Below are 219,941 nucleotides of genomic sequence, written 5' to 3' on the forward strand. Positions count from 1 at the left end.
TCAAACGACCGGCTCGCCTCCGACACTGTCGTCTTGCCCTGAATGATCTCGATGACAAGCGCTGTCTTACGCTTCGCCGTCCACCGCTTGATGCTGTCGTCCATCGTCATACTCATCGCTACGTTCTCCCTTGTAGCATGAGCAGGTTTTCACTGGGTCGATACACGGTGTTCGACATGATGACCCTCAGTCGCCGCTATTCCGGGATCGAAGTTGGCTTCATGTCCGCCTTTGGCCGGATCGCAACTCAGGTCCATGCCGCAATCGCTACAGGCAAAGGCGGTGCAGCATGAATGTCCTCACCCATGTGCCCCAGAGCTTTGAGCAGGGTCGGCCGGACCATCCGCGCGACACGGCGACCTCGAATGCCTTTGCCGCGCTGTTGCCGATCCTGACGGAGAACATCGACGCGCAGCGCGATCTTGAGGACGTCGGCTTCAGTATGGACACGCCATACACCAACTGGATGCGCGACGCCGAGCGCGCAGAGGATCGGCTCATGGACGTGCTGAAAGACCTGCGCACCCTGCCGCTGGAGACGCCCGAGGACATCCCGCTGCGCCGCATCGCTAACATGCTGCACGAAATGCGGCGCAGCCAGGTTGATACCGCCCGCGATATCCACAGGCGGTTTCAGGAGGGCTTTGACCTGCGGTTTGTCCTGAGGGACACCTCGGCCACGGCGCGGCACCGCAATCTGCTGATGCAGTGGTCGCAGCCGCTCATTGCCTCTTTTGCGGCCCTGCCCATCTTTGCGGCAGATACGGAAGAGGGTGACATGGGAGATGACGATATCCCGCCGCCTGCAATCTGACTCGACGCGCAGTTGGCTCAGATACGGGTCAGCAGCATCGCTGCTGGCCCGTTTTGCGGGTCTGATCCTGACAGGTCCCGGGCCAGAAACTTTACGCGAACAGAGCATTCCACCGAATCACAGCCCGGTTTCTCAAGCTAAAATCCGCATTGTTTCCGGGTTAGAAAGTCAGCGCATTTTTATAGTAATTATTGTGCTGCAGGTCCGGGTCAGGAGAATTGGATAAGGAATTTCGCATCCGGCTTATCCACAGATTCAGCCCCTAAACAACGGATTTATCTAGGTTCTTGCTAAACTAAGAGGTCCCCCATGCTGTATATCATTGCGCACACAACCGGACGTGTTCCGGACCTTAGACACAGCAATTCAACCCGTTCGGCGCATCGCTGGAGCGGACAGGAGACCTCGGCCGATGGCACGGGACCGAAGAAGACATGCTGGAAAGAAGGAGGTGCAAGGCGCACTTCCAGTTCCCGTGTCTGCCGGTCACGACGGGATTGGCCAACAGCGAGAGCAATTCCTTGTCCTCATTCGCATCTTTGCCAGAGAAGCCGCGCGCACCGACCATGAAACAGATCTGGCCAAAATGCCCGAGCCGCGCCAATCTTTCGAATAAGACCAAATTACCAGAACCGGATCACCCCATGACACAGCCCCTTCGCGCCGTAATCTATGCCCGTTTTTCGACTGACATGCAGCGCGATGCGTCCATTGATGACCAAATCCGCTCCTGTCGTGAGCATGCCAAGCGGCAGGGTTTGGACGTGATCGAGGTTTATTCCGACAGGGCTATCTCCGGTGCCAGCCTAATGCGCAGTGGCATACAGAAGCTGTTGCGGGATGCACAAGGCAACGCCTTTGATGTCGTATTGTCAGAAGCCTTTGACCGCCTGTCCCGCAATCAAGCGGATATCGCGGCGATCTATCAGAAGCTGCAGTTTCGAGGCGTCATGATCGAGACAGTAAGCGAAGGCATGATCTCGGAAATGCATATTGGCCTTAAGGGCACGATGAATTCGCTGTTCATCAAAGACCTCGCGGTCAAAACCCATCGTGGCCTCAAAGGCCGTGCCCTTGCTGGTAAATCAGCGGGCGGGAAGGCCTACGGCTATCAGAATGTCGTTCATTATGACGCCAGCGGTGAGCCGATCAGGGGTGACCGCAAGATTGAACCTGTCGAGGCAGACGTGGTGCGGCGCATCTTCACTGAATACGCGGCAGGCCTTTCGCCGCGCAAAATTGCAGAGAAATTGAACGAGAGCGGCACTACTGGCCCAACAGGACGTGGCTGGGGAACATCAACCCTGCACGGCAACCGTGAGCGCGGCACCGGCATTCTGAACAACGAGCTCTACATCGGGCGGCAGATCTGGAACAGATTGGCTTATGTGAAGGACCCCGAGACAGGCAAGCGCGTGTCACGGCTCAATCCAGAGGCCGACTGGGTGATCACCGAGGTTCCGGAGCTGCGGATCATCGACGATGCCCTTTGGGACGCGGTAAGAGCCAGGCAAGGGGCCATGAAGGTTAAAAACTCAGACGTGCCGATCTGGGACAGGCGCAGGCCCCGGACCCTGTTCTCTGGCTTGATGGCCTGTGGGTGCTGCGGCGGCGATTTCTCAAAGGTGAACAAACACAGCTTTGGCTGCTCAACCGCCCGCAACAAAGGCAAGGCCTATTGCACGAACATGGCCATGATCTCACAGATCGAACTGGAGGAGCTTGTCCTCAAAGCTCTGCAAGACAACCTGATGGATGAAGATGCCCTGAAGGTATTTTGCCAAGAATACGCCAAGGAGCGCAACCGCCTGCAAGCGACAGCATCGCAAAACCGTAGTGCGTTGGAAAAGGAGCTGGCGAAGACAAAGGCAGACCATGCAAAGCTGGTCGATGCCATCATCGCAGGCGTGCCCGCCGATCAGGTGAAGGACAAGATGATCGCGCTGGATGCCCGCCGGATCGAGCTTGAGGCGCAGATGGAACGCGATCCGGCCCCGTCGCCCATCCGGATACACCCAAAACTGGCAGAGACCTACCGCGACAAGGTCGCTACGTTGATCCGGCAACTTAAGGACCCCGACGGTATGCTGGAGGCAAAGGACGCATTGCGCGGCCTGATCGACCGCATCGTGCTTCAGCCCTCCAATCCCGACGGCAAACTAGCGATTCATCTCGAAGGAGCGCTGGCGCAGCTTCTGATCCTGAGTCTGGGGTCCAAAAGCAATCATGGCCTGAGAAGTAAATCTCAGGCCATTGATAACATTGACGAATTATTGTTGGTTGCGGGAGTAGGATTTGAACCTACGACCTTCAGGTTATGAGCCTGACGAGCTACCGGGCTGCTCCATCCCGCGCCAAGTGAGGATTGTTTATGATACCGCGCCGGGGGCCGCAAGGGGGGTGGGGCACTTTTCCGGCCCTTGGGGTAGAAAAATCCTATGACCCTGGGGCACCCAAGACTGCGCGCCAATATCGACTGAGTTCGGGGTAGGCCCACCGCGTCTTGTAGTACTTGTAGAGGATCAGATCGCCCTGCTCGGCGTGTACCAGTTCGGCCGGTTTCAGCGATTCGCCCTGGTAGGAGACGATCACCTGCCGTTCGCGCCGGGCCCGCACATGGGGCAGCCTGTCCTTCAGCGCCGCAATGGCGAGGATCGGCGACATGTATTCCTGGGTGAACTTGATCGCCACGTCGTTGGGAAAGACCCGTGAGGCATCGCGCGTCGCCTGCGAGATGATGCGCTCGTTCCCCTCGTCATAGAGACGCCGGGTGGCCGGGTCCATCGCGGCCGGATCCTCCAGGTAGCGCGGAAAATCGACCATGAAGCGTTCGGCGATCTGGTGCCAGTCCTCGACATAGAAGGCCATGACCGCGGTATTGGCCAGGTAATAGCGATCGGGTGCCACGGCCTTCACCAGCCCGCGGAACCGCCAATGGGGAATCGCATGGCGTTGCAGCATGTACATGCCGCGACGCTGCTCCAGGCAATCGACCAGACGCACCACGTCGCCGATGACCGAACTGTCAAGGTCGATGTAAAGCGTCGGAACCCCGGTCTTCAGCTGCCCCTTCAGGAACATCGACATCTTGAGAAGCGAGCCGCCCCGCGATGTCATGGTGGTTACCGGAACGCCGAAATCGGGAAAGGGGCGGATATCGACATCGGGAGAGATGTCGGTGGCGTCATCCGTAAAACAGATGAAATCCAGCGCCGCCTTCGTTCCGGCGCGGATGTTTGTCACCAGTCCGTTTACATATTCGGGGCCGTACTTCGTGCCCCATTTCACGAAAACAATCTGGATTGCGCCTTGGTGTTTCATCGGTGATTGCTTTCCTCATGCGGGCGGGACGGGGCGTGCCCCTTCGGCCTTTGCCCGAAGTATCGCCGCGCACCGGGCCCGGGGCAACGCGATTTCACGCACCGCCCGTCAGGTCAGGCGCAGGCCGATGGCCTGTGCGACCTCGGCCATGCTGCGCACCGGCGTCGCGCCGACGGCGGCCAGGCGGGCGGGGTCGGTGGTTTCGGCAAAGCCGATGGTGCGCATGCCCGCCCGCACCCCGGCGGTACAGCCTGCGGGGCTGTCATCGACGACCACGCAGTCTTCCGGCGCAACGCCGAAATCGGCAGCAGCGCGCAGGAACAGCCCCGGATCGGGCTTGGCCACGCCCAGGGTATGGGCGGAATAGATTCGCCCCTCGACCCGCTGCAACAATCCCGACGGCGCGAGGGTGATGCCCATCTTCGCCTCGCTGCCGTTGCTGCCCACGCAATAGGGCACGCCGGCCCCGTCCAGCGCATCCATGAGCGCGTCGATCCCGTCAATCAGCGGCACCCCCTGACGCAGGCGGGCGTGGATTTCGCCGTAGATCTCGGCCAGCCAGTCATCGGGCAGGGCCGCGCCGCGCGCCCGCGCCTCGGCCTCACAGCCCTTCATGGTGCCGCCGACAAACAGGCTGTCCGCCTCGTCATAGGACATGACAAGGCCGTAACGGGCAAAGCTGGCAAGGATGACCTCGGTGGTCGGCGGCTCGCTGTCGACAAGCACGCCATCGCAGTCGAAAATCACGAGACGGGGCAATTCTTCGGACATCACGGCCCCTTTTGCAGAATGGTCATCATGGTCTGGCCATATCGTCTCTGGTCCAGTTGCACCAGCCCGGCGGGCGGCAATGGCGCGGTGTCGTCCTCCCAGACCACCAGCGCACCGTCGGCCAGCCAGCCGCCCGCCATCGCCGCGTCCAGAGCGCGCGCGCCAAGACCCGTGCCATAGGGCGGATCAAGCAGGACAAGGCCAAAGGGCGTTTCGCTGCAGGGGCCAAGGCGCGTGGCATCGCGGCGGATCACGCGGACCTGCGCCTCGACACGGCATTTGGCGACATTCGCCGCGATCAGGGCCAGCGCGCGGCGGCCATTCTCGACGAAACTGACATGGGCGGCGCCGCGCGACAGCGCCTCGAGCCCCAACGCGCCGGTCCCGGCGAAAAGGTCAAGCACGCGCGCGCCTTCGACCGGGTTGCCATAGCCGCCGTTCAGCAGAAGGTTGAACAGGCTTTCGCGCACGCGGTCAGTGGTGGGGCGCAGATGCGCGCCCGGATCGCCCGCCCCGACCGAGGCAAGGGTGGTGCCGCGCATCCTGCCGCCGATGATCCTCAAGCCGGGCCGCTCATTGGCGCAACAGGGCCTTCATGTTGGTGGCCGGGTCGGTGATCTGTTCGGGGCTGGGGGATTTTCCCGCCTCGATCAGCCGCTTGCCGATCATGTAATTGCGGGAATCGTTCATGGCATCGACGGCCAGAAGGGTATCGCCGGCATAGTACCAATGGCTTAGCGCGCCGTCGTCGCCCTTCCGCACCACCACCCGGTCATAACCGGTGTTCAGCCCGGCGATCTGCAGTTTCACGTCGTATTGATCCGACCAGAACCAGGGCATCGGGTCATAATCGCGCCCGGCGCCCAGCATGTTGTCGGCCACCAGCTCGGCCTGGTCGATGGCATTCTGCACCGATTCAAGGCGGATCATCTGGCCGTTGCGCGGGAAGGTCGCGCAATCGCCCGCCGCCCAGATCGCCGGGTCCGAGGTGCGCCCCTGCCCGTCCACCACGATACCGTTGTCCACCGCCAGCCCCGCCGCTTCGGCCAGGGCGGCATCGGGGGCGATCCCCACGCCGACGATCACGAAATCGACGGCGATCTCGCTGCCGTCGCTGAACCGGGCGCCGCTTACCTGCTCGTCGCCCAGCAATGTCTCAAGCCCCAGCCCTTCGCGGATGTCCACGCCATGGGCGCGGTGCAGCTCGCGGAAGTAATCCGAGGTTTCGGGCGCGGCGACCCGTTGCAGGATGCGCGGCGCCATTTCCACCAGCGTCACCTCGACCCCCAGCTTTGCGGCCACGGCGGCCGCTTCCAGGCCGATGTATCCGCCCCCGACGATCAACGCCCGCTTGCCCGGGCCGAAGGCGGGCTGCATCCGGCCGACATCCAGCAGGTTGCGCACCTCGTAAACGCCGCCCAGATTGCCCCCCATGGCGGCGGGCAGCCGGCGCGGCACCGAACCCGTGGTCAGGGCAAGCTGGTCATAGGGCAGAACGCCGTCTTCCAGTGTCACTGTCTTCGCCGCCCGGTCGATCGCCACCACGGGCGAACCCAGCCGCAGGGCGATGTCCTTTTCGGCGTAGAAACTTTCGGGGCGCAGATACAGCCGCGCCTCTTCCATCTCGCCCAAAAGATAGGCCTTCGACAGGGGCGGGCGCTGATACGGTGGCACGGCTTCGCCGCAGACAAGGGTGATCGCCCCCTCGAAACCAGCGGTGCGCAACCTGGCCACAAGCGACGATCCGGCCTGTCCGCCCCCGATTACGACGATGTGTTCCATGCGACCCTCTGCGCTGTTCCTTCGGTTGCGCGCAAACTATATGCAGGGGCGACAGTCTTGCAATCCAACGAAGGAACAAAACCATGGCCATCACCACAGGCGACACACTGCCCGCCGCAACGCTCATCCGCATGGGCGACGACGGCCCCGTCACGGTGGACATCGCCGCCCATGTCGCCGGGCGCAAGGTCGTGATCTTCGCGGTGCCCGGCGCCTTCACCGGCGTCTGTTCGACGGCGCATGTGCCCAGCTTCATCCGCAGCAAGGACGCGCTTGGCGAAAAGGGCGTGGACGAGGTGATCTGCGTGTCGGTCAACGATCCTTTCGTGATGAAGGCCTGGGGTGAATCCACCCGCGCCGATGCGGCCGGCATCACCATGCTGGGCGATGCCGAAGGTGCCTTTACCAAGGCGATGGGCATGGAGTTCAGCGCACCGCCCGCCGGGCTGATCGGGCGTTCGGCCCGCTATGCGATGCTGGTGGACAGCGGCGTCGTCACGGTGCTGCACAAGGAAGAAAGCCCAGGCGTCTGCGAGGTGTCGGGCGGCGAGGCGATGGTTGCCGCCATCTGAGCGACCCGGCCCCGGCCCCATGGCGGGCGGGGGCCGATCCCGACACCGGCCTAGCCGGCCAGCTTGTCCATCCGGCGGGCCAGCTTCACGTCAAGCGCGGTCAGCCCCTTGGCATCATGGGTGGTCAAAACCACCTCGACGCGGTTGTAGACATTGGACCATTCGGGATGATGGTTCAGCTTTTCGGCATGCATCGCCGCGCGGGTCATGAAGCCGAAAGCCTCGATGAAATTGGCGAAGGTGTATGTGCGGGCGATGGCATCGCGCCCATCCACCATGGCCCATCCCGCCGCAAGCAGCGGTGCCAGATCCCCGGCCCTTTCGGCCTCGCTCAACAGCGCGCTCATTCGCTTTCTCCTTGTACCTTGCGGAACGGACCATAGGCGGTCAGCACCTCGATTTCCTCGTCCACGGCTGCGCGTTCGGCGGCCAGGTACTGATCGACCGCCCGCGCGAAACCCTCGTCCGCGATCCAGTGCAGCGAATGGGTGGGCATGGGCAGATAGCCGCGCGCCAGCTTGTGTTCGCCCTGCGCGCCCGCCTCGACCCGCGACAGCCCGCGCGCGATGGCGTAGTCGATCGCCTGATAATAGCAGAGTTCGAAATGCAGGCAGGGGTGATCTTCGGAGCACCCCCAGTAGCGGCCATAAAGAACGTCGCGCCCGATGACATTCATCGCTCCGGCCACGGGCCGGTCGCTCTTCATGGCCAGCACAAGAAGGATGTCGTCGCGCAGCCTTTCCTGCGCCAGGTCGAAAAAGGCGCGCGTGAGGTAAGGCGTGCCCCATTTGCGCGCGCCGGTGTCCTGGTAAAACTGCCAGAAGGCATCCCAGTGGTGCGGTTCGATCTGGTCGCCCGTCAGCTGCACGATCTCGCCGCCGAATGCCTGGGCCGCGGCGCGTTCCTTGCGGATGTTCTTGCGCTTGCGGCTGGAGAGTTGCGCCAGGAAGGCGGCAAAATCGTCGTATCCGCGATTGAACCAGTGGAACTGCTGACCGGTGCGGTGCATCAGCCCCATCTGCCGCCCGGCCTCTGCCTCGGCCTCGGTGCAGAAGGTGACATGCATCGACGACAGGTGATTTTCCGAGGCCAGTTGCACCGCCCCCTGCACCAGCGCCGCCGCACCTGTTTCAAAGAACCCAGGACGGGTCAGCAACCGCCGCCCCGTGGCCGGGGTGAAGGGCACCGCGACCTGAAGCTTGGGGTAATAGCGCCCGCCCGCCTGTTCATAGGCATGGGCCCAGTTGTGATCGAAGATGTATTCGCCCTGGCTGTGCCCCTTGGCGTAAAGCGGCGCGCAGGCAATCACCTGGCCATCCGCCCGGGCGACAAGATAGCGGGGTTGCCAGCCGGTGCCGGGGCCGACGCTGCCGCTGTCTTCCAGCGCCGAAAGAAAGCGGTGGGTCGTGAAGGGATCGTGCGGGCGCCCGCCATCCGCCGCCTCGGGGCAGGCGCAGGCGTCCCAATCCGCCGCCTCCACCTGCGACAGCGAGGGCAACACGTTGATTTCGATCTGGGTTTCACTCATGCCGGTCCGCCTTCTCTGTGCAATCTGGCCCGGACCCTGCCCCCGTCAAGCCACTGGCGGGATGTATCCTTCGAAGGTGATGTTGTCGGCCACGCGCCGCGCCTTCGTCTCGGCCTCGGGGCTTTTGACCGTCCAGCACAGCACGGGCACGCCCTTGCGCTTCAACTCGGCCACGCGCGGGCGGGACAGATCCTTCCTGTCGTGACTGATGAAACAGGCGCCCGTCCGGTCGAAATCGGGAATGTCGCGCAGCCGCTCCAGCGCGGGTTCGGGCAGAGGCCAATCGGCGGCGTCGAAATCGCAGGTGGTCAGGCCACGCGCCACGCCGGGCAGGTATTCACCCATCACCGCCACCGCGTGCGGATTGAACGACATCACCGCCAGGGGCCCGCGATAGTCGCGCAACACATCGGCCACCGCGCGTTCCAGCGGCCCGACATCCGGGCCCAGCGCGCCATCCTGGTCCTTGATCTCGACCAGCAGGGGCACCTGCCCCGCCACCAGATCACAGACCTGGGCCAGGGTGGGGATGCCCTCGTCGCCACCGCGCAGGGCGATCCGGCCCAGCGCATCGGCTGAACGGTCGCGCAGCAGCCCCGAAGCTTCGGTCACGCGGTCCAGATCGTAGTCGTGGAACACCATCGCGCCATCATCGGCCGAACGCTGCACGTCCAGCTCGATGCCATAGCCCGCGGCGATGGCCGCCCGAAACGCCGCAAGGCTGTTTTCAGGACGGCCCGCCGCAACATCATGAAGCCCCCGATGCGCGATCGGAGCACCCAGGAATTCGGCAGGAAGCGTGGTCATTTGATCTGGAAGATGCCTTCAATCTCGACAGCCACCCCAAGAGGCAGCGACGCCGCGCTGACGGCCGAGCGGGCATGGCGGCCAGCGTCGCCCAGAACCTCGACCAGGAAATCGGAACAGCCGTTGACGACCTTGGGCTGGTCGGTGAAATCCGGGGTCGAATTGACGAAGGCGGTCAGCTTGACCACCCGCACCAGACGGTCAAGATCGCCCCCGCAGGCGGCCTTCACCTGCGACAGCAGGCTGATGGCGCTGGTCCGTGCAGCGGCGGCGCCCTCTTCGATGCTGACGCCATCGCCAAGCTTGCCGGTGATCAGCCCGTTGGCATCCTGCGAAATCTGGCCCGAGACATAGACGGTGTTGCCGTCCACGACGTAGGGCACATAATTGGCGGCGGGCGCCGGAGCGTCGGGCAGGTTGACCCCCAGTTCGGCAAGCCGGTTTTCGATCTGTCCCATGGTGCTTTCCTTGCAAATTGTGCGTTTCGCGCCGAGGCTACTCTGCCCCTTGCCCCTCGGAAAGGGGCAAGGGTCAACTTTCGCGGAAGGCCTTGGCGAAATAATCGGAAAGCGGGCGCAGCAGATAGGCGATGGGCGTGCGATCCTCGGTGCGCAGGAAGGCCTCGACAGGCATGCCCGGAATCAGGGTCAGGTTTTCGGGCAGCTTTTCGATTTCATTTGCGCGAAGCTGAATCTCGGCGCGGTAGAAGGAACTGCGCGAGGCTTCGTCGGTAAAGGCATCGGCGGAAATCTGGGTGACTTCGCCGATGAATTCAGGCGTCGTGCGCGCATCGAAGGCCGAGAACCGCAGGATCACCTCCTGCCCCAGGTAAACCTGGTCGATATGGATCGAGGCGACCTGCGCCGCGATCACCAGCGGCCGGTCCTGTGGCACGATGAACAGCACCGGATCGGCGGCCCGGATAACCGACCGTTCGGCAAAGACCGTCATGCCATAGACCACCCCCGACACCGGCGACTTGATGTCGAGGCGCGACAGCTGTTCGCGCAGCGCGCGGCGGCGTTCGGCCAGTTCCAGTTCGCGGTATTGCAGATCGCGGATCTGGGTGATCGCATCCTCGCGCCGGGTGGCGCCCAGGCGCAGGATCTCAAGCTCGATCTCGGTGATCCGCTCGGCCGACTGGGCGGCGCTTGCCTCAAGCTCTCCGACGACGCCGCGCAGGCGCGCATCCTCGCGTTGCAGGGCCAGAACCCGGCTGGCCTGGGCCAGGCCGCGGTCCAGCAGGGATTGTTGCGCGTCAAGCTCCTGTCCCACCAGGTCAAGCTGCGCCGTCAGCGCATTCTGCTGCGCGGTGACGCCGGTGATCTGGCTGGCGATCTGCTGACGGCGGATGTTCAGCTGCTGCACCTGCTGGTCGATCGACACCCGCCGCGCCTCGAACAGGCGGGTCTGTCCATCGACCAGGTCCAGAACCTCGGGGCGGCGGGCGGCCACTTCAAGCAATTCAGGGTCGAAGACGATCGTGTCCTTATCGTCCCGCTCGGCCGTCAGGCGGGCGCGGCGGCTCATCAGTTCGAACAACTGGCTTTCCACCGTCGTCAGGTCGGATTGCAGGAGGGTCGCATCCAGCCGGACCAGCACGTCACCGGCGGCGACGGTATCGCCTTCGTCCACCAGGATTTCGCTGACCACGCCTCCATCGGGGTGCTGCACAACCTGGCGGTTGCGCTCAACCTCGATCTGGCCCGAGGCGATGATGGCGCCGGAAATCTGGGTCATCGTGGCCCAGGTGCCAAAGCCCCCCACCAGCGCCAGAAGGGCCAGCAGCCCGATGACCATGGGCCGGGTTGCGGACCAGGGACGCGCGCCGCTCATCGGATACCGCCCTGCGCGGGGCTCGCGGCAATGTCGCGGTGGTTGGTGACCATTTCGCGCAACACCTCGTCACGCGGGCCGAAAGCTCGGCGCATGCCGCCCTCCATCACCAGCAGCTTGTCGCATTCCTTGATCGCTGCGGGGCGGTGGGCCATGATGAGAATGGACTTTCCTTCGGATTTCAGCGCCCGGATCGACGCGTTCAGCGCCTCGGACCCCTCGTTGTCGAGGTTCGAGTTCGGCTCGTCCAGCACCAGGAGCACGGGATCGCCGTACATTGCCCGCGCGAGACCGATCCTTTGCACCTGCCCGCCCGACAGCCGCCCACCGGTGGGCGTGACCAGGGTGTCATAGCCATCGGGCATCTTCACGATCATGTCGTGAGCCGCCGCCTTCTTGGCCGCGATCACGATGTCCTCGTCCTTGGCATCAGGTTGAAGGCGGGCAATGTTCTGGGCGATGGTACCATCGAAAAGCTGAACCCGCTGGGGCAGGTATCCGATATGCTGGCCCAACACGTCGGGTTCGTATTGATCAAGCGCGGCACCGTCCAGCCGGATCTTTCCGCCCGATGGCCGCCAGACCCCCACCAGCGCGCGCGCCAGCGTCGATTTCCCCGAGGCCGAATGGCCGATGACGCCCACGGCCTCGCCCGGCTGCACCTCGAAGCTGACCATGCGCACGCTGGCCTGCTGTTCGCCCGGCGGGATGATCGTCGCCTGGATCACCGAAAGCCGCGCCTGGGGCCTGGGCAGGGCGGTGCGCGGCGGTTCGACCGGCACGAGGCTGAGCAGTTCGGCCAGCCGCTTCCATCCCTCACGGGCACGCTGCACCGTCTGCCACTGGCCCAGCGCCATGTCGATCGGCGCCAGCGCCCGCCCCATCAGGATCGAGGCGGCGATCATGCCACCCGGCGTCATCTGCTGTTGCAGCACCAGATAGGCGCCCAGCGCCAGCATGGTGGATTGCAGGAACATGCGGAACGTCTTCGTCGTCGCGGTGAAACTGCCGCCCAGATCCGAGGCGGAAATCGTTTCCGACAACGAGGAATCGCGCAGCAGCCGCCAGCGGCTGAAGGTCGAATCCTGCATGCCGAGCGAGCGGACCAGCTCGGCCTCGACGCGGATCTGCTCGGCCATCCGTTCGGCCCTGAGGGTGGCCTGATTGGCCTTCATCACCGGCCCGATCGTCATGACCTGGTTGATCACCGCCACGATCACCAGGATCAGGCCGCCCCCGACCGCCAGGATACCAAGCCAGGGGTGGAAGATCGCGATGCCCACCAGGAAAACCGGCGTCCAGGGAAGATCGAACAGCGCGGTCAGAACCGGTGACGACATCAGCCGCTGCACCGCCTCCAGATCGCGCAGGTTGTTTGACGCCTGCGCCTCTTTCTCGGGGGCGACGGCGGCCTTGCGCACCATGGCCGCAAAGACCCGCCGATCCAGCCGTGACTGGAACCGCGCACCGATCCGGGCCAGGATGCGGCCACGGGCATAATCGAGTATGCCCATGATCAGGAACAGGAAACCCATCAGCACGAACAGCGCCAGAAGCGTCGCTTCGCTGCGGCTGCCCAGAACCCTGTCATAGACCTGCAACATGAAGATCGGCCCGGTCAGCATCAGCATGTTGACGAAAACGCTGAATATTCCGACGGCCCAGAACAGTCGCCTGCTTTCTGCCCGGGTCTGCGCAAGTTCGGCCGATCCGGCAGCGCTGTTGATCTGTCTCATGAGCCTCACACTGTCCGGACGGCGCCAAACGCTTGTTACACCGTCGCACGGCGGTTATTCTTGCCTACATAAAAGAAATTGACCAATGGTTCACGGCCAAACATGTGCCCAGGTTATGCAAATGCCTTGCTGTGTTACAAATATCCGACGCCCCGGCGGGTCGCTCCCGATCTGACGCCGTTTCACCAGCCCGGAAAACGAGGTTCATGATGGTATTTGGTCGCCGCTGCGCCCCTGCCCTTGCCGCCTGCTGCGCGCTTCTGACGGCCCAGCCCCTTGGCGCCGAACAGTTCGACGGGCTTTACCGCATCTCGCCCACCTCGGATTGCGCCCTCACGGGGGTGGATGGCGGCGCATTGAAGATCGAGGGCGGCGTGTTTTACGGCGTGGAAAGCCAGTGCCGCATGAGTGTGCCGGTCAACGTGCGCGACATGGACGCCGTCCTCTATGACATGGTCTGCACCGGCGAGGGTGAGGAATGGACCCGCCGCGCCCTTCTGATGACGGCGGCGGACGGAGGGCTGATCATGTTGTGGAACGGGTTTGCCTTCAAATACGACAGATGCCCCGAGAACCCGGCCCGGGGCACCGTCATAACGTCGGACGAAATCGGCATCAACGAATGATCAGTTGCCGCGCCCGAACAGCCCCCCCAGCACATCGTCGATGATCCGTTCGACAAGGTCGGGTTCGCGCGACGGCGGAACCGGCTGAGGCGCACGCTCGGCATTGCCGGAATTGGCGGTATTGCCGCCCCCCTGCACGGGCGCCGGGGCCGGAGCCGCCGGGCGGCGCATGGGCAGCGGGCGGGCCGGCAGGCCATCGTGGACGCGCACCATGACCTCGCGCCAGATCTCGGCGGGCAACCCGCCCCCTGTCACGCCGGTCAGGGGGGTGTTGTCGTCATATCCCATCCAGACCCCGGCGACATAATCGGCGGTGAAGCCCAGGAACCACGCGTCCCGTGCCGCCTGGGTCGTACCGGTCTTGCCGGCGGCCTCGCGCCCCTCAAGCCGGGCGCGCCGGCCGGTGCCGTTCTCGACGACCTGCGACATCATGAAAATCAGCTGTTCCGCTGCCTCGCGCGAAATTACCCTTTCGCCCATGCCGCCGTCCTGGCCGATCAGGGGCGTGTCGTCCCCCTTCAGGCGCAGCTCCAACAGGCCGTAGGGGCGCACCGAGGTACCGCCGTTCAGGATGCCCGCATAGGCGCCCGTCATTTCCAGCAGCGTCGATTCGGACGCGCCCAGCGCCAGCGCCGGGCCGGCGGCCAGATCGGAGACGATGCCGAAATCCTCGGCCACCTTGCGTACGTTCTCGCGCCCCACCGCCTCGGAAACCTTGACCGCAGGGATATTCAGCGAATCCTTCAGCGCCTCTGCCAGGGTGACCCTGCCGTGAAACTGCCCGTCGTAGTTGCGCGGCGTCCAGGCCCCCGAGCCGGGCACGTTCAACGTGAGAGGTTCGTCCACCACCGTGTCAAAGGCCCCATAGCCCAGCTCAAGCGCGGCGGCATAGACGAAGGGCTTGAACGCCGAGCCGGTCTGACGCTTGGCCATGATCGCCCGGTTGAAATGGCCCGCAACACCCTTGAACTTGCGCCCGCCCACCATGGCACGCACGGCACCATCGCTGCTCATCACGACGATGGCGGCCTGGGCCTTGGATCCGTCGCGCACCTTGGTCTTGAACACCTCGTCCAGCGCATCCTCGGCCGCGCGTTGCAGGCGCGGATCGAAGGTGGTGCGCAGGATGACATCCTCGGTCGTGTCACGGGTCAGGAAATCGGGGCCCGAGTCCATAACCCAATCGGCATAATATCCCCCCGCGCGCGCCTCGGCCGCGGCCGAAAGCTCGGCCGGGTTGGCCTGGGCGGCCTGTTCCTCGGCCGAGGTCAGGTAACCCTGGTCGGCCATGAGGCGCAGCACGGTCTGCGCGCGGCGCTGCGAGCGTTCAAGATCGTTGGTGGGGGCATAGCGTGTCGGCGCCACCAGCAGGCCCGCCAGCATCGCCGCCTCGGCCGGATCGACCTGTGCCGCCGACTTGCCGAAATACCGCTGCGCCGCCGCCTCGAACCCGCGCGAACCGGCACCCAGGAAGGCGCGGTTCATGTAGACAGACAGGATCTCGTCCTTGGAATAGCGCGCCTCGAGCCCCATGGCATAGACGGCCTCCTTGATCTTGCGCCACATGGAGCCGGTCCGGCAATCGGCCTCGTAGGCGGCCTCGTTCTTCCACTCGGAAGGATCGTAGGGCACGCCAAGGCACAGCAGCTTGGCCGTCTGCTGGGTGATGGTCGAACCGCCATGGCCCGACAGCGGGCCGCGTCCCTCGGAGAGGTTGATCTTGATCGCGCTGGCCACGCCGCGGGGCGAAACGCCGAAGTGGTTGTAGAATCTCTTGTCCTCGGTCGCGATGATCGCGTTCTTGAGGTAGGGCGAAACGCTGTCGGCGGTGATCTGGCCGCCGAACTGTTCGCCGCGCCAGGCAAAGACCTGACCGTCGCGATCCATCAACGTGACCGATCCGCGCGCCCGCGCATCCAGAAGCTCTTCGACCGGGGGCAGCGTGGAATAGAAATAGAAGACCCCCGCCGCAATCAGCAGGACGACAACAGCCGCCCCGCGCCAGACCAGCCGCCAGATCAGCGTGAAGATCCAGCGGAACAGCCCGGTGATCATCCCGACGATCCCCTTGCGGCGGCGCGCCGGCGCCGATTTGCGACGGGTCGGTTTGCGGCGCGGTTGCGGCTTTTGCGCCGCCTTCGCGCCACGCCGCTTGTCCGCCACCAAAGGTGGTTTCTTGTTGCCGGTTCCGGCCATGCTCAGCCCTCGGAGTTTTTCTCTTTTGCCGCAGATTACACCGCAGCGCAGCAAAAGTAGAGGGCGCAACCGGTCAACTTTGATTTTTCTGATCGCCCAATTCTTAATCACACACCGCGTCATGTGCAAAAATTGTGCAACCCTTTCGGCAACCGGCCCTCGGAAACGCCGCCGAACCTTGTGAATCACCGGTCCGCCCCGGCCTTCTGCTGGCGTGAACCCGGCACGGGGGCGTCGGCCCCGGCCTGATCCGAAGGGGAAAATCGTGAAACTGATCATAGCAGCAATCAAGCCGTTCAAGCTCGAGGAGGTCCGCGCGGCGCTGACCGAAATCGGCGTGCGCGGCATGATGGTGACCGAAATCAAGGGCTTTGGCTCGCAGTCGGGGCATACGGAAATCTATCGTGGCGCCGAGTATGCGGTGAACTTCGTCCCGAAAGTGCGCCTGGAACTGGTGGTCAGCGACCAGATGGTCGACCAGGTGGTCGAAACCATCTCGAAAACCGCCAGGACCGAAAAGATCGGCGACGGCAAGATCTTCGTCCTGAACGTGGAATCGGCCCAGCGCGTGCGCACGGGCGAAACCGATGATGACGCGCTGTAACGCCACCAGCATCCTTCAAAGGGGTAAACCAACGATGAAACTCTCGAAAATCCTTCCGCTCGTGGCGTTGCTGGCGCTGCCTACGGCGGCCATCGCCCAAGAGGCCGCAGCCGCCGACGTTACGCCACCCATGGGCGAGATCGGCTATATCTTCACCACCTTCATGTTCCTTGTCACCGGGTTCCTGGTGTTCTGGATGGCCGCCGGATTCACCATGCTGGAAGCAGGACTGGTGCGCCAGAAGAACACCACGATGCAGCTGATGAAGAACGTGGCGCTGTTTTCCTTCGCCTCGGTCCTTTACTATCTCGTGGGCTACAACCTGATGTATCCCGGCGACGGAAACTGGCTGATCGAAGGCTGGCTGGGCGCCATATCGCTGACCTCGCTCGAACCCGTGGGCGGCAGTGCCGACACCGACCTGACCTATGCTTCGGTGGGTTCGGATTTCTTCTTCCAGTTGATGTTCTGCGCCACCACCGCCTCGATCGTTTCGGGCACCCTGGCCGAGCGGATCAAGCTGTGGCCCTTCCTTGTCTTCATCCTGGTGCTGACCGGTCTGATCTATCCGATCCAGGCCAGCTGGAAATGGGGCGGCGGGTATCTTGACGCGCAGCTGGGCTTCCTTGACTTCGCCGGTTCGACAGTGGTGCATTCGGTGGGCGGCTGGGCCGCGCTGGCCGGGGCCATCATCCTGGGGCCGCGGCTGGGCAAATACGCCAAGGACGGCCGGGTGAACCCGATGCAGGGTGCCAACCTGCCCCTTGCCACGCTGGGCACCTTCATCCTCTGGATGGGCTGGTTCGGGTTCAACGGCGGTTCGCAGCTTTACATGGACACCGCCGGCAACGTGGCCGACATCAGCCGCATCTTCGCCAACACCAACACCGCCGCCGCCGGCGGGGCGATTGCGGCCCTGTTGCTGACGCAGCTTCTCTACAAGAAGCCCGACCTGACCATGGTTCTGAACGGCGCGCTGGCGGGCCTTGTGTCGATCACCGCCGAACCGCTGACGCCGTCGCTGGGCGCGGCCACGCTGATCGGTGCCGTGGGTGGCGTGATCGTTGTCTTCGCGGTGCCGATGCTGGACCGCCTGAAGATCGACGATGTCGTCGGCGCGATCCCGGTGCACCTGTTCTGCGGCATCTGGGGCACGCTGGCCGTGGTTCTGACCAATGGCGACGCCACCATCATGGGGCAGCTTACCTCGATCATCATCGTCGCGGCCTTTGTCCTGGTGACCAGCAGCGTGCTTTGGCTGATCCTGCGGGCCACCCTGGGCATCCGCGTCACCGAAGAGGATGAGATCCGCGGGCTGGACGTGGCCGAACTGGGGATGGAGGCCTATCCCGAGTTCGCCAAGGGCTGACCAGACTGACAAGGCGAGGAAAGACCCGGATGGCGCAGGCTGTCCGGGTCTTTTGCTGTCGGGGGGCGTTGGGGGCTTGAACCGCAAAGACCCCTGCACCCTTATGAAAAGACATCGGGCCGGGTTTCGACGTAAAGATCGGTAAGGGTGGCATCGGGTGCGCCGCGCAGGATGGCGACCGTGGCCCCATCGACCTGCACCAGGCCATCCAACCCGTCGCCCGACATGACGATCGCCACATCCCCCGCCCCACCGCCATGGGGGTTCAGCGAGACCCGCAGGAAATCCTGCCCGGGGGTGAAATCGGTGATATCAGCAGCCCCCGCCCCACCGGCATAAAGCCAGAAGACATCATTTCCCGCGCCGCCGGTGGCCCTGTCGCCCCGGTCGAACACCAGCGTGTCATCCCCCGCGCCACCATCCAGGCTGTCGGGTGCGTCGTCCAGGTGCCAGGCGAATTCGTGACGTTCGGCGATGATGCGTTCGGCATCGACGCCGCGATGATCCAGCCTGTCGTCACCCGCCCCGCCCCACAGGGAATCGGCGCCCCAGCCGCCGCGGATCGTGTCATTGCCCACGCCACCGCTTAGCCGGTCGTCGCCGTCACCCGGTGTTTCACCATGTTCGCCGCCGTCAAGATAGCTGCCGCCAGGGCCGCCGATGATGGTGTCATCGCCAGCGCCCCCATGCAGCAGCGTCTGGCCATCCTGCGCCCCCCCACCGGTCAGCAGGTCGTGCCCCGCGCCGCCGAACAATGCCACGGCCCCACCACCGCCGGTCAGGCTGTCGTCGCCGGCACCGGCAAAACCATAGGCCGGGCCGTCGCCGACCTGCAGGGCATCGTTGCCATCCCCCAGGTCAACCGCCACGGCATCCCCGGTCAGCCATGGCGTCGCCTGCGACAGCGTCAGGCCACCCTCACCGCCATCGGCAAGGGTCACGTCATCGTTGCCATCGCCGGTGCCCTGAATCGCCGGCGCCTGGGCTGCCAGGCCCAGGGGCGATCCGCCGTCGCGAACAAGCAGGCGGGCAAGATCACCGGCGCCCGCTGGCACCTCGTCGCCCGTGACCGGCAGAAGAACCGTGCCCTCATCCCCGGGCGGTGGCGGATCGTCACGCAGTGTCGGATCGACAGGATCGAGCACATGACCGCCATCCTCAACGGGCGGCGGCAGATCGGGCAATGTGGGATCGACCGGTTCAAGCGCCGCCGCGCCTGCGGAATCGTCGATCAACTGCGCCAGCGGGATATCGGCATCCAGCGTCGGTGAGGCGGCATCCGACACGCGCAGGAAGATATCGGCAACCGGCACCTCGGACAGGCCGGCAAAGCGGATTTCGACGGTGCCATCGTCGATGGCATAGCGCAAAACGGCATCGCCACCCGCTGCGCTGTCCAGGGCGGCGAAATCCTGTGCCTCGTCGGGCACGGCAATGGTCAGCGTGTCCTGATTGGGCTGGAAGGATTCGATCAGAACCTCGCCCGCCCGGGATTCGGCGAACAGGTCTTCGCCCTCTGACGTGGCATCTGAGGCCGGATCATCAAGCGTAGGCGCCAACAGATCGCCGCCATCCCCGACCAATGGCTCATTGTCCTCGGGCGCGTCGCCCTCTGTCTCATCCTCGGGGTCGGTGCGGATAAGATCCATCACGTCGGGAATAGACGCCGCTGCCATGACACCAAGAAACAACAACCCCGCCAACATGACGCACCCCGATTCACCTTCCGTTGCCCCATGCATAGACTGAGGGGCTTTCGGTCCGGTGTCGAAAACAAACGGCTTTTTAGGTTAATTCTGCCGGGTCGCCCGGGGCGTGCACAGAAAAACGACCGCCTGTGACAGCGGCCGTTTCAGCTTTGGTCTTCCCGCCCAGAGGCTTAGCCCGGGGTCACGACACCGGGTTCGACAGGCGTAGCCGGCTCTTCGGGGTCGGTCGGTTCTTCAGGGGTGCCCGGTTCGGTCGGTTCGGTCGGAGTTTCCGGCGTCACTTCGGGCGCCGCGGGGCGTGCGATGGCCGTGTCGTCAACCGTGCCCTCGTTCAGGGCGAAAGTATCTTCCATCAGGGTCACGTCATCAGCCGTCAGGTCTGCGGCGTTGGAAACAACCATCACGCCCGCCCCGTTCAGCGACACCAGGGCATCCGAACCGGTGCCGGTGGGCGTGACCGTGATCGTCGGCGAAGGCGTGACTGCCGGATCATAGACCACCACAAGGGAATCCGTGCCCGGCGTGTAATCACTTACCTGTGGCAGCGGGGTGGTGTCCGACACCCAGGTGCCCGAGGCAAAGACATCGGCACCGGCGCCACCGATCAGCACGTCCTCGTTGCCGCCAAAAAGGGTATCGGCACCGCCATCGCCCTGAAGGGTGTCGCCGTCGTCGGTATCACTGGTGCTGCCGTCCTCGGCCGGGGTGCCGCGCAACATGCCGACCAAGACGTCGTCGCCTTCGCCACCCGAAAGCGAATCGTCGCCCAACCCGCCGAACAGGGTATCGGCTCCACCGTCGCCAAGAAGGGTATCGTCGTCGTTGCCACCCGACAGCGTGTCGTCGCCCAGCCCGCCATTGATGAGGTCGTCGTTCACGCCACCGCGGATGGAATCATTCCCTCCGTTGCCGAAAAGTTCATCGTCGCCCCTCTGGCCCGAGATCAGATCCTCGCCGTTGCCGCCCGCAACCAGATCGACGCCGTCACCGCCGAGAACCGTGTCGGCCCCGCCGCCGCCGGTCAGATCGTCATCACCCGCGCCGCCATCGATGAAGTCGGCACCGACACCGCCCAGGATGGTATCGGTGTCGTCACCACCCAAAAGCGTGTCCGAACCCGAGCCACCCGAGATGTAATCGTGCCCCACCCCGCCATCGGCAAAATCGGAACCACCACCGCCGATGATCGAGTCGCCGCCGTTTTCGCCGAACATCACGTCGGAGGCCAGACCGCCGCGGATGGCATCGCCACCACTGCCGCCCATGATGGTATCGTCGCCATCGCCGCCGCTCAGCGCGTCGGTATCCGCCCCACCGAAGAGACGATCCTGGCCTGCGTTGCCGCTCAGGGTATCCTCACCACTCAGCCCGCGGATCAGGTCGTCGCCGCCCAGCCCGTCAAGCATGTCGTTGCCCTCGGTTCCCAGCAGGACATCATCGCCCGCGGTTGCGCTTTCGGTCTCATCCGACGAATCGTCATCGGAAAACACGTCGATCAACAGCCCCAGCGCAAGAACACCGAATACAGCAGCCAGTGCGAACATTTCATAACCCCCCTCAGGTCGGCACCTCCCTGGCGCCCGAATGAACAGTACGGCCGATCATAATCGAGAACGGGGGCAAGTACCTATATAAATTCAAGGGATTAGTCGCGGCATTAACACTTTGTTAAGCAACAATGCCACCGCCTGCCGCCGTTTGAACCCGGCGATCGAACAATCCGCCACTTCGATAACAGAATCGCCCGGGCCACTTTCCCTTTGCGCAAAAGTCCTCTATACGCCCGCATCCGCACTGCGGACACGATCCAAGGGCCCTGCTGGACGACATCCCGGCTTGTGCCATTCCCTTCGTCTGAAAAAGGAGACCCCGATGTCGATCACTGCCGAAGAAAAAGCCCGCCTGATGAAAGAATACGCAACCAAGGACGGCGACACCGGTTCGCCTGAAGTCCAGGTTGCTGTCCTGACCTCGCGGATCACCACGCTGACCGAACACTTCAAGACCCACAAGAAGGACAACCACTCGCGTCGTGGCCTTCTGAAGCTGGTCGCACAGCGCCGCAAGCTGCTGGACTACACCAAGAACAAGGACGAAGCCCGCTATCGCGAGCTGATCAAGCGTCTGGGCATCCGCCGCTAAGGCAGGCCTGCCCCGAACGGCCTGAACCGCGCCCGTCGCAAGACGTGGCGCGGTTTTTCGTTTCGCCCCCCAAAGAAGGCCGACAGCGCCTATTTCTTCTGCATCTTCTCGATCATCTTCAGAACCATGCGGCGCGGGGCCATGGGGATCAGCCAGTTCACCACGAAGCCCAGCAGGGTTTCGTTCACGCTGACCAGCTTGCCCGCCTGCATCGCGCGATAGCCATGTTCGGCCACCGACCTGGCCGTGGCACCGCCGCCCTTGACCAGGCCCGTCCCTTCCAGGTTGGCCGCCTTGGCAAATCCGGTTTCCACATAGCCCGGCGCCAGCACGGTGCAGGTCACGCCCTGATCGCGCAATTCGTGGTCCACCGCCTGGCTGAAGGAATTGACGAAGGCCTTGGTGGCAAAATAGGTCGCCTGGTAGGGGCCGGGCATGAAACCGGCGGTCGAACCGACGTTCAGGATCTTCCCGCCGCCATTCGCGGCCATGTCGCGCCCGAAGGCATGGGTCAGCACCACCAGCGCCTTGATGTTGAGGTCGATCATCGCCAGATCCTCGGCCACTGCCCGTTCGGTCAGCTTGCCCTGCCCGCCGAAACCGGCGTTGTTGATCAGGATGTTCACCTTCAGCCCCGCCGCCTTCACCCGGTCGTAAAGCTGCTGTGCCGCGCCCTCCTGGCCCAGGTCGGCAGGAAAGACATGGGCGGCGATGCCATGCTCGGCCTCAAGCTCGGCCGCCAGCTTTTCCAGGGCGTCGGCGCTGCGCGCGCTCAGAACGACATCGCCCCCCTTTTCGGCATGCAGCCGGGCAAAGGCCGCGCCGATGCCCGAGGATGCGCCGGTGATGAGTGCGGTGTTGGTCATGGTTCATTCCTTGTTCGCCACGCCGGCCCGGGGCCGACTGTCGGAGCTCAACGCCTACAACCCCGCTTCGGGTTCATGGCGCGGGTCGTCATGGCGCCGCGCCGTGGCGTCAACACCTTTCCAAACGGGCAAAAGTCATGTAGGGCCACGCAATCTGAAAGCCGGCGCCCGGACCTCAGCGCCTGACAAAGAAGATACAGAGGTCAGGGGGAATACGCCCCCTATGCAATGGCCTGCGGGCCGACATGAGGAACTTACATGTTCAACGTTACGAAAAAATCGATCCAGTGGGGCGAAGAGACGCTGACACTGGAAACGGGCAAGGTCGCCCGTCAGGCCGACGGTTCGGTCATCGCCACCCTGGGCGAAACCAGCGTCATGGCCAACGTGACCTATGCGAAACAACAGAAGCCGGGGCAGGATTTCTTTCCGCTGACCGTGCACTACAACGAGAAATACTATGCCGCCGGCAAGGTGCCGGGCGGTTTCTTCAAGCGCGAAGCGCGCCCGACCGAAAAAGAGACCCTGACCAGCCGCCTGATCGACCGTCCGATCCGCCCGCTGTTCGTGCCGGGTTTCAAGAACGAAGTCCTGGTCATCTGCACCGTGCTGTCCCACGACCTGGTGAATGACCCCGACATGGTGGCGATGATTGCCGCCTCGGCCGCGCTGACCATTTCGGGCGCGCCCTTCATGGGCCCGATCGCCGGTTGCCGCGTCGGTTTCGCCAACGGCGAATACGTGCTGAACCCCGAGATCGACGACATGCACAACCTCAAGCTCAACCCCGAGCAGCGGTTGGACCTCGTCGTCGCGGGCACCAAGGACGCCGTGATGATGGTGGAATCCGAAGCTTACGAGCTTTCGGAAGCCGAAATGCTGGGCGCCGTGAAATTCGCCCATGATGCGATCCAGCCGGTGATCGACCTGATCATCGACCTGGCCGAGGATTGCGCGAAAGAGCCCTTCGATTTCCAGCCCGCCGATTACTCGGCCCTTTATGACGCCGTGAAGGCCGCTGGCGAAGACGCCATGCGCAAGGCCTTCGCCATCACCGACAAGCAGGAGCGCACCAGCGCGATTGCCGCTGCGGTCGATGCGATCAAGGGCAAGCTCAGCGAAGAGCAGCTGGCCGACGAGAACCTCGGCTCGGCCATCAAGAAGCTGGAATCCGGCATCCTGCGCGGCGACGTGGTGAAGACCGGCAAGCGGATCGACGGACGCGACACCACCACCGTGCGCCCCATCGTCTGCGAAACCGGCTTCCTGCCCCGCACCCATGGTTCGGCGCTGTTCACCCGTGGCGAAACCCAGGGCCTGGTGGTGACCACCCTTGGCACCGGCGACGACGAGCAGATGATCGACGCGCTGCACGGCACCTACAAGAGCAACTTCCTGCTGCACTACAACTTCCCCCCCTACTCGGTGGGCGAGGTTGGCCGTTTCGGCCCTCCGGGCCGTCGTGAAATCGGCCATGGCAAGCTGGCCTGGCGCGCCCTTCAGGCCGTCCTGCCCGCCGCGACCGATTTCCCCTACACCATCCGCGTCGTTTCGGAGATCACCGAATCCAACGGTTCGTCCTCCATGGCTTCGGTCTGTGGCGGTTCGCTGTCGATGATGGATGCGGGTGTGCCGCTGAAGGCGCCGGTTGCCGGTGTGGCCATGGGCCTGATCCTGGAAGACGACGGCAGCTATGCCATCCTGACCGACATCCTGGGTGACGAAGACCACCTGGGCGACATGGACTTCAAGGTTGCTGGCACCGCCGAAGGCATCACCAGCCTCCAGATGGACATCAAGGTTGCGGGCATCACCCCCGAGATCATGGAAAAGGCGCTGGCACAGGCCAAGGACGGCCGCCTGCACATCCTGGGCGAGATGAACAAGGCGCTGTCCGGCGCCGCCGCGTTCAGCGAACACGCCCCCAAGATCGAGACCATGCAGGTGCCCACCGACAAGATCCGCGAAGTGATCGGTTCGGGCGGCAAGGTGATCCGCGAGATCGTCGAAGTGTCGGGTGCCAAGGTCGACATCAACGACGATGGCATCATCAAGATCGCCAGCTCGGACGCCGCGGCCATCAAGAAGGCCTATGACATGATCCATTCGATCGTGGCCGAGCCGGAAGAGGGCAAGATCTACAAGGGTACGGTCGTCAAGCTGGTCGATTTCGGCGCCTTCGTGAACTTCTTCGGCAAGCGTGACGGCCTGGTGCATGTCTCCCAGATCGAGAACCGCCGCCTGAACCATCCTTCGGATGTGCTCAAGGAAGGGCAGGATGTCTGGGTCAAGCTGCTGGGCTTCGATGACCGCGGCAAGGTGCGCCTGTCGATGAAAGTTGTCGATCAGGCCACCGGCGAACCCGCCAAGGCCGACGAACAGGCCGAGTGATCGACGCCACACAATCGAAAGGCCCCGGTGGAAACACCGGGGCCTTTTTCGTTTCCGCCCCCGTCCGTTGTGGGGTCAGGCCACCCGCCGACGATGCCGCAGGTAGAAGGCCAACGCCAGCACCACGATCAGCCCGCCGGCGATCCCCGGCCAGCCCACCCTTTCACCCGTCCCTGCCCAGACAAGGAAGGGGCCGATGACCGTTTCCAGCAGCATGAACAGGCTGACATTGGCCGATTGCGTATAGCGGTTGGCAAGTGACAGCAGGAAGAACGAGGTCGGCAGGATGATCGCGCCGGTGACACCGATGGCCAGCAGGTCTTGCACCGGGGCCGCAAAGCCATCGCTGGCCAGGGTGCCCAGAAGCCCGGCAATGCCCGCGCCACAGCCCAGCGTCAGGGAAATCGGCAGATCCGCCACCCGGTAGATCGTGAACGACAGGGCCAGAACCCAGGCCACCGCAAGGCCGCATAGCGCGCCCAGCAGGGCATTGCCCCCGCCGCCACCATGGCTGCCGCCAAGGACAGAAAGGCCGATACCGGCCAGGACGACCGCACAGGTCAGCGCCGTCGCCCGCCCGACCCGGTCGCCCAGAAAGACCGCGCCCAGAAGTGCCGACCATATCGGCACCGTGGCCAGCGCGAAGAGAACGACCGCGACCGGGGAAATTGCAACGGCTGTGGCAAAGAGGGTGGCATTGATGGCCTGCGCCGCAACGGCGCCCAGGCCCAGCGGCGTCAAAAGCCGCCCCAGATCGCCCGGGCGGCGCAATGCCACCGCCCAGGCGCCCAGCATGACGGCCGAGAACAAGAGCCCCCGCCACGCCACCATCTGCGCCCCCTCCATGCCCGACCAGCGCATGAAGAGGGTATCGGGAGCCAGCACCAGCGCACCCGCCAGTGCCAGCATCATGCCGTGAAACGAACGCTGCGCGGCAGGCGCCGCGGCCACGCTCAACCCGGCTGCTTTGTCGTGCGCAGGTAGGGCAGCTTCTTCTCGAAACCGCCGAACTTCTCGTTGGCTTCCTCGTCGGAAACGGCGGCGGTCACGATCACGTCTTCACCGTTGTTCCAGTTGGCCGGAGTCGCCACCTTGTGGGTCGCGGTCAGGCGAATGGAATCCAGCGCGCGCAGGATCTCGTCGAAGTTGCGCCCGGTGGTCATCGGATAGGTCAGCGACAGCTTCACCTTCTTGTCGGGCCCGATGATGAACACGGTGCGCACGGTCTGGTTGTCGGCCGGGGTACGGTTGGCCGGATCGCCCGATTCCTCGGCGGGCAGCATGTCGAACAGCTTGGCCACCTTCATGTCCGGGTCACCGATCATCGGATAGGACACCTCGTTGCCGGTGTAGGAGGCGATGTCGGCCTTCCAGCGGTGATGATCCTCGACCGGATCGACCGAGATGCCGATGATCTTGGCGTCGCGCTTGGCGAATTCCTCGGCCATGCCGGCCATCATGCCCAGTTCGGTCGTGCAGACCGGGGTGAAATCCTTGGGGTGGGAAAACAGGATCGCATAACCATCGCCGATCCAGTCGTGGAAGCGGATCGACCCTTCGGTCGTTTCGGCGGTGAAATCGGGGGCGGTGTCATTGATGCGCAGTGCCATGGCAATCTCCTTTGTCAGCTGCATTCCCTGAACAGATAGGACAGTCGCCCCCCAAGTTGAAGGCGCATTTACGCACACCACCCGGCAGCGCCCCTTGCTGGCAACGGCCCCGGCGCCCCTAGAACGGGCATTTGACGCGAAATGTCATCCCCACGCCGCCGTCGGGATGACGCAGGCGCAGGCTTTCGGCATGAAGCATCAGGCGGGGAAATTGCGCTGCCGCGCCCTCGGCATAGAAGGGATCGCCCAGGATCGGATGCCCCAGCGCCAGCATGTGAACGCGCAACTGGTGCGACCGCCCGGTTTTCGGGTAAAGCCGCACGCGCGTTTCGGCCCCCTCTGTCCGCACGACCCGGTAATCCGTCACCGCGGCGCGGCCATTCTCATGGTCCACCATCTGGCGCGGGCGGTTCGGCCAGTCGACGATCAGCGGCAGATCGACAGTGCCCGAAGCCGGTGTCAGGCGGCCCCAGACCCGAGCGACATAGGTTTTCTTCATGTGCCGCTTTTCAAACTGCAGGCCCAGGTGCCGCTGGGCGTGCGGTGTCATGGCAAAAACCATGACGCCCGAGGTGTCCCTGTCCAGCCGATGCACCAGAAGGGCCTCGGGAAAGGCCTCCTGCGCGCGCGACAGCAGGCAATCGGCCAGTTCCGGCCCCTTGCCCGGCACCGACAGAAGGCCAGCGGGCTTTGACAGGATCAGCAGTTCATGGTCGCGGTGCACCACGTCCAGCGGCGTGTCGGGCGGATCATAGGGCGTGTTCATCCGCGCTCCCTAGCATGCGGCGCGCGGGGGGAACATGGCATGCCTGCAGCCCCGCCGCACCGCCTTTTTCACGGCGCCGCCACCTCGGCAAAGCAGCGGTCAAGGATCGCGCCGATTTCCCTGGCGTCGGTCTGGCCAAAGGCATCGGGCCGGTTGCTGTCGATGTCGAAGACGGCGATCAGATCGCCGGCCGCGTTCACCACCGGGATCACCAGTTCGGACCGCGTGGACGAGGCACAGGCGATATGGCCTGGGAAGGCATCGACATCGGGAACAAGCTGCGTGGTTTTCGTGCGCGCCGCCGCCCCGCAAACCCCGCGCGAAAACGGGATGACAAGGCAACCGTGGCCGCCCTGGTAGGGGCCGATCTTCAGAAGGTCGGGCCCCACGACGCGATAGAACCCCGTCCAGTCGAAACGTTCGTCGCTGTGATGCACCTCGCAGGCAATGGTGGCCATCAGGGCCACGGCGTCAGTCTCACCCTCGGTCAGGCTGGCGATCACCTGCGCCAGTTCGTCATATTCCACGTTCATTCAGGTCAAACCCACCCGGAAATCCGTTCAATTCTAGTCAACCGCCGGATGATCACCAATTGGTAACCGGTTGGCGGTTAGGTTCATGGCATTCGCACCGAAGGAACGCTGAAATGCAACTCGATACGGCACATTACGATGGATTGATGGTCGTTTCCGTACTGGAAGACAGGATGGATGCCGCCATCGCGCTGGATTTCAAGGATGCCATGCGCGACCTGACCAGCGATGCCCCCGCCCGTGTCGTGCTGGACATGGCCACCGTCCGCTTTCTCGACAGCAGCGGCCTTGGCGCCGTGATCGGCGCGATGAAACAGCTGGGCCATCAGCGCAGGCTGGAACTGGCCGGCCTGAACCCCTCGGTCGAAAAGGTGTTCCGCCTGACCCGGATGGACAGCATCTTTACCATCCACGCCAATATCGACGCCGCCCTTGGCGGGGTCGCCACGATCGACGCCGCGCCGCGTGGCCAAGCGCATGCGTACTGAACTGGCGGCGCGCTGCATCGAAATCACCGAGGAACGGGGGCGCGGCAATACCATCGAACTGCGGCTTGAATTCCCCTGCACCCAGGCCAATGTCCGCCGCGCGCTGGCCAGCATCATGTCGGGCCTGGGCGCCATGGACCTGTCCGAGGACGACAGCAGCACCGTAGAACTGGTACTTGCCGAGGTGCTGAACAACGTCACCGAACACGCCTATCGCGACGCGGGCCTTGGCCTGATCAGGCTGCACCTGAAACAGACGGATGACGGGCTGTCGTGCCGCGTCATCGACAACGGCGACGCCATGCCGCGCAACACGCCGCCCCGGGGATACCCCCCCAACCCGAACGGCCCGCTGGAAACCTATCCCGAGGGCGGGTTCGGCTGGTTCCTGATCCGCAAGCTGACCAGTGATCTGGCCTATCTGCGCGACGCCGACCGCAATATCCTCAGCTTTCGTATTCAGATTGGGCAGACCGTTCAGACCAACTGACCGCCCGCAACGACCTGCACCACCCCGCCGGGCCTCCCCCGCGGGGCATTGCCCGTTTTTCGCCAAGGTCCGAAGGGTGGCAAGGACATGCCTTCAAATGGCCCCAAACCCACCCAATGCGGGTCAGATTGAAGCGTCATGAAGGGGCTGTAGCTGCTTAAGGCTTCCCTCGGCGCCGCGTGTAACAGCCCCCACCCAGTGCGCGGTGCCGAGGTCTATCTTCCCCCATTGCAATCACGGAACACGCGGGTAACCTTCCCCGGGACACACCCGAGAGGCCGAACCCCCATGCGTGACTTCCATATCCCCGGCCGCTCGCCGGTTTTTGCCGCCAATGGCATCTGCGCCACCTCGCACCCCCTTGCCGCGAAAATTGCCGTCCAGATGCTGGAATCCGGCGGCAATGCCGTCGATGCCGCCATTGCGGGCGCTGTCGTGCTGGGGATCTGCGAACCGCAGATGACGGGGATCGGCGGCGATTGCTTCGTGCTGCTGTCACCCCCCGGCAGCAACGACATCGTCGCGCTCAACGGATCGGGCCGCGCGCCTGCGGGGCTGAACGCCGACGCACTGCGCGACAAGGGCCTGAAGGCCATGCCCCTCGGGTCGGTCGAAAGCGTCACGCTTCCCGGCGCCATCGATGCCTTCTGCCGCCTCTCGGCCGATTGGGGCAAGCTGGGCATGAAAACCGCCCTTGCCCCCGCCATCCACTATGCCGAAACCGGTGTGCCCGTCGCCCCCCGCGTCGCGCAGGATTGGGCCATCGCCACCGACCGGATCACCGGCAAGGCCCGCGAAACCTATCTTCTGAACGGCCAGGCGCCGAAGATCGGCCAGATGTTCCGCGCCCCCGCCCAGGCCGAGGTGCTGCGCCGCGTGGCGATGGAAGGGCGCGCCGGGTTCTACGAAGGAGAGGTGGCCGAGGACCTGATCGACAGCCTGCGCGCCCTTGGCGGTACCCACACCCTGGACGACCTTGCCGAAACCCAATGCGAATACACCGATCCCGTCAGCGGCACCTACAAGGGGATCGAACTGGTGGAACATCCGCCAAACGGCCAGGGGGCGACCGCGATCCTGATGGCCAACATCCTGTCCCATTTCGATCTTTCCACGATGGACCCGCTGGGGGCCGACCGCGCCCATATCGAGGCCGAAGCCGCCAAGCTGGCCTATGACGCCCGCAACCGGTTCATGGCCGACGCCGACCACACGACCCGGCTGGCGCATATGCTGTCGGCTGAAACTGCCAGCGCCCTTGCCGGGCTGATCGACCCGAAGCGCGCCATGGAAAGCGGCGCGCAGATTTCGGAAAGCGTTCACAAGGACACGGTTTATATCACCGTGGTCGACAAGGATCGCATGGCCGTGTCGCTGATCTATTCGATCTTCCACAGCTTCGGCGCGGGCCTTGCCTCTGACAAGTTCGGCATCCTGTTCCAGAACCGCGGCGCCGGTTTCACGCTTGAGCCCGGCCACCCGAACGAGGCGGGCGGTGGCAAGCGGCCGATGCACACGATCATTCCGGGGATGCTGCGCGAAAACGGCCGCGTGATCATGCCCTTCGGCGTGATGGGCGGCGCCTATCAACCCAACGGCCATGCCCGGTTCCTGTCCAATCTCACCGATTACGGCATGGACCCGCAAACAGCTATCGACGCGCCGCGTGCCTTCTCGGATGGCGGCATCATGAAGGTTGAAAGGGGTTACAGCGACGCGGTGCGCGCCGACCTGGCCGAACGCGGCCACAGGGTGGAAATTCCCGAATCCGCCCTTGGCGGGGGGCAGGCGATTCGGATCGACCATGAAACCGGCGTGCTGGAAGGCGCCTCTGACGCCCGCAAGGATGGCTGCGCCCTGGGTTATTGAGCCCGGGCGCCTCAGTTCATCTGGAAATCAAGCGGATAGGCGCCATCCTGGAAGTCGCCGAACAGATCGGGCAGGTCGGGATGATCGACCGGCTCGCCCGAATAATCGGCCACGAGGTTCTGCTCCGACACATAGGCGACGTAATAGCTCTGATCATTCTCGGCCAGCAGGTGATAGAACGGCTGGTCCTTCTTGGGGCGGCTGTCCTCGGGGATGGCGTCGTACCATTCTTCGGTATTGGCAAACATCGCGTCCACATCGAAGACCACCCCGCGAAACGGGTGTTTGCGATGGCGCACGACCTGACCCAAATGATATTTGGCCCGAGTTTTAAGCATAGAACGTCCCCCTGACACTGTTTAGTAATCAATTCGATGGGTTGTTGTCCATGCAAGCCGCCGAAAATCAGGGAAACAGTCTGTGAACCCTGTTCCGACAGTTCCACGGGCCGGCGGCGAAGTTCGGGCCCGGCCCTTCCGGTCACACTTGCATTCGTGATCGGCCAGACCGGCATTTTCGTTTCACCCGGACGCCAGTTTCAGCTAGGTTATCCACAACAAAACGACAAAAAAAGCGAGAGGCAGATGAGCAGACGTCTTCGCGCCCTGATTCTATTGGTTTTCGTGGCTGGCTGCGGCAGCCGCGATTTCGAGGCGCCCCGTAACCTGGATAATGCCTGTTCGATCGTCGATCAGCGCCCGAAATACCTGAGCGCGATGCGGGCGGCCGAGCGGAAATGGGGCATCCCCGTTGCCGTTCAGATGGCGACGATCCATCAGGAAAGCAAATTCATCGGCAACGCCCGGACGCCGCACCAATATGCCCTGGGAATCATCCCCATGGGCCGGCAGTCAAGTGCCTTCGGCTATTCCCAGGCGCTTGACGCGACCTGGCAGGAGTACAAGGACAACCAGGGCAACCGTCGCGCCAAGCGGGACGATATCAGGGATGCCACCGATTTCATGGGTTGGTACATGCACGAATCCAACCGCCGCCTGGGCATCTCGAAGGCGGACGCGCGCAACCAGTACCTAGCCTATCACGAGGGGCGCACAGGCTTTGCGCGCGAATCCTACAACGCAAAGCCCTGGCTGGTGCGCGTGGCCAGCAAGGTGCAGGACCGCGCCATCACCTATGATGCACAGCTGCGGGCCTGCCGGAAGCTGTGATCAGCCCCCCCGCTGGCCCACTTCATAAGGAATGTTGAAGAGCGTCGAGGACAGATCGCCGCCCTTCTTCAGATCCCCCAGAATCACGGTCGTGCGGGCGCCCGCCCCATCGGTGATGACCCACTGGCGCAGTTCGATCGGGTTGGCGGTGAAGACCAGTTCGATGGTCCCGTAATCGGGGTTTTCGGGGTCTTGCGCCACGACGATGGTTTTCGGCCCGTCTTCGCGGTGGCCGACAACCATGTTGCGGCGGGCGAGGTCCACGTTCCGCTCCAAGATGATGCTGAGCGGGGTGCGCGACAGCGGATATTGCTCGGGCTCGATGGCGTTCGACTTGGCGTCGAAGATCGCCACCTGGCCACCCCCCACCATCACCAGTGTCTTTTCCGGCGGGTTATAATCGAACCGGCAGCGACCGGGCCGCTTGATATAGATGCGCCCGGTCGAGATGGTGCCGTCGTCGTTCACCTGCGTGAAATCGGCAACCGCCGTCTGAAGCTGGTTCAGGTAGGCCGAGATTTCACCCAGCGAGGCCTTGGCCATGGCCGGTGCGCCAACGGCAAGGGCTGTGGCGGCCGTGCCGGTGGCAAGAAAGGTGCGTCGGTTCAGCATGGTCGTCCTCGTTGCTTGGTGTTGCAATCCATATAGGGGCAGCGCGCCGCCGGTGCCAAGGATAGTGGATAACATCCCCGCGACATCTCGGCGGAACCACGCCAAAGGCAATCGCGTTGGACGACTGACAGGGGGCAGTGCGCGCCCTGCCCCGATCTTGAAACAGATACACGAGGAACCCGAAATGCCCGAAGCATTTGTTGCCGGACTTGACGACCAGACCCGCCACAAGATGATCGACCTGCTGAACGCACGGCTGGCCGACACGATTGCCCTGACCCTTGCCGTCAAGCAGGCCCACTGGAACCTGAAGGGTGCCGGTTATATCGGCGTTCACGAACTTCTGGACGACGTGGCCGACCGCCTGCGCGATGGTGCCGACCTGATGGCCGAACGCGCTTCCATTCTCGGCGGTCATGCCAAGGGCACGCTTGAGGAAGCCGCCGACAAGTCGACGATCTCGGCCTATCCGGTCGATCTGGAGCCGCTGCAAGACCATGTCGCCGCCCTGAAAGAGCGGTTCATGGCCGTGGGTGAAGCCCTGCGCAAGGCCATCGACGAAGCCGCCGACGCCGGCGATGCGGGCACCGAAGACCTGTTCACCGAGGTCGTGCGCGCCGTCGACAAGGACGCCTGGTTCATCGGCGCCAACGCAACCAGGTAAGGTCGTCGCAAACAGGAAAGGCCCGGGCGCCATGCGCCCGGGCCTTTTTCATGTCCGTTGCCGGCTCAAGTCTGTTCCGGCACCAGGATTTCGCGTTTCCCGACGTGGTTGGCCGAGGATACGACACCTTCGTCCTCCATCTGCTCGACCAGGCGCGCGGCCTTGTTATAGCCGATGGCAAGCTTGCGCTGGATATAGCTGGTCGAACATTTCCTGTCCTTGATGACGATGGCCACCGCCTGATCGTAAAGCTGATCCTCGCTGTTGCCGTCGCCGCCAAGGCCCAGCACGGCGTCGATGCTGCTTTCCTTGTCCTCGTCCGGGCCTTCCACGACGCCCGACATGTATTCGGGCGGACCGAAGCCCTTGAGGAAGTTGACGATCTCCTCGACCTCTTCATCGGAACAGAACGGCCCGTGGACGCGGGTGATCTTGGCACCCCCCGCCATGTAAAGCATGTCACCCATGCCCAGAAGCTGCTCGGCGCCCATTTCACCCAGAATGGTGCGGCTGTCGATCTTGCTGGTCACCTGGAAGGAAATCCGGGTCGGGAAGTTCGCCTTGATCGTGCCGGTGATCACGTCGACCGAGGGGCGCTGCGTGGCCATGATCAGATGGATGCCGCTGGCCCGCGCCATCTGCGCCAGGCGCTGGATGCAGGCCTCGATCTCTTTGCCCGCGACCATCATCAGGTCGGCCATCTCGTCGACGATGACGACGATGAAGGGCAGGATCTCGGGCTGGATCTCTTCCGTCTCGAACACCGGTTCGCCGGTATCGTCGTCGAACCCGGTCTGCACCGTGCGGCTGAACATCTCGCCCTTGGCCAGCGCCTCGCGCACCCGGCCGTTGTAGCCTTCGATGTTGCGCACGCCCATCTTCGACATCTTGCGATAGCGTTCCTCCATCTCGCCCACCGTCCACTTGAGGGCGACGACCGCCTTCTTCGGGTCGGTCACAACGGGCGACAGAAGGTGCGGAATGCCGTCATAGACGCTGAGTTCCAGCATCTTCGGGTCGATCATGATCATCCGGCATTCTTCCGGCGTCAGCTTGTAGAGCAGCGACAGGATCATGGTGTTGATGGCCACGGATTTACCCGAACCCGTGGTCCCGGCAATCAGAAGGTGGGGCATCTTGGCCAGGTTCGCGACCACCGGATCGCCGCCGATGTCCTTGCCCAGGGCCAGCGGCAGCCGCATGGAGCTGTCGCCGAAGTCGCGCGCCGCCAGGATTTCGCGCAGCACGCACATCTCGCGGTTCTGGTTGGGCAGTTCGATCCCGATCACGCTGCGCCCCGGCACGGTGGAAACACGGGCCGAAAGCGCCGACATCGACCGCGCGATATCGTCCGACAGGCCGATCACCCGGCTGGCCTTGAGGCCCGGCGCCGGTTCCAGTTCGTACATGGTTACCACGGGGCCGGGGCGGACGCTGACGATTTCGCCCTTCACGCCATAGTCGTCCAGCACCGATTCCAGCATCCGGGCGTTCTCTTCCAGCGCCTCGTCGCTCAGGACGTGGCGGGTGATGGTGTCGGGGCTGGTCAGCAGGCTGAGCGGTGGCGATTCGTATTCGGCGTACTTGTCTTCGAACTGCAACGTGGGCTGGGCCTCGGCCCGGGCCTGCTTGCTGGGCTGCACCGCCTTCTTGGGGGCATGCTGCACCACGCTTTTCGCCGCCTCGCCCTGGTTCGACCGGAAGACGGGAACCGCCGGCGCGCTTGGCTGGGGCGCAACCAGTTCGGGTTCGGGCATGGGCGCGGCGGCCAGTTCGGCATCTTCGGCCATTTCGGGCGCGGGCTGGCGCTGCGGCTCGGGCGCGCGTTCGACGGGGGCATGCAGGGGCGGCTCGGCCGGCAGGCGCGGCGCGGTGTCAAGGATCATGGGCTGCGGGCCGCGCGGATGGCGCGCGCGCATCGGCGGCTCGGACCGCCCGCCTGTTCCGGCGGTCAGGATCGGCTGGGCGCGCACCCGCGACTTGATGACATCGGCGATCTTCGCCTTGATCCGGTCGTCGCCCTGGGGCGCATCGGCGGCCATCGGCGGTTCGGGCGAAACGTCAAGCGGCACATGGTCGGTTTCGGGCGGACGCTTGAACAGGTTCGGCAGGCGCGAGAAAAGCGAAGGCTTGGGATCGGTCTCGATCACCTCGTCATCGTCGTCGAACACGCCGTAGGGGTCGTTGGCGGTGGGGGCCGGTTCGTGACGGGCGGCGCGCAGAACCGGGGTGCGGCGCGGCGCTTCCTCGGGCTGGGCGGCGGGCGCGGCGCGGGCCATCTCGGCATCCACGGCGGCTCGGGCCTGGGCGGCCTCGGCGGCGGCGGCACGGGATTGGGCGCGCTTTTCGGCCATCGACTGCGATGCCGTCTGCGCCGCGCGAAGCCCCACGACAGCGCCCTTGCCCATGCCGACGGCACCGTGCCCAAGCGCATTCATGATCATGTCATAGCTGCGGATCACCGACAGCACCAGGAAGGCCGCCACATGGCGCAGCTCGGGGCGGGTGAACCCGAGGACGAAAGCCCCCATGGCCAGGGTGGCGATGGCAACGATGAAGGCCATCAGCTTCAACCCGAAGGTCGCCTTGACCGGCACGACGCCCAGGACAGCGCCCAGGATGGTATCGCCGAACAGCCCGCCAAGGCCGAAATAATGCGCCCAGCCGGCCGGCGGTTCATGGGTCGAGACATAGACCGAGGCCAGAGCGATCGCCAGCGGCGCAAAGATCAGCCGCGAGGACGCGCGATCGTCGCCCAGATGCGCCACGAACCGCACACCCCAGACGCCGAAGACCACCACGAAGCCCCAGGCGCCCCAGCCGACGATGTTGTAAAGCGGCGCGGCAATCGAGGCGCCGAAGCGGCCCAGCATGTTCTGCGCCGGTTCGTTCGTCACCGAAAACCACGACGGATCGTCCGGAACGTAGGACCCCAGCAAAAGCGCCGTCAGCACCCCCGCCGCGATCAGCGCCATCCCCAGCAACTCCTTGCCGCGCCGTTCAAGCGCCGCCTGGGTGTTGCTGTCGAATAGCGGGTCTCGCTGTCGGGTTTGATAGGCCATTCTCGTTTGTCCTCAGGTAAAGAGACAGTCGCGAAGCTGTTCCAGCCCACGCTGCATTTCTTGTTCTGGAGCCACAAGCGCGGCCCTTATGTAACCGTGTCCGGGGTTCTGCCCGTCCACGTCGCGCGAAAGGTAGGCGCCCGGCAGCACCCGTACCCCTGTTTCGCGCCATAGTTTCACGGTTGCCGCCTCGCCGTCCTCGACCGGAAGCCAGAGGAAGAACCCGGCCTCGGGGGCACCGCACCCCTGGATGCCCGCAAAGACCTTGTCGGCGATATCGAATTTGCCCCGATAACGCGCGCGGCTTTCCTTCACATGCGTCTCGTCGTTCCAGACGGCGGCCGCCGCCATCTGAAGCGGCAGGGGCAGCGGCGCACCCGTATAGTTGCGCAGTTGTTTCAGCGCCTTCAGGTTGCCCGCGCCCGAGGCCAGGAACCCCGACCGCAAGCCCGGCAGGTTCGACCGTTTCGAAAGCGAATGAAACACCACCACGCGGTCGGGGTCGGCGCCCATCTCCTGCGCCACCTGCAAGGCGCCCACCGGGGCGTCGTTGCGGTAAACCTCAGAGTAACATTCATCGGCGAAGATGCGGAAATCGTGGCGTTCGGCCAGGGCGATCAGGTCGCGCCAATAGTCAAATGTCGCAACGGCACCCTGGGGGTTCGATGGCGAACAGAGATAGGCAATCGTCGTGCGGTTCAGCACATCCCGGGGCAAGGCGGCATAGTCGGGCAGGAACCCCGTCGCCGCCGTGGCCGGAACATAGACAGGTTCGGCCCCCACCGCCAGCGCCGCAACCGCATAGACCTGGTAAAAGGGATTGGGCGTCAGGATGACCGGCGTCTTGCCGTTCTTGGTTTCCGGGCAAAGCGCGATGGCGCTGTTGAACAGGCCTTCGCGGGTGCCGTTCAGCGCCATCACCTGACTGGCGGCATCCAGCGCCACGCCATAGCGGCGCTGCACCCAGCCGGTGATCGCCTCAAGCAATTCTGGCGCGCCGTCGTTCGGGGGGTACTTGCCGAACCCCGCGGCATGTTCGGCGATCACATCGGTGATCCACGCCGGGAATGCGTGGCGCGGTTCGCCAATGGTCATGTGCACGGGCGTCCCGCCGGGCGCATGGGCGTCCAGCAGGCTCCGCAGACGCGGGAACGCATACTCAGGCAGGTTCGAAAACCTCTGGGGATACTGCATCGGTGCCTCAAAAACCGGGGTCATTCCGCCCCTTTGAGGGGACGATAGCCCAGGCCGCCGCGCCCGGTCCAGAAAAAGCCCCTACATTTCCACAGTTCGGCACGGCGGGTGTGTCTTTCAGGACAAGGCCCGTTCCGCAGCGGCGCCCAGGCGAAGAAGCCGGTGTTCGCTCATCGGCCCGGTTTGCAAGGTGATGCCGGTGGATGGCAGGCCCGTCGGCAGGGTCAGCGCCGGCAATCCCATCAGATTTCCGATCCGCGTGTTGCGCAAAGTCATCAGATTGGCATTGACGAAATATTCACCCTCCGACTCGAGCCGCGCAAGGTTGGGTGGCATGATCGGGCAGGTCGGCAGAAGCACCGCGTCGAAACCGGCACTCGCGGCCCCATAGGCGGCCCGGCACCGGTCAATCGTGCGCCAGGCTGCGATATAGTCGGGCGCGCTGACCTTGGCGCCGCCCCGGAACCTTTCGCGCACCTGATCGTGCATGGCGTCGGGATTGGCCTCGATGGTGTCCTTCCAGACGCCATAGGCTTCCGGCGCGAAAAGCTGGGGCGACAGGGCCATCGCCTCGGCCACTTCGGGAATCTCGCGGCGGACCACCAGCGCCCCGGCGGCCTGCAACCGTTCGACCGCGCTTTGGAAACCGGCGCGCACCTGGGGCTCCAGGTCATCCAGCGCCACGGTCTCCAGCACCATGAACCGCACACCGCGCAGATCGCTGCCGCGCAGGTCGGGGGCCGCGCTCCCCTCCATAGCGGCCAGCATCAGCGCCGCATCCTCGACCGAGCGGCACAGCGGGCCGATGGTGTCGAACCGGGGGCAGAGCGGCACAACCCCTTCGACCGGCAGCCGCCCCAGCGTGGTTTTCAGGCCCACCAGATCGTTCCAGGCGGCCGGCGCGCGCACCGAACCGCCAGTGTCGGACCCGATCCCGCAGGCGGCCAGCCCGAAAGCGACGCTGGTGGCCGCCCCCGAGGACGATCCGCCCGACGCCGCCGCGTGATCGTTGACACAGGGCGGCGACGCAGTGACCGGGTTCACCCCCAGCCCCGAGAAGGCCAGTTCGGTCATGTGTGTCTTGCCCAGGCAGACCAGCCCTGCCGCCGTGGCATTGCGCAGGACCATCGCATCCTGCGTCGGGGTGCGCCCCTTCAACAGGGCGGTGCCCGCCTCGGTGGCGACGCCGGCGGTGTCGAACAGATCCTTCCAGGAAATCGGCACCCCGTCCAGCGGCGACAGGCGTCGCCCCGCGCGGGCCCGCGCCTGGGCGGCGCGCGCTTCGTCCAGGGCGCGTTCGGGGGTGGTGCGGGCATAGATTCGTGGGGTGAACTGGTGGTCGTCCATGGCCGCAAGATAGGTTTCGCACAGCTTGACGGGGTCGATCTCCTGCGCGGCAATGCCCCGCCCCAGGTCACCCGCCGTCATCCTCAACCAGTCCGCCATGCTTTGCCCCTCTTGTTCCTGTCGCGCCCGACGCTAGCGGCAGTCGGGCGCATGGACAATGCCCGCCGCTTGTTCCATCTCTGCTTCATGACAAAGCGAACCGACATCCTGATCATCGGCGGCGGCCTCAACGGGGCCACCCTTGCGCTTGCCCTGGCCAGCGGCGGCTTCACCGTGACGCTGATCGACGGCAGGCCGCGCGAGATTCGGGCCGATCCTGCCTTTGACGGGCGGAGCTATGCGCTGGCCCATGCCTCTTGCGCGATGCTGCGCGCCCTTGGCCTTTGGGAGGGGTTGCGCGACCTGGCGCAGCCGATCCTCGACATCAAGGTCAGCGACGGGCGCGCCGGCGAAGGGCCATCACCCTTCGTGCTGGAGTTCGATCATGCCGAGATCGAGGAAGGCCCCATGGGCCACATGGTCGAAGACCGGCACCTGCGGCCCCACCTTCTGGATGCGCTGGATGCGACACCGGGCATCACCGCCCTTTCCGGGCGCAGCGTCACGGCGCAATCCGTTGACGATAGAGGTGTCAGCGTCACGCTGGACGATGGTTCGGCCTGTCGCGCCGCCTTGCTGATCGGCTGTGACGGGCGCAACAGCGGCACCGCGCGGCGGGCCGGCATCCGCTATACCGGGTGGAGCTATGGGCAGACCGCGCTGGTCACGGCCATCGCCCACGGCCAGCCGCACAACGGCATCGCGCATCAGTTCTTCATGCCGGAAGGTCCGCTGGCCATCCTGCCGCTCAGGGGCAATCGCTGCTCGATCGTCTGGACCGAATCCGACGCCGACGCCGCCCGGATCAACCCCCTTCCGCCCGAGGAATACCTGGCGCACCTGCGGCCCCGCTTCGGCGATTTCCTGGGCGATATCGCACTGGCGGGGGAACGGTTTACCTATCCGCTGTCGCTGTCGCTGGCGCAGTCGATGATCGCCCCCCGGCTGGCTCTGTGCGGCGATGCGGCCCACGGGATGCACCCCATTGCCGGCCAGGGGCTGAACGCCGGGCTGAAGGACATCGCCGCCCTGGCCGAGGTTCTGACCGACGCCCAGCGGCGGGGCGAGGATTTCGGGCGCAGCGACGTGCTGGAGCGCTATCAGCAATGGCGCCGGTTCGACATCGCGTCGATGGCTCTGGCTACCGATACCTTCAACCGGCTGTTTTCCAATGACAACCCGCTCTTGCGCGGCCTGCGGGACCTGGGGCTGGGGGCGGTGAACGCCCTTCCCCGCCTGCGGCGCGGCTTCATCCGCGAGGCGGCGGGCCTGACCGGCGATCGGCCAAGGCTGCTGGAAGGCCGCCCCCTCTAGCCGCCCCGCAAGACCCCGGAAACGAAAAAGGCGCGCCCCGCATGGGACGCGCCTTTCTCAATTCATCTGCGACCCGCTCAGTCGGCTGCCGCTTCGGTCTTGCGGCCACCCTTGATGGGTGCCCAGATCCGCTTGTTCGTCAGGTACAGAAGCGCCGCCAGGATGACCAGCATCAGCACACCGACGAAACCGGCCTGCTTGCGCGCCATCATTTTGGGTTCTGCCGTCCACATCAGGAAGGCGGCGACGTCTTCGGCCATGTGATGCGCCTCGGCCGAATGGCCATCGGCGAATTCGACCGCATCATCATAGAGCGGCGGCGACATGGCAATCCAGCCGCCCGGGAAGGCGGTGTTTTCATAAAGGACCGAACCCGCCTGTTCCTTTTCCTCGCCGGTGTAGGAGGTCAGGATGTTGACGATATACTCGGGCCCGCCGATCCCCTTCACGAACTGGTTGATCCCCAGACCGTAAGGCCCGTGGAACCCTGCCCGCGCCTTCGCCATCAGCGAAAGGTCTGGTGCGTTCGACATGCCGGACTTGGGGAAATGGTCGGTGGGCTTGCGCGGGCGGAAATCGCCTTCGCCGTCTTCCAGCTCGGGGTCGAAGATCTCGTAGAACGCGGCATAGGCGTTCACCTGATCCTCGGGCAGGTGCGGCCCCCCCTCATCGGCGAGCGAGCGGAGCGGAACGAACTGCAACCCGTGGCAGGCCGAGCAGATCTCGGTATAGACCTGCAGACCGCGCTGAAGCTGGTTCTGGTCGAACTTGCCGAAGGGGCCTTCGAAGGAAAAGTCCACATCATGGATATGCGGGGTATCCCCGGCGGCCAGGGCCGCCCCCGAGGACAGTCCGAATGCCAGAGTTGCGGCAATGGTAAGCTGCTTGAGCATCTCGATGCAGTCCTTTCTCACTCGGCCGGCTTGACCAGGGTTTTCGTGCCCCCGGTTTGCGGATCATAGTGCGCGTTGAAGTCTTCTTCGATGGTGGCCGGTTGCGCCAGCGGCTTCTCGATCACGCCCAGAAGCGGCAGGATGATCAGGAAATAGGCGAACCAGTAGGCCGCACCGATAAGCGAGATGGTGGCATAGGGCTCTTCCGCGGGCATGGCACCGCACCACATCAGCACCATGAAATCGACGCAAAGCAGGGCGAACCACCACTTGAACATCGGGCGATACCGGCCCGACCGCACCGACGAGGTGTCAAGCCAGGGCGCCAGGGCCATCACGAAGATGGCGCCGAACATGGCCAGCACGCCGAAGAACTTGGCGTCGATGATGCCACCGGTGATGAACGACGCGAACTGCACCGCCCAGACATCCGAGGTGAAGGCCCGCAGGATCGCGTAGAACGGCAGATAATACCATTCGGGCACGATGTGGGCCGGCGTGGCCAGCGGGTTCGCCTCGATGTAGTTGTCGGGGTGACCCAGGTAGTTGGGCATGAAGCCCACCACGGCGAAGAACACCGCCAGGACAATCGCCAGGGCGAACAGATCCTTCAGCACGAAATAGGGCCAGAACGGCAGCGTGTCCTTCTCGGCCTCGGCCTTCGAGGTGCGGCGCACCTCAACCCCGGTGGGGTTGTTGTTGCCGGTGGTGTGGAAGGCCCAGATGTGGACGATCACGAGGCCGGCAATCACGAAGGGCAGCAGGTAATGCAGCGAGAAGAAGCGCGTCAGCGTGGCGTTGTCGACGGCAGGCCCGCCCAGCAGCCACTGCTGCAGCGATTCACCCACGAAGGGGATGGCGCCGAACAGGCCGGTGATCACGGTGGCCCCCCAGAACGACATCTGGCCCCAGGGCAGAACGTAGCCAAGGAAACCGGTGGCCATCATCAGGAGGTAGATCAGCATGCCGATGATCCAGGTCACCTCGCGCGGCTCCTTGTACGACCCGTAATAGAGGCCGCGGAAGATGTGCAGATAGACCGCGATGAAGAACAGCGACGCGCCGTTGGCGTGCATGTAGCGCAGCATGAACCCGCCGTTCACGTCGCGCATGATGTGCTCGACCGAGGCGAAGGCCAGCGAGGTGTCGGGGGTATAGTGCATCACCAGGACGATGCCGGTGACGATCTGCAATGCCAGGCAGAAGGTCAGAACGATGCCCCAGATCCACATCCAGTTCAGGTTCTTGGGGGTGGGGATCATGATCGTGTCGTAGAGGACGCCGATCACCGGCAGGCGGCGGTGAAGCCACTTTTCGCCACCGGTCTTCGGCTCGTAATGGTCGTGCGGGATTCCAGCCATCTTATGCTCCGTTATCCGAGGACGAGAGTGGATTCACCGTCGAACGCAGCGACGGGAACCAGCAGGTTCTTGGGGGCCGGACCCTTGCGGATGCGCCCGGCGGTATCATAGTGCGACCCGTGGCAGGGGCAGAACCAGCCGCCGAAATCGCCCGCGTCGCCCAGCGGAACGCAACCGAGGTGCGTGCAGACGCCGATCATCACCAGCCATTCGCCGTCTTCCGACAGGGCACGGTTCGCATCCGAGGCATCGGCGGCGTTCGCCAGGTTTTCGTTCTCCGAGTTCGGATCGGGCAGTTCCGATACGTCGACCTCGCGCGCGGCTTCGATTTCCTCGGGCGTGCGGCGGCGGATGAACACCGGCTTGCCCAGCCACTTGACGGTCAGCTGGGTGCCCGGTTCGACGCCGCTGACATCCACACGGATGCTGCTCAGCGCCTGGACATCGGCCGAGGGGTTCATCTGATTGACCAGCGGCCAGACGGCGGCCCCCGCAACGACGACACCGGCGCCACCGGTTGCATAATACAGGAAATCGCGGCGCGTGCCTTCGGGATCATCTGCGTGGGACACGGCATTCTCCATCTTCTGGCCCGCTGACGGGCGAATACATTCACCCCCCGCTGTCCTGCGGGGTTGTTACTCTGCCGTTTCTTAGCGAGGAGTCCTTGGCGCGTCCAGCGGACAAAGGCGCACATCTTGCATTGTTGCCGCCAATCATCGCACTTCTGGCCTTGGCGGGCGTTCCGCGCTAGGTGTCGAAACGACAACAACAGAAAGCCCAACGATGCAGGATCACCGAAATTCGCCTTTTCGACACGCCCGTGAGGATATGCAGAAGGCGGATCAGACCCCGGACACCCCGCAGACCCGGGCACCGTCCTATCGGCTGGCCTTCGACGACAACACCTTCCTGTGCCGGGACGAGCTGCGCCCGGTGCGTCTTCAGCTTGAACTGCTCAAACCCGAGCTTTTGCTGACCGAAGCCGGAATCGAATCGACCGTCGTGCTGTTCGGCGGGGCGCGCATTCCCGAACCGGCCAGGGCCGATACCGCGCGCACCGAAACCCTGGCGGCGCTGTCGCGCTACTATGACGAAGCGCGCGAATTCGCCCGCCTGATGACCCTGCGTTCAATGGAGGGCGGCGGCCATGACGACGTGATCGTTACCGGCGGCGGACCGGGGGTGATGGAGGCAGGGAACCGCGGCGCGGTGGACGCCGGTGGGCGGTCGATCGGGCTGAACATCGTGCTGCCCCACGAACAGGCGCCGAACGAATATGTCACGCCGGGGCTGTGCTTCAACTTCCATTACTTCGCGATCCGCAAGATGCATTTCCTGATGCGGGCGCGGGCCGTCTGCATCTTTCCGGGCGGCTTTGGCACCCTGGACGAGATGTTCGAGGCGCTGACCCTGATCCAGACCGGGCGGATGGAGCGGGTGCCGTTCCTCCTCTTCGGGCGCGAATTCTGGGAAAGGATCATCAACTGGGATGCCCTGTCGGATGCCGGCACGATTTCGGCCGAAGACCTGGACCTTTTCCGATTCGTCGAAAACGCCGCCGAGGCGATCGAGGCGATCGACACCTGGCCGGGCGCCGGGACAAAGCGTCAGGACATTCCCGGGCGCTGATCGACCGGCGGGTCGCCATACCCCATCTGCCGCCGGACCTGAAAGGCATTGCCGTGGCCGGGAAAGGGCTGGCCGAACCGGCGGGCGAGAGTCAGGTGGCTGTAGCCAAGTTCGGACCCCTTGCAGAGCCGCGCGCCGCTGTCGATGGCATAAAGGACCAGCCCGCCCCCGGCCTCGCGCAGCGTGAACCCCTTCCGCGCGAGGGCGGATTGCAATGCCTCCCAACTTTCCGAGAAGGCCAGTTCGTCAGCGAGAAGCGACCGCAAGGGAGCGACGAGCGCCTCATCGCTCCTGCCGTCGCTCTTCGCGCTGCAGCGGCGGCGCAGATCCCTTGCAATCGCATCCCTGACGATCTGGCCTGGCGTCACATCCTCGCGCGCCGCGATCTCTTCCAGCGCGCGGACCATTTCATCGGGCATTTTCAAGGTCATTTCCATGACCCCAGAGAACCCCAGATGGGTTAAGGAAGCCTAAAGCCGGGCCGCTTCCACGCGGCGCGGCTTGCGGGCCCTTTCGCTTTCGCTTTTCAACTGCCCGCAGGCGGCCATGATATCCTCGCCCCGAGGCTTGCGGATCGGCGAGGCATAGCCGGCCTTGTAGATGATATCGGCGAAGGCGCGGATCCGGTTGTTCGACGACCGTTGATAGGGCGCACCGGGCCATTCGTTGAAGGGGATCAGGTTGATCTTGGCGGGAATGCCCTTGATCAGTTCGATCAGGCGGTGGGCATCCTCGTCGCTGTCGTTCACGTCCTTCAGCATGACGTATTCGAAGGTGATCCTCTCGGAATTGCTCACCTTGGGATAGCTGCGCAGCGCCTCGAGCAGTTCGGCGATGTTCCATTTCTTGTTGATCGGCACCAGCCTGTCGCGCACCTCGTTGGTGGTGGCGTGGAAGGACACCGCCAGAAGACAGCCGATTTCTTCGGCGGTGCGGGCGATTTCGGGCACCACACCGCTGGTCGAAAGGGTGATCCGGCGGCGCGACAGGGAAATCCCCTCGGGGTCCATGGTGATCTTCATGGCGTCGCGCACGGATTCGAAGTTGTAAAGCGGTTCGCCCATCCCCATCAGCACGATATTGGACAGCAGGCGCTGTTCGTCGTGGGGGTGGTGCCCCGGTTCGGGCCATTCTCCCAGGTCGTCGCGGGCCAGCATCACCTGTCCGACGATTTCGCCGGGCGTCAGGTTGCGCACCAACCGCTGGGTCCCGGTGTGGCAGAACGAACAGGTCAACGTGCAACCGACCTGCGAACTGATGCAAAGCGTGCCGCGCCCCTCTTCGGGAATATAGACGGTTTCAACCTCGTGTCCGCCGGCGATGCGCACCAGGTACTTGCGGGTGCCGTCGGCGCTGACGTGGCGCTCCACCACCTCGGGAATCTCGATCACGAAGGTTTCGGCCAGCAGCTCGCGATAGGATTTCGCCAGGTTGGTCATCGCGGCAAAGTCGCGCACGCCCTTCTGGTAGATCCATTGCCACACCTGCCCTGTGCGCATCTTCGCCTGTTTTTCCGGTGTTCCCGCCGCGATCAGCGCATCGCGCATGCCGTCGCGCGTCAGCCCCACAAGGTTGACGGGGCCGCCTTCGGGCAGCTTGCGCGGAAGGGTCAGAAGATCCTGCGTGATGGGCGCGGGCGCGGGCATGGCGAAACCTCCGGGGTTGAATGCACTGCCTATATGGGATTCGCGCGCCGATTACAAAGCATGGTGCGCGATGACGCCGCGATCAATCCTGTTGTCGCCCATAGCGGGCGGGCAGACCATCGGGCAGGTCGTCCCCTTCGCCCGCGCCGTGCCAGGCGAACCCCACCAGGAAGGCGACGATGGCCAGGAGCAGCGGAATGATCAGCGGGCCGACAAGGGAAACGGCACAGTCCGGCAGCATGCCCAGAAGGGCCAGGCCATCCGAAAGGTCGGGGACACGACAAAGCAGCGCGGTCATGGCGCCACCCCGACAGCCCCGGTTCGGCAGGGTCGTTCATGGCGGCTGGTTTCAGGGCAGACGGGGGCAGGGGTAATCTTGGAAGTCATGGGAATCCGGGTTGTTGCTCGGATGTACCGATACCGAATTTCCTGGCCTCAATATGACCGGGCCTGCCTTTGTTCCGCCATGGTCTGGCGACCCGCCCGAAGGCGGGTCAGGCTCAGTTGGCGCAGCGCTTGGATGCTTCTTCCATCGCCGCGGTAAACCCGAAGAGCGAGAAGGTATCCTCGGTCTTGGTGCCGCGCGACGAACGGGCGGTCAGCACCGCTTCGGACCCGCGTTTCAGCGCCGCGACGATCTTGGCGTCCTCGTCATCCGAGGCGGGCCAGGCCCATTCGCCATCGACGAAAAGTTCGAAGTTCGTGCCGCCCACATCCATGTTGACGGTCGAACCCGGCGCAAAGGGATAGCCGCCGGTGAACGAAACCTCACCGCGTGCGCCCGAGCCGGGACGGAAGCTGACGAACATCAGGATATCGCCGCGCCGTACGGCCACGACCCGCCCATCGCGCGAGTTCACGGTCTGCTTGGGGCTGGACACGCTCCAGCATTCCTTGGGATCGTCCTCAACGAAAACGGCCCATGCGGTTTCGACGGCAACCCGGTTGGTGGATTCGGCCTGGGCGAAGGCACCGGTCGCCCCCGCCATCATCGCCATCGTCACACTCATACGTGCGAAGAATGAATTCATGTCAATCACAGCCTCCAGCTGCCTCTGCCTCTCGGGTCGCGCGCCTGACCCGTCTTGGCAGGTCTTGAACAGCACGGTTTCCTTTTCAACTCTGCGGTGCGACTTTAACGGCAAATCCGCCCGCAATAAAACCCCCCGTGGCGGAAAATCGCTTAACCGTGAAGGGATGAAGGCAAGATGACAAAAGCGGAAACAATGGTCGAAGTCTGGCGCGGTGACCTGATCGAATCCGTGCACGCCGGGCATGGCGCGATCTGCGATGCGACGGGGCAGATCGTGCAGGCCTGGGGCGATCCGGGCGCGGTGATCTTTCCGCGATCCTCCTGCAAGATGTTGCAGGCGCTGCCGCTGGTGGAAAGCGGCGCGGCGCGGGCGGCGGGGCTGACCACGCGCCAACTGGCGCTGGCCTGCGCCTCGCATCAGGGGGCGCCGGTTCACGTTGATTCCGTGCGCGCCTGGCTGGGCGATCTGGGCATGGCCGACGGCGATCTGCGCTGCGGCACCGAGGTTTCGCGCGACACCGATCTCAAGCTCGAGATGATCCGCGCGCACGATGAACCCTGCCAGGTGCACAACAATTGCTCGGGCAAACATGCCGGCTTCCTGACCCTGACCCGGCACCTGAAGGCCGGGCCCGAATATGTCGACATTAACCATCCGGTGCAAAAGGTGGCCCGCGCAGCCTTTGAAGAGGTGACGGGCGTCGACAGCCCCGGATATGGCATCGACGGCTGTTCGGCGCCGAACTTTGCCACCACGGTGCAGGGGCTGGCCCATGCCATGGCCCGGTTCGCCGCCGCCCGCGATGGCCAGGGCGCCCGCGACTCCGCCATGGCGCAACTGCGCGAGGCGATGGCCGCCCACCCCGAACTGGTGGCGGGCGAAGGGCGGGCCTGCACCGAACTGATGCGCGCCATGGGCAATGGCGTGGCGATCAAGACCGGCGCCGAGGCCGTCTTCGTGGCCATGCTGCCCGAACGCGGGCTGGGCGTGGCGATCAAGATCGTGGATGGCGCGACGCGGGCCTCGGAATGTGCCATCGCGGCGATCCTGGTGGCGCTTGGCGTGCTCGATCCGGAACATCCGGCCACCCGGCGGCGGCTTGGCGTGCCGCTGCTGAACCGGGCGGGGCTCCAGGTGGGTGCGATCCGGCGCGCACCCGGTTTCTGCGCCGCCCCCCTCTAGGCGGCCGGGGCAGAAGGGCCAGCCGGATCAGGGCGTGACGAATTCGTCCCGCGCATAGCCCTGCAGGAACAGCAGCGCCGACAGATCGCCGTGATCGATCCGGATGGCGGCCTTGGCGGCGACGGCGGGCTTGGCGTGCAGGGCAACGCCCATGCCCGCCGCGTTGATCATCGCCAGGTCGTTCGCGCCGTCTCCGACCGCCAGAACATCGTCGGGCGTGATCCCAAGGCGGGCGGTGATGTCGTGCAGCGCGTCCAGCTTGGCCTGCTGCCCCAGGATCGGTTCGCCCACCTGCCCTGTCAGCCTGTCGCCCTGCACCACCAGGGTGTTGGCGCGGTTCTCGTCGAACCCCAGACGTTCGGCGATGCGCGCGGTGAACTGGGTAAAGCCCCCCGACACCAGCGCAGCATAGCCACCCTTCGCCTTCATGGTGGCCAGCAATTCGGCGCCACCCGGGGTCAGGGTGATGCGGGTGTTCAGCACCTCCTCGATCACCGAGATCGGCAGGTCGGCCAGCAGGCCAACCCGTTCGCGCAGGGCCGATTCGAAATCCAGCTCGCCGTTCATGGCGCGGGCGGTGATGCCGGCCACATGGGCGCCCACCCCGGCGCAATCGGCCAGTTCGTCGATGCATTCCTGCCCGATCATGGTGCTGTCCATATCCGCGATCAGCAGGGTCTTGCGCCGATTCTCCAGCGGTTGAAACGCCAGGTCCACACCCTGGGCGCGCAGGGTCGCGCCCACCTCGGCCAGGTTGTCGGGGCGGCGTTCCAGCGCGAACTCGGCCGCTTCATCCGCCGCCAGCCATTGCGCATCCCCCCCGCCCCAGGCGTTGCGCAGCGAATCCACCAGCGCAGGGTCAAGCGCGGGGCGGGCGGGATCGGTCAGCAGGGTGGCGACAAACATGGCAGGTTCCTTGGCGCAATTTCCGGCGCGTTAAAACCACGGCGCAGCCCGGTTGCAAAGCCCCTATCGCGGCAGGGGGTTCGTGGCCTTGGAATAGGGCTGCCAATCGGTGATGTCGGGATAGTGACTGCGCCGCCATTGCCGCACCCTAGGGTTCATCCGGCGCCGCCAGAGCGGCGGAATCATCGCCAGCGTCGTCATCACCGGATAGCCATGGGGAAGCTGCGGCGCCTCGGTGTCATCGTAGGTCTGCAGCAGCGGAAAGCGGCGGTCGGGCTTGTAGTGATGGTCGGAATGGCGTTGCAGGTTGATCAGCAACCAGTTGCTGGCCCGGTGCGAGGCGTTCCATGAATGGCGCGGCAGCACATGTTCGTACTTGCCCCCGCCCAGGTGTCGGCGGGTCAGGCCATAGTGTTCGACATAGTTCACCAGCTCAAGCTGCCAGATCGCCACCCCGCCCGACCAAAGCAGCAGCGCAAGACCACCCCAACCGCCCAGCAGAAGCGCCAGCACGACAAAACCCGCCTGCAATGCCCCATAGCGCCAGAACGGATTCGAACGGTGCCAGCGCGACAGGCCCTTGCGGCCCAGCATCGCCGCCTCGGCGTTCCAGGACGACCGCAGGCATTGCACCAGAACCCGGGGAAAGTAGCGGTGAAACCCTTCGTTGTAGCGCGCCGTCACCGGATCGCGCGGGGTGGCCACATAGCGGTGATGCACCAGAAGATGTTCACTGCGGAAATGCGAATAGAACACCATCGCCAGCAGCAGATCGGCCATCCACCGCTCGACCTTAGATTTCTGGTGCATCAACTCGTGGGCATAGGTGATGCCGATGGTGCCGTTGATCACGCCGATCCCGAAGAACAGCCCGATCTTTTCCCAGGCGCCCAGGTGGGCACTGTGCGAGGCGTACCAGATCAACCCGAAGGTCATGGCACATTGCAGCGGAAACCAGACCAGCGTGATCAGGCGATACCAGAACAACTGTGCGTCCGGGGTCTGTGGATCAGGGCTGGAATTGTCGAGCCCGGCGAAAACATCGATGATCGAGAACAGGAACCAGGTGCAGACCGGCACCCAAAGCACGGACCACCCCCCTTGCACCGCGCCAAAGGCCAGCACCGGCAAAAGCGCAAGCGACAGCCAGAAGGGAAGCGCGCGGGTTATTCCGGCAATGGGTTTCACGGTCATCGAAGGGCCTCTGGCCTGGGGTTTGCGCCACTATAGCCAAAGGTCTTCACCGCTCAATCATCCTCTCTGCGGCCAGACGCCGCGTCGTGCACCTTGCGCATCACCGTGGGCAGGTCCGAGGGGCGGAATTGGGCGGGCGACAGGAAGCTGCCGGTTTCGGGTCGGGCATCCTGCGCCACATCGGCGGTGCGGATTGACAGGATCAGGTGGAAATGGGTGAAGGTATGGCGCACCTCGATGCCCGGATCGCGCCAGTCGGCCGCCAGGGGGGGGCGCTCGACAGGCTCGTCCCCCCAGGGCGCACCGGGCCAGCCCAGCATCCCGCCAAGAAGCCCCCTGTCGGGCCGTCGCTCAAGCAGCAGGGCGCCATCGGCCCGCCGCGCGACATAGGCCACACCGTGGCGCACCGGCTTGGCCTGCCGGGGCAGCTTGCGGGGCAGTTGCGCGGCGATGCCCGCCGCCCGCGCCGCACAGGGCGCCATCCAGGGGCATATGCCGCAGGCCGGGGATTTCGGGGTGCAGATGGTGGCGCCCAGGTCCATCACCGCCTGGGCATGATCGCCGGGGCGGGCGCGGGGCGTCAGGCGGGCGGCATGGGCCGTCAGTTCGGGCTTGGCGGTGGGCAGGGGCGTCTGCACCGCGAAAAGCCGCGCCATCACCCGTTCGACATTGCCATCGACAACGGTTTCGGGCCGATCAAAGGCGATGGCGGAAATGGCGGCGGCCGTATAGGGGCCGATGCCCGGCAGTTTCAGAAGGGCGTCGTGGCTGTCGGGAAAACGGCCCCCCTGCCCTGCCACCACCCGCGCGCATTTCAGAAGGTTGCGCGCCCGCGCGTAATAGCCAAGACCGGCCCATTCGCCCATCACCTCGCCATCCTCGGCGGCGGCCAGATCGGTAACGGTCGGCCAGCGAGCGGTGAAGCGGTGGAAATACCCCCGCACCGCCGCCACGGTGGTTTGCTGGAGCATCACTTCGGACAGCCACACGCGGTAAGGATCGGGGCGCAGGCCCGCCGCGCGGTCGGCGGGTGACACGCGCCAGGGCATCTCGCGGGCGTGGACATCGTACCAGGCCAGAAGGGCATCGCTCAGTTCGGTTTCACGCAATCTTTATGGTCCCATTTCACCAACGGCCTTGGTATGCACCGTCACAGGCCGTAAACCTAGGGCAGTCCTGCAACCGGAACAGACATGAACCAGCCACGCCCCCCCGCCAAGCGCAAGTACGGCAAGGGTTTCCAGATGACCTCGTCACTGCTGCAGCGCCAGATCCGCACGGTCGGTGAAAAGCGCGGCTTCGCGGTGACCCGTCTGCTGACCCATTGGGCCGAGATCGCGGGCCCCGACGTGGCGGGCATCTGCCGGCCGGTGAACGTGACCTATGGGCGGAGCAATTTCGGTGCCACGCTGACCCTGCTGACCACCGGGGCACAGGCGCCGATGCTGGAGATGCAGAAAGAGAAGATCCGCGAGAAGGTGAACGCCTGCTATGGCTATGCGGCCATCGCGAAGGTGCGTATCACCCAGACAGCCCCCACCGGTTTCGCCGAGGGGCAGGCCAGTTTCACCCATCGCCCCAGGGACACCGCCCCGCCTCCGGACCCCGAAATCACCGCGACGGCCCGTGCCGCCGTCGCCCCGATCACCGACGACAGCCTGCGCGCCGCGCTCGAATCCCTCGGGCGCAACGTGCTGAACCAGAAATCCCGCAGATAAGGCCCTGTCCATGAACCGTTTCGTTCCTTCCCTTCTTGTCCTCGCCCTGGCCGCCGGTGGCGCCTGGTACTATTCGACGCTGAAGACCGATACCACCTCGATCACCTCCTTCGCGCTGGACGCCCAGGAAGCGACGGGCGAGGCCGATCTTTCGCTGGTCGAGGAAATGTCCATGGGCAACCCCGACGCCGAGGTGACGGTGATCGAATATGCCTCGTTCACCTGCCCGCACTGCAAGAACTTCCACACCGGGCCGTTGAAGGAGATCAAGGCGAACTATGTCGAGACCGACAAGATCAACTTCATCTACCGCGAGGTCTATTTCGACCGCTACGGGCTGTGGGCCGGCATGGTGGCGCGCTGTGGCGGGCCGGTGCGGTATTTTGGCCTGGCCGACCTGATCTATCAGCAGCAGGCCGAATGGACCAAGGGCGAACCGGCCCAGGTGGCCGCGAACCTGCGTCGCATCGGCAAGACCGCCGGGTTGAGCGACACGCAGCTTGACGCCTGCATGAGCGATGCCGACAAGGCCCAGGCCATGGTCGCCACCTGGGAAAAGCACGCCGAGGAAGACGAGATCACCTCGACCCCCTCTTTCGTGATCAACGGCACGAAATATTCGAACATGAGCTATGGCGAGTTCGCCAAGGTGCTGGACGAAAAACTGGGCGAATAGGCCCTTCACAACAAGGCGGAGCGCGCCAAAGGCGCGCACGCCATTCTGCGCCCTGCGGGCGGTTGCCGCCCTTTTCCCCTGTCGCGTGTACCCTCGGGCGTTGCGCCTGCTGCCCCTGCGGGAGCCTCCGGCGGGGATATTTCCAGACCAAAGATGAGGGGCCGCGCCCCACCTTCGTACGGATGACCGGCCTGGCGGGGCGGCCCGTTGCCGGGCGCGCGCCTTGATGTCGTCTGGCGGTTTCGGGTCAGGCGTCGGCCACCTTGACCAGTTGCTTGCCGAAGTTGCCACCCTCGAGCATGGCAAGGAAGGCTTCGGGCGCCTGGTCCAGCCCTTCGGCCACGGTTTCGCGGTATTTCACCCGACCGTCCGCCACCAACGGCGCGACCTCATCCAGGAATGCCTCTCGCCGGTCGGCGTGGTCCATGACGATCATGCCCTGCACCTTGAGCCGCTTGGTCAGGATCGCGCGCCACATGGCGGGCAGCGGGATCGTCTGGTCAAGGTTCTTGCCGTTGTACCAGGCGATCATCCCGATCAGGGCGATCCGCCCGCCGACCGCCATCAGCGGCAGCACCGCGGCCAGGGTCGCGCCGCCGACGTTTTCGAAATAGATGTCCACCTCGGGGGCGGCGGCCTTCAGCTGCTCGGCCAGATCCTCGGCGCGGTGATCGATGCAGGCGTCAAAGCCCAGTTCCTCGACCGCATAGGCGCATTTTTCCGCGCCGCCCGCCACGCCGATCACGCGCAGGCCCCGGGCCTTGGCCAGCTGACCGACAACCGAGCCGACGGCCCCGGTGGCGGCCGAAACCACGATGGTTTCCCCCGCCTTCGCTTCCGCGATGTCGTTCAAGCCGACCCAGGCGGTGAGGCCGGGCATCCCCAGCACGCCAAGCGCGGTCTGGATCGGCGCGCGATCCGGGTCGACGCGGCGCAGGTGGGTGGCATCGACCACGGCGCCCTCGCTCCAGCCGAAGGGGCCGATCACGATGTCGCCCTCGGCAAAGCCCTCGGCGTTCGAGGCGACGATGCGGCCCACGGCCTCGCCTTCCATCACGCCGCCCAGGGGGACCGGCGCGGCATAGGATTTTGCATCGTCCATCCGCCCGCGCATGTAGGGATCAAGCGAGAGCCACAGCACCTGAACGCGCACCTGCCCCGCCTCGGGGGCCTTCAATTCAACCGTTTCGGTGGCGAAGTCGGATGTTGCGGGCGCGCCCTTGGGGCGGGATGCCAGGGTGATGGCCTTGACGGTATCTGTCATGGGATGTCCTTTCTCGGTTCCCCTTTCACCTAGGGCGCCGCGCAAGACAAAAAAACCCCGCCGGACCCAAGGGAACGGCGGGGCAAGGTGAGTGCGCTGTGGCGTGGCCACAGGCACCGGCGGTAACTGTTGTATTCTGGTGTTTCGGGGTCAGGACATCTCGGCGCGGATCTGCTGGCGCAGCAGATCGATCGGCACGATCTTGCCGTCGCGCTTGAAGTTCCAGTAGGTCCAGCCGTTGCAGGAGGGGGCACCCTCCAGCGCCGCGCCCACCTGGTGGATCGAACCGCGCACGTCATCGGCGATCAGCGTTCCGTCGGCCCGCACCTTGGCCATCTGGCCGCGGTTGTTGGTCAGCATCTCGCCGGGGCGCAACATGCCGCGTTCCACCAGCTGGCCGAAGGGCACGCGGGGTTCGGCCCGCTTGGAGGTGGTAACGTTCAGTGCTTCCTTGTCGAACTTGCGCACCCGGCTCAGGCGCTCTTCGGCCACCTTGCGATAGGCCGCTTCGCGTTCGAGCCCGATGTATTCGCGGCCCAGCATCTTGGCCACCGCGCCGGTGGTGCCGGTGCCGAAGAACGGGTCAAGCACCACGTCGCCCGGGTTGGTGGTGCCCAGGATCACCCGGTGCAGCAGGCTTTCGGGCTTTTGCGTCGGATGGGCCTTGTCACCATCGGCATTCTTCAACCGCTCATGCCCGGTGCAGATCGGCAGCACCCAGTCGCTGCGCATCTGCACGCCTTCGTTCAACTGCTTGAGCGCCTCGTAGTTGAAGGTGTACTTGCTGGCTTCCTGCTTGGAGGCCCAGATCAGGGTTTCATGGGCATTGGTCAGCCGCTTGCCCCGGAAGTTCGGCATGGGGTTCGACTTGCGCCAGACGACATCGTTCAGAATCCAGTAGCCGGCATTCTGCATCGCCGCGCCAACCCGGAACACGTTGTGATAGCTGCCGATCACCCAGATCGCGCCGTTGGGCTTCAGCAGGCGGCGCGCCGCTTTCAGCCAGGCCTCGGTGAACCGGTCATAGGCCGCGAAGGACGAAAACTGGTCCCAGGCATCGTCCACCGCATCCACCTGCGAATTGTCGGGGCGGCAGAGATCGCCTTTCAATTGCAGGTTGTAGGGGGGATCGGCGAAAATCAGGTCGATCGAGGCTTCGGGAAGCGAATTCATCAATTCGATGCAATCGCCCGCAAGGATCTGATTCAGCGGCAGATCCGCCGGTTTCGCGCAATTCTTCTGTTGCCGCGCCGAAACGCCGCCCTGGGATTTTGTTGTCATGTCTGCCTCTGTTCCGGCGCCTTTTTCGGCGTTCCGTGTTGTTGCAGACAATGTGAGTCAAAGCCGAATCGCGGTCAATTTGTTTTTTGAATCAGTGAGTTAGTTAATTCTCTTGATACAAGATATTGTGCACAGGTTTGAACGAACGTCTATGGTGTGGGGTCACACCAAGAGATTTCAGCCCCGCGATATGCGCCGCCGTGCCATATCCGGCGTTGGTTTCCCAACCATATCCCGGATGCTGTTGCGCGAGGGCCACCATGCCCAAATCTCGCCTGATTTTGGCCACAATTGAGGCCGCCGCGATGCTGACCGAGCGCCCGTCGCCCTTGACCACAGGTTGAGCGGGGCAGGGCATGTCACGGGGCAGCATGTTGCCGTCGACCAGGGCGAAATCCGCCGGGCGTGGCAGCGCCGCCAGGGCGCGCACCATGGCAAGGTGACTGGCGCGCAGGATGTTCATGGCGTCGATCTCCTCGACCGATGCCGCGCCCAGGCCCACCTCGGCCTGCGCCACGATCAGCGCCTCAAGCCGGGTCCGGGCCTTGGCGCTCAGCTTCTTTGAATCGTTCAGGCCCGGCGGAATGCAGGCCGGGTCCAGCACCACCGCCGCGGCCACCACCGGCCCGGCCCAGGGTCCGCGCCCCACCTCATCGACCCCGGCAATGCGGGTGTGGCCAAGGGACAGGGCAGATTCTTCAAGGGAGTAATCAGGGAATGTCGGTTTCATCCCGCCCCTATAGCCGAAATGCGGCCGCGCGACAGGTCACTTGAGATAACCGATGGCCACATCCGTGCTGCCTGCCTCGGTCTTGGCCTTCCAGTTCGACATATAGGTCTTGTGATCGGCGGCGGGGCGGTATTCGGCAATGCCGGCCACGCAATCCTTCACGTTCGCCTCGACGGCGGGAAAGCGGACAGCCTCGGAAATGACGATCACCAGGAAGCCCAAGGCGATGCGCAGGGTATCGTCCGGCCCGCCGGCGAAGTTCTTCAACTCCTCCACCTTGAACTTGGCCGCCCCGTTGAACAGCGTGCTGCCCTGGTTGGTCTTCAACTGCTGATGACGGCCGGTGAAGTTGAGAGAGACGGCACCGGTCCAGGGCAAGGCATCCTCGAAGTGATACCAGGTCTCGTTGACGTGGCTCTTGAAGCCATCAAGATACAGGGTGTGGCGATCCATGCGCACGATCAGCGGCGCCTCTTCGCCCTCGTAGGCGTCGATGGTGATTTCCAGCGGCCCGGCCCGTTGCAGGGTAAGATGGGTTCGCAACAGGGCCAGCGTTTCGCTGTAGCGCGCGGCATTCAGGAACGACACGGTCATCATGGGGCGGTCCTTTCCGGTGAGCCGGAAAATTGCCCGGGCCCTATGCCCGGGCCAGTCCGACAGGAGGAGGCGATGCCCCAGCCTGCGCCCCGCCCCGCCGTTGCGCCAGTCAGGTTTCCCTGACCCCGGGCAGAAAAAAACCCGGGCACAAGGCCCGGGCAAGTCCAACAGGGAGGTTGCGTGTCATGACCCGGACACGCAGGCGGGATTCAGGCGACGAGGCGGTATCCACCGCTCTCGGTGACAAGCAAACGCGCGTTCGACGGATCCGGTTCAATTTTCTGTCGCAGCCGGTAGATATGGGTTTCCAACGTATGGGTCGTGACCCCGGCGTTGTAGCCCCAAACCTCGTGCAGCAGCACATCGCGCGCCACAACGCCATCGGTGGCGCGGTAGAGAAACTTGAGGATATTCGTCTCTTTCTCGGTCAGGCGGATCTTCTTCTCGGCCTCGTCGATCAGCATCTTCTGCGCCGGGCGGAAGGAATAGGGGCCAAGCTGAAAGACGGCATCCTCGCTTTGTTCGTGCTGGCGCAACTGGGCGCGGATGCGGGCCAGAAGCACCGGAAAGCGGAAGGGCTTGGTGACATAGTCATTCGCGCCGGCATCCAGCCCCAGGATCGCGTCGGCGTCGCTGTCGTGGCCGGTCAACATGATGGTGGGGCATTTGACGCCCTGCTTGCGCATCAGGCGGCACAATTCGCGCCCGTCGGTATCGGGAAGACCGACATCCAGGATCAGCAGGTCGAACAACCCGGCCTTGACCTTGTCCAATGCCTCCTGTCCGTTGGCGGCCTCGAACACGTCGAAATCCTCGGTCATCATCAGCTGCTCGCTCAGCGCATCGCGCAGATCGTCATCATCATCGACAAGAAGAATTTTCTTGAGACCGCTCATGGCTTTTGTCCTCCGTTACGCAATTCAGATGTGACCAAGTCACGTCCTTGGCAAGAATTGCTGCACGCCGCTCACACCTTCGTGTCCCTCGGGCGGGAAATGTTTCACATTCTGTCACAACCGCCCTAAAGATCGCAGCAGAAAGGCGCCCTCATGACCCTTGCCCCCCTTCCCGCCGAACGCCTGGCCCGTGCCCGTTCGGATCTGCGCACCGGCCTGCCCATCGTTCTGTGCGATGGCGATGCCGCGGTCCTTGTCGCCGCCCCCGAGGTTCTGGCCCCCGCCCGCTATGCGACGCTTCTTGAAATGGGCGGCGCGGTGCTGGCCATCACCCACCGGCGCGCCCAGACGCTGAAGACTCCCACCTACGATGGCGATCTGACCCGCATCGCCCTGCCCCCCACGATGGAGCTTGCCCGCCTGCGCGCCATCGTCGATCCGGCGGACGATCTGCGCAGCCCGCTGAAGGGGCCCTTCCAGCCGGTACGCGGTGGAAGCACCGCCTTGGCCCGCGCCGCGATCGCGCTGCTGAAATCGGCGCGCCTGCTGCCCGGCGCGCTTCTCGTGCCGCTGAAGGGCGACGCCCCCGATCTGACCAGGATCGACCTGGCCGATCCGGCGCTGGACCTGGTGGGCGATGCCCGGGTCTCGCCCGTCATCGCGGCCCGCCTGCCCATGGCCGCGGCCCGGGCCGGGCGGCTGCACATCTTCCACCCCGAGGATGGCGGCGAAGAACACTATGCCGTCGAGATCGGCCGCCCCGACCGCGACGCCCCGGTGCTGACCCGCCTGCACTCGGCCTGTTTCACCGGTGACGTGCTGGGGTCGCTCAAATGCGATTGCGGCCCGCAACTGAACGGTGCCCTGGCCCAGATGAACGAGGCGGGGGGCGGCTTGCTGCTCTACCTCAACCAGGAGGGGCGCGGCATCGGCCTGACCAACAAGATGCGCGCCTATTCGTTGCAGGATCAGGGGTTCGACACGGTCGAGGCCAACCACCGCCTGGGGTTCGAGGATGACGAACGCGACTTCCGCATCGGCGCGCGGATGCTCTCGGCACTTGGCGTGGGGCAGGTGCGGCTGCTGACCAACAACCCCCGCAAGGTCGACATGCTTGCCCAATGCGGCCTGACGGTGGTGGAAAGGGTGCCCCTGCACGTCGGGCAGAACCCGCTGAACGAAGCCTACCTGCGCACCAAGGCCGCCAAGTCCGGGCACATCCTGTGACGCCTTCGCCCGACGACATGGTGCTGACGCCGCGCGGCCTGCGCTTTCGCGGGCGCCTTCTGCCCTGCAGCATCGGGCGCGGTGGCATCCGCACCGACAAGCGCGAAGGCGACGGCGCGACCCCCGCGGGGCTGCACCGCATCACCGGATTGCTCTACCGCCCCGACCGCATCGCGCCCCCCGCCCCCTGGGCGCTGCCGATCCGGCCCGGCGATCTCTGGTCCGACGCCCCCGATGCCCCCGACTACAACACGCTGGTGCGCGCGCCCTATCACCACAGCCACGAGGCGCTGCGCCGCGCCGACAGGCTCTACGATCTCATCCTGCTGACCGACTGGAACTGGCCCAGGGCCAGGCCCGGGCGCGGCTCGGCCATCTTTCTGCACCGCTGGCGCAAGCCCGGGCATCCGACCGAAGGCTGCATCGCCATGGCGCCACCGCTCCTGCGCTGGCTTGCCGCGACGGCTCTACCGGGGACAAGGCTTGTCGTTCGCTGATTCTTTCTTGCTGAAAAATACTCACTGCACAGCAGTGGCCGGGCGCGCGGCGCGTCAGCCCGGCACGCGTTCGCCGAAAATGGCCGAGCCGACCCGCACATGGGTGGCCCCGAAGGAAATGGCCTTCTCGAAATCCCCCGACATTCCCATCGACAGCCCTTCCAACCCGTTGCGGGCCGCCATCTTTGCCAGAAGCGCGAAATGCAGGCTTGCCTCTTCCTCGACCGGCGGAATGCACATCAGGCCCACCAGCGGCAGGTCCATCCCGCGGCATTCGGCCACGAAAGCGTCGAGGTCCGCGGGCAGAACCCCGGCCTTCTGAGGCTCTTCCCCCGTGTTGACCTGGATGAAAAGATCGGGACAGGCGCCGGTTTCCTGTGCCAGGCGGGCAAAGGCCTTGGCCAGTTTGGGGCGGTCCAGCGAATGGATCACCTGAAACAGCTCCATCGCCTGACGTGCCTTGTTGCTTTGCAGGGGGCCCAGAAGATGCAGGGAGCAGGCGCCATGGGTGTCCTGCAACCCGGGCCATTTTCCGGCGGCCTCCTGAACACGGTTTTCCCCGAAGACGCGGTGCCCTTCCTGCAGAACGGCCTCGACCCGCTCCAGCGGCTGCACCTTGCTGACGGCGATCAGTTCGGTGGTGCCGGGGCTGCGTCCGGCTTCGGTTTCGGCGGCGCGGATGCGGGCGGTGATCTCGGCAAGGCTCATGCGGCGGCTCCTTCTCTTTGACCCAGATAGGCCACAGTGCCGCACAAAAGAAAAGAGCGGGCACAGGGCCCGCTCTTTCCGTCAAACAATTCCGTAAGGAATTAGAAGGACATCGAGATACCGAAGTCGAAACCGTCGACGTCGGCGGTGTCGTTCTTCACGTAGCCGCCTTTCAGAGCAGCACCGCCACCCAGGTCGTAGGAAGCGCCCAGACCGTAGGCTTTCACGCCGCCCAGGTCTTCGTCGTCAGCGTAGAACGCGGTCGCGGTGGTGGCACCGAAGACGTAGTCCAGCGAGATCGAGTACTGGTCGCCATCGGTGGCGCCGAAGTCAGCGTGACCGTAGATCGCCTTGACAGTCGCGTCACCGAAGGAAGCGGTACCGCCAACGATGATGTGGTCAACGCCAGCTTCGTTGTCTTCGTAACCCAGAGCAACGGTGTAGTCACCCCAAGCGTACTTCACACCAACGGCATAGGCGTCGAAAGTGTCGTCGCCGGGAGCAGCGGTGTCCTGGTCGGTGTCGGGCTGAGCAGCCGACGCGTAGAAGGTCAGACCACCGGTGTTGTACTCGTACAGAGCGCCGGTCTTGTCCATGTTGCCGCCCGAAGCAGCGTAGCTCATTTCGTTCAGGTCGCCCAGGCCGGTGAGGCCAACGCCCGAAACGTGGCCGACAGCAGCTTTCGCAGCACCGTCAACGTCACCCATCGACAGCTTGCCGAAGGCGCCCGAGATGAAGACCGTACCAGCGGTCATGTTCTCGTTGCCGTTGCCCGAAGCGGCGTTGTCGGCGCGGATGCTACCACCGAACGACAGGCCACCATCGGTTTCGCCCGAAGCGGCGAACGAGATGCGGATACGGCTGGTGAAGGCCAGATCATCGTCGAAGTTGTCGATGATACCCATGCGGCCGTCGCCACCAACGGTCACTTCGGCGGCAGCGAAGCCGGCCGACATGATCAGCGCGGTCGAGGCCAGGAGAATTTTTTTCATTTCGATTTCCCTCGTATTTCTCAAAAGGTTTATCTCAATCCAGGAAATCCGAAGTGAGACATGAGCCTAATTCGCTCGCACCGCCCCTGATTGCAAGCGGCCGCTTCGACGCTCCTGCAAACCGGCTTCAGATGGTGCAGCTTTGCCACAGTGATTTGCCCCCTGCCCGCCACTCCCCCTTATAGGGTGCGGCAGGGGGCATTTCCTCAAAAATCCTTGTGACACCCCAACCGCTCGGCTACACACGGGAAAAACAAGGGGTGAGGGCACCTTATGCACATGCGCGGTATCACGAAGACGGGTCTTTCTCTGGCGCTGGTCCTGGGCCTTGCGGCCTGTGGCGGCACCGGCGGCTTTTTCCGCAACAACCCCGACAAGGAAAGCGAAGCCGACAAGATCACCCGTGAGTACCGCGAGCGCGAGCTGCAGCAGAAGCCGAACGAATCGACCCTGCTGGATCTCTTCACCAATGCCGACGATCCGAACACCACCATCGAGGTGAACAAGTACATCTGGAACGCCGCGCAGGAAGTGCTGAACTTCATGCCCATCGAGGCGGCCGATCCCTTCTCGGGCGTTCTGGTCTATGGCTATGGCACCCCGCCGGGCGGCGGACGGTCCTATCGTGCCACCGTCTATGTGCAGGATCCCGCGCTGGATGCCCGGTCGCTGAACGTGGCGCTGCAAACCCGTGGCGGCCCGGCCAGCGTGGACACCGTGCGCGCCATCGAAGATGCCATCCTGACCCGCGCCCGCCAGTTGCGCATCCGCGACGGCAAGCTTTGACGCCGGCCTAACCCGCCGCCAGGTCTGCCACCCACTGAAACTGGCGCGGCAGGCACACCGACTTCAGATCATAGCGTTCCAGCACACGCGCCCTTGCGGCGCGCCCCAGACGGGCGCGCAGGTCGGGGTCGCCGCACAGGCGGTCGATCTGATCGACCATGGCGCGCGAATCGAAGAAATCGAACAGCACGCCGGTTTCGCCATCGGTGATCACCTCTTCCACGGGCTGGGTCGCGCTGGCCACGATCGCCGCCTCGCACGACATGGCCTCCATCAGGCTCCAGCTCAGCACGAAGGGATAGGTCAGGTAGAGGTGGACGGTCGAAACCTGTAGCAGCGACAGGAAATCCCCGTAGGGCAGCTTGCCGACGAAATGCACCCGCGCCCAATCGGCATCGGGAATCGCCCCGCGCACCTCGGCCGTCATCTTCTCCTTCCAGGTGCCGCCCTCCTTGGGCGCCGTGCCATAGCTGACGCTGTCGCCGCCCACCACGATCACCCGCGCCTGGGGACGGCGGCGCAGCAGGTCGCCCAGCCCGCGCATGAAGACGTGAAACCCCCGGTAGGGTTCGAGATTGCGGTTCACGAAGGTGATCACCTCGTCATCGCGGCTCAGGGTCAGGCCATCCAGCGTCACCTGCGCCGCCGGGTCGGGGCTGGCCTGGGCGGTGTCGATTCCGTCGTGCACCACGGTGATCTTCTGGCGCAGGGCGGGCGGATGGGTGCTGGCCTGCCATTCGGTCGGGCAAAGCGCCGCCTGCGCCTGTTCCAGTTGCAACCGCATCGACAGGTTGCGCATCCGCATCCGCGCGCCTTCGCCAAAGGCGTCCTTCAGCGCGAACTCGGGGTCGAACCCGATATCGGCACCCTCGGCCTGGTAATGGAATTCGCTGAACACCCCCAGTTTCGCCCCGGGCCAGACATCATGCACGAACAGCGCCTCGCCCCAGCCGGAATGGGCGATCACCACATCCGGCACATAGCCCCGCGCGGCAAGCTGGTCGGCCACGCGGTAAACCGCGGTTCCACGATGCACCGCACCGTTCAGGTTGGTCAGCCAGGGGTGGTGGGCCTGTCCTGTCGGATCGCTCCAGCGATAGGGGATGATCTGCACGCCGTTCCAGGTCTGCTGCTTGTCGACCCGGCAGGTCAGGGCAACCACATGATGCCCCGCCGCCACCAGCGCCGGCGCCAGGTGCTTGAACTGTCCGGGAAAGTTCTGGTGCAGGAACAGGATCTTCATGGGCCCTCCGTCGTGCCTTCGCATCTTGCAGCAAGGCTATACAGCAATCGCCCCGAAGATCACCGCCCAAATCCGCCCGCCATCCCCACTGGACCAATCGCATCCTGCGCCATATCAAGCGTGCGTTGCAGTCCCGTGAACAGAGGCCCGAACCATGTCCCGTTATTCCGCCGCCGAGATCGAACCCAAATGGCAACAGGCCTGGGAAACCGCTGGCACCTTCACGGCGCAGAGGGATGACGCCAAGCCGAAGTACTATGTGCTCGAGATGTTTCCCTATCCCTCGGGCAACCTGCACATCGGCCATGTGCGCAACTACACCATGGGCGACGTGGTGGCGCGTTACAAACTGTCGACCGGTCACGCGCTGCTGCATCCCATGGGCTGGGACGCCTTCGGCCTGCCCGCCGAAAACGCCGCCATGGAAAAGAAGATCCACCCCGGCGCCTGGACCTACAAGAACATCGACAACATGAAATCGCAGTTCTCGCGCCTTGGCCTGTCGCTGGACTGGAGCCGCGAATTCGCCACCTGCGACCCCGAATATTACGGACAGCAACAGTCCATGTTCATCGACTTCATGGAAAAGGGGCTGGTCTATCGCAAGAACGCGGTGGTGAACTGGGACCCGGTGGACATGACCGTGCTGGCCAACGAACAGGTCGAGGACGGCAAGGGCTGGCGATCCGGTGCGACGGTGGAACGGCGCGAGCTGACCCAGTGGTTCTTCAGGATTTCCGACTACTCCGAGGAGTTGCTGGGCGCGCTCGACCGGCTTGAAAACTGGCCCGACAAGGTGCGCCTGATGCAACGCAACTGGATCGGCAAGTCGCGCGGATTGCAGTTTGCCTTCGGGCTGATCGACGGCCCCACCGGCCACGACCGGATCGAGGTTTATACCACCCGCCCCGACACGATGCTGGGCGCCTCCTTTGTCGGCATCTCGCCCGACCATCCACTGGCCAGGGCGCTGGAGAAGGACAACGCCGACCTGGCCGCCTTCAACGCCGAATGCCGCAAGATGGGCACCGCCGAGGAAGAGATGGAAAAGGCCGAGAAGAAGGGCTTCGACACCGGCCTGCGCGTGCGCCATCCCTTTGATACGGCTTGGGAACTGCCGGTCTATGTCGCCAACTTCATCCTGATGGATTACGGCACCGGCGCGATCTTCGGCTGCCCCGCCCATGATGCCCGCGACCTGGAATTCGCCCGCAAGTACGATCTGCCGGTGGTCTCCACCTATGCCCCCGCCAATGACGACGGCACCGCCCTGCCCGAGGATGGCGGCGAGGCCTATGTCCCCCCCAAGACCGAGCCGGTGATCTATGTCCGCGGCTTCGCGGGCGAGACGGAACAGACCGGAGAAGCCGCCATCGATGCTGCCATCGCCTTCTGCGAAGCCAACGGCGTGGGCCATGGCGTGACCAAGTTCCGGTTGCGTGACTGGGGGCTGTCGCGTCAGCGCTACTGGGGCTGCCCGATTCCGGTGATCCACTGCGACACCTGCGGCGTGGTGCCCGAGAAGAAGGAAAACCTGCCCGTCAAGCTGCCCGAGGATGTCACCTTCGACCGCCCGGGCAACCCGCTGAACTGGCACCCGACATGGCGCGATGTGCCCTGCCCCTCCTGCGGCAAGCCCGCCCAGCGTGAAACCGACACCATGGATACCTTCGTGGATTCGTCCTGGTATTACGCGCGCTTCACCTCGCCCGGTGCCGCAACGCCCACGGTGGCCGACGATGCCGCCTACTGGATGAACGTCGATCAGTATATCGGCGGGGTGGAACACGCGATCCTGCACCTGCTCTATTCCCGCTTCTTCGCCCGGGCCATGCATGCCTGCGGCCACCTGCCGGAGTCGGCGGTCGAGCCCTTCGACGCGCTGTTCACCCAGGGCATGGTGACCCACGAAATCTACCTGACCCGCGACGAGAACGGCCGCCCGGTCTATCACCTGCCCCAGGATGTGACTGACGGCAAACTGGCCGACGGTACGGCGGTTGAAATCATCCCCAGCGCCAAGATGTCGAAGTCGAAGAAGAACGTCGTCGATCCCGTCACCATCATCGAACAATACGGCGCCGATACCGCGCGGTGGTTCGTGCTGTCCGATTCGCCCCCCGAGCGCGACGTGGAGTGGACGGCCAGCGGCGCCGAGGCCGCATCCAAACACCTGGCCCGCGTCTGGCGCATCTGCACCGAGGCCGCCGAGGCCCCCGAAGAGGGACCGAAAGGGACCGATGAGGCGCTGCTGCGCGAAACGCACAAGGCGATTCACGACGTGACCATGGGGATCGAAAGCTTCGGCTTCAACACCTCGGTCGCCCGTCTCTATGCCTTCACCAACACCCTGCAGAAATCCCAGGCGGGCCGCGCCGCCCGGATCGCCGCGGCGAAAACCCTCGCACAGCTCATGTCCCCGATGACGCCGCACCTGGCCGAGGAAATCTGGGCGCACCTGGGCGGCAGTGGCCTGATCGCCAATGCCCCCTGGCCGAAGGCCGATCAATCGATGCTGGTGGATGACGAAATCACCCTGCCGATCCAGGTCAACGGCAAGCGGCGCGCCGAAATCACCGTCCCCCGCGACATGCCCAAGGACGAGATTGAAAAACTGGTCCTGGCAAGCGATGCTGTGAAACGGGCCACGGCCGATGGGGCCGAGGTTCGCAAACTGATCGTCGTGCCGGGCCGGATCGTCAATGTCGTACTCTAGACGCAGCCTTCTTGCGGTGCTTGCCGCCCTGCCCGCCTGCGGGTTCACCCCGGCCTATGGCCCGGGGGGCGCCGCCACGGGCCTGCGCGGCGCGATCGCCATCGACGAACCCAGCGACGAGGAAGGTTATTACCTGGTGCGCCGCCTGGAAGAACGCCTGGGCACGGGTGCGGCCGCCGAATACCGTCTCTCGGCCAGCCTTGCCATCCGGCAGGACGGGCTGGGAATCACCCCGGACCAGGAAATCACACGCTACCGCATCCGGGGCGAACTCACCTGGGCGCTGCGCCACATCGCCCGCGATGAGGTGGTTGCCGATGGCCGGACAAGCAACTTCACCGCCTATTCCGCCCCGGTCTTCGACGACACCCGCGGTTCGGTCGCCGGCAATACCGTGTCGGTCATCACCGCCGAGCGGGACGCGCGCGAACGGCTTATGACGATCCTGGCCGACCAGTTGGTCAGCCGCCTGATCGCCACCGCGCCCGACTGGCGCCGATGATCCTGACTGGCGCAAAGGCCCAGAGCTATCTGGCCAGGCCCGATCCGGCCCGCCCGGCCCTTCTGATCTTTGGCGCCGATCCCATGCGCGTGGCGCTGAAGCGCCAGCAGGCCGTCACCGCCCTCATCGGGCCGAAGGGCGACAGCGAAATGCGCCTTGCCCGCCTGCCCGCCGGTGATCTGCGCGGCGAACCGGCGCTGCTGATCGACGCGATGAAGGCGCAGGGCTTCTTTCCCGGCCCGCGCGTCGCCCTGGTGGAAGAGGCGAATCATTTCACCGGCGATCCGCTGCAGAAGGCGCTTTCGGACTGGCGCGAGGGCGACGCGGTCATCGTCGTCACGGCGGGCGATCTGAAAAAGACCAACCCGGTCCGCAAGCTGTTCGAAAAGCACCCCGCCGCCGTCTGCGTGGCGATCTACGACAATCCGCCCACCGCCCAGGAGATCGAAAGCGATCTGGCCAATGCCGGCCTGAAACAGATCGACCCCGAAGCACGGCAGGCCCTGTCGGCCCTGGCGCAAACCATCGGCCCCGGCGATTTTCGCCAGACGCTGGAAAAGATCGCGCTTTACAAGCGGGGCGATGCCGCACCGCTGAGCCTGGCCGATGTCACCGCCTGCGCCCCCGCCTCGACCGAGGCGCAGCTTGACGACATGCTAGATATCGTCGCCACCGGCCAATCCGGGCGCATCGGCCCGATGATGGCCCGGCTGCAAAGCCAGGGCGTGAACGCCGTCACCCTGTGCATCGGCACCCTGCGCCATTTCCGCAACCTGCACAGCATCGCGGTGGGGGGGCGCGTCTTTCACCCCCGCGCCCAGGCGCTTCAGGGGCAGGCCCGCGCCTGGGGTGTCAACCGGCTGGAACAGGCGCTGAAACTTCTCACCGACACCGATCTTGCCCTGCGCTCGTCCGCCAAGGCACCGCAGATGGCAGTGATCGAACGGGCGCTGATCCGGCTGGCCATGATGGGCAAACGCTGATCCCGGCCAGGGGCGGCCAACCCGCATCAGTCCGCAAAAAACGAATCGGCCCGCCGGGAAACCAGCGGGCCGATGCCGTTTCACGCAGATGCCGGGGGGCCATGCCCCCCACACCCTTTTACATCACGAAGCGCAGCGGGCGGATCGTGCGGAACATTCCCGTGGCGTGCAGCTTGTCCAGAACCTCCTGCGGCGGCTGGTCGTCCAGGTACAGCAGGGCGATGGCGTCATGCCCCTTGTCCGACCGGCCCAGGGTGAAGTTGGCGATGTTCACGCCGCTGTCGCCCATGGTGTGACCCAGCGCGCCGATGATGCCCGGCACGTCGTCGTTGGTGGTGTAAAGCATGTGTTCGCCGATCTCGGCGTCGATGGTGATGCCCTTGATCTGGATGAACCGCGGCTTGCCGTCGGAAAAGACCGTTCCGGCGATGCTGCGCTCGCGGGTTTCGGTCACCACGGTCAGCTTGATGTAGCCGTCGAAGGTTCCGGTCTTGGCCTGGGTCGTAGTCGTCATGTCGACACCGCGTTCCTTGGCGATCACCGGGGCCGACACCATGTTCACGTCGGGGTTCGTCGCCTGCATGATCCCGGCCATCACAGCGGCGCTGAGGGCGGCGGTGTTCATCTCGGCCACCTTGCCGTTGTACAGCACGTTCACCGCCTTGATCGGCTCGTCCGTCATCTGACCCACGAAGGTGCCCAGGTGCCCGGCCAGCTTGACCCAGGGCCCCATGACCGCCGCTTCCTCGGCCGTGACCGAGGGCATGTTCAGCGCGTTGGTCACGGCGCCGCTCAGCAGGTAGTCCGACATCTGCTCGGCCACCTGGAGGGCGACGTTTTCCTGTGCCTCGGTGGTGGCGGCGCCCAGGTGCGGGGTCACGACGACATTGGGCAGGTTGAACAGCGGCGATTCCGTTGCCGGTTCCTCGGCGAAGACATCGAAGGCCGCGCCGGCCACCCGACCCTCTTTCAGGGCCTCGGCCAGGGCCGCTTCGTCCACCAGGCCACCGCGGGCACAGTTGATCACGCGCACGCCCGGCTTCAGCTTGGCAATCGCCTCGCGGCTCAGGATGTTGCGGGTCTTGTCGGTCAGCGGCACGTGGAAGGTGATGAAATCGGACTTGGCCAGAAGCTCGTCCAGCTCGACCTTGCGCACGCCCAGTTCAACGGCACGCTCCTCGCTCAGGAAGGGGTCATAGGCGATGACCTTCATGCGCAGGCCCAGCGCCCGGTCGATGACGATCGACCCGATGTTGCCCGCGCCCACGACGCCCAGCGTCTTGGCGGTCAGTTCCACACCCATGAAGCGCGACTTTTCCCACTTGCCCGCATGGGTCGAGGCATTGGCCTCGGGGATCTGGCGGGCCACCGCCATCATCAGCGAAATCGCGTGTTCGGCGGTGGTGATCGAGTTGCCGAAAGGCGTGTTCATCACGATCACGCCCTTTTTCGACGCGGCCGGGATTTCAACGTTGTCCACACCGATCCCGGCGCGGCCGATCACCTTGAGGTTGGTCGCCGCTTCGAGAACCTTGGCCGTCACCTTGGTGGCCGACCGGATGGCAAGGCCATCATAGTCACCGATCACTGACAACAGCTTTTCCTTGTCCTTCCCGATGGAAGGGTCGAACGTCACGTCGATACCGCGATCGCGGAAGATCTGAACGGCGGTTTCCGACAGTTTGTCGGATACAAGTACCTTGGGAGCCATCTTTGGCACTCCTTGCGTAAAAATTCAGTAAATCAGTGGAATCAGGCGGCCAGTTCGGTCTGATAGGCCCATTCGATCCAGGGCATCAGCGCAGCCACGTCCGAGGTTTCAACCGTGCCGCCGCACCAGATCCGCAGGCCCGCGGGCGCATCGCGGTACCCGCCGATGTCCAGCGCCACGCCCTCGGACTCCAGCCGTTTCGCAATGGCCTTGGCAAAGGCTGCACCGTCGGCGATCTCGGGGTTGGTGAACTTGAGGCAGACGCTGGTGTTGGACCGTGTCGCAGGGTCTTCGGCCAGGAAATCGATCCAGTCGCGTGTTTCCACGAAATCGGCCACGGCCTTTGCATTGGCATCGGCCCGGGCGATCAGCCCCTTCAGGCCGCCGACCGACCGCGCCCAGGCCAGCGCCAGCAGATAATCCTCGACACAGAGCATGGAGGGCGTGTTGATCGTCTCGCCCTTGAAGATGCCCTCGATCAGCTTGCCGCCCTTGGTCAGGCGGAAGATCTTGGGCAGCGGCCAGGCGGGGGCGTAGGATTCAAGGCGTTCCACCGCGCGGGGGCTGAGGATGATCATGCCATGGGCCGCTTCGCCGCCCAGCACCTTCTGCCACGAGAAGGTCGTCACATCCAGCTTGTCCCAGGGCAGGTCCTGGGCGAAGGCGGCAGATGTCGCGTCACACAGGGTCAGCCCCGCGCGATCCGCCGGAATCACGTCGCCATTGGCCACCCGCACGCCCGAGGTGGTGCCGTTCCAGGTGAAGCACACGTCGTTGTCATAGTTCAGGGCGGCCATGTCGACGATGCGGCCATAATCGGCCTCGTGGACCGTTGCCTCGATCTTCAGCTGCTTGACCACATCCGTCACCCAGCCCGAACCGAAGGATTCCCAGGCCACCATCTCGGCCGGGCGTTCGCCCAGAAGGTTCCACATGGCCATCTCGAAGGCGCCGGTGTCGGAGGCGGGGACGATCCCGATGCGATAGTCGGCAGGCACGCCCAGGATTTCCCGGGTCTCTTCGATTGCGGCAGAAAGCTTGGCCTTGCCCACGGCGGCGCGATGCGACCGGCCCAGGGGGGCGTCGGCAAGGCGGTCCAGCGAAAAGACGGGGGGCTTGGCACAGGGGCCGGACGAAAAACGCGGATTGGCCGGCCGCGCGGCCGGAGCTTCGATAGCCATTGATGGTATCCTCACAGATATATGCGCCGCGTTGGGGCGGCGTGTCCCACCTGCGCAGATACGCCCAAGCGAAAAGACGGGCAAGGGCAAAATGCGCACCGTGCAATCCGGCCCCGGACCGGCGCATAGGGCATCGGTCGCGGGACGGCACGCGGCCCTGTCAGATCATGGATTTTATCGCGCCCACATGGCCCCTTTCGGCCGTCAGGGCATCGGCGCAAAGCTCATGCGCGCGGGCCAGCGGATCGTCGCATATCTCTTCGATCAGGCCGAACGCCAGCGCCTGTTGCGCCGAAAGCCGCGCGCCCCCCATCAGCAAAAGCCGCGTGCGGGCCGGACCGATCAGCGCCCTCAACCTTGCCGGGTCCGAGGGTTGCGGCAGAAAGCCCAGCTTCATCACCGGATAGAAGAACCCCGCCCCCGGCACCCCCAGCCGCAGATCACAGGCCAGCGCCATGCCGAAGGCCCCGCCCGCCAGCGTGCCGTTCAGCGCCGCGATGCTGAGCCCCTGAAAACCGGCAATGGCGCCCGATAGCGCTTCCCACAGGGGCGAGGTTGCCAGACCGGCGCGCGCGGCCTCAAGATCGGCACCCGCCGAAAAGACCCGCCCCCGGCCCGTCAGGATCAGGGCGTGGGCATCCGCATGTTCCCCCACCCGCGCGATCAGCGATTCCAGCATGAAGGGCGTAAGCGCATTGGCCTTGTCGGGGCGGTCGATGGTCAGGACAGCAACCCGCCCGTCGCGGTGGCAGTCGATCATCCGGACAACCCCACGGCGCGGCGGATCTCTTCGTCGCGCAGGGAAATCTCGCCGCCCAGGTGATCATCGCCACCTGGCCCGCACATCCACAACAGCGCCTTCGCGGGCCATTCGGGCGGAATGTGGTCGGACCAGTCCAGCTTGCTGACCGGGTTGATGCCGCTTGACTTGATCTCGCGCTGCATCTCGGTGGCCACGGTGCCGGGCGACAGGCCGATGGCGCGGATGCCCTTGTCGCGGGCCTCCAGGTCGATGCAGCGGGTCAGCATCGCCGCCCCCGCCTTCGAGGCGTTGTAATGCGACCAGGCCTCGGTCGGGTTGTGGGCAGCGCCCGAGCTGATGGTCAGGATCGAACCGCCCCCCGCCTTGATCATCACCGGCATCGCCGCGCGCATCCCGTGAAAGACTCCCTTGAGGTTGATGTCGATCACCTGGTCCCATGCCTCGGGGTCGGAATCGGCCAGGTGCGAGATCGGTTCGATCACCCCGGCATTGTTGATCAGAACGTCCAGCCCGCCGAAGGTCTGCACGCAGGCATCCACCGCCGCCGCCAGTTCCCAGTACCGCGACACGTCGCAGGGGATGGCCAGCGCGCGGTCGGCGCCCAGTTCCTTGGCCAGGTCGGCCACGGCATCGCCGCTGCGGGCCGCCAGCGCGACATTTGCGCCCGCCGCCGCGAATGCGCGCGCCGCCGCGGCGCCGATGCCGCGGCTGGCGCCGGTGATCAGAACCGTACTGCCTGTCATGTCCATCCTGCCGCTCCTTCTGTCGGTGCCCTTGTTCAGGGCCACACCAAACCTGCCCGCCGCCACCATGTCAAAGCCTAAGCGCAATGCCGGCAACGCCCTGCCGGTCACGCTCAACCTGACTTGACCTTGCAATTCCCCCGGCACAGTGTGGCGCCGTTCTCGTTCACGAAAGATATATCCGATGAAACCGATTTCACGCCTCTTCGCCTCGACCGCCGTTTCCCTCTGCATCGCGCTGCCCGCGATGGCCGATGTCACGGCGCCCCAGATATGGGAGCGCTGGAAGGGCATGGCGCAGGATCTGGGCCAGACGATGACTGTCGGCTCTGAAACCATGGCCGACGGCACCCTGACGCTGACGGATGTGGCCATCGGGATGAAGACCGCCGACGGCACGGTCGACGGCACCCTGGCCAATGTCACCCTGGCCGAACAGGGCGACGGCACCGTGGCGATCACCATGTCGCCCGAATATCCGCTGCGCGTCAGCATGAAGCCCGAGGGCGGCGCGGCGGTGGATTTCACCCTGCTGATCTCCATGCCGGAGCTCAAGACCATCGCCTCGGGCGACGACACCACCGTGCGCTATGACATCACCGGCCCGGAACTGACCGCGACGATCGACGACATGCAGCCCGAGGGCGAGCCTGTATCGGTGGACATGACCGCCCGCATGACCGAACTGACCGGCACCTACACCGTGACCGAGGGCGACGACCTGACCTTCGACGGCACCCTGCACGCCGCAACGCTCGGCTTTGACATGTCCGGCACCGATGACGAAGAGGGCGGCTTCAACGCCAGCGCCGCCTACAGCGACGTCACCACCACCTCTTCGGGCACCGGCAAGGGCTTTGCCGCCATGGCCGACCCGGCCAAGATGTTCGCCGAGGGCGCGACCTATGCCAGCACCTACACCCACGGCGGCGGCTCTCTCACCGTGACGGGCGACGACCCCGAATCGGGCAGCTTCAACTGGAAATCGACGACCGAGTCGGGCAACCTGACCGCTTCGGTCAAGGAAGGGCTGTTCGAATACCTTGGCGGCGCCAAGGGGCTGAACATGGCCGTTTCGGGCGATCAGATTCCCTTCCCCGAACTGACCGCCGCCATGGACGAATTCGCCTTCGGCGTGAACGGCCCCCTGGCCGAAACCGACGATCCCAAGGATGTCGGGCTGCTGGTGAACATGTCCAACCTGACCGTCAGCGATTTCATCTGGTCGATCGTCGATCCCGACGGCGTTCTGCCGCGCGACCCGGCCACCGTCCTGCTGGACCTGACGGGCACCGCGAAGATGCTGGTCGATTTCGCCGATCCGATGGCGATGGAGGGCGATGCCCCCCCGGCCGAGCTTCACACCCTGAACCTGCGCGGGCTGCGCGTGGCCGTCGCGGGGGCGGAACTGACCGGCCAGGGTGGTTTCACCTTCGACAACAGCGACATGGAAACCTTCGGCGGCTTCCCGGCCCCCGAAGGCGCGGTGGATCTGAAGCTGGTGGGCGGCAACGCCCTGCTGGACGGGCTGGTGAAACTGGGTCTCATCCCCGAGGATCAGGCCATGGGCGCGCGGATGATGCTGGGCCTCTTTGCCGTCCCCTCGGGGGATGACACGCTGGATTCCAAGATCGAGATTTCGCCCGAGGGCGGCATTTCGGCCAACGGCCAGCGGCTTCAGTAAACCGCGCCACGGCCTTGCGCCACGCACCGCCGCCCCCGCCGGGCGGCGGTGTCGCCTGCCCTTGTTTGTTGCAGTTTGCCGGCGCGTCGCCTAGGTGCAGGGGGCAATCAAAGGAGCCGCGCGTCCATGTCCGATCGTCTCGCCACCCTCACCGCCGACCTTCTGAGCGCCGCGAAGAAGGCCGGGGCCGACAGCGCCGATGCCCTTGCCGTCGACGGCACCGCGGTCAGCATCGATGTTCGCGCCGGGGCGCTGGAACTGGCCGAGCGTTCCGAGGGCACCGACATCGGGCTGCGGGTGATGATCGGTCAGCGTCAGGCCTGCGTTTCGGCCAGCGACATCAAGCCCGAGACCATCCAGCAGATGGCACAGCGCGCGGTGGCCATGGCCCGCGAGGCGCCCATCGACGCCACCATCGGTCTGGCCGACCCCGACCAATACGCCCGCGACTGGGATCTGGCCGCGCTTGATTTGGCCGACCCCGCCGATGAACCCGCCCCCGCCGCCCTGCAAGAGGCCGCCCTGCGGGCCGAGGCCGCCGCACTGGCCGTGGACGGCGTGGCACAGGTGCAATCGGCCGCGGCGGCCTATGGGCGGCGCCAGCTTCACCTTGCCACCTCGAACGGGTTTTCCGGCGGCTACGGGCGCACCGATACCACCCTGTCCTGCGTGGCCATCACCGGCAGCGGCACGGGGATGGAGCGTGACTATTACGCCGATCACCGCACCCATGCCGCCGAGATGGACAGCCCCGAAACCATCGGGCGCATCGCCGGCGAACGCACTGTCGCGCGCGCCGGGGCACGGCAGCCGAAAACCGGCGCCTACCCGGTCCTTTTCGATGAACGGGTCGCCGCATCGCTCATCGGTCACCTTGTGTCCGCGATCAACGGCAGCGCCATCGCGCGCGGCGCCTCGTGGCTGCGCGATGACCTGGGCGAACAGGTTCTGCCCATGGGCATGTCGCTAATCGAAGATCCGCACCGCCCCCGCATCGCCGGATCACGCCCCTTCGACGGCGAAGGCCTGCCCACCGCGCGGCGCGCCATCGTCGAGAACGGCACGCTGACCGGCTGGACGCTGGACCTTGGCACCGCCCGCAAGCTGGGGCTGAACAGCACCGCCAACGCCACGCGCGCCACCACGTCGCCGCCTTCGCCCGCGGCGGGCAACCTGGCGCTGACCCAGGGCCACCAGTCGCGCGACGACCTGCTCGCCGAAATGGGAACGGGCCTTCTTGTCACCTCTCTCATGGGCAGCACGATCAACCCCAATACCGGCGATTATTCGCGGGGGGCCTCGGGGCTTTGGGTTGAAAACGGCGTGGCGGTCCATCCGGTCAACGAATGCACCATCGCGGGCAATTTGCGCGACATGCTGCTGTCACTGACGGCCGCCAACGACGCCCGCCCGCACCTGTCGCGCTGTGTGCCCTCGCTTCGGGTCGAAGGGCTGACCCTCGCCGGTGCGTGACGCGGCCGATGACCTCGCGTTGCTCTGCGACGCGGTGCGCGGGGCCGGGATGATCGCGCTTGGCCATTGGCGCGACGATCCGCAGACCTGGCACAAGCCCGAGGGCGCAGGCCCGGTGACCGAGGCCGACCTGGCCGCCAATGCCCACCTGCACGCCTGCCTGCACCCCGCCCGCCCCGATTATGGCTGGCTGTCCGAGGAATCCGACCACGATCCGGCGCGCCTGACCGCCAGGCGCTGCTTCATCGTCGACCCCATCGACGGCACCCGCGCCTTCATCGCCGGGCAATCGGCCTGGGCGGTGTCGGTGGCCGTGGCCACCGAAGGGCAGATCACGGCGGCGGCGGTGTTCCTTCCGGCCCAGGACAAGCTTTATACCGCTGCCATCGGGCAAGGCGCCCACCTGAACGGCGCGCCGATCCGCGCCTCGGCCGCCAGCGACCCCGACAGCGCCACGATTCTGGCCACCAAGCCGACGCTGGCCCCTGAACACTGGCGCGGCACGCCGCCCGCCAAACGCCATCACCGCCCCTCGCTGGCCTATCGGCTTTGCCTGGTGGCCGAGGGGCGGTTCGATGCCATGCTCAGCCTGCACCGCACCTGGGAATGGGACATCGCCGCCGCCAGCCTGATCGTGACCGAGGCCGGGGGCACCGCCACCACCCGTCGGGGCGCGCCGCTGGCCTTCAACCAGGCCGCCGCACGGACCGACGGCTGCCTTGCCGCCGCCCCCGATCTGCACGGCCCGCTTCTGCGCCGGCTGGCCTGAACGCCGGTCGCAGGGCCGATTTCGGGGGTGTCGGGAGGCCACGCGCCACGCTATAGGGTGGGAAACGGCATCAATCGAGAAGGCGCGCGCACCATGACACAACGTCTGCACCTGGTTTTCGGAGGGGAGCTGACCGACCCCGGCAAGAACGTGTTCAAGAACGTCGATGACCTGGACATCATCGGGATCTTCCCCGACTACCGCAGCGCCTTCGACGCCTGGAAATCCGCCGCCCAGCGCACGGTCGACAATGCCCACATGCGGTATTTCATCGCCCACCTGCACCGCCTGCGCGACGAGGAAGCCGCCGCCTCTCCGACCGAGGAACTGGGCAACTAAGTCATGCTGACCCGCTGGCGACAAAGGCTGCAAGCCCGCGCCGCCGCGATCGGCCTGTCGCGGGCTGCCCCCGAACCCGCCGACACCCCCCTGCCCGAGGGCCTTCAGGGGGCCGCGCAGCCTGTTCCGCCCCGCCCCCAGGGCGAGGTTCTGTGGGTTCACCTTGGCCAGGGCGGCGACCCCATGGCCCTTGCCCTGCTGATCACGCGCCTGCGCGAAGACCGCGGCCCGATGGCTGTCATTGCAACCTCGGATGTCGCGATTCCGGCGGCTGATGTCATCGCACAACCGCCCCCCGAAGACACCGACCGGGCCACGCAGGATTTTCTGGATCATTGGCGCCCCGATGCCTGTCTCTGGGCCGGAGGGGGGTGGTTGCCGGTGCTGTTGTCGCAGACGGCAAAGCGGCGGATACCGGCGATCTGCGTCGATTGCCGCATCGGCGAGAACCACCCGCGGCCAAGACGCTGGAAATCTGCATTGGGGCGGGGCGACCTGATCTGGTTCGACAGGATCCTGACCGGAAGCCAGAAGGACGCGGCACGGCTGATCTCGCTTGGCGCGCGGGCCGAACAGGTTGAAACCGCAGGCTGGATGGAATCCTCGGCCGGTGCGCTGCCCTGCGACGAAAGCGAATGGGCGCATCTGGGCCAGACGCTCGAGGCGCGGCCCCTGTGGTTGGCCGTCGATGTGCCAAAGGCCGAATTCACGGCCATCGCCGAGGCGCACCACCGCGCCTCGCGCCTGTCGCACCGGCTGTTGCTGATCCTCGTGCCCTCCGATCCGGCCACGGGCCCTGACCTGCGCGCCCGGCTGGAATCCGAAGGGTGGCGCACCGCCTTGCGTTCGAATGGCGAAGAACCCACCGAAGACACCCAGATCTACCTGGCAGACAGCCCCGGCGAACTGGGCCTCTGGTATCGGCTGGCCGCGATCACCTACATGGGCAACACGCTGAGCGGCGCCGGGGCCGGGCGCCCGCCCAGCGAACCGGCCGCCCTGGGTTCGGTCGTGGTGCATGGCCCCCGCACGGCGGGCCACAGGCAGGCCTATGCAAGGCTGCGCAATGCCTCGGCCCAGTGCGAGATCGACAGCGCCATCGCCCTGGGCGTCACCATCGAACGCCTGCTGGCCCCCGATCAGGCGGCGGCGCTGGCCAGTGCCGCCTGGGCCGAGGTGACGGCGGGGGCCGAAGCCTCGGACCAGGCGCTTTCGCTGGTGAATGCCGCGCTGAACGGAGAGATGGAATGACGCGCGCGCCGCTGTTCTGGCAAAGCCCCCCCGACCGCCCCGCCTGGCAGGCCCGCGCCCTGGCGCCGCTGGGCGCGCTTTACGCCGCCGCGACCGCCCGCCGCCTGCGCAAAACCGCGCCGTTTCGCGCCGATGTGCCGGTGATCTGCGTCGGCAACCTCAACGCCGGGGGTACGGGCAAGACGCCGACGGTGATGGCGCTGATCCAGATGCTGGTGGCGCGCGGTCATGCGCCGCATGTGGTGTCGCGCGGCTATGGCGGGAGGTTCATCGGCCCGACACGGGTGCTGGAGGGACGCCACCGCGCGGCGGAGGTTGGTGACGAACCGCTGCTTCTGGCGGCCTTCGCCCCCGTCTGGGTGGCCCGTGACCGTGCGGCAGGGGCCCGGGCGGCACAGGCGGAGGGGGCAAGTGTCATCGTCATGGATGACGGTTTCCAGAACCCTTCGCTGGCGAAGGATCTTTCTCTGATCGTGGTGGATGCGGCGGTTGGTTTCGGCAATGGCCGGGTCATCCCGGCGGGGCCGCTGCGCGAAGCCGTCGGCGTCGGGTTGCGCCGGGCCGATCTCTTGCTGTCCATCGGCGACGGTGCGGCGCAGGCGCGTTTCGCCGCAACCTGGGGCGATCACATCACGCTGCCCCGGATCACCGGCCACCTGGCGCCCCTGCAGATGGGCATGGATTGGGCCGGGCTGCGCGTCTGGGCCTTTGCCGGCATCGGCCGCCCGGCCAAGTTCTTTGCCACGCTGGCAAGCGAGGGGGCCGAGGTGGCCGGCGCGCAGGCGCTGGACGATCACCAGCCCCTGACCACCGCCCTCCTGACACGGCTGGAGCGCGAGGCCCGCGCCCACAACGCCCAGCTGGTCACGACCGAGAAGGACGCAGTGCGCCTGCCGGCAGGTTTTCGCCCCAAGGTTCTGACCCTGCCGGTGCGCCTGACGCTCGATGATCCGGCGCCCCTTGAAACGGCGCTGTCCCGCATCGGGCTTTAGCGCGCCTTCAGTTCCTCGGTCAGGCGGACCGGCGCCACCTTGCCGGTGATCCGCGCCCGGTAGACCGGCAGCGATTCCGCCACCCGCATCACGTAGTTGCGGGTTTCATCGAAGGGGATATGTTCGATCCAGTCGATCACATCCACCGCGTCGCTGCGCGGATCGCCCAGGTCCTCCATCCACCGCAGCGGACGGCCCGGCCCGGCGTTGTAGCCCGCCGAAACCAGCACGACATTGGCCCCGAACCGCCCGATCAGTTCGGCCAGGTAGGCGGTGCCGAGGGTGGCGTTATAGGTCGGGTCGGTGAACAGCCGGTCGCGCGAATAGGGCAGCTTCAGCTTGCGCGCCATGTCCTGGGCGGTGCCCGGCATCAGTTGCATCAACCCCCGCGCACCCACGCCGCTGGCCACGCCCGGGTTGAATTCGCTTTCGCGACGGGCAATCGCCAGCGCCAGTTCATCGGGCACAGGGTTGGCCACCAGCCCCAGGTCCACCACCGGGTAATAGGGCCGCGGCAGGGTCAGCCCCTGCTGTGCCGCCTCCTTGCCCAGCATCAGCGCCATGTGCGGTTCACCCAGCGCAAGGGCCAGATCGGCCAGCGTGCCGATTTCCGTTTCGGTCAGGGTTTCGGCCAGGTGCACCATGAACCGTTCTGCCAGGTCGCGCGCCCCTGCCGCCTGCAACAGCAGCGCCGCCTCAAGCACGTTGGAACGCGCGAAACCGGCAGTGGCCAGCGAGGGATAGATCTGCTTGCCGGTCAGGGCCGGGTCCATGGGCAGTTCGCCGCGCTCGGCCGCCAGAAGGCCATAGAAGCTGGTCTGATACTCGGCCCCGAAGGCATAGGCATTGGCGGCCGCCTCGGGGTTGCCCATGGCCTCGTGGGCGCGGCCCTCCCAATAGCCGGCGCGCCCCAGGCTGATCGGGGTTTCCACGGCCTGGCGGAACTTCTGGAAGTGAACCAGCGCGCGGGCCGGATCATCCAGGAACCGCAGCGACAGATAGCCCGACAGCCATTCAAGATCGGCGTAATCCGACCCTTCCTCAAGGTGATGGGACGACGCGACGGCATAGGCATCCTCGCGTTCGCCCGACCGCATGAGGGTGCGGGCCAGCGCGCGGCGGCGTTTCGCCCAGACCTGGGGCTGGCCCAGTTGCGCGGCGCTGGCGCTGTGGCGCAGGATGATGTCGGTCGCCTCGGAATCGCGGTTCGCGATATGCGCCACGCGGAACCTTTCAAAGGCCAGACCCGGATCGTCCCTCAGCGCCTCGGCCACCGCTTCGACGGCCTTTTCGGCCCCCGTCCGCCCGTTGCGCAGCATCAGCCGCGCCTCGGCCAGGGCGGCCTGATCGGTGTCATCCACCAGAAGCATGGCGCGCCGCGCCGCCGATTCCGCATCCTCCCACAGCATCCGGTCCAGCCGCGCCAGGTGCAGCGGCTTCAGCACCTCGGGATAAAGCGCAAGCAGCTTCTCCTCGGCCTCGGCAGTCATCGACTGGTTCAGCCAGGCCAGCGCCGCCTGGGCCTGGGCATCGCCCTCGGCCCCGATTTCGCGGAAGGCCCTGACCAGAGCGACCACGCCATCGCCCGTCACCGGAGCGGTATCGGCAAAGAAGGCGATGACATCGGGCGCCCGCCCGGCAAGCGGCAGGGATTCCTCGGTCTGCCGCTTGAGATAGGCAAGGCCCGGCCAGTCGGGGTGGCGCGACAGGAAGGCCAGCGCATCGTCGAAATCCCCCTGCCCGGCGCGCAGCCGGTGCCATTCCACCACGTCCAGGGCAATCGGCCCCGCCCGGGCGGCGGCGGCCATGGCGTCGGTCCAACTGCCCTGCCGGATCGCGGCGATGGCCTGCGCCATGCCATGGCTGACCGGAGAATCGAAAGGCCGCCGGGGCGGAGGCGAGGTGGCCTGGGCCCATCCCGCGGCGGAACCGGTGACAAGGCAAAGGAACAGGGCAATCGTTCTGATGAAATACATGAAGCGCACCCTAGCTTTCTGCCGGTTCACATCAATACACAAACTTGGCAATCGCGCGAAGTGCCGCTAGGGTCCGCCGCGCATTCACCGGGGCATATCGCCCGAACAATAAAGGAAGCGTGTCATGTTCAAGGGATCCTATGTTGCCCTCGTCACGCCGTTCAAGGACGGCCAACTGGATCTGGACACGCTGAAGAAACTGGTCGACTGGCATATCGAACAGGGCACCGACGGCCTTGTCCCGGTCGGCACCACGGGCGAAAGCCCCACGCTCAGCCACCGCGAGCATGAAGAGGTGATCGAGGTCGTCGTCGCCCATGCCGCCGGTCGCGTGCCGGTCATCGCCGGGGCCGGATCGAACAACACCGTCGAGGGCATCCGCCTGGTGCGTCACGCCGCCTCGGTCGGGGCCGATGCCGCGCTGGTGGTCACGCCCTATTACAACAAGCCGACGCAGGCCGGCATGATCGCCCATTTCACCGCCCTGCACGATGCGGCCGACATTCCGATCATCATTTACAACATCCCGCCCCGCTCGGTCGTCGACATGTCGCCCGCCACCATGGGCGAACTGGCGAAACTGCCGCGCATCGTCGGGGTCAAGGACGCCACCGGCGACATCACCCGCGTGTCGGCCCAGCGGATCACCTGCGGCACCGATTTCGTCCAGCTTTCGGGCGAGGATGCCTCGGCGCTGGGGTACAACGCCCATGGCGGGATCGGCTGCATCAGCGTCACCGCCAATGTCGCGCCGAAACTCTGCGCCGAATTCCAGGCCGCCACCCTGAGGGGCGACTATGCCACGGCGCTGGAGTATCAGGACCGTCTGATGCCGCTGCACACCGCGATCTTCATCGAACCGGGTCTGGTCAGCGTGAAATACGCCATGTCGCTTCTGGGCCTCTGCTCGGACGAGGTGCGCCTGCCGCTGGTGCCGCTGACCGAACCGGCCCGGCAGGCGATCCGCGACGCCATGAAGCACGCCGGGCTGCTGGGCTGATCGCCGGCATGACGCTTCGTCATTTCCTCGGCGTCGACGGTGGCGGCTCGGGGTGCCGCGTGGCGCTGACCGATCAGTCCGGCCGCGTTCTGGCGCAGGCCAAGGGCGGGCCGGCCAATGCCACCAGCGACCTTGCCGGCACCATCGCCAACCTACGCAGCACCGTGACCGCGGTGCTGACCCGCGCCGATGTGGCCGAATCCGGGGTTGCGGCGCACATGGGGCTGGCGGGCGTGCTGACCCGCGAGACCGGCGCGCAGATCGCCGATGCCTTCGCCCTGGGCCGCTGCCGTGTCACCGACGACCGGCCCACCTCCCTCGCCGGGGCCATCGGCACCGATGACGGCGTGTTGATGGCCATCGGCACCGGCGCCATCCTGGCCAGCCGGTTCGCCGGGCAGGAACGCTATGTCAGCGGCTGGGGGTTGCAGGTCTCGGACCAGGCCTCGGGCGCCTGGCTGGGCCGCTGCCTGCTTGAACGGGTGCTGATGTGCCACGATGGCCTGCACGATCACAGCCCCCTCAGCCATGCGATCCTGGAGGACCTGGGCGGGCCGACCGGCATCGTCGCCTTCGCGGCAAGGGCCACACCGGCCAGCTATGCCACCCTTGCGCCGCGCATCATCGACCTGGCCGAGGACGATGCCAATGCCCGCGCCCTTCTGGCGCGCGGGGCGGAATACCTGGAACAGGTGCTCGGGGTGCTCGACCCAAAGGCCAGCGGCGTTATCTGCCTGGCCGGGGGCATCGCCCCGCACTACGCAAATCTCTTGCCCGATCAGGCCCGCGACCGGCTGATCGCAGCACGCGGCAGCGCCCTGGACGGCGCCCTGCAACTGGCGCGCACCCCCGCCCCCGATCCGCAGGACTGACGCCGCCGGCCTCTTGCCGAAGGCACCGCTGAAGGCCGTCAAGCCAGCCCAGCGTCGCCCCGGTATCACCCCCGGGCCGGTACTCGGCCCCAAGCGGGTTGTCCCAGCCCAGCCTGTCCAACAGTGCAAAGATATGGCGGTAATCCACCTCGCCATGGTCGGGCGGGCCCCTGTCGGGCACCGCCGCAAACTGGACATGGCCGATCAGCGGCAAAAGCCGCTCGATCCTTCGCGACAGATCGCCCTCGCTCAGCTGCATATGATAGCAGTCGAACATCAGGCGCAGGTTCCCGGCGCCCACCTCGCCGATGATCGCCACCGCCTGGTCGGTGCTGCGCAGGAAATACCCCGGCGCAGCATGGGCATTCAGAGGCTCGATCAGAATCGTGATCCCATGGTGGGCAGCCCGCGCGCAGGCATGGCGCAGGTTCGCCACGAAGGCGGCAGGGGCCGCCGGCCCCTCCGAGATTCCCGCCATGACATGGACATTGCCGATACCCACCGCCGCGGCATATCCGATGGCCCGGTCGATGGCCTCCCGCGCTTCGCCGCCCCGGCCCGGCAGGGCCGAAAGGCCGTTCTCTCCCGACGCGCCGCGCGGCGTGTTCGGCTCCGGCATCTCCAACCCGGTCTCACCCAGCATCGCCGTCACCGCGTCAGGCGGCGTGTCATAGGGCCAATGACACTCCACCGGGTCAAACCCCATGACATGGGCGCGTCCCGGTTCCGGCTTGCACCTTGCCCCCGGCCACCCCCATGATCGCACCATAGCCACCAAAAGGACCGCCGCACATGCCCGCCCCCGCCTTCACCCCCCCCCGCTGAGCCATGCTCCGGATCAACGACACCATCGCCATCGAGGACTGGGAGATGAGCGAACAGTTCACCCGCGCCTCGGGGCCGGGCGGGCAGAACGTCAACAAGGTCTCCACCGCCGTCGAACTGCGGTTCGAGGCCGAACGCTCCCCCAACCTGCCCGGCCCGGTGAAGAACCGCCTGCGCCGCCTGGCCGGTCGGCGTTGGACAAAGGATGGCGCGGTCGTCCTTTTCGTCGATGAAACCCGCAGCCAGGCCCGCAACCGCGATCTTGCCCGCGACCGTCTGGCCGAACTGATCCTCGCCGCCACCAAGGCCCCGAAACGCCGCATCGCCACCCGCCCGACACTGGGGTCGAAAAAGCGGCGCCTGAAGGCCAAGAAGGTTCGCGGCACCATCAAGGCCATGCGCGGCAGTGTCTCGCCCGACGAATAGATCCCCCTCCATCTTTGGTCCGAAAATATCCCGGGGGAATCGCCCGGAACGGGCGATGGGGGCTGGCCCCCGTCCGCGCTTTCGCTAAGTTCCCCCCATGACAGATCTTCTCGCCCGCCGCGCCGCCCGCCTTGGCCCGAATGTTCCCACCTTCTATGACCGCCCGGTGCACCTGGTGCGCGGCGAAGGTGTCTGGCTCTGGGATGATGCGGGCAAGCGCTATCTCGACTGCTACAACAACGTGCCCCACGTCGGTCATTGCCACCCCCATGTGGTCGGGGCGATCGCCCGTCAGGCGGGAACGCTGAACACCCACACGCGCTACCTGCACGAAGGCATCCTCGACGCCCTCGACCGGATAACGGCAACCCTCTCGCACGGGCTGACCCAGGGCATCATGGTCTGCACCGGGTCCGAGGCGAACGACATCGCCCTTCGCATGGCCCAGGCAGTGACAGGCGCCACGGGGGTGATCGCCACCGACAACACCTATCACGGCAACACCACCGCCACGGCGCAGCTCTCCACACGGCGCCCGCCCATCGGTGGCTATCCGCCCCATGTGCGCCTGGTGCCCGCCCCCGAATCAGATACCGACCCCGAGGATTTCGCCGCCCATGTCCGCCGTGCCATCGCCGAACTGCAGGCGGCAGGCTTCGGCTTTTCGGGCATGATGCTCTGCCCCGTCTTCGCCAACGAAGGCTTGCCCAACATCGCGCCGGGCTTCCTTGACCCGACCGTCGAAGCGATCCGCGCCGCCGGCGGCCTTGTGCTCTGCGACGAGGTGCAGCCGGGCTTCGGGCGCTGCGGTCAGTGGTGGGGGCATGATTGGCTGGGGATCGCGCCCGATGTGGTGACCCTGGGCAAACCCATGGCCAATGGCCACCCCGTCGCCGCGACCGTGGCCAGCGAAAAGGTCATGTCGGCCTTCCGCACCGCATTCGGCTATTTCAACACCTTCGGCGGCAACCCGGTTTCGGCGGCCGCGGTCAACGCCACGCTGGACGTGATCGAAAGCGACGGCCTTGTCGCCCATGCCGCCGCCATGGGCCACCATGCCCGCCAGCGGATGCAGGCCCTCTCCCACCCCGCAATCACCGAGATCCGCGGCAACGGGTTGTTCTTCGGCGCGGTGCTGGAAGACAACGGCCAACCCGCCACCGACCTCGCCGCGCGCATCGTCGAGGACATGAAGGATCGCGGCGTCCTGATCGGGCGCATCGGGCGGCACATGAACATCCTCAAGATGCGCCCGCCCCTGCCGATCACCGCCGAACAGATCGACCTGGCCACCGACACCCTTGCCCAGGTCCTGGCCGACCATGCATGAGGACGAAGCCCTCGCGCTCGCCGGGGCCGCCCTGCGCCATTGGGGCGCGGGCACCGTGGCGCGCCTGATCGCCAACCGCGAGAACGCCGTTTTCGAAGTCACGCTCGCCACGGGCAGCCGGGCCGCCCTGCGCCTGCACCGGGCCGGGTACCAGACCGACGCCGCCATCCGCTCCGAACTGGCCTGGACCGAATATCTCGCACAACAGGGGTTTCCCTGCCCCAGCCCGATACGCACCGCCGAAGGCAATCTGCTGGCGCAACCGGCCTTCGGGCCGCGCGCCTCGCTTGTCGCCTGGGTCGACGCCCCGGCCATCGGCGCCATGGGAGAGGCCTTCGCCGGCACGACCGAAGAGCACTGCCGCCTCTACCACGCCCTCGGCCAGCGCGTCGCGCAGATGCACCGCCTTTCCGCCAGGATGGCCATTCCCACCGGCTTTGAACGGCCCGCCTGGGATATCGGCGGCCTCCTGGGCAGGGCCCCCCTCTGGGGGCCCTTCTGGAACAACCCCGCGCTCAGCACCGCCGAGGCCGACCTCCTGCAACAGGTCCGGAAAACTGCCCACGCCGAACTGTCACGCCGCAACGACACCACCGGCCTGATCCACGCCGATCTTCTGCAAGAGAATATCCTGGGCCGTGCCGATCACCTTAGCATCATCGACTTCGACGATGGCGGTTTCGGCATCCACCTCTACGATCTTGGAACGGCCCTGGTGCAGCATGTCGACTGCGCCCATTTCAGCGATCTCGCCGCCGCGCTCTGCGATGGCTATGGCCGCGGCCATGACGACATGGCGCTCTTCACCCTGCTGCGCGCCCTGGCCAGCACCGGCTGGGTGATCCCCCGCCTGCCGCCCGACGATCCGCGCCAACGCACCTACGCCGAACGCGCCCTGTCGCTGGCCACCGCCTTTCTGGGCTGACCGGGCTCTTTCTTGCCTGAAATACTCCGGGGTCCGGGGTGGAACCCCGGTCCGCCCCTGCCTCAGACGACCACCGCCTGCGGCTTCTGATTGCCCACCCCGAAAACCCGCTTGTAGCGTTCGATCTCCAACCCCGGCCCCATGGCCTTGTTGGGATTGTCCGACAGTTTAACGGTGGGGCGGCCATTGGCACTGACCGCCTTGCAGACCAGGGAAAACGGCGCCAGGGCATCGCCCGGCACCAGCCCCCGGAAATCATTGGTCAGCAGTGTCCCCCAGCCGAAGGACACCCGGACGCGGCCGTTGAACTGGGCCTGCAACTGCACGATCTTCTCGACGTCCAGACCATCCGAGAAGATGACCAGCTTCTCCCGCGGGTCCTCGCCCCGCGACTTCCACCATGCGATGGCGGTTTCCGCCCCCGTCGCCGGATCGCCCGAATCGATGCGGATGCCCGTCCAGCCCGCCAGCCAGTCGGGCGCCCCGTCCAGGAAGGGTTTCGTGCCATAGGTGTCGGGCAGGATGATCCGCAGGTTGCCCTCATGCTCCTCGTGCCAATCGGCCAGAACGTCATAGGGGGCGCGGCGCAGGGCGGTGTCCCCCTCGGCCAGGGCGGCATAGACCATGGGCAGTTCGTGCGCATTGGTGCCGATCGCCTCAAGCTCGCGGTGCATGGCGATCAGGCAGTTCGAGGTGCCGGTGAACTTCTCGCCCAGCCCCTCCTGCATCGCCTGGACACACCAATCCTGCCAGAGGAAGGAATGCCGCCGCCTCGTGCCGAAATCGGCCAGCTTCAGGTCGGGCACATCCCGCAGCCCCTCGACCTTCTCCCAAAGCTTGGTCATCGCCCGGGCATAAAGCACCTGAAGCTCGAACCGGCCCATGTCGTTCAGAACCGCCCGCCCGCGCAGCTCCATCAGCACCGCCAGCGCCGGAATTTCCCACAGCATCACCTCGGGCCACTTGCCCTCGAAGGTCAGCTCATACTGCCCGTCCCGTTTTTCCAGGTGATAGGGCGGCAGGCGCAGCGCCTCGAACCAGTCCATGAACTCGGGGGTGAACATCTGCCGCTTGCCATAGAAGGTATTGCCGCGCATCCAGGTGCTCTCGCCCCGGCTCAGCGATAATGTCCGCACATAGTCCAGCTGCTCGCGCAACTCGCCCTCGTCGATCAGGTCGGCCAGCCGGATCGACTTGGTGCGGTTGATCAGGCTGAAGGTCACCTGGGTTTCCGGCTTGTTGCGGAACACCGACTGGCACATCAGCAACTTGTAGAAATCCGTGTCGATCAGCGACCGGACGATCGGATCGATCTTCCATTTGTGGTTCCAGACGCGGGTGGCAATGTCGACCATGGGTTTTTCCTTCGGAAACGCCGCCCTTTGTGGCCCGATCTTGGCCCGAGGGGCAAGGCCCTCGTGGCAGGCGGCGGATTTTGAGTATTTGAAGCAAGAAAGAGAAGGGGCCGGTTCTTTCTTGCCGAAAATACTCAATTCCAACCGTCACACCCGCGCATCCGCCAATCTTGGCAAGAGGCGCGCAACAGGCTATCCCCCTTTGACGCAGAACAAGGAACGCATCATGACGGCACGGGTATTCATCGACGGCGAAGTTGGCACGACCGGGTTGCAGATCCGCGACCGCCTCAGCCCGCGCGATGACATCACGCTGATCTCGCTGCCCGAAGATCGCCGCAAGGACGCCGACGCCCGGGCCGAGGCCCTGGCCGGCGCCGATGTGGCCATCCTCTGCCTGCCCGATGACGCGGCCCGCGAGGCGGTGAAGCTTTGCGCCGACACCGGCACCCGGCTGATCGACGCCAGCACCGCCCACCGCACAGATCCGGCCTGGACCTTCGGCTTTCCCGAAATGGCCCCCGGGCAAGAGGCGGCAGTGGCCGGCGCGGCCCGGGTCAGCAACCCGGGGTGCTACTCCACCTGCGCCATCGCGCTGTTGCGGCCCCTGCGCGATGCGGGGCTGCTGGCGCCGGACACGCCGATCTCGATCTTCGGGATCTCGGGCTATACCGGCGGCGGGAAATCCCTGATCGCCGAATTCGACGGCGACAGCGCCATGGGCAGCTTCGTTTACGCCACCGGCCAGACCCACAAGCACCTGCCCGAAATCGTGACCCACGCCCAGCTTGACGCCACCCCGATGTTCATTCCCTCGGTGGGCCCCTTCGCCCAGGGGATGGTGGTGCAGATCGCGCTGCATCCGGGCATGTTCAAGGGCTCGGCGCAGGATCTGCACGCCGCCCTGGCCGATCACTATGCCAGCGGCTTCGTCCGTGTCCGCCCCCTCGCGGCACAGCAGGCGCGCGAGGAACCGCAGGCGCTGAACGGCACCAACGATCTCGAACTTGCCGTGCTGGGCGATGCCGGGAAAGGCCGTGTCGTCCTTTCGGCCATCCTCGACAACCTCGGGAAGGGCGCATCAGGCGCGGCGGTGCAGAACCTCAACCTGATGCTTGGCCTCGACCCGGCCACGGGCCTGCGCTGACGGGATGGCGGGTGGGGCGATGGCGCAGCCGAGCGCCATCCGTCAGACCAGCCGCACCCCCGCCTTCTCCATCGCCGTCCGCGCCGTCGCAAGCGAGCCGTCGAAATCGATGGCGCGGCAGAGATCGCTTTGCACCGTCACGTCGAAACCCAACTGCGCCCCGTCCACGGCCGAGTAGTTCACGCAGAAATCCAGCGCCAGCCCGACAAGCGTGATGGCCCCGATCCCGCGGCTGCGCAGATAGCCCTCAAGCCCCGTGGGCGTCTCGTGATCGTTCTCGAAGAAGGCCGAATAGCTGTCGATCGCGGGGTTGAACCCCTTGCGGATGATCATGTCGCCATCGGTGCGCAGACCGCGGTGAAACGCCGCGCCCTCGCTGCCCTGGATGCAGTGATCCGGCCACAGCACCTGCGGGCCATAGGGCATCTCGGTCACGCTCATCGGGGCGGCGCCGGGGTGGCTTGAGGCGAAGGACGAATGGCCCGCCGGATGCCAGTCCTGCGACAGGATCACGGCGTCGAACCTGTCCATCAGGGCGTTGATCCCCGGCACGATCTCATCTCCGCCGGCCACGGCTAGGGCGCCGCCGGGGCAGAAATCGTTCTGCATGTCGATGACCAGAAGGGCGGATTTCGTCGTCATGGAGCCTCGCATCCGTTGCAATGCCCCCACCCTACACCTTGCCGCGCGCCGGCCAAGGGCGTATTTGCCCGCCATGATCACCATCGCCGCGCTTTACCAGTTCACCCGCTTTCAAGACCCGGACGCCCTACGCGTCCCGCTGGCCGCGCTTTGTGCGGACCAGGGGATCAGGGGCATCCTGCTGCTGGCGCCCGAGGGGATCAACGGCACCATCGCGGGCAGCCGCGATGGAATCGACGCGGTTCTGGCCCATATCCGCGGCCTTCCGGGCTGCGGCGCGATGGACTGGAAGGAAAGCCAGGCCGAAACCCAGCCCTTCCTGCGCATGAAGGTTCGCCTGAAACGCGAAATCGTGACCATGGGCCAGCCCGGCGTCGATCCGGTTGCAGGCACGGGGCATTACGTCGATCCGCAGGACTGGAACGCGCTGATCGCCGCGCCGGATGTCGCCGTGATCGACACCCGCAACGATTACGAGGTGGGGATCGGCACGTTCCAGGGCGCCGTCGATCCGCAGACCCCGACCTTCCGCGATTTCCCCGACTGGTGGGCCGCAAACAAAAACCGGTTCGAAGGCAAGCGGATCGCCATGTTCTGCACCGGCGGCATCCGCTGCGAGAAATCCACCAATTACCTGATGTCCCAGGGGGTAGACGAGGTGTTTCACCTCAAAGGCGGCATCCTGAAGTACCTTGAGGAGGTGCCCGAAGAAGATTCGCTCTGGCAGGGGGAATGTTTCGTCTTCGATCAGCGGGTGTCGGTGGGCCATGGGTTGCGGCCCGGCAGCCATGAGCTTTGCCATGCCTGCCGCCGCCCGATCAGTGACAGCGACAAGGCGCAGCCCGGGTTTGAGCCGGGTGTCTCCTGCCCGGCCTGCATCGACACGATTTCCGAAGCCGACAGGGCGCGCTTTCGCGAACGCCAGCGTCAGATCGCCCTGGCCCGCGCCCGTGGGACGCAGCACCTGGGAAGCCCGGATTAGGGCAGCAGCGGCACGCGCCCCTCATCGGTGACGATGAAGCAGGATCGCCCTTCGAACACCGCCGCCGTCAGCGCCCGGCCATAGCCCGCGCCAGTGTCGAGGTCGACCCGGTTGCCGGCATGTTCGGGCTGCTCCACCGCCGTGTGGCCATGGACGATCAGCGGCCCGTGATCGCGGGTGTCGGGCAGAAAATCCTGGCGGATCCACACCAGGTCATCCTCGACCTGCCGATCCAGCGGCACGCCGGGGCGGATGCCGGCATGGACCAGGAACAGATCGTCGGTCCGGTGGGTCAGGGGCAGACCGGCAAGGAATTCCCGGTGCGCGGCGGGCACTGCCGTGCAGGCATCGCGCTGAATCTCAGCCAAATCGCGCCCCGAATCGACATCCACCCCGTACGACGCCAGCGTCGCATCGCCCCCAAGGCGCGGGTCAAGCCAGGACAGACCGCTGCGCAGCCCGCTGTCGTGATAGGCCGGATCGTCAAGATAGCCCTGGAACATCCGGTCGTGGTTGCCCTTCAGCACGATCCAGGGCGCGCCGCGGGCCATACCGGCGATCAAATAGTCCAGCACGCCGCGGCTGTCAGGGCCACGGTCGGTCAGATCGCCCAGATGCACGATGGGGGCATCGGGGGCGTCGTGTTTCGCGCGGTCGGCGGCGATCCGGGCGTGGGCCGCGCGCAGCATGTCAAGCTGGCCGTGGATATCTCCGATGGCGTAAAGGGTCATGACGTCCGATCTGTCGTTGTGTCGTTCAGGAATTCGCGGATCTCTTCCATCACCTGGTCGGGGTGGGAATTGGGCAGCGCATGGGTGGCCCCCGGAACGGTGGCCTGGTGGGCGATGCGGTTCACCTCGGCCAGGCGCCCCACGTTCGAGACGGGAATCACGCTGTCCTCGATGCCCCAGATGGCAAGCGTCGGAACCCCTGCGGCGGCGATGCTGCGGTGGTGCGGGCGCATGTCCTCGCTCAGGATATGGCGTTGCGAGGACAGGACGGCGGGCAGGAACCCGCGCTGCCCCGTCTGGGCCATCTGAAGATCGCGCAGGGGCGATGGCGGCAGCTTTGCAAGATCGCGGCGCATCACCAGCCCACCGAAGGCCAGCATCAGGCCATCGCCGATCACCGGCGTGCGGCGCAGGAATTCGGCCAGCGGCCCGGCATTGTGCAGCAGACCGGCCGGGGCCAGCAGCACCAGCCGCCCCACACGTTCAGGAAACCGCGCCGCAAAGCGGGTCACGATGCATCCGCCCATGGAATAGCCGATCAGCAGGTCGATCTTCCCGATCCCCTCGGCCGTCAGAAGCGATTCCAACTGGCGCAGGAAGAAGGCGCCATCCTGCGCGCCCGGCTGCGGCGCCGATCGCCCACGGCCCGGCAGATCGTAGGCAAGCGTGCGATACCCGGCTTCGGCCAGACGTTGCGCCAGCGGGTCATAAATGAGCGAAGGCGTGGTCAACCCGTGGACGCAGACGGCAACCGGCCCGTCCTCGGGGCCCCGCCAGCGGTGGTGGGTTTTTGCCCCGGCGCTGTTGTCCGCCGGCGTGCGGGCCCTTTCGATCGCCCAGGGTGCGGCTGCCAGCATCGCCAGAACGACAAGCAGCAGCCAGCCCATCACCTGCGAGATCCGGCAGGTCGGACAACGCAAAGCCGGGCCACCTCGCCGCGCAAAAGGATCGAGCCGTGGCGGTGGAAAGGTTGCGGCCCACTCATGCGGCCCGGCCTTGCACCGCGTTCATGATGTGGTGGGCGGTCATCAGGTCAAGATGCGCACCGCCGCCGTTCTTGAACAGGGTGATCTGTTCGGGCGAGGTGCGTTGGAAGGCGCCGGTGGGCAGGTCGTAGAAATCGGCGATCACGCTGTCGCGACTGATCACGCCCCCGGCCAGCGGGATCTTCAGCTCGCCGATATGGTCCAGCGTGGTGTCGCGGCTGTCGACAAACAGGTCGGCGCGGGTCAGGGCCGTATCGTCCGCCTCGCGCATGTCGGGGCGATAGGCGCCGATCAGATCGACATGCTGCCCGGGGCAAAGCCATTCGCCCCGCAGGATCGGATCGGTCGACATGGTGGTGCCGACGATCACATCGGCCCCCCGGACCGCCTGTTCCAGATCTTCGGCGGGGGTGGTTGCCGGGTATTCGCCCGCCAGTTTCGCGGCATTTTCGGGGGTGCGGTTCCAGATCGTGAAACGCGCATCGGGAAACAGTGCGCCATAGGCCTGCCGCGTGGCGCGGGCCTGGTTGCCCGCCCCCAGGATCAGGATGTTCCGACTGTCGGGGCGGGCCAGGTGACGCGCCGCCAGAAGGCTGTCGCCCGCCGTCTTCCATTTCGTGACAAGGTGGAAATCCACCAGCGCCGCCAGGGTGCCATCCGCGTCGGAAAACAGCGAAAGGCCACCGTTGATCATCGGCCTGCCCGCGCCCGGATTGCCCGGAAAGATGGTGGCGGTCTTCACCGCCATGCCCAGCCCGTCGATCCAGGCCGCGCGCGACAGAACCGTATCCTTGCCACGGTAAAGGAAGCTGTCCTCGATGCTGGCCCGGGGCAGGGCGTGGCCCGCTTCCAGCGCCTCGGTCAGGGCCAGCCAATCCAGCGCCGCCTCGCCCTGTTCGAAAGAGATCGTCGCAAAGCTCATGCTGCGGCCTCCTCCGGGGTCAGCAGGCCCTCGGCCACCAGGCGGTCGGCCCAGCCCTGGGGCCCGGTGAACAGGTGCCCCTGCCAGCCCCGCGCCTGCGCCGCCGCGATATTGTCGGCCCGGTCATCGGCAAACAGCAGCGTTTCGGGCGCAAACCCGCAATCCTGTTCCACCATCTCGTAAATCTTCGGGTCGGGCTTGATCACCTTCATGCGGCCCGACACATAGGGGCGGTCGAATTCATTCAGGAAGTCATAGACCGTCGCGGCATAATCGAAGGTGCCATCGCCGAAGTTGGTCAGCGCGAAGACCGGCACGCCCCTGGCCCGCAAGGCGCGCAGCAGCTTGACGGAATGCGGAATCGCCGGCTGCGCCAGTTCGATCCAGTTGTCGTGCCAGGCGCGGATCTCATCGGCCCAGGCCGGCGTGGCATCGGCCATGTCATAGATGGTTGTGCGGAAATCCTCGCCCCTGTCCACCAGATCGTTCATGGCGTGCAGATCGACTTCGGCGAACAACGCCTTGCGCCGGGCCTCCCCGATGGTGCGGTCATAGTACCGCTCGGGCTGCCATTCGATCAGAACGTTGCCGATGTCGAAGATCACCGCGTTGACAGTCATGTCTTGTCCTTTTCCGCCGCCCGCGCGGCCCTGTCCAATGCATCGAGGAAACGAGAGCGGTCGGCCTTTGTAAAGGCCCGTCCGCCGCCCTGGCGAAAGGGATCGGCGGCGCGCAGGTCGCTCATCAGGTCGCGGGTGGCCAGGACGGTGCCGATGTTGGCCTGGGTCAGGGCCTCGCCGTTGTGCTTCACCACCCGGGCGCCGTTTTCGATCACCCGGGCCGCCAGCGGAATGTCAGCGGTGATCACCACGTCGCCGGTCTTGGCCCGCTCGGCGATCCACATGTCGGCCACGTCGGGGCCGTCGGGCACGATCACCAGTTCGACAAAGGGGTTGCGCGAAGGGCGCAGCCCGCCGTTGCAGACCAGGAACATCTTCGTCTTCAGCCGGGTCGCCACCGTTTCGGCCTCGGCCTTGACCGGGCAGGCATCGGCATCGACATAGATCACCGCTTCAGCGCCTCGGCATGGAAGGCGACATGATCGCCCATGAAGGTCGAGACAAAGAAATAGCTGTGGTCATAGCCGGGCTGCATCCGCACCGCCCCCTGCTGGCGGCGCTGCACCATGGCATGGGCCAGGGTTTCGGGGCGCAGCAGGTCGAGAAACTGATCCTGCGTCCCGGTATCCACCAGAACCGGCCCGTCGAACCCCGCCTTCGCCATCAGCAGGCTGGCGTCATGATCGGCCCAAGCCGCCTCATCCGCGCCAAGATAGCCGGTGAACTGCTTGCGGCCCCAATCGCTGCCGGTGGGGTTGCAGATGGGCGAGAAGGCCGAAACCGAGGCAAAGCGCCCCGGCAGGCCCATCGCCAGGGTCAGCGCGCCATGCCCGCCCATGGAATGCCCGGTGATCGCCTGCCTGTCCCAGTCCAGCGGCTGATCGGCCAGGGCGGCGGGCAGGTCGTCGGCCAGATAATCCCACATGCGGAAATGGTCGGCCCAAGGCTTCTGCGTCGCGTTCACGTAGAACCCGGCGCCCTGCCCCATGTCGAAGGCCTCGTCATCGGCCACGCCCTCACCGCGCGGCGAGGTATCGGGAAAGACCAGCGCGATGCCATGGGCGGCGGCGTGGGCCTGGGCGCCCGCCTTCACCATGGCGTTTTCATGGGTACAGGTCAGACCCGAAAGATACCACAGCACCGGAACCGGCCCTGCCTTGGCCTGAGGCGGCAGGAACAGCCCGAAGGTCATGTCGCCCGCGCAGGCCTCGGAGGTGTGGGAATAGACCCCCTGCATCCCGCCGAAACACGCATTCTCGGAAAGTGTCTTCATCGCCTTGCCCCCTTCTTCACTGGCCCCATGGCTATCCTGCGGCGGTCGGGCTGACAACCGCCCCGCCCGCCACGATCCAGGCAATGACCACCGAGACGGTGACCACCGAGATCACCGTCGACACCAGGATCGACGCCGAGGCCCGCTGCGGTGCCACACCGTAGTGCTGGGCAATCATATAGACGTTGCCCGCCACGGGAAGCGCCGCCGAAGCGATCATCACCCCCGCGGTATAGACATCGACCGGCATCACGATCAGCACCATGAAGGCCACCGCCGCCGGGTGCAGCACCAGCTTGCAGAACGAAAGCCAGGCGGCGACGCTCAGCCGCTCGGCCGATTTTCCGGCCAGCGAGGCGCCGATGGCAAACAGCGCGCCGGGGGTGGCCGCACCGCCCAGGATGGCCAGGAATTCGTTCATCGGGGCCGGGATCGGCCATTCCAGCGCCGCCCACGAGAACCCCAGCGCGATGGAAACGATCATCGGGTTCGACACAAGGCCGATCCCCACCGTGCGCAGGGTGGCCGAGGTCACCTTGCCGTGGCGCGACCCGGTGATCAGGATCACCGCCAGCGATCCGAAGACGATCAGATCGACCGCCAGGATCATCATGATCGGCCCCACGGCCCCCTCGCCCAGCAACAGCGCCAGCATGGGCACGCCCAAAAAGCCGACGTTGCCGATCACCGCGCATTGCGCCTCGATCGCGGCCTGAGCCACACCGATCCGGCGGAATACCCCCGCCGCACTGGCCAGCAGATAGACTGCCAGCGTGGCGCCAAGATAGGCCAGCATCGGGCGCGGCTGCACCACGTCCCAGAACGACAGGTTCGCGGCAAAGCGGAACAGCATCGCCGAGAGGGCGAAATAGAACACGAATTTCGTCAGATAGGCCGTCGCCTCGGCGGTGAAGAACCGGCTTCGCGCGGCCCCGTAGCCAAGGGCGACCAGCGCGAAGAATGGCAGCGTTTTGAGAAAGACGTCGATCATGCAACGTGGCTATCCCCACGCCCCGGCATTGACAATCGGCCCGCCCTCTTTCTTGCACAAAATACTCCCCCCGGAGGGTCCGACGGCGCCGCCCTAGCCCGATCCGATCAGGATTCCCGCCGCCAGCACCAGCGCGCCCCCCAGCACCACCTGCATGGCTGCGCGGAAGAATGGCGTCTGCATGAACCGGTTTTGAATCCAGGCGATCACCCAAAGCTCGAAGAACACCACGATTCCGGCGACGATGGTGGCGGTCCAGAAATCGGGGATGAGATAGGGCAGCGCATGGCCCAGACCGCCAAGCGTGGTCATCACCCCCGCGGCCAGGCCACGCTTCAGCGGGCTGCCCCGCCCGGAAATCGCGCCATCGTCGCTGGCGGCCTCGGTGAAACCCATCGAGATCCCCGCCCCGACCGAGGCCGCAAGCCCCACGAGGAAGGTCTGCCAGGTATCGCCGGTGGCAAAAGCCGCCGCGAAGATCGGCGCAAGGGTGGACACCGAACCGTCCATCAAGCCCGCAAGGCCCGGCTGCACCCAGGTCAGGATGAACTGGCGGTGGGCGGTGCGTTCCTCGGCGCTGCGGCTGTCGTCGCTCAGGTGTTCGCGCGCCAGGGCGGCGGCCAGGTCGGAATGCCCGGCCTCGGCGGCAGCAAGATCGCCCAGAAGACTGCGGGTTTCGGCATCCTCGGCCCGGGCTGCCGCCTTTTCATAGAAGGCCTGGGCATCCCGCTCCATTGCCTCGGCCTCGTCGCGGATGCGTTCGATTCCCAGGTTCTCGATCAGCCAGACAGGGCGTCGGGCATAGAAGCCCGACACATATTCACGCCGGATCAGCGGAATGACATCGCCGAAGCGGGCCTGATGCAGCGCGATCAGGCGGCGGCGGTGTTCGTCCTCTTCGGCGGCCATGCCGTCGAACACGGCGGCCGAAGCGGGAAAATCGCCGCGCAGCCGTTCGGCATAGGTGCGGTAGATCCGCGCGTCGTCCTCCTCTGACGAAATGGCAAGCGCCAGCGTTTCCTGTTGCGACAGGTCGCCGAAACGACGGCGGTTCGAGAATCCGGGAATCATCGCAGGCTCCAGTTTAGAATGATTCTAAGGTATCCGAAAATTCAGCCAAGGCAAGGCTTGCAATCTGAACCGTTCGGTTTATTTATCTGAACAGAATAGTTCAGTTGTGGAGAATCACCATGAAACGTCTTTCCATCGCCGCCGCCACCGCCCTTCTTCTTGGCACCATGGGGGCCAACGCCATGCAGATCCTGCCGCCCGATCTCAGCTTTCCGCCGGCGGATGGCAGCATCTCGACCAAGGATTGCACCCAGGTGGCCTGTCAGCCCGGCAAGTAAGCCGCCCTGCCGCCCCCGGGGTTCCTTGCTGAAACTGAACGTTTCAGTCTATCGTGACCAAAAACCGGGGGCAGCATGACCACATCGCATGACGGCATCAAGAAGGGGCGCAAGTTCGAACAGGTGCTTGACGGTGCCCGGTCGGTCTTTCTGAAGGATGGGTTCGAGGGCGCAAGCGTCGATACCATCGCCAAAGAGGCCGGTGTGTCGAAGGCGACGCTTTACAGCTATTTCCCCGACAAGCGCCTGCTGTTCATGGAGGTGGCGAGGACCGAATGCAGCCGCCAGGCCGAAATCGCCACGGCCCGCATCGACATGTCGGCCGCCCCCTCAGTCGTGCTGTTCGAGGCCGGATCGCACCTGATCCGGTTCTTCCTGTCGGACATCGGCCAGAAGGTCTTTCGCATCTGCGTGGCCGAGGCCGAGCGTTTTCCCGAGCTGGGCCGCCAATTCTATGAAAGCGGGCCGGGCATGGTGGAAGCCAGCCTGGTGCAGTATTTCGACCTGGCCATCGCGCGGGGCGAACTGGCCATCGACGACCGTTCCCTGGCCGCGCACCAGTTTGCCGAACTGTGCAAGGCGCATCTGTTCCCGCGCATCGTGTTCGGCTTGCAGACCCGCTTCGACGACGAAGAAGTCGATCGCGTCATCCGCGGCGCGGTCGAGATGTTCATCGCCCGCTACCGGGCGTCGTGAATATCGCCCGCTACCGGGCGTCGTAGGTATCGCCCGCTACCGGGCGTCGTGACCCAAGCCCGTTACCGGGCTTGGTGACGGTTCAGTCGACCCGGCGCAGCTGGAACTGGCTGCCGACCTTCTTGGTTTCGAAGCGCTTCAATTCCTGCACCAGATCGCTCAGCTTGCGCTTGCCATAGGTGCGGGTGTCGAAATCGGGATTGTCGGCCATGATGTATTGGCCCAGCGGGCCAAGGGCGTACCATTCATCGTCCTGGTCGATCTTGTCCATCGCCTTGAGGATCAGCGGCACCGCGTTGATCGGCGGCTGCTTGCCGGTCGGGGCGGGGGTTTCCCCCCTTGCCGGGGCTGCGGGTTCTTCATCGACGATGTTCTCGATCAGGATGAACCGGTTGCAGACGTTGCGCAGGGATTCGGGCGCCTTGCCCTCGCCGATGCCGATCACGTCCAGCCCCTGTTCGCGGATGCGGTTGGCCAGCGCGGTGAAATCGCTGTCCGAGCTGACCAGCACGAAACCGTCGAACCGCCCGGTGTGCAGGATGTCCATGGCGTCGATCACAAGGCCGATGTCGCTGGCGTTCTTGCCCTTGGTGTTGGCGGTTTCCTGATGGGCGACAAGGCCCAGAGCGCGCACCGTCCCCGACCAGTTGGCCAGTTGCCCCGAAGACCAGTCGCCGTAGACCCGGCGCAGGGCCGGCTCTCCGAAACTGGTGATCTCTTTCAGGATCGCGCTGGCGAACTTGGCGGGAATGTTGTCGGCGTCGATCAGGACGGCGTAGAGGGGGCGATCATGGTGTTTCATGACCGCCCCCATATCAGATTGCACCGCCGTTGACAGCGCTCAATAGCACCAGAGCGGGCCGCAGATCGGCATCCGGCGCGATCCCTCGGTTTCGGCGTCGTCGATGATGCCCGCCATGGCGGGATCATCGCCCGCCAGTTCCCGGGCCAGGGCGAAGGCATCTTCGCGACTGGTCAGGGTATCGCCCGCGGCCCCCGTTTCGCCGCCCAGGGTGGCGCGCAGCCGGATCGCCGCCAGCACCAGCAGGGGTTCCCCCCGCGCCTGGCCGAGCGCGATCAGTTTTTCGGACATGGCAATTTCATCCATGGTGGCCGGAGAGGCCGAGTCCTGCGCCATGGCGGGGCCAAGCAGGGAAAGCGAGATGATCGAGGAAATCAGAAGGGTCTTCATGAATGTCATCCATTGAATGTGAAGGATAACAGGATGCTAGCCACCACTCAGCCTTCTGACAATCGTCATGAGCGGCCAGGGCCGCCCATGACGGGATTTGTCATCGTGACCGGATCAGTAGGTCACGACCGCGCGAATGCTCTTGCCTTCGTGCATCAGGTCGAAGCCCTTGTTGATGTCGTCCAGCCCCATGGTGTGGGTGATCATCGGGTCGATCTCGATCTTGCCGTCCATGTACCAGTCGACGATCTTGGGTACATCGGTGCGGCCGCGCGCGCCGCCAAAGGCGGTGCCGCGCCAGCTGCGCCCGGTGACAAGCTGGAACGGGCGGGTGGAAATCTCGGCCCCAGCGGGGGCCACGCCGATGATGATGCTCTCGCCCCACCCCTTGTGCGCGCTTTCCAGCGCCGTGCGCATCACGTCGACATTGCCGGTGGCATCGAAGGTATAATCGGCCCCGCCACCGGTAAGTTCGACAAGGTGGCCCACCAGATCGCCCTTCACCTCTTTCGGATTGACGAAATCGGTCATGCCGAAGCGGCGCGCCATCTCGACCTTGCCGGGGTTCAGATCGACGCCGACAATCTGGTCGGCCCCGGCCAGCCGCAGGCCCTGGATCACGTTCAGCCCGATACCGCCCAGCCCGAAGACGATGGCGCGGCTGCCGATTTCCACTTTGGCGGTGTTGATCACGGCACCGATGCCGGTGGTCACGCCACAGCCGATGTAACAGATCTTGTCGAAGGGCGCGTCCTTGCGCACCTTGGCCAGTGCGATTTCGGGCAGCACCGTGTGGTTGGCGAAGGTCGAACAGCCCATGTAATGCAGGATGGGCGTGCCATCGAGCATCGAGAACCGCGAGGTGCCGTCGGGCATGACGCCCTGGCCCTGGGTGGTGCGGATCGACTGGCAGAGGTTCGTCTTGGGGTTCAGGCAGTATTCGCAGGTCCGGCATTCGGGCGTGTAAAGCGGGATGACGTGATCGCCCGGTTGCAGGCTGGTCACGCCTTCGCCCACCTCCAGCACGACGCCGGCGCCCTCATGGCCCAGGATCGCGGGAAAGGCGCCTTCGGGGTCGGCGCCCGAGCGGGTGAATTCATCGGTGTGGCACAGGCCTGTCGCCTTGATTTCGACCAGCACTTCGCCGGCGCGCGGGCCGTCGAGGTTGACCTCCATCACTTCAAGAGGTTTTCCGGCGGCAAGGGCTACGGCGGCGCGGGTTTTCATGGCGGATCTCCGATCTATATCTTTGGTTCAACCCTGTGACAGAACGAGGATGAAATGCAACCAAAGACCTATGCCGCAAGCGCCATCGCCCTGGCCCTGATGGCCGGATGCGTTCCGACCGAGGATGGGCGCGACCTGCCCACCGAAACCGCCGCCTGCGACATCGCGCAAGGCCAGGACTGGATCGGGCAAAATATCGCCGAGGTGCCGGTGCCCACCGACATGAATGTGCGCATCCTGCGCCCGAATTCGGCGGCGACAACCGATTACCTGCCCACGCGGTTGAACATCCTCGTGGACAGGCAGGACATCGTGCAGCGCGTCACCTGCGGCTGATCACTTCTGTGCGCGATACTCGGAATGGCAGGCCTTGCAGGCGCCACCGATATCGCCCATGGCAGCGCCCAGAGCGGCCGCGTCGGTGACATCCATCGCGGCCATCGATGCCTCTTGCAGACCCTCTGCCTTGGCGGTGAAGCCTTCGAAATCTTCCCAGATCTTCGGCAGGGCCTCGGATTCGTCGTTGGTTTCGTTGGCCTCGAAGGCTTCGGGAATCATCATCGCGGCTTCGTGCAGCTTGGTCGCGGCGGCCTGCACCGCCTCGGCATCGAAATCGCCCTTGGCATTCGTCCCCAGGATCTTGGTCTGGGCGCCGATGGTCTTCATCAGTTCCATGCGGGCCTTGACGGCGTCGGCATGGGCATCGGCATAGGCGACGGCCGCGGTGCTGGCCAGTCCAAGCGCGATAAGTGCAGTCGTCAGTCGTTTCATGAAGAAAATTCCCTTTGTTGCGAACATTCTCAATCAGCCTAGAGCCGGAATGCGCTGCGTCCATCAAATTCTGCGTGATGAGGGAAATTGTCGGTGCGGGAAGGTTTGACCCGGTGTCGTGCACTGGTGGGGGCAATGCAAACACGACACCGGGCTGAAGCGAAGTATCGCTCGGGGTCTGGTATGCCGGACGAACCGGGCAGGCGAAGGGCCGCTTCGTGGAAGGGGCGGGGTGATTTTGCGGCACATTCCGGGCAGGCCTGCGCAACGCCGTGCGTCACCCTCCGGCTTGCCAAGTGGCGGCGTTGTCGGCAGAGTTGAGGGGATGACCATGCAGCCCCCCACCCCCTTTCCCCAACGCAGCGATCCCGACGATCGTGTCGCCTTCGACCGCCGGGAGCTGGGGGTCATCCTCACGCTTTACGGGCGCATGGTGGCCGCGGGCGAATGGCGCGACTACGGCATGTCGTTCCTGCGCGATGTCGCCATCTTCTCGGTCTTCCGGCGCACGGCGGAAAACCCGATCTACCGGATCGAGAAACGGCCGCGCCTGCGGGGGCGGCAGGGCCAATATGCGGTCATCGCCATGGATGGGCAGATATTGAAGCGGGGCGCCGACCTCAGGGTCGTCCTGCGGGTGCTTGAGCGCAAGCTGATCCGCGCCGTCGAATAGCGACGTTCAGGGAAACAACCGCCGACGCGCCGTCACCGGGCCATCGCCCTGCGCGATGATCCTTTCGATGGCATCGCGGATCGGTTCGCGCAGGGTGGTCATGCCGTTGGCCGTCGCGTGAATCATCACCTCATCGCTTTCGGCCAGGGCGACATGGCCCTTCCAGAAGATCACGTCATTGCGCCGAAAGGGTTCATTATCGCCAATTGCCGTCCCCACCGCCTGCGCCTGAAGGTCGCTGTCGCCCGGGCAGGGAATATCGGCGGCAAGGCAGGCGGCCTGCACCAGCCCCGAACAATCGATCCCGTCGCCGGTATTGCCGGCCCAGAGATAGGGCGTTCCGATGAACAGCGCGGCGGTTGCGGCCGGGTCGGGCATCGGCCGCGACAGCGGGCGCAGGTGGTCGCGATGGATACGACCGGCCACGCCGCTCCACTGCACAAGATGCCAGACGCCGGTTTCGCCGGTCACGGCGATCCTTGCGCCAAAAGGCAGACGGGCCAGCGTTGGCGCCTTGAACCCGGCTTCGGAATAGACATGGGTGTGGCGCTGGCAGACGGCATGGGTGGGGGCGACGACCGCGCCAAGATCATCCGCGTTCAGATAGCCGCAATAGCCATCCTTCTGCGCACGGACATAGGCCCAGCCGTCGCGCCGCTCATAGACATCGACAACATCGCCAAACAGCACCTGCCGGTCGAGCCCGCCCCCCGGAGCGGCAAACAACCCGGTGGCGAAGACGCAGACCTGGGCAGGATCCCCGGTTACGAAACGTTCGGCGCTTACCTGCCCCTGAAGATGGGCGGCGGCCACGCGGGGGTTGGCGGGGGTTGTGCGACGGTCGCTCACAGCTTCAGCACCTGCGGCAGGGCGGCAAGGATCGCGCGCGCCCCCTGTCCCGTTCCGCCCTTGGGCCGGGCCGGGGCGGCGGTGGGGTTCCAGCCGTAGATGTCGAAATGTACATAGGGGGCCGTGGTTCCGGCAAACCGGCGCAGGAACAGCGCCGCGGTTATCGACCCGGCAAAGCCGCCGCCCGGCGCATTGTCGAGATCGGCAATCCCCGGTTCGATCATGGTTTCATAGGGCGCCCAGAAGGGCATCCGCCACAGCGGATCGCGCACCCCCGCCCCCGCCGCCCCCAGGGCCGCGGCGATGCCGTCATCGTCGCAATAGAAGGGGGCCAGGTCGGGGCCGACGGCCACCCGCGCCGCGCCCGTCAAAGTGGCCATCGAGATGGTGAGGTCCGATTCCCCCTCGGCCGCAAGCGCCAGGGCATCGGCCAGCACCAGCCGCCCCTCGGCATCGGTGTTGTTGATTTCCACCGTCAGCCCCTTGCGCGAGGTCAGGATGTCACCGGGCCGGAAGCTGTTGCCCGCAACGGCGTTTTCCACTGCCGGGATCAGCACCCGCAGGCGCAGCGGCAGGTTCAGCGCCATGATCATCCGCGCCAGCCCCAGAACGGTGGCCGCGCCGCCCATGTCCTTTTTCATCAACGCCATCGAGGCACCGGGTTTCAGGTTCAGACCGCCCGTGTCGAAACAGACACCCTTGCCCACCAGCGTCAGCCGCGGGCCTGCCGTGCCCCATGTCATGTCGATCAGGCGGGGCGCATCCTCGGCCGCCCGCCCGACCGCGTGGATCATCGGAAAATTCTCGCGCAGCAGGGCATCGCCGGTGGTGACCTGGATGTCGGCGCCGGTCTCGGCCGCCAGATCGCGGGCCGCCTGCTCTAACGCCGATGGCCCCATGTCTGCGGCGGGCGTGTTGATCAGATCGCGGGTCAGCGCCTCGCCCCGGGCGATCGCCTCAAGCCGGGGGGCATCGCAGCCCTCGGGCGCCACCAGCATGGCCTTCGGCGGTTCGGCCCTGGCGTAGCGGGCAAAGCGGTATCCGGCCAGAAGCCACCCCAGCGCCGCCTCGTTGCGTTCCTCGTCGTCCAGCACGCCCTGCAGGGCCCAGGGGCCTTCGGGCAGCTTGTCGCGGGCGGCCGCGAGGGTGAAGCGGCGCCGGTCGCTGTCGGCGGGGTTGCCCAGCCCGACAAGCGCCCCTGCCGGCCCGCCCGAGGCCCCGGGCAGCACCAGAACCGCGCCGGCACCGGCGGTGAAACCATTCGCACGCACCCAGGTCTGAACTGCCTCGTCCTGCGCGTTCAGCCAGGGTTCAAGCGTCTCGCTGGTCAGCGCGTGAAGCGGCAGCGCCGATTCACCGGTCGGGGCAAAGGTAAGGGACATGGGGGACGGGCCTTCTGCAACTGGCATTCTCTGCCCTACCCTAACCGGCCCGTGCCCCCCCGCAAGCCCTGTTTGGCGGTGGCTACATGCTCTGATCCTGGATGTCCCAGATGGCGCCAAGGGCGTCGTTGCCCATGCGCATCAGCCGCGCCAGGTTGGCCGAAAGTGCCACGCCATCCCCCGCCACCGACAGCGCCGCCGAGGTTTGGGCCACGCGTGCCATCCGGTCCAGCCCGATCAGCCCGGCAATCCGGCCGATGGCCAGGCATTCACGCCGGATGTCATCGAACCGGCCCCGCCGATAGGCGCCGCCCACACGGGACAGGCCAAGCGCCAAATCCTCAAGGGTTTCGCCGAGCCGCCCCTCGCCATGGGTTTCGCCGCCCGCGGCGCGCAACCGCGCCAGGCAATCGGTATCGATCGATACCGGTTCTACCGGTCGCAGCGTCGCCACGCGATCCGTGTTCCTCATCCCGTCCACCTTTCTGCCCCGCCCGCAGCCTCGCCCCGAAGGCTCAACAATTCGTTGTCGGTGCTTGGCAGAAATCGCTCGAATTCCATGAGAAATCGCACTACATGATCGGGCATCACCACAGGCAAAGGGGTCGAAAGATGGAACATGTCCGCCCGCTTCCCGGATATCTGATTCAGCGGTATCACGGCTGGAAGGCCACGACGTTCAGCGAGAACAAGTTCTGGTATCGTCGCCTTGCGGACGAGGGCCAGCGCCCCCGCGCCATGGTGATTTCCTGCTGCGACAGCCGGGTGCATGTCACCTCGATCTTTGGCGCGGATCAGGGCGAATTCTTCATTCACCGCAACATCGCCAACCTGGTGCCGCCCTTCACCGACGACGGCGATCACCACGGCACCTCGGCCGCGGTGGAATATGCCGTCAGCGCCCTGAAGGTGGCCCATGTCATCGTGCTGGGCCATTCCAACTGCGGTGGCGTCCAGGGCTGTTACGACATGTGTTCGGGCAACGCCCCCGACCTGGAACAGAAATCGAGCTTCATCGGCCGCTGGATGGACATCCTGCGCCCCGGCTTCGAGAATCTGTCCAGCGGCGACGACACCGCCCGCCGTGGCGAGCTTGAGAAGGCCGCCGTCAAGATCTCGCTTGAGAACCTGATGACATTCCCCTTCGTGGCCGAAGCGGTGCGCGAAGAGCGGCTCAGCCTCCATGGGTTGTGGACCGACATCGGGGAAGGCGGGCTTTGGGCGCTGGACCCGACGGTCGGGAAGTTCGTCTCGCTGTGACAAGCGGCGCGTGAAACGCCTTGCGGGCGGGGGCGGGAAAGAACCGGCCCTGCCCGATTTGGGGCAGCCTGGCGCGGCTAACGTGGCCCCGGATTTTGACACACACTGCATCCGGCCCCGCTAGACAGTCATGGGGGCCAGCAACTGCCGCCGGGGGCCCATGCGCACCCGCAGATCGGACATCTGCGCAACCACCGTATGGGCCTGGCGGGGCGGGCGACCGTCCCAGAAGATGTTGAGAACCGGCATCCGGACCGCGTTCAGCGCAGCGCAGCGTCGCTGACGCGCCTTTTGGGCAAGCGATTGCCAGAGAACGGCATCGTCGCCGCGATCGTCCATGGCGCGGGGGTCAGTCCCGGTCATACCCAAGCTCTTGCGCGAAAAGTGTGACCAGTTCATCGCGACAAAGGGCGGATGGTGCCGGGCCGGCCTGCGGCGGACAGAAGCCCAGAAGGCCGGGCAGGATGGTTTCGCTGACAAGACGCGCTATGTGCTGCATGAATCGTCCTCCGGTTATCCCCCACGGCGCAGGCACGCAGCCGCGGGGGAAATGGTTTCAGCTGAATTCCTTTGATTTGCCTTCCGGGCCCGGCCCGGGGCGGGAGCATCGTTTCGAATGCCCCGATGGATGATGCGGCCCGAAAACACGGCCCGGCGAACCATCCGACGCGCGACATGCTGATCGGCCTGACGACCGCCGCGCACCCCTGCACGTCAGTCACCGAAAACAGCCCTGCACGTCCGTCCCTCTCCCGAACATTGTCCGAGGTCGTTCGGAAGTTATAGCCTGGCATTCATTTCCGAGAGCTTACGGAACAATATCCAATCGGCGCGATCCGGTTAGTCACCGCGCAGAACATTGTTTTCACTTCTTTTTCCGGAAATACGGGCAGTGATTTTCAAACCGGCGCGCCGCCTCGCAAGCGCCATTTCGCCCGCGTTACCACCTGTCGCGCAAGGCATTTGCCATGATGCGCGAATCGTCGGCCCGCCCGGCGCATTGCCGGGCAGGCGCGCGGGCCATCAGCCCTTTTTCAGAATCCGGTTGCCCAGAAGCTCGGCGATCTGCACGGCGTTCAGGGCGGCACCCTTGCGCAGGTTGTCCGACACGCACCACAGGTTCAGGCCGTTCTCGATGGTGCTGTCCTGGCGGATGCGCGAAATGTAGGTGGCAAAATCGCCGACGCATTCGACCGGCGTGATGTATCCGCCGTCTTCGCGCTTATCCACCACCATGATGCCCGGCGCCTCGCGCAGGATGTCGCGGGCCTCGTCCTCGTCCAGGAAATCCTCGAACTCGAGGTTGATCGACTCGGAGTGGCCGACAAAGACCGGAACACGCACGCAGGTGGCCGTGACCTTGATCTTGGGATCGACGATCTTCTTCGTCTCGGCGACCATCTTCCACTCTTCCTTGGTGTCACCGGAATCGAGGAAGGTGTCGATATGCGGGATCACGTTGAAGGCAATCTGCTTGGTGAACTTCTTGGCCGGCTTGTCGTCGGTGGGATTGTAGATGCTCTTGGTCTGGTCCCACAGCTCGTCGATGCCTTCCTTGCCGGCGCCGGAAACGGATTGATAGGTCGAAACCACCACCCGCTTGATGCGCGCACGGTCATGCAGCGGCTTGAGCGCGACAACCATCTGCGCGGTCGAACAGTTGGGGTTGGCGATGATGTTGCGGTTGGAATACCCCTCGATCGCGTCGGGGTTCACCTCGGGCACGATCAGCGGGATCTGCGGGTCGTAGCGATAGAGCGACGAGTTGTCGATCACCACGCAGCCGGCCGCGGCCGCCTTGGGCGCATAGGTTTTCGTCGCGTCCGAGCCGATGGCGAAAAGCGCCATGTCCCAGCCGGTGAAATCGAAAGTGTCGAGATCCTTGGTCTTGAGGGTGGTTTCGCCAAAGCTGACCTCGGTTCCGAGAGATTTGCGCGAGGCAAGTGCCGCGATCTCATCGACCGGAAAGCCGCGTTCGGCCAGGATGTTCAGCATTTCGCGGCCCACATTGCCCGTGGCGCCGGCGACGACGATTCTGTAACCCATCTGGGGACTCCTTGATGTCGGATGACGGCGCCTGATAGCCCATGACGCCCGCAAGGAAAAGGGTTGGCGCATCTGCTTTTGTGCGCACCACCATTCACGGAAGGGATTTAAGGCGCACTACGGGCTCTGACCGGTTGTCCGGCGGGATTGTGGCCGTGGGGGCGACGGGTGCCGCCAGGGCGATTGCGCGGCGGGGTTTCTGCGCCTATGACGGGGCGCGAAACGCAGGGGGTGCACATGGCCAATCATCTTTACCGCAACGATCTGCCCGACGGGCTGAACCTTGGGCCGGTGGTGGCCATCGACTGTGAGACCATGGGGCTGAACCCGCACCGCGACCGGCTGTGCCTGATCCAGATGTCGGGGGGCGACGGCAACGCGCATCTCGTGCAGGTCACGCCGGGCCAGACCGAGGCGCCCAACCTGTGCCGGATGCTGACCGACCCCGAGGTGCTGAAGCTGTTCCATTTCGGCCGGTTCGACATTGCCGCGATGCTGAACGCCTTTGGCGTGGTCACGGCACCGGTCTATTGCACCAAGATCGCCAGCAAGCTGGTGCGCACCTACACCGACCGGCACGGGCTGAAGTACCTGCTGCAGGAACTGCTGGACGTGGATATCTCGAAGTATCAGCAGCAAAGCGACTGGGGCGCCGAAAAGCTGAGCAATGCGCAGCTGGATTATGCCGCCTCGGACGTGCTGCACCTTCATGCCCTGCGCAAGCAGCTGGACAAGCGGCTTGCCCGCGAGGGGCGCAGCGAGATGGCCCAGGCCTGTTTCGATTTCCTGCCGACCCGCGCCGCCCTGGACCTGGCCGGCTGGCCCGAGATCGATATTTTCGCCCACTGACAGCGGTTTGGCGCGCATCCCCTTTTGCAGGCCATGGTTCGGGTATAGATAACCCCGCAGACAAGGCGGGATCACGGTTTTGGCCAGCTATGACAATTTCCATTCCCGGCTGGTGGCCTGGCTGAAGGTGGTGCTGCCGCTGGTGGCGCTTGCCATCCTGTCGACCCTGTTCCTGGTGTCGCGCAAGGCCGACCCCGAGCGCGCCATCCCCTACTCCGAGGTCGAGGTGGCCGCGATCCTGCGGGAACAGCGGATCGAAAGCCCCGACTATTCCGGCATGACCCGCGATGGCACCGCCATCACCATGGCCGCCGAAAGCGCCCGGCCCGACACGGCCGAGCGGGTGACGGCCAGGACCCTGCGCGCCCGGGTCGAAACCCCGGATGGCGGCATCCTGGCGATGACGGCCGGCAGCGGCGTGATCGACACCGCCGCCCAGAGGGCCGACATGGAGGGTGGGGTGCGCATCGAAACCTCGACCGGCTATGTGATCGACACCGCGGGGCTGAGCGCGGCGCTGGACGCCACCGACGTGGAAACCACCGGCGCGATCACCGCCCGCGGCCCCATGGGCGATCTTGAGGCCGGGCAGATGGCGCTGCGCCAGGGCGACGGCGGCGAGGGGCCGGCATATGTTCTTGTTTTCAAGGGCGGTGTTCACCTGATATACCGCCCGCAGCCAACGCAGGGAGGCGGGCAATGACGCGGATCGCACTAACGGCCATGATGCTGATGCTGACACTCGGGCAGGCCCCTGCCATGGCCCAGGGCACCGGCATCGATTTCGGCGGGCTGAAACAGGATACCTCGCAACCGGTCGAGGTGGCGTCGGACAGCCTCCAGATCGACCAGTCGGACGGCACGGCGATGTTCAGCGGCAATGTCCTGGTCACCCAGGGCGAAATGCGGCTGAGCGCGGGATCGGTCCGGGTGATCTATGCCGCAGGGGCGGCGGGGCGGATCTCGGAGATGCACGCCTCGGGCGGGGTGACGCTGGTGAATGGGGCCGAGGCCGCCGAGGCGCGCGAGGCGGTCTATTCCATCGACAAGGGCACCGTGGTGATGACGGGCGACGTGATCCTGACCCAGGGGCAGACGGCGCTGTCGTCCAATTCGCTGGTGATCGACCTGAACACCGGCACCGGTACGCTTGAGGGGCGCGTGCGCACCGTGTTCCAGCCCGGCAGCAACTGATGCCCGCCGACCGGCCCCGGCTGACGGTCACCGAATCCTCCGGTGGCCTGCAGATCCGCAACCTGCGCAAAAGCTATCGCAAGCGGCCGGTGATCCGCGACGTGACCCTTGATCTGGCGCGCGGCGAGGTGGTGGCGCTTCTGGGGCCGAACGGTTCGGGCAAGACGACATGTTTCTATTCCATCGCCGGACTGGTGCAGCCCGAGGGCGGGCAGGTCATCATCGACGGGCGCGACGTGACGCGCCTGCCCATGTATCGGCGTGCCAAGCTGGGCATCGGATACCTGCCACAGGAGATGTCGATCTTTCGCGGCATGAACGTCGAGGACAACATCCTTTCCATCCTCGAGATCAGCACCAGCGGACGCACCAGGCAGCACGAGAAGCTTGAAAACCTGCTGAACGAATTCTCGATCACCCACCTGCGGCGCACCCCCGCGCCCGCCCTTTCGGGCGGTGAACGGCGGCGGGTCGAGATCGCCCGCTGCCTGGCCGCCAATCCGTCATACGTTCTGCTTGACGAACCCTTCGCCGGGGTCGATCCGATCGCCGTGGCCGAAATACGCGGATTGGTGGCCGATCTGAAAACCCGGGGCATCGGCGTGCTGATCACCGATCACAACGTCCGTGAAACCCTTGGAATCGTTGACCGCGCCTATATCTTACATGATGGACATGTGTTGATGAGCGGCACCAGCGACGAGGTGATCAGAGATGAGAACGTCCAGCGCGTCTATCTTGGGCAGGGATTTCGAATTTCCTGATTCCCGCCTGGGTTGTGTCACGGTTTCCATTGACAGAACTGACATTTGGGGCGCCAAATGGTCGGGATGACAGGAACCGTACCAACCACCACAGGATCTGCGACGCGTCCCGCCCGGCGGGAACTCGGCCCATCCCACTGTTCATACGTTCCACTTTCGGCAAAGGCGGCATCCGTTGCGAAGGCAGCGGCAGCCGCCCTTTTTTCGGCAACCCAGGAGGCATGATGCAATATCAAATCAGTGGCAAACAGATCGACATCGGCGAAGCGCTGCAAACCCACGTCCAGACCGAAGTGGACGGCATGATCGGCAAGTATCCCGGTCGGCCCACCGATGCCCTTGTCGTGTTTTCGAAGGACGCCCATGAATTCATCTGTGAATCCGTCGTGCATCTGTCCACGGGCCTGACCGTACAGGCACGCGGGCGGGCGGGCGAAATCTATGCCTCGTTCGACAGTGCCACCGAAAAGATGGAGAAGCAGCTGCGCCGTTACAAGCGCCGCCTGAAGGACCACCACAAGGAGCGCGTGGTGCCTGTTGAACTTTCCGGCGCCTCCTCGTATATCCTCGCCGCGAACGACAACGATGAGGCAGAAGAGCCGGACAGCCTGGCGCCGATGATCATCGCAGAAATGGAAACGAAGATTCCGAGCCTTTCCGTCGGTGAGGCCGTGATGCAGATGGAGCTGGCAGGCGCACCAGTGCTGGTGTTCCGGAACGAAAAACAGGACGCCGGGGTCAACATCGTGTATCGTCGTGAAGACGGAAACATCGGGTGGATCGATCCGGGCACGGCGAAGTAACAGGGTGCGGCCGGGTGGCCGACACCCGGTCGGACAGGACAACATGCAGATTTCCAATATCCTCAGCCCCTCGGCAATCCGGGTCGTGGGCGCCATGACCAGCAAGAAGCGACTGTTCCAGGAGCTTGGCGACCTGGCCCATGGGGTTCACGGCCTGCCCGCCACACGGGCTGTCGAGGCATTGATGGAACGCGAAAGCCTGGGGCCGACGGCCGTGGGCCACGGCATCGCCCTGCCCCATGCGCGGCTGGACGATGCCAGCAAGGTCTGCGGTGTCTTCCTGCGGATCGAACGGCCGATGGAATTCGATTCCGCCGACCGCAAGCCGGTTGACCTGGTCTTTGCGCTGTTTGCCCCGTCCAATGCGGGGGTTGAGCATCTGAAGGCGCTGGCGCTTGTCTCGCGCACCCTGCGCGATCAGACGCTTTGCGCCAAACTGCGGGCCAATGACGACCCGGCCGTCCTGCACACCATCCTGACCGAACTGGCGACCCGTCAGGCCGCCTGACTCCAGGCGCGGTAGCCGAACATCATGTAATCACGCTGATAGATGTCGCGCACGGCGGCCTCGATCTCGTCATCATAGATCCGGCTCAGGGCGGCGGTGTCTTCCCCGGGCAGGGCGGGCGCCGCCTTGCCGATCTGTCCGGCCAGGGCCGACAGCCCCTGTTCCAGCGCCGTGTCGCGCAGGATCATGTCGGGTGACATGAATTGCGCCATGCCCTGCACGATGACCGACTGGCTGGCCCAGGCCGGATCGGTGCGGATGCTGGTCTGGCCCCCCAGGTTGCCCTTGACGAATTTCAGGAACCCCAAAAAAGCCGCGCGCCGCGTGTCCGCATCGGCGATGCCGTCTTCGGGCAGGGGCACGTCATAGCGATCGCGCAGGGTGTAACGGAGATCGCCAAAGGCCTCGTCACCCGCGGGCAGGATGTGGCGGTGAAACACCTCATGTATCCGCGCGACCGGATGGCGCACCACGGTGAAGCTGCGGTGGCCCGGGTTCTGGCGCTTCCACTTGCGCAGGTCTTTCTGGGTCATCTCGGGGCATGTGGGCGCGGCCCCGTCCAGCGCAGTCAGCCATTCGGTGATCCGGTCTTCGGCGCCGCCACGGATCGGCATGAAGGCCAGCGGGCTTTCCGCGGCCAGAAGATAACCCGGAATGCTAGGCCCGCGCCTTTGCTCGAAGTTCGGCGTGCGGCCCAGGTCGAAATGATCGTGCGATGACAGGGTGGCGACCATGGCATCATAGTTCACCACCTTTTCGCGCAGGGTGCCGGGGTTCTGCACCTTGGTGCGGTCGCTGGTGTGATCCAGCCGCGCCTCGACCCCGAGAAAGGTGGCGAGGCCGTTCAGGATATCGATGTCGTTGATATCGTCGTAACGGATATAGAACGCCGTCTGCCCCGAAACCTGAAGCGCGCGGGTCAGATCCTGCTGAAAGGTCTGGAGCCGCGCGAGATGGCGGTTGAAGGCATCGGCGTCAAACATGATGCGGGCAGTGCGGGCCGTCTTCATGTCGCCCAGCCGCCACTGCCCGGTTTCGCGGGCAATCTCGCGCGAGACGTAGCTGTCTAGCGGATTGCGCGTCAGCACCACCTTGGCGCAGCGCGGATCGGGCAGACAATGGGCCAGGATGCGCGGATCGTGATCGTGAAAGAAACGGAACCCGGCGATGCCGTCGGTGCGGGCCTTGATGGCATCCAGAAGAAGCAGCGGATCGGCCTCGCGCTGTGTCAGGGTGACGCCCGCCTGTTCCTGCTGCCCGGCGTGGCTGATGAAGGCGGGATTGAACGCCTCGCCCCAGCAGCGCAGCCCGGGCAGGGTGTTCAACGTATCCTCCAGAAAGTTCGAGCCGGTGCGCATTTCCGCCAGCAGGATGAAGGAATCGAATTTCGGGGCCATCTGTTATCCTACGAGATAGGGTTTGCGCCATTCCGGCGTTGTGGCGGCATCGGTTTCGTCGCCGCTGGGGAAATCCCCCATGAGATAGGGCTGCATGCCCTGGTTCTTGAGGTTCTGAAGAAACTGCCCGAAGCCGGTCAGATCGTGCATCTGCGGCGCCTCGGTCAGCCGGCGGGGGGCGCGGGGGCCGATCTCGTCGATGATGGATTGCAGCGGTTCCATCGGGGCATCGACGAAATCGGCCATGGGCCAGATGCGCACCCGCGCCTTGGTGGTGATCCGGCGCAGATGGGCCAGTTGGCGCGATTCCACCTGTTGCAGACGCGCCGCCGCCCGGCGCACATCGGCGAAATCCCGGTTCGCCCGAAACAGCGGCACCGCCCAGGCCCCGGTGATGATCGAAATGCTGGCGTTCGGGTCTTCGGCCAGGAATTCGACAATCTTCTGCTGATCGCGCGGGCCGAACAGGAAACACTGCCGTTCGCCGCGGGTGTTCCAGACAAGATTGCTGAGGAAGGCGCGCGGATTGTAGTCGCGCAGCGCCGCCGTATCGGGCAAGGCACCGGCATAGATCTTGTGGCCATCGGTAAACTCGGCCCTGTCGGGGGCATAGAGGTGGCCATGCACCCGGGCACCCGTGGCCTTGTGCAACCATGGCTCAAACCCCTGGAACAGATCGCCAAACCCCTGAAACACCGAATAGGGCGCGCAGGTCTTGCCGTTTTCCCACCCGTCCTTGGGAAAGCGGCTGGCCATGTAAAGCCCTGCACGCCCGCGCGTGCGCCGTTCGATCGCCTTGGCGAAGATGCGGTCGATCTTGCCGGGGTTCGGCTCGGCCCGGCTTTCGCTGGCCAGGTTGTCGGACAGGAAATTGGAATAGAGCCTTTCGGCCCGAGGCCAGATCTTGCGCGCCATGAAGCAGTCGGAGCGGCGCAGAAGTTGCAGGTGATCGTCGTAGAAGATGTGCGGTTTGCCCTGGTAGTCGAACTTGGACAGGGTCAGCGACCGGCTTTCGATCCGGTCGGAGTATAGCCGCGCAAGGGTCTGGAAATAGCTTTCGTCCGGAATCCAGACCCGGCGGAAATACCTGTCGTGCAGGGCGCGGCGTGGATCGTTCAGGATCGCGCTGAGGGTCTGGCGGGTCAGGCACCACCATTGCGACCCCATGTGCGGTTCGATCTCGTCGGGAATCCGGCGTCTCAGCCCCAGGCGGCGTTGCAGCCTGACATAGGCATCGAACAGGCGACGATGCCGTTTCCAGGAAAAGGGAAACCGCAGGGTGAACCTTTCGCGGTCAAGCCCGCCAACCGTCCAGGGTACATCCTGGGTCGTCACGCTTTCGATGAAATCGGTGTCGGGGCGGGCGGCCAGGTAGGCGCGAAGCTCGGCAATCGGGCGCAGCGGCAGGCAGGAACCCGAGGCAAGATAGACGTGCCGCACCTTGGGGAATTCGGCCAGCATCATTTCGGCCCCGCTTTGCGCGGCAGCCACCAGCGACCATGTGCCCCATTCGCAGGCGTGCCTTTCGCAAAACCGGATATTGTCGAACGCCGCCAGATCATTGCGCAACCCGTCGAACAGATCCCGCGACACCCGCCGGTCGACATGAACGACGACAGGGCACCCCGCCCGCGCCCAATGGGCCGCGACCTGCGCCGCACGGTCCAGCGCATCATGGCACATCATCACGAAACCGACGGTCACGCCCAGTTTCCCTTCGACATCAGGCCCAGGATTTCCAGCTGCCGCCAGTTGATGTATTTCTCGCTCCACTTGCACCAGAGATCGGGGTCTTCGGCCTTGAGCCGGGCGTGATAGGCCTTGTATTCGGCGCCATTGGCGAAATGTTCGCGCCGCAGGATTTCCTCTTCGGCCTTCTGGCCCATGGTATCCAGGAACTTGGCATGCAGCAGGATGCCCGAGGTCTTCTCGCCGCCATCCTCGTCATAGACCTTGTTCAGGCCGCGCGGCAGGATCATGTGCGTCGAGCTGGTATAGGCATAGCGACGATCCCATTTCACGAGGGGCAATTTGTTGAGCGCTGGCGCCTTGGCCGGCTTGCCTGCCAAAAATGCCCGCGCCCGGGGGCCGCCCTGAATCCAGAGGTTGCCGTGGGTCTGGTTCTTGGTGATCGTATAGTTTCCGGAATCGAACCAATTGGCAATCTCGATGGGGTTCTGCCCTTCGTGATAGCGATGCGCCGAAAGCGGGCCCTTGGGATACATGTCCAGCATCATCGCACCGAAGGATTTCACGCCGCTCGCGTCAAGCCAATCGGTCAGCGCGCCGATGGGCCGCGTGTCGCAGAAGGGATAGATGAAGAATTCATCGACATCGACGCTGAGCGTCCAGTGGCCCTGGCCATGCACCCGCAAGAGCCGGTTCATCCAATCGACACCATAGCGCGCCTTGCGATAGCTGCGCGTCGTATGCCACAGCGACACGTCGCCCTGTTCGGCCAGGTATTCGCGCGAACCATCGTCCGACCCGTTATCGACCAGCAGGAAATGCCCCACCCCCATCTCGCGATAATAGCGCAGGAAATAGGGAAGGCGGACACGTTCGTTGCGCAGGGTGGAAAACAGAAGGATGTCGCGCGATCCGATGGCGGCGGTGCGGTCCTGCACGGGGGTCAGTTCGCGCCGCTTGCGAAAGGCCCGCCAAAGCATCCTGCGCCGACGCAGTCTCAGCCGATATGACTCAATCGCGCCCACGGATATTCCCTGCCAAGGCCAATGCTCCTGCGCTTAACACAGCTTGTGTGCATGCACGGTTAACCAAAGGCCATATTCCCGCTCTTGCGCCTTCCAGACTAGCGCAGCTGCCTGGCCGAATCAACGTCTCGCTCGGGGCCGGACCAGTCACCGCGCGACAGGAGCCCAAGAGTTTCAAGCTGTTGCCAGCCCACGTACCGCTGCGCCGTCGGCACCCAGAGATCGGGGTTGGCGATCAGGCCGTCGTAGTAGTCATCGTAAAGCGCACTGTTGGCGAAGTGTTCCTTGCGCTGCTTTTCCTCGGCCGATTTCGCCACGATGGTGTTCAGGAACTTGGTGTGCAGCAACGCCCCCGTGGGGCGGGCAATGCCCGGTTCGGGATAGGTGCGGTTCATCCGGGGCGGCAGCAGCGAATGGGTGGAATCGAGGTAGCTGAAGCGGCGGTCCCATTTGACCAGCGGCGTCTTGTTCATGGTCGGCGCGCGTTCCGGGGCGCTGGAAAAGAAATACCGCGCCCGCACGCCGCCCCGCGCCAGCAGGGTCTGCAACTCGGGGCGGGGGTGGAAGGTGAAGTTGTCGGCATCGAACCACGGGATCGTCTCGGTCGGGTCCTGGCCGGGCCGATAGGCGGCATCGCGCAGCGGCCCCCTGGGGTAGAGGTCGATCATCAGGGTCCGGAACCCACGCCAGCCGCGGCTGTCCAACCATGCGGTCAGCCCGCGCAGGCCGGTCGAGTCATGGAAGGGATAGACCAGGATCTCATCCGCATCCATCGTCAGGCACCAATGCCCGTGCCCGTGGCGCAGTTGCAGCCAGCCCAGCCAATCCATGCCGAAGCGTGACGCCTTGTAGCTGTCGCCGCTGTGCCACAGCGATACGTCCGGCTGCCCCACCAGAAGATCAGCCGTGCCATCGGTGCTGTCATTGTCCACGAACAGGAAATGATCGACACCCAAGGCCCGGTGATGATCCAGGAAATACGGCAGGCGCAGCGCCTCGTTGCGCAGGGTGCAGAACAGCAGGATCTGACCGGGTTCAATCTGCGCCGTGCGGTCCTGTAGCGGTTTCAGCTGATGACGCTTGCGCACGGCCCGCGACAGCAGGTAACGCCGCTTCCAGCGTAGTCGATAGGCCCGCCAGGCGCGCCAGAGGGCGCTCATGTGGCCTGCTGGCTCATCCGCCGTAACCGTCGGATTCATGCCAGCGCCAGGCATCCGCGATCATGTTCTGAAGGGTCGAACGGTGCGGTGTCCAGCCAAGTTCGGCATTGGCGCGGGTGCTGCCTGACACCAGCGCGGTGCAATCGCCGGGCCGCCGCTTGCCATCGATGACCGGAACGGCACGATTGGTCACAATGGCCGAATGTTCGATCACCTCGCGCACGGAGAAACCGCGTCCGGTGCCCAGGTTGAACACCCGGTTGCCCTTGCCGGCCTCAAGCCATTTCAGGCCCAGCACATGGGCATCGACCAGATCGCAGACATGCACGTAATCGCGGATGCAGGTGCCATCGGGTGTATCGTAATCGGTGCCATAGACGGTCAGCGCATCGCGCTTTCCCTGAATGGCATGCAGCATCAGGGGGATAAGATGCGTCTCCGGGTCGTGCGCCTCGCCGACCATGCCGTCCGGGTCGGCGCCGGCAACGTTGAAATAGCGGAAGATCACATGGTTCAGACCGTGGCTGGCCGAGAAATTCCCAAGCATGTCCTCGATCGCGCGCTTGCTGGCCCCGTAGGCATTTATCGGTGCCTGAGGGCAGGATTCATCCAGGGTCACGCCATCCTGTTCGCCGTATGTGGCGCAGGTCGAAGAGAAGACGAAATCGAGACACCCGGCCCCGATCGCCGCCTCGATCAGGTTCAGCGACCCGCCCACGTTGTTGCGCCAGTATTTCGCCGGATCGCGCATCGCCTCTCCGATGTCCGAAAAGGCGGCAAAATGCATCACGGCAATCGGGGCGTGACGGGCGAAGACCTCTTCCAGACGGGTGCGATCCGACAGGTCGCCCTGCTCGAACGGGCCGAACTTCACCGCTTGTTCGCATCCGGTTGAAAGGTTGTCATAGCAGACGGGAAGATATCCCGCCTGCGACAGGGCCTTGCAGGCATGGGCACCGATATACCCGGCGCCGCCCGTAACCAGAATAGGTTTCACCCGGCCAACCCGCTTCTACTGGGCGGCCTTCTGGCTCGAGACCAACTCGTTCAGGTAGGTCGAAAATTCCTCGGACAGGTCAGGACGCGAAAGCCCGAAAGCCACCGTGGCCTGAAGGAAGCCCGCCTTCGAGCCGCAGTCGAACCGCTGCCCGCGGAAGCGCAGGCCATAGACCCCGTCGTCGCCGCCGATTTCCTGGGCGATGGCGTCGGTCAGCTGGATCTCACCACCCGCCCCGGCCTTCATGTTGTTCAGGTTGTCCAGAACCTTCGGCGTCAGGATATAACGCCCGATGACGGCCAGGTTGCTGGGCGCCTCCTCGGCGCTGGGTTTTTCAACCATGCCACGCACCTTGACGAGCGATCCCAGATCCTCGGCCACGTCCAGCACACCATAGGACGATGCCTTTTCCGGTGCCACTTCCATGGCGGCCACCATGTTGCCGCCGGTTTCCTCGTAGGCTTCCACCATCTGCTGAAGACAGGGCGTTTCGGCGGCGATCACGTCATCGGTCAGGATAACGGCGAAGGGTTCGTTCCCGATCAGCCGGCGCGCGCACCATACGGCATGGCCCAGCCCCAGCGCCTTGTGCTGGCGGATATGGGCAATGGCGCCGCTTTCCATGTTGGTATCGCGCAGCATTTCCAGCATCTCGGTCTTGCCCTTGCTGTGCAGGGCGGCTTCCAGCTCGGGCGCGAGATCGAAATAGTCTTCCAGCGCCGATTTGCCGCGCGAGGTGACGAAGATGAACTCGGTGATTCCGGCGGCGCGGGCTTCGTCGATCGCATACTGGATCAGCGGCCGGTCCACCAATGTCATGATCTCCTTGGGGATCGACTTGGTGGCCGGCAAAAAACGTGTTCCCAAACCTGCTACGGGGAAAACCGCTTTTGTCACTTTCCGTTGCATATCAACTCCTGTTGCTTAAATATCCTGTCCGGTCAACGGCGCGGTGAACCGCAAGGCCGAGGCCGGGATTGATCGCTGTATATCTTGCCGCACAGGGCAAATGCCAATGCAAAATTCCTCGTGCGCGGCAGGAGGGGGAAACTTGCCACGGTTCGACTTGACAGGCGCACGGGCGAAAGATGACCACGACATGCCGTGACGGAAGGGCGGAGAGCGCGATTTGCTCGCGTTCAGGTCACGGGCAGACGGTCGGCTTCGCGGTTTACAGCGGCGGCGGATTTATGCTGAGCGGGAAAGCACCTTGCCAGCTTTTCGAAACTTGCACCGATACCTTCGGTTTCACGCTGTGCGACGAAGGCGTCCAGTTTCGGCCAGGCTAGGATGGCCGCATCGATCACCGGGTCCGACCCGCTGGAATATAGCCCCGACTGGATCATCAACTCGGCCCGTTCATAGGCCCCCAGCAGGCGGCGGGCCTGGGCGATCTGGTCGTTCTCGGTCGGGGTTGCGGCAAGGGGCAGCGCCCGTGAAACGGACCGCAGAACATCGATGGCGGGAAACCGCCCGCGTTCGGCGATGGCGCGGTCCAGCACGACATGGCCGTCAAGCACGCCGCGCAGGATATCTGCCACCGGCTCCTCCATGTCGGACCCGGCCACCAGAACCGTGAAGATCGCCGTGATGTCGCCCATGGCCCCGGCCCCCGGACCGGCCCTTTCGCAAAGCGTGGTGATGGCCGAGGCCGTGGTGGGCGGGTAGCCACGCAGGCTGGGCGCTTCGCCACTGGCAAGGGCGATTTCGCGGTGGGCATCGGCAAAGCGGGTGATCGAATCGGCCAGCAGAAGCACCTGCCTGCCCTGGTCGCGAAAATGCTCGGCCACCGTCATCGCCGCCGAGGCACACCTGCGGCGCAGCCCCGGCGAGCGATCCGAGGTGGCGGCCACGATCACCGTGCGCGCCATGCCCGACGGCCCCAGAACCCTTTCGACGAATTCGCGCACCTCGCGCCCGCGTTCGCCCACCATGCCGATCACCACGACATCGGCGGTGATGCGTTGCGCCAGCATCGCCAGGATCGTCGATTTCCCGACGCCGGACCCGGCAAAAAGCCCGATTCTCTGGCCCCGAATGATCGGCAGGATGGTGTTGAAGACGCACAATCCGGTCTCGAGCCGCGCACCCAGACCACGCCGTTCGGTCGGGTTGATCGGCTGTCCGGTCAGACGCCGCGTCGCCGTGCCCGGCAGCAACGGCCGGTTGTCCAGCGGCAGACCGTAGGGGTCGATCACCCGGCCGATCCAGCTGTCGTCGGGGGCCAGCACGGCAGCCCCCAGAAGCGCGACCCGCAACCCGATCCGCAGACCGTCCAGCGGCGAATCCGGAAGCACGGTAAGACGATCGCCCTCGATCCGCACGATCTCGCCGCGTGCGTGGCCCGTTGGCGTGGTGATCTTCACCAGATCGCCCATGGCGGCCTGGCGGGACAATCCGCCGACGATGATCCGACCATCCTCCAGCGCCACGATGCGGCCGACCGGGCGCGACACCTCGGTCCGCTCGACCACCCCCAGTACATTCTCAAATCCGACGTGGGCCATCCTGGCGCCTCCTTCATCCTGCGAACGCTTTGTAAAGGAATCAGGGTTAAGCCTTCGTGTAGCCAGATCGAGGGAGAAGCCCCGATGTTCGACAACATCGAAACGATGCAGACGGCACAGGCCATGGCCCGACATGCCGCACAACGCCAGGCCCTGGTGGCCCGCAACGTCGCCAATGCCGACACGCCCGGCTATCGCGCCCGGGATATGCCGGATTTCGCGCAAAGCATGGGGCAGACAGCGCCCGCCACCAACCTGCGTGCCACGCGGGCGGGCCATATCGCGCAAGGGCCAGGCACCCTGCCCACCCTCGGCACGGTCGAGGCCGGCGATGAACCTTCACCCAACGGCAACACGGTTTCCCTTGAACACGAAATGATCCGCGCCGCCGAGATACGCCAGCAGCATGACATGGCCATGGCGATCTATGGCAAGGCGCGCGACATCCTGCGCGCCAGCATCGGCCGCGGCCAGTAAGGAGCATCGGGATGAGCACTCTTCTTCAGGCGCTTGGCCTTTCGGCCAGCGGCATGAACGCCCAGGCCACCCGCCTGCGCCACGTTTCGGAAAACATCGCGAACGCCGATACCCCTGGCTATCGCCGCAAGACGGTGAGTTTCGATGCCGACATGCGGGCCGCAACGCCCGGCACCGTCAAGGTTGGCGATGTCAGCCTGGACCGGTCGGATCTGAACGAAATCTACGATCCCGGCAATCCGCTGGCCGGGGCCGACGGCACCTACCAGGGATCGAACGTCGATATCCTGATCGAAATCGCCGACGCCCGCGAGGCCCAGCGCAGCTACGAGGCCAACCTCAAGGTCTTCGATCAGGCGCGGCAGATGTCGCAGGGCCTGATCGAGCTGCTTCGGCGCTGAACGCGCCACCCCACCGACAACCAGAAAGGACATCCAGAATGGATATCAACGCCGTAAACGCCGCCCGCAACTATACCTCGGCCCGCCCCCTGACGGCCCCCGACCCGACAACACAGGGTGACGGCGCCTTCACCCAGATGGCGCAGGATTTCCTGGCCACCATGCAGCGCGGCGAAGCAACGGCCAACGCCGCGATGACCGGTGGCGCCGATCCGCATTCTCTGGTGCAGGCACTGGCGCAGACCGAACTGGCCATCGAAACGGCCGTCACCGTGCGCAACAAGGTGGTCGAGGCCTATCAGGAAATCCTGCGGATGCCGGTCTAGAGTGCCATGAACGAGGCGCTGTTCTATGACATCCTGCGGCAGGGCATGTGGATATCGGTCATGATCGCGACCCCGATCCTGGCCGTGGCCCTTGTGGCCGGGCTGACCGTGGGCCTGTTCCAGGCGCTGACCTCGATCCAGGAAATGACGCTGACCTTCGTGCCGAAACTGGCCGCGATCATCGTCGTCTTCTGGGCCAGCATGGGCTTCATGACGGAAACGCTCGTCTCCTTCTTCCACGACACCATCGTCGCAACCATCGCCGGAGGCTGATTTGGACAATTCCGTTTACACCACCCTGACCCGCCAATCCGGCCTGATGCGCGAAATGCAGATGGTCGCCAACAACATCGCCAACCTGTCGACAACAGGTTTTCGCAAGGAAGGGGTGATCTTTTCCGAGTTCGTGGATCGGCTGGATGGCGACGGGCCCTCCCTGTCGATGGCGGCGGCGCACGGGCGGCTGACCGACCAGGCCCAGGGCGTGCTGAGCCAGACCGGCGGGCGGTTCGATTTCGGGATCGAAGGACCGGGCTATTTCCTGATCGAAACACCCGAGGGGCAGGCGCTGACGCGCGCGGGCAGCTTCACCCCCTCGGCCGAGGGTGAACTTGTCACGCCCGACGGGTTCCGCCTGCTGGATGGCGGCGGGGCGCCGGTCTTCGTGCCGGGCGACGCCCGCGCGATCACCCTGGCGGCCGATGGCACACTGTCTGCCGATGGCCGCCCCCTGGCACAGATCGGCCTCTGGCAGGCCGCCTCGCCCCAGGACATGACCCGCCGTGACGGTGTGATGTTCAACCTCTCTGCCCCGCCCGAACCGGTGATCGAAGGCACGATCCTGCAAGGGTTTCTTGAAGGGTCGAACGTCAGCCCCGTGTCCGAGATCGCGCGGATGATCCAGGTCCAGCGCGCCTATGAGATGGGTCAGGGATTCCTCGACAAGGAAGATCAACGCATTCGCAATGTCCTGAGCACGCTCGGACGCTAACCAAAGGAGCCTGCCATGCGCGCCCTGCAAATCGCCGCGACCGGGATGAGTGCCCAGCAGATGCGGGTCGAGGTCATCTCGAACAACCTCGCCAACATGAACACCACCGGCTACAACGCCAGGCGGGCCGAATTTGCCGACCTTCATTCTCAACAGCTGTCCCGCGCCGGAACGATCAACGCCGCCGACGGAACGCAGCTTCCCACCGGCGTGCAGCTTGGGCTGGGGGTGCGCCCCGCCGCGATCAGCATGAACGTCGAACAGGGCTCCTTGTCGCAGACGGGTGGCGACCTCGACATCGCGATCGAAGGCGGCGGTTTTCTCGAGGTGACGCTGCCTTCGGGGATATCCGCATTCACCCGTGACGGTGCCCTGAAACGGTCGGGCGACGGGCAGATCGTGACATCCGACGGTCATTCCGTGGTGCCCGACATCACCATCCCCAGCGATGCGCGCGCTATTTCGATCAACGCCGAAGGCGAAATCTATGCCTATTTCAACGATCAGGTCGCGCCCCAGCTTCTGGGGCAATTCACCCTGGCCAGCTTCACCAACGTCAAGGGGTTGGAGGCGATGGGATCGAACCTGTTCCTGGAAACGCCTGCCTCGGGCCCCGCGCTGGTGGGTACCCCGGGCGAGGACGGGCTGGGCACCCTGCGCCAGGGCTATCTGGAAAGCAGTTCCGTCGATGCGGTGCGCGAAATCACCCAGTTGATCGAGGCCCAGCGCGGGTACGAGTTGAACGCCAAGGTGATCACAGCCGCCGATCAGATGCTTGGCGCAACGACGCAGATCCGATGATCCGCCTTTTGCTTCTTGCCTTGGTCGTGGCGCCCGCACAGGTTGCGGCCGATACCGTTGTGGCCGCCCGCACCATCCGCTCACAGGCCATCCTCACGCCTGCCGACATCACTGTCATCACCGCCGACACCCCCGGCGCGCTTTTCGACCCGGCCGAGGCGATCGGCATGGAGGCCCGCGTCGTGCTTTATGCCGGGCGGCCGGTCCGCCCCGGCGATCTTGCCGCGCCCGCCATCGTCGAGCGCAACCAGATCGTCATGGTCTATTACCGCAACGGCGCCCTGAACATCGCGATGGAGGGGCGCACCCTGGGCCGCGCCGGCATCAGCGACCGGCTGCGCGTCATGAACCTGGAATCGCGCAACACCGTCACCGGCACGGTTGCGCCCGATGGATCGATCATCGTTCTGAACGCCCTTCCCTGAGGATAAACCATGCGCATTTTCCTGATTTCCCTGGCCCTTCTTGTCGGCTGTTCCCGCCTTGGCGATGTCGGCCAGACCCCCGAATTCACCCCCGTCGACACCGGAAACGAGGTGAGTGCCATGGCCAACCCGGGCCTGCCCGAAACCCTGGAACCCGATCGCGCCTTCGACCGGGCCTCGCTCTGGAGCGGTGGGCGGCATTCCCTGCTGGGTGACAGGCGGGCCGAAACCCGCGGCGATATCCTGACCGTGGTGATCGAGATCGACGACAAGGCCGAGATTTCGAATTCGTCCCAGCGGTCGCGCAGCGGGTCGGAAAGCATGGGCATCCCTTCCCTCTTCGGCATCCCGCAGCGCATTGATGAGCGCCTGCCCGAGGGCGCCACCATGGCCGACGCCGTTTCAACCAGTTCCGCCAGCAGCAGCGCCGGCGACGGTTCGGTCCGGCGCAACGAAAAGTTGACCCTGAGGGTGGCCGCGACCGTGGTGAACGAGCTTCAGAACGGCGTGCTGCAGATCCAGGGCAGCCAGGAGGTGCGCGTCAACTTCGAGATCCGCGAGCTGATCGTCACCGGTTTCGTGCGCCCGCAGGACATCTCGCGCCAGAACGAAATCACCTACGACAAGATCGCGGCGGCGCGCATTTCCTACGGGGGCCGCGGTCAGATCACCGATGTGCAGCAACCCCGCTGGGGCCAGCAGATCGCGGATATCGTCCTGCCATTCTAGGAGCCATGATGACCAGACTTCTCTTACCGCTGTTGATCGTCCTGATCGGGCTGGGCGCGGGCGTGGGCGCCGGAATCGCGTTGCGGCCCGCCCCAACCGAAGAACCACAGGCTGGTGGCGAAATGGCCGAAGCCAACCCCTGCGGCGATATCGCACCGACCGCGGCACCGAAAAGCGAACCGGCCCCACCCCACGAAGCCAGCGATTTCGTGAAGCTGAGCAACCAGTTCGTCTTCCCGCTGATCGAAGAGGGCGAGGTCGCCGCATTGGTCGTGCTGAGCCTGACGCTGGAAGTGGCGCCGGGCCAAGGCGATGCCGTGTACCAGCGCGAACCGAAACTGCGCGATGGCTTCCTTCGCGTCCTTCTCGATCATGCGAATGCAGGAGGGTTCAAGGGCGCTTTCACGTCGAACCAGACCATGGAAAGCCTGCGCCGCGCCCTGCTGGAAAAAGGGCGCGAGGACCTGGGCGATGCGCTTTATGATATCCTGATCCTCGACATCAATCGTCAGGATACCTGAGCGTTTCGGGCCGGGCAGGGGGCAGACCTCTCGGCCCGGTCATTTCTTGCGCTGCTCAAGCTTGCCCAGAACACCGGCGCGGCCGAACGACAGGCGCGCCCGATCAAGGAACTGTTCGCGCGCAAGGGCAAGTTCGGCCATCCGCTGCTGGTATGCCGCGATCCGGGTTTCCGCCCATCGCTGCCAGGCCAGATCGACGCCGTTCCGGCGCGCCAGGTCCATGTCGGTGCTTTCGCCACGCCTGCGCAACTGGTGACGCAGCCTGTCAATATCGCCCTGAATTGCGTTCATCTGCGCCGAAATCCGGCTCAACTCCTGCAGATCCAGGTCGCGCTTCATTTCCGCAAGTCGCGCCAGCCGTTCAAGGCCCTCGCGGTTCATCTGCCCCGCGCCTTCTTGCGCATGGCCTCGGCAAACCGGATGGCCGCGGCAACCACCGCATAATGATCGGGGCGCACCTCGTCCCCCACTTCCAGTGTGGCGTGCAGCAGGCGCGCCGTGGGCGGGTCGCTGTGCAGCGGCACGCCATTCTCCTGCGCCCTTTCCCGGATCCGCGCGGCGATGCCATCCACCCCCTTGGCCACGCAGACAGGGGCGCGGCCCGATGTCCGGTCCCATTTCAGCGCGACGGCATAGTGGGCCGGATTGACGATCACGACATCCGCCTTGGGCACATCGTTCATCATCCGGTTCATCGCGATGTCATAGCCCTTTTGCCGGCGCTGCTGCTTGACATGGGGATCGCCCTCGGAGTCCTTCGCCTCGTCGGTCATGTCCTTGTGCGACATCCGGTTCTTGCGCAGATGCTCGGCCCGCTGCCACAGGAAATCGATGGCACCCAAGGCAAGGGCAACCACCAGAACCAACAGGAAGAAGGTCATCGCCAGCCGCAGCATGACAGCCGTGATCATCGCCGGTTCCAGGACCGCCGCCCCCAGAATCCGGGGCATGTTCGCCCAGAGAAACAGCCCCAGGATCACCGAATAGATCATCAGCTTGACGAAACTCTTGGCGAATTCGAACAGCCCGCCGCGCCCGAACTTGTTCTTCGCATTGGCCAGCAGGGAGATGCGGCTGAGCTTGGGTTGGAGCTTTGATCCGGTGACGACAAAGGCCCGTTGCCCGAAGACCGAAACCAGCGCAAGAAGCCCCGGAACCAGCAACCAGGGCGCCAGATCGCCCGCGATGGCCCGTGCATAGCCCCGGCTGGCTGCCGCACCGCCACCATCGAAAATCTGCCGTGCCAGCGTTTCGGATCGCGCCAGGATGCCCGCCAGCACCTGCCCCAGATCCGAAAGGCTTGCCGCGCCAAGCGCCCCACCGGCCAGAAGAAACCCGGCATAGGCCGCCGCGGTGATCAGATCGTTCGAGCGCGCGACTTCGCCCTTTTTGCGGGCATCTTCAAGCTTTTTTGCCGATGGTTCGTACTGCTTGTCGTCCTGCTCGTCATCGCCGCCGCTCATGGAGCACCGCCGAAGGGCGCCGCCAGGAACCCGTCAAACCGCCCCGACCAGGTGAACAGGATCATCGGCAGGGCCAACGCAAGCAGAATAAGCCCACCCGCCGTGATGGCAGGCGCACCGACAAAGGCCACCATCAACTGCGGCATCGCCTTGTTGATGACGCCAAGCGCCAGATTGTACACCAAGGCCGAAATGATGAAGGGCGCAGCAAGCGAAAAGGCCAGGTTGAAGGCGATCACGACCTGCTCCAACCCCCAGGGCATGAGATTTCTGCCAAGGGGCAGCACGCCCAGGGGAAAAACCTGGTAGGAATAGAGGAAAAGCATCGCGATCTTCACATGCAGGCCCAGCATGGCCGCGAGGGCAAGGCCGGCGATCACCATGATATGCCCGATGGCTGGCAGCGGATCGGCGGCATGCCCCCCAAAGATCTGAGCCAGCGACGTCGCCTGCGCCGCCATGGAGCCACAGATCTGCAGGGCCATGATGAACAGGCGCAGCCCGGCCCCAATCGCCAATCCGACAATGGTTTCGGCAGCCAGGACGATTCCCAGGGGTGGCATTCCGGACATGTCGGGAAATTCTACAGCCACGCCCGGCCCCACGATCGCGGAAAACCCCAGGGCAAGCACAAGGCGCACCCTTGCGGGAACCACGCGTTCACCAAAGACCGGCATGACCGAAGCCGCGGCGCCGACACGCAGGAACACAAGAAAACCGACCGCAAGAAGGGCCTGAACCTGCGCCAGTGCCTCGGCCAGAACCGCAGTCACGCGGCCACCACGCCGACAAGAGAAGGGCGCGCATCGCTGCCGATCTCCTCGAACGACAGAACCGGGTTGGTAATTCCCTTGGCCGCCATCACCATATGCAAGAAGCGCCGACGACGCGTCGAGGTGACCAGCGCCGGAAAGACACCGGTTTCACCGACCGCCCCCACCTTTTCGGATATGGCGCTGGCCAGGCGATTGAACTCTTCCGGGGGAAGCGCGATTTCCGGCGCGCCCTGTTCGCCTTCGATCTGGTGGGCGGCAAATGTCTCTTCCCATTCGGCGGCCAGTTGCAGCAGCGGCAGCGTTCCGTCCGGGCGCCGCAGTTCGGCCACCAGTTGGAACCCCAACCGATGGCGCACCTTTTCACAGATCATCTCGGGGCTGGCCCTTGCGCTGCGCGCCTCGGCGATGGCTTCGAGGATCAGCGGCAGATTGCGGATCGAGACCCGCTCCGCCAGCAGCAGACGCAAGACCGAAAGCAGCAGATCGACCGGCACCTTCTCGGGGATCAGTTCATCCAGAAGCCGCCTGTTGGCTTCACTGCGGGACGCATCACTGAGGTGGGTGAATTCATCCAGCAACCGCCGCAGGGCCTTCATGGTCATCAGCCGGGGGAAATTCTGCTTCATGATCTCAAGAAGATGGGTCGCAAGAACCTCGGTCGGGGTAACGGTCGTGACACCGCCAATCGCGGCGCGGTCCTGCGCCTCTTTCGCAATCCAGCGGGCCGGTGCCTTGTAAACCGGTTCCTTCACATCCTCGCCGCCCGGCATCTCGGCGCCTCCATCCGAAATCAGCGCCAGGATGCGATCGGGAAAGACCCGATCACGCACCTGTTCGACGCCCTGAATCCGGACGACATAGGTGCCCGATGGCAGCGACGCATCGTCGGTCAGTCGAATCTCGGGCAGGATAAGGCCATATACCGTCGCCACATGGCGGCGCATGTTGCCGATCCGCGCGTCCAGCCCGCTGGCCGGATCAAGAACCATCGGAACCAGGTCGGGGGCGAACTCCAGGTGAATGTCGTCAAGATCGAGGATATCGCCCATCACGGTTTCGCTGATGCTTTTCTCGTCGCGAACCGGGGTTGCGGGCATGGCGGCGCGCCGCCTGGCCTGTCGGTATCCGGCAAGGGCAGCCGCCCCCAGGGCAAGCCCGCCCAACATGAACGGCAGGAACGGCAGGCCCGGGAACAGCGCAAAAAGGACCATTAACAGCGCAACAGTGGCCAGCGCCGCAGGATATCGCCCCAGTTGTGCGAACAAGGCGATGTCTGTCGAACCGGTCGCCCCCCCGCGCGCCAAAAGCAATGCCGATGCGATAGAGATGATGACCGCCGGAATCTGGCTGACCAACCCGTCACCAACGGTGAGGATCGCATAGGTTTCAAACGCCTTTCCCACCGCCATATCGTGGACGACCACGCCGATGACGAGGCCCATCAAAAGATTCAGCAAGGTGATGAGAAGCCCCGCGATGGCGTCGCCCTTCACGAATTTCGAAGCACCGTCCAGCGATCCGAAGAATGTGGTCTCTTGCTGTTCACGCTCCCTCCTGGCCTTGGCCTCGGCGTGGTCGATGGCCCCTGCCGACATGTCGCTGTCGATGGCCAACTGTTTGCCCGGCATGCCATCAAGGGCAAATCGCGCACCAACCTCGGCCATGCGCGCCGCCCCCTTGGTGATCACGACGAAATTGACGATCAGCAAGACGCAGAAGACGACCAGCCCAAGAAACAGGCTGCCCCCCATGACGAACATCGCAAAACCTTCGATCACTTCGCCGGCGGCCGCGGTACCGGTGTGGCCCTGCCCGATGATCAGCTTCGTGGAGGAAACGTTCAGTGACAGGCGCAACATGAGCGATGCGAGAAGGATGGTGGGGAACGATGAAAAATCAAGCGGCCGGGATATGAAGAGCGTCAGCGTGAACATCAGGATCGCCAGCGCGAAAGAGACCGTCAGACCGATATCAAGCACCAGTGGCGGCATCGGAAGGATCATCATGACGATGACCCCCATCAATGCCAGCGCCAATAGCACCGTCGGCTGAAATACGATCTTCAACGGAAAATTCTTCACCGCGCACCTCACCCTGATTCAAGACTCTTTCGATGATCGTCGGGCAAGGTTAAGTTATGCTTACCAAATATCCTGGATAATCCTGACCGGCATCGCCGGCTCAGTTGACGGTCGCTGCCCATCAACCAGAATGATATGGGGTTCAGCTCCTCCCCATCGCGAACAACTGCTCTTCCTTCGGAAGAAGGGTTCGGAGGTGTTTGAGAACATAGTAATGTTGCGCGTTCTCGACCGCTTCGACCGCAAGGCGCAGCGCCGCCTGGCTTTCGCCATCCAACAAGACCTGCGACAGTTGCGCGATGCCACGCAGAAGCTGCGATTTGCCTGCGCCCTCATCAGCCTCACCACACAGGATCAGTTGCGCGACATAACAGACGCGACGCACCGGGGTCGTTACCTGCTCAGGGTGCAGGGCATCGCGCAGCCTCAGGATATTCACCCCGGGGGTCACGATATTCAACCGGCCCCGTCGTACGCCATTCTCGATCACGGCACCATTGATCAGGACGCGTTCATTTGGGGCCAGCTTCAGGACAAGGCCGCTCATCTTGCATCTCGCTGTTGACGCAGACCGGCCATGATGGCGGAATTCACCTCGATCAGGGCCGCCATCGACCCAGAACCATTCAAGACCTTGCGGCCCTGTGCATGGCTGAACTCGGCCAGATAGAAGATTCTGGCCCGAAGGTCCTCGGGCAGCCGGTTCTCCGGATCGGAAACGTCAGAGGCCAGCAAAGTCCACAGGTTTCGGTTGTCGAGAATGGCTTTCGCCTTCTCAGGTGCTGTTCTCGCATTCTGCAACCCACGGGTCACCATGGCGAATGCGTCGTATTCGGTGCTCTGGGCGCTGCGCAGAGGGGTCACGACAGGTGAATAGGCGGTTTTGGCAAGTTGAAAGGCGTTCACGGCTTGTCCCTTTTTAGACGTGCGCAATCAGGCCACCCGGTGGGATGGCGATGGTCGGGGGGCGCCCTTATGGTGCCCCCCGGATCGGTCGTTACCGGAACAGCGACAGGATGGTCTGCGGCGCCTGGTTGGCGATCGACATGGCCTGCACGCCCAGCTGCTGCTGAACCTGAAGCGCCTGGAGCCTGGCCGAAGCCTCCTCCATGTTGGCATCGACCAGCGATCCGATACCGGCCTTCAAAGCATCCGTCAGGCCCGACACGAAGCTCGACTGGGTTTCGATCCGTCCGGCGGCCGAACCGAATGCGGCGGCCGAGTTGATCGACGTCTGGATCAGCCCTTCGATCCCTGCCAGCGCGGCCGAAGCGCCCTTTTCGGTTGTCACGTCGATCTCGCCAAGGATGGCAAGGCCGCCGCCCACGGTTCCGCCTGCGTCAAGGTCGACGTTCGCCGCAGCCGAGGCCGCCAGGGCGGTTCCTGTGTTGTTCGTCACCGTCACGACGTTGTTGCTGACGGTCACGCTGAAGTCGTTCTCCAACCCCTGCTCGGCCAGGCGGAAGTTCATCATCGCGGCCATGCCGCTGGCCACATCGGCGGTGGTGTCGCCGTCCTTGGCGGTATAGATCGCCTCGTCCTTGCCACTGGCGGCGGAACCGAAGGGTGTACCGGAAACAGCCGCGTCGAAGATCGCCATGTCGAAGGCATAGCTGTCGCCCGCCATGACTGCCTTGGTGCGCCCCGCTGTCGTGGTTTCGCCGTTGATCGTATAGGTCGCCGAAGCGGCGCCGTTTGCGGTGGCGGTACCTGCCGCCGTCATGGCCGCGGCGGCAAGAACCAAGGCGCCCTTGCCGGCTTTCGTCGTGCTCAGATCCTGCTTGTTGACCGTGATGTCGCTGCTTGTCACGCCACTGCCCGATCGATCGATCGAGGACAGGACATTGACCAGACCGGAATCGTCGTTGTTTCCGGCGGCAGTATAGGCCGTGGTGGTCTTGTCGTTGGACAGGAGATTGAGACCGTTGAACTGCGCGGCGCCCACGACCGAACCGATCTGATCGCGCAAAGCCGTGACGTCAGCCTGAAGCTTCTCGCGATCGACATTCGATTCCTGCGAGGCGACGATCTTGTCCTTCATCTTCGTCAGCAGGTCGGTCACGGTTTCCGCGGCTTGCCGCCCCACGGCGACGGTGGATTCCCCCAGGGCAAGGCTGTTCGAGATGGCCTTGAAGCCCTGAACGTCGGATTCCATCACCTTGGAAATTGCCCAGATGGCCGAATTGTCCTTTGCGGTGGCAACGGATTTACCGGTCGAAATCTCATCCTGAGTCTTCTGGAGATTCGAATTGATGGATTTCAGGCTTTGCAGCGCAACCATTGCGCCGGTATTGGTCAGAATGCTGGACATTTTTTTTCCTTGGTATAACGGCGCTTTTGCGCCTGGTGACAGGGCCGCCCCGCAATTGAAACGGCAGTTTATCCGCCATTCTGACGTTCCCGCCCGTTCCACATATCCTGTGGCAGTTCGGCGGTTTCACCTGTTCTGATGAACATGCCCAACTTCACCGATGTGGCCTAACAAGTTGCTAACGCCCGTCGGTGACATGGGTCTGTTTTTAGATGAATTTTCAGGCACGCCTTTGCAGCGTCCGCACCGGTGCCGCGAATTCGGACTTGGCCCCGTTTGCCGAGTAGGTCGTCGTCGGCATGCCCCGCCGCAAATCAGCCAGCCGCACCATGGCCGAGCGGATGCCCTCCTGCGCCGCGGACAGAAGCGCGCGGTTTCGCTCGGACAGCTCCGCCAATCGGCGCAATTCGCCCTCGCTGACGGGCTCGCTGGCCAGAGCGGTCAACAGCCGCTCTTTCTTACCGGAAACACGGCGAAGCCGCTCCAGATCGCCGCTCAGAAGGTGGCGTCTTTCCTCGTCACAATATCGTTTCAGCAGCGCGGCAACCGATCTACGTTCCATTTTCCATCCTCGTTTTCAAACTGTTGAACAGGTGCTCGGCCAATCCGATCCCGCCAGCCGATACCATCTGTTCGGCCTGTGAGCGGCGCAGAAAGGACGCGAACTGATCTTCCCCGGCGCCGCCACCGAAGGATTCGCTGGTTTGGCCAAGGCCTGCCGACTCGAGCATCAATGACAGGAAGTTCGTTTCGATATCGCGCGCTGCCTGGTGCAGATCGGCGCCCTTCAGGGCATCTGATGCGATGCCCCCAGGCCCAGTGACATTGGCAATCATGGTGTCTCCTCTCTTTTGCGCCAGGAAACAGTAGCGCGGTAAATATTCGGTAACGAAATTCAGGGATAGATTCGAAATCGGTCGGTAAGAGGCGAAGATATGGAATTTCTGCTATTCAGTCAGGCGACCGAGCCAAGAATGGTCAATCGGACAAGCAATGCGCAGATACCAGAAAGCGGAAAATCAAGAACTGAGCCGTTCTCATTCTCTCTGGAGGAATTTTCTTCGGAAGTAGAGAAGACCTTTGATGAATCGGAGGAGATTGTCATTTCGAACGCTGAAGGGACTTTGATCAAAAGGCAGGATTCGCACCATGTGGACCTTGGAAGGCAGATCAAGGCCCCCGAACCGGTCGCGCCTCCGCCGCCGATTATGCAACTCGATGAACAACCCGCTTTATCGCTGGGTGCCACGCCGCAACCGGCGGCGCAAAGTGGAATCCAGATGCTCGTGGTGCCTCAGCAACCGATCGCCCCAAGTGAAACCGGGCAACGACAGGCGAAGGGCGGAATCGATTCGGATGTTCCCGGCGCCTCCTTGGTTCAAGCCCTCACCGGGCTGGCGGTGAAACCTGCGCCAACCGCCATAAACGACCCGCGGGAGCCCATCCGCGCCGGAATCACTCAAAAGGCCGTTGAACAGCATGCTTCGCCCTCTTCAATCAAAACCGCTCCTCCCGATCATCCCATGGACGGCGGCACCTCTCACCAGATCACACCTCGCCATGTGTCGATTCCGCCATTCATGGAAGGAAAACCGCTTGAAACAGGCCCGGAACAGCAACCTGCCGTCACTTCAGTGGAGCATTCACCGGCCGAGCGGCATGGCCCGAACGCGCAAAAGTTCGGGAGTGATGAGGCGGAGCAGCTAAATAAAATGACGCCGCAGGTGGCGCCGTTAGCTGCGGACATCACTCGCAACCCTCAAGTCCCAATCAATTCGCAGGAGGCACCGCGTCCCCATAGGCCACCGCGCCCGTCCCCTGCTGTTGACGAACAGCCTGAAATGGCGACGCCGCTTCAACCGCAGGCCCGGCCACCTCGCGAAGTCGGGGCCGCTGATGCGGACTTCCTGAGGTTTTCAACGCAAAAGCTGACGGGTGCTCAGGTTCCCGCCCATACTGGAAATAGGCCTGCCATCGACGTCGACCAAACGCCCCAGCCTCTGCCTCAACCTGCCGCGTTGGCCAAGTTGGACGACCGCCAAGAAGAACCATCCATCTTGGCCCGTACCGACCGGACGTGGGAACAGGCTCAACCCAGGTCAGACACCGCTGCCGGACCCATCGCGCCAAGCCCCGTTCGCCCCCCTTCGTGGACCAACGATCAGGGCCCCACAGCCCCGGCGGTAACAGAGCAGGCGAACCTCGCTGCCGGACCGCGAATTCCCCCGGAAGGCCCATCAGCGTTGCCACCTTTGGCAGACATTAGCCCGGCGCCATTACCGCCCGTGGGTGTGTCCCAAAGCCAGGCAGCACCGCAACCCCCACCCCACCCAAGCCCTCGGCTGGGTGAAAAGGCAGCTGCAACCCCAGCACCTGAATTAAACTGGCAGACCTTAAGGCCTGACGCGCTGGACAAAGAGACCCAGCTTCACGCCCTGAGCGATCATCGCGCCCCCTCGCTGACACCGACGATACATGGCCATCCAGCCGCTCCTACCTTCACCTCGCCCCCCCCCATGCTGCAGCAGATTGCGCAGGTAAGTGGCAATCTGGCGAAGGGCCCGGTTGAAGTTTCCCTTTCGCCGGAAGAGCTTGGCCGGGTGCGCATGACGCTTGTGTCCAGCGACCAGGGGCTTGTTCTGTCCATCACGGCGGATCGTTCAGAAACACTCGCCCTGTTGCGCCGCAACGCCGATCTCTTGGCAACCGACCTTCACGATCTCGGATTCGAGAACCTATCGTTTCAGTTCGGTTCCAACTCTCGCGAACAGGAGGCGCGAACTGCCCGAACGCCACACCGCGATGTCGAGCAGATAGTCACCTTCGACGAAGCAACAGCGCCAGTCAGACCGTCGCCAGTACGCGGCGCGACCGACAGGCTTGACCTGAGACTTTGAGGAGCAGGAAATGGATTTTTCAACCACCAGGGCCGCCGGTTCAGCCCCCGAAGTTACGGCGACGGCGCGGCAACAAGCGAACTCTGACCCGACAATCGGTTCGGATTTCGACACGTTCCTCAAGATGCTGACCGCACAGATTTCCAACCAGGACCCCCTGAACCCCATGGCGTCCGAGGAATTCGCCGTTCAGCTGGCCACCTTTTCCGGCGTGGAACAGCAGGTGCGCACCAATGAACTCTTGCAGGCGCTTGCCGGCGAACTGGGCAACGACGGACTGGGCCAGATGGCAGGCTGGATCGGTATGGAAGCGCGGGCGACGATGCCGGTTGCCTACGCCGGAACGCCCGTCACCCTGTCGCCGCCCCAACCCATCGCGGGTGATCGCCACGAACTGGTGGCGCATGATGCGGCAGGGCGCGAGGTTTGGCGCGCGCCCCACCTGCCTGACAGTGGAACCGTGGACTGGACTGGCGTTGCAACAGACGGGCGGCCCCTTGGGGCGGGGCGATATACCGTCACACTCGAGAGTTTCGAGGATGCTCGCCTAGTCGCCACCGCCCCCGTCCAGACCTATGGTGTGGTGCGCGAGGTGCGCCTTGAACCCGACGGGGCAATGGTGATTTTTGCCGATGGCAGTGAAAGGCCGGCAGCAGAGATTTCGGCCCTGCGCCAATGACGGCCCCCTTGCCCAAGGCATGACTTTCCCCCATCCCGGACCCGGCCGGTGATGGGATGGACATGAAACAGCACGAGGACAGCACAGAGCACGTTGCGGCCCAACTTGATGCCGAACTTCGCGAATCTGGCGTTCTTGCGGCCGGGTTCCGCTGGAAACGCCTCGACGGGGGCCGGACGAACCGCGTGTGGTTGCTTGAGAACGGCGACAGGCGCGCCTCGTTGGTGTGCCGCCTGTTCCTGAATGATCGCGGCACCCCGCTGTTTCCCAACCTGCCGCACGCCGAAGTTACGGCCTTCGGGGCCTTGGCGGGCACGGGTCTGGCGCCCGAACTTTACTGGCACGGAGAAACGGGCAAGGGGCGGTGCCTGATCTATCGGGCCTGCCTTGGCCAGACCTGGCAAAGCGGTGTTCGGGGCGTGGCGCATTGTCTGGCGCGGCTTCACCGTCAGCGAATGCCCAGGGGGTTGCGCCGGATCGGCACCAGCCCGGCAGACCTGATCGCCGAGGGAATGCGCATGCTGAACGGGCTCACCATCCCCGAACGCGAAACCCTGCTGGCCTGTCAGCCGAGGCCATCGCCCGTTTCCCCCGGTCCGGATGCATTCCTGCACGGCGATCCGGTGCCGGGCAATATCGTGATGACGGCGGGCGGCGCCGTTCTCATCGACTGGCAATGCCCCGGCATCGGCGATCCGGTTCATGATCTTGCGATCTTTCTGTCGCCCGCCATGCAGACCCTGGGCCGGGGCGCCGCGCTGACGATGGCGGAACGGAGCGATTGCCTGCAAAGTTATGGCGACCCGGCGGTCGCCGCGCGCTACGAAATCAGCGAAGCGGCCTTTACCTGGCACATGGCCTGCTATTGCACCTGGCGGATGGCCCATGGCCACGCCGATTACGCCCCGGCCCTTGCGGCCGAGCTACATCGCCTGAACCAGTTGCGCTAACCAGAAGCCGCCCCCGGCCGCCAGGGCGCCCAAGGCGATCAGCCCTGCCGATTCCCATCCGCCGCGGTGGCGTTGCGGCACCGGTTGTTCGCTCTGACGCATCAACGCGGCTTCGGCGATCTGCGGCAGCTTGGGGCCGAACCGCCCCAGCACGCGGGCCGTGCGCGTCAGGTCGCGCAGCAGGGCCTTGGGGCCGATGTTTTCCTTGATGTAATCCTCGACGATCGGCTGGGCCACTTCCCAGATGTTGATCTGCGGATATAGCGAACGCGACACGCCCTCGACCACCACCATGGTGCGTTGCAGCAGGATCAGCTCGGTCCGGGTTTCCATGCCGAAACGCTCGGTCACCTCGAAAAGATAGGTCAGCAGCCGCGCCATGGAAATGCGCGTCGCGTCCATGCCGAAGATCGGCTCGCCCACCGACCGCAGGGCGCGGGCGAATTCGTCGATGTCCTTGTCGGCGGGCACATAGCCGGCTTCGAAATGCACTTCGGCGACGCGACGATAATCCTTGCGGATGAACCCGAACAGGATCTCGGCATAGACGCGGCGGGTGTATTCATCCAGCCGCCCCATGATCCCGAAATCCAGCGCGATGATATCGCCGTTGGCCGCGATCTTCAGGTTTCCCTGGTGCATGTCGGCATGGAAGAACCCGTCGCGCAGGGCGTGGTTGAGGAACAGCCGCAGCACGTTTTCGCCCAGCGCCTTGCGGTCGTGACCGGCGGCGATGATGGCCGGAATGTCATTGGCCGGGATGCCCTCGGCCCAGTCCAGCGTCATCACCCGGCGCGACGACAGGAACCATTCGACCTGGGGCACCCGGAAGGCCGGGTCGTTGGCCGTGTTGGCGGCAAATTCCGCGGCGGACGACGTTTCCATCCGCAAATCCAACTCGCCCAGCACCACGCCTTCGAAGTGGCGGATCACCTCGAGCGGATGAAGCCGGCGCGCCGAGGGCGCCAGCAGTTCGACCATATGCGCGGCCAGGTAGAAGGCATCGACATCCTTCTTGAAGGCCTTCTCGATGCCCGGGCGCAGCACCTTGACCGCGACATCGCGCCCCGAATCGCGCAGGGTTGCCTTGTGCACCTGCGCGATGGAGGCGGCGGCGACAGGCTCGGAGAATGACGAGAACAGGCTGTCGACCTCGATCTCAAGCTCGCTTTCCACCATCGCGCGGGCCTCGGCCACCGGGAAGGGCGGCAGCTTGTCCTGCAACACGCGCAATTGCTGGGCCAACTCGTCCCCCACCACGTCGGGGCGGGTTGAAAGCACCTGGCCGAACTTGATGTAGGCCGGGCCAAGGGCCGTAAGGGCGCGCGGGGCGGGGGGCTGCATCGGATCGCCCTTGTAGCCCAGCCACATGAAGGGCACGCCCAGAACCTTGGCCGCGATCCGCAGGGATGTCGGCGCGCGGAAGGCATCGAGAACCACGTTCATCGCGCCGGTCCGCTCCAGCGTGGCGCCGGTGCGGATCAACCGCCAGATATTGTGAGGACCACGCAAATCAGATCTTCCAGCCCGAATGGAGCGCGGCAACGCCCATGGTCAAGTTGCGGAACTTAACCTGTTCGAAACCCGCGTTGCGGATCATCGCGGCAAAGCTCTCCTGGTCGGGGAACTTGCGGATCGATTCGACCAGGTACTGATAACTGTCACGGTCGCCGGCAATCACCTGACCCATCCGGGGGATCACATTGAAGGAGTAGAGATCATAGGCCTTCTGCATCGCCGGGTTGGGCAGTTGCGAAAATTCCAGCACCATCAACCGGCCGCCGGGTTTCAGCACGCGGAAGGCTTCCGAAAGCGCCTCGTCGATGCGGGTGACGTTGCGGATGCCGAAACTGATGGTGTAGCGATCGAATGACGCATCCGCGAAGGGCAGCGCCATCGCGTCGCCCACCACCCAGTCCAGCGATCCGGCCAGCGCCTCGGCCTCGGCCCTCTTGCGCCCTTCGATCAGCATGCCCTCGGTCATGTCGCAGACCGTGGCCACGGCACCGGGCGCCCGCTTGAGAAAACGGAAGGCCACGTCGCCGGTTCCGCCCGCCACGTCCAGCAGCCGCTGCCCGTCACGCGGGGCCAGCCAATCCATCATCGCGTCCTTCCAGATGCGATGCACACCGCCCGACATGACATCGTTCATGATGTCGTACTTGCTGGCCACGTTGGTGAAGATTCCATGCACCTTCCCGGCCTTCTCGGACTCGGGAATGTCCTGGAAACCGAAATGCGTCGTGCGGTTTTCGCTGTCGTCTGTCATCGGGGCTTGCGATCCTGTGAAACTCACCCTTCTTATAGGGCGCTTGTCCGCCGTTACAATGAAAGGGGTGTCGCAGTGCCGGAATTGCCAGAGGTCGAGACGGTTCGTCGCGGGCTGGCCCCCGTGATGGAGGGGGGCGTGATCGCCCGGGCCGAGGTGAACCGCCCCGATCTGCGCTGGCCCTTTCCGCCGGACATGGCCGCGCGGCTGACGGGGCGGCGGATTCTTCGGCTGGGGCGGCGGTCGAAATACCTTCTGGCCGATCTCGATTCGGGCGAAACCCTGATCGTGCACCTGGGCATGTCGGGACGGATGCAGGTTTCGGGCGTCGCCCTGGGCCTGTTTCAGCGCGAACATGCGGCGCCGGAAAAGCATGATCACGTGGTCTTTCACATGGAGGGGGGCGGGCGCGTCACCTTCAACGATCCCCGCCGGTTCGGCGCCATGGATCTTTGGCCCACCGACCGGATCGAAGACCACTGGCTGATCGCGAAACTGGGGCCCGAGCCCTTTTCCAATACCTTCGATGAAACCTACCTGGCCGAAAGGCTGCGCAGCCGCCGCACCCCGGTCAAGACGGCGCTGCTGGATCAGGGAATCGTCGCCGGGCTGGGCAATATATATGTCTGCGAAACCCTGTTCCGGGCCGGGATTTCCCCCAAACGCCAGGCGGCCAACCTGTCACGGGAACGGGCCGGCCGGCTGGTGCCAATCATCCGCGACGTTCTGAGCGAGGCGATCGAGGCGGGCGGTTCGTCGCTGCGCGATCACCGCCAGGCCGACGGAAATCTCGGGTATTTTCAACATGGTTTCCGGGTCTACGACCGGGCGGGCCAACCCTGCGTCACCCCCGGATGCGGCGGCAGTGTTTCGCGAATCGTGCAATCGGGCCGCTCGTCCTTCTATTGCCCTCAATGCCAAAGATAGCTTGAAACCAAGGCCAACCTTGGTAAGGCTGCAAACTTCATGTCCACAGCGAAAGCTCTTACGCCATGGCCTACAAGACGATCATCGTCGAAGTTGCCGATCACGTTGCCCTGATCCGCCTGAACCGCCCCGACGCCATGAACGCCCTGAACAGCGAGCTTCTGGGCGAGCTGGCCCAGGCCGTGAGCGAGGCGGACGGAAACGACAAGGTGCGCTGCATCGTTCTGACCGGGTCGGAAAAGGCCTTTGCCGCCGGGGCCGACATCAAGGAAATGTCGGAAAAGACCTTCGTGGATGTCTTTGCCGGTGAATTGTTCATGGCAGAGATGGCCGCGCTGGAAAATTGCCGCAAGCCGATCATCGCCGCCGTCGCGGGCTATGCCCTGGGCGGTGGCTGCGAACTGGCCATGGTCTGCGATTTCATCATCGCGGCCGACACCGCCAAGTTCGGGCAGCCGGAGATCAACCTTGGCGTCATATCCGGCATGGGCGGATCGCAGCGCCTGACCCGCCTCGTGGGCAAGTCGAAGGCGATGGAGATGCACCTGACCGGCCGCTTCATGGATGCGGACGAGGCCGAGCGTTCGGGCCTGGTAAGCCGCGTGGTGCCCGCCAAGAAGCTGATGGAGGAGGTTTCGGCCACCGCCCAGAAGATCACCGAGAAATCGGCGCTGGCCGTGATGGCCGCGAAAGAGGCGGTGAACCGCAGTTACGAAACCACCCTGCGCGAAGGCCTGCTGCACGAACGGCGCCTGTTCAACGGGCTGTTCGCCACCGAAGACCAGAAAGAGGGCATGAGCGCCTTCCTTGACAAGCGCGAACCGCAGTTCCGCGACAGGTGAGCCCTTTACACGGGGCCGTCGCTGCACTAATGACCGCCCGAACATGCGCGTGAGGCCCGCCAGGCCGGATTCGCCCGGTACTGAACCCGGGGTCGGGGCTTTCCCGCGTGTAACGCAATTTGAAAACCCGACGAAAGAGATCACAGCATGGCAAATTCGCCCCAGTCCAAGAAGCGCGCCCGTCAGAACGAAGCCCGTTTCCAGATCAACAAGGCCCGCCGTTCGCGGATCCGCACCTATCTTCGCAAGGTCGAGGAAGCGATCGCCTCGGGCGACAAGGACGCCGCCGCCGGCGCCCTGCGCGCTGCCCAGCCCGAACTGATGCGCGGCGTCACCAAGGGCGTGTACCACAAGAACACCGTCGCACGGAAAGTGTCGCGCCTGGCCGCCCGCGTGAAAAGCATCGGCGCCTGATCCGATACCCTTTCGACGAATCGAAAAACGCGCCTCATCGGGGCGCGTTTTTTTATGTCCGGAAATTGTCGGACTGTGGGCTTTTGGCCACCGGGAATGCGGCATTTCACAGGCCCGTGAGATTCGTCCGGCTTATGTCAGAGTCAACATCATAGTTCTGTTGCAGAGCCTTCGACGCCCTTGCTACGTTGACCCTGCGATTCACATCGCTTGGGGGGACATGTAAGGATCAGGCCGTTTCCGACGTGCATGAGCAGGGTCAAACTCTGCCTGCGACACAGCGGAACGAACCTGCTGCCGATCGGGCATTTCGGACGCCATATGGGGTGGATTTCCGATGCCTGATACCCGTTTCGGCGGGAATTGCCGTGACCGTTGGTCATCGGCACATGTCCATGGAACGTCTGCCGCCAATGTGCGGAAATATCCCGTCGGCCGTGGTCTGCGCCACAGCTGGGCCGAAGGGAAATGTGTTGCCATGTGTCCGCGTCGACACCTGACCTGTTCTGGCCGCAAGGCCGCAGGGCGGCTGTTCTCGGGCAATCCCACTGCGATGTGTCGTGCAACGACGGGTGCCATCTGCGCGCGCCCGCAACGAGCAGTCGGGCCGGTCATCACCGGTTCGAAAACAGGCATGGTATGGGGACGCAAGGCGTAAAATGACGAACGAAACCTGGGGGACGGTCCGGCAAGAGCTGCTCAAGTCGGTGGGACACAACAATTACAGGAACTGGATCGAACCGCTGGAGTTTGCCGAGCTGAGCGACGGCGTCGCCCTGTTCCATGTGCCGACGGTCTTCATGGGCGACTGGGTGTCGCGCAACTTCGGCGATCAGATTCTCAGCCAGATGGGCAAGACCGGCCAGCCGGTGAAGCGGGTCGAATTCCGCGTGCCGCCAAATGCCGCGCCGCGCCCCTCGGCCACCGCGCCTCGCCCTGCCGCGCCGGTACGCACCCCCGCGCCCGAGGCCGAACTGCCCGGCGCAACGCTGGATGACCGCTTCACCTTCGACACCTTCGTCGTGGGCAAGCCGAACGAACTGGCCCATGCCGCTGCGCGCCGCGTGGCCGAGGGCGGGCCGGTCACCTTCAATCCGCTGTTTCTTTACGGCGGCGTCGGGCTGGGCAAGACGCACCTGATGCACGCCATCGCCCACGAGCTTCAGACCCGCGAGCCGGGCACACGGGTTCTGTACCTGTCGGCCGAACAATTCATGTATCGTTTTGTGCAGGCCCTGCGCGACAAGCAGATGATGGATTTCAAACAGCTTTTCCGCTCGGTCGATGTTCTGATGGTGGACGATGTGCAATTCATCGCCGGCAAGGAAAGCACCCAGGAAGAGTTCTTTCACACGTTCAACGCCCTGGTGGATCAGCGCAAGCAGATCATCATTTCCGCCGACCGCGCCCCAGGCGAAATCGAGGGCCTGGAAAGCCGGATCGTGTCGCGCCTGCAGTCGGGGCTGGTGGTCGATCTGCATCCCACCAGCTATGAATTGCGCCTCGGCATCCTGCAGCAGAAGGTCGAACAGTACCGCCCGCAGTTTCAGGGCGTCGTTCTGGCCGATGGCGTGCTGGAGTTTCTGGCCCATCGCATCACGTCGAACGTGCGGGTCCTTGAAGGTGCCCTGATGCGCCTTTTCGCCTTCGGCAGCCTTGTCGGACGCGAGATCGATCTGCAACTGACCAAGGAATGCCTGGTCGACATCCTGCGCCAGTCCGATCGCAAGACCACGGTCGAAGAGATCCAGCGCAAGGTTTCCGATCACTACAACATCCGCCTGTCCGATCTTATCGGGCCGAAGCGCGTGCGCACCTTCGCGCGGCCGCGCCAGGTGGCCATGTTCCTGTGCAAGCAGCTGACCCAGCGTTCTCTTCCCGAGATCGGGCGCCGCTTCGGCGGGCGCGATCACACCACGATCATGCACGGCATCAAGCGGATCGAAGAGCTGAAGCAGAAGGACAGCCAGATCGCCGAAGACATCGACCTTCTGCGCCGTTCCCTGGAGGACCAGTAGTCCTGCGCGCCACAATGGCCGCATGATCGCGCCAAGGGTCTTGACGGCCCGGCGAAAGCCTTTGACAGTCCGCCGGAATCGGCCCGCGTCCTGCGGGGGTCAAGGGCATTTCGCATGGGGCGAACCCGAAAATTGTTGCGCCGACGGCTGAAACGGTTAGGTTTCACGCCCCGGTACCAGGTGAGGTGGATATGAAGCTCAGCATCGAACGCGGCACATTGCTCAAGGCGGTCGCACATGCGCAATCGGTGGTCGAGCGGCGCAACACCATTCCGATCCTGGCAAACGTCCTGATCGAGGCCGAGGGCAACACCGTCAGCTTTCGCGCCACCGACCTTGACGTCGAGGTGGTGGACAAGGCCAATGGCCAGGTCGAACGCGCCGGGTCAACCACCGTGGGGGCCGTGACGCTTCATGAGATCGTGCGCAAGCTGCCCGATGGTGCGCTTGTGTCGCTGTCCGACGACGGCGCCTCGGGCCGCCTTGTGGTTGAGGCCGGGCGGTCGAACTTCCAGCTGGCCACCCTACCCCGCGAAGATTTCCCGGTGATGGCCACGTCTGAATATACCACCAACTTCTCGGTCGCGGCGCCGGTGCTGCGCCGCCTCTTCGACAAGAGCAAATTCGCCATCTCGACCGAAGAAACCCGCTATTACCTGAACGGCGTCTACATGCACGTTTCCGATGACGGCGGCGACATGACCCTGCGCTGCGTCGCCACCGACGGCCACCGCCTGGCCCGGATCGACGCCCCCCTTCCCATGGGCGCCGAGGGCATGCCCGGCGTGATCGTGCCCCGCAAGACCGTGGGCGAGATGCGCAAGCTTCTTGACGACGACGAAGCCTCGATCGCGGTGTCGGTCTCGGAAACCAAGGTGCGCTTCGCCACCCCGGCCATCACCCTCACCTCGAAAGTGATCGATGGCACCTTCCCCGACTATTCGCGCGTGATTCCCAAGGGCAACACCAAGCGGATGGAAGTGGACGCCAAGGAATTCGCCAATGCGGTCGACCGCGTGGCGACCGTCAGCAGCGAACGATCGCGCGCAGTGAAGATGCAGATCGACGAGGATCGCCTGATCCTGTCGGTCAACGCCCCCGACGCGGGCAACGCCGAGGAAGAGCTGGCCGTGGCCTATGGCGACGAGAAGCTGGAGATCGGGTTCAACGCCAAGTACCTGCTGGAAATCGCCAGCCAGGTTGACCGCGAGAATGCCGTGTTCCTGTTCAATTCCTCGGGCGATCCGACGCTGATGCAGGAAGGCAACGACACATCGGCGGTCTATGTCGTCATGCCGATGCGCGTGTGATCGACCGGCCCTTCGGGGGGCGTAGTTTTCTTCGGTAAAAAGCAGGATGTGGTGCGATGGGGCAGGCGGTGACGCATCTGGCGCTGTCGCATTTCCGGTCGCACCGTCGGGTTGCGCTGGATCTGCGCCCGCAACCCGTGGCAATCCACGGGGCCAACGGCGCGGGCAAGACCAACCTGATCGAGGCTGTGTCGCTGCTGTCACCCGGGCGCGGGCTGCGCCGGGCGGGGGCCGAGGAACTGGTGCGCCGCCCCGAGGCCCTGGGCTGGCGGATCGGGGCCGAAGTGGCGGGACACGAGATCGACACCCGCGCCGAACCCGGCCAGCCCCGCGTGACACGGATCGACGGCAAGACAGCGCCCCAGGTCGCGCTGGGGCGGATCGTGCGGATGCTCTGGCTGGTGCCCTCGATGGATCGGCTGTGGATCGAGGGGGCGGAAGGGCGGCGGCGGTTCTGGGACCGCATGACCCTGAGCTTCGAGCCCGGCCATGGTGAGGCCGTGCTGACCTATGAGAAGGCCATGCGCGAACGCAACAGGCTGCTGAAGGATCAGGTGCGCGAACCGGCCTGGTACGGCGCGCTTGAGATCCAGATGGCCGATGCCGGCGCGCAGATCATCGCCAACCGCACCGATGCCCTGGCCCGCGTGATGGACGCGCAGCGCCGCGCGCCGACCGATTTTCCCATCAGCGACCTCTCTGCGCAGACCGCGGCCGAAGAGGATGCCCGCACCGCCGATGGCCTGGCGCGCGCCTTCGCCGAGGGGCGGCGACGCGACATGGCGGCCGGGCGCACGCTTGCGGGGCCGCACCGCGCCGATCTGGGCGCCGTCTATGCCGCCAAGGGCGTGCCCGCCGCGCAATGTTCGACCGGCGAGCAGAAGGCGATGCTGATCTCGCTGATCCTGGCGAATGCACGGGCACTGGCCGATGAAACGGGCGCACCGCCAATCCTGCTGCTCGACGAGGTGGCAGCGCATCTAGACGCCGACCGCCGCGCCGCCCTGTTCGATGAAATCTGCACCCTGGGCGCCCAGGCCTGGATGACGGGCACTGGCCCCGAGATGTTTGAATCCCTCGGCGACCGGGCCCAATATCTTGCGGTCCGCGACGATGCGGGCCAGTCGGTGATCGACCAGATCGCCTGATCGGCGCGCCGGATCCGGCCCGTTTCACCGCGCACCCTGGCACCCCCGGCGCGCATCGCGGTCAAGCGCCTGGCAGGCCGCCTTATTATTCCCCCAACTGCGTGACATCCCCCGCCGAAACCCCTATAAATCGGGGGCAATCAGAACAGCAGGCCCCCATGTCAGACACTCCTATCGTTCCCGAAGAATACGGCGCGGATTCCATCAAGGTTCTCAAGGGCCTGGATGCTGTTCGCAAGCGTCCGGGAATGTACATCGGCGACACGGATGACGGGTCGGGCCTGCACCACATGGTGTACGAAGTCGTGGACAACGGCATCGACGAGGCCCTGGGCGGCTTTGCCGACGCCGTAACCGTCAAGATTCACGCCGACAACAGCGTGTCCGTCGCCGACAACGGGCGCGGCATTCCGGTGGGCATCCACGAGGAAGAAGGCGTCTCGGCGGCCGAAGTCATCATGACCCAGCTGCATGCCGGGGGTAAGTTCGACCAGAACTCCTACAAGGTGTCGGGCGGACTGCACGGGGTTGGCGTTTCGGTCGTCAACGCCCTGTCCGACTGGCTGGAACTGCGGATCTGGCGTGACGGCAAGGAACACCACGCGCGGTTCGAACGCGGCGATACCGTGAAGCACCTGGAGGTTGTCGGCGATGCCAATGGCCGCAAGGGCACCGAGGTGCGGTTTCTGGCCAGCACCACGACCTTTTCGAACCTCGATTACGTCTTCAAGACGCTGGAAAACCGCCTGCGCGAACTGGCCTTCCTGAATTCCGGTGTGCGGATCATCCTCGAAGATGAACGCCCCGCCGAACCCCTGCGCACCGAGCTGTTCTACGAAGGTGGCGTCAAGGAATTCGTCAAATACCTCGACCGGTCGAAATCGTCGATCCTGGAGGAGCCGATCCACATCACCGGCGAAAAGGACGGGATCGGCGTGGAAATCGCCATGTGGTGGAACGACAGCTACAACGAGATGGTGCTGCCCTTCACCAACAACATTCCCCAGCGGGATGGCGGCACCCATATGGCCGGGTTTCGTGGCGCGCTGACCCGGACGATGAACCTCTATGCCGGCTCCAGCGGGATCGCCAAGAAAGAGAAGGTGAACTTCACCGGCGACGATGCGCGCGAGGGGCTGACCTGTGTTCTGTCGGTCAAGGTGCCCGATCCGAAATTCTCCAGCCAAACCAAAGACAAGCTGGTCAGCTCCGAGGTGCGCCCGGCGGTCGAAGGGCTGGTGAACGACAAGCTGGCCGAGTGGTTCGAGGAGAACCCCAACCTGGCCAAGCAGATCATCACCAAGGTGGTCGAGGCCGCGCTGGCCCGCGAGGCCGCCCGCAAGGCCCGCGAAATGACGCGCAAGAAAACCACGCTGGACGTGGCCAACCTGCCCGGCAAGCTGGCCGATTGCCAGGTGAAGGACCCGGCGCTGCGCGAAGTCTTCATCGTCGAGGGTGACAGCGCCGGCGGATCGGCCAAGCAGGGGCGCGCGCGCTATAACCAGGCGGTTCTGCCCCTGCGCGGCAAGATCCTGAACGTGGAACGGGCGCGGTTCGACCGGATGCTCGGGTCGGACATGATCGGGATGATGATCACCGCCTTCGGCGCGGGGATCGGGCGCGACGAATTCGATATCGAGAAGTTGCGCTATCACAAGATCATCATCATGACCGACGCCGACGTCGACGGCGCGCATATCCGCACGCTTCTGCTGACGTTCTTCTTCCGTCAAATGCCCGAGATCATCGAAAAGGGCTATCTGTATATCGCCCAGCCGCCGCTCTACAAGGTCGCGCGCGGCAAGTCCGAAGTCTATCTGAAGGACGAGGCGACACTGGAAGACTACCTGATCGAACAGGGGGTCGATGGTGCCATCCTGCGCCTGAAGTCGGGTGAAGAAATCGTCGGTGCCGACCTGGCCCGCGTCGTTTCGGGGGCGCGCAATGTGCGCCGCATCCTCGAAGCCTTCCCGACCCATTACCCCCACACGATCCTTGAACAGGCCGCCATTGCCGGAACCTTCGTTCCCGGCGTTGCCGATGCCGATCTGCAAGGCGCCGCCGACCGGGTGGCCCAGCGGCTGGACCTGATCGCGGCCGAATATGAAAAGGGCTGGCAGGGCCGCATCACCCAGGACCACGGGATCAAGCTGGCGCGCCTGCTGCGCGGTGTCGAAGAGGTGCGGACGCTTGACGGCGCTGTCCTGCGCTCGGGCGAGGCGCGGCGCCTCGGGACCTTCACGGACGACCTTCAGGACACCTACCGGCATCCGGCGCAACTGGTCCGAAAGGACCGCGAAACGCCGATCTTCGGCCCGCTCGACCTGCTGAACGCCATCCTGCGCGAGGGTGAAAAGGGGCTGTCGCTGCAACGCTACAAGGGTCTGGGCGAAATGAACCCCGATCAGCTTTGGGAAACCACGCTCGACCCCGAGGCCCGCACCCTGTTGCAGGTCCGCGTCGATGACGTGGCCGAGGCGGACGACCTGTTCACCAAGCTGATGGGCGACGTGGTGGAACCCCGCCGCGATTTCATCCGCTCCAACGCTCTGAACGTCGAGAACCTGGATTTCTGAGGCGCCTTGCCTGTGGAACACCGGCAATCGGATCATAACGCCCTTGGGCGCCCGAATGCCTGTGTCAGAAGAGCCAACCTCAGAAATAGCTGCAGACAAGGGCACCTGAAATCAGCGTCCAACCATCGGCCACGGCAAAAAAGGCCAGCTTGAAGGGCAGCGACACGATGGCCGGCGGCACCATCATCATGCCCATCGACATCAGGATGGCCGCGACCACCAGATCGATGATCAGGAAGGGCAGGAAGATCAGGAAACCGACCTGAAACGCCCTTTCGATCTCGGACAACAGGAATGACGGGACGATCAGGGACAGGGGCGAGTCCGGCCGCAGGCTGGCGTCGGCGACGTCGGGGCGCAGGGTCGTCAGGCTTTCGAATGTTCCGGGGTCAATGCGGGCCACCATGAAGACGCGGAACGGCTCCAGGGCGCGCGGCACCGCAAGTTCGACAGAAAGCGCCCCCTCGATCAGGGGGTTGATCGCGGTTTCCCAGGCCTCCAGAAAGACCGGCTCCATCACGAAATAGGTGAGAAACAACGCCAGCGTGACGATCAGCATGTTGGGCGGTGACTGCTGCAGCCCGATCCCTTGGCGCAGGATCGACAGCACCGTCACGATGAACGGAAAGCAGGTGATCATGATTGCCAGGCCCGGTACGAGGCTGAGCAGGGTGATGAGCGCAAGAAGCTGCACGGAACGGGCGGTGAGCGAGGTATCGCCGCCCAGATCCAGTGACAGTTCCTGCGCCGCAAGAGGGCCCGCCAAGAGCGTCAGCACCAGAACCGCCGCGATCACAGCGCGCGTCATGATCAGAGACCGGTCTTCAGATCGGCCACTTCCGTAAGCCGCACGGCAAGCTGGCCGGCCTGATCACCGTCAAGTTCGTGAAGCTCGCCGCGGGCGATCAACCGGTCCCCGACGTAAAGATCGACCGGATCGTCGACGCGGCTGTCCAGCGGCAGGATGGCATCCTTCCCCAGTCGCAACAGATCGCGCAGAAGCGGGCGCGCCTTGCCGACCGAAATGGTTATCTCAATCGGAACCTGCGTGAAGGGATGGGGCGGCTTGTCGCTGTCCTGCGGTGTCAATCGGGGCTCATCCATGGTTGGCGGTTTCCTTGTTGAGGTCATCGAGCGCCGCCATTGCGCCGCTGATCGATGCGACGGCGCCTTCCAGGTCGATCTCGCGTTCGACGGCACCGATCCGGAGGAAAATCTGCCCCTGCGGCACGGTGGGTTCTTCGATCAGGGCAAGGGGCAGCGTGGTGATCTTGTCGATGACGGGCCGCAACTGCGCCGCATCGCCGGGAAACACCATCAGTTCGATCGGGCTGTCCGCGGCCCCTTCGGCAAGGCCATCGATCTCTTCCATGATCCGGGCGCCCAGGCTGTCGCGGATCAGGCGCGGCAGAACCTTGGACAGGATGCCATTCAGCAGCGGCGTCAGCGACCGCATAACGTGGGCGCGCGCCTCGTGGTAGGTGAACCCCAGATCCTCGAGGTTATTCGCCATGGCCGTATCAAGACGCTCGCGATCCTGGCTTGCCGCCTGGGTCGCATCCTCCCAGCCTGCGGCATAGCCCTTGTCATAAGCGGCCAGGGCCTGCTCTTCTGCGGGGGGCGTGGAGGTGTTCAGGTGGGGCAATCCGGACGTGGCACGCGGCGTCAGCGACGCTGCACCAAAATCCTCCAATTGCAGGGGTATCGGCATCAGGCGGGCTCCTCGGAATCTTCCATCCAGGTCTTGAGTATCTCGAGCGATTCTTCCTGCCGCTCTTCAATCAGCTTGCGCAGGCGATCCACCGGGTCGGCGCCGGACTGGCCCTGCGCGGAATGACTCACGGCGTTGCGATCCGAAACCACCTGCAGATCGGCCGCCCCGGGGCCGCTGCCTTCGTCGATCTCGCCGGTCAGGGCGGTCGGGGTTTGCGTGGCCTCCGCAATGGGCGGCGCAAGGGCGCGCGATCTGTCGGCAGGTTTCGGCATCAGGATCGGGCGCACCACGAAAAGGCCAAGCAGCAGGGTGACGATGGCCAGCACGCCCAGTTGGGCAAGGCGCATCGCGTCAAACGCAATCGGCCCGAAAAGGCCGGGCGCAGGCGGCGTGCCCTCAAAGGCGAGCGGTTCGAACTCCATGGTCTTCAACGTCAGGCTGTCGCCGCGATCGGCATCGAACCCGATGGCCGAGGCCACCAACTCCCGCAGGGCCTCCATTTCGGGTTCGGGCCGTGGCGCCCAGACCTCGGCCCCCGAAGCATCGACACTGCGCAGCCCGTCAACCAGAACAGCAACGGAAAGACGCTTGATCGCACCGGGCGTGCGCAGGATTTCGCGTTGCGTCTCGGACACCTCGTAATTCACACGTTCGCGCGTCTGGGCGTTTTCGGTCTGCGACGAATCGCCGTTCGCACCGGCATCCCCATCGGGCAGGTTGCTGGCGACGGTTACACCCCCGGTCCCCTTGTCCGATGAGGACGTCGAGGTTTCCTCACGGTCCGAACTGATGGCAACCCGGCCTTCCGGATCGAACCTGCGTTCGGTGATCTGCTCGCGTTCATTCACGGTTTCCAGGTTCACCTCGACAACCGCCTTGCCGAACCCGACCCGCGCCTCGAGAAGACGTTCGACGTTCTGCCTGATCTCCTGTGCCTTGTCGGTGCTGCGACCGGGGGCAAGGCCACCCGTCTCGGACGACAGAACCACGCCGCCCCTGGCATCGATCACCGAGACATCGTCGGGGGCAAGACCGGCAACCGCCGATGCCACCAGGAAACGCAGGGCGCGCGCGTGGCTTGTCGAAAGGCCGCCATCGGCCGTCGTGACAGTGACCGAAGCTGTCGGTGGCACGTCACGTTGAAAGGGTCGGTTGCTCTGGTTGGCGATATGCACACGCGCGTTCTGAATGGCCGGGCTTGCCACGATGGTGCGCGCCAGCTCTCCCTCTTTCGCGCGCCAGTAGGCGGCATCGAACATCTGCGAAGTGGTTCCGAATCCGGAAAGAGAATCAAGCAGTTCGTAGCCCTGCGCATTGTTCGACGGAAGCCCTTCGGACGCCAGGGTCAGACGCAGTTCATCGCGCTTGGTGCTATCGACGAAGATCGACGAACCGCGAATCTCGTATGCCGCGCCCTGGGCCTCAAGCGCCTGCACGACTTCGCCGGCGGCGCCGTTTTCAAGGCCCGCATATAGCAGGATCATCGACGGCGTTGTTGCCATGCGCGTCAGCCCGACGACCGCCACCAGCATCGCCACCACGGCCAGAACCGCGACAACCTGGCGCTGCACCGTAAGACCGGACCAGACCGAGAGTACCTGTTGCAAGACCATCCTCCTGATGAATCGGGCTTCTGCCCCGTCTTGCCCCAGACTTCGCCCAAGCATCTTAACATTCGGTTAGTCAGATCGGGGGTAGAACGGATTCGCGATAGAAAATCGGGAACCACATGGCAAATGCAGAAACAGATATGCCAAGCGACACGGGCAAGGGAAAATCCGGCCTGAAAAGCTTGATCCTCAGCGCCCTGCTGGCCGCTCTTCTGGGCGGCGGCGGGTTTTACGCGGTCTGGTCGGGATTGATTCTGGGCGCGCCGCATCCGAATGATCCGAAGGAAACCGCCACGCTGCCCGGCCTGCCGGACATCACCTTCATCCCGCTTCAGCCGATCGTCGTGTCGCTGGGCCCGGGAAGCCGGTCACGCCACCTTCGTTTCCAGGGCCAGCTGGAGGTGGACAACAAGCATGCCGATGATGTCACACGTCTGCTGCCCCGGGTCGTCGATGTCCTGAACAGCTTTCTTCGGGCCGTCGAGCCCGCGGAACTTGAGGAACCCGGCTCTCTCATCCGACTTCGCTCGCAGATGCTGCGCCGCGCACAGATCGTCGTGGGTGACGGCAGGGTGCGCGATCTTCTGATCATGGAATTTGTGCTGAACTGAGGATTCGAGATGACCTTGATTGCCGATATCCTGTTGATTGCCGGCGCCGCCGGCGCGGCCTTCTATTGCGTGATACTGTCACGCCGGCTGAGCAGGTTCACCGACCTCGAAAAGGGCGTCGGCGGGGCCATCGCCGTCTTGTCGGCCCAGGTTGACGACATGACACGAACCCTGCAGGCGGCGCAGGCACAGGCCTCCACCTCGGGCCAAACCCTGGAGGCTCTTACCTCGCGGGCTGAAGAGGCCGCGCGCAGGTTGGAACTGCATGTCGCCGCCCTGCACGATCTCGAAACCGAACCTGATCCGGTGCAGGCCCGCGCACCATCCGACGTCGCGCCAACCGTCTCCTTCCGACGGAAAGAGGCCGAGCCCGCCCCGCCCGAGGCACCCCGGCCCACGGGCAGCCGCCCCGTCCAGTCGTTCTTTTCCACCCAGCGCCAGCCCGAGATGGATCACCGATGACAACCCCCAAGCGATCTTTCCGCCATGGTTGGCGCCTTGGCCCCTTGTCCTTCGTGGCGCTGCTTCTGATCGCCTCTGGCGTCTTGCGATTTCTTGGCGGCCCGGCGGCAGCCATCGCGAAGGAAGTGGCCGATTTGTCCGCAACTGAAAACGCCGAAACGGCCCGGCAATGCGAACCACCCCCCGACCTGGCCGAGGTTCTCGAAGCCCTCTCGACACGCGAGGCCCGTCTGAAGGATCGCGAGGCCTATGTCGCCGAACGGTCAGCGCGTCTGGCAGAGGCAGAGCAAGAGATCGAACGCCAGATCGCGGCATTGGTCGCAGCCGAGAACCAGCTGGAGCAGACGCTGACCATGGCATCGACGGCGGCCGAGGATGACGTCGCCCGCCTGACGGCGGTCTACGAAAACATGAAACCGAAGGAGGCGGCTATTCTGTTCGAAACGATGTCGCCGGAATTCGCCGCCGGCTTTCTTGGCCGAATGCGCCCCGATGTCGCCGCGAAGGTCGTCGAAGGGCTTAGCCCGGATTCCGCCTATTCGATCAGCGTCATTCTTGCCGGACGCAATGCCGAGGCGCCGACAAACGAACGGCGATAGCTCCTGATCCGTCAGCCTTCGTTAACCTTCACCTGCGATATGAATGCCGTAAAGCTGTTTCTGGAGACTTGATACTCATGCTTGGAATCGTCGGAATCGCGGTCATTTTCATCATGGTTTTCGGCGGATACCTTGCGGCCGGCGGAAAGATGGGAATCATCCTCAAATCCCTTCCTTTCGAACTGTCCATGATCGGCGGTGCGGCGATCGGTGCCTTCCTGCTTTCCAACGATTCCTCGGCAATCAAGAAGACGATCAAGGATCTGAAATTCGTATTCAAGGGGCCGAAATGGAAATCATCCGACTATCGTGATCTCCTGTGTCTCCTTTACGAACTCATCCGCCTCGCAAAGCAGAACCCCGTTCAACTGGAAGAACACATCGAAGCGCCCGACAGCAGCGAGATTTTCGGCCGATACCCCAGGATCGCGAAGGATCACGAGGCGATCGAGCTGATCTGCGATACGCTCAGATCGGCATCGATGAACTACGATGACCCGCATCAGGTGGAAGAAGTGCTGGAAAAACGCATGGAGGCCAATCTGCACCACGCGCTTCATTCCAGTCATGCCCTTCAGACCATGGCAGACGGCCTGCCCGCCCTGGGAATCGTCGCCGCCGTGCTTGGTGTCATCAAGACCATGGGGTCCATCGACCAGCCGCCGGAGATTCTGGGGAAAATGATCGGCGGGGCCCTGGTTGGCACCTTTCTTGGCGTCTTCCTGGCCTACGGGCTTGTCGGCCCCTTCGCGACGAAGCTGAAAGCCGTCGTCGAGGAAGATGCCCACTTCTACCAGCTGATCCGCGAAGTTCTTGTCGCGAACATGTACAACCACACCGCCAATATCTGCATCGAGGTCGGCCGACAGAATACACCGCATCACATGCGCCCCGGCTTTCCCGAGCTTGAAGAAGCCCTGAAAGAGGCAAAGGCGGCATGAAACCCGTGATCTGTCGAACCTTGATCGGCGTGATCGCCTTGATCATGCATTTGGGCGCGCCCATCACCTCGGCTCAGGCCGAAATTCTAAGGGTAAGAACGGCCGAACATGACGGCTTCACGCGCATCGTGGTTGATCTGGCAGACCGGTTTGACTGGAAGATCACCCGATCCGGAAAATCGTTCGGCGTCCGGTTTGCAGATTCAAAAACACGCTTCGATCTTTCGGGTGCCTTTCGCCGGATTTCCGACCGGCGAATAGAAGACATTACAGATGGCGGAAACGGGACGCTTGGTGTTCTCCTGTCCTGTGAGTGCCAGATCAGCACTACGGCACTTCCCAACGATGGCTTGATGATCGACATCCAGGAGGAAGGTCCAACCGCTTCCGATCCCTGGTCAATTACGTCAGGGTCGGTCGCACCGGATCACGCGCGCCCCAGGCCCCGCCCCGGACGTACAGGCGCGATCCTTCCGATCATTCTTCCCGAACAGGAACGGCAATCTCCAGCCAGCTCTGCTGACATTCCTCTCGACGGCGCCGGGAATTCGCTTACCGCCGCGCACCGGTATCTCCTTCTCACCGGCGCTTTTGAACAGATGCGGCGGGCCGAGTTTCAAGGGCTGGTCGACTTCAAGTCTTCAGAGCCGTTGCGGATCAGTAAGCCCGCCGACGATCCGCAGCCCCCGGCCGAAGGTGCCACGATCGCCCCCCCAGATCAGGTCGTCCAAAAACGCGCACCCCAGAGCTATGAAAACATCAGGATCGAAACCCAAGTCGACCTGGATTCGACCGGCACCGACCCATCTGGTTTTCCCATGGGCAGTTCGTTTTGCGGTGACCCGGGGATTGTCGACCCAACCCATTGGTTTGCGGCGACGGACAACCGCCCGGACCTTGCCACACTTTACGCCGACATCACCGACGACCGCGGCAAGCCGGTTCCCGAGGCCTATGCCGCACTTGCGCGGCGGCTCATCTACCTCAGTTTCGGAAAGGAAGCGCTGTTTCTTTTGAAAAGTGGCCCAGAGGAAACCCCTGAGCGGAAACAACTTCTCGAGATGGCCACACTGCTGGAGGGTGGCCCCCTGGATCAACCCTCCTACTTCGGGCCTCAACTGTCCTGCAATTCCGCCGCGTCGCTCTGGGCAATTCTTGCAAACGACGAAATCACCGGGGTCGAGAGCCAGACAATCGATGCCGTGGTCCGTACGATATCGTCCTTCCCCATCCATCTTCGCCGTTTTCTGGGGCCGCGGTTGGCGGAAAGAATGATCGAAATTGGTGAAACGACCGCAGCCCTCGCGATCCGCAATGCGGTTCTTCGCGGCGACACGGCCCCCTCCATTCCGGCGGTCATGCTGGAAGCGAAGCTGCAGCAGGAACAGGAAAACGAGCCGGGCGCACTGCACAACCTGACCAAGGTTTCCGAATCGCGCAGCGAGCTTGCGGCCGAGGCATTTGCGATACTGCTGGAAAATGCTCTGAGAAGCGGTGAAACGATTGCAGCGGCCACCATCGAACAGGCCCAGGCCCTGGAATTTGAGGTGCGGCCTGACGGATCCGCAGGACGGTTGACCGCCGCCATCACCCAGGCATTGACCAGAGGCGGCGACTACACGTCCGCCTTCGAGCGGATCCGAAGGTTTGAAAGGGCTGACGGCGGCACCGAGGGCTTGGCACGCCAAAGATCGCAGGCCCTGACCGCCCTTGCCGAGACGGCTTCGGATGCCGAATTCCTGAACATCGCCATGCGTGAAACCACAGGTCTTGAAGGCACGGACCCTGCAAGGGTTCTGGTGGCAGACCGCCTTGCAAAGCTTGGCTTGCCGGGGCCAGCGCGCAAATCCCTTGGCGCGGGGCGCAGTGTTCCGAGCGATGCGGAACGATATGTGCGGGCAAGAATAGCCCTGCTGGAAGGCGAGCCCGGCATTGCCGAGAGTTACCTGACCGGCTTGGAGACCAAGGAGGCAACCGCTTTACGCGAGGAGATTTCCCGCGAAAGTCTGCATTCAGTTCTGGAAGACGGGGAATCGCAGGAGGTTTCTGAGGTGAAGACCGACGAACCGGATCAATCCAAAATCGATCAGCTTGTCATCGCCCGCAACAAGGCCTTGCTGGAAGAAAGCCGGAAGGCCCGCGATGAGCTGAAGGCGCTCTTGGAAAAGAACGCGGCGAAACTGCCGTGAGTTTGGGGGGCGCGAAACATGCGACGCTTGGGCAATTCAAGATTGGCGCGCGATGCTTTGGCCGAAGGGCCGGTTTGATAAAGGCCACCACGAAGCTTCGGAATGCGTCGGAATTCTCAAATCACCGCCCAGGTTTGAGGCGTCGACAATCGGCCTTCCATCAATCAGAAAGCGGCGACAAGGTGCGTCGCCGCCTCGGCAATCCCCCCCGCCACGAATGTTCCACGTGAAAGGTTCACCGTGAAAACGGTGCCCGCCCATCGGCATCTGACGGGGGCCGTCGCCATCTGCAAATCCTTCATCCCCAGGACTTCGGGAACCGTTGCCGTCGCTGGTGGCGCCGTCTCAATCGACCGCGCCGCAAGATCCTGCTCTCGCAACGAAAAGAGGCGACGCCATTGGCGCCGCCCCCTTTCTGTTCCGTCTTGTCGATCGGATCATTCGACCTTGGCGAACAGGTCTGCCATCCGGCCCTTGGCCTTGCCGCGCTGCTTGACGCCTTCGGCATCGTCCAGGTTCACCGGCTCCCCTACCTGGATCAGGCCGACCATGCCCATGGCATAGTGCGGAGTGCATTTCACGCCATAAAGCCCTTCGGCATCCACGGTCAGTTCGAATTCGGCGTTCAGCTTGGATTTGAAACCATCCACGCCCTCGGGCAGCATGCCTTCGATGTTTTCCACGTTGTGCCCCTTGTCGGCGGGCAGGAAGCGGATCACGTCGCCGGGCGCGGCCTTGACGTAGGCGGGTTCGAACACCATCGCGCCCTCTTCGCCCTTGTTCAGCATCTGAACGTCGTGGGTTTCCGCGCTTGCAACTCCGGCTGCCAGAATCAGGGCTGCGCTCATCATCAGGGTCTTCATCATCGGAATATCCTTTCGTCGTCATCCGGTTGTTTTGTCTGACACCGATGTGGGGTATCCGTCGTCCGGTGACTTTGTTCTGAAACAACCTTCTGGATCTTTCGTGCCAAAGCTTGACGAAACTCTCCTGACCGACCTGCCGCCATTCTCGCGGCTGTCACGGCCCGAGATCCGGGCGATCCTTGACGAAGCGACACCGCGCCGCTTTGACGAGGGAACCGAAATCTTCCGCGAGGGGCAGCCCGCCGAACGGTTCTACCTGCTGCTTGACGGCTACCTGCGGGTCGTGCGCACCACGCCCGCCGGCGACCAGATCATCGTGCTGCATATATCGCCGGGGCAGCTTTTCGGCATCGCCCCCGCCCTGCAGCGTACCAGCTATCCGGCCAGCGCGGTGGCGGCGGCGGAATCGCTGGCCTTGTCCTGGCCCGTGCGGCTCTGGCCCAGCTTCAGCGCGAAATACGAAGGCTTTGCCACCGAAACCTATCGCACCGTGGGCGCGCGGATGGGCGAGATTCAGGAAACCCTGACCGAAATGGCCACCCAGGCGGTGGAAAAGCGGGTCGCGGCGGCCGTCCTACGCATGGTCAACCAGAGCGGGCGCAAGACGGCCGAGGGAATCGAGATCGCCTTTCCCGTCACCCGGCAGAACATATCTGACATGACGGGCACCACGCTGCACACGGTCAGCCGTCTTTTGTCAGCCTGGGAAAAGGACGGAATCGTGCGGTCAACCCGCAAGCATATCGTGGTGACGGCGCCCCACCGCCTGGTCCTGATCAGCGGCGCCGCGGGTTAGCGGGCAGGCCGGCAAGCGCCCGCAGTTCCGCGCGGAAGACCCCTTCGTCAAGGTCGTATTCGCCACAGGCATCGACCACCGCGTGAAACGGCGCGATCGGGCAGCCCGGACACAACATCCGACGGTTCAGGAACGCGGCGGCCGTTTCGGGCCAGTGCGCGAACATCTCTGACAACATCATGTCCGGGTCATCGAAATCGGGGCGTGCCATCTGCTCCTCCCTCAGAACCCCCAGAGTGCCACCAGGTTTCGGCCCGTTCTTTGCGTTTGCACAAACACCGGTGTCGAAGGTCGCGTTAACCCAAGGGCCATCGGAAACTGTCACCGGGGCCGCCACATGTCGGAAATACTTACCAAATCGCGGGCCAGGAACGTGTTCTACGGGGGATCAATCTTCTTCGTTGTCGTGTTCGTGGCCCTGACTGTCCAAAGTCACTACTACATCACCAACAAATCCACCGCCGGGATGGAGCTGACCGACGAGGTCGTCCTGGGCAAGCATGTGTGGGAACGCCACTCCTGCATCAACTGTCATACGCTGCACGGTGAAGGCGCCTATTTCGCCCCCGAACTGGGCAACGTGATGACCCGCTGGGGCGCGATGGACGACCCCGAGCTGGCCTATGAAATCCTGGACGGATGGATGAAGGCCCAGCCCTCGGGCATCGAGGGGCGCCGCCAGATGCCCTATTTCGAGATCACCGACGAGGAAATGCGCGGCCTGGCCGAATTCCTTCGCTGGGCCGACCAGACCGACACCCAGAATTGGCCCCCCAACGACGCGGGCTGAGGCGTCAGGAGAAACAACATGAAATATCAATCTCAAAAAGTGGCCTATGCCTATTTCCTGGTCGCCATGGGCCTGTTCGCCATCCAGGTGATGGGCGGGCTTCTGGCCGGCTGGGTCTATATCTCGCCCAACACCCTTTCGGTGCTGGTTCCGTTCAACGTGATCCGCATGATCCACACCAACGCCCTGATCGTCTGGCTACTGCTGGGGTTCTTCGGCGCGGCCTATTACCTTGTTCCCGAGGAAAGCGAGCGCGAGATCTTCTCGGTCAAGCTGGCCTATCTGCAACTGATCATCCTGGTTGTCGGCACCCTGGGTGCGGTCGGGTCCTACCTGATCGGCATCCACGGCGGGCGCGAGTTCCTGGAACAGCCCCTCTGGGTGAAACTCGGCATCCTGGTGGCGGCGGTGATCTTCCTGGTCAACATCTCGCTGACTGTTCTGGCGGGCAAGAAGACGGCAATCACCAACATCCTTCTGATGGGTCTGTGGCTACTGTCGCTCTTGTGGATCTTCGCCTTCATCAACCCCGACAACCTGAGCCTGGACAAGATGTACTGGTGGTTTGTCGTCCATCTCTGGGTCGAAGCGACCTGGGAACTGGTGATGGCCGCGATCCTCGGCTTCCTGATGCTGAAGCTGACCGGCGTCGATCGCGAGGTGATCGAGAAGTGGCTTTACGTCATCGTCGCCACGGCGCTGTTCTCGGGCATCCTGGGCACCGGTCACCACTTCTTCTGGATCGGCACGCCCTCGTATTGGCAGTGGGTCGGTTCCATCTTTTCGACCTTCGAGGTGGTTCCCTTCTTCGCCATGATGTCCTTTGCCTTCATCATGGTCTGGAAGGGCCGGCGCAACCATCCCAACAAGGCGGCGCTTCTGTGGTCGCTGGGCGCCTCGACCGTGGCCTTCTTCGGCGCGGGTGTCTGGGGGTTCCTGCACACGCTGCACGGGGTGAACTATTACACCCACGGCACGCAGATCACCGCCGCCCATGGCCACCTGTCTTTCTATGGCGCCTATGTCGCGCTGAACCTGGCGATGTTCACCTATGCCATGCCGGTGCTGCGCAACCGTGCGCCCTATAACCAGGTGCTGAACATGGTGTCCTTCTGGCTGATGACGGGGGGCATGGCCTTCATGACCTTCACGCTGACCTTTGCCGGTACGATCCAGACGCATATGCAGCGGATCGTGGGCGACTATTACATGGATGTGCAGGATCAGCTTGGCCTGTTCTACATCATGCGCTTCGGTTCGGGCGTGGCCGTGGTGCTGGGTGCGCTGCTGTTCATCTATTCGATGCTGGTGGTGCGCCGCGAGGTGGTAAAGCCCGGCCCCATCGCGCAACCGGGGGAATAGGCCATGAACGCGATCAGCACCCCCGCCCTGCCGTTCTATGAACCCGTCGCGGATGAATGCGACCTGTTCCAGACGGCCCATGCCAACGGTTTGCCCCTTCTTCTGAAGGGGCCGACCGGCTGCGGCAAGACGCGGTTCGTCGAACACATGGCGGCGCGTCTTGGCCTGCCGCTGTTCACCGTGGCCTGCCATGACGATCTGTCGGCGGCCGATCTGATCGGGCGCTACCTTCTGAAGGGGGGCGAAACCGTCTGGGTCGACGGCCCGCTGACCCGGGCGGTGCGCCAGGGCGGCATCTGCTATCTCGACGAGGTGGTCGAGGCCCGCAAGGACGTGACCGTGGTCCTGCACCCTCTGACCGACGACCGCCGCCGCCTGATCATCGACCGCACCGGCGAGGAACTGGTGGCACCGAAGGATTTCATGGTCGTGGCCAGCTTCAACCCCGGCTATCAGAACATCCTGAAAAAGCTGAAGCCCTCGACGCGGCAACGCTTCGTCTCCATCGGCTTCGATTTTCCGGCGCCCGAGGTGGAAACCGCCGTCGTCGTGGCCGAATCCGGGTTGGACGCAGCACGCGCCGGGGCGCTGGTGCGGCTGGCCGGGCATATCCGCGCGCTGTCGGGGATGGACCTTGAAGAAGGCGTGTCCACCCGCCTGCTGATCTATGCCGCAACCCTTGTGGCCCGGGGCATGAAGGTGGAACGCGCCATCGAGGCGGCAATCGTCGAACCGCTTTCCGATGAACCGGACGTGCAGCAGGCCCTGCGCGACCTGGCCGCCAGCGTCTACGGGTAGGGCCATGATCCATCTGCTTGACCTGATGGAGCCCGAAGAGACGGTGGGCAACCTGTGGCACGACATGGCCACGCGGATGGGGCGTGCCGAAGGTGACGCCAACCGCACCGTCACCTTCGACACCATCCGCCCCAGCGTCGCGGCCCTGTTCCGCGCGCTGGGGGGGCGACCGGGAACCGAGATCGTGGCCGCCCCCGCCGCCACATCGGACCACCGGCCTGACAGGCTGCGCCGGATCGGCACACCGCGCGAAATGGTGCATGTGGCCGACTTCGACGGCGAACGCCTGCGCCTGCCACCGGTGATCGACATTTTCCCGACCCGCGATCTGAACCGGGCCGCCTATCTGTGGCTCGCGGCCATGGCGGCCGCGGTGGAATTTCCGGCCCGCTGCGGCGACCCGCTGGCCGACGACCGCGCCGAGATCGCCGCGCTGGCCCGCGCCGCCGACCGCGCCTGGGCCGCCTGCCCCGGCCTGCGCGGCCCCTACGGCGAATGCTGCCGCCACATCGCCCTGACCCGTCGGCGCAGCGGCCTGCCCCGCTGCGAAGCGGGGGTCGAGCGGCTGATCCTCGATCAGATGAACGGGCTGGCCATGGACGAGGAATGCCTGACCTGCCCCGCCCCGCGCGGATACCGCACCTATGCGCCGGTGCCGATCTGGCTGCGCCTGCGGCCGCGAATTGGCGGAATCGGCACCGATGCCGACAGCGAGGACGGACAGAAGCCGGCCTTCGGCATCGCCACCCGCAAGGACGCAAGGCGCGAAAACCGCGATCAGGCCGACCGGCCCGACAGCTTCATCATCCACCGGTTCGAAACGATCATGTCCTGGGCCGAAAGCCTGAACATCAACCGCATGGTGGATGACGACGACCAGGACAATGCCGCCAAGGCCGCCGAGGACCAGGACCATATTTCCCTGTCCCAGCACCTGAAACGCGCCGCTACTCGGCTGCGGGTGTCGCTGGATCTTTCGCCGCAGGACGCCGAACACGAACGGCTGGCGGGCAGGTTCACCTACCCGGAATGGAACCACCGCACCGCCAGCCACATGCCCGACCACACCCGCGTTCTGGAGGCCGAGGGCGACAGCGCGCAAAGCTATGCGCCCGACCCCCGGCTGGTGGCGCGGGTGCGCCGCCAGTTCGCGCCGCTGCATCCGCGCCGGGTGATCCTGGCGCGGCAGATGGATGGTGACGACCTGGACCTTGACGCACTGATCGCCTCGCGCGTCGATCTGGCGGCGGGGCGCGAAGGCAGCGACCGGGTCTGGCAATCGGCCCGTCCCATGGCGCGCGATCTGTCGGTGGCGATCCTGATGGATTGCTCGCGCTCGACCGAGGCGGTGGTGGGCGAACGTTCGGTGATCGACACCGCCCGCGAATCGCTCTGCGCGCTGGCCACCGGCATCGGAACGGCGGGCGACCGGCTGGCCATCTGGGGATTTTCGTCGCTGCGCCGCGACCGGGTGTTCCTGAAACGGGCCAAGGCCTTTGACGAACCCATGGGCGCCAACGTCACCGCGCGCATCGGCGGCTTCGCCCCCGGCCATTACACCCGCCTTGGCGCCGCCCTGCGCCACGCCAGCGCGCAACTGGCGCAGGAAGGTGCGACACGCAGGCTGCTGCTGGTCATCACCGACGGCAAACCCAACGATCTTGACCATTACGAGGGCATCCACGGTATCGAAGACAGCCGGATGGCCGTGCGCGAGGCCCGCGCCCTGGGCCAGGCGGTGCATGGCGTGATCGTGGATGCCGACGGTCAGGACTGGTTCGCGCGCATCTTCGGGCGGGCGGGGTTCACCCTGCTGCCCGATCCGGCACGCCTTCCCCGCGCGCTTCCCGACATATATCAAACCCTCACGACGGAGTACTGACATGCGCCTTCTGACCGCCCTTTTCGCCCTGCTGCCACTGGCTGCATGGGCAGAACCCTTCGAACGCCCCATCCCGCAATCCCAGACCGAATCGGCCGAGCTTTGGTATCTTGCCGCCTCGATCGCGCTGGTGGTGGCGCTGGGGGCGGTTCAGGTTCTGGTGAACCGCAGATGAAACCGCGCCCTTCGATCCGACTGTTCGCGGCACTTTATCCCTTCGGGGCCGGGGCGGCGGGGGTGAACCTGTTCTTCGCTTCGCTCTTGGGCGGCTGGATCGGCCTGCCGCATCTGACGCCCTGGCAGGCGGCGGCTTGGGGTCTTTTCCTGGGGCTTCCGGCCACATGGGTCTTCGGGTGTCATATCGTGCGGCTGATGCAGCGGGCGGATGGGACATGAACGGTTGGGGCGAATTCACGCTGGCCATGGCGCTGTTCATGGGCAGCCATTTCCTGCCCCGTGTGGGCGGGCTGCGCGACAGGTTGATCGGGGCCTGGGGGCGGCGGATGTATTTCTCGGTCTACGGGCTGCTTTCGCTGGCCCTTCTGGCCTGGATCGTCGTTGCCGCCGGACGGGCGCCCCACGTCGAACTCTGGCCGCAACTGCCCTGGATGCGCTGGGTGCCGAACCTGGCAATGCCGCTGGCCCTTGTCCTGGCCTGCTGTGGCATCGGCATGGCCCAGCCCCACACCCTGGGCGGTTCGCGCAAGCGCGCCTTCGATCCGCAAGCGCCGGGCTTTGCGGCCGTCTGCCGCCACCCGGTGCTGATGGCGCTGGGGCTTTGGGCGTTGTCGCACATGGTGCCCAATGGCGATCTGGCCCATGTGATCCTGTTCGGCGGATTTGCCGCGCTGGCCTTTGGCGCGATGCCGCTGTTTGACCGGCGCGCCCGGCATGACACCGCCCTGCTGGAGGCAACGACGCGCTTTTCGCTCGCGCCGCTCGCTCATCGCGGCTGGCGCCGCGCCAACCGTGGCCTCTTGGGGCGCTGCGCCATGGGTCTTGTCCTGTGGCTGGCGCTTCTGCACCTGCACGCCACGGTGATCGGCGTTTCACCCTTTCCCGTCTGACTTTGATCCTGCGCAAAGTCACCCCGGCGCAGAATCGGCATATCCTGCGCCATGGAACAGATTGACCGCCTCCGCGCCCTCGGGCTTTTCGACGCGCGCGTGCCCCGCTACACCTCCTATCCCACCGCACCGGTGTTTTCCCCGGCCGTCGGATCGGACCACCAGACAACCGCGCTGGCCGCGCTTCCGGCGGATGTGCCGGTATCGGTCTACCTGCACATCCCGTTCTGCGAGCGGCTGTGCTGGTTCTGCGCCTGCCGCACCCAGGGCACGACCACGCTGTCGCCGGTCGAAAGCTATCTCGGCACGCTGGAACAGGAACTTGCGCTGCTGCGCGATGTTCTGCCGCAAGGGTTGCGCATGGGGCGGATGCACTGGGGCGGTGGAACGCCCACCATCCTGCCGCCGCACCTGATCCACCGTCTGGCGCAGGCGGTGAAGGCGGTGATCCCGCCCACCGAGGATTGGGAATTCTCGGTCGAGATCGACCCGACCATGGTGGACCGCGCCAAGATCGACGCGCTGGCCGCCGAGGGCATGAACCGCGCCAGCATCGGCATCCAGGATTTCGACCCCATCGTGCAGGCCGCCATCGGGCGCGCCCAGCCTTTTGACGTCACGCACCAATGCGTCGACGATCTGCGGGCCGCCGGTGTCGGATCGCTGAACACCGACCTGGTCTATGGCCTGCCCCACCAGGACGACGCCCGCATCGCCGACACCGTGGAAAAGGTGCTGAGCCTTGCCCCCGACCGCGTGGCCCTGTTCGGCTATGCCCATGTGCCATGGGTGGCCAAGCGGCAGAAACTGATCGACGAGGCGGTTCTGCCCGACGACATGGCCCGCTATCGCCTGGCCGAACTGGCGGGCGCAAGGTTCCGGGACGCCGGTTTTGCCACCATCGGGATCGACCATTTCGCGCGCGAGGGGGATGAGCTGGAAACCGCCGCGCGCGGGGGTCGGCTGCGGCGCAATTTCCAGGGCTATACCGCCGACACCTGCGCCACGCTGATCGGGCTGGGCGCCTCGTCCATCTCGCGGCTGCCCCAGGGCTATGTGCAGAACGCCGCCGCCACCCCCGCCTATATCCAGCGGATCGAGGCAGGCACGCTGGCCGGGGCGCGGGGTCATGTGATGAGCGCCGATGACCTTCTGCGCGCCCGCGCCATCGAGATGCTGATGTGCGATTTCCGGCTGGACCGCCGCGCGCTGAGGGCCGATCACGGCGATCTTGCCGCAACGCTTGATCCGGTGCTGGCCGGGATCGCCGCGCGCTTCGGCGATCTGGTCACGTTGGATGACGACGCGCTGAGCATCCCCCCCGAGGGCCGCGCCCTGACCCGGATCGTGGCCAGCGCGCTGGATGCCCATGTGCCCGAGGGCGTGCGGTACAGCCGGGCCTCGTAAGGCCCGGCGTCAGCCGCCCCGCACCAGGCGGAACCCCAGGAAATCCGGCGGCAGGCCAACGGCACAGCCGCCGACACCGGCATCGCGGACAAAGTCGATCACGGCCGCCGGGTGAAGCCCCCCGGCAATGCGCACCCCGCAATAGGGTTCGCTGCTGTTGACGCGGCCGTTGTGGGCCAGGGTGCCATTCTCGATGCAGCCATCGGTCCATTCCCACACATTGCCCGCCATGTCGGCCACGCCCTGCGAATTCGTGCCGAATCCGCCCGCCGGGCGCAGCCCATAGGATACCCGGCCGCGCAAAAGTATGCCGCGTTCGTATTGTTCCAGCATCCGTTGCCCCGGATCGCGCAGGTCTTCGGCGGGGGCGGCATCGCCGAACCTTTCGGCGGCGGCCAATTGCCATTCCTCGGCCGAGGGCAGGCGCCAGGTGGTGCCGGTTTCGCGGGACAGCCAGGCGGCATAGGCGGAGGCGTCCTTCCAGTTCACATGGGTCTGGGGCAGGGAGCCGGCCACCTTCACGCCGGGCGCAACGCAGGCGCCGGCCTGCACGCAGGCGTCGTAATCCTGGCCCGTCACCTGATAGGTCATGATGTCGAAGGCCCGCACGGCCACCTTCCGGGTGGGCGGTGTCACCGTCTTGCCGCCCTGCTGGAAACTGCCGATGGGGCGAAAGGTGATCTCGCCCGCCGCAACCGGGGTGGTCTGTGGCGGCGCGCGCCGCGGCTGGGCGGGCGGTTGCAACCAAAGCGCCAGCCCCGCGATGGCGGTCGCGCCCAGGGCCAGGGCAATCAGGGATCTGCGGCGTTGCATGGGTTTCATCCTTCGGGCTGTCACGACAGATGCATTCAAATCAGGTGGGGGCGGCCGGTTTCCCGGCCGCCCCCCTCTCCTCCCTGTGCGCTTCGGCGGTCAGGATCACGGAAGCGCCGTCTTGCCCTCGTAGGCCGAGTTGTACTCGGTCGGAGCCTCGACCTGTTCCATCAGGTCGTTGTTCCATTCACCCTGCACCACCACGTGGGCCGTCGCGCCAAGGTTCACCGCCTCGATCAGGTTGTGGTTCACATAGGCATAGACGCCGGGCTGGCGGAATTCGTACAGCGCCACCCCGCAGGAGCCGCCGGCGATGAACCAGGTCTCAAGGTCCTTCTCGGGCGGGTTGTTGAACTTGCCCCGCTCCCAGACCAGGTCACCATGCCCGCCGATCAGGTGCGGACGGGTATCGCGGTTGGCCTGGCTGTGGATGAACAGCACCTTTTCCCCCTGGTTGGCCAGCAGGGCGCCATCGCCCGTCAGCGCACCGACCTTGCCGTTGAACACGACGTGGCTGGGGATCAGCCCGTTCATGACGTCCAGCGTATCGGGATAGCTTTCGCCCACGTCCTCGAACCGCTTGTAATCGCCGTTTTCGTCCTTCGGGATGTAGAAGTCGTTCTCGCCGATGTAATAGGCCCGGTCATAACGCACCGGATTGCCTTCGGCATCCTTCAGGCCGTCGCGGGGCAGAACCAGGATGGCACCCGACATGCCGCTGACGACGTGCCAGGGGATCATCGGACCGCCCGGTGCACAGTGATAGACGAAGGCGCCGGGGCGCGTCGCCTTGAAGCGCAGCGTGGTCTTTTCGCCGGGGTTCACCAGCGTCAGCGACCCACCGCCGAGCGCACCCGTGGCCGAGTGGAAGTCGATGTTGTGCTGCATCAGGTTCTCGGGCGAGTTGAACAGCGTCAGTTCGACATAATCGCCCTCGTGGACCACCATCAGCGGGCCGGGCACCGATCCGTTGAACGTCATGGCCTGAAGATAGACGCCGTTGTCGACCTCGATCTCCTTTTCCACGATCTGCATCTCGTATTCGATGATGCGGGGGTTGGGGGGTGCGACCTGGTCGTGGATCGGAACCATCGGCGGGCGGATCAGCTTGCCCTTCACCCGCTCAAGCGCCGAAAGATCGACCGGCTCCGCCATGGAGGTGTCCATGATCTCTTCGGCCTTGGCGGCCTTCGCCAATATCGGCAACGCCGCCGCGCCGGCAACGCCCAACAATGCGGCTCTTCTGGTTACCATTTTCCCGTTCCTTCATCTGTATCGGTTTCGTTTGACAGTCAGATAGAGGCCGGGGCGGGCGCGAACGTTGTTCCGCCGCAAGGTTCGCGGCGAATTGCGCGGATTTCGGGCGATTGCAGCCCGGCCCGATCGCGGCTATCCGATGCCCCGGACGCAAGGCAGGAAAGGCCGGTTCACCCGTGACGATGACAGGCCTCAGACACATCCTGCGCGCGCTTGGCCCCGCATCTGCGGGCGCACGCCCCACCGAGGGGCTGCGCGCCGGGCTGGGGGCGCTGATCGGGCTGGGCCTTGCCGGTCTTTTCGTGCTTTCGCCCGCTGTCGACCTGCGGCTGGGGCTCTACCTCATCGCCCCATTCGGGGCCACTTCGGTTCTGGTGTTCGCGGTGCCCAACAGCCCGCTGGCGCAGCCCTGGAACGCCGTGATCGGCAGCACGGTGGCCGCGATCGTCGGTGTCCTGGCCTGTCTTGCGGTGCCCGATCCGGTGTGGCGGGTGGCGCTTGCTGTGGGGCTGTCCATCGCGGTGATGGTGCCGCTGCGCGCGGTCCATCCCCCCGCCGGGGCGGTGGCCATGACCGCAGCCATGAACCCCGAGGCGATCGAGATGCTGGGCTTTCGCTTTGCCCTGGCGCCCGTCGCTGTGGGCACCGTCGCGCTGGTTGTGATCGGCGTGGTCTATGCGCGCCTGACCGGGCGGCACTATCCGTTGCGCCAGTTTGACGATCCCAATGTCCACGGCACCGGCGACCCCGCACCGCCCGAACGCCTGGGCCTGAGCGAGGAGGAACTGACCGGCATCATCGAACGCTATCGCCAGTCCCTGAACCTTGGGGTGGAAGACCTGGCACGGCTGCTGGCCGCGGCCGAAATGCAGGCCGCCAGCCACCGCACCGGCCCCCTGAACGTCGAGGACATCATGTCGCGCGACCTGGTCTGTGTCGGCCCCGATACCCCGCTGGTGGAGATTGCCGATCTGTTCCGCCGGCACGGGTTCACTTCCCTGCCCGTGGTCGAGACCGACGACAGATTCCTGGGCGTGATCTTCCAGCTGCACCTGATCGACCGGGCGCGCGATGATGCCCTGCGCCTGGACCGGCGGTTCGGCACTGCGCTGCGCCGGATGCTGGACCGGCGCCGCGAAAAGCCCCTGCGCGCCGCCGACATCATGGGCGTCGCCATTCCCAGGGTCACGCCGACGACTCCGATCGCCGCCCTGTTGCCGATGATGACGGATGGCGGGTGCGAGGCGGTGCCGGTTCTGACGCAGGGGCGGATCGTCGGCATCGTGTCGCGCACCGATCTGATCGCCGCCCTGGCGCGGCAAAGCCTGACCGCCTAAAGAACGAAGAACAGCACCGTCATGATCGCGCCGATGGCCACGATCCCGGCGCGCAAAAGCTCGGTCCGCCGGATGCGGCGGGCCATATGCGCGCCCAGGTATCCGCCAACCGCCGTTGCCACCGCCAGAACCAGCGCCGAATCCCAGGCGATAAGCCCCGCCAGCGCATAGGTGATGACCGAAACCACCGACAGGATCACCGACAGAAGGTTCTTCAGCCCGTTCATGCCGTGCAGGTTGGTAAAGCCGATCAGCCCCAGCACCGCCAGCAGCATGATCCCCAACCCGCCGTTGAAATAGCCGCCATAGACTGACACGGCAAAGATTGCGGCGCCTGAAACCACCGGCCCGGCCGCCCCGGCCCCGCGCGCCTTGATCCGCGCCAGAAGACGCGGCCCCACGGCAAACAGAACCGTCGCCGCCAGAAGCAGCCATGGCACGATACCCACGAAGGCATCGCCGGGCGTCAGCAGCAACAGGATGGCACCGGCCAGACCACCCGCCACCGCAACCCCGATGATCGCCCCAAGGCTCAGCGCGCCCTCGGCCCGGAATTCGCGCCGGTAGGCCCATGCACTGCCGATATAGCCGGGCAGTGCTGTCAGCGTCGCCGTGGCATTGGCCATCAGCGGCGGCACCCCCAGCCAGACAAGGGCAGGGAAGCTGAGAAAGGTTCCCCCGCCCGCAACGGCGTTCAGGGCGCCAGCCAGAAGGCCCGCAACGGTCAGGACAAGGAAGGACAGCATGGGGTGGCTCCGGCTGGGGGAGGGCAACTTGTGGCACCAAACGGATTGGTCTGCAAATTGGTCCGTGCAGGGCAAGGCGCGCAACACTCAGCTGAGTTCGGCCACCACGTCATAGGCATCGCCCCGATAGAGCGAGCGGACAAGTTCCACCGCCCGCCCGGTTTCAAGATAGGACACCCGCACCACCGAAAGCGCCGCCGCCCCCGGCAGAAGCCCCAGGGATTCGGCATCGCGCGGGGTGACGTTGACAGCCGTGATTCGCTGAACCGCGCGCACCGGACAGACCCCGCGCGCCTGCAACACCTCGTAAAGCGATCCGGTCACCACCTCGGGGTCGGGCAGAAACGCCATGGGCAGCGAGGCCCGTTCGACCGACATGGGGCGCCCGTCGGCCAGCCGCACCCGCGCCAGCCGTGCCACCCGGTCCGACATGGACAGCCCCAGCGACATCATCTCTTCGTTGGTCGGCGCGTGCAGCCCGCGCGCCATCCAGATCGACCCGGTGCTCAGCCCGCGCCGGCGCATGTCCTCGGAAAACGAGGTGAGTTGTTGCAGCGGTTGCAGCCCACGGGGCGGAGGGCGCAAGGCCACATAGGTGCCTGACCCCTGGCGCACCTCAAGTTTTCCCGCCTCGGTCAGATCACCCAGGGCACGGCGCACGGTCACCCGGCTCAGCCCCGTGATCCGGGCCAGATCACGTTCGGGCGGAAGGGGCGCGCCCGGCTCCAGCGCGCCCTCGGCTATCAATTCGGCGATGGCCGTGGCAAGCTGCCGGTAAAGCGGCCCACTGGCCGACCCGCGCGCCATGGCCCGGGCGAATATGGCGTGGTCGTCTGTCAATGGTCCGGCCGCCCGCGTCAGGAATAAAACCAATGTAAGGCCAATAATCCGGAATTGGCAACGCTTTCCCCTGTGGAAACCGTCGAATTCGCGTGTTACCAGCGCCAACAGGTATTGAAATGGTTTGACCGGACCGAATACTTCCTGCTACGCCTGTCCCACAGGGGAGATCACACCACATGGCGAAACTATCGCTCAAGGGCATTCGCAAACAGTTTGGCAACACCGAAGTGCTGCGCGGCATCGACCTTGAGATCGGCGACCGCGAGCTGGTGGTTTTCGTCGGGCCTTCGGGCTGTGGCAAATCCACCCTTCTGCGGCTGATCGCCGGGCTTGACCCGACCTCGGGCGGAACCTTCACCATCGACGGGCGCGAGATGACCCATGTGCCGCCCTCCAAGCGCGGCATCGCCATGGTGTTCCAGTCCTACGCGCTCTACCCGCACATGTCGGTGCGCGAGAACATGACCTTCGGGGTGAAGCTCATGGGTCTGCCCGCCGACGAGATCGAGGCGCGCATCAACGAGGCCGCCGCCATGCTGCGGCTTGAACCGCTGCTTGATCGCAAGCCGCGCGAACTTTCGGGTGGGCAGCGCCAGCGCGTCGCCATCGGCCGCGCCCTTGTGCGCAAGCCCGATGTCTTCCTTCTGGACGAACCCCTGTCCAACCTCGACGCCGCGCTGCGCTCGGATGTGCGGCTGGAAATCGCCAAGCTGCACGAGGAAATCGGCGGCACGATGATCTATGTCACCCACGACCAGGTCGAGGCGATGACCCTGGCCACCCGGATCGTGGTGATGAACGGCGGCGCGGTCGAACAGGTGGGTACCCCCCGCGAACTGTTCGAAACCCCGCGCAACACCTTCGTGGCCACCTTCATCGGTTCGCCGCGCATGACTTTGGTGAAGGCCACGCGCAGCGGCGACAGCTTTGAAATCGCGGGCAGCGGTGCCGTCACCCTGCCCGGCGCCCCCGACAGCGGCGCCGAGGTGACGCTGGGCCTGCGCCCCGATGCCCTGACCGTGACGCCCGACGGCGAAGGCTATGCCGCCGATTTCGTCTATTCCGAATACCTGGGCAACGATGCCTATGTCTATGCGCGGCTGGGCGACGGCACGCTGGTGTCGGCCCGGGTCGATCCGGCCTCTGACAAGCAGGTGACCGGCGGCAAGATCCGCGTCGCCCCGCGCGCCGATGCGCTGCATTTCTTCGATCCCGATTCCGGCCTGAGACTGTAACCGCCCGCGCCGGACCGGCAACCACACCAACAGGAGAGTCATAATGAAAAAAACCTTCACGACTGCCACCCTGGCCATGATCGCGGGCGCAATCGCCGCCCCCGCCCTGGCCCAGGACATCACCTTCTGGAGCTGGCGCCAGGAAGACCGCGCCGTCTATGAAGAGCTGATCGACCAGTTCGAAGCCGAAAACGAAGGCATCAACGTCAGCTTCGAAGCTTTCGAGGCCGCAAGCTATGCCACCGTGCTGTCGACCGCGCTGGCGGGCGACCAGGGGCCCGATGCGATGATGGTGCGCGCCTACGGTGCGTTTGAAACCGTCGCTGCGGGCGGCTACCTGATGCCGCTGGACGCCGAATCCATCCCCGGGCTCGACAGCTTTCCCGCCGCCGCGCTGACTGCGGAAACCCTGCGCGAGGATGGCAAGGTCTATGCCGTGCCCTTCGCCAGCCAGACCATGCTGGTGATCTACAACAAGGACATCTACGACCAGCTTGGCCTGTCGGTGCCCCAGACCAAGGATGAGCTTCTGGCCAATGCCAAGGCCATCGAGGATGCGGGCATGTTCGCCTTTGCCAACGGCACCGCGACCGCCTGGCAGAACGAAACCATCGCCTCGGCGCTGGCGTCTTCCATCGTCGGCCCCGACTTCTATGCCGAAATCTCGGCCGGAACGACGGATTTCAACGATCCGCGCTTCATCGAGGGCATGAAGGCGCTGCAAGAGTACAGCGAGTATTTCCCCGACGGCTTCACCGGGCTTGACTATGCCTCGGCCCAGCAGCTGATCGCTTCGGGCCTGGCCGCCATGTTCGCCGGCGGCTCCTTCGAACTGGCCAACATCCAAAGCCAGAACCCCGACATCAACCTGGGCGTCTTTGCCGCCCCCGGCGTGTCGGCCGACGACCCCAAGCTGGTGGGCGTGTTCTTTGACGGTGGCTATGCCGGCAACGCCAACACCGAACACCCCGAGGCGGTGAAGAAGTTCCTCGCCTTCCTGGCCAGCCAGGAATTCGCACAGCAGTTCGCCAACAAGCTGGGCAACATCAGCCCCGTTCCTGGCGTGACCCTGGAAAACCCGCTGCTGCAGGACGTGGCAACCCTGAACCAAAGCTCGGTTCCCTATATCTTCCTGACCAACTTCCGCTTCCAGGAACCCTCGGGTTCGGTCCTCATCCAGGCCGAGGTCCAGCGGATGCTGGCCGGTGAAAGCGATCCTGCCGCCGTGGGCAAGGCCGTGACCGACGGCATCGCCATCTATCACGAACCCTTCCAGAAATAAGACCCGGTGCCGGGCGCCCGATGGGGCGCCCGGCCTGTTCAAGGAACCGCCCATGACCGCCACCCCCGACACCCCCGCCAAGGGCCCGCGCGGCTGGATCACCGGGCGCGGCGCCTGGATCACCTTCCTGCTGGTCCCGCCGCTGGTGGTCATGACGCTGTTCGTGATCTACCCCATCGTCTCGGCGCTGGCCTATGCCTTCTACGACTGGAACGGTCTGCGGCGCGAAGGCTTTGTCGGGTTCGAGAATTTCCGCATCATCCTGTTCGAAGAACCCTTCGCCAGCACCACCTGGCAGGCGTTCAAGCACAACATCATCGTCTTCGCCTCGCTCATGATCGTGCAGAACGGCGTCGGGTTCATCCTGGCCTATTGCCTGTGGCGCGATCTCTGGGGCGCGCGGTTCCACCGGGTGGCGGTGTTCCTGCCCGTGGTCCTGTCGACCGTCATCATCGGTTACCTCTGGAAGCTGTTCTTCCACCCCATCTTCGGCGTCGTGAACCAATCGCTCAAGGCGGTCGGGCTGGATTCGCTGGTGCAGCCCTGGCTTGGGCAAAGCGAAACGGCGCTGGCGGCGCTGATCTTCGTGAACGCCTGGGCCTGGGTCGGCTTTCCCACGCTGGTCTTCCTGGCCGGTCTGCAACGCATCCCCTCGGAACTGATCGACGCCGCCCGAATGGAAACCGACAGCGAATGGCACCTGATCCGCAAGATCGTCTGGCCGCTGATCGCGCCCTCGACCACGGTTGTGTTCATCCTGCTGTTCATCGGATCGTTCAACTGGTTCGAACTGCCCTACATCATGGCCGGGCTTGACGGTTCGCCCTTCGGATCGACCGACGTCCTAGGCCTGTTCTTTTACCGCACCGCCTTTGGCAACCAATCGGCCGGGGTGCAGGATTTCGGGCTTGGCTCGGCGCTGGCGGTGATCATGTTCCTGTTCATCGCAATCGTCGCCACCTTCTGGACCCTCCATTTGCGCAAGAAGGAGCTGGACCTGTGAGCGAAGCCCCCGACACCCAGCGCGGCCTTCTGGCGACCTTCGGGCGCGACGGGCTGATGCAGATCATCCTGATCGCCAACAGCGTCCTGATGCTGTTTCCCATCGTCATCATGGTCTTTTCCGGCTTCAAGTCGAACATCGAGATCTTTCAGTCGCCCTTCTCGATCCCCGATTTCACCGACCTGTCGAATTTCACCGCGATGGCAACGCAGAGCAATTTCCTGCGCTACCTGTTCAACTCGTTCTTCGTGACGGGCGTGTCCATCATCCTGATCCTGATCCTGGGGCTGATGGCCTCTTATGCGCTGGGGCGCTATGCCTTCCGCGGGTCGGCCTTCGTGCTGCTGTTCTTCATGGCCGGGCTGATGCTGCCGCTGAAACTGGCGATCATCCCGCTTTTCGTGCTGTTCCGCGATCTGGGCTTCCTGAACTCGCACCTGTCGCTGGTGGCGGTCTATGTGGCCATGGGCCTGCCTTCGACAATCTTCATCATGACCGGATTCATCCGCACGCTCCCCCGCGAGCTTGAGGATGCGGCGCGCATGGACGGCGCATCGGAAGCGCGGATCATGTGGTCGATCATGCTGCCGCTGTGCCGGCCGGCCATGGTGATCGCGGCGATCTACAACCTCGTGCCGATCTGGAACGATTTCTTCTTTCCGCTGGTGTTCATCCAGGACGACAACCTGAAAACCCTGCCCCAGGGCATGACCACCTTCATCGGCGAATTCGTCACCAACTGGGGCGTGATGTTCGCCGGGCTGACCCTGGCCGCCGCGCCCATCACCATCGTCTATATCATCCTGTCAAAGCAGTTCATCAACGGCATGACATCAGGAGCCGTCAAATGAAGACTCTACCCAAAGGTGCGCTCATCGTGTCGTGCCAGGCCCGCGCCGACAATCCGCTGCACGGACCGGTGCACATGGCCGCCATGGCCCAGGCCGCGCAACAGGGCGGCGCGCGGGGGCTGCGCGCCAACGGGCCCGAAGACATCGCCGCGATCCGCGCCGTCAGCGACCTACCGATGATCGGCATCCACAAGGTCTTTGCCGGTGACGTGCCGGTCTATATCACCCCCACGCTGGCCGCCGCCGATGGCGTCATGGCAGCGGGCGCGCAGATCGTCGGGCTGGATTGCACCGACCGCCCGCGCCAGGGCGACGACTGGCGCGCGATCATCGCCCATGTCGCGGCACAGGGCTGTGCCAGCTTTGCCGATATCTCCACGCTGGAAGAAGGCATCGCCGCCGCCGAGGCGGGGGCCGATTACGTGGCCACCACCCTGTCGGGCCATACCGATTACACCAGCGCCCCCGAAAACGGCGGCCCCGACCTTGCGCTGATCACGGCGCTGGCCAACCGGCTGAACGTGCCCATCGTGGCCGAAGGGCGCATTCGCACCGCCGCCGAAGTACGCGCCGCGCTGGACGCGGGCGCCCATGCCGTTGTCGTCGGCACCGCCATCACCAACCCCCGCGAAATCACCCGCGGTTTCATCGGCGGCCTGGCATGACCCTGCATCTTGGCGTCGACATGGGCGGCACGGCGTCGCGCTGGGTGGTCTGCGACGACAACGGCAGCGAACTGGCACGCGGTGCGGCCGAAGGAGGCAGCGGCCTGATCTTCGACGCCGCCAGCATGGCCAGCTTTGCCGGTGCGCTGGAAGCGATCCGCGACGCCATGCCCGGCGCCGCCGCAACGGCACATTTCGGCATCACGGGCGCCGGGTTCCTGCCCCACCCCCGCATCGAAAGCCAGGTCGAGGCGGTCTTCGGCCTGCCGCGCGATTCCTACAGCTATTCCAACGATATGGTGCTGGCCTGGCACGCCGCCTTCGGCGCCCCCGACGGTCCGGGGCGCGGATACCTGATTTCCTCGGGCACCGGATCAATCGGCATCTCCATCGAAGAGGACGGCACACCCACCATCGTCGGCGGGCGCGGCATCATGATCGACGATGGCGGCTCGGGAAGCTGGATCGCCCTGCGCGCGCTGGACCGGCTTTTCCGCGTGATCGACGAATCCGGCACCCCCGAAGGCGCCGAGATCCTGGCCCGCCACCTTTTCGCCGCCACGGGCGGCAGCGGGCGCGATGCCATCAACGCCTATGTCTACGGACGCGGGCGCGGGCATGTGGGCCAACTGGCCCAGGCCGTCGCCGCCGCCGCGCACGAGGGTGACGCACTGGCCCTTGGCATCATCGAAGAGGCCGGCGCCGAACTGGTGCGCCTGGCCCGCGCCCTGATCGGGCGGGGCGGTGCCGCGCCCGTGTCGTTCATCGGCGGCGTCCTTGGCCTGCACCCGGCGATCCGGGCGCGGATCGAACGCGACATGGCCGACCATCCCCCCACCTTTCCCCGCATCGACGCCGCCGCCCAGGCCGCGCTGATGGCCAGCAAGATCGGACTTCCCCAATGACCAGCACCACCGAAAGCGCCGCCGCCCGTTACCGGGGTGTCGAGACCTGGCCCACGGACGAGATCGTCATGACCATCATCGAAGGCCAGCTGGGCGCGATTGCGGCGGTCCAGGGACAGGCCGGCGCCCTGTCGCGCGCCGTCGATGCCGCCGCAGCCCGGTTGGAACGGGGCGGGCGGCTTCTCTATCTCGGGGCTGGCACTTCGGGGCGGCTGGCGGCGCTGGATGCCGCCGAACTGCCGCCCACCTTCAGTTGGCCGCGCGAAAGGGCCGTGGCGCTGATGGCCGGCGGGCCGGGCGCCTTCACCAATGCCGTCGAGGGGGCCGAGGATGATGCGAAGGCCGCCGCTCAGGAGATGGACCAGCTTGGCCTGGGCGCCGACGACGTAGTGATCGGTGTCGCCGCCTCGGGGCGCACGCCCTATGTTGTCGGGGGGCTGGATCATGCCCGCGCCAAGGGGGCCCTGACCATCGCCGTGGTGAACAACCCCACAAGCGCCGTGGGCCGCGCCGCCGAGATCGAGATTGCCGCCGCGACGGGCGCCGAGGTTCTGGCCGGGTCAACCCGCCTCAAGGCCGGCACCGCGCAGAAGGCGGTGCTCAACACCCTGTCGACGGCCGTGATGCTACGCCTTGGATATGTCTATCGCGGCCGGATGGTCGAGATGAAGCCCAGCAACGCCAAGCTGCGCGAACGCGCCGCCGAGATGGTCGCGCATCTGGCGGATGTCACGCCGGAGGAGGCACAGCGCACCCTGGACGCGGCAGACCAGTCGATCAAGCTGGCGGTGGTGATGCTGTCGCGCGACCTGTCGCGCGCCGAAGGCGAAGCCGCCCTGCAGCGCGCCAATGGCCGGTTGCATCTGGCCCTGACCGAAGGCGCCTGAACCGCGCTGCGCGCGGTGCCTGCGGCGCGAGTATTTTCAGCAAGAAAGAAAGGGCGCCGCGCGATCACGGGCGGGCGATGCGCCCCCCTGTCATGGGCTGTGGCACGCCGGTGGTGTCGGGAAAGCTGATTGGCAGGTCGCGCAGGCTGCGCACCGCCAGCAGGGCGAAACATTCGGCCTCGATGGCATCGCCGCGCCAGCCGACGGTTTCGGCGGTGACGGCCTCGACCCCGGCGCGCTGCGCGATGGCCTCCATCAGCGCCGGGTTGCGCCGCCCGCCGCCACAGACGATCAGCCGGGTCGGGCGGATCGGCAGCAGATCCAGTGCGCGGCCCACGGCGGCGGCGGAAAAGGCGGTGAGGGTGGCGGCGCCATCGGCATCGGACAGGCCATCACCCAAGGCGGTGCCGAAATCGAACCGGTCCAGCGATTTGGGGAAAGGCGCGGTCATGTAGGGATGATCGAGCGCTTTGGCCAGACGCGCCTCGTCCACGCTGCCCGAACGGGCAAGCGCGCCGTCGCGGTCCATTTCGCCAAGGCCGCGAGCGGCGACGAAATCGTTGATGGGCGCATTGGCGGGGCCGGTATCAAACGCGATCAGCCGGTCGTCTGGGCCAAGCCATGACACGTTGGCCACGCCGCCAAGGTTCAGCACCGCCGTGCCTTCGGGGCGGCCCAGCGAGCGCAGAAGCGCCGCGTGATAGGTGCCCGACAGCGGCGCCCCCTGCCCGCCCGCCGCCATGTCGGCGCTGCGGAAATCGTAGACGACCGGGCAGCCCAGCACCTGCGCCATGGCCCGGCCATCGCCCAGTTGCCGGGTCTGGCCGCGCCGCCCCGGTTCGGGGGCGCGGTGCAGCACCGATTGACCGTGAAAGCCCACCACCCCGACATTGGCCATCCCCGGCCCGTTCTCATCGGCCACAAGGCGCACCGCCTGGGCCTGGGCAAGGGTGAGGCGCGCCTCGGCCTCGGCGAAGATCGCGGGCTCGGGGCCGTCGAAGGCCCATGTGCGGGCCTGGTCCAGTGTTTCCACCAGCAGGGCGCGCAGATCGTCGGGATAGGGCACCAGACGATAGGCGCCGAATTGAGCCACCCCTTCGCCATCGGTGCGGATCAGCGCCACGTCGATATTGCCGTCCAGCACCGTTCCGGTCATCAGGCCGGCCGCCCAGATGTCATTCATTGATCAGATCCCCAACTTCGATGCGCAGCGCGGCAATGCCGCTGTCGGTGTGGCGCGACGGATGCACGCGGTTCGTCAGAAGCGACCAGGCATGGCCCCGGTCGTAATCCACCCAGAGCCCCGTGCCGGTGAACCCGGTGTGGCCGATGGCATTGTCCGAAATCCGGCTGCCGCCGTTCCAGCCGGGGTGCGGCGCCTGCCAGCCGTGGGTGCGGTCGGGCGACAGGCGTGTGCGGATCAGATGATCGGCGGGCAGGTCGAACAGGCCCTGGGCATAGTCCAGCACCGCGTCGATGGTCCCGAAAAGCCCGGCATGGCCCGACCCCTGAAGTGCGAAGCAGTTTTCGTCATGCACCTCGCCGCAGATCACCCGCCCCCGCCAGGTGCAGTCTTCGGTGGCCGCCGTCACATCGGGGTCGGGGGCGAAGCTGAACCCCAGCCCGGGGTCGAGATCGCGCAGGCGGCAGCCGTGGAACCGTTCCAGCGCGATGCCCAGCAGGATGAAGTTGATGTCGGAATAGACGGGCGGCCCCTGGCGCCATTCGCGTTGCAGAACGAAGGCGCGCAGGGTGTCGGGGTTGTCGCCGTAGGTATAGATCGGCTCGACCCCCGGAAAGGCGGTCTGGTGGCCCAGGCATTGGCGGAAGGTGACCTTCCGTTCCCAGGCGTTCATGTCGTACTGGCGCAGGTCGGGAATCAGCACGGTCAGGGGATCGTCCAGCGAAAAGGCCCCCCGCGCCGCAAGATCGAGGATCCGCGTCGTGGTGAAGATCACCTTGGTCAGCGAGGCAAGATCGAACCATGTTTCACGGGTCAGCGGACGCCGCTCGGGGCGCATCTGTGCCATGCCCTCGACCGCGACGGCGCGCGCGCCTTCGGCGGTGACAAGGCCAAGGATGCCGCCCGGAATGCGCCCTTCGGCAATCGCGGCGCGGACGGGGGCCATGGCGCGGGCCAGTTTCGTTTCAACCATGGGCGGCCACCGGGTGCAGATGGCAGGCGACCTCGTGGTGCGCTTCGCCATCGGCGGGCTGGCCCAGCGGCGGAAGCGTCTTGCGGCAAACCTCCATCACCTGCGGACAACGGCCATGGAAGGCGCAACCGGGCGGCGGGGCCGAGGGATCGGGAACTTCGCCGTTCAGGCGCACGCGGTCCTCGCGCCGGGCACCGATGCGCGGAATCGCCGAGAGGAGCGCGCGGGTATAGGGGTGCTGCGGGTTTTCCATGATCCGTTCCGCCGGGCCGATTTCGACCACCCGGCCCAGGTACATCACCGCGATCCGGTCGCTGACATGGCGGATCACCGAAAGATCGTGGCTGATGAACACGATGGCCAGGTTCAGGCGCGCGCGCAGGTCCGAGATCAGGTTGACGATCTGGCTCTGGATCGACACATCCAGCGCCGACACGGCCTCGTCCGCGACAATCAGCTTCGGGTCAAGCGCGAGGGCGCGGGCAATGGCGATGCGTTGCCGCTGACCGCCGGAAAATTCGTGGGGATAGCGGCCCGCCGCATCCTCGGGCAGGCCCACCAGGTCGATCAGTTCGGCCACCCGGGCACGGCGCGTGGCCTTGTCGCCCACGCCCTGCACGATCAGCGGTTCGGCGATCACATGCCCCACCCGGTGCGTCGGGTTGAGCGATCCGAAGGGATCCTGGAACACGATCTGCATGTCGCGGCGAATTTTCTTCATCCCCGCCTTGCCCAGCACCGTGATGTCCTGACCGTCGAAGGTGATCTCGCCCGATGTCGGTTCGATCAGGCGCAACAGGCTGCGCCCGAGGGTGGACTTGCCGCAGCCGGATTCGCCGACAAGGCCCAGAACCTCGCCCGGGGCCACGTCAAGCGACACGTCGGTGACGGCACGGATCGGAGCACCGCCCTTGCCGGGAAAGACCTTGGAAAGATTGCGGGCGGACAAGAGGCTCATGCGGGGTTCCAACATCTGACGCTGTGATCGGGGGCGCCCGTCGCGGGGGCAAGCGGGGGCATCCGTGCCGCGCAGCTTTCGACCGGGTGGGCGCAGCGCGGATGATAGGCACAGCCCGGCGGCCGCTTGCCCGGCGGCGGGACAAGGCCGGCGATGGCCGGCAGGCGTGCGCCCGGCGGGTTCGACGCGGGCATGGTGGCAAGCAGGGCCTGGGAATACCGGTGGCGGGGGTGGGCAAACAGGGCATCGGCGGGGGCCTGTTCGACGATGCGCCCGCCATACATCACCGCCACCCGGTCGCAATATTGCGCCACCACGCCCAGATCGTGGGTGATGAGAAGAACCGCCATCCCGGTTTCACGGCGCAGATCGTCGAGCAGGTCAAGGATCTGGGCCTGCACCGTCACGTCAAGCGCGGTGGTGGGTTCGTCGGCCACCAGAAGGCGCGGCCCGCAGGCCAGGGCAATGGCGATCATGACGCGCTGGCGCTGACCGCCCGACATCTCGTGCGGATAGCGCCCCAATGCGCGGTGCGGCGCGGGCAGGCCCACCTTGGCCAGCATCGCCTCGGCCGCCTCCATCGCTCCGGCGCGGCTCACATCGCGGTGCAGCAGGATCGCCTCGCTGACCTGATCGCCCACGGTCAGCACCGGGTTCAGCGACGTCATCGGCTCCTGAAAGATCATCGCCACGTCGTTGCCGCGCACGCCTTCCATGTCGCGCATGGGCAGGGACAGAAGATCGCGCCCGTCCAGCATGACGCGCCCGGCGGTGGGGCGGATCTGCGGTTCGGCCAGAAGGCGCAGGATGGCCAGCGCAGTCACCGATTTGCCGCAGCCGGATTCGCCGACCAGGCCCACCATCTCGCCGGCGGCCGCGTCCAGCGTCACGTCTTCGACCACCGCGTTGCCCCCGGCGCCCAGGGTCAGGCCCTCAAGCCGCAACAGCGGCGCCTGCCCGGTGTCGGGGCTGCGCGGGCGGTCCTGTACGGCGGAATTGGTCATGTATTGGCCCCTGCGCTTGTCGATCTGCGCGCCGGGTTCCTTCATGAGAAACCGATGAACGCGCGTATTGCGTGAACGACCCTAATCCCCTAACGTCGATTCTGTCCAGTGTGGTTCTGGATTGGTCTGCACCATCTTGCCACGCCGGAAAGCAACAATGCCGCCAGCCCGCAACCGGCGGCCGCAAGCCCAGGGAGACACCTCATGATCATCAGAACGACCAAGGCGGCGCTGGCCTCCGGCACGATCCTCGCCATGGCCGGAATGGCCTCGGCTCAGACGCTGGACGTGGCGCTGAATTCGCCGCCTGCCGGGCTTGACCCGCATCTTGTCACCGCCTTCAACTCGGTCCTGATTGCCAGCCCCAACATCTATGAGGCGCTGACCGGCATCAACGCCGATCTCGACATCACCCCCGCCCTTGCCGAAAGCTGGGAGATTTCCGAGGACGGCAAGACCTATACCTTCAAGCTGCGCGAAGGCGCCACCTTCCACGACGGCAGCACCTTCGACGCCGAGGACGTGGCCGCATCCCTGCGCCGTGTCCTGTCGGAAAAGATCGCATCGCCGCTGGCCAGCCGGATCAGCCCGATCACCGATATCGAGGTGGTCGATCCCGCCACGATCCGCCTGACGCTGGATGCGCCCTTCGCGCCGCTGCTGGCCTCGCTGGCCACCGTCGCCATCGTTCCGGCCGAGTTCGAGGACGACCCCGACGCGCTTCAGAAAACCCCCGTCGGCACCGGGCCCTTCGCCTTTGCCGAATGGCAGCCGAACGGCTATATCAGCCTGACCGCCTTCGATGGCTATTACATGGACGGCCTGCCGAAGATCGGTGAGGTGCGGTTCCACTTCGTGCCCGAATCCGCCACCGCGCAGGCCGGCTTCCTTGCCGGTGACTATGACCTGCTGCCGGGGATCGATCCGGCCACCTCGCTGACGCTGTCGGCCAATCCGAACATCGAGATCCAGGATACCCGCGATCTGTCTTACACGCTGATCGGGATGAATGCCTCGGTCGCGCCGCTGGACAACCCCGAGGTGCGCGAGGCGGTGAACATGCTGCTGGACCGTCAAAGCATCATCGACGCGGCGCTTTTCGGCGCCGGTGTGCCCGCCGGCCCGCTGTCGCCCGCGCTGACAAGCTGGGCCGTCGATACATCGGAATACGCCTGCTATACGCAGGACGTGGAAGGCGCCAAGGCCAAGCTGGCGCTGTCGGGCGTGACCGAACCGCTGAAGATCCGCATGATCGTTCTGCCCCGCCAGGATGCCCGCGACATTGCCCAGGTGGCACAGCAGCAACTGGCCGCCGGCGGGATCGAGGTTGAACTGGTGAACCAGGAAATCGGGCAGTTCGTGCAGGATTGGCGCAACTCGAATTTTGACATGTTCGTCTCGGCCAACGGCGGTGCCATCGACCCCGACCTGTACTTCTACCGCACCTTCTATGGCGGCGGTTCCACCAACGTGTTCAAGTACGACAACCCCGAGATCGACGCCCTGCTGGACGAAGGCCGCAGCGTGACCGACATGGAGAAGCGGCAGGAAATCTATGCCGACCTGCAAAAGCGGCTGGCCTGCCAGGGCCCGGTGGCGCACATCGCCTATGGCGATCTGATGACGGCGGTTGGCCCCAAGGTCGAAGGGTTCGTCATCAACCCGCTGGGCCGGCTGAACAACCTGTCCGAAGTCACGCTGAGCGAGTGAAACCGGCGGGCGGGCGCCAGGCCCGCCCCCGAACCCCAGGGGCCATGGCATGAGAGCGAAGTTCTTTCTCGGGCGGCTAGCCGATCTTGCCTTCGTGCTGATCGGCGTGTCGTTCCTTGTCTTCCTGATGATCCGTCTCGTCCCGGGCGATGCGGTCACGATCATGCTGGGTGCCAATACCGAAATCACGCCCGAGCGTGTCGCCGAACTGCGCGCGCGGCTGGGGCTGGATCAATCGCTGCTGGTGCAATACTGGCTCTGGCTGACCGGCGCCTTGCAGGGTGACCTTGGCACATCGGTCTGGACCGGGCGCGCCGTGACCGAGGAAATCGGCGCGGCGCTCTGGCCGACGCTGGAGCTGACCTTCCTGTCGCTTCTGGTGGGGGCCGGGCTGTCGATTCCGCTGGGCGCCTTCATGGCCCAGGCGCGGGGCAACTGGACCGAGGTGGGCGTGCGTGTGGGCGCCATCGCCGGGCTGACGATCCCGTCGTTCTGGCTGGGCATCGTTTCGATCCTGCTGGTCAGCAAGCTTCTGCCCGGCACTTCGGTTCTGGGCTATGTGCCCTTCACCGAAGACCCGCTGGACAACCTGCGCCGCATGGTTCTCCCGGTGTTCGCGCTTTCGCTGCCGATCCTGGCGAACCTGTCGCGGCTGGTGCGTTCGGCCATGCTGGACGCCATGGGGCAGGACTACGTGCGCACCGCGCGGGCCAAGGGCGCGGGGCGGCGGCGGGTGGTCTACAAGCACGCGCTGCGCAACGCCCTGATCCCCTTCATCACCTCGGTCGGGGTTTCCATGGGGTATCTTCTGGGCGGTGCCATCGTGGTGGAACAGGTCTTTGCCATTCCGGGGCTGGGGCGGCTGGTGCTGGGGGCGATTTCCGAACGGAACTATCCGCTGGTGCAGGCGACGATCCTTGTCATGACCGCCAGCTTCGTGCTGGTGAATTTTGCCGTCGACATGCTTTACGCCGTGATCGACCCACGGGTGCGCCGCAGATGATGAGCTATTTCCGAAACAACCGCCTGCTGGCCTTCGCCACGGCCCTTGTCGTGTTCCAGGTGGCGCTGGCCGTCTTTGCGCCGGTCCTGGGGCTGCAAGACCCCTTCGCACAGGTGATCGTGCAGCGCATGAAGGGGCCCAATGCGCTGAACTGGCTGGGGACCGACCAGTTGGGCCGCGATGTTCTGGCGCGGATCATCCATGGCTATCGCACCTCGCTTCTGACCTGTCTCACGGCGGTCCTGCTGGCCTTGCTGGTGGGGGGAAGCATCGGCATCCTGGCCGCCTATTACCGCGGCTGGTTCGACCGGATCGTGATGCGGCTGATGGATGTGATCTTTGCCTTTCCCATCCTGCTGCTGGCCATCGCTGTGATCGCGATCCTGGGGGCCAATTCCTTCAGCGCCGCCCTTGCCATCGCCGTGGTCTATACGCCCATCTTCGCGCGCCTGCTGCGCGGTCCGGCGCTGGTGATCTGCGAAAGCGAATATGTCGAAGGGGCGCGGGCCATCGGGGCTTCGGACCTGCGAATCATGGTCAGCCATGTTCTGCCCAACCTCGCCTCGATCGTGCTTGTGCAAACCTCGCTGCTGCTGTCGGCGGCGATCCTGGTCGAGGCGTCGCTGTCGTTTCTTGGCCTTGGCGCACAGCCGCCCACACCGTCGCTGGGCCTGATGCTGTCCGAAGGGCGCAACTTCCTGCTGCTGGCGCCCTCGCCCGCGATCTTTGCCGGTCTTGCGATCCTGTTCCTGTCCTTCGGGTTCAACCTCCTGGGCGATGCCCTGCGCGACAGCCTTGATCCCCGCCTGAAGGCCGCGACATGACCACGGCCCCCGTCGAGGAAGACACCACGCCGCTGGCCCGACTGTTGCTGGGCCTGGGGCGCGCCGATGGCACGACCGGGCCGCGCTATGCGCATCTGGGTTCGGCCATGCGGGGGCTGATCGAGCTGGGCGAATGGCGCGGCGGCATGGCCCTGCCCCCCGAACGCGTCATCACCGAGGCGACGGGCCTGTCGCGCGCCACCGTGCGCCGGGCCATCGACACGCTGGTGGCCGAGGGGCTGATCACCCGCCAGCAGGGGGCGGGCAACTTCGTGTCGCGCGCCATCGACCAACCGCTTTCGGTACTTGTGGGCTTTACCGAGGACATGCGCCTGCGCGGGGCCGCCACCCGGTCGGTGGTGCTGCGCCAGGGGGTCGAAGAGGCCTCGCCCTCGCATATCCTGAAGCTGGGCCTGTCACCGGGGGAAAAGGTGTTCCGCCTTGACCGGGTGCGCCTGGCCAACGAAGAGCCGCTGGCCATCGAACGCGCCGTGGTGCCCGCCGCCAGCCTGGGGCGCGAAACGGTGGATGTTTCGCTTTACGCCGCCATGCGGGCGGCCGGTGTGATGCCGGCGCGCGCCCTGCAACGCATCCACGCGGCCATTTCCAATGACGAGGAATCGCGCCTTCTGGGCCAGGGCGAAACAATCCCGATCCTGCGGGTCGAGCGGCGATCATTCCTGGCCAACGGCCGCCCGATCGAGGTGACGACATCATCCTATCGGGGCGACCGTTACGATTTCGTGGCCGAGCTGACGCTGGGCGCGGGCGGTTAACCCAGCGCGTCCACCGTCGCCAATGTCGCGATGGCGGGCAGGGTAAGCTGGTTCAGCGCGGCGCTCTGGCGTTCGGGGGTATAGTTCCCCTCGACGTCCAGCATGTTGACGGTTCCGATCAGAGCGCCCCCGCGCAGCACCGGCAGGTTGATGACCGAGCCACAGCCCAGCGACCCGATGAGTTCGTGGTCGGGAAAGACCCTGGCGATATCGGCCAGCGTGTTGGCCACGAACAGTTCGTGCCGGCCATTCACCACATCGAACCACGAATCCTGCTGGATTGGCTTGGTGCCCGAACCGGGATAGTTTTCAGCGTCGCTGGTGTAGGAGCGGCGGGCCAGCCCTGCCTCCATGTCCACCCGCATCACGGTGAACAGTTTCGCCCCGATCAGGGCATCGGCCAGGCGGTGCAGCGCCGCCTGTGCGGCCTCGGGGGTTTCGGCGGCGCCAAGGGCGGCGGTGAAGGTGGCAAGGTGGTCGGTCATACGTCTCTCCGGGGGATCAGCCGCCGCTGGCGGCGTAAAGGGCGCGGGCATAGGGATGGGTGAAGGCGCCGTCGTGCAGCGCGGTGCCTGGTGCGATCTCGACAATCTCGCCCTTGGTCATCACCGCCATGCGGTCGCACATGAAGCCGACGACAGGCAGATCGTGGCTGACCATCAGATAGGTCAGGTTGTGTTCGGCACGCAGGCGTTTCAGCAGGTTCAGGATTTCGGCCTGCACCGACACGTCCAGCGCGCTGGTGGGTTCGTCCAGCAGCATCACCTTCGGTTCCAGCATAAGCGCCCGGGCAATCGCCACCCTCTGACGCTGCCCGCCCGAAAGCTGGTGCGGATAGCGAAAGCGAAACCGGCGATCCAGCCCCACATCGGTCAGCACCTGTTCCACCCGTTCGTCGCGGTTGCCAAGGCCGTGAATTTTCAACGCCTCGCTCAGCACCGAATCCACCGTCTTGCGCGGGTGGAGCGATCCGTAGGGGTCCTGAAACACCATCTGGCATTGCCGGGCCAGGGCGCGGTCGGGGCGGTGGCTGCGCGGCTTGCCCAGAACCTCGATCGTGCCGGCCCATTCGGGGGCCAGCCCCGCGATGGCCTTCAACACGGTGGATTTTCCCGAACCGCTTTCGCCGACCAGGGCGAAACTCTCGCCCTCGGCCACGTCGAAGGTGGCGCCCTTCACCACACGGTTGCCGTCATAGGACACATCGAGGTTCTGCAGGGAAATCGCGGTCATGTCCCCTCCCACTGGCTGCGGTCCAGCACCGGCAGGGTTTCACGGGTTTCATGCATCCGCGGCACGGCGGCCAGCAACCCGCGCGTATAGGGATGCGTCGCCTGCGCCAGATCGGCGGCATCGCAGCGTTCCACCACCCGGCCCGCGTTCATCACCATGATCCGGTCGCAATAGCGCGCGACAAGGTTCAGGTCGTGGCTGATCAGGATCAGCCCCATGCCGTGATCGCGCACCAGGTCGTCGATCAGGTCAAGCACCTGCGCCTGAACCGATACGTCCAGCGCGCTGGTGGGTTCGTCCGCGATCAGGATCTGCGGGCGCGGAACAAGCATCATGGCGATCATGATCCGCTGGCCCATGCCGCCCGACACCTCGTGCGCATACATCTGCGACACGCGGTCGGGGTCGTTGATCTGCACCGCCTCAAGCATGTCGCGCACCCGGGCGCGGGTGGCGGCGCGGCCCAGGTTTTCGTGCATGCGCAGCGCCTCGGCGATCTGGCGGCCGATGGTCATCACCGGGTTCAGCGAATAGCGCGGGTCCTGCATCACCATCGAGATGCGCGCGCCCCTTATGGGCCGCATCTTCGATTCCGGCAGGGTCAGCAGGTCCGTTCCGTCAAACCGCAACCGTTCGGCCGTCACCCGCCCCGGCGGGCGGATCAGCCGCAGGATGGCGCGCCCAGTCATGGATTTGCCCGAACCGCTTTCGCCCACGATGCCCAGGCGTTCGCGCCCCAGGTCAAAGCCCAGGCCATCGACCACGTTCACCCGCCCGGTGTGGGTGGGAAAGCTGACCTTGAGGTCGCGGACTGACAGCAGGGGTTCGCTCATGACTTGCCCGCCGATTTCGGGTCAAGCACATCGCGCAAGCCGTCGCCGAGGAAACAGAACCCCAGCGACACGAGGATGATCGCCAAACCCGGCATCGTCGCCACCCACCACTGATCCAGGATGAACACCCGCCCGCGCGAGATCATCGCGCCCCATTCGGGTAGCGGCGGCTGTGCGCCGAGGCCGAGAAAGCCAAGGCCCGCGGCGGTGAGGATGATCCCGGCCATGTCCAGCGTCACGCGGATGATCATCGACGAAGTGCAGAGCGGCAGGACATGCAACAGGATGATCCGCCCGTGCGAGGCGCCCAGCAGGCGTGTGGCCGCGACGAACTCGGCATTGCGGAAGGTCAGCGTCTCGGCCCGTGCGATCCGGGCATAGGCGGGCCAGGCGGTGATGGCGATGGCGATGATGGCGTTCTCGATCCCCGGCCCCAGGGCGGCGACGAAGGCCAGCGCGAGGATCAGCTTGGGCATCGACAGGAAAATGTCGGTGAATCCCATCAGGATCTTGTCGGTCCAGCCGCCGAAATACCCCGCCACCGCACCCACGATCAGGCCAAGGGGCGCCGAGATCACCGCCACCAGCCCGACGATCAGCAGCGTGATCCGCGCGCCATAGACGACGCGGGAAAAGATGTCGCGGCCCAGCTCATCCGTGCCCATCCAGTGATCCCACGAGGGGGGCAGCAACCGGTTGGGAAGATCCTGCCCCACGCCGCTTTCCGGCGCGATCAGCGGCGCGGCCACTGCAGTGACGATCAGCAGCAGAACGATCAGCCCGCCGATCACCGCCAGTGGATTGCGCAACAGCATCAGCAACGCGCGCCAGGCCCGCCCGGCCCCCGCCTGCACCCGGGATTCCGGGCTTTCGCTCATCAGCCAATCGCGCATCACCGGCTCCTCGGGTCAAGAACGCGGTACAGCACGTCCGACACCTTGTTGATGACGATGAACACCGCGCCGATCACCAGCGTGGCCCCCAGCACCGCGTTCATGTCGGCGTTGAACAGCGCCGTGGTCAGGTAGTTGCCGATCCCGGGCCAGGAAAACACCGTCTCGATCATCACCGACCCCTCCAGAAGGCCCGCATAGGACAGTCCGATAACGGTGATCAGCGGCACCCGGATCGACCCGAAGGCATGCACCCAGATCACGCGGCGTTCGCGCACGCCCTTGACGCGGGCGGTGGTGACATATTCCTGGCCAAGCTGGTCCAGCATGAAGCTGCGGGTCATCCGCGCGATATAGGCCAGGGCGAAGAACCCGAGGATGGTGGCGGGCAAGACGATGTGATCGGCGGCGTTCCAGAACACCTCGAAATCCCCGGCGATCAGGCTGTCGACCAGAAGCAGGCCCGTGACAGGCTCCACCAGCCCGTCAAAGAACACGTCGATCCGCCCCGGCCCGGCCACCCAGCCCAGCCCGGCATAGAAAAGCGCCAGCCCCACAAGGCCCAGCCAGAAGGCCGGCACCGAATAGCCCAGCAAGGCCAGAACGCGGATCACTTGATCGATCCAGCTTCCGGCGCGGGCAGCGGCGATCACGCCCATGGGCACACCCAGCGCCACGCCGATGATGATGCCGATGGTGGCCATTTCCAGGGTGGCGGGAAAGACCCGCGCCAGATCCTGCGCAACGGGCCGCCCCGTCGAGACCGAACGCCCCAGTTCGCCCTGAAACACGTCGCCGACGTAAGAGAAGAACTGCACCAGAAGCGGCCGGTCCAGCCCCATGGCCACGCGCGCCGCCTCGTATTGTTCGTTGCTGGCGCGGTCGCCGACGACGGCCAGCACCGGGTCGATCGGCACCACGCGACCGATGAAAAAGGTGATCGCCAGCAGGCCCAGGAAGGTCAGCACCGTCACCACCGCAAAGCCCGCGAGAGACCGCGCAAGGCGGACCGGACGAGACCGGGACAGGGGCGAAAGGGTGATCACGGATCGGCACCTTCGGGGGCTGCGTTTCGCGGCAGGGTAAAGATCATGCTTGGCATATGCAAAAAGTTTTGCTTACATCTAACAAATTTTTCCAGGTTGGAGATTGTCTTGGCCAGCGCCACCGCGCTTCAACGCGACACCACCGACGGACGGGCCGCCGCGCCCCGCCTTGGCCCGCGCCTGCGGGCGCGGCGGCGCAAGCTGCAACTGACGCTGAAGGCGGTCGCCGAACGGGCCGGTGTTTCGGTGGGCTATCTCAGCCAGGTCGAAACCGACAAGGCGGTGCCGACCCTGGGCACCCTGGCCCAGGTGGCCCGCGCCCTTGATGTGGGGCTGGATTACTTCGTCACCACACCGAAACCCGCCGACGCCCTGTCGCGCGCCGAGGGACGCGAAAGGTTCTCGCTCCCCGGCTCACCAGTGGTCTATGAATCCCTCGGCGCCGATTACCCCGGTTCGGAACTCTCAAGCTATATCCTGCATGTGCCGCCCGGCTATGCCTCGGAGACGGTGGTTCATGAGGGCGAAGAGATCATCGTGATCCTCGAAGGCGAGATCGAGCAGCGCCTGGGCGATGCCGTGATGGCCATGCGCCCGGGCGATGCCCTGCATTACAGCGGCGCGACGCCCCATGCCTGGGCCAATCGCACCAGTGCCCCCGCAAGGGTGCTGTGGACCGGCACGCTCAGCGTGCTGATGCGGGTCGGCAAGGCCCGCCCCGCAAAGGAAAAGAAATGAAAACACAACAGGAGAGTGTGATGAAACCCCTACGCCCCGCCCTTCGGGCAACCCTGCTGGCCTCGGCGCTGGCCCTGCCGCTGGCCGCTGCGCCCGCGCTGGCCGACACGCCCGACAGCCTGCTGGTCGTCGCGCAGAACATCGACGACATCGTCGCCATCGACCCCGCGCAGGCCTATGAATTCACCAGCGGCGAACTTGTCACCAACATGTACGACCGCCTGGTGCAGTACGACGCCGAAGATCCCACCGTTTTGGCCGAGGGCCTGGCCAGCGCATGGGAAACGGACGCCGAGGCGCGCACCATCACCTTTACCCTGCGCGACGGCGCGACCTTCACCTCGGGCAACCCGGTGCGTGCCGAGGACGTGACAGGCTCGCTCGCGCGGGTGATCAAGCTGAACCTGACGCCCGCCTTCATCCTGGCGCAACTGGGCTGGACACCCGAGAACATCGACCAGATGGTGACGGCCGATGGAAATACCATCACCGTGAAATACGAGGGCGACTATTCCCCCGCCTTCGTGCTGAACGTGCTGGCCTCGCGCCCCGCGTCGATCGTAGACATGGAAACCGTCATGGCCAATGCGGTTGACGGCGACATGGGCAACGCCTGGCTGAACGAGAACAGCGCCGGGTCGGGGCCGTTTTCGTTGCAAACCTACCGCCCCGCCGAACTGGTGCGCCTGAAGGCCAACCCCGATTATTTCAAGGGCGCGCCGAAGATGAAGGGCGTGATCCTGCAGCATGTGGCCGAGGCCGCCACCCAGCAGCTGCTGCTGGAAGAGGGCGACGTGGACATGGCCCGCAACCTGACCCCCGACCAGATCGCCTCGCTCGACACCACCGATATCAAGGTCGAAAAATACCCCCAGGCGGCGGTGCATTTCCTGTCGTTCAACCAGAAGACCGAAAGCCTGACACCCCCCGCAGTGTGGGAGGCGGCGCGTTACCTGGTGGATTACCAGGGCATGGTCGACAGCTTCCTGGCCGGGCAGATGGAGATTCACCAGGCCTTCTGGCCCAAGGGTTTCCCCGGATCGCTGGACGATACCCCCTACAGCTATGATCCCGAAAAGGCCGCGCAGATCCTGGCCGATGCGGATATCGAGCTTCCGATCAATGTCGAACTGGACGTGATCAACGCGACACCCTTCACCGACATGGCGCAATCGCTTCAGGCCAGCTTTGCCGATGGCGGCATCAACTTCGAAATCCTGCCCGGCACCGGTGCCCAGGTGATCACCAAGTACCGCGAGCGGACGCATCAGGCGATGCTGCTGTACTGGGGCCCCGATTTCATGGACCCGCATTCCAACGCCAAGGCCTTTGCCTACAACGCCGACAACTCGGACGAGAATTACCAGGCCACCACCACCTGGCGCAATTCCTGGGCCGTGCCCGACGCGCTGAACAAGGCAACGACCGCCGCCCTGACCGAAGCCGACCCCGAGAAGCGGCTTGAGGATTACCGCGCGATCCAGACCGAGGTGCAGAAGGAAAGCCCCATCGTCATCATGTTCCAGGCCGCCTACCAGGTGGGGATGGACAAGGACGTGTCGGGCTATGTGAACGGCGCCACCTCCGATTACGTCTTCTATCGGCTTGTCGAAAAGAACTGATCCCGACCAGGGGCCGCCGGGGCGATCCGGCGGCCCTTTCCCAACCTCAAGGAACCTCTCCATGTCCGACCGCCTGACCCGTCTGCGCAAACAGATGGCCGACACCGGCACCGATCTGGTGGCGCTTGGCCCGACAAGCCACATGCGCTGGCTGAGCGGGCTTGACCCCCACGGCGACGAACGCCCTGTCATGCTTCTGGTCAGTGCGGGCTATGCCGGGGTGCTGATGCCGTCGCTGAATGCCGACAGCGCCCGCGCCGCCACCGATCTGCCTTTCCACACCTGGGCCGACGATACCGGCCCCGACGCCGCGCTTGGCGAACTGCTGGCCTCCTGCGGGGCCACGGGGGCCGGGCTTTCGGTGGCCGTCGATGAAGCCATGCGCGCCGATTTCGCGCTGCTTCTGCTGGATGCGCTGGACAATCCGCGCCGCAGCTTTGCCGCCGACACGGTGGGCCTTCTGCGCCAGATGAAGGACGCCGAGGAATACGAAGGGTTGCGTGCCAGCGCCCGCCTGAACGACGAAGCCGCCCGCGCCGCCTTTGCCGCCCTTGAGGAGGGGATGAGCGAGCGCGACGTGCAGGCGATCATCCAGGCCCACTACAAGGCCAATGGCGCAAGGCCCGAATTCACCATCGTCGGCTTTGGCGCGAACGGCGCCTATCCGCACCACCACACCGGGGAAACCCGGCTGAAGCGTGACATGGCGGTGCTGATCGATACCGGCTGCCGGTTGAACGGCTATCCTTCCGACATGACGCGCTGTGGCTGGTTCGGCACCCCCGACCCCGAGTTCACCAAGGTGGCCCAGGTGGTCGAGGATGCGGTGCAGGCCGCCCTGGCCGCCTGCAAACCCGGTGCGCTGGCCCGCGACATCGACGCCGCCGCCCGCGATGTGATCACCGCTGCCGGATACGGGCCGCGCTTCCTGCACCGCACGGGGCACGGGCTGGGCATCGACATCCACGAACCGCCCTATATCACCGCCACGGCAACCACCGAATTGCGCGCTGGCAACGTGTTTTCCATCGAACCGGGCATTTACCTGGAAGGCCGGTTCGGCGTCCGGCTGGAAGACATCGTCATCCTGCGCGAGGACGGCCCCGAGATCCTCTCGGGCCTGTCGCGCGCCATCGTGACCTCGCCGTGACGGGCGCCGCCATCCGCGCCCTGCCCTGGGGCTGGTTCCTGCGTCGGCTGGCGCTGATGGCGGTTACGCTTTGGGTGATCATCACCCTGACATTCTTCATGATGCACGCGGTTCCGGGCGGCCCCTTCGTCAGCGAAAGAATGATGGCCCCCGAGATCGCCGCCGCGCTGGATGCGAAATGGGGGCTGTCCGATCCGCTGTGGCAGCAATACCTGAACTATCTGCGCGGCATCCTGCGTTTCGACCTGGGCCCGTCGTTCAAGTACCCCGGCGTTTCGGTGAACGAGATGATTGCCGATGGCTTGGCCGTGACCGCGCGCACCGGCCTTCTGGCGGTGCTTTGCGTGGTGGCCGTGGGGGTGCCGCTGGGCATCGCGGCGGCCCTGAACCGGGGGCGCTGGCCCGACACCGGGGTGATGATGCTGGCCACCATCGGCGTCGCCGTGCCGTCATATGTCATCGCCACCGTGATGCTTTACGTCTTCGCGCTGCGCCTTGGCTGGGTGCCCACCTTCGGGCTGGACGATTGGCGGGGCTATATCCTGCCGGTGATCGCGCTGGCGGGGTTCTGGGTCAGCTTCGTGGCGCGGCTGACGCGGTCGTCGCTGCTGGAAACCCTGGATCAGGATTACATGACCACGGCGCGGGCCAAGGGGCTGCGCCGCCGCCAGATCCTGATCCGCCACGGGCTGCGCAATTCGCTGATTCCCGTGGTGACGGTGCTGGGGCCGGTGGTGGCCAACCTTCTGACGGGCAGTTTCGTGATCGAACAGATCTTCGCCCTGCCCGGCATCGGGCGCCATTTCGTCCTGTCGATCACCAACCGGGATTATACCGCCATCATGGGCATCACCATCTTCTACGCCGCCTTCCTGATCCTGATGATCCTGATCGTCGACATCCTGTATCTCTGGCTTGATCCGCGCATCCGGGCGGGGGCAAAGGCATGAGCGTGCCACCCGTCCCGCAGTGTGGCTTCGCCCCCCTGCCCCGCACCGACACCGCCGAGAGGATCGCAACCCCCACCGTGCCCTACTGGACCGACGTCTGGCGCCGGTTGCGCGCCAACCGCCCTGCGCTGGCCGGTCTGGTCTTCATCGTCGTGCTGATCTTCACGGCCATTTTCGGCCCCATGCTCAGCCCGTTCAGCTATTATGAACAGAACCTGCGCCTGTCCAACATCCCGCCGATCCTGCGCCCCTATACGGTGACGGGCGAGGATGGTTCGCAGGAAAGGTTCTTCCTGAACTCGGGCAACTTCGCGCTTTACGGCATCACCGAAGACGGCCGGATGACCGACATCCTGCGCGGCAAGGCCGACATGCTGAACCGGCGCACGACTTACGACATCGCCGGGCGCGACGTGGTGGTCGATTACAAGTCGCTGCCGGTCAGCGTCAGCATCGACGACAGTATCGCCCTGCCCGGCGGGCGGGTGTGGAACCGCACCTATCTGTTCGGCACCGATCAGCTGGGCCGTGATGTGCTGGTGCGCCAGATGTACGGCGCGCGCATATCGCTGCTTGTGGCCTTCGTGGCAACGCTGGTGAATTTCTTCATCGGGGTCGCCTGGGGCGGGGTCGCGGGCTATGCCGGGGGGGCCGTCGACACCGCGATGATGCGGATCGTCGAGGTGATCGCGACCATTCCCCTGACCCTTTATGTCATTCTTATCATGGTGTTTCTCGACAGCGGGCTGACCTCGATCGTGATTGCCATCGGCACGGTGTTCTGGGTGGATATGGCGCGCATCGTGCGCGGCCAGATCCTGACGCTGAAGCAATCAGATTACGTCGCCGCCGCCCGCACCATGGGTGCGGGGCCGGTGCGCATCATCACCCGCCACCTGCTGCCCAACACCATCGGGCCGATCCTTGTGACCCTCACCATGCTGATCCCCTCGGCCATCTTCATCGAAAGCTTCATGAGCTTCATCGGCCTGGGCGTCACCCCGCCGCTGGCAAGCTGGGGCACGCTGACCTCGAACGCGGTGGAAACCATGCGCAGCTATCCGCACCAGTTGTTCTTTCCCGCCGCCGCGCTGTCGCTGACCATGTTCGCCTTCAACTTTCTGGGCGACGGTCTGCGCGATGCCCTGGACCCGAGGTTGCGCAAATGACCCTGCTTTCGGTGCAAGGCCTGCAAAGCGAATTCCGCACCGCCCGCGGCGTGGTCAAGGCGGTGCGCGGCGTCGATCTGACCGTCGCGGCGGGCGAGGTTCTGGGCATCGTCGGCGAATCCGGATCGGGCAAATCCGTCACCTGCATGTCGATCCTGAAACTGCTGAAACGGCAGGGGCATATCACCGCTGGCAAGGCCCTGTTCCAGGGGCGTGACCTGCTGACCCTAAGCGAGGCGCAGCTTTCCGACATTCGCGGTGACGAGATCGCCGTGATCTTTCAGGACCCGATGTCGTCGCTGAACCCCACCCTGACCGTCGGCGCGCAGGTGATCGAGGTGATCCTGCGCCACCGCAAGGTCAGCCGTGCGCAGGCAAGGGCGCGGGCGGTCGAACTGTTCGATCTGGTGCGCATTCCGGCGGCCGAAAGCCGGGTCGATGCCTATCCGCACGAATTTTCCGGCGGGATGCGGCAGCGGGCCATGATCGCCATGGCGCTGGCCTGCGATCCGAAACTTCTGATCGCGGACGAACCGACAACCGCGCTGGACGTGACGATCCAACGCCAGATCCTGACCCTGCTGAAGGACATCCAGGCGCGCATGGGCATGGCGATGATCCTGATCACCCACGATCTGGGCGTGATCGCCGAAACCTGTGACAGGGTCTGCGTCATGTACGGCGGGTTGGTGATGGAGGAAGCGCCGGTGAAGGCCCTCTTCGCCCGACCGTCGCATCCCTATACCCGCGGCCTTCTGGCGGCGGTGCCCGATCTGCGCGACGGGATGCGCCAGCGCCTGTCGCCGATCCCCGGATCGCCCCCCGACATGGCCGATCCGCCGCCCGGCTGCCCCTTTGCCCCGCGCTGCCCTGCCGCGATGGTGCACTGCGTGGCCGAGCGCCCGCCCCTGTTCATCGCCACCGACACACCGCGCCTTGGCGGCGGGCAAAGCGCCCGCTGCTGGCTGATGCACCCCGACGCCCCCGAGGTAAGCCCATGAGCGACCTTGTCGAACTGATCGACCTCAAACGGTACTTCGGTGGTGGCGGCAACCGGTTCACCGGGGTGCAGCCGGTTCTGCGGGCCGTGGATGGCGTCAGCCTGACGATCCGGCGGGGCGAAACCCTGGGCCTTGTGGGGGAATCCGGCTGTGGCAAATCCACGCTGGCCCGCACGCTGATAAGGCTGTACCGGCCCACGGGCGGGCGCATCCTGTTCGACGGGCAGGACATCACCACCCTGCCCGATCGCGACATGCAGGCCGTGCGACGCCGGATGCAGATGATCTTCCAGGACCCATACGCCTCGCTCAACGGTCGGATGAGCGTGGCCGACCTGGTGGCCGAGCCGCTGGAGATCGCGGGCATCGGCACCCGGGCCAGCCGCCGCGATACGGTGGCCGGGTTGCTGGAACGTGTCGGGCTTGGCCCCGAACATGCCGGGCGCTATCCGCACGAATTTTCCGGCGGGCAACGCCAGCGCATCGGCATCGCAAGGGCCATCGCGCTCGACCCCGATCTGGTGATCTGCGACGAACCGATCAGCGCGCTGGACGTGTCGATCCAGGCGCAGGTGGTCAACATGCTTGAGGATCTGCAGGCCGAACGCGGGCTGACCTATCTGTTCATCACCCACGATCTGTCGATGGTGCGCCATATCTCCACCCGGATCGGCGTGATGTACCTGGGCCGGATCGTCGAACTGGCCGCGAACGCCCAGCTTTACGAAAGGCCGCGCCATCCCTACACGCGCGCCCTGCTGGCCTCGATCCCCGTGGCCGACCCCGGGGCACGGCGCCCCGCCACACCCATGCGCGGCGAAATCCCCTCGCCGCTGAACATCCCCTCTGGCTGCCGGTTTCGCGGGCGCTGTCCGCTGGCCACCGATCTTTGCGCGGCCCAGGAGCCCGCCTTGCAGGATGCCGGTGACGGACATCTTGTGGCCTGCCATTATCCCGACGCAACCGACCCCCAGCAAGGAGAGACGACATGAAACACCTGCTTGGCTGTACAGCCGCCTTCGCCATCTTCGCCGGCGCCGCATGGGCCCAAGGCGATCTGACCTATGTGGTGAACAACGAAAGCGCCACCTACGACCCCGGCCTGACGTCGGAAACCTTCGCCGCGCCGATCATCGGCAACACCTTCGAAGGGCTGGTCAGGTTCGACCGCGACAGCAACATCGAACCGGCCCTTGCCGAAAGCTGGGAGGTGTCCGAGGACGGGCTGACCTATACCTTCAAGCTGCGCGATGCCAAATGGTCGGACGGGCAACCGGTCACGGCGCAGGATTTCGTCTATGCCTGGAAACGGGTGCTGAACCCGGCGTCGGGCGCCAAGAACGCCGCGATGCTCTACCAGATCGACGGCGCCGAAGCCGCCTACAACAACGGCGGCGAGGGCGAGATCGCCGTTTCCGCGCCCGACGATCACACGCTGACCTTCACCCTGAACCAGCGTGTCCCCTACATGATGCAGCTGCTGACCTATTCCACCTTCTTTCCGGTGCGCCAGGACATCGTCGAGGCCGACCCCGACGGATGGACCCGCAACCCCGAAACCTTTGTCGGCACCGGCCCCTTCCGGGTGACCGAATTCAACTTCGGCGAATCCGTGGTGTTTGAGAAGAACCCCGAATACTGGCAGGCCGATACGGTATCGCTCGACACCCTGACCTTCCGGCTGATCCCCGAACAGGCCACGGCGCTGGCCGCGATGGAGGCCGGCCAGGTGGACGGGATCGAAAGCATCCCCGCCCCCGAACTGCCGCGCCTTGCGGCCTCGTCCGATGCCTTCCTGATCATCCCGGCGCTTGGCACCACCTATGCCTTCTTCAACCCCACGGAATCGCCCCTGGACGACGTGAAGGTGCGCAAGGCCCTGTCCATGGCCATCGACCGCGAGGAAATCGTGCAGTTCGTCCTGCAATCGGCCGATGTGCCCGCAATCGGGCTGGTGCCCTTCGGCATGACCGTCGCCGGTGAGGATTTCCGCGAGGGAACCGATACCTTCGGCCTGGCCACCACGGCCCAGCCCGAAGCCGCCGCCGCCCTTCTGGCCGAAGCGGGTTATCCGAACGGCGAGGGCTTTCCCGACACGGTCTTCGCCACATACTCCTCACCGCCCATCGAAAAGCTGCTCGAGACGATCCAGCAGATGTGGAAGCAGAACCTGAACATCGACGTCGAGATCAAGGCCACCGAATGGCAGGTCTACTATCCCGAGGTGCAGCAGGTGCAGTACCAGATCGCGCAGATGGGCTGGGGCGCGGATTATCCGCACCCGATGACCTTCCTCGACAACTTCGTCAGCACCTCGCCCAACAACCTGGCGGCCTGGAACAACCCCGACTATGACCGGTTGATCGCCGAGGCCAAGGCAACCTCGGACGAGGCCGAAAGCCTGGCAATGATGCGCGAAGCCGAGGCGATGATGATGAACGACCACGTCATCCTGCCCCAGTACCACCGCAACAACTACATGATGATGTCGCCCAAGGTGAAAGGCTTCTGGCGCTCCAGCCTGAACGTCCCCTATTTCCGCGAAGCAACCATCGGCGAATGACACCCGCGCGGGGCCGCCACAGGTGGCCCCGCCCCACCCGGCAAACCGGGCACCTTCGGACAGCACAGGAAACGCCCCCGAGGGGCACATGATTTCCGACAGATGTTTGGAAGGATGGTGCCCCAAGACGGACTCGAACCGCCGACCTACTATTTACGAAACAGTTGCTCTACCAGCTGAGCTATTGGGGCCTGAGGGTCAGATACCCGCGGTGCCGGATCTTTGCAAGTCGCTGTTGCGGCCTTGCGGGATCTTTATGGCGGGGTACGGCCCCGGGCGCAGCGGCCCGGGGCGAAGATGCTTCGCACTCGGGCCGGTCGGGCGCCCGGGACACCTTGTCAGGGATTCGCCTTCGTCTCTTCGCTGTCGGCCACGACCTCGGCATCGACGGTATCGGCCTCGGGCGAATCGTCGGGGGCATCCTGGGCATCCGGGGTCTTGTCGATCTGGCCCACGATCAGCGGCAGCATTTCGGTGCTGGTGGGCATGGCCACCTCACCGGCCTTGGGAACGGTCCAGGTCAGGGTGTCGAAGGCCCCGCAGGTATCGCAGACCGGAATCCAGGCCGAATGCACCGTGTGGCAGTTGTCGCAAACCCATTGCGGCCCGCGCGACACCGACAGTGCCCGCGTCAGCCAACCGCGCACGATGGCATCGTCGGCACCTTCGCCCCGTTCGATGGCGGCCATGATCGTGACCGAACGCGCGGTCGGGTCCGAGGTAGCCAGATCGCCCAACGCCCGGCGTGCGGCTGGAAAATCCTCGTCCGCGATGTAGAGCTCGGCCAGCAGCATGCGGGTTTCGGGGTGGTCGGGCTTGGCCCGGGTCAGCACGCCGAACCGCTTGATCCGCTGGCTGGGCGTCTCGTCGGGCGCGATCTCGGCAAAGGCGGCGGCCAGGTCGGGGTGCGGGCGGGCCTCCCAGGCCTTGCGCAGCACACGGGTGGCATAGCGCGGCTGATCGTTCTGGATGTACCCCCGCGCCGCCATGACGGCCGCCGGAATAAGATCGGGAGACAGACGGTTCGCCTCGATGGCGGCTTCGCGCGCCTCGACGCTGTTGCCCTCGGCCAGGATCTCGCGCGCTTCGGACAGGGCCAGGACGGCATCGCGCCGCTTGTGGACATCGCGCGGCAGGGTGCCGTGCTTCAGCTTGGCGCCCAGAGTCTTGCGCGCGCCCGACCAATCGGCATTGCCGGCCTGAAGCTGCAACAGCAGATCCTGGGTTTCGCCATGCTTCGGTTTCAGCGCAAAGGCCTTCTCCGCCAGCTTCAGCGCGGTCGTCGTATCGCCCGCATCAAGGCGCTGTTTCAGCAGGCCGCGCACACCGACAAAACGGGTGCGATCATCCACCAGAAGCTGCTTGTAGACGTCTTCGGCCTTGTGCCGGTCGCCGGTCAGTTCAGCCGCCTGGGCGGTGATCAGGTTGGTCAGTTCCGGGCGGTGCAGGTATTTCTCGGCCTTCGCCGCCTTCGACATGGCCAGCTTGCCCTCGCCCGAGGCCAGCGCCATCATGCCATCGGCCAGCGCCTGGAACCCCTTGCGTTCGCGGTTGCGGTCGAAATAGCGCGACACGGCGGTTTCGTCACCGTTGAGGAACCGGATCAGCGCCACGAGGAAACTGACCAGTTTCAGCACGATCCACACCGACAGAAGCAGCAGCAGCGCAACGATGACCAGTTGCAGCGGGCCAAGGGTGAATTCGACATTGGCGATCGAAACGATCACGCCGCCGTCGGTTTCCATCAACTGCGTGGCACCCCAGGTCAGGGCACCGATGATGCAGATGAACAGGACGATCTTCAGAAGGGACCAGAGCATCAATATCGTCCTCAGTTGCTGTTCAGGGTGGCGGTCAGATCGGCCAGCGCGGTCGTCGCATCCAGCCGCGTCTGCGCACGGGCCGACCAGTCGGCCAGCTCGGCCTGCCCGACCTCGGGCAGTGTTTCGATCTCGGACAGGGCCGTGGCCAGGTCGCCGGACTTCAGCGCCGCTTCGGCCCGCGACAGGATGGCGTCGGGGTCATCCCCTTCGCGGGCATCCAGCGACCGGGCGCCGGTCTGCGCCTTGAGGAAATCGCCCAGCCGGTCAAGCGCACCGCCGCCGCCCGAATTCTCGCGGATCGACACGCTCAGCGCCGCGCGGGCCTGGGGCGGAAACGCGGTCTGAAGGGCCGAAAGCGTGGCAACGCCTTCGGGCGCGGTATCGGCAAGCGCGGCAGGCACTTCCACATCCCCTGCCGTTTTCAGCGAGGACACGGCATCGACGAAGGGTTCGCCGTTCTCAAGCGCCGCCGACATCTGCGCCAGCGCGGCCTGCACCGTGATCCGGCGGGTTTCATCGGCGGCCGAACTGCGCGCCGCATCGGCCGAGGACTTGGCATCGGCAATGGCCGCGCCCTGTTCCTCCAGCCGCTGGTCAAGCGCATCCAGACGTTCGGCCAGGGCGGCAAGCGCTTCGGTGGGCGCGTCGTCCTGTTCGCTCAACCGGGCGATGGCAGCCGAAAGATCATCGACCCGGGTTTCCAGGTCGGACAGGCGGGGCTGCAGATCGGGCCCGCTGCCATCGGGCGATGCGGGGGCGGGGGCCGGAAGGTTGGCGATTTCCTCGCGCAGGGCGGCGATATCATCGGGCGTCGCGGCCTCGGGCAGGTTTGCCAGTTGTTCGGCGGTGGCGCTGGCGGTCTGTTCTGCCGCACCGGCCGCTTCCTCGGCGGCGGCGGTCTGTCCCGCCAGGGTTTCGATGCGGGCGGTCTGGTCGGAAATACGGGTCTCCAGCTGGGCCAAAGCGTCGGCATCGCCCGAGGGGAAGATATCGTATTCGGCAAGGGCATAGCCGATGCCCCCCGCGATTACACCGCCCAGAAGCAGCGTGAAAAACCCCGGGCCCTTGGCGATTCGGGCCTGTTCAAGGGGCGCGGGCGCAGGTGCCGAAGCCGCAGGTTCAGGGTCGGCGGCGCTTTTCGCTGCCGGCTGATCCGCGGTTTCAATGGTGGAATCGTCGCCGCTGCCCAAGGCATCGTCGGTTTTCGCCTCCGGCTCGTCGGGGATGATCGGCGCTTCGTCCAGCACCGGCACGCCCTCGGCGTCGTCCTTGCCCGGGGGCGGAACATCAGGCGTTTCAGCCAGTTCCGGCGTCTCGTCAGCCGGTGAAGGCGTCAAATCCGACGTACCCTTGTCGTCTGTCTGGTCGACTTCCGGCGTTTCCACGGCATCCTTGACGGCCTCGGTCACTTCCTTGTCGGTCTTTGCCGTTCCAGCATCCGATGCCTTTGCCTTGGCTGTGGAAGCTCGGGACGGCGATTGCCCGCGGTTCGTCGGTTTTGCCACGCTCAACACACCTTTCGCTGACGGCCCCACATGGGCCGATCTTTTTGAAACAGGACTTAGCTTAGCTTTTCAACCCCCGTCCAACAAGGTCGGTTCCCTCAGGCGGTTCCGACGATCCCCTGCAACATTGATGCGGCATCGGGTTTTTCCACCACCCGGCACTGCCCCGGCGCCGCCCAACAGGCCGCTGCGGCGGCGCTGATCGCGATTGGCAGAAGGTGTGCCGTCGCGCCCTGCGCCGCTTCGGAAACAAGCGCGGCACTGCGCGGCGAGAACAGCGGCACGATCACCCTTCCCCCCTGCGCCAGAAGCGCCTGCGCCCGATCGGTAAGGGGCAGCGCCGCCTGGTCATAGACCACCACGTCCTGCACGCCCGCCCCGTGATCGCCCAGTAGCGCGCCGAGATCGCCCGCGCGGTGCGCGCCGCGCAGGTGCCACAGCGGGCCCCGTGGCTGTTCGGCCTGCAAAAGCGCCACCAGATCGCGCAGATCGCCCCCCGCCGAATGGCAGGTCATGCCGTGGGCGCGGGCCACCCCGGCCGTCCTGTCCCCCACGGCGAAACCCTCGAAACCGTTCAGATCGCACTGTGCCGCGGCCTGTTCCACCCCGTTGACCGAGGTGAACACCAGCATCGCACCCTTCGGTGGGCGGGCCGTCATCGGCACGGGGCGAATTTCAAGGATCGGTGAAATCACGATCTCTCCGGCAAAGCCGGCGGCGCGGCAATCTTCCCCGAAGGCCAGCGATTGCGCCCTTGGGCGGGTCAGAAGAAGGGTCGTCATGCTGTTCCCGGTCATTGTCTGGCGCCTGTCCCGGTGATAGCTGGCAGGCGCAGTCCCCGCAACCGGAGCCACCATGGCCAGTCTGACCCTTCTCGGTATCGAAAGCAGCTGCGACGACACGGCGGCGGCCGTGGTGCGCCACGGTGACGCGGCGCCCGAGATCCTGTCGTCGGTGGTGGCGGGCCAGACGGCCCTGCACGCAGGGTTCGGCGGGGTCGTGCCCGAAATCGCCGCCCGCGCCCACGCCGAAAAGCTGGACCATTGCGTGGAACAGGCCCTGGCCAAGGCCGGCATCGCCCTGCGCGATTGCGACGGCGTGGCAGTGACGGCGGGTCCGGGGCTGATCGGCGGGGTTCTGTCGGGCGTGATGTGCGCCAAGGGGCTGTGCGCCGGTGCGGGCCTGCCACTGATCGGGGTGAACCACCTGGCCGGTCACGCGCTGACACCGCGCCTGACCGACATGGTGGAATTTCCCTATCTCATGCTTCTGGTGTCGGGCGGGCATTGCCAGTTCCTGCTGGTGCAGGGGGCCGACCGGTTCACCCGCCTTGGCGGCACCATCGACGATGCCCCCGGCGAGGCCTTCGACAAGACGGCGAAGCTTCTGGGCCTGCCGCAACCGGGCGGGCCCGCCGTGCAGGCCGAGGCGGAAAAGGGCGATGCGCGGCGCTTTGCCTTCCCCCGCCCGCTGCTGGACCGGGCGGACATGGACATGTCGTTCTCGGGGCTGAAAACCGCCCTGCTGCGCGAACGCGACAAGGTGATGGAAAACGGCGCATTGCACGCGCAGGACCGTGCCGACCTTTGCGCAGGGTTCCAGGCCGCGGTGCGCGATGTGCTGGTGGCCAAGTCGCGGCGCGCCATCGCCGCCTATCTGGCGCTGTCCCCGCAGGAACCGGTCTTCGCCGTGGCGGGGGGCGTGGCGGCCAACAGCGCCATCCGTGAAGGGTTGCTGGCGCTTTGCGCCGAAAGCGGGCTGCGGTTTCTGGCGCCGCCGCTGCCGCTTTGCACCGACAACGCCGCGATGATCGCCTGGGCCGGGATCGAACGGTATCGGCTGGCCCTGTTCGACGACATGACACTGGCGGCCCGCCCGCGCTGGCCGCTGGACCGCGCGGCTCAGCCGATGCTGGGCAGCGGCAAGAAGGGCGCCAAGGCCTGACCCCTTGCGCGCACCGCCGGGGTGCCTAGACTGCGGCGCGAACAGCAAGGAGAACAAGATGCGCGTTGCCCTGATTGCCAAGGACAAACCCGGAGCGTTGCAGGTGCGTACCGACAACCGCCCCGATCACGTGGCCTATCTCAAGGCGTCACCGGCGGTGGAACGGGCCGGGCCGCTTCTGGACGATGCCGGCGAAATGTGCGGTTCGCTGATCGTGCTGAACGTCACCGACATGGACGAGGCCAAGGCCTGGGCGGCAGAGGATCCCTATGCAAAGGCCGGGCTGTTCGAAAAGGTCGAACTGATCGCCTGGAACCAGGTGATCGGGTGAACTACTGGCTGTTCAAATCCGAACCCTCGGTCTGGTCCTGGGACATGCAGGTGGAAAAGGGCGACACCGGCGAGGAATGGGACGGCGTGCGCAACTACCAGGCGCGCAACTTCATGCGCGACATGAAGATCGGCGACCTGGGGTTCTTCTATCATTCGCAGTCCGAAAAGGCGGTGGTGGGCATTGTCGAGGTGATCGCCGAGGCGCACCCCGACAGCACCACCGACGACGACCGCTGGGAATGCGTTGACATCAAGGCCGTCGAGCCTCTGAAATCCCCTGTCACGCTTGACGATTGCAAGGCCGACGAACGGCTCTCGGACATGGTGCTGGTGAAGAATTCGCGCCTGTCGGTGCAGCCGGTCACCGCCGAGGAATGGAAGATCGTCCGCGCCCTCGGCGGCCTGTCCTAGGCCGGGCGCGCCCCCAGCGCCGCCAGCTTTTCGTCGGACAGGTAACAATAGCGGTTCATCTGCACCGGGCCTTCGCCCAGGGCGCGGAAGCGGCGCATCACGTCCTCGGTCGGCCCGTATCCGTGCGACATGCCCCAGACCGGCACCTGCCCCGCCTCGCGCCGTGCCTGGGCGATCTTGGCGGCGATGGCTTCCGAGGGGGCGGGGTGCGGCTCATCCGGTTCGGGATAGCGGATCGCGTCGGGCTGTCTTGGTTCATCGGGCGACAAGGCCAGGATACGGCTGAGGGCGCGGGCAATATCGCCGGGGGCGAAATCGGTCCGCTGTTGCAGGGCCTCCAGGTATTCCGCCTCAAGCAGGGGCCAGTGCATGGTGTAGAACTTCACCCCCATGGCATCGCAATGGGGCGCGACCGAGGCCGGGCAAAGCCCGGTGGCGATGTTCAGGGGTGGGGGAAAGGCATGCAGGAACAGCTTGCAGCGCCCGCCGCTGGCCTCGTCCACGGTTTCGCGCAGGAAGCGGGCGAAATCCGTCACCACCGCGCGACGCAGCGCCAGCAGCTCACCCAGCACGGGATAGGCGGCGATCAGGCTTTCGCCAAAGGCCCCGGCATCGTCAAGCGCGATGGCCTTGCGCCGCACCGCACCATTGCCGAGGTCGGCCAGAAAATCCTGCGTGCCGCGGGCAACGCCGGCAAGATCAAGACCCAGGGCCTTGGCATGGGGCGCCATGGCCGGATTGAAATCGAAGAACAGCGCGTCGAAGTGATAGACCGGGTATTCGGGCCAGTCGTATTTCAGCCCGTCGATCTGCGGATAGGTCTGGCACAGATCGCGGGTGATGGCGCGCACATAGGCCCGCACATCCGGCGCGGCGAGCGAGGCATTGCGATCCACCCGCCCGGTGCGCGGCCTGCCATCGGGCAGCAGCGATTCATCGCCGGGAAGCGGGCCGCCGAACTGCACCCGGTAACAGGGCGGGATCGCGGCCTGGATCTGCATCCACACCTCAAGCCCGCGGTCCCTGGCGGCCTCGACGAACTGCCCGACAACCGCGCCCTGCCCATCGGTCAGCGCGTCGGCGGCGGGCGGGCGATAGGCCAACCCGTCATAAAGCGCCGGATCGGGCCGGAACGACGGAGCGGCAGTCAGCCAGAGTTCGCGGTTGCCCCAGAGGGGCCGGTCCAGAAGCCGCTTGTGCCCCAGCCCGCCGTCGCCGGGCGGTTCACGGTGGCCCGTACCGGGGGCCGATTGCGCCGCGACATAGGGTGACGTGGTCAGCGATGTCGCCCCGGCCACATCGGCCAGGTTGTGCAGCACCGCCTCAACCCCTTCGGACTGGGCGTATTCGGGCATCACGGTGATGCCAAGTTCAGAGCGTGCCAAACTGTGTCTCCGGTATCTCGAGGGACAGCCCCAATCCGGGGGCCAGGGTCGCCATATCGAAGGCGCCATCCGTCAGCGGGGGCAGGCCATCCTTCACGAGGCTGGCGAACATCGGGGATTCGTCGAACTGCATTTCCAGAAGGTCGCCATCCGCCAGCGCCGCGCAGACGTGAAGGCTGTGGGCGTGGCAGATCGGACCGGTCGGGTTGTGCGGTGAAAAGACGACGCCATGTTCGGCAAGATCGGCGGCGATGGCCAGCATCTCACGCGGCCCGCCGCAATATTTCACGTCGGGCATCATGACGTCATAGGCACCGGCCGCCGCATAGGGCGCAAAACCGGCCCGCAGAATGGCGCATTCCATGCCTGCCAGAAGGGCATCGTTCCGGTTCGCCCGCCGGCGCAGATCCACCAGTGCCGGAATCGTCTCGGGGGTTTCGGCGATCGGGCATTCGATCCAGTGCAGCGCGAAGGGCGCGCAGGCGTCCATCATCGCTTCGGCGCCCGCCACGTCGAACCGCCAGTGGCAATCGACCATCAGCCGCCGCGCACCGATTGCATCTCGCACGGCGGCGATGCGGGCCAGGCCAGGCTCCATGGCGCGGGCCATGGTGGCCCGGTCCTGGTCGGGCTGTACCTCGTCGAAGGGGGCGATCTTGATCGCGCCATGCCCCGCCGCCAGGGCATCGCGCGCACTTTGCGCCATGCCTTCCGGGCTGCGGTCGGTGGTGCGGCGGTTGATGTTGGCGTAGACCCCGACGGCATCGCGCCGGGTGCCGCCCAGGTGCCGCGACAACGCCACGCCGGCACGCCGCGCCGCAAGATCGTCATGGGCCTGCCGGATCGCCGAGGCCGCGGCGGCCTGGGGCAAGGTGGCAAAGGGCAGGCGGTTCGGGTCAAGCGCGGGCAGATCGTCCAGAAGACGGCGGGCGATATCCTGCACCTCGGCCTCCTGGCCCTGCAACGTCGCTTCGCCCCAGCCGGTGTTCCCTTCGCCATCATCAAGCGCGATGAACAGCCATGTGGTTTTCGCACTGACGGTGACAGGGATTACTTGTGCGGTTCGGATCATGGCACGCCCCTCATACAGATGGGCCCAGCCGTGAGATCACCTCGTCGCCCTCGCCGTTGCGTTCGACCGCCACGGATTGCCCGCTGCAAACCTTCTCAAGCAGGTCCACCAGCCCCGGCAGAAGCGCGGCACGGTCCACCTGGCCCAGAAAGGCGGGCGAGGCGTCGAAATCGATCTGGCCGGGCAGGCGGGCGGCGGTTTCGGGGTTGCCGGTCAGCTTGATCGTGGGCGACAGCGCGCTGCCATAGGGGTTGCCCTGCCCGGTGGTGAAACAGACCACCTGCGCGCCCCCCGCCACCATCGACGAAATCGATTCCGGCGACAGTGTGGGCGTGTCCATCAGGTGCAGGCCGGGGTTCATCACCGGTTCGCCTTCGGCCAGGGCGCCGCGGATCGGCCCCAGCCCCGCCTTCGAAATCGCACCCAGCGACTTTTCCTCGAGGGTGGTCAGGCCGCCCGCGTGGTTCTGGGGACCGGGGTTGCCGATCAGCAGGTCATGCCCTGCCCGTTCGGCGATGGCATGGCGCGCCGCCACCAGATCGCGCAGGCGGTCGGCGATGTCGGGGCGCACGCAGCGGGCGTAAAGGCCCGGCTCGCAGCCCAGCCATTCCAGCGTTTCGCTGATCACCGCCGCGCCACCCTCGGAAACGTGGTGATCCAGCAGATCCCCCACCAGCGGGTTCGTCACGATCCCCGAAGAGGCGTCCGAGTGGCCGCATTCGGCGGCGATCACGATATCCGACAGCGGGCAGGGCACCCGCCCCATCGCCGCCAGCCTGTCACCCATGACCCGCCCGGCCGCGATGGCGGCGGTGGCCATGGCCGAGCCATCCTCGCCGTGGGACTGGAGAGAGAACCCCTGAGCCAGGCGCCCGGCCTCTTGCGCGGCGGTGACGAACTGCGCGCACAGACCGTCATCGGGCGCCAGGACGATGACTCCGCCGGTGTTGGGGTGTGTCGCGAAGGCGCGCAGCATCCTGGCGTGAAAGCCCTTGTCGGCTCCCACCTGGCCACGTCCATAACCGCTTGAGATCAGCACGGCGCCGGGCAGCCCCGCCGCGACCCGCCGCGCGCCCGGCGCGTTCAGCCCGCAGACCGACAGAATCAACAGGTGGTTGCGCACCCCGGCGCGCCCGCTGTCGCGTGCATATCCCTGGAACAGGCTCATCCGATCTTCCCCCTCAGGTTATGCAGGTGAACATGATCGCCCGGCGCGATATCGGCCGTGGCATGGCCGATCACCGCGCCGTACTTCACCACCGCTTCGCCCTTGGCGATGGGCACCAGCGCAATCTTGTGGCCCAGTGCCACGTCCGAGGTCAGAACCGGTGTCGCCCCCGACACCAGTTGCGCCGGGGCACCGGCCCTGTGATCGCGCAGCAGGCAGGCCACCGTATCGTCGGGGTGCAGTTGCATTGCCGAAATCGTCATATCGTCACCTCTTCGCGCGACACCAGAAGATCGGCCATGCCCGCGACATCGGGGTCATAGCCAAGGCCGGGCGCATCGCCGAGCGGGAAAGCGCCGTTTTCCAACGCCAGCCCGCGCCCCGAAAAGACGCTCAGCAAGGGGTTTTCCGAACTGTCGACCTCAAGCAGGCCATCGCCCCCCACCGCGGCCAGCAGATGGGCTGAGGCCACCAGCCCGACGCCCCCGCCCAGGAAATGCGGGCAATAGGTGCGCCCCGCCGCAAGGGCGGCCCGCGCAACCCGGCGGGTGCGCGACAAGCCGCCCCATTTGCAGATGTCGGGCTGAACAAAGTGCAACGCGCCCTCTGCAATGGCCGCGTCCAGTGCCGCGCCGGTCAGGTTTTCGCCCCCCGCAAGGGGCATCGCCGCCCCCTTTGCCAGGGTCAGCCAGTCGGCCACGGGGGCATCGGCGGGAAGGGGTTCTTCCATCCAGATCAGGCCAAGGGGGGCAAGGCGGTCAAGCTGGCGCTGCGCGGTGGCAAGATCCCAGGCCTGGTTGGCATCCAGCATCATGGTTTCGCCCCTATCCAGGCTGGCCACAGAACGTTCCGCTTCGGGCAGGCCGTCATCGGGGCCAAAGCCGACCCGCTGCTTGAAACGCCGGTATCCCATGGCGCGCATGCGGGCGATCTGGTCTTCGGCCTTGCCCGGGCTGATCCCGCTGGCATAGGCCGGAACCGCACGCGCCGTGCCACCCAGGATGGCGCAAAGCGGTTGGCCCGCCCGCCGCGACCGCAGGTCGTGCAGCGCGATATCGGCGCCGCTGGCAATCTGCGCCACGGGACCGGGTTCGCCCGCCTGGATGATCAGGCGATGCAGACGGCGCAGCATCTCGTCAAAGGGGGCTGCGGTGTCGGCGGTCATTCCGGCCAGCGCCACGGGGAGGATACGCGCCGCAAGGCGGGCACGGTGCAGATCGCCATCCGGGGGGAAGTTGCACCAGATCTCGCCCCAGCCGTGGGCGCCCTCGGCATCCTCCAGCCGCAGCAAAAGCGCCGGGCGGTGGGTCATCGGGCCCATGACCGTTGTGATCGGCGTGGCGAGCGTGTGGCGGAAATGGTAGATCGCCGCGCGGGCAATGGGGGCCGTCATGGGCGGCTGTCCAGCCGGTTCATTGCCGGATCAAGGGGCCAAAGCTGCGTGCTGGCGGGTTCGACCGCCCGCGCCCAGGCGGCCAGCACGTCCTTGCGCTGCCGCCGCCGCTCCATGACCAGGCGGATCGCATCGGGCGACCAGCCTTCGAGGACACGCGCGGAAAGTTCGGCCAGCTTGTCTGCATGGGCCGGATCGCCCGCCAGGTCGTGCCGTTCCTGCGGGTCATCGGCCAGGTTGAACAGAAGCGGCGGGTCTTCGGCGTGATAGTGCAGCTTCCAGTCGCCCTGGCGCACCATCCGTTGCTGCACCGCGCGCCCGCCCGTCCAGGCGGGGACGGTATCGGTGCAGTATTCGCTGAACACCGTGTTGTCCCAATCGCCCCGGCCCTGCAGCCGCGACCAGAAGCTGCGCCCGTCGGCCAGGGGCAGCGGGGTGGCCCCCATCGCCTCGATCATGGTCTGGGACAGGTCGATCAGGCTGACCACGTCATCATTGGTGCCGGGCGTCAGCGAGGGGTGCGACAGGATCATCGGCACCTTCGCGCTTTCGTCAAAGAAGGTATGCTTCCACCACAGCCCGCGTTCCCCGACATGGTCGCCATGATCGCTTGCATAGACCACCAGCGTATCCTCGCCCAGCCCCAGGTCGTCGAGCCGGTCCAGCAGTTTGCCGATCATCTGGTCCAGCGTCGCGACAAGCCCCCAATAGGCCGCCCGGGCCAGGCGCGAATTGCGGTCGGGCACGTCAAGGATGCCGCGGTTTTCACGCCACCAGGCGATCCAGCCGGTGTCGTTGGTCCCGGCGGGGATCGCGGGGGGCGGCAGGACATTCATGAACCGATCGACCCATTCGCGCGCCGCGACATAGGGCGCATGGGGCAGCATGAACCCCACGGTCAGCGCGAACCGGTCGCCCTGTTCGGCCAGGCGGTCAAGCGCGGCAAGGGCGGCGGCGGTGACATCGTGATCCTTCAGTTCATAGGCCGACTGGCCCGCCCCCACCACTTCAAGGCTTTCGGGGTTGGGGTTGTTGGCGCCTTCCAGCACGCCCATGTCGTGCCACTTCACCCCCGGGTGATTGGGAGAATGATCGCCCACCTCGCGCCAAGCATAACCGCGCAGCTGATCGGGGCCGACCGAGTGCATCCGCCCCACCAAACCGCAATCGACCCCCGCCGCACCCAGCGCGTGCAGCCATGTCGGCCGGTCGCTGGCCAGCACATCGTCGTTGGTCCAGCACTCCTGCGCCGAGGGGTGGCAGGCGGTCAGCATCGACATGCGCGAGGGCGTGCAGATGGGCGAGGGGCAATAGGCGTTGGTCATCCGCACGCCGCGCGCCGCCAGCCGGTCCAGCGCCGGAGTGACGGCATGGGCATCGCCCGCGCAGCCCATGACATGGGCGGCATGTTGATCCGAGAAGAGAAACAGCAGGTTCTTGGGCATCATCGCTCCAACCGGGTCAGAAGGTTTCCTTCGCCGTCGAACTGCAACGGCGCGGGCGCGTCATGGTCGATCACGTCGCCCTGCGCCTGAAGTTCGGGCAGAAGGTTGGGGGTGACGGCGATCTCATCCAGATGCGCCGAGGATCTGATCTGGCACAGCCGCGGGGCTTCTTCGGCCCAGCAGGTGGCGACAAGCGCCCGGATCACCGCCCGGTCATCGGGCAGGACGATGGGGATATAGGCCTTGTCGGTCATCGTCGAGGTGACGGCGTTCATGTACATCGCCTTGAGATCAAGGGCATCGGCCATGCAACGGGGCATGAAATCGGCCATGCCCACGCCGATTCCGTTGCCGCCGGTACGGTCGGTCAGGCGCAGGATCGCGATCTTGTGGATGAAGGGGCGGGCCGGGTTTTCGACCCCGCGGATATCGGTACGCCCCGAGATGGCCGGGTCGATGCCGGCGCCGGAAATCTCCTTGCCCAGCCGTTCGATGATCAGCCCATCCAACTGATCAAAGGGCAGGCGTGCCATGGCGCCCTTGGCCATGGCCAGAAGCCGCGCGTCGGTTTCGCCAAAGGCCGCCGGCGCGACGGTTTCCATATGCGAAAGCTGCTTGTGGGCGTTTTCCACCAGCGCGATTCCGGCCACCAGCGGCGCATGTTCGACGATGCGGCGGGCCAGGGCAGGCAGGGTTTCGGCCAGCCCCCGTGGCCCGACACGGTGCACCTGGCCCGCGCCCTCGGCCTTGCCCAGCCCGACGGCCAGCATCTTGCTCAGCCCGCTTTCGATGGGCCGGTCGAAACTGGTGTGCGCCTTGATCCGGTTGATGACCAGAACACCGTCGGCCCCGGCGGCATGGGCATCGAAGCGGCAGGCGGTGCCATCGGGCAGGGTGCCATAATCGGCGGTGTCCATGGTGGCGCGGATCGGACAGCCCATGGTGGCCTCGGTGATGCCCAGCGCGGCCAGAACCCCCACCTGGCCCTCGGCGGTGCCGCCCCCGTGCGACCCCATGCCGGGAACGATGAAGGGCAGGTATCCCCGCCCTTTCAGCCAGTCCACTGCCGCCCGTGCCACCGCGTCGATCTGGGCGATGCCCCGGCTGCCCACCGCCACGGCGATCTCGGCCCGCTCGGGCAGGGTGAACAGGCCCGACTGCGACAGTTGTTCGGCCACCATGCCCGGCGCATCGTCCAGCGGCGGCAGGTCCGGCTGGCGCAGACGCAGGCGGATGAAATCGGGGATGCGCACCGATGCAAGGTGCGGCAGGTCGATGGCGGGAAAGACGGGGCTGTTCATCGGGGCACCTGCAGATCAAACCGGTCGTACAATTCGGGCGGCGCATCATGGGCCTGCATCGCGGCGGCAATGGCGGCGCAGAACCGCGCCTCGATCGCCGGATCGTCAAGCGGCGTGGTCTGACCCGGATCAAGGCTGAGGTCGTAAAGAACCGTCTTCGTGTCATCGAAACCGCCCCCCTGCATCGGCGGGCGTTTCGCCCCCGGCAGGGCGGGAATCTTCAGCACCGGCATGCCGTCGGTGAAATCGAACTCGGGATGCAGGGCCGCGCCGCGCATTTCCTGCGCCGTGAAGGCGCTGCCGGAATGCTGCGGCATCAGGGTGTATTCGAACAGCGGCGCCGCCTCCATATCCGGGGGATAGCGGAAATAGGTATAGCGCCCGTCGGTGGCGTTGATCGCACCGCCGAAGGTGCCGTAAAGGGCCAGCGCACGCCCCGGCGCATCATTCAGAAGCGCGCGGCCCTGAACCGTTGCCGGGGGTTCCACATGGAACAATTCCAGCAGCGTCGCCATCACGTCGATGTTCTGGGACAGGGCGGCGCTGCGCCCCGGCGCCTGGCCGGGGGCGTGGATGAACAGGGGAATGCGGGCAATTTCCGAAAAGAACGGCATCCGGTTCTTGCCCCACCAGCCATGTTCGCCCAGCATGAAACCGTGGTCGGTGGTGACGATCAGGGCGGTATCGTCCCACATGCCGCCCGCGTCCATGGCATCCAGCAACCGGCCCAGTTGCGCATCGCACATGGCCACCAGCGCGGCCTGGCTGGCGCGCAAATCATCGGTGTCGTCGCCCGCCTCGTCTCGGCGATAACGGGGCCAGTCGCGCAGCTTTTCGCCCGTCGTGGGGAAGGCCGCGCGATATTCGGGCGGGGCGTGAAAGGGTTCGTGCGGGTCGAACACCTCGATCTGGAGGAACCAGTCGTCGTGTCCCGCGTGATCGTCCAGAAACGCCAGCCCGGCGTCGAAGGTGCGCACCGTGGGAAAATCGGGCGTTTCGCAAATGCGGCTGCGGTTCATCGCGGCCTGAAGCCGATAGCCGCCCGGCGCGGTCTCGACCTGTTCGGGGTGATACTGCGCGGCGAATTCTTCATGGGGCGGGTCGATGCAGGGCACCCATGGGTCGGCCTCCTGCCCGCGGATGAAGGCCCAGGAATCGAAGGCGGTGTGATAGGTCGCGCCGCCGTTTTCGAAATAGTGGTAATGGTCGGTTACGAGGTGGCTGTGCACCCCTGCCCGGCGCAGACAATCGGTGGCGGTCACGTCGAAAGGCTCAAGCGGGCCCCATGACCGGTGCAGGAAGTTCAGACGCCCGGTCTGAAGATCGCGCCGGGCCGGCATGCAGGGCAGCGATCCGACATAATGGTTGTCAAACACCATGCTGCGCGCCGCCAGCCGGTCGAAATTCGGCGTCGGGTGCGGGCCACCATGGCAGGCCAGCGATTTCAGCGTCAGTGAATCATAGAGAAGCAGGATCGCTTTCATCTGTCCTTACCCCTGCGCCTTCTTCGCGGCCTTCGCCTTGCGGCGCCGTTCAGAGATGAAGGGCCAGACCAGAAGCGCCAGCGCCATCAGCGTGAAGGCCAGCGGGAAGGGCCGGGTGACGATGGGCGAATAATCCCCCGCCGTCATCATCAGCCCGCTGCGCAATTTCTCTTCGCCCAGCGGCGCCAGGACAAAGCCGATCACGAAGGGGCCAAGCGGAATGCTGGCCTTTTCCAGCAGGAAGCCCAGGATCCCGAAGGCCAGCATCACCCAGACATCGAACATGGTATTGTTCAGCGCATAAGAGCCGATGACGCAGAACATCATGACGATGGGCAGAACGAAGGCCTTGGGCAGATAGATCAGACCCGAGATATGCTTCACCGTCGAGGTCATCAGCACGAACATCAGGATATTGGCCAGAAGCGCCGCCGCGATCATGCCCCAGACGATATCGTTGTTGGTCAGGAACAGGGTCGGCCCCGGCTGGATCGAATGGATGGTCAGTGCGCCGATCAGGATGGCGTCGATCACCGAACCGGGAATACCCATGGCGATCAGCGGGATAAGCGCACCGCCCACCGTGGCGTTGTTGGCGGCCTCCGAGGCGATGATGCCTTCCTCGGACCCGTGGCCGAACTTTTCGGGCGTGTCCGACACGTTCTTGGCCACCGTATAGGCCACCACCGACCCGATGCTCGCGCCGATGCCCGGCAGGATGCCGATCCAGGTGCCGATGAAGGACGACCGTATCATGTTCCCGGCCGAGGATTTCAGCTCGCGCAGGGACATCAGGACCTTGGAATTGCCCACCTCCTGGCGTTCGGGGATGCCGCCGCGATCCATGCAATCCTTGATTACCTGGCTGACGGCGAAGGTGCCGATCAGCACCGGGAGAAGCTGCAAACCGCCGTTCAGCTGATACTGGTCGAAGGTCAGGCGCGGCATGCCCGTGGCCGGATCGACGCCGGGCATCGACACCAGCATTCCCAGAAGCCCCGAGATCAGCCCCTTGACCAGCGATCCTTCGGAAACGCTGGCGATCAGGACCATGGCCATCATGATCAGCGTGAAATATTCAAAGGGGCCGAACCGCGTGGCCAGGATCGAAAGCGGCTGGGTGATGGTGAACAGCACGATCCAGGCGATCAGCCCGCCCACGAAGGACGCGGTGATGCCCAGGCCCAGCGCGCGCCCCGGCTGACCCGACCGCGCCATGGGATACCCGTCAAGCGTGGTCATCACCGCCGCCGGCGTGCCCGGCATCCGCATCAGCGTGGCCGTGATAAGGCCGCCGGAAATGGCCCCGACATACATGGAAATCAGCAGGACGACCGCATCGAACGGGTCCATGTAGAAGGTGAGGGGCAGCGTCAGCGCGATCAGCATCGCCCCCGACAGCCCCGGAATGGCCCCGACCACGATGCCCAGTGCCGTACCGATGAACAGCATGAAAAAGGTCCAGGGGGCAAAGATATGGCCGATGGCCCCGAACAGTGCGCCTATGTCCATGTGTTCCCTCTCAGACCGGCAGGTCGACGACGAAGATTTCGGTAAAGATGTACTGCGCGCCGAAGGCCGCGACGGCCGACAGGATCAGCGCGGGGATGATCCGCTTGCGGGCAAACCCCTCCATCCCCAGCATCAGCAAGGCAAGATAGGCGAAGGTGACGATACCGAAACCCGCCAGCTTCAGGTGCAGCACCAGCACGTAGGCGGTGGTCAGTCCCAGCACCAGAACGCCCCCCATGGGATGCCCGCCCGAGAATTCGGCCTGCATTGCCTGGCCCATGTCCTTGCCGCGCAGCGACCGCAGCGCGCCGATGATCACCGCCAGGCAACAGACGATGACGATGCCCGCCGTCCATAACGGCACCGGCCCCGAGCCCAGCGGCTCGAACTTGCCGGGAGGCAGCTTCCAGGCCTGAACGAAAAAGACGGCGCAGATAAGCGCGATCAGGGCCGAAACCCCGATTTCAGTGAACGGACGACGATCCATGAGGATGACCCTGGGCAAATGAGGGCGCACCCCGCCCAAGCGGGATGCGCGAAACGATCAGTTCTCGGCGGCGATCTTTGCCACGGGCTCGATCGCGGCCCATGTATCGTCCAGATCCTTCTGAAGCGCGTCGCCGGTCAGGAAGGATTCGGCAAAGCCCTTTTCGTTCAGGAACTTCTGGAAGCGGTCGGTCTTGATCCCGGCACCGATGGCATCGGCGAATCCATCGACAATCTCTTGCGGGGTTTCCTTGGGCGCGAAGATCCAGTTCTTGATGCAGAAGGTCATGTCAAAGCCTTCTTCCTGCACGGTCGGCAGGTCGGGCAGGCCGTCAAAACGCTCGGCCCCGGTATAGGCCAAGGGCTTGATCTGGCTTTCGGGGTTTTCCGTACCGTCCGGAAGCAGGGTGAAGTTGATGACCTCGGCGCCCGACAGGACGGTGGTGTTGGTCTGCGCACCGGTCAGGGCGGTGAAGTTTGCCGTACCGCCGCCGATCTGCACGAAGCGGAACTTCGCGCCCGGCAGCGATTCCTGCAACATCACGCCCGCCAGGTGGTTGATGGCACCGATATTGGCCCCGAAGATCACCGTGTTCGGCTCGGCCTTGGCCTTTTCCAGAAGCTGCCCGACGGTGTCGATACCGCTGTCCTTGCGCACCATGGGGGCCAGGCAGAATTCGCCTGTGGCCGCCACCGGCTTGAAATCCCGCCAGCTGAAATCCAGGGCGCCGGTGCCCTCGCCGCCCATCAGGGCGATGTGGATGATCAGGAAGTTGTATCCATCGGGATCGGCCTCCATCACCTGGCGCGCACCGATCGAATAGTGACCGCCGACATTCACCACCGTCACCGGCTGGTTCAGGGCGCTGGAATCCTCGATCGCGGCCTGCATCACGCGGGCCACCTGATCCGAGGTGCCGCCGGCGCCGAACGGCACAACCAGCTTGATCGGCTTCTCCGGCCATTCGGCCTGGGCCATCCCGGTTGTGGAAAGCATCGCGGCTGCTGCAATTCCCAAGAGCTTCTTCATCGTTTCCTCCACCATATTATAAGTACATGCTTATTGTTTTTATTGTTATCCCGTGGTTACGTTATGATATGATCTTCTTGATGGCAACGATTTTGATAGGCGCACCATGGCACGTCCGAATTTTCTTTTGATAACCGTCGATCAGTGGCCCGGCGCCCTCATGAACATGGCCGGGCGGGGCGACATCGACACGCCGACCCTGGACCAGCTTGCCGAAAACGGTGTGCGCTTTCCCAATGCCCATTCCGAATGCCCGATCTGCATTCCCGCCCGGCGCAGCATGATGACCGGCACCGCCCCCCGCCAGCATGGCGACCGGGTGTTCCAGCCCGCCCTGCCCCGGCCCGATCTGCCGCTGCTGGCGGATGCCTTCCGCGATGCGGGGTATCAGACCGGCGCGGTGGGCAAGCTGCACGTCTATCCGCCCCGCGACAGGATCGGCTTTGAAGAGGTGATAAGCTATGAAGAGGGCCGCCCGCAGCTTGGCGGCCCCGACGATTGGGATCTGTGGTTGGCCGACAGGGGGCAGGCCGGGCTTGGCTATGCCCACGGCATGGGCAACAACGGGTATGAGCACCGCCCCTGGCACCTGGACGAGGCCAGCCATCCCACCGTCTGGCAGGCCCGCCAGATGTGCCGCATGATCCAGAGGCGCGACACCACGCGCCCGGCCTTCTGGCACCTGTCGTTCAATTTCCCGCATCCGCCCATCGTGCCGCTGGCCGATTATCTTGCCATGTACCAGGGGCGCGACATCCGCCCGCGCGTCACCGGCGACTGGAACGACGACATGCCCTTCGCCCTGGCCAAGGCGCGGCAGTCCTGGCCGGCCCTTTCGGACGAAAGCCTTGCCGCCATGCGCCGGGCCTTCCATGCGCAATGCACGCTGATCGACCACCAGATCCGGCTGGTGATCGGCACGCTGCGCGAATCCCTGCTTCTTGACGATACGGTGATCGTGTTCACCGGCGATCACGGCGACATGCTGGGCGACCACGGGCTTTACGCCAAACGCCTGATGCTGGACGGTTCGGTATCGGTGCCGCTGATCATGATGGGACGGGCCGGCTGTGACCGGCTGCGCCCCGGCGGTGTCGATACCCGGTTGGCGGGCCTGCAAGACATCATGCCGACCCTGCTGGACCTGGCGGAAATCGAGCGGCCCGAAAGCTGCACCGGCGTTTCGCTGGTGGGCGATGCCCCGCGCGAAACCCTGTATTGCGAAGCGCTTGAAGGGCCGATGGCCATGCGCATGGTCACCGGTGGACGATGGAAGCTGATCTGGTATCCGGCGGGCAACCGGCTGCAACTTTTCGACCGCCAGGACGACCCCGACGAAACCCGCAACCGCGCCAACCACAGCGACACGGCCAGAATTCAGGCGCACCTGACCGACATCCTGATCGGCGAACTCTATGGCGAGGATCTGGACTGGATCAAGGGTGGCCGTCTGGTGGGCTTCGACGCCCCCGCCCTGCCCGCGCCCCAGAACCGGGCCCTGTCGGGCCAGCGCGGGCTGCATTATCCGCAACCGCCCGCCGACGATCCGTCAAAGGTGGTGGGCGCCCCCTAGGCCCGGTCGCGGATCACCGTCTTCACCTGCTCCAGCAGGCGTTCGGACAGGGGCAGCAGCGGCTGATCGCTGCGCCAGACGACGCCGCCTTCGCGGAAGGGCATTTCCGACACCGTGCGCACCACCTTGATCTCGGGATAGGCATTGGCATGGGCCCGCGACAGGAAGCCCAGCTTCTGACTGAAGCGCAGGATGTTGATCATCGCCCGAACCGAGTTCGTCTCGACCGAGGGTGGCGGCAGTTCCACATCGGCCTGCCGGAACAAGCGGCGCAACAGCTGCCGGCCGAAGGTGTCATAGCCGGTCAGGGCCCAGGATTGCCCGGCCAGGTGCGCCAGGGTCTTGGGCGGCCCCTGGTGGATCGGATGATCGGTACGGGCCAGGATGTGCATCTTCTCGCGCAGCAGGATGCGCGACTGGTAGACCGAGCCGAAATAATCGTCGGTCAGCGAGGCGAAGAACAGTTCGATGTCGCCCTTGTCCAGCTTCTGGCGCAGATCGTCGTTCAGGGCCACGGTCAGTGACACGCGCACGTTGGGCCGTTCCTGTTGCAGGGCCGAAATGGCAATGGGCAGGATTTCATGAATCCAGTCCGGCCCGCAGCCCACCCGCAACAACCCGCCCGAGCCGCTTTTCATCTCGGCCAGCTTGTCGGTCAGCGCCTCGGTGCTTTCCTCCAGCTTCTGGGCATAGTCCAGCAGCGTCTCGCCGTAAGGGGTCAGTGACATGGGGCGGGTCGACCTGTCGAACAGCGTCACGTCAAGCTGGCGTTCCAGCTTGGCAATGGCCTGGGTCAGGGCCGGTTGCGACACGCCCAGGCCCTGCGCCGCCACGGTCAGGTTGCGGGTGGCGCAGACGGCAACGAACTGGGGCAGGCCGGTCAGTTTCTTCATCATCGGATCGGGGCGGCCGGCATGGCCCGCCGCCCCACGCTCCTTATTCGATGGTGATGTCCAGCGTCTTGCCGATGGTGTCGTTCCATGCGGTCACGCAATCGGCGCCGCAGCGTTCGGCAAAGGCGGGCAGGATCGCCTGTTTCACGGCTTCGGCGCGCAGGGCCTCGTCGGCCTCGCTCAGCGGCACCAGTGTCATGCCGGCGGGCTCGCCCTCGGGGCAGGGGCCCTGGGTGTTGCAGGCCAGGCCGGTTTCGGTTTCCGTCGCCGCCAGTTCGAAGATCGAATCCTCAAGCCCGCGCAGGGCCTTGGTCAGATACTCCTGCACCGAAGCATCCAGCCCGTTCCACCAGTCGAGATTGGCAAGCTGTGCCGCCAGCCCGAAGTTCACCGGCATGGGCGAGATGAAATCCGCGCTTTCGTGCCACTTGGCCTTGTAGCCCGACAGCGCGCCGGTGATGGCGCAATCCACCACGCCGCTGGACAGGGCCGGCTGCACCTCGGCAAAGGCGATGGACAGGGGCGAACCGCCCAGATGCGACACGAAGGCCTGCTGCGACGCCCCCGAGGCGCGCACCTTGCGCCCGGCCAGATCGGCGAGCGACGAGAATTCGTCGCGGCAATAGATCACCTGCGCCTGGTAGGTGCCAAAGCCCAGCAGCTTGATGTTGTGTTCGCTTTCCAGGAAGGCGGCGTAATTCTCGCGCCAGGGTTCCAGCACCTCGCCCAGTTGTTCGACCGAGTCGAGCAGGCCCACCAGATCCGTCGCCTCGTTGCGCGGCACCTCGCCCGAGTTGTAGGCCAGAACCGTGGTTGCCATCTGCAACGTGCCGTTTGAAACCAGACGGAAGATTTCGCCGCCCTTGAAGCCAAGCTCGGTGAAGGGTTTGACGTTGGCCGTCACCTTGCCGCCGGTTTCCTCGGGCACCTGGGTGGTCCAGAAGGGCAGTTCGCGGTCGGTGTACATCGACAGCCCGCCGATCGAGCCGACGACGTTGAATTCCGTCTCGGGCATGTCCTGGGCCAGCGCGGGCATGGCGATCAGCGCGGCCAGCGCCCCGGTTGTCAGAAGTTTCATGTGTATTCTCCCTGTTGTACGACGTTAACCGCCGGTTTTCGGATTGACGATGGTGGGCAGCCAAAGCGCCAGCTGCGGAAAGGAAATCAGAAGCGCGATCATCACCAGCATGGCCACAAGGAAGGGCGCGGCCCCCTTGAACAGGTCGGTGAAGGCGCCGCCCCCCTTGCGCACGGCCTGCACGACATAAAGGTTCATGCCCACGGGCGGGGTGATCAGCGCCGCCTCGATCAGGATCACGAAGACGACGCCCCACCAGACCGGCGAATAGCCCAGTTCGACGACGACCGGCACGATGATGGGGGTGGTGGCGATCATCATGCTGAGCGTCTCCATGAAACAGCCCAGCAGCAGGTAGAACACGACGATGGCCAGAAGCATGCCAAGGGGCGGCCAGCCCAGGGTCAGCACCGCGTCGGTGATCGCCTGCACAAGGCCGATGGAGACCATGACGAAGTTCAGGAAAAACGCCGCGATCACGATCAGCATGATCATGCAGGTGGTGCGCACCGTCCCCTCGAAGGCGGCCAGCAGGACAGGCAGGCTGAGCTTGCCGTTCAGCGCCACCAGGATCACCGTGGCGATCAGGCCCAGCGCCGCCGCCTCGGTCGCGGTGGCAAGCCCGGCATAGATGCTGCCCACGACAATGGCGAAAAGGCCCAGCGGCGGCAAAAGATGCGGCAAGCCGCGCAGCCGCTCGGGCCAGAGCGATCCGCCCCCCACCGCCGGGCCATCCCAATGCGGGCGCAACAGGACCAGCGCCAGGACGATGCCCGAGAAAAGGCTGGCCAGGAGGAACCCGGGAATGAAGCCCGCGGCGTAAAGATCGGCCACCGAGGTGTCGGTCAGAACCGCATAGATGATCATGTTGATGCTGGGCGGAATCAGGATGCCCAGCGTTCCTCCGGCAGCGATGGACCCAAGGAACAGCGGCCGGTTGTAGCCGCCCTTGTCCATGTTCGGGATCGCCACGGTGCCGATGGTGGCGGCGGTGGCAATGGAGCTTCCCGAGGTGGCGGCGAACACCG

General features: G+C 65.1%; 225 protein-coding genes, 2 tRNA genes and 2 pseudogenes (1 of these 229 running past the window's edge). 105 read left to right on the forward strand and 124 right to left on the reverse strand.

Annotated features, from left to right (window positions below; translation table 11 throughout):
- The first annotated feature begins 289 nt into the window (after window positions 1–289).
- Entirely contained in the window at window positions 290–814 is a 525-nt protein-coding gene (locus H7828_RS04220) for a hypothetical protein (protein ID WP_226779761.1), read from the forward strand.
- A gap of 692 nt (window positions 815–1,506) precedes the next feature.
- A pseudogene (locus tag H7828_RS04225) lies at window positions 1,507–2,496 on the forward strand (recombinase family protein); the annotation flags it as partial.
- 18 nt (window positions 2,497–2,514) lie between these two features.
- Here the strand turns inward: H7828_RS04225 and H7828_RS04230 are convergent.
- The 6 genes from H7828_RS04230 to H7828_RS04255 form a co-directional block, all read right to left on the reverse strand.
- Window positions 2,515–2,880, reverse strand: a complete 366-nt coding sequence (locus H7828_RS04230; RefSeq protein ID WP_226779762.1) for a hypothetical protein — start codon at window positions 2,878–2,880, stop codon at window positions 2,515–2,517.
- 211 nt (window positions 2,881–3,091) lie between these two features.
- Window positions 3,092–3,168, reverse strand: a tRNA-Met gene (locus H7828_RS04235).
- 82 nt (window positions 3,169–3,250) lie between these two features.
- Window positions 3,251–4,135 carry a hypothetical protein gene (locus H7828_RS04240; protein WP_226779763.1) on the reverse strand — a complete coding sequence of 295 codons (885 nt, stop codon included), beginning with the start codon at window positions 4,133–4,135 and terminating at the stop codon, window positions 3,251–3,253.
- Between the two features lie 108 nt (window positions 4,136–4,243).
- Window positions 4,244–4,906, reverse strand: a complete 663-nt coding sequence (locus H7828_RS04245; RefSeq protein WP_226779764.1) for an HAD family hydrolase — start codon at window positions 4,904–4,906, stop codon at window positions 4,244–4,246.
- Window positions 4,906–5,469 carry a 16S rRNA (guanine(966)-N(2))-methyltransferase RsmD gene (gene rsmD, locus H7828_RS04250; RefSeq protein ID WP_226779765.1) on the reverse strand — a complete coding sequence of 188 codons (564 nt, stop codon included), beginning with the start codon at window positions 5,467–5,469 and terminating at the stop codon, window positions 4,906–4,908. Before rsmD ends, H7828_RS04245 begins: the two co-directional genes overlap by 1 nt.
- A 10-nt stretch (window positions 5,470–5,479) precedes the next feature.
- Window positions 5,480–6,688, reverse strand: a complete 1,209-nt coding sequence (locus H7828_RS04255) for an NAD(P)/FAD-dependent oxidoreductase (protein WP_226779766.1) — start codon at window positions 6,686–6,688, stop codon at window positions 5,480–5,482.
- Between the two features lie 83 nt (window positions 6,689–6,771).
- Here H7828_RS04255 and H7828_RS04260 point away from each other — a divergent pair, with 83 nt between their 5' ends.
- On the forward strand, window positions 6,772–7,260 hold the full coding sequence (locus H7828_RS04260) for a peroxiredoxin (RefSeq protein WP_226779767.1): 489 nt from the start codon (window positions 6,772–6,774) through the stop codon (window positions 7,258–7,260).
- Between the two features lie 50 nt (window positions 7,261–7,310).
- Here H7828_RS04260 and H7828_RS04265 read toward each other — a convergent pair whose 3' ends face one another.
- The 6 genes from H7828_RS04265 to H7828_RS04290 all read right to left on the reverse strand — a co-directional run bounded on the left by H7828_RS04265 (window position 7,311) and on the right by H7828_RS04290 (window position 13,167).
- Window positions 7,311–7,607, reverse strand: coding sequence for a 4a-hydroxytetrahydrobiopterin dehydratase (locus tag H7828_RS04265; RefSeq protein ID WP_226779768.1), 297 nt, complete (start codon window positions 7,605–7,607; stop codon window positions 7,311–7,313).
- Entirely contained in the window at window positions 7,604–8,788 is a 1,185-nt protein-coding gene (locus H7828_RS04270; protein WP_226779769.1) for a GNAT family N-acetyltransferase, read from the reverse strand. Before H7828_RS04270 ends, H7828_RS04265 begins: the two co-directional genes overlap by 4 nt.
- Before the next feature lie 45 nt (window positions 8,789–8,833).
- The gene (locus tag H7828_RS04275; RefSeq protein ID WP_226779770.1) at window positions 8,834–9,595 is read right to left on the reverse strand and encodes a glycerophosphodiester phosphodiesterase family protein; all 762 of its coding nucleotides are present in this window, start codon (window positions 9,593–9,595) and stop codon (window positions 8,834–8,836) included.
- Window positions 9,592–10,053, reverse strand: coding sequence for a RidA family protein (locus H7828_RS04280; protein WP_226779771.1), 462 nt, complete (start codon window positions 10,051–10,053; stop codon window positions 9,592–9,594). The genes H7828_RS04275 and H7828_RS04280 overlap by 4 nt, the downstream gene beginning before the upstream one ends.
- A 73-nt stretch (window positions 10,054–10,126) precedes the next feature.
- Complete coding sequence (locus tag H7828_RS04285) at window positions 10,127–11,431, reverse strand: HlyD family type I secretion periplasmic adaptor subunit (protein WP_226779772.1); 1,305 nt, start codon at window positions 11,429–11,431, stop codon at window positions 10,127–10,129.
- On the reverse strand, window positions 11,428–13,167 hold the full coding sequence (locus H7828_RS04290; protein WP_226779773.1) for a type I secretion system permease/ATPase: 1,740 nt from the start codon (window positions 13,165–13,167) through the stop codon (window positions 11,428–11,430). Before H7828_RS04290 ends, H7828_RS04285 begins: the two co-directional genes overlap by 4 nt.
- Window positions 13,168–13,373: 206 nt before the next feature.
- Here H7828_RS04290 and H7828_RS04295 point away from each other — a divergent pair, with 206 nt between their 5' ends.
- Window positions 13,374–13,793, forward strand: coding sequence for a hypothetical protein (locus H7828_RS04295; RefSeq protein ID WP_226779774.1), 420 nt, complete (start codon window positions 13,374–13,376; stop codon window positions 13,791–13,793).
- Here the strand turns inward: H7828_RS04295 and H7828_RS04300 are convergent, their stop codons facing one another.
- Window positions 13,794–15,989, reverse strand: a complete 2,196-nt coding sequence (locus H7828_RS04300; protein WP_226779775.1) for a transglycosylase domain-containing protein — start codon at window positions 15,987–15,989, stop codon at window positions 13,794–13,796.
- Window positions 15,990–16,254: 265 nt separating this feature from the next.
- Here H7828_RS04300 and H7828_RS04305 point away from each other — a divergent pair, with 265 nt between their 5' ends.
- Together H7828_RS04305 and H7828_RS04310 are read left to right on the forward strand one after the other, a co-directional pair.
- Window positions 16,255–16,593 carry a P-II family nitrogen regulator gene (locus tag H7828_RS04305; RefSeq protein WP_226779776.1) on the forward strand — a complete coding sequence of 113 codons (339 nt, stop codon included), beginning with the start codon at window positions 16,255–16,257 and terminating at the stop codon, window positions 16,591–16,593.
- 34 nt (window positions 16,594–16,627) lie between these two features.
- Window positions 16,628–17,962, forward strand: coding sequence for an ammonium transporter (locus tag H7828_RS04310; RefSeq protein ID WP_226779777.1), 1,335 nt, complete (start codon window positions 16,628–16,630; stop codon window positions 17,960–17,962).
- 101 nt (window positions 17,963–18,063) lie between these two features.
- On the opposite strand, the gene H7828_RS04315 is transcribed toward H7828_RS04310, so the two are convergent.
- Together H7828_RS04315 and H7828_RS04320 are read right to left on the reverse strand one after the other, a co-directional pair.
- On the reverse strand, window positions 18,064–19,638 hold the full coding sequence (locus tag H7828_RS04315) for a calcium-binding protein (protein ID WP_226779778.1): 1,575 nt from the start codon (window positions 19,636–19,638) through the stop codon (window positions 18,064–18,066).
- 203 nt (window positions 19,639–19,841) lie between these two features.
- On the reverse strand, window positions 19,842–21,215 hold the full coding sequence (locus tag H7828_RS04320; protein WP_226779779.1) for a calcium-binding protein: 1,374 nt from the start codon (window positions 21,213–21,215) through the stop codon (window positions 19,842–19,844).
- Window positions 21,216–21,543: 328 nt separating this feature from the next.
- Between H7828_RS04320 and rpsO the strand changes: the two genes are divergently transcribed.
- Complete coding sequence (rpsO, locus tag H7828_RS04325) at window positions 21,544–21,813, forward strand: 30S ribosomal protein S15 (protein WP_226779780.1); 270 nt, start codon at window positions 21,544–21,546, stop codon at window positions 21,811–21,813.
- 89 nt (window positions 21,814–21,902) lie between these two features.
- Here rpsO and H7828_RS04330 read toward each other — a convergent pair whose 3' ends face one another.
- Window positions 21,903–22,679 (reverse strand): SDR family NAD(P)-dependent oxidoreductase, encoded by a 777-nt coding sequence (locus H7828_RS04330; RefSeq protein ID WP_226779781.1) that lies wholly within the window; start codon window positions 22,677–22,679, stop codon window positions 21,903–21,905.
- A 258-nt stretch (window positions 22,680–22,937) separates the two neighbouring features.
- On the opposite strand from H7828_RS04330, the gene pnp reads away from it, so the two are divergent.
- Complete coding sequence (gene pnp, locus H7828_RS04335) at window positions 22,938–25,070, forward strand: polyribonucleotide nucleotidyltransferase (RefSeq protein WP_226779782.1); 2,133 nt, start codon at window positions 22,938–22,940, stop codon at window positions 25,068–25,070.
- A 75-nt stretch (window positions 25,071–25,145) separates the two neighbouring features.
- On the opposite strand, the gene H7828_RS04340 is transcribed toward pnp, so the two are convergent.
- From H7828_RS04340 to H7828_RS04355, 4 genes are all read right to left on the reverse strand, one after another.
- On the reverse strand, window positions 25,146–26,021 hold the full coding sequence (locus H7828_RS04340; protein ID WP_226780355.1) for a DMT family transporter: 876 nt from the start codon (window positions 26,019–26,021) through the stop codon (window positions 25,146–25,148).
- Between the two features lie 2 nt (window positions 26,022–26,023).
- Window positions 26,024–26,680 carry a peroxiredoxin gene (locus H7828_RS04345; protein ID WP_226779783.1) on the reverse strand — a complete coding sequence of 219 codons (657 nt, stop codon included), beginning with the start codon at window positions 26,678–26,680 and terminating at the stop codon, window positions 26,024–26,026.
- A 118-nt stretch (window positions 26,681–26,798) separates the two neighbouring features.
- Entirely contained in the window at window positions 26,799–27,446 is a 648-nt protein-coding gene (locus H7828_RS04350) for a pseudouridine synthase (protein WP_226779784.1), read from the reverse strand.
- A 68-nt stretch (window positions 27,447–27,514) separates the two neighbouring features.
- Window positions 27,515–27,979 carry a GAF domain-containing protein gene (locus H7828_RS04355; protein ID WP_226779785.1) on the reverse strand — a complete coding sequence of 155 codons (465 nt, stop codon included), beginning with the start codon at window positions 27,977–27,979 and terminating at the stop codon, window positions 27,515–27,517.
- 113 nt (window positions 27,980–28,092) lie between these two features.
- On the opposite strand from H7828_RS04355, the gene H7828_RS04360 reads away from it, so the two are divergent.
- From H7828_RS04360 to H7828_RS04370, 3 genes are all read left to right on the forward strand, one after another.
- Window positions 28,093–28,467 (forward strand): STAS domain-containing protein, encoded by a 375-nt coding sequence (locus H7828_RS04360; protein ID WP_226779786.1) that lies wholly within the window; start codon window positions 28,093–28,095, stop codon window positions 28,465–28,467.
- Window positions 28,457–28,957, forward strand: a complete 501-nt coding sequence (locus tag H7828_RS04365; protein WP_226779787.1) for an ATP-binding protein — start codon at window positions 28,457–28,459, stop codon at window positions 28,955–28,957. The genes H7828_RS04360 and H7828_RS04365 overlap by 11 nt, the downstream gene beginning before the upstream one ends.
- Window positions 28,958–29,245: 288 nt before the next feature.
- On the forward strand, window positions 29,246–30,826 hold the full coding sequence (locus H7828_RS04370; RefSeq protein ID WP_226779788.1) for a gamma-glutamyltransferase family protein: 1,581 nt from the start codon (window positions 29,246–29,248) through the stop codon (window positions 30,824–30,826).
- Window positions 30,827–30,837: 11 nt separating this feature from the next.
- Here H7828_RS04370 and hspQ read toward each other — a convergent pair whose 3' ends face one another.
- Window positions 30,838–31,164 (reverse strand): heat shock protein HspQ, encoded by a 327-nt coding sequence (hspQ, locus tag H7828_RS04375; RefSeq protein WP_226779789.1) that lies wholly within the window; start codon window positions 31,162–31,164, stop codon window positions 30,838–30,840.
- Between the two features lie 246 nt (window positions 31,165–31,410).
- On the opposite strand from hspQ, the gene H7828_RS04380 reads away from it, so the two are divergent.
- Complete coding sequence (locus tag H7828_RS04380) at window positions 31,411–31,995, forward strand: transglycosylase SLT domain-containing protein (protein ID WP_226779790.1); 585 nt, start codon at window positions 31,411–31,413, stop codon at window positions 31,993–31,995.
- Here the strand turns inward: H7828_RS04380 and H7828_RS04385 are convergent, their stop codons facing one another.
- Window positions 31,996–32,607: a LolA family protein gene (locus H7828_RS04385; protein ID WP_226779791.1), complete on the reverse strand. Its 612-nt coding sequence runs from the start codon at window positions 32,605–32,607 to the stop codon at window positions 31,996–31,998. It lies immediately after the preceding gene.
- Between the two features lie 184 nt (window positions 32,608–32,791).
- On the opposite strand from H7828_RS04385, the gene dps reads away from it, so the two are divergent.
- Entirely contained in the window at window positions 32,792–33,271 is a 480-nt protein-coding gene (gene dps, locus H7828_RS04390) for a DNA starvation/stationary phase protection protein Dps (protein ID WP_226779792.1), read from the forward strand.
- Between the two features lie 65 nt (window positions 33,272–33,336).
- Here the strand turns inward: dps and H7828_RS04395 are convergent, their stop codons facing one another.
- The 3 genes from H7828_RS04395 to H7828_RS04405 form a co-directional block, all read right to left on the reverse strand.
- The gene (locus H7828_RS04395) at window positions 33,337–36,333 is read right to left on the reverse strand and encodes a DNA translocase FtsK (protein WP_226779793.1); all 2,997 of its coding nucleotides are present in this window, start codon (window positions 36,331–36,333) and stop codon (window positions 33,337–33,339) included.
- A 12-nt stretch (window positions 36,334–36,345) separates the two neighbouring features.
- Complete coding sequence (locus H7828_RS04400; protein ID WP_226780356.1) at window positions 36,346–37,527, reverse strand: aminotransferase class I/II-fold pyridoxal phosphate-dependent enzyme; 1,182 nt, start codon at window positions 37,525–37,527, stop codon at window positions 36,346–36,348.
- A 117-nt stretch (window positions 37,528–37,644) separates the two neighbouring features.
- A complete protein-coding gene (locus tag H7828_RS04405) occupies window positions 37,645–38,973 on the reverse strand; it encodes an amidase (RefSeq protein ID WP_226779794.1) in 1,329 nt (442 codons plus the stop codon).
- 87 nt (window positions 38,974–39,060) lie between these two features.
- Here H7828_RS04405 and H7828_RS04410 point away from each other — a divergent pair, with 87 nt between their 5' ends.
- The gene (locus tag H7828_RS04410) at window positions 39,061–40,287 is read left to right on the forward strand and encodes a UbiH/UbiF/VisC/COQ6 family ubiquinone biosynthesis hydroxylase (RefSeq protein ID WP_226779795.1); all 1,227 of its coding nucleotides are present in this window, start codon (window positions 39,061–39,063) and stop codon (window positions 40,285–40,287) included.
- A 77-nt stretch (window positions 40,288–40,364) separates the two neighbouring features.
- On the opposite strand, the gene H7828_RS04415 is transcribed toward H7828_RS04410, so the two are convergent.
- The 3 genes from H7828_RS04415 to petA are packed head-to-tail and all read right to left on the reverse strand — an operon-like array spanning window position 40,365 to window position 43,113.
- Window positions 40,365–41,180 carry a cytochrome c1 gene (locus H7828_RS04415; protein WP_226779796.1) on the reverse strand — a complete coding sequence of 272 codons (816 nt, stop codon included), beginning with the start codon at window positions 41,178–41,180 and terminating at the stop codon, window positions 40,365–40,367.
- 17 nt (window positions 41,181–41,197) lie between these two features.
- Window positions 41,198–42,541, reverse strand: coding sequence for a cytochrome b (gene petB, locus H7828_RS04420; RefSeq protein WP_226779797.1), 1,344 nt, complete (start codon window positions 42,539–42,541; stop codon window positions 41,198–41,200).
- An 11-nt stretch (window positions 42,542–42,552) separates the two neighbouring features.
- Complete coding sequence (gene petA, locus H7828_RS04425) at window positions 42,553–43,113, reverse strand: ubiquinol-cytochrome c reductase iron-sulfur subunit (protein WP_226779798.1); 561 nt, start codon at window positions 43,111–43,113, stop codon at window positions 42,553–42,555.
- A 214-nt stretch (window positions 43,114–43,327) separates the two neighbouring features.
- Here petA and H7828_RS04430 point away from each other — a divergent pair, with 214 nt between their 5' ends.
- Complete coding sequence (locus H7828_RS04430; protein ID WP_226779799.1) at window positions 43,328–44,173, forward strand: LOG family protein; 846 nt, start codon at window positions 43,328–43,330, stop codon at window positions 44,171–44,173.
- Here H7828_RS04430 and H7828_RS04435 read toward each other — a convergent pair.
- The 4 genes from H7828_RS04435 to H7828_RS04450 all read right to left on the reverse strand — a co-directional run bounded on the left by H7828_RS04435 (window position 44,152) and on the right by H7828_RS04450 (window position 46,850).
- Window positions 44,152–44,604: a ribbon-helix-helix protein, CopG family gene (locus tag H7828_RS04435; RefSeq protein ID WP_226779800.1), complete on the reverse strand. Its 453-nt coding sequence runs from the start codon at window positions 44,602–44,604 to the stop codon at window positions 44,152–44,154. The genes H7828_RS04430 and H7828_RS04435 overlap by 22 nt on opposite strands.
- A 39-nt stretch (window positions 44,605–44,643) precedes the next feature.
- Complete coding sequence (gene rlmN / locus H7828_RS04440; protein WP_226779801.1) at window positions 44,644–45,819, reverse strand: dual-specificity RNA methyltransferase RlmN; 1,176 nt, start codon at window positions 45,817–45,819, stop codon at window positions 44,644–44,646.
- Window positions 45,820–45,901: 82 nt separating this feature from the next.
- A complete protein-coding gene (locus H7828_RS04445) occupies window positions 45,902–46,117 on the reverse strand; it encodes a hypothetical protein (protein ID WP_226779802.1) in 216 nt (71 codons plus the stop codon).
- A 202-nt stretch (window positions 46,118–46,319) separates the two neighbouring features.
- Complete coding sequence (locus tag H7828_RS04450) at window positions 46,320–46,850, reverse strand: invasion associated locus B family protein (RefSeq protein ID WP_425354932.1); 531 nt, start codon at window positions 46,848–46,850, stop codon at window positions 46,320–46,322.
- 177 nt (window positions 46,851–47,027) lie between these two features.
- Here H7828_RS04450 and H7828_RS04455 point away from each other — a divergent pair, with 177 nt between their 5' ends.
- Window positions 47,028–48,035 (forward strand): asparaginase, encoded by a 1,008-nt coding sequence (locus H7828_RS04455; protein WP_226779803.1) that lies wholly within the window; start codon window positions 47,028–47,030, stop codon window positions 48,033–48,035.
- Between the two features lie 27 nt (window positions 48,036–48,062).
- Here the strand turns inward: H7828_RS04455 and serB are convergent, their stop codons facing one another.
- The 3 genes from serB to mutY all read right to left on the reverse strand — a co-directional run bounded on the left by serB (window position 48,063) and on the right by mutY (window position 51,244).
- Window positions 48,063–48,941, reverse strand: coding sequence for a phosphoserine phosphatase SerB (serB, locus tag H7828_RS04460; RefSeq protein WP_226779804.1), 879 nt, complete (start codon window positions 48,939–48,941; stop codon window positions 48,063–48,065).
- Window positions 48,942–49,004: 63 nt separating this feature from the next.
- Complete coding sequence (locus tag H7828_RS04465; protein ID WP_226779805.1) at window positions 49,005–50,135, reverse strand: alkane 1-monooxygenase; 1,131 nt, start codon at window positions 50,133–50,135, stop codon at window positions 49,005–49,007.
- Between the two features lie 53 nt (window positions 50,136–50,188).
- Window positions 50,189–51,244 (reverse strand): A/G-specific adenine glycosylase, encoded by a 1,056-nt coding sequence (gene mutY, locus H7828_RS04470; RefSeq protein WP_226779806.1) that lies wholly within the window; start codon window positions 51,242–51,244, stop codon window positions 50,189–50,191.
- 84 nt (window positions 51,245–51,328) lie between these two features.
- Here mutY and H7828_RS04475 point away from each other — a divergent pair, with 84 nt between their 5' ends.
- Window positions 51,329–51,853, forward strand: coding sequence for a DUF721 domain-containing protein (locus tag H7828_RS04475; RefSeq protein ID WP_226779807.1), 525 nt, complete (start codon window positions 51,329–51,331; stop codon window positions 51,851–51,853).
- Between the two features lie 10 nt (window positions 51,854–51,863).
- Window positions 51,864–52,529 (forward strand): DsbA family protein, encoded by a 666-nt coding sequence (locus tag H7828_RS04480; RefSeq protein ID WP_226779808.1) that lies wholly within the window; start codon window positions 51,864–51,866, stop codon window positions 52,527–52,529.
- A 247-nt stretch (window positions 52,530–52,776) separates the two neighbouring features.
- On the opposite strand, the gene H7828_RS04485 is transcribed toward H7828_RS04480, so the two are convergent.
- The 5 genes from H7828_RS04485 to H7828_RS04505 form a co-directional block, all read right to left on the reverse strand.
- Window positions 52,777–53,793 (reverse strand): NADP-dependent oxidoreductase, encoded by a 1,017-nt coding sequence (locus H7828_RS04485; RefSeq protein WP_226779809.1) that lies wholly within the window; start codon window positions 53,791–53,793, stop codon window positions 52,777–52,779.
- A 150-nt stretch (window positions 53,794–53,943) separates the two neighbouring features.
- Window positions 53,944–55,074, reverse strand: a complete 1,131-nt coding sequence (locus H7828_RS04490) for a site-specific DNA-methyltransferase (protein WP_281070687.1) — start codon at window positions 55,072–55,074, stop codon at window positions 53,944–53,946.
- A 103-nt stretch (window positions 55,075–55,177) separates the two neighbouring features.
- On the reverse strand, window positions 55,178–55,804 hold the full coding sequence (locus H7828_RS04495; protein WP_226779810.1) for a ribonuclease HII: 627 nt from the start codon (window positions 55,802–55,804) through the stop codon (window positions 55,178–55,180).
- A 36-nt stretch (window positions 55,805–55,840) separates the two neighbouring features.
- Window positions 55,841–56,401, reverse strand: coding sequence for a ribosome-inactivating family protein (locus tag H7828_RS04500; protein WP_226779811.1), 561 nt, complete (start codon window positions 56,399–56,401; stop codon window positions 55,841–55,843).
- A 209-nt stretch (window positions 56,402–56,610) separates the two neighbouring features.
- Window positions 56,611–57,297 carry a response regulator transcription factor gene (locus H7828_RS04505; protein ID WP_226779812.1) on the reverse strand — a complete coding sequence of 229 codons (687 nt, stop codon included), beginning with the start codon at window positions 57,295–57,297 and terminating at the stop codon, window positions 56,611–56,613.
- Between the two features lie 153 nt (window positions 57,298–57,450).
- Between H7828_RS04505 and ribA the strand changes: the two genes are divergently transcribed.
- Both ribA and H7828_RS04515 read left to right on the forward strand, forming a co-directional pair.
- Window positions 57,451–58,524 (forward strand): GTP cyclohydrolase II, encoded by a 1,074-nt coding sequence (gene ribA, locus H7828_RS04510; RefSeq protein WP_226779813.1) that lies wholly within the window; start codon window positions 57,451–57,453, stop codon window positions 58,522–58,524.
- A 17-nt stretch (window positions 58,525–58,541) separates the two neighbouring features.
- The gene (locus H7828_RS04515) at window positions 58,542–59,021 is read left to right on the forward strand and encodes a L,D-transpeptidase family protein (RefSeq protein ID WP_226780359.1); all 480 of its coding nucleotides are present in this window, start codon (window positions 58,542–58,544) and stop codon (window positions 59,019–59,021) included.
- Window positions 59,022–59,075: 54 nt separating this feature from the next.
- Here the strand turns inward: H7828_RS04515 and H7828_RS04520 are convergent, their stop codons facing one another.
- Window positions 59,076–59,729, reverse strand: coding sequence for a YggS family pyridoxal phosphate-dependent enzyme (locus H7828_RS04520; RefSeq protein WP_226779814.1), 654 nt, complete (start codon window positions 59,727–59,729; stop codon window positions 59,076–59,078).
- 101 nt (window positions 59,730–59,830) lie between these two features.
- Complete coding sequence (locus H7828_RS04525; RefSeq protein ID WP_226779815.1) at window positions 59,831–60,721, reverse strand: porin; 891 nt, start codon at window positions 60,719–60,721, stop codon at window positions 59,831–59,833.
- 273 nt (window positions 60,722–60,994) lie between these two features.
- Here H7828_RS04525 and H7828_RS04530 point away from each other — a divergent pair, with 273 nt between their 5' ends.
- Window positions 60,995–61,507, forward strand: coding sequence for a DUF3576 domain-containing protein (locus H7828_RS04530; RefSeq protein ID WP_425354933.1), 513 nt, complete (start codon window positions 60,995–60,997; stop codon window positions 61,505–61,507).
- Window positions 61,508–61,514: 7 nt separating this feature from the next.
- On the opposite strand, the gene H7828_RS04535 is transcribed toward H7828_RS04530, so the two are convergent.
- Window positions 61,515–62,750, reverse strand: coding sequence for a glycosyltransferase (locus H7828_RS04535; RefSeq protein WP_226779817.1), 1,236 nt, complete (start codon window positions 62,748–62,750; stop codon window positions 61,515–61,517).
- Between the two features lie 154 nt (window positions 62,751–62,904).
- Between H7828_RS04535 and leuS the strand changes: the two genes are divergently transcribed.
- The 3 genes from leuS to holA are packed head-to-tail and all read left to right on the forward strand — an operon-like array spanning window position 62,905 to window position 66,951.
- A complete protein-coding gene (gene leuS / locus H7828_RS04540) occupies window positions 62,905–65,466 on the forward strand; it encodes a leucine--tRNA ligase (protein WP_226779818.1) in 2,562 nt (853 codons plus the stop codon).
- Window positions 65,453–65,968 (forward strand): LPS assembly lipoprotein LptE, encoded by a 516-nt coding sequence (lptE, locus tag H7828_RS04545; RefSeq protein WP_226779819.1) that lies wholly within the window; start codon window positions 65,453–65,455, stop codon window positions 65,966–65,968. The genes leuS and lptE overlap by 14 nt, the downstream gene beginning before the upstream one ends.
- Entirely contained in the window at window positions 65,965–66,951 is a 987-nt protein-coding gene (gene holA, locus H7828_RS04550; protein WP_226779820.1) for a DNA polymerase III subunit delta, read from the forward strand. The genes lptE and holA overlap by 4 nt, the downstream gene beginning before the upstream one ends.
- Window positions 66,952–67,069: 118 nt before the next feature.
- On the opposite strand, the gene serA is transcribed toward holA, so the two are convergent.
- The 4 genes from serA to H7828_RS04570 form a co-directional block, all read right to left on the reverse strand.
- Window positions 67,070–68,662 carry a phosphoglycerate dehydrogenase gene (serA, locus tag H7828_RS04555; RefSeq protein ID WP_226779821.1) on the reverse strand — a complete coding sequence of 531 codons (1,593 nt, stop codon included), beginning with the start codon at window positions 68,660–68,662 and terminating at the stop codon, window positions 67,070–67,072.
- 41 nt (window positions 68,663–68,703) lie between these two features.
- A complete protein-coding gene (locus tag H7828_RS04560; protein ID WP_226779822.1) occupies window positions 68,704–69,843 on the reverse strand; it encodes a phosphoserine transaminase in 1,140 nt (379 codons plus the stop codon).
- 160 nt (window positions 69,844–70,003) lie between these two features.
- Complete coding sequence (locus H7828_RS04565) at window positions 70,004–70,603, reverse strand: enoyl-CoA hydratase/isomerase family protein (RefSeq protein ID WP_226779823.1); 600 nt, start codon at window positions 70,601–70,603, stop codon at window positions 70,004–70,006.
- Entirely contained in the window at window positions 70,600–71,355 is a 756-nt protein-coding gene (locus H7828_RS04570) for an SDR family oxidoreductase (RefSeq protein WP_226779824.1), read from the reverse strand. Before H7828_RS04570 ends, H7828_RS04565 begins: the two co-directional genes overlap by 4 nt.
- 178 nt (window positions 71,356–71,533) lie before the next feature.
- Between H7828_RS04570 and H7828_RS04575 the strand changes: the two genes are divergently transcribed.
- The 6 genes from H7828_RS04575 (at window position 71,534) to lpxK (ending at window position 77,857) form a co-directional block, all read left to right on the forward strand.
- Window positions 71,534–73,033 (forward strand): DUF2125 domain-containing protein, encoded by a 1,500-nt coding sequence (locus H7828_RS04575; protein WP_226779825.1) that lies wholly within the window; start codon window positions 71,534–71,536, stop codon window positions 73,031–73,033.
- A gap of 126 nt (window positions 73,034–73,159) precedes the next feature.
- Window positions 73,160–74,506 (forward strand): TldD/PmbA family protein, encoded by a 1,347-nt coding sequence (locus H7828_RS04580; protein WP_226779826.1) that lies wholly within the window; start codon window positions 73,160–73,162, stop codon window positions 74,504–74,506.
- Complete coding sequence (locus H7828_RS04585) at window positions 74,499–75,275, forward strand: 3'(2'),5'-bisphosphate nucleotidase CysQ (protein ID WP_226779827.1); 777 nt, start codon at window positions 74,499–74,501, stop codon at window positions 75,273–75,275. The genes H7828_RS04580 and H7828_RS04585 overlap by 8 nt, the downstream gene beginning before the upstream one ends.
- 93 nt (window positions 75,276–75,368) lie before the next feature.
- Entirely contained in the window at window positions 75,369–75,614 is a 246-nt protein-coding gene (locus H7828_RS04590; RefSeq protein WP_226779828.1) for a DUF4170 domain-containing protein, read from the forward strand.
- Window positions 75,615–75,617: 3 nt separating this feature from the next.
- On the forward strand, window positions 75,618–76,865 hold the full coding sequence (locus H7828_RS04595; RefSeq protein WP_226779829.1) for a 3-deoxy-D-manno-octulosonic acid transferase: 1,248 nt from the start codon (window positions 75,618–75,620) through the stop codon (window positions 76,863–76,865).
- A complete protein-coding gene (gene lpxK, locus H7828_RS04600) occupies window positions 76,862–77,857 on the forward strand; it encodes a tetraacyldisaccharide 4'-kinase (RefSeq protein ID WP_226779830.1) in 996 nt (331 codons plus the stop codon). The genes H7828_RS04595 and lpxK overlap by 4 nt, the downstream gene beginning before the upstream one ends.
- On the opposite strand, the gene H7828_RS04605 is transcribed toward lpxK, so the two are convergent.
- A complete protein-coding gene (locus H7828_RS04605; RefSeq protein WP_226779831.1) occupies window positions 77,854–79,833 on the reverse strand; it encodes a lytic transglycosylase domain-containing protein in 1,980 nt (659 codons plus the stop codon). The two genes, lpxK and H7828_RS04605, sit on opposite strands and share 4 nt — an antisense overlap.
- Before the next feature lie 124 nt (window positions 79,834–79,957).
- Here H7828_RS04605 and dapA point away from each other — a divergent pair, with 124 nt between their 5' ends.
- Together dapA and H7828_RS04615 are read left to right on the forward strand one after the other, a co-directional pair.
- Window positions 79,958–80,833: a 4-hydroxy-tetrahydrodipicolinate synthase gene (dapA, locus tag H7828_RS04610; RefSeq protein WP_226779832.1), complete on the forward strand. Its 876-nt coding sequence runs from the start codon at window positions 79,958–79,960 to the stop codon at window positions 80,831–80,833.
- Between the two features lie 8 nt (window positions 80,834–80,841).
- On the forward strand, window positions 80,842–81,705 hold the full coding sequence (locus H7828_RS04615) for a glucosamine kinase nucleotide-binding domain-containing protein (RefSeq protein WP_226779833.1): 864 nt from the start codon (window positions 80,842–80,844) through the stop codon (window positions 81,703–81,705).
- Window positions 81,706–81,754: 49 nt separating this feature from the next.
- Here the strand turns inward: H7828_RS04615 and H7828_RS04620 are convergent.
- Window positions 81,755–82,474, reverse strand: a pseudogene (locus H7828_RS04620) (hydroxypyruvate isomerase family protein); the annotation flags it as partial.
- 59 nt (window positions 82,475–82,533) lie between these two features.
- Here H7828_RS04620 and arfB point away from each other — a divergent pair.
- The 3 genes from arfB to H7828_RS04635 all read left to right on the forward strand — a co-directional run bounded on the left by arfB (window position 82,534) and on the right by H7828_RS04635 (window position 85,211).
- On the forward strand, window positions 82,534–82,956 hold the full coding sequence (arfB, locus tag H7828_RS04625; RefSeq protein WP_226779834.1) for an alternative ribosome rescue aminoacyl-tRNA hydrolase ArfB: 423 nt from the start codon (window positions 82,534–82,536) through the stop codon (window positions 82,954–82,956).
- Between the two features lie 97 nt (window positions 82,957–83,053).
- Window positions 83,054–84,286, forward strand: a complete 1,233-nt coding sequence (locus H7828_RS04630) for an aspartate aminotransferase family protein (RefSeq protein ID WP_226779835.1) — start codon at window positions 83,054–83,056, stop codon at window positions 84,284–84,286.
- Window positions 84,279–85,211, forward strand: a complete 933-nt coding sequence (locus tag H7828_RS04635; RefSeq protein WP_226779836.1) for a phosphotransferase enzyme family protein — start codon at window positions 84,279–84,281, stop codon at window positions 85,209–85,211. Before H7828_RS04630 ends, H7828_RS04635 begins: the two co-directional genes overlap by 8 nt.
- A gap of 62 nt (window positions 85,212–85,273) precedes the next feature.
- Here H7828_RS04635 and pncB read toward each other — a convergent pair whose 3' ends face one another.
- Window positions 85,274–86,566: a nicotinate phosphoribosyltransferase gene (pncB, locus tag H7828_RS04640; RefSeq protein WP_226779837.1), complete on the reverse strand. Its 1,293-nt coding sequence runs from the start codon at window positions 86,564–86,566 to the stop codon at window positions 85,274–85,276.
- 226 nt (window positions 86,567–86,792) lie between these two features.
- Between pncB and argC the strand changes: the two genes are divergently transcribed.
- Window positions 86,793–87,713, forward strand: a complete 921-nt coding sequence (gene argC, locus H7828_RS04645) for an N-acetyl-gamma-glutamyl-phosphate reductase (RefSeq protein ID WP_226779838.1) — start codon at window positions 86,793–86,795, stop codon at window positions 87,711–87,713.
- A 42-nt stretch (window positions 87,714–87,755) separates the two neighbouring features.
- Here argC and pncA read toward each other — a convergent pair whose 3' ends face one another.
- Window positions 87,756–88,355 carry a bifunctional nicotinamidase/pyrazinamidase gene (pncA, locus tag H7828_RS04650; protein WP_226779839.1) on the reverse strand — a complete coding sequence of 200 codons (600 nt, stop codon included), beginning with the start codon at window positions 88,353–88,355 and terminating at the stop codon, window positions 87,756–87,758.
- A gap of 73 nt (window positions 88,356–88,428) precedes the next feature.
- On the opposite strand from pncA, the gene trhO reads away from it, so the two are divergent.
- The gene (gene trhO, locus H7828_RS04655) at window positions 88,429–89,337 is read left to right on the forward strand and encodes an oxygen-dependent tRNA uridine(34) hydroxylase TrhO (protein ID WP_226779840.1); all 909 of its coding nucleotides are present in this window, start codon (window positions 88,429–88,431) and stop codon (window positions 89,335–89,337) included.
- Here trhO and H7828_RS04660 read toward each other — a convergent pair.
- The 8 genes from H7828_RS04660 to mbfA form a co-directional block, all read right to left on the reverse strand.
- A complete protein-coding gene (locus tag H7828_RS04660) occupies window positions 89,334–90,068 on the reverse strand; it encodes a metallophosphoesterase family protein (protein WP_226779841.1) in 735 nt (244 codons plus the stop codon). The genes trhO and H7828_RS04660 overlap by 4 nt on opposite strands.
- Window positions 90,065–90,955, reverse strand: coding sequence for an alpha/beta fold hydrolase (locus H7828_RS04665; RefSeq protein ID WP_226779842.1), 891 nt, complete (start codon window positions 90,953–90,955; stop codon window positions 90,065–90,067). The genes H7828_RS04660 and H7828_RS04665 overlap by 4 nt, the downstream gene beginning before the upstream one ends.
- A 94-nt stretch (window positions 90,956–91,049) precedes the next feature.
- The gene (locus H7828_RS04670) at window positions 91,050–91,976 is read right to left on the reverse strand and encodes an ornithine cyclodeaminase family protein (RefSeq protein WP_226779843.1); all 927 of its coding nucleotides are present in this window, start codon (window positions 91,974–91,976) and stop codon (window positions 91,050–91,052) included.
- Window positions 91,973–92,596: an HAD family hydrolase gene (locus H7828_RS04675; RefSeq protein WP_226779844.1), complete on the reverse strand. Its 624-nt coding sequence runs from the start codon at window positions 92,594–92,596 to the stop codon at window positions 91,973–91,975. Before H7828_RS04675 ends, H7828_RS04670 begins: the two co-directional genes overlap by 4 nt.
- The gene (locus tag H7828_RS04680) at window positions 92,593–93,045 is read right to left on the reverse strand and encodes a YaiI/YqxD family protein (protein WP_226779845.1); all 453 of its coding nucleotides are present in this window, start codon (window positions 93,043–93,045) and stop codon (window positions 92,593–92,595) included. The genes H7828_RS04675 and H7828_RS04680 overlap by 4 nt, the downstream gene beginning before the upstream one ends.
- Entirely contained in the window at window positions 93,042–93,869 is an 828-nt protein-coding gene (gene fghA / locus H7828_RS04685; RefSeq protein WP_226779846.1) for an S-formylglutathione hydrolase, read from the reverse strand. Before fghA ends, H7828_RS04680 begins: the two co-directional genes overlap by 4 nt.
- A 31-nt stretch (window positions 93,870–93,900) precedes the next feature.
- Window positions 93,901–94,860, reverse strand: coding sequence for an AEC family transporter (locus tag H7828_RS04690; RefSeq protein WP_226779847.1), 960 nt, complete (start codon window positions 94,858–94,860; stop codon window positions 93,901–93,903).
- 93 nt (window positions 94,861–94,953) lie between these two features.
- Complete coding sequence (mbfA, locus tag H7828_RS04695) at window positions 94,954–95,931, reverse strand: iron exporter MbfA (protein WP_226779848.1); 978 nt, start codon at window positions 95,929–95,931, stop codon at window positions 94,954–94,956.
- Between the two features lie 119 nt (window positions 95,932–96,050).
- On the opposite strand from mbfA, the gene H7828_RS04700 reads away from it, so the two are divergent.
- Window positions 96,051–96,209 (forward strand): hypothetical protein, encoded by a 159-nt coding sequence (locus tag H7828_RS04700; protein WP_226779849.1) that lies wholly within the window; start codon window positions 96,051–96,053, stop codon window positions 96,207–96,209.
- Window positions 96,210–96,284: 75 nt separating this feature from the next.
- Entirely contained in the window at window positions 96,285–96,905 is a 621-nt protein-coding gene (locus H7828_RS04705; protein ID WP_226779850.1) for a TetR/AcrR family transcriptional regulator, read from the forward strand.
- An 82-nt stretch (window positions 96,906–96,987) separates the two neighbouring features.
- On the opposite strand, the gene H7828_RS04710 is transcribed toward H7828_RS04705, so the two are convergent.
- The 3 genes from H7828_RS04710 to H7828_RS04720 form a co-directional block, all read right to left on the reverse strand.
- Window positions 96,988–97,707, reverse strand: coding sequence for an NYN domain-containing protein (locus H7828_RS04710; protein ID WP_226779851.1), 720 nt, complete (start codon window positions 97,705–97,707; stop codon window positions 96,988–96,990).
- Window positions 97,708–97,746: 39 nt separating this feature from the next.
- Complete coding sequence (locus H7828_RS04715; RefSeq protein ID WP_226779852.1) at window positions 97,747–98,097, reverse strand: hypothetical protein; 351 nt, start codon at window positions 98,095–98,097, stop codon at window positions 97,747–97,749.
- A gap of 114 nt (window positions 98,098–98,211) precedes the next feature.
- Window positions 98,212–99,324, reverse strand: coding sequence for an S-(hydroxymethyl)glutathione dehydrogenase/class III alcohol dehydrogenase (locus H7828_RS04720; RefSeq protein WP_226779853.1), 1,113 nt, complete (start codon window positions 99,322–99,324; stop codon window positions 98,212–98,214).
- A 54-nt stretch (window positions 99,325–99,378) separates the two neighbouring features.
- Here H7828_RS04720 and H7828_RS04725 point away from each other — a divergent pair, with 54 nt between their 5' ends.
- Entirely contained in the window at window positions 99,379–99,660 is a 282-nt protein-coding gene (locus H7828_RS04725) for an I78 family peptidase inhibitor (RefSeq protein WP_226779854.1), read from the forward strand.
- Here the strand turns inward: H7828_RS04725 and H7828_RS04730 are convergent, their stop codons facing one another.
- Window positions 99,661–100,095, reverse strand: a complete 435-nt coding sequence (locus H7828_RS04730; protein WP_226779855.1) for a c-type cytochrome — start codon at window positions 100,093–100,095, stop codon at window positions 99,661–99,663.
- A gap of 325 nt (window positions 100,096–100,420) precedes the next feature.
- On the opposite strand from H7828_RS04730, the gene H7828_RS04735 reads away from it, so the two are divergent.
- Window positions 100,421–100,768: a DUF2794 domain-containing protein gene (locus H7828_RS04735; protein WP_226779856.1), complete on the forward strand. Its 348-nt coding sequence runs from the start codon at window positions 100,421–100,423 to the stop codon at window positions 100,766–100,768.
- 6 nt (window positions 100,769–100,774) lie between these two features.
- On the opposite strand, the gene H7828_RS04740 is transcribed toward H7828_RS04735, so the two are convergent.
- From H7828_RS04740 to H7828_RS04750, 3 genes are all read right to left on the reverse strand, one after another.
- On the reverse strand, window positions 100,775–101,617 hold the full coding sequence (locus H7828_RS04740) for a C40 family peptidase (protein WP_226779857.1): 843 nt from the start codon (window positions 101,615–101,617) through the stop codon (window positions 100,775–100,777).
- On the reverse strand, window positions 101,614–102,999 hold the full coding sequence (locus tag H7828_RS04745; protein WP_226779858.1) for a leucyl aminopeptidase family protein: 1,386 nt from the start codon (window positions 102,997–102,999) through the stop codon (window positions 101,614–101,616). The genes H7828_RS04740 and H7828_RS04745 overlap by 4 nt, the downstream gene beginning before the upstream one ends.
- Before the next feature lie 82 nt (window positions 103,000–103,081).
- On the reverse strand, window positions 103,082–103,471 hold the full coding sequence (locus H7828_RS04750; protein ID WP_226779859.1) for a hypothetical protein: 390 nt from the start codon (window positions 103,469–103,471) through the stop codon (window positions 103,082–103,084).
- Between the two features lie 140 nt (window positions 103,472–103,611).
- Between H7828_RS04750 and H7828_RS04755 the strand changes: the two genes are divergently transcribed.
- Window positions 103,612–104,259 (forward strand): carbonic anhydrase, encoded by a 648-nt coding sequence (locus H7828_RS04755; protein ID WP_226779860.1) that lies wholly within the window; start codon window positions 103,612–103,614, stop codon window positions 104,257–104,259.
- 120 nt (window positions 104,260–104,379) lie between these two features.
- Here H7828_RS04755 and H7828_RS04760 read toward each other — a convergent pair whose 3' ends face one another.
- From H7828_RS04760 to H7828_RS04770, 3 genes are all read right to left on the reverse strand, one after another.
- Window positions 104,380–104,622 (reverse strand): hypothetical protein, encoded by a 243-nt coding sequence (locus H7828_RS04760; protein ID WP_226779861.1) that lies wholly within the window; start codon window positions 104,620–104,622, stop codon window positions 104,380–104,382.
- Window positions 104,609–104,758 carry a hypothetical protein gene (locus H7828_RS04765; RefSeq protein WP_226779862.1) on the reverse strand — a complete coding sequence of 50 codons (150 nt, stop codon included), beginning with the start codon at window positions 104,756–104,758 and terminating at the stop codon, window positions 104,609–104,611. Before H7828_RS04765 ends, H7828_RS04760 begins: the two co-directional genes overlap by 14 nt.
- A gap of 524 nt (window positions 104,759–105,282) precedes the next feature.
- Window positions 105,283–106,305: an aspartate-semialdehyde dehydrogenase gene (locus H7828_RS04770; protein WP_226779863.1), complete on the reverse strand. Its 1,023-nt coding sequence runs from the start codon at window positions 106,303–106,305 to the stop codon at window positions 105,283–105,285.
- Between the two features lie 237 nt (window positions 106,306–106,542).
- Between H7828_RS04770 and H7828_RS04775 the strand changes: the two genes are divergently transcribed.
- The 6 genes from H7828_RS04775 to H7828_RS04800 all read left to right on the forward strand — a co-directional run bounded on the left by H7828_RS04775 (window position 106,543) and on the right by H7828_RS04800 (window position 110,423).
- Window positions 106,543–107,154, forward strand: coding sequence for a ribonuclease D (locus H7828_RS04775; RefSeq protein ID WP_226779864.1), 612 nt, complete (start codon window positions 106,543–106,545; stop codon window positions 107,152–107,154).
- 79 nt (window positions 107,155–107,233) lie between these two features.
- Complete coding sequence (locus tag H7828_RS04780; protein WP_226779865.1) at window positions 107,234–107,857, forward strand: hypothetical protein; 624 nt, start codon at window positions 107,234–107,236, stop codon at window positions 107,855–107,857.
- Entirely contained in the window at window positions 107,854–108,348 is a 495-nt protein-coding gene (locus H7828_RS04785; RefSeq protein WP_226779866.1) for an LptA/OstA family protein, read from the forward strand. The genes H7828_RS04780 and H7828_RS04785 overlap by 4 nt, the downstream gene beginning before the upstream one ends.
- Complete coding sequence (lptB, locus tag H7828_RS04790) at window positions 108,348–109,112, forward strand: LPS export ABC transporter ATP-binding protein (protein ID WP_226779867.1); 765 nt, start codon at window positions 108,348–108,350, stop codon at window positions 109,110–109,112. Before H7828_RS04785 ends, lptB begins: the two co-directional genes overlap by 1 nt.
- 224 nt (window positions 109,113–109,336) lie before the next feature.
- Window positions 109,337–109,915, forward strand: coding sequence for a ribosome hibernation-promoting factor, HPF/YfiA family (gene hpf, locus H7828_RS04795; RefSeq protein ID WP_226780360.1), 579 nt, complete (start codon window positions 109,337–109,339; stop codon window positions 109,913–109,915).
- Window positions 109,916–109,958: 43 nt separating this feature from the next.
- Window positions 109,959–110,423 carry a PTS sugar transporter subunit IIA gene (locus H7828_RS04800; RefSeq protein ID WP_226779868.1) on the forward strand — a complete coding sequence of 155 codons (465 nt, stop codon included), beginning with the start codon at window positions 109,959–109,961 and terminating at the stop codon, window positions 110,421–110,423.
- Here H7828_RS04800 and H7828_RS04805 read toward each other — a convergent pair.
- From H7828_RS04805 to H7828_RS04835, 7 genes are all read right to left on the reverse strand, one after another.
- Entirely contained in the window at window positions 110,411–111,820 is a 1,410-nt protein-coding gene (locus H7828_RS04805; RefSeq protein WP_226779869.1) for a nodulation protein NodH, read from the reverse strand. The genes H7828_RS04800 and H7828_RS04805 overlap by 13 nt on opposite strands.
- A 3-nt stretch (window positions 111,821–111,823) precedes the next feature.
- On the reverse strand, window positions 111,824–113,524 hold the full coding sequence (locus tag H7828_RS04810) for a beta-1,6-N-acetylglucosaminyltransferase (protein ID WP_226779870.1): 1,701 nt from the start codon (window positions 113,522–113,524) through the stop codon (window positions 111,824–111,826).
- Complete coding sequence (locus H7828_RS04815; RefSeq protein WP_226779871.1) at window positions 113,521–114,534, reverse strand: glycosyltransferase family 2 protein; 1,014 nt, start codon at window positions 114,532–114,534, stop codon at window positions 113,521–113,523. Before H7828_RS04815 ends, H7828_RS04810 begins: the two co-directional genes overlap by 4 nt.
- Before the next feature lie 98 nt (window positions 114,535–114,632).
- Window positions 114,633–115,694 (reverse strand): glycosyltransferase family 2 protein, encoded by a 1,062-nt coding sequence (locus H7828_RS04820; RefSeq protein ID WP_226779872.1) that lies wholly within the window; start codon window positions 115,692–115,694, stop codon window positions 114,633–114,635.
- Between the two features lie 13 nt (window positions 115,695–115,707).
- On the reverse strand, window positions 115,708–116,691 hold the full coding sequence (galE, locus tag H7828_RS04825; RefSeq protein WP_226779873.1) for a UDP-glucose 4-epimerase GalE: 984 nt from the start codon (window positions 116,689–116,691) through the stop codon (window positions 115,708–115,710).
- 15 nt (window positions 116,692–116,706) lie between these two features.
- Entirely contained in the window at window positions 116,707–117,600 is an 894-nt protein-coding gene (gene galU / locus H7828_RS04830; RefSeq protein WP_226779874.1) for a UTP--glucose-1-phosphate uridylyltransferase GalU, read from the reverse strand.
- A gap of 230 nt (window positions 117,601–117,830) precedes the next feature.
- The gene (locus tag H7828_RS04835) at window positions 117,831–119,198 is read right to left on the reverse strand and encodes a FliI/YscN family ATPase (protein WP_226779875.1); all 1,368 of its coding nucleotides are present in this window, start codon (window positions 119,196–119,198) and stop codon (window positions 117,831–117,833) included.
- 84 nt (window positions 119,199–119,282) lie between these two features.
- On the opposite strand from H7828_RS04835, the gene H7828_RS04840 reads away from it, so the two are divergent.
- From H7828_RS04840 to H7828_RS04880, 9 genes are read left to right on the forward strand one after another with little or no spacing between them, the layout of a single operon-like run.
- On the forward strand, window positions 119,283–119,675 hold the full coding sequence (locus H7828_RS04840) for a FlgB family protein (protein ID WP_226779876.1): 393 nt from the start codon (window positions 119,283–119,285) through the stop codon (window positions 119,673–119,675).
- A gap of 11 nt (window positions 119,676–119,686) precedes the next feature.
- Window positions 119,687–120,076 (forward strand): flagellar basal body rod protein FlgC, encoded by a 390-nt coding sequence (gene flgC / locus H7828_RS04845; RefSeq protein WP_226779877.1) that lies wholly within the window; start codon window positions 119,687–119,689, stop codon window positions 120,074–120,076.
- A 38-nt stretch (window positions 120,077–120,114) separates the two neighbouring features.
- A complete protein-coding gene (fliE, locus tag H7828_RS04850) occupies window positions 120,115–120,402 on the forward strand; it encodes a flagellar hook-basal body complex protein FliE (RefSeq protein WP_226779878.1) in 288 nt (95 codons plus the stop codon).
- A 6-nt stretch (window positions 120,403–120,408) separates the two neighbouring features.
- A complete protein-coding gene (locus H7828_RS04855; RefSeq protein WP_226779879.1) occupies window positions 120,409–120,675 on the forward strand; it encodes a flagellar biosynthetic protein FliQ in 267 nt (88 codons plus the stop codon).
- A gap of 1 nt (window position 120,676) precedes the next feature.
- Window positions 120,677–121,393: a flagellar hook-basal body complex protein gene (locus H7828_RS04860; protein WP_226779880.1), complete on the forward strand. Its 717-nt coding sequence runs from the start codon at window positions 120,677–120,679 to the stop codon at window positions 121,391–121,393.
- A 15-nt stretch (window positions 121,394–121,408) separates the two neighbouring features.
- Window positions 121,409–122,194: a flagellar basal-body rod protein FlgG gene (flgG, locus tag H7828_RS04865; protein WP_226779881.1), complete on the forward strand. Its 786-nt coding sequence runs from the start codon at window positions 121,409–121,411 to the stop codon at window positions 122,192–122,194.
- Window positions 122,191–122,619 (forward strand): flagellar basal body P-ring formation chaperone FlgA, encoded by a 429-nt coding sequence (flgA, locus tag H7828_RS04870; RefSeq protein ID WP_226779882.1) that lies wholly within the window; start codon window positions 122,191–122,193, stop codon window positions 122,617–122,619. The genes flgG and flgA overlap by 4 nt, the downstream gene beginning before the upstream one ends.
- A 9-nt stretch (window positions 122,620–122,628) precedes the next feature.
- Window positions 122,629–123,348 (forward strand): flagellar basal body L-ring protein FlgH, encoded by a 720-nt coding sequence (gene flgH, locus H7828_RS04875; RefSeq protein WP_226779883.1) that lies wholly within the window; start codon window positions 122,629–122,631, stop codon window positions 123,346–123,348.
- A gap of 8 nt (window positions 123,349–123,356) precedes the next feature.
- Window positions 123,357–123,869 carry a flagellar basal body-associated FliL family protein gene (locus tag H7828_RS04880; protein WP_226779884.1) on the forward strand — a complete coding sequence of 171 codons (513 nt, stop codon included), beginning with the start codon at window positions 123,357–123,359 and terminating at the stop codon, window positions 123,867–123,869.
- A gap of 39 nt (window positions 123,870–123,908) precedes the next feature.
- On the opposite strand, the gene H7828_RS04885 is transcribed toward H7828_RS04880, so the two are convergent.
- The 9 genes from H7828_RS04885 to H7828_RS04925 all read right to left on the reverse strand — a co-directional run bounded on the left by H7828_RS04885 (window position 123,909) and on the right by H7828_RS04925 (window position 131,336).
- Complete coding sequence (locus H7828_RS04885; RefSeq protein ID WP_226779885.1) at window positions 123,909–124,250, reverse strand: hypothetical protein; 342 nt, start codon at window positions 124,248–124,250, stop codon at window positions 123,909–123,911.
- Window positions 124,247–125,332: a flagellar type III secretion system protein FlhB gene (gene flhB / locus H7828_RS04890; protein ID WP_226779886.1), complete on the reverse strand. Its 1,086-nt coding sequence runs from the start codon at window positions 125,330–125,332 to the stop codon at window positions 124,247–124,249. The genes H7828_RS04885 and flhB overlap by 4 nt, the downstream gene beginning before the upstream one ends.
- Window positions 125,329–126,105 (reverse strand): flagellar biosynthetic protein FliR, encoded by a 777-nt coding sequence (locus tag H7828_RS04895; protein ID WP_226779887.1) that lies wholly within the window; start codon window positions 126,103–126,105, stop codon window positions 125,329–125,331. Before H7828_RS04895 ends, flhB begins: the two co-directional genes overlap by 4 nt.
- Complete coding sequence (gene flhA / locus H7828_RS04900; RefSeq protein ID WP_245398602.1) at window positions 126,102–128,129, reverse strand: flagellar biosynthesis protein FlhA; 2,028 nt, start codon at window positions 128,127–128,129, stop codon at window positions 126,102–126,104. The genes H7828_RS04895 and flhA overlap by 4 nt, the downstream gene beginning before the upstream one ends.
- A gap of 202 nt (window positions 128,130–128,331) precedes the next feature.
- Window positions 128,332–128,736, reverse strand: a complete 405-nt coding sequence (gene flbT, locus H7828_RS04905; RefSeq protein ID WP_226779889.1) for a flagellar biosynthesis repressor FlbT — start codon at window positions 128,734–128,736, stop codon at window positions 128,332–128,334.
- Window positions 128,733–129,095 (reverse strand): flagellar biosynthesis regulator FlaF, encoded by a 363-nt coding sequence (flaF, locus tag H7828_RS04910; RefSeq protein ID WP_226779890.1) that lies wholly within the window; start codon window positions 129,093–129,095, stop codon window positions 128,733–128,735. The genes flbT and flaF overlap by 4 nt, the downstream gene beginning before the upstream one ends.
- Before the next feature lie 91 nt (window positions 129,096–129,186).
- Window positions 129,187–130,500, reverse strand: coding sequence for a flagellin N-terminal helical domain-containing protein (locus H7828_RS04915; protein ID WP_226779891.1), 1,314 nt, complete (start codon window positions 130,498–130,500; stop codon window positions 129,187–129,189).
- A gap of 220 nt (window positions 130,501–130,720) precedes the next feature.
- Window positions 130,721–131,062 (reverse strand): flagellar biosynthesis protein FlgN, encoded by a 342-nt coding sequence (locus H7828_RS04920; RefSeq protein WP_226779892.1) that lies wholly within the window; start codon window positions 131,060–131,062, stop codon window positions 130,721–130,723.
- Window positions 131,052–131,336 carry a rod-binding protein gene (locus H7828_RS04925; protein ID WP_226779893.1) on the reverse strand — a complete coding sequence of 95 codons (285 nt, stop codon included), beginning with the start codon at window positions 131,334–131,336 and terminating at the stop codon, window positions 131,052–131,054. The genes H7828_RS04920 and H7828_RS04925 overlap by 11 nt, the downstream gene beginning before the upstream one ends.
- Before the next feature lie 99 nt (window positions 131,337–131,435).
- Between H7828_RS04925 and fliK the strand changes: the two genes are divergently transcribed.
- The 3 genes from fliK to H7828_RS04940 all read left to right on the forward strand — a co-directional run bounded on the left by fliK (window position 131,436) and on the right by H7828_RS04940 (window position 135,026).
- Window positions 131,436–133,397 (forward strand): flagellar hook-length control protein FliK, encoded by a 1,962-nt coding sequence (gene fliK, locus H7828_RS04930; protein ID WP_226779894.1) that lies wholly within the window; start codon window positions 131,436–131,438, stop codon window positions 133,395–133,397.
- Between the two features lie 10 nt (window positions 133,398–133,407).
- Window positions 133,408–134,076, forward strand: a complete 669-nt coding sequence (locus H7828_RS04935) for a flagellar hook capping FlgD N-terminal domain-containing protein (protein WP_226779895.1) — start codon at window positions 133,408–133,410, stop codon at window positions 134,074–134,076.
- A 62-nt stretch (window positions 134,077–134,138) separates the two neighbouring features.
- The gene (locus H7828_RS04940) at window positions 134,139–135,026 is read left to right on the forward strand and encodes an aminoglycoside phosphotransferase family protein (RefSeq protein ID WP_226779896.1); all 888 of its coding nucleotides are present in this window, start codon (window positions 134,139–134,141) and stop codon (window positions 135,024–135,026) included.
- Here H7828_RS04940 and ubiB read toward each other — a convergent pair.
- Both ubiB and ubiE read right to left on the reverse strand, forming a co-directional pair.
- Window positions 135,000–136,538: a 2-polyprenylphenol 6-hydroxylase gene (gene ubiB, locus H7828_RS04945; RefSeq protein WP_226779897.1), complete on the reverse strand. Its 1,539-nt coding sequence runs from the start codon at window positions 136,536–136,538 to the stop codon at window positions 135,000–135,002. The two genes, H7828_RS04940 and ubiB, sit on opposite strands and share 27 nt — an antisense overlap.
- A gap of 1 nt (window position 136,539) precedes the next feature.
- Window positions 136,540–137,295, reverse strand: coding sequence for a bifunctional demethylmenaquinone methyltransferase/2-methoxy-6-polyprenyl-1,4-benzoquinol methylase UbiE (gene ubiE, locus H7828_RS04950; RefSeq protein WP_226779898.1), 756 nt, complete (start codon window positions 137,293–137,295; stop codon window positions 136,540–136,542).
- A 75-nt stretch (window positions 137,296–137,370) separates the two neighbouring features.
- On the opposite strand from ubiE, the gene mutM reads away from it, so the two are divergent.
- The 7 genes from mutM to gyrB all read left to right on the forward strand — a co-directional run bounded on the left by mutM (window position 137,371) and on the right by gyrB (window position 146,530).
- The gene (gene mutM / locus H7828_RS04955; RefSeq protein ID WP_226779899.1) at window positions 137,371–138,222 is read left to right on the forward strand and encodes a bifunctional DNA-formamidopyrimidine glycosylase/DNA-(apurinic or apyrimidinic site) lyase; all 852 of its coding nucleotides are present in this window, start codon (window positions 137,371–137,373) and stop codon (window positions 138,220–138,222) included.
- A gap of 65 nt (window positions 138,223–138,287) precedes the next feature.
- Window positions 138,288–139,064: an enoyl-CoA hydratase gene (locus H7828_RS04960; RefSeq protein WP_226779900.1), complete on the forward strand. Its 777-nt coding sequence runs from the start codon at window positions 138,288–138,290 to the stop codon at window positions 139,062–139,064.
- Between the two features lie 147 nt (window positions 139,065–139,211).
- Entirely contained in the window at window positions 139,212–139,478 is a 267-nt protein-coding gene (rpsT, locus tag H7828_RS04965; protein ID WP_226779901.1) for a 30S ribosomal protein S20, read from the forward strand.
- A gap of 659 nt (window positions 139,479–140,137) precedes the next feature.
- On the forward strand, window positions 140,138–141,496 hold the full coding sequence (dnaA, locus tag H7828_RS04970; protein WP_226779902.1) for a chromosomal replication initiator protein DnaA: 1,359 nt from the start codon (window positions 140,138–140,140) through the stop codon (window positions 141,494–141,496).
- A gap of 191 nt (window positions 141,497–141,687) precedes the next feature.
- Complete coding sequence (dnaN, locus tag H7828_RS04975) at window positions 141,688–142,806, forward strand: DNA polymerase III subunit beta (protein WP_226779903.1); 1,119 nt, start codon at window positions 141,688–141,690, stop codon at window positions 142,804–142,806.
- 56 nt (window positions 142,807–142,862) lie between these two features.
- Entirely contained in the window at window positions 142,863–143,954 is a 1,092-nt protein-coding gene (recF, locus tag H7828_RS04980) for a DNA replication/repair protein RecF (protein WP_226779904.1), read from the forward strand.
- Window positions 143,955–144,112: 158 nt separating this feature from the next.
- Window positions 144,113–146,530 (forward strand): DNA topoisomerase (ATP-hydrolyzing) subunit B, encoded by a 2,418-nt coding sequence (gyrB, locus tag H7828_RS04985; protein ID WP_226779905.1) that lies wholly within the window; start codon window positions 144,113–144,115, stop codon window positions 146,528–146,530.
- A 79-nt stretch (window positions 146,531–146,609) separates the two neighbouring features.
- Here the strand turns inward: gyrB and fliP are convergent, their stop codons facing one another.
- From fliP to fliF, 4 genes are read right to left on the reverse strand one after another with little or no spacing between them, the layout of a single operon-like run.
- The gene (gene fliP, locus H7828_RS04990; RefSeq protein ID WP_226779906.1) at window positions 146,610–147,338 is read right to left on the reverse strand and encodes a flagellar type III secretion system pore protein FliP; all 729 of its coding nucleotides are present in this window, start codon (window positions 147,336–147,338) and stop codon (window positions 146,610–146,612) included.
- A 2-nt stretch (window positions 147,339–147,340) separates the two neighbouring features.
- Window positions 147,341–147,634: a FliM/FliN family flagellar motor switch protein gene (locus H7828_RS04995; protein WP_226779907.1), complete on the reverse strand. Its 294-nt coding sequence runs from the start codon at window positions 147,632–147,634 to the stop codon at window positions 147,341–147,343.
- Window positions 147,627–148,241: a FliH/SctL family protein gene (locus H7828_RS05000; protein WP_226779908.1), complete on the reverse strand. Its 615-nt coding sequence runs from the start codon at window positions 148,239–148,241 to the stop codon at window positions 147,627–147,629. The genes H7828_RS04995 and H7828_RS05000 overlap by 8 nt, the downstream gene beginning before the upstream one ends.
- Window positions 148,241–149,857 (reverse strand): flagellar basal-body MS-ring/collar protein FliF, encoded by a 1,617-nt coding sequence (gene fliF, locus H7828_RS05005; protein ID WP_342592283.1) that lies wholly within the window; start codon window positions 149,855–149,857, stop codon window positions 148,241–148,243. The genes H7828_RS05000 and fliF overlap by 1 nt, the downstream gene beginning before the upstream one ends.
- 116 nt (window positions 149,858–149,973) lie before the next feature.
- Here fliF and H7828_RS05010 point away from each other — a divergent pair, with 116 nt between their 5' ends.
- From H7828_RS05010 to H7828_RS05030, 5 genes are all read left to right on the forward strand, one after another.
- On the forward strand, window positions 149,974–150,465 hold the full coding sequence (locus H7828_RS05010; protein WP_425354934.1) for a flagellar basal body-associated FliL family protein: 492 nt from the start codon (window positions 149,974–149,976) through the stop codon (window positions 150,463–150,465).
- Between the two features lie 9 nt (window positions 150,466–150,474).
- Complete coding sequence (locus H7828_RS05015; RefSeq protein ID WP_226779911.1) at window positions 150,475–150,927, forward strand: hypothetical protein; 453 nt, start codon at window positions 150,475–150,477, stop codon at window positions 150,925–150,927.
- Window positions 150,924–151,526 (forward strand): MotE family protein, encoded by a 603-nt coding sequence (locus tag H7828_RS05020; protein WP_226779912.1) that lies wholly within the window; start codon window positions 150,924–150,926, stop codon window positions 151,524–151,526. The genes H7828_RS05015 and H7828_RS05020 overlap by 4 nt, the downstream gene beginning before the upstream one ends.
- Window positions 151,527–151,603: 77 nt before the next feature.
- On the forward strand, window positions 151,604–152,467 hold the full coding sequence (gene motA / locus H7828_RS05025) for a flagellar motor stator protein MotA (RefSeq protein WP_226779913.1): 864 nt from the start codon (window positions 151,604–151,606) through the stop codon (window positions 152,465–152,467).
- Window positions 152,464–154,656: a hypothetical protein gene (locus tag H7828_RS05030; protein ID WP_226779914.1), complete on the forward strand. Its 2,193-nt coding sequence runs from the start codon at window positions 152,464–152,466 to the stop codon at window positions 154,654–154,656. The genes motA and H7828_RS05030 overlap by 4 nt, the downstream gene beginning before the upstream one ends.
- Before the next feature lie 437 nt (window positions 154,657–155,093).
- Here the strand turns inward: H7828_RS05030 and H7828_RS05035 are convergent, their stop codons facing one another.
- Window positions 155,094–155,522 (reverse strand): pseudoazurin, encoded by a 429-nt coding sequence (locus tag H7828_RS05035; protein WP_226779915.1) that lies wholly within the window; start codon window positions 155,520–155,522, stop codon window positions 155,094–155,096.
- A 100-nt stretch (window positions 155,523–155,622) separates the two neighbouring features.
- On the opposite strand from H7828_RS05035, the gene H7828_RS05040 reads away from it, so the two are divergent.
- Complete coding sequence (locus H7828_RS05040) at window positions 155,623–156,318, forward strand: Crp/Fnr family transcriptional regulator (protein WP_226779916.1); 696 nt, start codon at window positions 155,623–155,625, stop codon at window positions 156,316–156,318.
- Here H7828_RS05040 and H7828_RS05045 read toward each other — a convergent pair.
- The gene (locus H7828_RS05045; protein WP_226779917.1) at window positions 156,299–156,529 is read right to left on the reverse strand and encodes a DUF1858 domain-containing protein; all 231 of its coding nucleotides are present in this window, start codon (window positions 156,527–156,529) and stop codon (window positions 156,299–156,301) included. The two genes, H7828_RS05040 and H7828_RS05045, sit on opposite strands and share 20 nt — an antisense overlap.
- A 126-nt stretch (window positions 156,530–156,655) precedes the next feature.
- Between H7828_RS05045 and H7828_RS05050 the strand changes: the two genes are divergently transcribed.
- From H7828_RS05050 to hemN, 8 genes are read left to right on the forward strand one after another with little or no spacing between them, the layout of a single operon-like run.
- Window positions 156,656–157,108, forward strand: a complete 453-nt coding sequence (locus tag H7828_RS05050; protein ID WP_226779918.1) for a c-type cytochrome — start codon at window positions 156,656–156,658, stop codon at window positions 157,106–157,108.
- 18 nt (window positions 157,109–157,126) lie between these two features.
- On the forward strand, window positions 157,127–158,470 hold the full coding sequence (locus tag H7828_RS05055; RefSeq protein WP_226779919.1) for a cbb3-type cytochrome c oxidase subunit I: 1,344 nt from the start codon (window positions 157,127–157,129) through the stop codon (window positions 158,468–158,470).
- Window positions 158,471–158,473: 3 nt separating this feature from the next.
- Window positions 158,474–159,268 (forward strand): CbbQ/NirQ/NorQ/GpvN family protein, encoded by a 795-nt coding sequence (locus tag H7828_RS05060; RefSeq protein WP_226779920.1) that lies wholly within the window; start codon window positions 158,474–158,476, stop codon window positions 159,266–159,268.
- Between the two features lie 4 nt (window positions 159,269–159,272).
- Window positions 159,273–161,150, forward strand: coding sequence for a nitric oxide reductase activation protein NorD (locus H7828_RS05065; protein ID WP_226779921.1), 1,878 nt, complete (start codon window positions 159,273–159,275; stop codon window positions 161,148–161,150).
- A 1-nt stretch (window position 161,151) separates the two neighbouring features.
- Window positions 161,152–161,325, forward strand: coding sequence for a hypothetical protein (locus H7828_RS05070; protein WP_226779922.1), 174 nt, complete (start codon window positions 161,152–161,154; stop codon window positions 161,323–161,325).
- Window positions 161,322–161,546 carry an NnrT protein gene (locus H7828_RS05075; protein ID WP_226779923.1) on the forward strand — a complete coding sequence of 75 codons (225 nt, stop codon included), beginning with the start codon at window positions 161,322–161,324 and terminating at the stop codon, window positions 161,544–161,546. Before H7828_RS05070 ends, H7828_RS05075 begins: the two co-directional genes overlap by 4 nt.
- Window positions 161,543–162,217 carry an NnrU family protein gene (locus H7828_RS05080; RefSeq protein WP_226779924.1) on the forward strand — a complete coding sequence of 225 codons (675 nt, stop codon included), beginning with the start codon at window positions 161,543–161,545 and terminating at the stop codon, window positions 162,215–162,217. The genes H7828_RS05075 and H7828_RS05080 overlap by 4 nt, the downstream gene beginning before the upstream one ends.
- A 51-nt stretch (window positions 162,218–162,268) precedes the next feature.
- Window positions 162,269–163,624 carry an oxygen-independent coproporphyrinogen III oxidase gene (gene hemN / locus H7828_RS05085; protein WP_226779925.1) on the forward strand — a complete coding sequence of 452 codons (1,356 nt, stop codon included), beginning with the start codon at window positions 162,269–162,271 and terminating at the stop codon, window positions 163,622–163,624.
- 9 nt (window positions 163,625–163,633) lie between these two features.
- On the opposite strand, the gene H7828_RS05090 is transcribed toward hemN, so the two are convergent.
- Window positions 163,634–164,437 (reverse strand): SUMF1/EgtB/PvdO family nonheme iron enzyme, encoded by an 804-nt coding sequence (locus H7828_RS05090; RefSeq protein WP_226779926.1) that lies wholly within the window; start codon window positions 164,435–164,437, stop codon window positions 163,634–163,636.
- A 105-nt stretch (window positions 164,438–164,542) separates the two neighbouring features.
- Complete coding sequence (gene nirK / locus H7828_RS05095) at window positions 164,543–165,691, reverse strand: copper-containing nitrite reductase (RefSeq protein WP_226779927.1); 1,149 nt, start codon at window positions 165,689–165,691, stop codon at window positions 164,543–164,545.
- Window positions 165,692–165,876: 185 nt separating this feature from the next.
- Here nirK and H7828_RS05100 point away from each other — a divergent pair, with 185 nt between their 5' ends.
- Window positions 165,877–167,031, forward strand: a complete 1,155-nt coding sequence (locus tag H7828_RS05100) for an HPP family protein (protein WP_226779928.1) — start codon at window positions 165,877–165,879, stop codon at window positions 167,029–167,031.
- Here H7828_RS05100 and H7828_RS05105 read toward each other — a convergent pair.
- Both H7828_RS05105 and H7828_RS05110 read right to left on the reverse strand, forming a co-directional pair.
- Window positions 167,028–167,777 (reverse strand): sulfite exporter TauE/SafE family protein, encoded by a 750-nt coding sequence (locus H7828_RS05105; protein ID WP_226779929.1) that lies wholly within the window; start codon window positions 167,775–167,777, stop codon window positions 167,028–167,030. The two genes, H7828_RS05100 and H7828_RS05105, sit on opposite strands and share 4 nt — an antisense overlap.
- Window positions 167,778–167,864: 87 nt before the next feature.
- A complete protein-coding gene (locus H7828_RS05110) occupies window positions 167,865–168,617 on the reverse strand; it encodes a GntR family transcriptional regulator (protein ID WP_342592284.1) in 753 nt (250 codons plus the stop codon).
- A 179-nt stretch (window positions 168,618–168,796) separates the two neighbouring features.
- Between H7828_RS05110 and H7828_RS05115 the strand changes: the two genes are divergently transcribed.
- Genes H7828_RS05115 through H7828_RS05145 form a run of 7 tightly spaced genes read left to right on the forward strand, consistent with a single transcriptional unit; the run spans window position 168,797 to window position 175,448 of the window.
- Window positions 168,797–169,855, forward strand: coding sequence for an ABC transporter ATP-binding protein (locus H7828_RS05115; RefSeq protein ID WP_226779930.1), 1,059 nt, complete (start codon window positions 168,797–168,799; stop codon window positions 169,853–169,855).
- 43 nt (window positions 169,856–169,898) lie between these two features.
- Window positions 169,899–171,137 (forward strand): extracellular solute-binding protein, encoded by a 1,239-nt coding sequence (locus H7828_RS05120; RefSeq protein ID WP_226779931.1) that lies wholly within the window; start codon window positions 169,899–169,901, stop codon window positions 171,135–171,137.
- Between the two features lie 52 nt (window positions 171,138–171,189).
- Window positions 171,190–172,140 carry a carbohydrate ABC transporter permease gene (locus tag H7828_RS05125; protein ID WP_226779932.1) on the forward strand — a complete coding sequence of 317 codons (951 nt, stop codon included), beginning with the start codon at window positions 171,190–171,192 and terminating at the stop codon, window positions 172,138–172,140.
- On the forward strand, window positions 172,137–172,991 hold the full coding sequence (locus tag H7828_RS05130) for a carbohydrate ABC transporter permease (protein ID WP_226779933.1): 855 nt from the start codon (window positions 172,137–172,139) through the stop codon (window positions 172,989–172,991). The genes H7828_RS05125 and H7828_RS05130 overlap by 4 nt, the downstream gene beginning before the upstream one ends.
- The gene (locus H7828_RS05135) at window positions 172,988–173,656 is read left to right on the forward strand and encodes an N-acetylmannosamine-6-phosphate 2-epimerase (protein WP_226779934.1); all 669 of its coding nucleotides are present in this window, start codon (window positions 172,988–172,990) and stop codon (window positions 173,654–173,656) included. The genes H7828_RS05130 and H7828_RS05135 overlap by 4 nt, the downstream gene beginning before the upstream one ends.
- Window positions 173,653–174,561 carry an N-acetylglucosamine kinase gene (locus H7828_RS05140; RefSeq protein WP_226779935.1) on the forward strand — a complete coding sequence of 303 codons (909 nt, stop codon included), beginning with the start codon at window positions 173,653–173,655 and terminating at the stop codon, window positions 174,559–174,561. Before H7828_RS05135 ends, H7828_RS05140 begins: the two co-directional genes overlap by 4 nt.
- Window positions 174,558–175,448 (forward strand): N-acetylmuramic acid 6-phosphate etherase, encoded by an 891-nt coding sequence (locus H7828_RS05145; protein ID WP_226779936.1) that lies wholly within the window; start codon window positions 174,558–174,560, stop codon window positions 175,446–175,448. Before H7828_RS05140 ends, H7828_RS05145 begins: the two co-directional genes overlap by 4 nt.
- A 64-nt stretch (window positions 175,449–175,512) precedes the next feature.
- On the opposite strand, the gene H7828_RS05150 is transcribed toward H7828_RS05145, so the two are convergent.
- The 4 genes from H7828_RS05150 to H7828_RS05165 are packed head-to-tail and all read right to left on the reverse strand — an operon-like array spanning window position 175,513 to window position 179,566.
- Window positions 175,513–176,631 (reverse strand): anhydro-N-acetylmuramic acid kinase, encoded by a 1,119-nt coding sequence (locus H7828_RS05150; RefSeq protein WP_226779937.1) that lies wholly within the window; start codon window positions 176,629–176,631, stop codon window positions 175,513–175,515.
- On the reverse strand, window positions 176,624–177,604 hold the full coding sequence (locus H7828_RS05155; protein ID WP_226779938.1) for a serine hydrolase domain-containing protein: 981 nt from the start codon (window positions 177,602–177,604) through the stop codon (window positions 176,624–176,626). The genes H7828_RS05150 and H7828_RS05155 overlap by 8 nt, the downstream gene beginning before the upstream one ends.
- Window positions 177,597–178,562, reverse strand: a complete 966-nt coding sequence (locus tag H7828_RS05160; protein WP_226779939.1) for an ABC transporter ATP-binding protein — start codon at window positions 178,560–178,562, stop codon at window positions 177,597–177,599. The genes H7828_RS05155 and H7828_RS05160 overlap by 8 nt, the downstream gene beginning before the upstream one ends.
- Complete coding sequence (locus H7828_RS05165; protein ID WP_226779940.1) at window positions 178,559–179,566, reverse strand: ABC transporter ATP-binding protein; 1,008 nt, start codon at window positions 179,564–179,566, stop codon at window positions 178,559–178,561. The genes H7828_RS05160 and H7828_RS05165 overlap by 4 nt, the downstream gene beginning before the upstream one ends.
- A 204-nt stretch (window positions 179,567–179,770) precedes the next feature.
- Between H7828_RS05165 and H7828_RS05170 the strand changes: the two genes are divergently transcribed.
- The 4 genes from H7828_RS05170 to H7828_RS05185 are packed head-to-tail and all read left to right on the forward strand — an operon-like array spanning window position 179,771 to window position 183,879.
- A complete protein-coding gene (locus H7828_RS05170; protein ID WP_226779941.1) occupies window positions 179,771–181,276 on the forward strand; it encodes an ABC transporter substrate-binding protein in 1,506 nt (501 codons plus the stop codon).
- Window positions 181,277–181,325: 49 nt separating this feature from the next.
- A complete protein-coding gene (locus H7828_RS05175; RefSeq protein ID WP_226779942.1) occupies window positions 181,326–182,279 on the forward strand; it encodes an ABC transporter permease in 954 nt (317 codons plus the stop codon).
- Window positions 182,279–183,103, forward strand: a complete 825-nt coding sequence (locus tag H7828_RS05180) for an ABC transporter permease (protein ID WP_226779943.1) — start codon at window positions 182,279–182,281, stop codon at window positions 183,101–183,103. Before H7828_RS05175 ends, H7828_RS05180 begins: the two co-directional genes overlap by 1 nt.
- The gene (locus tag H7828_RS05185; protein ID WP_226779944.1) at window positions 183,100–183,879 is read left to right on the forward strand and encodes a GntR family transcriptional regulator; all 780 of its coding nucleotides are present in this window, start codon (window positions 183,100–183,102) and stop codon (window positions 183,877–183,879) included. Before H7828_RS05180 ends, H7828_RS05185 begins: the two co-directional genes overlap by 4 nt.
- Here H7828_RS05185 and H7828_RS05190 read toward each other — a convergent pair.
- Genes H7828_RS05190 through H7828_RS05210 form a run of 5 tightly spaced genes read right to left on the reverse strand, consistent with a single transcriptional unit; the run spans window position 183,876 to window position 187,881 of the window.
- Entirely contained in the window at window positions 183,876–184,364 is a 489-nt protein-coding gene (locus H7828_RS05190) for a GAF domain-containing protein (protein WP_226779945.1), read from the reverse strand. The two genes, H7828_RS05185 and H7828_RS05190, sit on opposite strands and share 4 nt — an antisense overlap.
- A 16-nt stretch (window positions 184,365–184,380) precedes the next feature.
- Complete coding sequence (locus tag H7828_RS05195) at window positions 184,381–185,112, reverse strand: ABC transporter ATP-binding protein (protein WP_226779946.1); 732 nt, start codon at window positions 185,110–185,112, stop codon at window positions 184,381–184,383.
- Window positions 185,109–185,945: an ABC transporter ATP-binding protein gene (locus H7828_RS05200; protein WP_226779947.1), complete on the reverse strand. Its 837-nt coding sequence runs from the start codon at window positions 185,943–185,945 to the stop codon at window positions 185,109–185,111. Before H7828_RS05200 ends, H7828_RS05195 begins: the two co-directional genes overlap by 4 nt.
- A complete protein-coding gene (locus H7828_RS05205) occupies window positions 185,942–186,838 on the reverse strand; it encodes an ABC transporter permease (protein WP_226779948.1) in 897 nt (298 codons plus the stop codon). The genes H7828_RS05200 and H7828_RS05205 overlap by 4 nt, the downstream gene beginning before the upstream one ends.
- Window positions 186,838–187,881: an ABC transporter permease gene (locus H7828_RS05210; RefSeq protein WP_425354938.1), complete on the reverse strand. Its 1,044-nt coding sequence runs from the start codon at window positions 187,879–187,881 to the stop codon at window positions 186,838–186,840. The genes H7828_RS05205 and H7828_RS05210 overlap by 1 nt, the downstream gene beginning before the upstream one ends.
- Window positions 187,882–187,992: 111 nt before the next feature.
- Here H7828_RS05210 and H7828_RS05215 point away from each other — a divergent pair, with 111 nt between their 5' ends.
- The 8 genes from H7828_RS05215 to H7828_RS05250 all read left to right on the forward strand — a co-directional run bounded on the left by H7828_RS05215 (window position 187,993) and on the right by H7828_RS05250 (window position 197,077).
- Entirely contained in the window at window positions 187,993–188,622 is a 630-nt protein-coding gene (locus H7828_RS05215; protein WP_226779949.1) for a helix-turn-helix domain-containing protein, read from the forward strand.
- 20 nt (window positions 188,623–188,642) lie between these two features.
- On the forward strand, window positions 188,643–190,244 hold the full coding sequence (locus H7828_RS05220; protein ID WP_226779950.1) for an ABC transporter substrate-binding protein: 1,602 nt from the start codon (window positions 188,643–188,645) through the stop codon (window positions 190,242–190,244).
- Window positions 190,245–190,305: 61 nt separating this feature from the next.
- A complete protein-coding gene (locus H7828_RS05225; protein WP_226779951.1) occupies window positions 190,306–191,394 on the forward strand; it encodes a M24 family metallopeptidase in 1,089 nt (362 codons plus the stop codon).
- Complete coding sequence (locus H7828_RS05230; protein ID WP_226779952.1) at window positions 191,391–192,344, forward strand: ABC transporter permease; 954 nt, start codon at window positions 191,391–191,393, stop codon at window positions 192,342–192,344. Before H7828_RS05225 ends, H7828_RS05230 begins: the two co-directional genes overlap by 4 nt.
- On the forward strand, window positions 192,341–193,513 hold the full coding sequence (locus H7828_RS05235) for an ABC transporter permease (protein WP_226779953.1): 1,173 nt from the start codon (window positions 192,341–192,343) through the stop codon (window positions 193,511–193,513). The genes H7828_RS05230 and H7828_RS05235 overlap by 4 nt, the downstream gene beginning before the upstream one ends.
- Window positions 193,510–194,514 carry an ABC transporter ATP-binding protein gene (locus H7828_RS05240; protein ID WP_226779954.1) on the forward strand — a complete coding sequence of 335 codons (1,005 nt, stop codon included), beginning with the start codon at window positions 193,510–193,512 and terminating at the stop codon, window positions 194,512–194,514. Before H7828_RS05235 ends, H7828_RS05240 begins: the two co-directional genes overlap by 4 nt.
- The gene (locus H7828_RS05245; protein ID WP_281070690.1) at window positions 194,511–195,506 is read left to right on the forward strand and encodes an ABC transporter ATP-binding protein; all 996 of its coding nucleotides are present in this window, start codon (window positions 194,511–194,513) and stop codon (window positions 195,504–195,506) included. Before H7828_RS05240 ends, H7828_RS05245 begins: the two co-directional genes overlap by 4 nt.
- Window positions 195,503–197,077 carry a peptide ABC transporter substrate-binding protein gene (locus H7828_RS05250; protein ID WP_226779955.1) on the forward strand — a complete coding sequence of 525 codons (1,575 nt, stop codon included), beginning with the start codon at window positions 195,503–195,505 and terminating at the stop codon, window positions 197,075–197,077. The genes H7828_RS05245 and H7828_RS05250 overlap by 4 nt, the downstream gene beginning before the upstream one ends.
- A 115-nt stretch (window positions 197,078–197,192) precedes the next feature.
- Here H7828_RS05250 and H7828_RS05255 read toward each other — a convergent pair.
- From H7828_RS05255 to H7828_RS05270, 4 genes are all read right to left on the reverse strand, one after another.
- A tRNA-Thr gene (locus H7828_RS05255) sits at window positions 197,193–197,268 on the reverse strand.
- A gap of 147 nt (window positions 197,269–197,415) precedes the next feature.
- On the reverse strand, window positions 197,416–198,897 hold the full coding sequence (locus H7828_RS05260) for a heme biosynthesis protein HemY (RefSeq protein WP_226779956.1): 1,482 nt from the start codon (window positions 198,895–198,897) through the stop codon (window positions 197,416–197,418).
- 11 nt (window positions 198,898–198,908) lie between these two features.
- The gene (locus tag H7828_RS05265; RefSeq protein WP_226779957.1) at window positions 198,909–200,405 is read right to left on the reverse strand and encodes a COG4223 family protein; all 1,497 of its coding nucleotides are present in this window, start codon (window positions 200,403–200,405) and stop codon (window positions 198,909–198,911) included.
- A 98-nt stretch (window positions 200,406–200,503) separates the two neighbouring features.
- A complete protein-coding gene (locus H7828_RS05270; protein ID WP_226779958.1) occupies window positions 200,504–201,187 on the reverse strand; it encodes a uroporphyrinogen-III synthase in 684 nt (227 codons plus the stop codon).
- 73 nt (window positions 201,188–201,260) lie between these two features.
- Here H7828_RS05270 and tsaD point away from each other — a divergent pair, with 73 nt between their 5' ends.
- Genes tsaD through H7828_RS05285 form a run of 3 tightly spaced genes read left to right on the forward strand, consistent with a single transcriptional unit; the run spans window position 201,261 to window position 203,093 of the window.
- Entirely contained in the window at window positions 201,261–202,349 is a 1,089-nt protein-coding gene (gene tsaD / locus H7828_RS05275) for a tRNA (adenosine(37)-N6)-threonylcarbamoyltransferase complex transferase subunit TsaD (RefSeq protein WP_226779959.1), read from the forward strand.
- Window positions 202,350–202,407: 58 nt separating this feature from the next.
- Window positions 202,408–202,680, forward strand: coding sequence for a YciI family protein (locus H7828_RS05280; RefSeq protein ID WP_226779960.1), 273 nt, complete (start codon window positions 202,408–202,410; stop codon window positions 202,678–202,680).
- Window positions 202,677–203,093, forward strand: coding sequence for an EVE domain-containing protein (locus H7828_RS05285; RefSeq protein ID WP_226779961.1), 417 nt, complete (start codon window positions 202,677–202,679; stop codon window positions 203,091–203,093). The genes H7828_RS05280 and H7828_RS05285 overlap by 4 nt, the downstream gene beginning before the upstream one ends.
- Here H7828_RS05285 and H7828_RS05290 read toward each other — a convergent pair.
- The 11 genes from H7828_RS05290 to H7828_RS05340 are packed head-to-tail and all read right to left on the reverse strand — an operon-like array spanning window position 203,090 to window position 215,369.
- Window positions 203,090–204,478, reverse strand: coding sequence for a hypothetical protein (locus tag H7828_RS05290; RefSeq protein WP_226779962.1), 1,389 nt, complete (start codon window positions 204,476–204,478; stop codon window positions 203,090–203,092). The genes H7828_RS05285 and H7828_RS05290 overlap by 4 nt on opposite strands.
- On the reverse strand, window positions 204,465–205,550 hold the full coding sequence (locus tag H7828_RS05295; protein ID WP_226779963.1) for an enolase C-terminal domain-like protein: 1,086 nt from the start codon (window positions 205,548–205,550) through the stop codon (window positions 204,465–204,467). Before H7828_RS05295 ends, H7828_RS05290 begins: the two co-directional genes overlap by 14 nt.
- Window positions 205,551–205,560: 10 nt before the next feature.
- Window positions 205,561–206,718: a UxaA family hydrolase gene (locus H7828_RS05300; RefSeq protein ID WP_226779964.1), complete on the reverse strand. Its 1,158-nt coding sequence runs from the start codon at window positions 206,716–206,718 to the stop codon at window positions 205,561–205,563.
- Complete coding sequence (locus H7828_RS05305; protein ID WP_226779965.1) at window positions 206,715–206,981, reverse strand: UxaA family hydrolase; 267 nt, start codon at window positions 206,979–206,981, stop codon at window positions 206,715–206,717. Before H7828_RS05305 ends, H7828_RS05300 begins: the two co-directional genes overlap by 4 nt.
- Window positions 206,978–208,111 (reverse strand): mandelate racemase/muconate lactonizing enzyme family protein, encoded by a 1,134-nt coding sequence (locus H7828_RS05310; RefSeq protein ID WP_226779966.1) that lies wholly within the window; start codon window positions 208,109–208,111, stop codon window positions 206,978–206,980. Before H7828_RS05310 ends, H7828_RS05305 begins: the two co-directional genes overlap by 4 nt.
- Window positions 208,108–209,556, reverse strand: a complete 1,449-nt coding sequence (locus H7828_RS05315) for a sulfatase-like hydrolase/transferase (RefSeq protein ID WP_226779967.1) — start codon at window positions 209,554–209,556, stop codon at window positions 208,108–208,110. The genes H7828_RS05310 and H7828_RS05315 overlap by 4 nt, the downstream gene beginning before the upstream one ends.
- The gene (locus tag H7828_RS05320; protein WP_226779968.1) at window positions 209,556–210,857 is read right to left on the reverse strand and encodes a nickel pincer cofactor-dependent isomerase, group 22; all 1,302 of its coding nucleotides are present in this window, start codon (window positions 210,855–210,857) and stop codon (window positions 209,556–209,558) included. The genes H7828_RS05315 and H7828_RS05320 overlap by 1 nt, the downstream gene beginning before the upstream one ends.
- Window positions 210,854–212,341: a sulfatase gene (locus tag H7828_RS05325; RefSeq protein ID WP_226779969.1), complete on the reverse strand. Its 1,488-nt coding sequence runs from the start codon at window positions 212,339–212,341 to the stop codon at window positions 210,854–210,856. The genes H7828_RS05320 and H7828_RS05325 overlap by 4 nt, the downstream gene beginning before the upstream one ends.
- A 6-nt stretch (window positions 212,342–212,347) precedes the next feature.
- Window positions 212,348–213,853: a tripartite tricarboxylate transporter permease gene (locus tag H7828_RS05330; RefSeq protein ID WP_226779970.1), complete on the reverse strand. Its 1,506-nt coding sequence runs from the start codon at window positions 213,851–213,853 to the stop codon at window positions 212,348–212,350.
- A 10-nt stretch (window positions 213,854–213,863) separates the two neighbouring features.
- A complete protein-coding gene (locus tag H7828_RS05335) occupies window positions 213,864–214,340 on the reverse strand; it encodes a tripartite tricarboxylate transporter TctB family protein (RefSeq protein ID WP_226779971.1) in 477 nt (158 codons plus the stop codon).
- A 57-nt stretch (window positions 214,341–214,397) separates the two neighbouring features.
- Window positions 214,398–215,369, reverse strand: coding sequence for a Bug family tripartite tricarboxylate transporter substrate binding protein (locus H7828_RS05340; RefSeq protein WP_226779972.1), 972 nt, complete (start codon window positions 215,367–215,369; stop codon window positions 214,398–214,400).
- A 106-nt stretch (window positions 215,370–215,475) separates the two neighbouring features.
- Between H7828_RS05340 and H7828_RS05345 the strand changes: the two genes are divergently transcribed.
- Window positions 215,476–216,942 carry a sulfatase-like hydrolase/transferase gene (locus tag H7828_RS05345; protein ID WP_226779973.1) on the forward strand — a complete coding sequence of 489 codons (1,467 nt, stop codon included), beginning with the start codon at window positions 215,476–215,478 and terminating at the stop codon, window positions 216,940–216,942.
- On the opposite strand, the gene H7828_RS05350 is transcribed toward H7828_RS05345, so the two are convergent.
- The 3 genes in view from H7828_RS05350 to H7828_RS05360 are tightly spaced (at most 43 nt apart) and all read right to left on the reverse strand, a layout consistent with a single transcriptional unit that may run on beyond the window.
- A complete protein-coding gene (locus tag H7828_RS05350) occupies window positions 216,939–217,835 on the reverse strand; it encodes a LysR family transcriptional regulator (RefSeq protein ID WP_226779974.1) in 897 nt (298 codons plus the stop codon). The genes H7828_RS05345 and H7828_RS05350 overlap by 4 nt on opposite strands.
- Before the next feature lie 43 nt (window positions 217,836–217,878).
- Window positions 217,879–218,913 (reverse strand): TRAP transporter substrate-binding protein, encoded by a 1,035-nt coding sequence (locus H7828_RS05355; protein WP_226779975.1) that lies wholly within the window; start codon window positions 218,911–218,913, stop codon window positions 217,879–217,881.
- A gap of 24 nt (window positions 218,914–218,937) precedes the next feature.
- Window positions 218,938–219,941, reverse strand: the 3' portion of a protein-coding gene (locus H7828_RS05360; protein ID WP_226779976.1) for a TRAP transporter large permease. The gene runs 304 nt beyond the window's last position; only the last 1,004 of its 1,308 coding nucleotides appear in the window; the start codon falls outside the window, past its right edge; the stop codon is at window positions 218,938–218,940.

It is taken from the genome of Oceaniglobus trochenteri (genome assembly GCF_020529025.1).
Taxonomy (GTDB): Bacteria; Pseudomonadota; Alphaproteobacteria; order Rhodobacterales; family Rhodobacteraceae; genus Oceaniglobus; species Oceaniglobus trochenteri.

What these genes read in the sequence shown, in the direction of transcription:
- H7828_RS04475 (WP_226779807.1), top strand. Translation starts at nt 51,329, where the DNA reads ATGAACCAGCCACGCCCCCCCGCCAAGCGCAAGTACGGCAAGGGTTTC.
- tsaD (WP_226779959.1), top strand. Translation starts at nt 201,261, where the DNA reads ATGGCCAGTCTGACCCTTCTCGGTATCGAAAGCAGCTGCGACGACACG.
- dapA (WP_226779832.1), top strand. Translation starts at nt 79,958, where the DNA reads ATGTTCAAGGGATCCTATGTTGCCCTCGTCACGCCGTTCAAGGACGGC.
- flgA (WP_226779882.1), top strand. Translation starts at nt 122,191, where the DNA reads ATGATCCGCCTTTTGCTTCTTGCCTTGGTCGTGGCGCCCGCACAGGTT.
- H7828_RS04350 (WP_226779784.1), bottom strand. Translation starts at nt 27,446, where the DNA reads ATGAACACGCCCTATGATCCGCCCGACACGCCGCTGGACGTGGTGCAC.
- H7828_RS05355 (WP_226779975.1), bottom strand. Translation starts at nt 218,913, where the DNA reads ATGAAACTTCTGACAACCGGGGCGCTGGCCGCGCTGATCGCCATGCCC.
- H7828_RS04665 (WP_226779842.1), bottom strand. Translation starts at nt 90,955, where the DNA reads ATGGGCTGGCTGCTGCTTGTCGTTCTGGCGATGCTGGCAGCCGCACCC.
- serA (WP_226779821.1), bottom strand. Translation starts at nt 68,662, where the DNA reads ATGGCTCCCAAGGTACTTGTATCCGACAAACTGTCGGAAACCGCCGTT.
- H7828_RS05225 (WP_226779951.1), top strand. Translation starts at nt 190,306, where the DNA reads ATGTCCGACCGCCTGACCCGTCTGCGCAAACAGATGGCCGACACCGGC.
- H7828_RS04495 (WP_226779810.1), bottom strand. Translation starts at nt 55,804, where the DNA reads ATGAAACCGACATTCCCTGATTACTCCCTTGAAGAATCTGCCCTGTCC.
- H7828_RS05055 (WP_226779919.1), top strand. Translation starts at nt 157,127, where the DNA reads ATGAAATATCAATCTCAAAAAGTGGCCTATGCCTATTTCCTGGTCGCC.
- H7828_RS04355 (WP_226779785.1), bottom strand. Translation starts at nt 27,979, where the DNA reads ATGAACGTGGAATATGACGAACTGGCGCAGGTGATCGCCAGCCTGACC.
- H7828_RS05270 (WP_226779958.1), bottom strand. Translation starts at nt 201,187, where the DNA reads ATGACGACCCTTCTTCTGACCCGCCCAAGGGCGCAATCGCTGGCCTTC.
- H7828_RS04435 (WP_226779800.1), bottom strand. Translation starts at nt 44,604, where the DNA reads ATGACCTTGAAAATGCCCGATGAAATGGTCCGCGCGCTGGAAGAGATC.
- H7828_RS05250 (WP_226779955.1), top strand. Translation starts at nt 195,503, where the DNA reads ATGAAACACCTGCTTGGCTGTACAGCCGCCTTCGCCATCTTCGCCGGC.
- H7828_RS04750 (WP_226779859.1), bottom strand. Translation starts at nt 103,471, where the DNA reads ATGAGGAACACGGATCGCGTGGCGACGCTGCGACCGGTAGAACCGGTA.
- H7828_RS05295 (WP_226779963.1), bottom strand. Translation starts at nt 205,550, where the DNA reads ATGATCCGAACCGCACAAGTAATCCCTGTCACCGTCAGTGCGAAAACC.
- H7828_RS04465 (WP_226779805.1), bottom strand. Translation starts at nt 50,135, where the DNA reads ATGACCGTGAAACCCATTGCCGGAATAACCCGCGCGCTTCCCTTCTGG.
- H7828_RS04300 (WP_226779775.1), bottom strand. Translation starts at nt 15,989, where the DNA reads ATGGCCGGAACCGGCAACAAGAAACCACCTTTGGTGGCGGACAAGCGG.
- fliP (WP_226779906.1), bottom strand. Translation starts at nt 147,338, where the DNA reads ATGACGCGCGCTGTGATCGCGGCGGTTCTGGTGCTGACGCTCTTGGCG.
- H7828_RS04720 (WP_226779853.1), bottom strand. Translation starts at nt 99,324, where the DNA reads ATGAAAACCCGCGCCGCCGTAGCCCTTGCCGCCGGAAAACCTCTTGAA.
- H7828_RS04370 (WP_226779788.1), top strand. Translation starts at nt 29,246, where the DNA reads ATGCGTGACTTCCATATCCCCGGCCGCTCGCCGGTTTTTGCCGCCAAT.
- H7828_RS04280 (WP_226779771.1), bottom strand. Translation starts at nt 10,053, where the DNA reads ATGGGACAGATCGAAAACCGGCTTGCCGAACTGGGGGTCAACCTGCCC.
- flgC (WP_226779877.1), top strand. Translation starts at nt 119,687, where the DNA reads ATGAGCACTCTTCTTCAGGCGCTTGGCCTTTCGGCCAGCGGCATGAAC.
- H7828_RS05175 (WP_226779942.1), top strand. Translation starts at nt 181,326, where the DNA reads ATGAGAGCGAAGTTCTTTCTCGGGCGGCTAGCCGATCTTGCCTTCGTG.
- H7828_RS04535 (WP_226779817.1), bottom strand. Translation starts at nt 62,750, where the DNA reads ATGAAGATCCTGTTCCTGCACCAGAACTTTCCCGGACAGTTCAAGCAC.
- H7828_RS04430 (WP_226779799.1), top strand. Translation starts at nt 43,328, where the DNA reads ATGCAGGATCACCGAAATTCGCCTTTTCGACACGCCCGTGAGGATATG.
- H7828_RS04385 (WP_226779791.1), bottom strand. Translation starts at nt 32,607, where the DNA reads ATGCTGAACCGACGCACCTTTCTTGCCACCGGCACGGCCGCCACAGCC.
- H7828_RS04220 (WP_226779761.1), top strand. Translation starts at nt 290, where the DNA reads ATGAATGTCCTCACCCATGTGCCCCAGAGCTTTGAGCAGGGTCGGCCG.
- H7828_RS04820 (WP_226779872.1), bottom strand. Translation starts at nt 115,694, where the DNA reads ATGAGCGCCCTCTGGCGCGCCTGGCGGGCCTATCGACTACGCTGGAAG.
- H7828_RS05155 (WP_226779938.1), bottom strand. Translation starts at nt 177,604, where the DNA reads ATGGTTGAAACGAAACTGGCCCGCGCCATGGCCCCCGTCCGCGCCGCG.
- H7828_RS05325 (WP_226779969.1), bottom strand. Translation starts at nt 212,341, where the DNA reads ATGAAAGCGATCCTGCTTCTCTATGATTCACTGACGCTGAAATCGCTG.
- H7828_RS04360 (WP_226779786.1), top strand. Translation starts at nt 28,093, where the DNA reads ATGCAACTCGATACGGCACATTACGATGGATTGATGGTCGTTTCCGTA.
- H7828_RS05000 (WP_226779908.1), bottom strand. Translation starts at nt 148,241, where the DNA reads ATGCCGATACCCCTGCAATTGGAGGATTTTGGTGCAGCGTCGCTGACG.
- H7828_RS05070 (WP_226779922.1), top strand. Translation starts at nt 161,152, where the DNA reads ATGCGCCTTCTGACCGCCCTTTTCGCCCTGCTGCCACTGGCTGCATGG.
- pnp (WP_226779782.1), top strand. Translation starts at nt 22,938, where the DNA reads ATGTTCAACGTTACGAAAAAATCGATCCAGTGGGGCGAAGAGACGCTG.
- H7828_RS04530 (WP_425354933.1), top strand. Translation starts at nt 60,995, where the DNA reads ATGCACATGCGCGGTATCACGAAGACGGGTCTTTCTCTGGCGCTGGTC.
- H7828_RS04525 (WP_226779815.1), bottom strand. Translation starts at nt 60,721, where the DNA reads ATGAAAAAAATTCTCCTGGCCTCGACCGCGCTGATCATGTCGGCCGGC.
- H7828_RS04595 (WP_226779829.1), top strand. Translation starts at nt 75,618, where the DNA reads ATGCTGACCCGCTGGCGACAAAGGCTGCAAGCCCGCGCCGCCGCGATC.
- ubiE (WP_226779898.1), bottom strand. Translation starts at nt 137,295, where the DNA reads ATGACAGACGACAGCGAAAACCGCACGACGCATTTCGGTTTCCAGGAC.
- H7828_RS04345 (WP_226779783.1), bottom strand. Translation starts at nt 26,680, where the DNA reads ATGGCACTGCGCATCAATGACACCGCCCCCGATTTCACCGCCGAAACG.
- H7828_RS04295 (WP_226779774.1), top strand. Translation starts at nt 13,374, where the DNA reads ATGATGGTATTTGGTCGCCGCTGCGCCCCTGCCCTTGCCGCCTGCTGC.
- H7828_RS04290 (WP_226779773.1), bottom strand. Translation starts at nt 13,167, where the DNA reads ATGAGACAGATCAACAGCGCTGCCGGATCGGCCGAACTTGCGCAGACC.
- H7828_RS04590 (WP_226779828.1), top strand. Translation starts at nt 75,369, where the DNA reads ATGACACAACGTCTGCACCTGGTTTTCGGAGGGGAGCTGACCGACCCC.
- H7828_RS04265 (WP_226779768.1), bottom strand. Translation starts at nt 7,607, where the DNA reads ATGAGCGCGCTGTTGAGCGAGGCCGAAAGGGCCGGGGATCTGGCACCG.
- H7828_RS04915 (WP_226779891.1), bottom strand. Translation starts at nt 130,500, where the DNA reads ATGTCCAGCATTCTGACCAATACCGGCGCAATGGTTGCGCTGCAAAGC.
- flbT (WP_226779889.1), bottom strand. Translation starts at nt 128,736, where the DNA reads ATGAGCGGCCTTGTCCTGAAGCTGGCCCCAAATGAACGCGTCCTGATC.
- leuS (WP_226779818.1), top strand. Translation starts at nt 62,905, where the DNA reads ATGTCCCGTTATTCCGCCGCCGAGATCGAACCCAAATGGCAACAGGCC.
- flhB (WP_226779886.1), bottom strand. Translation starts at nt 125,332, where the DNA reads ATGAGCGGCGGCGATGACGAGCAGGACGACAAGCAGTACGAACCATCG.
- H7828_RS04935 (WP_226779895.1), top strand. Translation starts at nt 133,408, where the DNA reads ATGGATTTTTCAACCACCAGGGCCGCCGGTTCAGCCCCCGAAGTTACG.
- H7828_RS04365 (WP_226779787.1), top strand. Translation starts at nt 28,457, where the DNA reads ATGCGTACTGAACTGGCGGCGCGCTGCATCGAAATCACCGAGGAACGG.
- H7828_RS04735 (WP_226779856.1), top strand. Translation starts at nt 100,421, where the DNA reads ATGACCATGCAGCCCCCCACCCCCTTTCCCCAACGCAGCGATCCCGAC.
- H7828_RS05340 (WP_226779972.1), bottom strand. Translation starts at nt 215,369, where the DNA reads ATGAAGAAGCTCTTGGGAATTGCAGCAGCCGCGATGCTTTCCACAACC.
- H7828_RS04380 (WP_226779790.1), top strand. Translation starts at nt 31,411, where the DNA reads ATGAGCAGACGTCTTCGCGCCCTGATTCTATTGGTTTTCGTGGCTGGC.
- H7828_RS05300 (WP_226779964.1), bottom strand. Translation starts at nt 206,718, where the DNA reads ATGAGCCTGTTCCAGGGATATGCACGCGACAGCGGGCGCGCCGGGGTG.
- H7828_RS05135 (WP_226779934.1), top strand. Translation starts at nt 172,988, where the DNA reads ATGAAGACTCTACCCAAAGGTGCGCTCATCGTGTCGTGCCAGGCCCGC.
- hspQ (WP_226779789.1), bottom strand. Translation starts at nt 31,164, where the DNA reads ATGCTTAAAACTCGGGCCAAATATCATTTGGGTCAGGTCGTGCGCCAT.
- H7828_RS04320 (WP_226779779.1), bottom strand. Translation starts at nt 21,215, where the DNA reads ATGTTCGCACTGGCTGCTGTATTCGGTGTTCTTGCGCTGGGGCTGTTG.
- H7828_RS04880 (WP_226779884.1), top strand. Translation starts at nt 123,357, where the DNA reads ATGACCAGACTTCTCTTACCGCTGTTGATCGTCCTGATCGGGCTGGGC.
- H7828_RS05280 (WP_226779960.1), top strand. Translation starts at nt 202,408, where the DNA reads ATGCGCGTTGCCCTGATTGCCAAGGACAAACCCGGAGCGTTGCAGGTG.
- H7828_RS05150 (WP_226779937.1), bottom strand. Translation starts at nt 176,631, where the DNA reads ATGAATGACATCTGGGCGGCCGGCCTGATGACCGGAACGGTGCTGGAC.
- H7828_RS04835 (WP_226779875.1), bottom strand. Translation starts at nt 119,198, where the DNA reads ATGGCCCACGTCGGATTTGAGAATGTACTGGGGGTGGTCGAGCGGACC.
- H7828_RS04415 (WP_226779796.1), bottom strand. Translation starts at nt 41,180, where the DNA reads ATGCTCAAGCAGCTTACCATTGCCGCAACTCTGGCATTCGGACTGTCC.
- H7828_RS04565 (WP_226779823.1), bottom strand. Translation starts at nt 70,603, where the DNA reads ATGATCGACTGCCACCGCGACGGGCGGGTTGCTGTCCTGACCATCGAC.
- H7828_RS04410 (WP_226779795.1), top strand. Translation starts at nt 39,061, where the DNA reads ATGACAAAGCGAACCGACATCCTGATCATCGGCGGCGGCCTCAACGGG.
- H7828_RS05205 (WP_226779948.1), bottom strand. Translation starts at nt 186,838, where the DNA reads ATGCGCGATTGGCTGATGAGCGAAAGCCCGGAATCCCGGGTGCAGGCG.
- recF (WP_226779904.1), top strand. Translation starts at nt 142,863, where the DNA reads ATGGGGCAGGCGGTGACGCATCTGGCGCTGTCGCATTTCCGGTCGCAC.
- pncB (WP_226779837.1), bottom strand. Translation starts at nt 86,566, where the DNA reads ATGGTCGACATTGCCACCCGCGTCTGGAACCACAAATGGAAGATCGAT.
- H7828_RS05165 (WP_226779940.1), bottom strand. Translation starts at nt 179,566, where the DNA reads ATGACCAATTCCGCCGTACAGGACCGCCCGCGCAGCCCCGACACCGGG.
- H7828_RS04770 (WP_226779863.1), bottom strand. Translation starts at nt 106,305, where the DNA reads ATGGGTTACAGAATCGTCGTCGCCGGCGCCACGGGCAATGTGGGCCGC.
- H7828_RS05245 (WP_281070690.1), top strand. Translation starts at nt 194,511, where the DNA reads ATGAGCGACCTTGTCGAACTGATCGACCTCAAACGGTACTTCGGTGGT.
- H7828_RS04745 (WP_226779858.1), bottom strand. Translation starts at nt 102,999, where the DNA reads ATGTCCCTTACCTTTGCCCCGACCGGTGAATCGGCGCTGCCGCTTCAC.
- H7828_RS05125 (WP_226779932.1), top strand. Translation starts at nt 171,190, where the DNA reads ATGACCGCCACCCCCGACACCCCCGCCAAGGGCCCGCGCGGCTGGATC.
- H7828_RS05065 (WP_226779921.1), top strand. Translation starts at nt 159,273, where the DNA reads ATGATCCATCTGCTTGACCTGATGGAGCCCGAAGAGACGGTGGGCAAC.
- pncA (WP_226779839.1), bottom strand. Translation starts at nt 88,355, where the DNA reads ATGACGACGAAATCCGCCCTTCTGGTCATCGACATGCAGAACGATTTC.
- H7828_RS04760 (WP_226779861.1), bottom strand. Translation starts at nt 104,622, where the DNA reads ATGACCGGGACTGACCCCCGCGCCATGGACGATCGCGGCGACGATGCC.
- hemN (WP_226779925.1), top strand. Translation starts at nt 162,269, where the DNA reads ATGGAACAGATTGACCGCCTCCGCGCCCTCGGGCTTTTCGACGCGCGC.
- H7828_RS05330 (WP_226779970.1), bottom strand. Translation starts at nt 213,853, where the DNA reads ATGGACATAGGCGCACTGTTCGGGGCCATCGGCCATATCTTTGCCCCC.
- H7828_RS05220 (WP_226779950.1), top strand. Translation starts at nt 188,643, where the DNA reads ATGAAACCCCTACGCCCCGCCCTTCGGGCAACCCTGCTGGCCTCGGCG.
- H7828_RS04765 (WP_226779862.1), bottom strand. Translation starts at nt 104,758, where the DNA reads ATGCAGCACATAGCGCGTCTTGTCAGCGAAACCATCCTGCCCGGCCTT.
- H7828_RS05335 (WP_226779971.1), bottom strand. Translation starts at nt 214,340, where the DNA reads ATGGATCGTCGTCCGTTCACTGAAATCGGGGTTTCGGCCCTGATCGCG.
- H7828_RS05045 (WP_226779917.1), bottom strand. Translation starts at nt 156,529, where the DNA reads ATGGCACGCCCCGATTTCGATGACCCGGACATGATGTTGTCAGAGATG.
- H7828_RS04490 (WP_281070687.1), bottom strand. Translation starts at nt 55,074, where the DNA reads ATGACAACAAAATCCCAGGGCGGCGTTTCGGCGCGGCAACAGAAGAAT.
- H7828_RS04960 (WP_226779900.1), top strand. Translation starts at nt 138,288, where the DNA reads ATGGCCTACAAGACGATCATCGTCGAAGTTGCCGATCACGTTGCCCTG.
- fliK (WP_226779894.1), top strand. Translation starts at nt 131,436, where the DNA reads ATGGAATTTCTGCTATTCAGTCAGGCGACCGAGCCAAGAATGGTCAAT.
- H7828_RS04260 (WP_226779767.1), top strand. Translation starts at nt 6,772, where the DNA reads ATGGCCATCACCACAGGCGACACACTGCCCGCCGCAACGCTCATCCGC.
- lptE (WP_226779819.1), top strand. Translation starts at nt 65,453, where the DNA reads ATGTCGTACTCTAGACGCAGCCTTCTTGCGGTGCTTGCCGCCCTGCCC.
- H7828_RS04705 (WP_226779850.1), top strand. Translation starts at nt 96,285, where the DNA reads ATGACCACATCGCATGACGGCATCAAGAAGGGGCGCAAGTTCGAACAG.
- H7828_RS05010 (WP_425354934.1), top strand. Translation starts at nt 149,974, where the DNA reads ATGGCAAATGCAGAAACAGATATGCCAAGCGACACGGGCAAGGGAAAA.
- H7828_RS04805 (WP_226779869.1), bottom strand. Translation starts at nt 111,820, where the DNA reads ATGGCCCCGAAATTCGATTCCTTCATCCTGCTGGCGGAAATGCGCACC.
- H7828_RS05180 (WP_226779943.1), top strand. Translation starts at nt 182,279, where the DNA reads ATGAGCTATTTCCGAAACAACCGCCTGCTGGCCTTCGCCACGGCCCTT.
- H7828_RS04245 (WP_226779764.1), bottom strand. Translation starts at nt 4,906, where the DNA reads ATGTCCGAAGAATTGCCCCGTCTCGTGATTTTCGACTGCGATGGCGTG.
- serB (WP_226779804.1), bottom strand. Translation starts at nt 48,941, where the DNA reads ATGTTTGTCGCCACCCTGCTGACCGATCCCGCCCGCCCCGCGCTTGAC.
- H7828_RS04570 (WP_226779824.1), bottom strand. Translation starts at nt 71,355, where the DNA reads ATGGACATGACAGGCAGTACGGTTCTGATCACCGGCGCCAGCCGCGGC.
- H7828_RS04330 (WP_226779781.1), bottom strand. Translation starts at nt 22,679, where the DNA reads ATGACCAACACCGCACTCATCACCGGCGCATCCTCGGGCATCGGCGCG.
- H7828_RS04310 (WP_226779777.1), top strand. Translation starts at nt 16,628, where the DNA reads ATGAAACTCTCGAAAATCCTTCCGCTCGTGGCGTTGCTGGCGCTGCCT.
- H7828_RS04485 (WP_226779809.1), bottom strand. Translation starts at nt 53,793, where the DNA reads ATGACAGATACCGTCAAGGCCATCACCCTGGCATCCCGCCCCAAGGGC.
- holA (WP_226779820.1), top strand. Translation starts at nt 65,965, where the DNA reads ATGATCCTGACTGGCGCAAAGGCCCAGAGCTATCTGGCCAGGCCCGAT.
- H7828_RS04450 (WP_425354932.1), bottom strand. Translation starts at nt 46,850, where the DNA reads ATGAATTCATTCTTCGCACGTATGAGTGTGACGATGGCGATGATGGCG.
- galU (WP_226779874.1), bottom strand. Translation starts at nt 117,600, where the DNA reads ATGCAACGGAAAGTGACAAAAGCGGTTTTCCCCGTAGCAGGTTTGGGA.
- H7828_RS05020 (WP_226779912.1), top strand. Translation starts at nt 150,924, where the DNA reads ATGACAACCCCCAAGCGATCTTTCCGCCATGGTTGGCGCCTTGGCCCC.
- H7828_RS05185 (WP_226779944.1), top strand. Translation starts at nt 183,100, where the DNA reads ATGACCACGGCCCCCGTCGAGGAAGACACCACGCCGCTGGCCCGACTG.
- rlmN (WP_226779801.1), bottom strand. Translation starts at nt 45,819, where the DNA reads ATGCCCGCGCCCGCGCCCATCACGCAGGATCTTCTGACCCTTCCGCGC.
- H7828_RS05350 (WP_226779974.1), bottom strand. Translation starts at nt 217,835, where the DNA reads ATGAAGAAACTGACCGGCCTGCCCCAGTTCGTTGCCGTCTGCGCCACC.
- dnaN (WP_226779903.1), top strand. Translation starts at nt 141,688, where the DNA reads ATGAAGCTCAGCATCGAACGCGGCACATTGCTCAAGGCGGTCGCACAT.
- H7828_RS04775 (WP_226779864.1), top strand. Translation starts at nt 106,543, where the DNA reads ATGGCCAATCATCTTTACCGCAACGATCTGCCCGACGGGCTGAACCTT.
- H7828_RS04940 (WP_226779896.1), top strand. Translation starts at nt 134,139, where the DNA reads ATGAAACAGCACGAGGACAGCACAGAGCACGTTGCGGCCCAACTTGAT.
- H7828_RS04675 (WP_226779844.1), bottom strand. Translation starts at nt 92,596, where the DNA reads ATGACTGTCAACGCGGTGATCTTCGACATCGGCAACGTTCTGATCGAA.
- nirK (WP_226779927.1), bottom strand. Translation starts at nt 165,691, where the DNA reads ATGGTAACCAGAAGAGCCGCATTGTTGGGCGTTGCCGGCGCGGCGGCG.
- lpxK (WP_226779830.1), top strand. Translation starts at nt 76,862, where the DNA reads ATGACGCGCGCGCCGCTGTTCTGGCAAAGCCCCCCCGACCGCCCCGCC.
- H7828_RS04445 (WP_226779802.1), bottom strand. Translation starts at nt 46,117, where the DNA reads ATGACCGCGCTGCTTTGTCGTGTCCCCGACCTTTCGGATGGCCTGGCC.
- flhA (WP_245398602.1), bottom strand. Translation starts at nt 128,129, where the DNA reads ATGGGGGTCATCGTCATGATGATCCTTCCGATGCCGCCACTGGTGCTT.
- H7828_RS04505 (WP_226779812.1), bottom strand. Translation starts at nt 57,297, where the DNA reads ATGAGCGGTCTCAAGAAAATTCTTCTTGTCGATGATGATGACGATCTG.
- H7828_RS05100 (WP_226779928.1), top strand. Translation starts at nt 165,877, where the DNA reads ATGACAGGCCTCAGACACATCCTGCGCGCGCTTGGCCCCGCATCTGCG.
- H7828_RS04885 (WP_226779885.1), bottom strand. Translation starts at nt 124,250, where the DNA reads ATGAACCGCGAGGGCCTTGAACGGCTGGCGCGACTTGCGGAAATGAAG.
- H7828_RS04700 (WP_226779849.1), top strand. Translation starts at nt 96,051, where the DNA reads ATGAAACGTCTTTCCATCGCCGCCGCCACCGCCCTTCTTCTTGGCACC.
- H7828_RS04755 (WP_226779860.1), top strand. Translation starts at nt 103,612, where the DNA reads ATGGAACATGTCCGCCCGCTTCCCGGATATCTGATTCAGCGGTATCAC.
- H7828_RS05060 (WP_226779920.1), top strand. Translation starts at nt 158,474, where the DNA reads ATGAACGCGATCAGCACCCCCGCCCTGCCGTTCTATGAACCCGTCGCG.
- H7828_RS05160 (WP_226779939.1), bottom strand. Translation starts at nt 178,562, where the DNA reads ATGAGCCTCTTGTCCGCCCGCAATCTTTCCAAGGTCTTTCCCGGCAAG.
- H7828_RS04670 (WP_226779843.1), bottom strand. Translation starts at nt 91,976, where the DNA reads ATGAGCTTTGCGACGATCTCTTTCGAACAGGGCGAGGCGGCGCTGGAT.
- gyrB (WP_226779905.1), top strand. Translation starts at nt 144,113, where the DNA reads ATGTCAGACACTCCTATCGTTCCCGAAGAATACGGCGCGGATTCCATC.
- H7828_RS05345 (WP_226779973.1), top strand. Translation starts at nt 215,476, where the DNA reads ATGGCACGTCCGAATTTTCTTTTGATAACCGTCGATCAGTGGCCCGGC.
- H7828_RS04480 (WP_226779808.1), top strand. Translation starts at nt 51,864, where the DNA reads ATGAACCGTTTCGTTCCTTCCCTTCTTGTCCTCGCCCTGGCCGCCGGT.
- H7828_RS04605 (WP_226779831.1), bottom strand. Translation starts at nt 79,833, where the DNA reads ATGTATTTCATCAGAACGATTGCCCTGTTCCTTTGCCTTGTCACCGGT.
- H7828_RS04515 (WP_226780359.1), top strand. Translation starts at nt 58,542, where the DNA reads ATGGTGCTGACGCCGCGCGGCCTGCGCTTTCGCGGGCGCCTTCTGCCC.
- petB (WP_226779797.1), bottom strand. Translation starts at nt 42,541, where the DNA reads ATGGCTGGAATCCCGCACGACCATTACGAGCCGAAGACCGGTGGCGAA.
- H7828_RS04615 (WP_226779833.1), top strand. Translation starts at nt 80,842, where the DNA reads ATGACGCTTCGTCATTTCCTCGGCGTCGACGGTGGCGGCTCGGGGTGC.
- H7828_RS05015 (WP_226779911.1), top strand. Translation starts at nt 150,475, where the DNA reads ATGACCTTGATTGCCGATATCCTGTTGATTGCCGGCGCCGCCGGCGCG.
- H7828_RS04785 (WP_226779866.1), top strand. Translation starts at nt 107,854, where the DNA reads ATGACGCGGATCGCACTAACGGCCATGATGCTGATGCTGACACTCGGG.
- flgH (WP_226779883.1), top strand. Translation starts at nt 122,629, where the DNA reads ATGCGCATTTTCCTGATTTCCCTGGCCCTTCTTGTCGGCTGTTCCCGC.
- argC (WP_226779838.1), top strand. Translation starts at nt 86,793, where the DNA reads ATGACGGCACGGGTATTCATCGACGGCGAAGTTGGCACGACCGGGTTG.
- H7828_RS05030 (WP_226779914.1), top strand. Translation starts at nt 152,464, where the DNA reads ATGAAACCCGTGATCTGTCGAACCTTGATCGGCGTGATCGCCTTGATC.
- H7828_RS05140 (WP_226779935.1), top strand. Translation starts at nt 173,653, where the DNA reads ATGACCCTGCATCTTGGCGTCGACATGGGCGGCACGGCGTCGCGCTGG.
- H7828_RS04995 (WP_226779907.1), bottom strand. Translation starts at nt 147,634, where the DNA reads ATGGATGAGCCCCGATTGACACCGCAGGACAGCGACAAGCCGCCCCAT.
- H7828_RS04710 (WP_226779851.1), bottom strand. Translation starts at nt 97,707, where the DNA reads ATGAAACACCATGATCGCCCCCTCTACGCCGTCCTGATCGACGCCGAC.
- H7828_RS04635 (WP_226779836.1), top strand. Translation starts at nt 84,279, where the DNA reads ATGCATGAGGACGAAGCCCTCGCGCTCGCCGGGGCCGCCCTGCGCCAT.
- H7828_RS05115 (WP_226779930.1), top strand. Translation starts at nt 168,797, where the DNA reads ATGGCGAAACTATCGCTCAAGGGCATTCGCAAACAGTTTGGCAACACC.
- H7828_RS04240 (WP_226779763.1), bottom strand. Translation starts at nt 4,135, where the DNA reads ATGAAACACCAAGGCGCAATCCAGATTGTTTTCGTGAAATGGGGCACG.
- H7828_RS04455 (WP_226779803.1), top strand. Translation starts at nt 47,028, where the DNA reads ATGACAAAAGCGGAAACAATGGTCGAAGTCTGGCGCGGTGACCTGATC.
- H7828_RS04270 (WP_226779769.1), bottom strand. Translation starts at nt 8,788, where the DNA reads ATGAGTGAAACCCAGATCGAAATCAACGTGTTGCCCTCGCTGTCGCAG.
- H7828_RS04500 (WP_226779811.1), bottom strand. Translation starts at nt 56,401, where the DNA reads ATGATGACCGTGTCGTTCCTGAATGCCGCGCGCTACAGCGAAACGCTG.
- H7828_RS05200 (WP_226779947.1), bottom strand. Translation starts at nt 185,945, where the DNA reads ATGAGCGAACCCCTGCTGTCAGTCCGCGACCTCAAGGTCAGCTTTCCC.
- H7828_RS05235 (WP_226779953.1), top strand. Translation starts at nt 192,341, where the DNA reads ATGAGCGTGCCACCCGTCCCGCAGTGTGGCTTCGCCCCCCTGCCCCGC.
- arfB (WP_226779834.1), top strand. Translation starts at nt 82,534, where the DNA reads ATGCTCCGGATCAACGACACCATCGCCATCGAGGACTGGGAGATGAGC.
- H7828_RS04630 (WP_226779835.1), top strand. Translation starts at nt 83,054, where the DNA reads ATGACAGATCTTCTCGCCCGCCGCGCCGCCCGCCTTGGCCCGAATGTT.
- mbfA (WP_226779848.1), bottom strand. Translation starts at nt 95,931, where the DNA reads ATGATTCCCGGATTCTCGAACCGCCGTCGTTTCGGCGACCTGTCGCAA.
- hpf (WP_226780360.1), top strand. Translation starts at nt 109,337, where the DNA reads ATGCAATATCAAATCAGTGGCAAACAGATCGACATCGGCGAAGCGCTG.
- H7828_RS05075 (WP_226779923.1), top strand. Translation starts at nt 161,322, where the DNA reads ATGAAACCGCGCCCTTCGATCCGACTGTTCGCGGCACTTTATCCCTTC.
- H7828_RS04255 (WP_226779766.1), bottom strand. Translation starts at nt 6,688, where the DNA reads ATGGAACACATCGTCGTAATCGGGGGCGGACAGGCCGGATCGTCGCTT.
- lptB (WP_226779867.1), top strand. Translation starts at nt 108,348, where the DNA reads ATGCCCGCCGACCGGCCCCGGCTGACGGTCACCGAATCCTCCGGTGGC.
- H7828_RS04840 (WP_226779876.1), top strand. Translation starts at nt 119,283, where the DNA reads ATGTTCGACAACATCGAAACGATGCAGACGGCACAGGCCATGGCCCGA.
- ribA (WP_226779813.1), top strand. Translation starts at nt 57,451, where the DNA reads ATGACCCTTGCCCCCCTTCCCGCCGAACGCCTGGCCCGTGCCCGTTCG.
- H7828_RS05050 (WP_226779918.1), top strand. Translation starts at nt 156,656, where the DNA reads ATGTCGGAAATACTTACCAAATCGCGGGCCAGGAACGTGTTCTACGGG.
- H7828_RS05310 (WP_226779966.1), bottom strand. Translation starts at nt 208,111, where the DNA reads ATGACGGCCCCCATTGCCCGCGCGGCGATCTACCATTTCCGCCACACG.
- H7828_RS04405 (WP_226779794.1), bottom strand. Translation starts at nt 38,973, where the DNA reads ATGGCGGACTGGTTGAGGATGACGGCGGGTGACCTGGGGCGGGGCATT.
- H7828_RS04400 (WP_226780356.1), bottom strand. Translation starts at nt 37,527, where the DNA reads ATGCAGTATCCCCAGAGGTTTTCGAACCTGCCTGAGTATGCGTTCCCG.
- fliF (WP_342592283.1), bottom strand. Translation starts at nt 149,857, where the DNA reads ATGGTCTTGCAACAGGTACTCTCGGTCTGGTCCGGTCTTACGGTGCAG.
- H7828_RS04520 (WP_226779814.1), bottom strand. Translation starts at nt 59,729, where the DNA reads ATGAGCCTTGCCGAGATCACCGCCCGCATCCGCGCCGCCGAAACCGAA.
- H7828_RS04920 (WP_226779892.1), bottom strand. Translation starts at nt 131,062, where the DNA reads ATGGAACGTAGATCGGTTGCCGCGCTGCTGAAACGATATTGTGACGAG.
- H7828_RS05315 (WP_226779967.1), bottom strand. Translation starts at nt 209,556, where the DNA reads ATGCCCAAGAACCTGCTGTTTCTCTTCTCGGATCAACATGCCGCCCAT.
- H7828_RS04560 (WP_226779822.1), bottom strand. Translation starts at nt 69,843, where the DNA reads ATGGCTATCGAAGCTCCGGCCGCGCGGCCGGCCAATCCGCGTTTTTCG.
- H7828_RS05260 (WP_226779956.1), bottom strand. Translation starts at nt 198,897, where the DNA reads ATGCTCTGGTCCCTTCTGAAGATCGTCCTGTTCATCTGCATCATCGGT.
- H7828_RS05305 (WP_226779965.1), bottom strand. Translation starts at nt 206,981, where the DNA reads ATGACGATTTCGGCAATGCAACTGCACCCCGACGATACGGTGGCCTGC.
- H7828_RS05105 (WP_226779929.1), bottom strand. Translation starts at nt 167,777, where the DNA reads ATGCTGTCCTTCCTTGTCCTGACCGTTGCGGGCCTTCTGGCTGGCGCC.
- motA (WP_226779913.1), top strand. Translation starts at nt 151,604, where the DNA reads ATGCTTGGAATCGTCGGAATCGCGGTCATTTTCATCATGGTTTTCGGC.
- H7828_RS05240 (WP_226779954.1), top strand. Translation starts at nt 193,510, where the DNA reads ATGACCCTGCTTTCGGTGCAAGGCCTGCAAAGCGAATTCCGCACCGCC.
- H7828_RS04925 (WP_226779893.1), bottom strand. Translation starts at nt 131,336, where the DNA reads ATGATTGCCAATGTCACTGGGCCTGGGGGCATCGCATCAGATGCCCTG.
- H7828_RS04715 (WP_226779852.1), bottom strand. Translation starts at nt 98,097, where the DNA reads ATGAAGACCCTTCTGATTTCCTCGATCATCTCGCTTTCCCTGCTTGGC.
- H7828_RS04580 (WP_226779826.1), top strand. Translation starts at nt 73,160, where the DNA reads ATGTCCGATCGTCTCGCCACCCTCACCGCCGACCTTCTGAGCGCCGCG.
- H7828_RS04730 (WP_226779855.1), bottom strand. Translation starts at nt 100,095, where the DNA reads ATGAAACGACTGACGACTGCACTTATCGCGCTTGGACTGGCCAGCACC.
- H7828_RS05145 (WP_226779936.1), top strand. Translation starts at nt 174,558, where the DNA reads ATGACCAGCACCACCGAAAGCGCCGCCGCCCGTTACCGGGGTGTCGAG.
- H7828_RS05120 (WP_226779931.1), top strand. Translation starts at nt 169,899, where the DNA reads ATGAAAAAAACCTTCACGACTGCCACCCTGGCCATGATCGCGGGCGCA.
- H7828_RS05080 (WP_226779924.1), top strand. Translation starts at nt 161,543, where the DNA reads ATGAACGGTTGGGGCGAATTCACGCTGGCCATGGCGCTGTTCATGGGC.
- H7828_RS04575 (WP_226779825.1), top strand. Translation starts at nt 71,534, where the DNA reads ATGAAACCGATTTCACGCCTCTTCGCCTCGACCGCCGTTTCCCTCTGC.
- trhO (WP_226779840.1), top strand. Translation starts at nt 88,429, where the DNA reads ATGATCACCATCGCCGCGCTTTACCAGTTCACCCGCTTTCAAGACCCG.
- fghA (WP_226779846.1), bottom strand. Translation starts at nt 93,869, where the DNA reads ATGAAGACACTTTCCGAGAATGCGTGTTTCGGCGGGATGCAGGGGGTC.
- H7828_RS04395 (WP_226779793.1), bottom strand. Translation starts at nt 36,333, where the DNA reads ATGGCCTATCAAACCCGACAGCGAGACCCGCTATTCGACAGCAACACC.
- H7828_RS05035 (WP_226779915.1), bottom strand. Translation starts at nt 155,522, where the DNA reads ATGATGAAGACCCTGATGATGAGCGCAGCCCTGATTCTGGCAGCCGGA.
- H7828_RS04690 (WP_226779847.1), bottom strand. Translation starts at nt 94,860, where the DNA reads ATGATCGACGTCTTTCTCAAAACGCTGCCATTCTTCGCGCTGGTCGCC.
- dps (WP_226779792.1), top strand. Translation starts at nt 32,792, where the DNA reads ATGCCCGAAGCATTTGTTGCCGGACTTGACGACCAGACCCGCCACAAG.
- H7828_RS05195 (WP_226779946.1), bottom strand. Translation starts at nt 185,112, where the DNA reads ATGACCGCGATTTCCCTGCAGAACCTCGATGTGTCCTATGACGGCAAC.
- H7828_RS05170 (WP_226779941.1), top strand. Translation starts at nt 179,771, where the DNA reads ATGATCATCAGAACGACCAAGGCGGCGCTGGCCTCCGGCACGATCCTC.
- H7828_RS04855 (WP_226779879.1), top strand. Translation starts at nt 120,409, where the DNA reads ATGAACGAGGCGCTGTTCTATGACATCCTGCGGCAGGGCATGTGGATA.
- H7828_RS04660 (WP_226779841.1), bottom strand. Translation starts at nt 90,068, where the DNA reads ATGACCCTTTACGCCATCGGAGATATCCACGGCCAGCTTGACATGCTG.
- H7828_RS04315 (WP_226779778.1), bottom strand. Translation starts at nt 19,638, where the DNA reads ATGGCAGCGGCGTCTATTCCCGACGTGATGGATCTTATCCGCACCGAC.
- H7828_RS04725 (WP_226779854.1), top strand. Translation starts at nt 99,379, where the DNA reads ATGCAACCAAAGACCTATGCCGCAAGCGCCATCGCCCTGGCCCTGATG.
- H7828_RS05320 (WP_226779968.1), bottom strand. Translation starts at nt 210,857, where the DNA reads ATGAACAGCCCCGTCTTTCCCGCCATCGACCTGCCGCACCTTGCATCG.
- rpsO (WP_226779780.1), top strand. Translation starts at nt 21,544, where the DNA reads ATGTCGATCACTGCCGAAGAAAAAGCCCGCCTGATGAAAGAATACGCA.
- H7828_RS05190 (WP_226779945.1), bottom strand. Translation starts at nt 184,364, where the DNA reads ATGACCGACCACCTTGCCACCTTCACCGCCGCCCTTGGCGCCGCCGAA.
- H7828_RS04800 (WP_226779868.1), top strand. Translation starts at nt 109,959, where the DNA reads ATGCAGATTTCCAATATCCTCAGCCCCTCGGCAATCCGGGTCGTGGGC.
- rpsT (WP_226779901.1), top strand. Translation starts at nt 139,212, where the DNA reads ATGGCAAATTCGCCCCAGTCCAAGAAGCGCGCCCGTCAGAACGAAGCC.
- flgG (WP_226779881.1), top strand. Translation starts at nt 121,409, where the DNA reads ATGCGCGCCCTGCAAATCGCCGCGACCGGGATGAGTGCCCAGCAGATG.
- H7828_RS05090 (WP_226779926.1), bottom strand. Translation starts at nt 164,437, where the DNA reads ATGCAACGCCGCAGATCCCTGATTGCCCTGGCCCTGGGCGCGACCGCC.
- fliE (WP_226779878.1), top strand. Translation starts at nt 120,115, where the DNA reads ATGGATATCAACGCCGTAAACGCCGCCCGCAACTATACCTCGGCCCGC.
- H7828_RS04275 (WP_226779770.1), bottom strand. Translation starts at nt 9,595, where the DNA reads ATGACCACGCTTCCTGCCGAATTCCTGGGTGCTCCGATCGCGCATCGG.
- dnaA (WP_226779902.1), top strand. Translation starts at nt 140,138, where the DNA reads ATGACGAACGAAACCTGGGGGACGGTCCGGCAAGAGCTGCTCAAGTCG.
- H7828_RS04285 (WP_226779772.1), bottom strand. Translation starts at nt 11,431, where the DNA reads ATGAGCGGCGCGCGTCCCTGGTCCGCAACCCGGCCCATGGTCATCGGG.